The 230,686-nt window shown below is 44.6% G+C and carries 216 protein-coding genes, 2 tRNA genes and 2 pseudogenes (1 of these 220 running past the window's edge); 101 read left to right on the plus strand and 119 right to left on the minus strand.

Annotation, left to right across the window (positions count from 1 at the left end; genetic code table 11):
- The 5 genes from C9J01_RS10325 to C9J01_RS10345 form a co-directional block, all read right to left on the minus strand.
- Positions 1–379: the start of a multidrug effflux MFS transporter gene (locus C9J01_RS10325; RefSeq protein ID WP_107298066.1), read on the minus strand. 824 nt of this gene lie to the left of the window's left edge; only the first 379 of its 1,203 coding nucleotides appear in the window; the start codon lies at positions 377–379; its stop codon lies off the left edge, out of view.
- A 431-nt stretch (positions 380–810) separates the two neighbouring features.
- Positions 811–2,895 carry a putative bifunctional diguanylate cyclase/phosphodiesterase gene (locus tag C9J01_RS10330; protein ID WP_107298067.1) on the minus strand — a complete coding sequence of 695 codons (2,085 nt, stop codon included), beginning with the start codon at positions 2,893–2,895 and terminating at the stop codon, positions 811–813.
- Complete coding sequence (locus C9J01_RS10335) at positions 2,885–3,871, minus strand: ABC transporter substrate-binding protein (RefSeq protein WP_107298068.1); 987 nt, start codon at positions 3,869–3,871, stop codon at positions 2,885–2,887. The genes C9J01_RS10330 and C9J01_RS10335 overlap by 11 nt, the downstream gene beginning before the upstream one ends.
- A 311-nt stretch (positions 3,872–4,182) precedes the next feature.
- Positions 4,183–5,487, minus strand: a complete 1,305-nt coding sequence (locus tag C9J01_RS10340) for an inosine/guanosine kinase (protein ID WP_107298069.1) — start codon at positions 5,485–5,487, stop codon at positions 4,183–4,185.
- A 304-nt stretch (positions 5,488–5,791) separates the two neighbouring features.
- Complete coding sequence (locus tag C9J01_RS10345) at positions 5,792–6,487, minus strand: DUF2786 domain-containing protein (protein ID WP_107298070.1); 696 nt, start codon at positions 6,485–6,487, stop codon at positions 5,792–5,794.
- A 234-nt stretch (positions 6,488–6,721) separates the two neighbouring features.
- Between C9J01_RS10345 and C9J01_RS10350 the strand changes: the two genes are divergently transcribed.
- Entirely contained in the window at positions 6,722–7,684 is a 963-nt protein-coding gene (locus tag C9J01_RS10350) for a hypothetical protein (protein WP_107298071.1), read from the plus strand.
- A 69-nt stretch (positions 7,685–7,753) separates the two neighbouring features.
- On the opposite strand, the gene C9J01_RS10355 is transcribed toward C9J01_RS10350, so the two are convergent.
- Complete coding sequence (locus C9J01_RS10355) at positions 7,754–8,203, minus strand: DUF411 domain-containing protein (protein WP_107298072.1); 450 nt, start codon at positions 8,201–8,203, stop codon at positions 7,754–7,756.
- Between the two features lie 112 nt (positions 8,204–8,315).
- Positions 8,316–8,705, minus strand: coding sequence for a hypothetical protein (locus tag C9J01_RS10360; RefSeq protein ID WP_146157075.1), 390 nt, complete (start codon positions 8,703–8,705; stop codon positions 8,316–8,318).
- A 272-nt stretch (positions 8,706–8,977) separates the two neighbouring features.
- Between C9J01_RS10360 and C9J01_RS10365 the strand changes: the two genes are divergently transcribed.
- Positions 8,978–9,334: a helix-turn-helix domain-containing protein gene (locus C9J01_RS10365; protein ID WP_107298074.1), complete on the plus strand. Its 357-nt coding sequence runs from the start codon at positions 8,978–8,980 to the stop codon at positions 9,332–9,334.
- A 91-nt stretch (positions 9,335–9,425) separates the two neighbouring features.
- Here C9J01_RS10365 and C9J01_RS10370 read toward each other — a convergent pair whose 3' ends face one another.
- Together C9J01_RS10370 and C9J01_RS10375 are read right to left on the minus strand one after the other, a co-directional pair.
- Positions 9,426–10,304, minus strand: coding sequence for an AEC family transporter (locus C9J01_RS10370; protein ID WP_107298075.1), 879 nt, complete (start codon positions 10,302–10,304; stop codon positions 9,426–9,428).
- A gap of 248 nt (positions 10,305–10,552) precedes the next feature.
- Positions 10,553–11,299 carry a phosphatase PAP2 family protein gene (locus C9J01_RS10375; RefSeq protein ID WP_107298076.1) on the minus strand — a complete coding sequence of 249 codons (747 nt, stop codon included), beginning with the start codon at positions 11,297–11,299 and terminating at the stop codon, positions 10,553–10,555.
- Between the two features lie 106 nt (positions 11,300–11,405).
- Here C9J01_RS10375 and C9J01_RS10380 point away from each other — a divergent pair, with 106 nt between their 5' ends.
- Together C9J01_RS10380 and C9J01_RS10385 are read left to right on the plus strand one after the other, a co-directional pair.
- Positions 11,406–12,341, plus strand: coding sequence for a Gfo/Idh/MocA family protein (locus C9J01_RS10380; RefSeq protein ID WP_107298077.1), 936 nt, complete (start codon positions 11,406–11,408; stop codon positions 12,339–12,341).
- A 263-nt stretch (positions 12,342–12,604) separates the two neighbouring features.
- A complete protein-coding gene (locus C9J01_RS10385) occupies positions 12,605–14,179 on the plus strand; it encodes a BCCT family transporter (protein ID WP_107298078.1) in 1,575 nt (524 codons plus the stop codon).
- Positions 14,180–14,266: 87 nt separating this feature from the next.
- Here C9J01_RS10385 and dgcA read toward each other — a convergent pair whose 3' ends face one another.
- Both dgcA and dgcN read right to left on the minus strand, forming a co-directional pair.
- Complete coding sequence (gene dgcA, locus C9J01_RS10390; protein ID WP_107298079.1) at positions 14,267–15,235, minus strand: N-acetyl-D-Glu racemase DgcA; 969 nt, start codon at positions 15,233–15,235, stop codon at positions 14,267–14,269.
- A gap of 10 nt (positions 15,236–15,245) precedes the next feature.
- On the minus strand, positions 15,246–16,250 hold the full coding sequence (gene dgcN, locus C9J01_RS10395) for an N-acetyltransferase DgcN (RefSeq protein WP_107298080.1): 1,005 nt from the start codon (positions 16,248–16,250) through the stop codon (positions 15,246–15,248).
- Positions 16,251–16,425: 175 nt separating this feature from the next.
- On the opposite strand from dgcN, the gene C9J01_RS10400 reads away from it, so the two are divergent.
- On the plus strand, positions 16,426–17,766 hold the full coding sequence (locus C9J01_RS10400; RefSeq protein WP_107298081.1) for a patatin-like phospholipase family protein: 1,341 nt from the start codon (positions 16,426–16,428) through the stop codon (positions 17,764–17,766).
- Between the two features lie 556 nt (positions 17,767–18,322).
- Here the strand turns inward: C9J01_RS10400 and C9J01_RS10405 are convergent.
- The 4 genes from C9J01_RS10405 to C9J01_RS10420 form a co-directional block, all read right to left on the minus strand.
- Complete coding sequence (locus C9J01_RS10405) at positions 18,323–19,858, minus strand: efflux transporter outer membrane subunit (protein WP_107298082.1); 1,536 nt, start codon at positions 19,856–19,858, stop codon at positions 18,323–18,325.
- Positions 19,851–22,982, minus strand: a complete 3,132-nt coding sequence (locus C9J01_RS10410; RefSeq protein ID WP_107298083.1) for an efflux RND transporter permease subunit — start codon at positions 22,980–22,982, stop codon at positions 19,851–19,853. The genes C9J01_RS10405 and C9J01_RS10410 overlap by 8 nt, the downstream gene beginning before the upstream one ends.
- Positions 22,983–22,995: 13 nt before the next feature.
- A complete protein-coding gene (locus C9J01_RS10415; protein WP_107298084.1) occupies positions 22,996–24,174 on the minus strand; it encodes an efflux RND transporter periplasmic adaptor subunit in 1,179 nt (392 codons plus the stop codon).
- Between the two features lie 104 nt (positions 24,175–24,278).
- On the minus strand, positions 24,279–25,166 hold the full coding sequence (locus tag C9J01_RS10420) for a LysR family transcriptional regulator (protein ID WP_107298085.1): 888 nt from the start codon (positions 25,164–25,166) through the stop codon (positions 24,279–24,281).
- Positions 25,167–25,574: 408 nt separating this feature from the next.
- On the opposite strand from C9J01_RS10420, the gene C9J01_RS10425 reads away from it, so the two are divergent.
- Positions 25,575–27,092, plus strand: a complete 1,518-nt coding sequence (locus tag C9J01_RS10425; protein WP_107298086.1) for a tetratricopeptide repeat protein — start codon at positions 25,575–25,577, stop codon at positions 27,090–27,092.
- Positions 27,093–27,168: 76 nt separating this feature from the next.
- On the opposite strand, the gene C9J01_RS10430 is transcribed toward C9J01_RS10425, so the two are convergent.
- From C9J01_RS10430 to C9J01_RS10460, 7 genes are all read right to left on the minus strand, one after another.
- Positions 27,169–27,729, minus strand: coding sequence for a hypothetical protein (locus tag C9J01_RS10430; RefSeq protein WP_107298087.1), 561 nt, complete (start codon positions 27,727–27,729; stop codon positions 27,169–27,171).
- 193 nt (positions 27,730–27,922) lie between these two features.
- Positions 27,923–28,639: a DUF3581 domain-containing protein gene (locus tag C9J01_RS10435; protein ID WP_107298088.1), complete on the minus strand. Its 717-nt coding sequence runs from the start codon at positions 28,637–28,639 to the stop codon at positions 27,923–27,925.
- 670 nt (positions 28,640–29,309) lie between these two features.
- A complete protein-coding gene (locus C9J01_RS10440) occupies positions 29,310–31,079 on the minus strand; it encodes a bifunctional molybdopterin-guanine dinucleotide biosynthesis adaptor protein MobB/molybdopterin molybdotransferase MoeA (RefSeq protein ID WP_107298089.1) in 1,770 nt (589 codons plus the stop codon).
- Entirely contained in the window at positions 31,076–31,660 is a 585-nt protein-coding gene (gene mobA / locus C9J01_RS10445) for a molybdenum cofactor guanylyltransferase MobA (RefSeq protein WP_107298090.1), read from the minus strand. The genes C9J01_RS10440 and mobA overlap by 4 nt, the downstream gene beginning before the upstream one ends.
- Complete coding sequence (locus C9J01_RS10450; protein WP_107298091.1) at positions 31,644–32,351, minus strand: energy-coupling factor ABC transporter ATP-binding protein; 708 nt, start codon at positions 32,349–32,351, stop codon at positions 31,644–31,646. The genes mobA and C9J01_RS10450 overlap by 17 nt, the downstream gene beginning before the upstream one ends.
- 13 nt (positions 32,352–32,364) lie before the next feature.
- Positions 32,365–33,066 (minus strand): ABC transporter permease, encoded by a 702-nt coding sequence (locus C9J01_RS10455; protein WP_107298092.1) that lies wholly within the window; start codon positions 33,064–33,066, stop codon positions 32,365–32,367.
- Positions 33,067–33,879: an ABC transporter substrate-binding protein gene (locus C9J01_RS10460; RefSeq protein ID WP_107298093.1), complete on the minus strand. Its 813-nt coding sequence runs from the start codon at positions 33,877–33,879 to the stop codon at positions 33,067–33,069.
- Positions 33,880–34,166: 287 nt separating this feature from the next.
- Between C9J01_RS10460 and C9J01_RS10465 the strand changes: the two genes are divergently transcribed.
- From C9J01_RS10465 to C9J01_RS10475, 3 genes are all read left to right on the plus strand, one after another.
- The gene (locus C9J01_RS10465) at positions 34,167–35,657 is read left to right on the plus strand and encodes a sigma-54-dependent transcriptional regulator (RefSeq protein ID WP_107298094.1); all 1,491 of its coding nucleotides are present in this window, start codon (positions 34,167–34,169) and stop codon (positions 35,655–35,657) included.
- 8 nt (positions 35,658–35,665) lie between these two features.
- Positions 35,666–37,705 (plus strand): sensor histidine kinase, encoded by a 2,040-nt coding sequence (locus C9J01_RS10470; protein ID WP_237156936.1) that lies wholly within the window; start codon positions 35,666–35,668, stop codon positions 37,703–37,705.
- A 407-nt stretch (positions 37,706–38,112) separates the two neighbouring features.
- Positions 38,113–38,499 carry a hypothetical protein gene (locus tag C9J01_RS10475; RefSeq protein ID WP_107298096.1) on the plus strand — a complete coding sequence of 129 codons (387 nt, stop codon included), beginning with the start codon at positions 38,113–38,115 and terminating at the stop codon, positions 38,497–38,499.
- A gap of 77 nt (positions 38,500–38,576) precedes the next feature.
- Here C9J01_RS10475 and C9J01_RS10480 read toward each other — a convergent pair whose 3' ends face one another.
- A complete protein-coding gene (locus C9J01_RS10480; RefSeq protein WP_158264522.1) occupies positions 38,577–39,791 on the minus strand; it encodes a transglycosylase SLT domain-containing protein in 1,215 nt (404 codons plus the stop codon).
- Positions 39,792–40,078: 287 nt separating this feature from the next.
- Between C9J01_RS10480 and C9J01_RS10485 the strand changes: the two genes are divergently transcribed.
- The 5 genes from C9J01_RS10485 (at position 40,079) to C9J01_RS10505 (ending at position 43,586) form a co-directional block, all read left to right on the plus strand.
- Positions 40,079–40,594, plus strand: a complete 516-nt coding sequence (locus C9J01_RS10485) for a lecithin retinol acyltransferase family protein (protein ID WP_107298098.1) — start codon at positions 40,079–40,081, stop codon at positions 40,592–40,594.
- 161 nt (positions 40,595–40,755) lie between these two features.
- Positions 40,756–41,037: a polyhydroxyalkanoic acid system family protein gene (locus C9J01_RS10490; RefSeq protein ID WP_107298099.1), complete on the plus strand. Its 282-nt coding sequence runs from the start codon at positions 40,756–40,758 to the stop codon at positions 41,035–41,037.
- A gap of 154 nt (positions 41,038–41,191) precedes the next feature.
- Complete coding sequence (locus C9J01_RS10495) at positions 41,192–41,902, plus strand: phasin-related domain-containing protein (protein WP_237156937.1); 711 nt, start codon at positions 41,192–41,194, stop codon at positions 41,900–41,902.
- 77 nt (positions 41,903–41,979) lie between these two features.
- On the plus strand, positions 41,980–42,339 hold the full coding sequence (locus tag C9J01_RS10500; protein ID WP_107298101.1) for a phasin family protein: 360 nt from the start codon (positions 41,980–41,982) through the stop codon (positions 42,337–42,339).
- A gap of 308 nt (positions 42,340–42,647) precedes the next feature.
- Positions 42,648–43,586, plus strand: a complete 939-nt coding sequence (locus C9J01_RS10505; protein WP_107298102.1) for an alpha/beta hydrolase — start codon at positions 42,648–42,650, stop codon at positions 43,584–43,586.
- Between the two features lie 94 nt (positions 43,587–43,680).
- Here the strand turns inward: C9J01_RS10505 and pbpG are convergent, their stop codons facing one another.
- Both pbpG and C9J01_RS10515 read right to left on the minus strand, forming a co-directional pair.
- Positions 43,681–44,577 (minus strand): D-alanyl-D-alanine endopeptidase, encoded by an 897-nt coding sequence (gene pbpG / locus C9J01_RS10510; protein WP_419686669.1) that lies wholly within the window; start codon positions 44,575–44,577, stop codon positions 43,681–43,683.
- A 111-nt stretch (positions 44,578–44,688) separates the two neighbouring features.
- Positions 44,689–45,060 carry a hypothetical protein gene (locus C9J01_RS10515; RefSeq protein ID WP_107298103.1) on the minus strand — a complete coding sequence of 124 codons (372 nt, stop codon included), beginning with the start codon at positions 45,058–45,060 and terminating at the stop codon, positions 44,689–44,691.
- Positions 45,061–45,496: 436 nt separating this feature from the next.
- Here C9J01_RS10515 and C9J01_RS10520 point away from each other — a divergent pair, with 436 nt between their 5' ends.
- The gene (locus C9J01_RS10520) at positions 45,497–46,510 is read left to right on the plus strand and encodes a Fe(3+) ABC transporter substrate-binding protein (protein WP_107298104.1); all 1,014 of its coding nucleotides are present in this window, start codon (positions 45,497–45,499) and stop codon (positions 46,508–46,510) included.
- 102 nt (positions 46,511–46,612) lie between these two features.
- Here the strand turns inward: C9J01_RS10520 and C9J01_RS10525 are convergent, their stop codons facing one another.
- The 5 genes from C9J01_RS10525 to fdhD form a co-directional block, all read right to left on the minus strand.
- Complete coding sequence (locus tag C9J01_RS10525; RefSeq protein ID WP_107298105.1) at positions 46,613–47,245, minus strand: TetR/AcrR family transcriptional regulator; 633 nt, start codon at positions 47,243–47,245, stop codon at positions 46,613–46,615.
- Positions 47,246–47,330: 85 nt separating this feature from the next.
- The gene (locus C9J01_RS10530; RefSeq protein WP_107298106.1) at positions 47,331–47,849 is read right to left on the minus strand and encodes a DUF2505 domain-containing protein; all 519 of its coding nucleotides are present in this window, start codon (positions 47,847–47,849) and stop codon (positions 47,331–47,333) included.
- Positions 47,850–47,860: 11 nt separating this feature from the next.
- Positions 47,861–49,846 (minus strand): SDR family oxidoreductase, encoded by a 1,986-nt coding sequence (locus C9J01_RS10535; RefSeq protein ID WP_107298107.1) that lies wholly within the window; start codon positions 49,844–49,846, stop codon positions 47,861–47,863.
- A gap of 533 nt (positions 49,847–50,379) precedes the next feature.
- Positions 50,380–51,294 (minus strand): helix-turn-helix transcriptional regulator, encoded by a 915-nt coding sequence (locus C9J01_RS10540; RefSeq protein ID WP_107298108.1) that lies wholly within the window; start codon positions 51,292–51,294, stop codon positions 50,380–50,382.
- Positions 51,294–52,211 (minus strand): formate dehydrogenase accessory sulfurtransferase FdhD, encoded by a 918-nt coding sequence (gene fdhD, locus C9J01_RS10545; RefSeq protein ID WP_170114896.1) that lies wholly within the window; start codon positions 52,209–52,211, stop codon positions 51,294–51,296. Before fdhD ends, C9J01_RS10540 begins: the two co-directional genes overlap by 1 nt.
- A gap of 266 nt (positions 52,212–52,477) precedes the next feature.
- On the opposite strand from fdhD, the gene C9J01_RS10550 reads away from it, so the two are divergent.
- The 9 genes from C9J01_RS10550 to cobB all read left to right on the plus strand — a co-directional run bounded on the left by C9J01_RS10550 (position 52,478) and on the right by cobB (position 62,312).
- The gene (locus tag C9J01_RS10550; protein ID WP_107298109.1) at positions 52,478–52,948 is read left to right on the plus strand and encodes a DUF3305 domain-containing protein; all 471 of its coding nucleotides are present in this window, start codon (positions 52,478–52,480) and stop codon (positions 52,946–52,948) included.
- Positions 52,938–53,627 (plus strand): DUF3306 domain-containing protein, encoded by a 690-nt coding sequence (locus C9J01_RS10555; RefSeq protein ID WP_158264523.1) that lies wholly within the window; start codon positions 52,938–52,940, stop codon positions 53,625–53,627. Before C9J01_RS10550 ends, C9J01_RS10555 begins: the two co-directional genes overlap by 11 nt.
- Positions 53,628–53,918: 291 nt before the next feature.
- On the plus strand, positions 53,919–55,598 hold the full coding sequence (locus tag C9J01_RS10560) for a 4Fe-4S binding protein (protein ID WP_107298111.1): 1,680 nt from the start codon (positions 53,919–53,921) through the stop codon (positions 55,596–55,598).
- A gap of 9 nt (positions 55,599–55,607) precedes the next feature.
- Positions 55,608–56,213 carry a TorD/DmsD family molecular chaperone gene (locus C9J01_RS10565; RefSeq protein ID WP_107298112.1) on the plus strand — a complete coding sequence of 202 codons (606 nt, stop codon included), beginning with the start codon at positions 55,608–55,610 and terminating at the stop codon, positions 56,211–56,213.
- Positions 56,214–56,395: 182 nt separating this feature from the next.
- A complete protein-coding gene (locus C9J01_RS10570) occupies positions 56,396–56,626 on the plus strand; it encodes a twin-arginine translocation signal domain-containing protein (RefSeq protein ID WP_107298113.1) in 231 nt (76 codons plus the stop codon).
- Positions 56,627–56,639: 13 nt separating this feature from the next.
- On the plus strand, positions 56,640–59,495 hold the full coding sequence (locus C9J01_RS10575) for a formate dehydrogenase subunit alpha (RefSeq protein ID WP_107298114.1): 2,856 nt from the start codon (positions 56,640–56,642) through the stop codon (positions 59,493–59,495).
- A gap of 12 nt (positions 59,496–59,507) precedes the next feature.
- Positions 59,508–60,125, plus strand: a complete 618-nt coding sequence (fdh3B, locus tag C9J01_RS10580) for a formate dehydrogenase FDH3 subunit beta (RefSeq protein WP_107298115.1) — start codon at positions 59,508–59,510, stop codon at positions 60,123–60,125.
- A 98-nt stretch (positions 60,126–60,223) separates the two neighbouring features.
- Entirely contained in the window at positions 60,224–61,300 is a 1,077-nt protein-coding gene (locus C9J01_RS10585; protein WP_107298116.1) for a formate dehydrogenase subunit gamma, read from the plus strand.
- Positions 61,301–61,601: 301 nt separating this feature from the next.
- Positions 61,602–62,312, plus strand: coding sequence for a Sir2 family NAD+-dependent deacetylase (gene cobB / locus C9J01_RS10590; protein WP_107298117.1), 711 nt, complete (start codon positions 61,602–61,604; stop codon positions 62,310–62,312).
- An 822-nt stretch (positions 62,313–63,134) separates the two neighbouring features.
- Here the strand turns inward: cobB and C9J01_RS10595 are convergent.
- Positions 63,135–63,590: a PACE efflux transporter gene (locus C9J01_RS10595; RefSeq protein WP_107298118.1), complete on the minus strand. Its 456-nt coding sequence runs from the start codon at positions 63,588–63,590 to the stop codon at positions 63,135–63,137.
- Between the two features lie 96 nt (positions 63,591–63,686).
- Between C9J01_RS10595 and C9J01_RS10600 the strand changes: the two genes are divergently transcribed.
- A complete protein-coding gene (locus C9J01_RS10600) occupies positions 63,687–64,571 on the plus strand; it encodes a LysR family transcriptional regulator (protein ID WP_107298119.1) in 885 nt (294 codons plus the stop codon).
- A gap of 720 nt (positions 64,572–65,291) precedes the next feature.
- On the opposite strand, the gene C9J01_RS10615 is transcribed toward C9J01_RS10600, so the two are convergent.
- The 5 genes from C9J01_RS10615 to potA form a co-directional block, all read right to left on the minus strand.
- Entirely contained in the window at positions 65,292–66,335 is a 1,044-nt protein-coding gene (locus C9J01_RS10615; protein WP_107298122.1) for an extracellular solute-binding protein, read from the minus strand.
- A 353-nt stretch (positions 66,336–66,688) separates the two neighbouring features.
- The gene (locus tag C9J01_RS10620) at positions 66,689–67,720 is read right to left on the minus strand and encodes an extracellular solute-binding protein (RefSeq protein ID WP_107298123.1); all 1,032 of its coding nucleotides are present in this window, start codon (positions 67,718–67,720) and stop codon (positions 66,689–66,691) included.
- A gap of 109 nt (positions 67,721–67,829) precedes the next feature.
- Positions 67,830–68,600 carry a spermidine/putrescine ABC transporter permease PotC gene (gene potC / locus C9J01_RS10625; RefSeq protein WP_039461261.1) on the minus strand — a complete coding sequence of 257 codons (771 nt, stop codon included), beginning with the start codon at positions 68,598–68,600 and terminating at the stop codon, positions 67,830–67,832.
- Positions 68,600–69,457: a spermidine/putrescine ABC transporter permease PotB gene (potB, locus tag C9J01_RS10630; RefSeq protein WP_039461259.1), complete on the minus strand. Its 858-nt coding sequence runs from the start codon at positions 69,455–69,457 to the stop codon at positions 68,600–68,602. The genes potC and potB overlap by 1 nt, the downstream gene beginning before the upstream one ends.
- On the minus strand, positions 69,441–70,559 hold the full coding sequence (gene potA / locus C9J01_RS10635; protein ID WP_158264533.1) for a spermidine/putrescine ABC transporter ATP-binding protein PotA: 1,119 nt from the start codon (positions 70,557–70,559) through the stop codon (positions 69,441–69,443). Before potA ends, potB begins: the two co-directional genes overlap by 17 nt.
- A gap of 386 nt (positions 70,560–70,945) precedes the next feature.
- Between potA and C9J01_RS10640 the strand changes: the two genes are divergently transcribed.
- Genes C9J01_RS10640 through C9J01_RS10650 form a run of 3 tightly spaced genes read left to right on the plus strand, consistent with a single transcriptional unit; the run spans position 70,946 to position 73,143 of the window.
- A complete protein-coding gene (locus C9J01_RS10640) occupies positions 70,946–71,746 on the plus strand; it encodes a DUF2189 domain-containing protein (protein ID WP_107298125.1) in 801 nt (266 codons plus the stop codon).
- The gene (locus C9J01_RS10645) at positions 71,743–72,531 is read left to right on the plus strand and encodes a glucosaminidase domain-containing protein (RefSeq protein ID WP_107298126.1); all 789 of its coding nucleotides are present in this window, start codon (positions 71,743–71,745) and stop codon (positions 72,529–72,531) included. Before C9J01_RS10640 ends, C9J01_RS10645 begins: the two co-directional genes overlap by 4 nt.
- Positions 72,532–72,534: 3 nt before the next feature.
- Positions 72,535–73,143, plus strand: a complete 609-nt coding sequence (locus C9J01_RS10650) for a DUF2987 domain-containing protein (RefSeq protein ID WP_107298127.1) — start codon at positions 72,535–72,537, stop codon at positions 73,141–73,143.
- Between the two features lie 67 nt (positions 73,144–73,210).
- On the opposite strand, the gene C9J01_RS10655 is transcribed toward C9J01_RS10650, so the two are convergent.
- Positions 73,211–73,612 carry a hypothetical protein gene (locus C9J01_RS10655; protein ID WP_107298128.1) on the minus strand — a complete coding sequence of 134 codons (402 nt, stop codon included), beginning with the start codon at positions 73,610–73,612 and terminating at the stop codon, positions 73,211–73,213.
- A gap of 443 nt (positions 73,613–74,055) precedes the next feature.
- On the opposite strand from C9J01_RS10655, the gene pepT reads away from it, so the two are divergent.
- The 3 genes from pepT to C9J01_RS10670 all read left to right on the plus strand — a co-directional run bounded on the left by pepT (position 74,056) and on the right by C9J01_RS10670 (position 76,543).
- Positions 74,056–75,288, plus strand: a complete 1,233-nt coding sequence (pepT, locus tag C9J01_RS10660) for a peptidase T (RefSeq protein WP_107298129.1) — start codon at positions 74,056–74,058, stop codon at positions 75,286–75,288.
- Between the two features lie 154 nt (positions 75,289–75,442).
- Positions 75,443–75,847 carry an MbcA/ParS/Xre antitoxin family protein gene (locus C9J01_RS10665; RefSeq protein ID WP_107298130.1) on the plus strand — a complete coding sequence of 135 codons (405 nt, stop codon included), beginning with the start codon at positions 75,443–75,445 and terminating at the stop codon, positions 75,845–75,847.
- A complete protein-coding gene (locus tag C9J01_RS10670; RefSeq protein ID WP_237156939.1) occupies positions 75,848–76,543 on the plus strand; it encodes an RES family NAD+ phosphorylase in 696 nt (231 codons plus the stop codon).
- A 42-nt stretch (positions 76,544–76,585) separates the two neighbouring features.
- Here the strand turns inward: C9J01_RS10670 and C9J01_RS10675 are convergent, their stop codons facing one another.
- Entirely contained in the window at positions 76,586–76,861 is a 276-nt protein-coding gene (locus tag C9J01_RS10675) for a hypothetical protein (protein ID WP_107298131.1), read from the minus strand.
- A gap of 131 nt (positions 76,862–76,992) precedes the next feature.
- Here C9J01_RS10675 and C9J01_RS10680 point away from each other — a divergent pair, with 131 nt between their 5' ends.
- Entirely contained in the window at positions 76,993–77,304 is a 312-nt protein-coding gene (locus C9J01_RS10680) for a hypothetical protein (protein WP_107298132.1), read from the plus strand.
- Between the two features lie 47 nt (positions 77,305–77,351).
- Here C9J01_RS10680 and C9J01_RS10685 read toward each other — a convergent pair whose 3' ends face one another.
- Positions 77,352–78,836 carry a carboxypeptidase M32 gene (locus C9J01_RS10685; protein WP_107298133.1) on the minus strand — a complete coding sequence of 495 codons (1,485 nt, stop codon included), beginning with the start codon at positions 78,834–78,836 and terminating at the stop codon, positions 77,352–77,354.
- A gap of 308 nt (positions 78,837–79,144) precedes the next feature.
- Between C9J01_RS10685 and C9J01_RS10690 the strand changes: the two genes are divergently transcribed.
- Both C9J01_RS10690 and ttcA read left to right on the plus strand, forming a co-directional pair.
- Positions 79,145–80,320 (plus strand): D-alanyl-D-alanine carboxypeptidase family protein, encoded by a 1,176-nt coding sequence (locus C9J01_RS10690; protein WP_107298134.1) that lies wholly within the window; start codon positions 79,145–79,147, stop codon positions 80,318–80,320.
- A 246-nt stretch (positions 80,321–80,566) separates the two neighbouring features.
- Entirely contained in the window at positions 80,567–81,460 is an 894-nt protein-coding gene (gene ttcA, locus C9J01_RS10695; RefSeq protein ID WP_107298135.1) for a tRNA 2-thiocytidine(32) synthetase TtcA, read from the plus strand.
- A 64-nt stretch (positions 81,461–81,524) separates the two neighbouring features.
- Here ttcA and C9J01_RS10700 read toward each other — a convergent pair whose 3' ends face one another.
- The 3 genes from C9J01_RS10700 to C9J01_RS10710 all read right to left on the minus strand — a co-directional run bounded on the left by C9J01_RS10700 (position 81,525) and on the right by C9J01_RS10710 (position 82,611).
- Entirely contained in the window at positions 81,525–81,938 is a 414-nt protein-coding gene (locus tag C9J01_RS10700) for a hypothetical protein (RefSeq protein ID WP_107298136.1), read from the minus strand.
- Positions 81,939–81,953: 15 nt separating this feature from the next.
- Complete coding sequence (locus C9J01_RS10705) at positions 81,954–82,313, minus strand: hypothetical protein (protein WP_107298137.1); 360 nt, start codon at positions 82,311–82,313, stop codon at positions 81,954–81,956.
- A gap of 73 nt (positions 82,314–82,386) precedes the next feature.
- Positions 82,387–82,611, minus strand: coding sequence for a hypothetical protein (locus C9J01_RS10710; protein ID WP_107298138.1), 225 nt, complete (start codon positions 82,609–82,611; stop codon positions 82,387–82,389).
- Positions 82,612–83,108: 497 nt separating this feature from the next.
- On the opposite strand from C9J01_RS10710, the gene C9J01_RS10715 reads away from it, so the two are divergent.
- The 3 genes from C9J01_RS10715 to C9J01_RS10725 all read left to right on the plus strand — a co-directional run bounded on the left by C9J01_RS10715 (position 83,109) and on the right by C9J01_RS10725 (position 85,071).
- On the plus strand, positions 83,109–84,023 hold the full coding sequence (locus C9J01_RS10715; RefSeq protein ID WP_107298139.1) for a LysR family transcriptional regulator: 915 nt from the start codon (positions 83,109–83,111) through the stop codon (positions 84,021–84,023).
- 215 nt (positions 84,024–84,238) lie between these two features.
- Positions 84,239–84,514 carry a hypothetical protein gene (locus tag C9J01_RS10720; RefSeq protein WP_107298140.1) on the plus strand — a complete coding sequence of 92 codons (276 nt, stop codon included), beginning with the start codon at positions 84,239–84,241 and terminating at the stop codon, positions 84,512–84,514.
- Positions 84,515–84,810: 296 nt separating this feature from the next.
- A complete protein-coding gene (locus tag C9J01_RS10725; RefSeq protein WP_237156940.1) occupies positions 84,811–85,071 on the plus strand; it encodes a hypothetical protein in 261 nt (86 codons plus the stop codon).
- 70 nt (positions 85,072–85,141) lie between these two features.
- On the opposite strand, the gene uspE is transcribed toward C9J01_RS10725, so the two are convergent.
- The 10 genes from uspE to ccoN form a co-directional block, all read right to left on the minus strand.
- Positions 85,142–86,083: a universal stress protein UspE gene (gene uspE, locus C9J01_RS10730; protein WP_107298141.1), complete on the minus strand. Its 942-nt coding sequence runs from the start codon at positions 86,081–86,083 to the stop codon at positions 85,142–85,144.
- 273 nt (positions 86,084–86,356) lie between these two features.
- The gene (locus tag C9J01_RS10735; RefSeq protein WP_039461230.1) at positions 86,357–87,112 is read right to left on the minus strand and encodes an FNR family transcription factor; all 756 of its coding nucleotides are present in this window, start codon (positions 87,110–87,112) and stop codon (positions 86,357–86,359) included.
- A 75-nt stretch (positions 87,113–87,187) separates the two neighbouring features.
- On the minus strand, positions 87,188–87,868 hold the full coding sequence (locus C9J01_RS10740) for a sulfite exporter TauE/SafE family protein (protein ID WP_107298142.1): 681 nt from the start codon (positions 87,866–87,868) through the stop codon (positions 87,188–87,190).
- Positions 87,855–88,064, minus strand: coding sequence for a cbb3-type cytochrome oxidase assembly protein CcoS (gene ccoS, locus C9J01_RS10745; RefSeq protein ID WP_107298143.1), 210 nt, complete (start codon positions 88,062–88,064; stop codon positions 87,855–87,857). Before ccoS ends, C9J01_RS10740 begins: the two co-directional genes overlap by 14 nt.
- Positions 88,057–90,450, minus strand: a complete 2,394-nt coding sequence (locus C9J01_RS10750) for a heavy metal translocating P-type ATPase (RefSeq protein WP_107298144.1) — start codon at positions 90,448–90,450, stop codon at positions 88,057–88,059. The genes ccoS and C9J01_RS10750 overlap by 8 nt, the downstream gene beginning before the upstream one ends.
- Positions 90,447–90,938: a FixH family protein gene (locus tag C9J01_RS10755; protein ID WP_039461225.1), complete on the minus strand. Its 492-nt coding sequence runs from the start codon at positions 90,936–90,938 to the stop codon at positions 90,447–90,449. Before C9J01_RS10755 ends, C9J01_RS10750 begins: the two co-directional genes overlap by 4 nt.
- Before the next feature lie 120 nt (positions 90,939–91,058).
- Entirely contained in the window at positions 91,059–92,039 is a 981-nt protein-coding gene (ccoP, locus tag C9J01_RS10760) for a cytochrome-c oxidase, cbb3-type subunit III (protein WP_107298145.1), read from the minus strand.
- Between the two features lie 5 nt (positions 92,040–92,044).
- On the minus strand, positions 92,045–92,218 hold the full coding sequence (locus tag C9J01_RS10765) for a cbb3-type cytochrome oxidase subunit 3 (protein WP_107298146.1): 174 nt from the start codon (positions 92,216–92,218) through the stop codon (positions 92,045–92,047).
- Between the two features lie 9 nt (positions 92,219–92,227).
- Positions 92,228–92,839 carry a cytochrome-c oxidase, cbb3-type subunit II gene (gene ccoO, locus C9J01_RS10770; protein ID WP_107298147.1) on the minus strand — a complete coding sequence of 204 codons (612 nt, stop codon included), beginning with the start codon at positions 92,837–92,839 and terminating at the stop codon, positions 92,228–92,230.
- A gap of 12 nt (positions 92,840–92,851) precedes the next feature.
- Entirely contained in the window at positions 92,852–94,279 is a 1,428-nt protein-coding gene (gene ccoN / locus C9J01_RS10775; RefSeq protein WP_107298148.1) for a cytochrome-c oxidase, cbb3-type subunit I, read from the minus strand.
- Positions 94,280–94,514: 235 nt separating this feature from the next.
- On the opposite strand from ccoN, the gene C9J01_RS10780 reads away from it, so the two are divergent.
- On the plus strand, positions 94,515–95,009 hold the full coding sequence (locus C9J01_RS10780; RefSeq protein WP_237156941.1) for a hypothetical protein: 495 nt from the start codon (positions 94,515–94,517) through the stop codon (positions 95,007–95,009).
- 111 nt (positions 95,010–95,120) lie between these two features.
- On the opposite strand, the gene C9J01_RS10785 is transcribed toward C9J01_RS10780, so the two are convergent.
- Positions 95,121–95,843 (minus strand): SDR family oxidoreductase, encoded by a 723-nt coding sequence (locus tag C9J01_RS10785; protein WP_107298462.1) that lies wholly within the window; start codon positions 95,841–95,843, stop codon positions 95,121–95,123.
- A 289-nt stretch (positions 95,844–96,132) separates the two neighbouring features.
- Here C9J01_RS10785 and C9J01_RS10790 point away from each other — a divergent pair, with 289 nt between their 5' ends.
- Both C9J01_RS10790 and C9J01_RS10795 read left to right on the plus strand, forming a co-directional pair.
- Positions 96,133–97,311, plus strand: a complete 1,179-nt coding sequence (locus tag C9J01_RS10790; protein ID WP_107298149.1) for an FIST signal transduction protein — start codon at positions 96,133–96,135, stop codon at positions 97,309–97,311.
- Positions 97,312–97,314: 3 nt separating this feature from the next.
- Positions 97,315–99,408, plus strand: a complete 2,094-nt coding sequence (locus tag C9J01_RS10795) for a PAS domain-containing hybrid sensor histidine kinase/response regulator (protein WP_107298150.1) — start codon at positions 97,315–97,317, stop codon at positions 99,406–99,408.
- A gap of 277 nt (positions 99,409–99,685) precedes the next feature.
- Here C9J01_RS10795 and C9J01_RS10800 read toward each other — a convergent pair whose 3' ends face one another.
- Positions 99,686–100,054, minus strand: coding sequence for a DUF3693 domain-containing protein (locus C9J01_RS10800; protein WP_107298151.1), 369 nt, complete (start codon positions 100,052–100,054; stop codon positions 99,686–99,688).
- A gap of 119 nt (positions 100,055–100,173) precedes the next feature.
- Here C9J01_RS10800 and C9J01_RS10805 point away from each other — a divergent pair, with 119 nt between their 5' ends.
- From C9J01_RS10805 to C9J01_RS29785, 11 genes are all read left to right on the plus strand, one after another.
- Positions 100,174–100,386, plus strand: coding sequence for a hypothetical protein (locus C9J01_RS10805; protein WP_107298152.1), 213 nt, complete (start codon positions 100,174–100,176; stop codon positions 100,384–100,386).
- Positions 100,370–101,641: a replication initiation factor domain-containing protein gene (locus C9J01_RS10810; protein WP_107298153.1), complete on the plus strand. Its 1,272-nt coding sequence runs from the start codon at positions 100,370–100,372 to the stop codon at positions 101,639–101,641. Before C9J01_RS10805 ends, C9J01_RS10810 begins: the two co-directional genes overlap by 17 nt.
- Before the next feature lie 18 nt (positions 101,642–101,659).
- The gene (locus C9J01_RS10815; RefSeq protein ID WP_107298154.1) at positions 101,660–101,962 is read left to right on the plus strand and encodes a hypothetical protein; all 303 of its coding nucleotides are present in this window, start codon (positions 101,660–101,662) and stop codon (positions 101,960–101,962) included.
- A 346-nt stretch (positions 101,963–102,308) separates the two neighbouring features.
- Complete coding sequence (locus tag C9J01_RS10820) at positions 102,309–102,512, plus strand: major capsid protein (RefSeq protein WP_107298155.1); 204 nt, start codon at positions 102,309–102,311, stop codon at positions 102,510–102,512.
- Between the two features lie 164 nt (positions 102,513–102,676).
- Positions 102,677–104,269 (plus strand): virulence factor TspB C-terminal domain-related protein, encoded by a 1,593-nt coding sequence (locus C9J01_RS10825; protein ID WP_146157076.1) that lies wholly within the window; start codon positions 102,677–102,679, stop codon positions 104,267–104,269.
- Between the two features lie 8 nt (positions 104,270–104,277).
- A complete protein-coding gene (locus C9J01_RS10830; protein ID WP_107298157.1) occupies positions 104,278–104,607 on the plus strand; it encodes a DUF2523 family protein in 330 nt (109 codons plus the stop codon).
- Positions 104,608–104,610: 3 nt separating this feature from the next.
- Entirely contained in the window at positions 104,611–105,888 is a 1,278-nt protein-coding gene (locus tag C9J01_RS10835; RefSeq protein ID WP_107298158.1) for a zonular occludens toxin domain-containing protein, read from the plus strand.
- A complete protein-coding gene (locus C9J01_RS10840) occupies positions 105,885–106,505 on the plus strand; it encodes a hypothetical protein (RefSeq protein ID WP_107298159.1) in 621 nt (206 codons plus the stop codon). Before C9J01_RS10835 ends, C9J01_RS10840 begins: the two co-directional genes overlap by 4 nt.
- 144 nt (positions 106,506–106,649) lie before the next feature.
- Positions 106,650–107,597, plus strand: a complete 948-nt coding sequence (locus C9J01_RS10845) for a hypothetical protein (RefSeq protein ID WP_107298160.1) — start codon at positions 106,650–106,652, stop codon at positions 107,595–107,597.
- A gap of 679 nt (positions 107,598–108,276) precedes the next feature.
- Positions 108,277–109,983: an NACHT domain-containing protein gene (locus tag C9J01_RS10850; protein WP_107298161.1), complete on the plus strand. Its 1,707-nt coding sequence runs from the start codon at positions 108,277–108,279 to the stop codon at positions 109,981–109,983.
- 172 nt (positions 109,984–110,155) lie between these two features.
- Positions 110,156–110,326: a hypothetical protein gene (locus C9J01_RS29785; protein WP_170114895.1), complete on the plus strand. Its 171-nt coding sequence runs from the start codon at positions 110,156–110,158 to the stop codon at positions 110,324–110,326.
- Here C9J01_RS29785 and C9J01_RS30125 read toward each other — a convergent pair.
- Entirely contained in the window at positions 110,288–110,656 is a 369-nt protein-coding gene (locus tag C9J01_RS30125) for a DUF3653 domain-containing protein (RefSeq protein ID WP_107298162.1), read from the minus strand. The two genes, C9J01_RS29785 and C9J01_RS30125, sit on opposite strands and share 39 nt — an antisense overlap.
- Positions 110,657–110,861: 205 nt before the next feature.
- On the opposite strand from C9J01_RS30125, the pseudogene C9J01_RS10860 reads away from it, so the two are divergent.
- Positions 110,862–111,604 (plus strand): annotated as a pseudogene (locus C9J01_RS10860) (ISNCY family transposase); the annotation flags it as partial.
- A gap of 200 nt (positions 111,605–111,804) precedes the next feature.
- Here the strand turns inward: C9J01_RS10860 and C9J01_RS10865 are convergent.
- The 3 genes and pseudogenes from C9J01_RS10865 to C9J01_RS10870 form a co-directional block, all read right to left on the minus strand.
- Positions 111,805–112,134, minus strand: coding sequence for a hypothetical protein (locus C9J01_RS10865; protein ID WP_146157077.1), 330 nt, complete (start codon positions 112,132–112,134; stop codon positions 111,805–111,807).
- A 23-nt stretch (positions 112,135–112,157) separates the two neighbouring features.
- Positions 112,158–112,313: pseudogene (locus tag C9J01_RS29885) on the minus strand (ATP-binding protein); the annotation flags it as partial.
- Positions 112,314–112,436: 123 nt separating this feature from the next.
- Complete coding sequence (locus C9J01_RS10870) at positions 112,437–113,291, minus strand: SDR family oxidoreductase (RefSeq protein WP_107298164.1); 855 nt, start codon at positions 113,289–113,291, stop codon at positions 112,437–112,439.
- A gap of 544 nt (positions 113,292–113,835) precedes the next feature.
- Between C9J01_RS10870 and C9J01_RS10875 the strand changes: the two genes are divergently transcribed.
- The 6 genes from C9J01_RS10875 to C9J01_RS10900 all read left to right on the plus strand — a co-directional run bounded on the left by C9J01_RS10875 (position 113,836) and on the right by C9J01_RS10900 (position 117,698).
- Entirely contained in the window at positions 113,836–114,510 is a 675-nt protein-coding gene (locus C9J01_RS10875; protein WP_107298165.1) for an outer membrane beta-barrel protein, read from the plus strand.
- A gap of 96 nt (positions 114,511–114,606) precedes the next feature.
- Entirely contained in the window at positions 114,607–114,954 is a 348-nt protein-coding gene (locus C9J01_RS10880) for an antibiotic biosynthesis monooxygenase family protein (protein WP_107298166.1), read from the plus strand.
- 12 nt (positions 114,955–114,966) lie between these two features.
- Positions 114,967–115,629: a hypothetical protein gene (locus C9J01_RS10885; RefSeq protein ID WP_107298167.1), complete on the plus strand. Its 663-nt coding sequence runs from the start codon at positions 114,967–114,969 to the stop codon at positions 115,627–115,629.
- Between the two features lie 158 nt (positions 115,630–115,787).
- On the plus strand, positions 115,788–116,558 hold the full coding sequence (locus tag C9J01_RS10890) for a winged helix-turn-helix domain-containing protein (protein ID WP_158264524.1): 771 nt from the start codon (positions 115,788–115,790) through the stop codon (positions 116,556–116,558).
- Entirely contained in the window at positions 116,551–116,997 is a 447-nt protein-coding gene (locus C9J01_RS10895; protein WP_107298169.1) for a hypothetical protein, read from the plus strand. The genes C9J01_RS10890 and C9J01_RS10895 overlap by 8 nt, the downstream gene beginning before the upstream one ends.
- 317 nt (positions 116,998–117,314) lie before the next feature.
- On the plus strand, positions 117,315–117,698 hold the full coding sequence (locus tag C9J01_RS10900) for a response regulator (RefSeq protein ID WP_107298170.1): 384 nt from the start codon (positions 117,315–117,317) through the stop codon (positions 117,696–117,698).
- Positions 117,699–117,800: 102 nt separating this feature from the next.
- Here C9J01_RS10900 and C9J01_RS10905 read toward each other — a convergent pair whose 3' ends face one another.
- Positions 117,801–118,526 carry a PilZ domain-containing protein gene (locus C9J01_RS10905; protein ID WP_107298171.1) on the minus strand — a complete coding sequence of 242 codons (726 nt, stop codon included), beginning with the start codon at positions 118,524–118,526 and terminating at the stop codon, positions 117,801–117,803.
- Between the two features lie 300 nt (positions 118,527–118,826).
- On the opposite strand from C9J01_RS10905, the gene C9J01_RS10910 reads away from it, so the two are divergent.
- On the plus strand, positions 118,827–119,054 hold the full coding sequence (locus C9J01_RS10910; protein WP_237156942.1) for a hypothetical protein: 228 nt from the start codon (positions 118,827–118,829) through the stop codon (positions 119,052–119,054).
- Between the two features lie 4 nt (positions 119,055–119,058).
- On the opposite strand, the gene C9J01_RS10915 is transcribed toward C9J01_RS10910, so the two are convergent.
- The 4 genes from C9J01_RS10915 to matP form a co-directional block, all read right to left on the minus strand.
- Positions 119,059–119,547, minus strand: coding sequence for a PaaI family thioesterase (locus C9J01_RS10915; RefSeq protein WP_107298173.1), 489 nt, complete (start codon positions 119,545–119,547; stop codon positions 119,059–119,061).
- 81 nt (positions 119,548–119,628) lie between these two features.
- Complete coding sequence (locus tag C9J01_RS10920) at positions 119,629–120,021, minus strand: PPC domain-containing DNA-binding protein (protein ID WP_107298174.1); 393 nt, start codon at positions 120,019–120,021, stop codon at positions 119,629–119,631.
- 79 nt (positions 120,022–120,100) lie between these two features.
- Complete coding sequence (locus C9J01_RS10925; RefSeq protein WP_419686687.1) at positions 120,101–120,415, minus strand: DUF3634 family protein; 315 nt, start codon at positions 120,413–120,415, stop codon at positions 120,101–120,103.
- Positions 120,416–120,617: 202 nt separating this feature from the next.
- Positions 120,618–121,070, minus strand: a complete 453-nt coding sequence (matP, locus tag C9J01_RS10930) for a macrodomain Ter protein MatP (RefSeq protein WP_107298175.1) — start codon at positions 121,068–121,070, stop codon at positions 120,618–120,620.
- 220 nt (positions 121,071–121,290) lie between these two features.
- Between matP and C9J01_RS10935 the strand changes: the two genes are divergently transcribed.
- On the plus strand, positions 121,291–122,979 hold the full coding sequence (locus tag C9J01_RS10935) for an AAA family ATPase (protein ID WP_107298176.1): 1,689 nt from the start codon (positions 121,291–121,293) through the stop codon (positions 122,977–122,979).
- Positions 122,980–123,047: 68 nt separating this feature from the next.
- Entirely contained in the window at positions 123,048–123,563 is a 516-nt protein-coding gene (gene fabA / locus C9J01_RS10940) for a 3-hydroxyacyl-[acyl-carrier-protein] dehydratase FabA (protein WP_107298177.1), read from the plus strand.
- Between the two features lie 211 nt (positions 123,564–123,774).
- Here fabA and rmf read toward each other — a convergent pair whose 3' ends face one another.
- The 10 genes from rmf to pepN all read right to left on the minus strand — a co-directional run bounded on the left by rmf (position 123,775) and on the right by pepN (position 142,069).
- Positions 123,775–123,948 (minus strand): ribosome modulation factor, encoded by a 174-nt coding sequence (rmf, locus tag C9J01_RS10945; protein WP_082008520.1) that lies wholly within the window; start codon positions 123,946–123,948, stop codon positions 123,775–123,777.
- A gap of 170 nt (positions 123,949–124,118) precedes the next feature.
- Positions 124,119–126,272: a DUF3466 family protein gene (locus tag C9J01_RS10950; protein ID WP_107298178.1), complete on the minus strand. Its 2,154-nt coding sequence runs from the start codon at positions 126,270–126,272 to the stop codon at positions 124,119–124,121.
- Positions 126,272–128,194: an ATP-binding cassette ATPase Uup gene (uup, locus tag C9J01_RS10955; RefSeq protein ID WP_107298179.1), complete on the minus strand. Its 1,923-nt coding sequence runs from the start codon at positions 128,192–128,194 to the stop codon at positions 126,272–126,274. Before uup ends, C9J01_RS10950 begins: the two co-directional genes overlap by 1 nt.
- On the minus strand, positions 128,181–128,438 hold the full coding sequence (locus C9J01_RS10960) for a glutaredoxin family protein (RefSeq protein WP_107298180.1): 258 nt from the start codon (positions 128,436–128,438) through the stop codon (positions 128,181–128,183). Before C9J01_RS10960 ends, uup begins: the two co-directional genes overlap by 14 nt.
- Positions 128,439–130,577, minus strand: a complete 2,139-nt coding sequence (gene rlmKL, locus C9J01_RS10965; RefSeq protein WP_107298181.1) for a bifunctional 23S rRNA (guanine(2069)-N(7))-methyltransferase RlmK/23S rRNA (guanine(2445)-N(2))-methyltransferase RlmL — start codon at positions 130,575–130,577, stop codon at positions 128,439–128,441. It abuts the gene before it with no gap.
- A gap of 1,199 nt (positions 130,578–131,776) precedes the next feature.
- On the minus strand, positions 131,777–132,322 hold the full coding sequence (locus C9J01_RS10975) for a cell division protein ZapC (RefSeq protein ID WP_107298183.1): 546 nt from the start codon (positions 132,320–132,322) through the stop codon (positions 131,777–131,779).
- Positions 132,323–132,577: 255 nt separating this feature from the next.
- Positions 132,578–133,588 (minus strand): quinone-dependent dihydroorotate dehydrogenase, encoded by a 1,011-nt coding sequence (gene pyrD / locus C9J01_RS10980; RefSeq protein WP_107298184.1) that lies wholly within the window; start codon positions 133,586–133,588, stop codon positions 132,578–132,580.
- 293 nt (positions 133,589–133,881) lie between these two features.
- Complete coding sequence (locus tag C9J01_RS10985) at positions 133,882–138,711, minus strand: NAD-glutamate dehydrogenase (protein WP_107298185.1); 4,830 nt, start codon at positions 138,709–138,711, stop codon at positions 133,882–133,884.
- Between the two features lie 418 nt (positions 138,712–139,129).
- Positions 139,130–139,351, minus strand: coding sequence for a DUF2835 domain-containing protein (locus tag C9J01_RS10990; RefSeq protein WP_107298186.1), 222 nt, complete (start codon positions 139,349–139,351; stop codon positions 139,130–139,132).
- A 96-nt stretch (positions 139,352–139,447) separates the two neighbouring features.
- Complete coding sequence (pepN, locus tag C9J01_RS10995; RefSeq protein WP_107298187.1) at positions 139,448–142,069, minus strand: aminopeptidase N; 2,622 nt, start codon at positions 142,067–142,069, stop codon at positions 139,448–139,450.
- A gap of 433 nt (positions 142,070–142,502) precedes the next feature.
- Here pepN and pncB point away from each other — a divergent pair, with 433 nt between their 5' ends.
- Complete coding sequence (gene pncB, locus C9J01_RS11000) at positions 142,503–143,702, plus strand: nicotinate phosphoribosyltransferase (RefSeq protein WP_107298188.1); 1,200 nt, start codon at positions 142,503–142,505, stop codon at positions 143,700–143,702.
- A 70-nt stretch (positions 143,703–143,772) separates the two neighbouring features.
- On the opposite strand, the gene C9J01_RS11005 is transcribed toward pncB, so the two are convergent.
- The 4 genes from C9J01_RS11005 to C9J01_RS11020 all read right to left on the minus strand — a co-directional run bounded on the left by C9J01_RS11005 (position 143,773) and on the right by C9J01_RS11020 (position 147,884).
- Positions 143,773–144,435 (minus strand): lipocalin-like domain-containing protein, encoded by a 663-nt coding sequence (locus C9J01_RS11005; protein WP_107298189.1) that lies wholly within the window; start codon positions 144,433–144,435, stop codon positions 143,773–143,775.
- 225 nt (positions 144,436–144,660) lie between these two features.
- Positions 144,661–146,661 carry a carboxy terminal-processing peptidase gene (gene prc / locus C9J01_RS11010; RefSeq protein WP_107298190.1) on the minus strand — a complete coding sequence of 667 codons (2,001 nt, stop codon included), beginning with the start codon at positions 146,659–146,661 and terminating at the stop codon, positions 144,661–144,663.
- Positions 146,662–146,678: 17 nt separating this feature from the next.
- On the minus strand, positions 146,679–147,323 hold the full coding sequence (gene proQ / locus C9J01_RS11015; RefSeq protein WP_107298191.1) for an RNA chaperone ProQ: 645 nt from the start codon (positions 147,321–147,323) through the stop codon (positions 146,679–146,681).
- 108 nt (positions 147,324–147,431) lie between these two features.
- Positions 147,432–147,884, minus strand: coding sequence for a GAF domain-containing protein (locus C9J01_RS11020; RefSeq protein ID WP_409996849.1), 453 nt, complete (start codon positions 147,882–147,884; stop codon positions 147,432–147,434).
- An 89-nt stretch (positions 147,885–147,973) separates the two neighbouring features.
- Between C9J01_RS11020 and C9J01_RS11025 the strand changes: the two genes are divergently transcribed.
- From C9J01_RS11025 to C9J01_RS11050, 5 genes are all read left to right on the plus strand, one after another.
- Positions 147,974–149,803, plus strand: a complete 1,830-nt coding sequence (locus tag C9J01_RS11025) for an ABC transporter ATP-binding protein (protein WP_107298464.1) — start codon at positions 147,974–147,976, stop codon at positions 149,801–149,803.
- A gap of 46 nt (positions 149,804–149,849) precedes the next feature.
- The gene (locus tag C9J01_RS11030; protein ID WP_107298193.1) at positions 149,850–151,046 is read left to right on the plus strand and encodes a paraquat-inducible protein A; all 1,197 of its coding nucleotides are present in this window, start codon (positions 149,850–149,852) and stop codon (positions 151,044–151,046) included.
- Positions 151,027–153,654, plus strand: coding sequence for an MlaD family protein (locus C9J01_RS11035; RefSeq protein ID WP_107298194.1), 2,628 nt, complete (start codon positions 151,027–151,029; stop codon positions 153,652–153,654). Before C9J01_RS11030 ends, C9J01_RS11035 begins: the two co-directional genes overlap by 20 nt.
- Before the next feature lie 160 nt (positions 153,655–153,814).
- Positions 153,815–155,245, plus strand: coding sequence for a 16S rRNA (cytosine(1407)-C(5))-methyltransferase RsmF (gene rsmF / locus C9J01_RS11040; protein ID WP_107298195.1), 1,431 nt, complete (start codon positions 153,815–153,817; stop codon positions 155,243–155,245).
- Positions 155,246–155,741: 496 nt separating this feature from the next.
- A complete protein-coding gene (locus tag C9J01_RS11050) occupies positions 155,742–156,329 on the plus strand; it encodes an FMN-dependent NADH-azoreductase (RefSeq protein WP_107298197.1) in 588 nt (195 codons plus the stop codon).
- A 131-nt stretch (positions 156,330–156,460) separates the two neighbouring features.
- Here the strand turns inward: C9J01_RS11050 and C9J01_RS11055 are convergent, their stop codons facing one another.
- Positions 156,461–157,720 (minus strand): MipA/OmpV family protein, encoded by a 1,260-nt coding sequence (locus tag C9J01_RS11055; protein ID WP_237156954.1) that lies wholly within the window; start codon positions 157,718–157,720, stop codon positions 156,461–156,463.
- Between the two features lie 248 nt (positions 157,721–157,968).
- Positions 157,969–158,277 carry a DUF496 family protein gene (locus C9J01_RS11060; protein ID WP_039461131.1) on the minus strand — a complete coding sequence of 103 codons (309 nt, stop codon included), beginning with the start codon at positions 158,275–158,277 and terminating at the stop codon, positions 157,969–157,971.
- A 509-nt stretch (positions 158,278–158,786) separates the two neighbouring features.
- Here C9J01_RS11060 and cspE (C9J01_RS11065) point away from each other — a divergent pair.
- The 6 genes from cspE (C9J01_RS11065) to C9J01_RS11090 all read left to right on the plus strand — a co-directional run bounded on the left by cspE (C9J01_RS11065) (position 158,787) and on the right by C9J01_RS11090 (position 165,706).
- Positions 158,787–158,996: a transcription antiterminator/RNA stability regulator CspE gene (gene cspE / locus C9J01_RS11065; RefSeq protein WP_039461130.1), complete on the plus strand. Its 210-nt coding sequence runs from the start codon at positions 158,787–158,789 to the stop codon at positions 158,994–158,996.
- Positions 158,997–159,449: 453 nt separating this feature from the next.
- Positions 159,450–159,659 carry a transcription antiterminator/RNA stability regulator CspE gene (gene cspE, locus C9J01_RS11070; protein WP_036830632.1) on the plus strand — a complete coding sequence of 70 codons (210 nt, stop codon included), beginning with the start codon at positions 159,450–159,452 and terminating at the stop codon, positions 159,657–159,659.
- Between the two features lie 221 nt (positions 159,660–159,880).
- Positions 159,881–162,346, plus strand: coding sequence for an ATP-binding protein (locus tag C9J01_RS11075; RefSeq protein ID WP_107298198.1), 2,466 nt, complete (start codon positions 159,881–159,883; stop codon positions 162,344–162,346).
- 201 nt (positions 162,347–162,547) lie between these two features.
- The gene (locus tag C9J01_RS11080) at positions 162,548–163,561 is read left to right on the plus strand and encodes a DUF2860 family protein (protein ID WP_170114898.1); all 1,014 of its coding nucleotides are present in this window, start codon (positions 162,548–162,550) and stop codon (positions 163,559–163,561) included.
- Positions 163,562–163,794: 233 nt separating this feature from the next.
- Positions 163,795–164,601, plus strand: a complete 807-nt coding sequence (locus C9J01_RS11085) for an SDR family NAD(P)-dependent oxidoreductase (RefSeq protein WP_107298199.1) — start codon at positions 163,795–163,797, stop codon at positions 164,599–164,601.
- 232 nt (positions 164,602–164,833) lie between these two features.
- Positions 164,834–165,706 (plus strand): B12-binding domain-containing radical SAM protein, encoded by an 873-nt coding sequence (locus tag C9J01_RS11090; RefSeq protein WP_107298200.1) that lies wholly within the window; start codon positions 164,834–164,836, stop codon positions 165,704–165,706.
- A 53-nt stretch (positions 165,707–165,759) separates the two neighbouring features.
- Here C9J01_RS11090 and C9J01_RS11095 read toward each other — a convergent pair whose 3' ends face one another.
- The 4 genes from C9J01_RS11095 to umuD form a co-directional block, all read right to left on the minus strand.
- Complete coding sequence (locus C9J01_RS11095; RefSeq protein WP_107298201.1) at positions 165,760–166,662, minus strand: LysR family transcriptional regulator; 903 nt, start codon at positions 166,660–166,662, stop codon at positions 165,760–165,762.
- Between the two features lie 81 nt (positions 166,663–166,743).
- The gene (locus tag C9J01_RS11100; RefSeq protein ID WP_107298202.1) at positions 166,744–167,274 is read right to left on the minus strand and encodes a chorismate mutase; all 531 of its coding nucleotides are present in this window, start codon (positions 167,272–167,274) and stop codon (positions 166,744–166,746) included.
- Between the two features lie 112 nt (positions 167,275–167,386).
- Positions 167,387–168,643 (minus strand): Y-family DNA polymerase, encoded by a 1,257-nt coding sequence (locus C9J01_RS11105; protein WP_107298203.1) that lies wholly within the window; start codon positions 168,641–168,643, stop codon positions 167,387–167,389.
- Positions 168,644–168,694: 51 nt separating this feature from the next.
- Positions 168,695–169,102, minus strand: coding sequence for a translesion error-prone DNA polymerase V autoproteolytic subunit (umuD, locus tag C9J01_RS11110; protein ID WP_107298204.1), 408 nt, complete (start codon positions 169,100–169,102; stop codon positions 168,695–168,697).
- Between the two features lie 132 nt (positions 169,103–169,234).
- Between umuD and C9J01_RS11115 the strand changes: the two genes are divergently transcribed.
- From C9J01_RS11115 to C9J01_RS11155, 9 genes are all read left to right on the plus strand, one after another.
- Complete coding sequence (locus C9J01_RS11115; RefSeq protein ID WP_107298205.1) at positions 169,235–169,807, plus strand: SOS response-associated peptidase; 573 nt, start codon at positions 169,235–169,237, stop codon at positions 169,805–169,807.
- Positions 169,808–169,960: 153 nt separating this feature from the next.
- Positions 169,961–170,725: an EndoU domain-containing protein gene (locus C9J01_RS11120; RefSeq protein ID WP_107298206.1), complete on the plus strand. Its 765-nt coding sequence runs from the start codon at positions 169,961–169,963 to the stop codon at positions 170,723–170,725.
- Positions 170,726–170,891: 166 nt separating this feature from the next.
- Positions 170,892–172,316 carry an exodeoxyribonuclease I gene (gene sbcB, locus C9J01_RS11125; protein ID WP_107298207.1) on the plus strand — a complete coding sequence of 475 codons (1,425 nt, stop codon included), beginning with the start codon at positions 170,892–170,894 and terminating at the stop codon, positions 172,314–172,316.
- 214 nt (positions 172,317–172,530) lie between these two features.
- Positions 172,531–173,070 (plus strand): hypothetical protein, encoded by a 540-nt coding sequence (locus C9J01_RS11130; RefSeq protein WP_107298467.1) that lies wholly within the window; start codon positions 172,531–172,533, stop codon positions 173,068–173,070.
- Between the two features lie 88 nt (positions 173,071–173,158).
- Positions 173,159–173,500 carry a CidA/LrgA family protein gene (locus C9J01_RS11135; protein WP_107298208.1) on the plus strand — a complete coding sequence of 114 codons (342 nt, stop codon included), beginning with the start codon at positions 173,159–173,161 and terminating at the stop codon, positions 173,498–173,500.
- The gene (locus C9J01_RS11140) at positions 173,497–174,177 is read left to right on the plus strand and encodes a CidB/LrgB family autolysis modulator (protein WP_107298209.1); all 681 of its coding nucleotides are present in this window, start codon (positions 173,497–173,499) and stop codon (positions 174,175–174,177) included. The genes C9J01_RS11135 and C9J01_RS11140 overlap by 4 nt, the downstream gene beginning before the upstream one ends.
- 189 nt (positions 174,178–174,366) lie before the next feature.
- Positions 174,367–175,254, plus strand: a complete 888-nt coding sequence (cdd, locus tag C9J01_RS11145) for a cytidine deaminase (protein WP_107298210.1) — start codon at positions 174,367–174,369, stop codon at positions 175,252–175,254.
- Positions 175,255–175,407: 153 nt separating this feature from the next.
- A complete protein-coding gene (locus tag C9J01_RS11150; RefSeq protein WP_107298211.1) occupies positions 175,408–176,298 on the plus strand; it encodes a DMT family transporter in 891 nt (296 codons plus the stop codon).
- Between the two features lie 161 nt (positions 176,299–176,459).
- Positions 176,460–177,434 (plus strand): TAXI family TRAP transporter solute-binding subunit, encoded by a 975-nt coding sequence (locus tag C9J01_RS11155; protein WP_107298212.1) that lies wholly within the window; start codon positions 176,460–176,462, stop codon positions 177,432–177,434.
- Between the two features lie 79 nt (positions 177,435–177,513).
- Here C9J01_RS11155 and C9J01_RS11160 read toward each other — a convergent pair whose 3' ends face one another.
- Complete coding sequence (locus C9J01_RS11160; protein WP_170114899.1) at positions 177,514–177,918, minus strand: hypothetical protein; 405 nt, start codon at positions 177,916–177,918, stop codon at positions 177,514–177,516.
- A 325-nt stretch (positions 177,919–178,243) separates the two neighbouring features.
- On the opposite strand from C9J01_RS11160, the gene purT reads away from it, so the two are divergent.
- Positions 178,244–179,419: a formate-dependent phosphoribosylglycinamide formyltransferase gene (gene purT, locus C9J01_RS11165; protein ID WP_107298213.1), complete on the plus strand. Its 1,176-nt coding sequence runs from the start codon at positions 178,244–178,246 to the stop codon at positions 179,417–179,419.
- Between the two features lie 103 nt (positions 179,420–179,522).
- Here the strand turns inward: purT and C9J01_RS11170 are convergent, their stop codons facing one another.
- Together C9J01_RS11170 and C9J01_RS11175 are read right to left on the minus strand one after the other, a co-directional pair.
- A complete protein-coding gene (locus C9J01_RS11170) occupies positions 179,523–180,167 on the minus strand; it encodes a thiopurine S-methyltransferase (RefSeq protein ID WP_107298214.1) in 645 nt (214 codons plus the stop codon).
- Between the two features lie 465 nt (positions 180,168–180,632).
- Positions 180,633–180,926, minus strand: a complete 294-nt coding sequence (locus C9J01_RS11175; RefSeq protein ID WP_039461086.1) for a hypothetical protein — start codon at positions 180,924–180,926, stop codon at positions 180,633–180,635.
- A 231-nt stretch (positions 180,927–181,157) separates the two neighbouring features.
- On the opposite strand from C9J01_RS11175, the gene C9J01_RS11180 reads away from it, so the two are divergent.
- Positions 181,158–181,553, plus strand: a complete 396-nt coding sequence (locus C9J01_RS11180) for a nitrous oxide-stimulated promoter family protein (protein ID WP_107298215.1) — start codon at positions 181,158–181,160, stop codon at positions 181,551–181,553.
- A gap of 4 nt (positions 181,554–181,557) precedes the next feature.
- Here the strand turns inward: C9J01_RS11180 and C9J01_RS11185 are convergent, their stop codons facing one another.
- The 3 genes from C9J01_RS11185 to C9J01_RS11195 all read right to left on the minus strand — a co-directional run bounded on the left by C9J01_RS11185 (position 181,558) and on the right by C9J01_RS11195 (position 184,552).
- Positions 181,558–181,920, minus strand: coding sequence for a spore gernimation protein (locus C9J01_RS11185; protein WP_107298216.1), 363 nt, complete (start codon positions 181,918–181,920; stop codon positions 181,558–181,560).
- Positions 181,921–182,114: 194 nt separating this feature from the next.
- Positions 182,115–183,623, minus strand: coding sequence for a peptide MFS transporter (locus C9J01_RS11190; protein ID WP_107298217.1), 1,509 nt, complete (start codon positions 183,621–183,623; stop codon positions 182,115–182,117).
- A gap of 419 nt (positions 183,624–184,042) precedes the next feature.
- Entirely contained in the window at positions 184,043–184,552 is a 510-nt protein-coding gene (locus C9J01_RS11195; protein WP_107298218.1) for a GNAT family N-acetyltransferase, read from the minus strand.
- A gap of 157 nt (positions 184,553–184,709) precedes the next feature.
- Between C9J01_RS11195 and pdxY the strand changes: the two genes are divergently transcribed.
- Entirely contained in the window at positions 184,710–185,564 is an 855-nt protein-coding gene (gene pdxY / locus C9J01_RS11200) for a pyridoxal kinase PdxY (RefSeq protein WP_107298219.1), read from the plus strand.
- Positions 185,565–185,650: 86 nt separating this feature from the next.
- On the opposite strand, the gene C9J01_RS11205 is transcribed toward pdxY, so the two are convergent.
- The 4 genes from C9J01_RS11205 to C9J01_RS11220 all read right to left on the minus strand — a co-directional run bounded on the left by C9J01_RS11205 (position 185,651) and on the right by C9J01_RS11220 (position 190,996).
- Complete coding sequence (locus C9J01_RS11205; RefSeq protein WP_107298220.1) at positions 185,651–187,954, minus strand: putative bifunctional diguanylate cyclase/phosphodiesterase; 2,304 nt, start codon at positions 187,952–187,954, stop codon at positions 185,651–185,653.
- On the minus strand, positions 187,951–188,889 hold the full coding sequence (locus C9J01_RS11210; RefSeq protein WP_107298221.1) for a transporter substrate-binding domain-containing protein: 939 nt from the start codon (positions 188,887–188,889) through the stop codon (positions 187,951–187,953). Before C9J01_RS11210 ends, C9J01_RS11205 begins: the two co-directional genes overlap by 4 nt.
- Before the next feature lie 62 nt (positions 188,890–188,951).
- Positions 188,952–190,361: an aminotransferase class V-fold PLP-dependent enzyme gene (locus C9J01_RS11215; RefSeq protein ID WP_107298222.1), complete on the minus strand. Its 1,410-nt coding sequence runs from the start codon at positions 190,359–190,361 to the stop codon at positions 188,952–188,954.
- Between the two features lie 371 nt (positions 190,362–190,732).
- The gene (locus C9J01_RS11220; RefSeq protein WP_201797818.1) at positions 190,733–190,996 is read right to left on the minus strand and encodes a serine protease; all 264 of its coding nucleotides are present in this window, start codon (positions 190,994–190,996) and stop codon (positions 190,733–190,735) included.
- A 178-nt stretch (positions 190,997–191,174) separates the two neighbouring features.
- On the opposite strand from C9J01_RS11220, the gene C9J01_RS11225 reads away from it, so the two are divergent.
- The 3 genes from C9J01_RS11225 (at position 191,175) to C9J01_RS11235 (ending at position 191,900) form a co-directional block, all read left to right on the plus strand.
- Positions 191,175–191,549 (plus strand): c-type cytochrome, encoded by a 375-nt coding sequence (locus tag C9J01_RS11225; protein WP_107298223.1) that lies wholly within the window; start codon positions 191,175–191,177, stop codon positions 191,547–191,549.
- A 158-nt stretch (positions 191,550–191,707) separates the two neighbouring features.
- Positions 191,708–191,781, plus strand: a tRNA-Gly gene (locus tag C9J01_RS11230).
- 32 nt (positions 191,782–191,813) lie between these two features.
- Positions 191,814–191,900 (plus strand) — tRNA-Leu (locus C9J01_RS11235).
- Positions 191,901–191,988: 88 nt separating this feature from the next.
- Here the strand turns inward: C9J01_RS11235 and C9J01_RS11240 are convergent.
- From C9J01_RS11240 to C9J01_RS11265, 6 genes are all read right to left on the minus strand, one after another.
- Complete coding sequence (locus tag C9J01_RS11240; protein WP_107298224.1) at positions 191,989–193,029, minus strand: VOC family protein; 1,041 nt, start codon at positions 193,027–193,029, stop codon at positions 191,989–191,991.
- 57 nt (positions 193,030–193,086) lie between these two features.
- Positions 193,087–193,551 carry an acyltransferase gene (locus tag C9J01_RS11245; protein WP_107298225.1) on the minus strand — a complete coding sequence of 155 codons (465 nt, stop codon included), beginning with the start codon at positions 193,549–193,551 and terminating at the stop codon, positions 193,087–193,089.
- Positions 193,552–193,665: 114 nt separating this feature from the next.
- Positions 193,666–194,700, minus strand: a complete 1,035-nt coding sequence (locus tag C9J01_RS11250) for an NAD(P)H-dependent flavin oxidoreductase (RefSeq protein ID WP_107298226.1) — start codon at positions 194,698–194,700, stop codon at positions 193,666–193,668.
- Between the two features lie 180 nt (positions 194,701–194,880).
- Complete coding sequence (locus C9J01_RS11255; protein ID WP_107298227.1) at positions 194,881–195,660, minus strand: phosphotransferase enzyme family protein; 780 nt, start codon at positions 195,658–195,660, stop codon at positions 194,881–194,883.
- Between the two features lie 38 nt (positions 195,661–195,698).
- Entirely contained in the window at positions 195,699–196,328 is a 630-nt protein-coding gene (locus C9J01_RS11260) for a LysE family translocator (RefSeq protein ID WP_107298228.1), read from the minus strand.
- A 42-nt stretch (positions 196,329–196,370) separates the two neighbouring features.
- Positions 196,371–196,748: a type II toxin-antitoxin system RelE/ParE family toxin gene (locus C9J01_RS11265; protein ID WP_107298229.1), complete on the minus strand. Its 378-nt coding sequence runs from the start codon at positions 196,746–196,748 to the stop codon at positions 196,371–196,373.
- A 219-nt stretch (positions 196,749–196,967) separates the two neighbouring features.
- On the opposite strand from C9J01_RS11265, the gene C9J01_RS11270 reads away from it, so the two are divergent.
- The gene (locus C9J01_RS11270; protein WP_107298230.1) at positions 196,968–197,624 is read left to right on the plus strand and encodes a glutathione S-transferase; all 657 of its coding nucleotides are present in this window, start codon (positions 196,968–196,970) and stop codon (positions 197,622–197,624) included.
- 78 nt (positions 197,625–197,702) lie between these two features.
- Here C9J01_RS11270 and C9J01_RS11275 read toward each other — a convergent pair whose 3' ends face one another.
- Together C9J01_RS11275 and C9J01_RS11280 are read right to left on the minus strand one after the other, a co-directional pair.
- Positions 197,703–198,038, minus strand: coding sequence for a zinc ribbon domain-containing protein YjdM (locus C9J01_RS11275; protein WP_107298231.1), 336 nt, complete (start codon positions 198,036–198,038; stop codon positions 197,703–197,705).
- A gap of 159 nt (positions 198,039–198,197) precedes the next feature.
- Positions 198,198–198,854 (minus strand): class I SAM-dependent methyltransferase, encoded by a 657-nt coding sequence (locus tag C9J01_RS11280; RefSeq protein ID WP_107298232.1) that lies wholly within the window; start codon positions 198,852–198,854, stop codon positions 198,198–198,200.
- Positions 198,855–199,166: 312 nt separating this feature from the next.
- On the opposite strand from C9J01_RS11280, the gene C9J01_RS11285 reads away from it, so the two are divergent.
- Positions 199,167–199,406 (plus strand): PAS factor family protein, encoded by a 240-nt coding sequence (locus C9J01_RS11285; protein WP_107298470.1) that lies wholly within the window; start codon positions 199,167–199,169, stop codon positions 199,404–199,406.
- A gap of 39 nt (positions 199,407–199,445) precedes the next feature.
- Here the strand turns inward: C9J01_RS11285 and C9J01_RS11290 are convergent, their stop codons facing one another.
- From C9J01_RS11290 to C9J01_RS11300, 3 genes are all read right to left on the minus strand, one after another.
- The gene (locus C9J01_RS11290) at positions 199,446–200,387 is read right to left on the minus strand and encodes a D-2-hydroxyacid dehydrogenase family protein (protein ID WP_107298233.1); all 942 of its coding nucleotides are present in this window, start codon (positions 200,385–200,387) and stop codon (positions 199,446–199,448) included.
- Positions 200,388–200,496: 109 nt separating this feature from the next.
- Positions 200,497–200,961, minus strand: a complete 465-nt coding sequence (locus tag C9J01_RS11295) for a GNAT family N-acetyltransferase (RefSeq protein WP_107298234.1) — start codon at positions 200,959–200,961, stop codon at positions 200,497–200,499.
- A gap of 134 nt (positions 200,962–201,095) precedes the next feature.
- Positions 201,096–201,866 carry a GNAT family N-acetyltransferase gene (locus C9J01_RS11300; RefSeq protein ID WP_107298235.1) on the minus strand — a complete coding sequence of 257 codons (771 nt, stop codon included), beginning with the start codon at positions 201,864–201,866 and terminating at the stop codon, positions 201,096–201,098.
- 128 nt (positions 201,867–201,994) lie between these two features.
- Between C9J01_RS11300 and C9J01_RS11305 the strand changes: the two genes are divergently transcribed.
- Positions 201,995–202,447 (plus strand): GNAT family N-acetyltransferase, encoded by a 453-nt coding sequence (locus C9J01_RS11305; protein ID WP_158264525.1) that lies wholly within the window; start codon positions 201,995–201,997, stop codon positions 202,445–202,447.
- A 157-nt stretch (positions 202,448–202,604) separates the two neighbouring features.
- Here the strand turns inward: C9J01_RS11305 and C9J01_RS11310 are convergent, their stop codons facing one another.
- A complete protein-coding gene (locus tag C9J01_RS11310; protein ID WP_107298237.1) occupies positions 202,605–203,927 on the minus strand; it encodes an anti-phage deoxyguanosine triphosphatase in 1,323 nt (440 codons plus the stop codon).
- 325 nt (positions 203,928–204,252) lie between these two features.
- Between C9J01_RS11310 and C9J01_RS11315 the strand changes: the two genes are divergently transcribed.
- Positions 204,253–204,609, plus strand: coding sequence for a hypothetical protein (locus C9J01_RS11315; RefSeq protein WP_107298238.1), 357 nt, complete (start codon positions 204,253–204,255; stop codon positions 204,607–204,609).
- Between the two features lie 134 nt (positions 204,610–204,743).
- On the plus strand, positions 204,744–205,757 hold the full coding sequence (locus tag C9J01_RS11320) for an IS110 family RNA-guided transposase (RefSeq protein WP_107298239.1): 1,014 nt from the start codon (positions 204,744–204,746) through the stop codon (positions 205,755–205,757).
- 524 nt (positions 205,758–206,281) lie between these two features.
- On the opposite strand, the gene C9J01_RS11330 is transcribed toward C9J01_RS11320, so the two are convergent.
- Positions 206,282–206,572: a hypothetical protein gene (locus C9J01_RS11330; RefSeq protein ID WP_237156943.1), complete on the minus strand. Its 291-nt coding sequence runs from the start codon at positions 206,570–206,572 to the stop codon at positions 206,282–206,284.
- Positions 206,573–207,528: 956 nt separating this feature from the next.
- On the opposite strand from C9J01_RS11330, the gene C9J01_RS11340 reads away from it, so the two are divergent.
- Together C9J01_RS11340 and C9J01_RS11345 are read left to right on the plus strand one after the other, a co-directional pair.
- Complete coding sequence (locus C9J01_RS11340; RefSeq protein ID WP_107298242.1) at positions 207,529–208,002, plus strand: cell division inhibitor SulA; 474 nt, start codon at positions 207,529–207,531, stop codon at positions 208,000–208,002.
- Positions 208,003–208,228: 226 nt separating this feature from the next.
- Entirely contained in the window at positions 208,229–209,635 is a 1,407-nt protein-coding gene (locus tag C9J01_RS11345) for a basic amino acid/polyamine antiporter (RefSeq protein ID WP_107298243.1), read from the plus strand.
- Between the two features lie 74 nt (positions 209,636–209,709).
- Here C9J01_RS11345 and C9J01_RS11350 read toward each other — a convergent pair whose 3' ends face one another.
- The 5 genes from C9J01_RS11350 to phnW form a co-directional block, all read right to left on the minus strand.
- A complete protein-coding gene (locus tag C9J01_RS11350; protein WP_107298244.1) occupies positions 209,710–210,108 on the minus strand; it encodes a hypothetical protein in 399 nt (132 codons plus the stop codon).
- A 372-nt stretch (positions 210,109–210,480) separates the two neighbouring features.
- Positions 210,481–211,698: a glucose-1-phosphate adenylyltransferase gene (gene glgC, locus C9J01_RS11355; RefSeq protein WP_107298245.1), complete on the minus strand. Its 1,218-nt coding sequence runs from the start codon at positions 211,696–211,698 to the stop codon at positions 210,481–210,483.
- A gap of 305 nt (positions 211,699–212,003) precedes the next feature.
- Complete coding sequence (gene phnX, locus C9J01_RS11360) at positions 212,004–212,816, minus strand: phosphonoacetaldehyde hydrolase (RefSeq protein ID WP_107298246.1); 813 nt, start codon at positions 212,814–212,816, stop codon at positions 212,004–212,006.
- Between the two features lie 93 nt (positions 212,817–212,909).
- Positions 212,910–214,304, minus strand: coding sequence for an aspartate aminotransferase family protein (locus C9J01_RS11365; protein ID WP_107298247.1), 1,395 nt, complete (start codon positions 214,302–214,304; stop codon positions 212,910–212,912).
- A 10-nt stretch (positions 214,305–214,314) separates the two neighbouring features.
- A complete protein-coding gene (gene phnW / locus C9J01_RS11370) occupies positions 214,315–215,412 on the minus strand; it encodes a 2-aminoethylphosphonate--pyruvate transaminase (protein ID WP_107298471.1) in 1,098 nt (365 codons plus the stop codon).
- 320 nt (positions 215,413–215,732) lie between these two features.
- On the opposite strand from phnW, the gene C9J01_RS11375 reads away from it, so the two are divergent.
- Positions 215,733–216,746 carry a putative 2-aminoethylphosphonate ABC transporter substrate-binding protein gene (locus tag C9J01_RS11375; RefSeq protein WP_107298248.1) on the plus strand — a complete coding sequence of 338 codons (1,014 nt, stop codon included), beginning with the start codon at positions 215,733–215,735 and terminating at the stop codon, positions 216,744–216,746.
- 114 nt (positions 216,747–216,860) lie between these two features.
- On the opposite strand, the gene C9J01_RS29615 is transcribed toward C9J01_RS11375, so the two are convergent.
- The gene (locus tag C9J01_RS29615) at positions 216,861–217,007 is read right to left on the minus strand and encodes a hypothetical protein (RefSeq protein WP_158264526.1); all 147 of its coding nucleotides are present in this window, start codon (positions 217,005–217,007) and stop codon (positions 216,861–216,863) included.
- A gap of 280 nt (positions 217,008–217,287) precedes the next feature.
- Here C9J01_RS29615 and C9J01_RS11380 point away from each other — a divergent pair, with 280 nt between their 5' ends.
- The 3 genes from C9J01_RS11380 to phnR all read left to right on the plus strand — a co-directional run bounded on the left by C9J01_RS11380 (position 217,288) and on the right by phnR (position 221,062).
- Positions 217,288–218,361 (plus strand): putative 2-aminoethylphosphonate ABC transporter ATP-binding protein, encoded by a 1,074-nt coding sequence (locus C9J01_RS11380; protein ID WP_107298249.1) that lies wholly within the window; start codon positions 217,288–217,290, stop codon positions 218,359–218,361.
- Positions 218,362–218,441: 80 nt separating this feature from the next.
- Complete coding sequence (locus C9J01_RS11385) at positions 218,442–220,127, plus strand: putative 2-aminoethylphosphonate ABC transporter permease subunit (protein WP_237156956.1); 1,686 nt, start codon at positions 218,442–218,444, stop codon at positions 220,125–220,127.
- A 230-nt stretch (positions 220,128–220,357) separates the two neighbouring features.
- Complete coding sequence (gene phnR, locus C9J01_RS11390; RefSeq protein WP_107298251.1) at positions 220,358–221,062, plus strand: phosphonate utilization transcriptional regulator PhnR; 705 nt, start codon at positions 220,358–220,360, stop codon at positions 221,060–221,062.
- A gap of 116 nt (positions 221,063–221,178) precedes the next feature.
- Here the strand turns inward: phnR and C9J01_RS11395 are convergent, their stop codons facing one another.
- From C9J01_RS11395 to C9J01_RS11410, 4 genes are all read right to left on the minus strand, one after another.
- Entirely contained in the window at positions 221,179–221,841 is a 663-nt protein-coding gene (locus tag C9J01_RS11395; RefSeq protein WP_107298252.1) for a DedA family protein, read from the minus strand.
- Positions 221,842–221,922: 81 nt separating this feature from the next.
- Positions 221,923–222,165 carry a hypothetical protein gene (locus C9J01_RS11400; RefSeq protein ID WP_107298253.1) on the minus strand — a complete coding sequence of 81 codons (243 nt, stop codon included), beginning with the start codon at positions 222,163–222,165 and terminating at the stop codon, positions 221,923–221,925.
- A 118-nt stretch (positions 222,166–222,283) separates the two neighbouring features.
- Positions 222,284–222,748 (minus strand): hypothetical protein, encoded by a 465-nt coding sequence (locus C9J01_RS11405; protein WP_107298254.1) that lies wholly within the window; start codon positions 222,746–222,748, stop codon positions 222,284–222,286.
- Positions 222,749–222,927: 179 nt separating this feature from the next.
- Complete coding sequence (locus tag C9J01_RS11410) at positions 222,928–224,340, minus strand: FAD-dependent oxidoreductase (RefSeq protein ID WP_107298255.1); 1,413 nt, start codon at positions 224,338–224,340, stop codon at positions 222,928–222,930.
- A 523-nt stretch (positions 224,341–224,863) separates the two neighbouring features.
- On the opposite strand from C9J01_RS11410, the gene C9J01_RS11420 reads away from it, so the two are divergent.
- On the plus strand, positions 224,864–225,811 hold the full coding sequence (locus C9J01_RS11420; RefSeq protein WP_107298257.1) for a TerC family protein: 948 nt from the start codon (positions 224,864–224,866) through the stop codon (positions 225,809–225,811).
- Between the two features lie 79 nt (positions 225,812–225,890).
- On the opposite strand, the gene C9J01_RS11425 is transcribed toward C9J01_RS11420, so the two are convergent.
- Both C9J01_RS11425 and C9J01_RS11430 read right to left on the minus strand, forming a co-directional pair.
- Positions 225,891–227,174 (minus strand): metal-dependent hydrolase family protein, encoded by a 1,284-nt coding sequence (locus C9J01_RS11425; protein WP_107298258.1) that lies wholly within the window; start codon positions 227,172–227,174, stop codon positions 225,891–225,893.
- A 48-nt stretch (positions 227,175–227,222) separates the two neighbouring features.
- On the minus strand, positions 227,223–228,701 hold the full coding sequence (locus tag C9J01_RS11430) for a pyridoxal phosphate-dependent decarboxylase family protein (protein WP_107298259.1): 1,479 nt from the start codon (positions 228,699–228,701) through the stop codon (positions 227,223–227,225).
- Between the two features lie 424 nt (positions 228,702–229,125).
- Between C9J01_RS11430 and C9J01_RS11435 the strand changes: the two genes are divergently transcribed.
- Positions 229,126–229,959, plus strand: a complete 834-nt coding sequence (locus C9J01_RS11435; protein ID WP_107298260.1) for a helicase associated domain-containing protein — start codon at positions 229,126–229,128, stop codon at positions 229,957–229,959.
- Between the two features lie 44 nt (positions 229,960–230,003).
- Here the strand turns inward: C9J01_RS11435 and C9J01_RS11440 are convergent, their stop codons facing one another.
- A complete protein-coding gene (locus C9J01_RS11440) occupies positions 230,004–230,648 on the minus strand; it encodes a hypothetical protein (RefSeq protein WP_107298261.1) in 645 nt (214 codons plus the stop codon).
- Between the last annotated feature and the right edge of the window lie 38 nt (positions 230,649–230,686).

Here is a 230,686-nt window from a genome sequence, read left to right on the forward strand (position 1 = left end):
CTTTAACGATAGCAGTAGCGACTACGGTGACGGCACTACCAGCAAAGGCTTGGATAATGCGTGCGCCGATCAACTGTTCAATGCTTCCTGCCATTGCACACAAAATACTGGCAATGATGTACCCGCTGATCCCAACGAATAAGATAGGTTTACGACCAAACTTTTCACTCAGTGGCCCCCAGAATAACAAGCCAACCGCATAAGTGACGAAATAGCTACTGAGCGTAAGGTTTACCATGGACTGATTTGTGTTGAACACGTTGACCATTTGCGGCAATGCAGGTAGATACAAGTCAATCGTCAGCGGAGGGAAAGCGCTGATGATTACGAGGAAAAATAACGTACCGGATTTCCCCAGTATTGGTTGGGATTTTTTCAAATGGATGCTCTCAATGTATGACCGACAGGGCTTTATCAGTCACTTGGGTTGACTGGACGCTTTTGCAGTAGAAGCAAAATTTGGTTGATTATATCAACTATGTGATTGTCTGTATTGATTCGAATCAACTTGCTTGGTAATGCGTGTTCCCATCGAGATGCGGAGGTAGTTCGGGTAGCTTTAGTTTTTATAATAAATGGCGTTGTACTCTTCTCGACTGCATTGATACTCAATACCGTTTTTTTCACAGTAATAGGGTGTTTCCATTGAATCCATATCAGAAACAATTAGCCAAAAGAACGCTATTTGTCCGACACCGGCTAAAGCTAACAGTAAAGTTATTGCTATCAATATCTTAGGAAATATACCGCTCATGAAGACCTTTGTTGACGTGACTAATATAGGTGATGAGCGATGGATAGTATCAGGTATTAAGCACTGACTTCAAACGAGCGAGTTTTGACCTGCATCTTTTTGTCTATAACCCACTCAAATGCGGTTTCGTATGGCATAGGTTTAGCGTAATAGTAGCCTTGTCCTAATTCTATTTGGTATTTAGCTGCCAGATCATGGTGAATATCCTGTTCGATCCCTTCTAAAACGATTGTAAAGTTAAGCTCTCTAGACAGTTTAGCTATTGATCGTATAACGGCGTCTGTTTGTTGTTTAGTCGGGGCATCAAGGGTAAATGATTTATCAATTTTTACTGTGTCGAATTGTTGGCTAAGTAAAAGATCGAGTGAGGCATTACCGGTGCCGAAATCATCTAACTGAAGCGAGAAGCCAAGCTCATTCAATGTTTGCATTGATTGTAGGGCTTTGTGCTTATTTTTGAAAATAGCCGTTTCTGTTAGTTCTAGTGGGAAATGTTCTGGAGCTAGACCTTTACTGATTATTTTTTGATGTAAGGTTGTAATGAAATCAGCATGCTCGAGTTGTACAGCAGAAACATTAATTGATACAGAGAGTTTATAGCCTGCATCAAGAAGTCTTTTATGAAACTCAATAGCATTATCGATGACGAAATTCCCAACCTCAACAATATCCGTGGATTCTTCTAACAAGGGAACAAAGAGCTCAGGACTAATAAAGCTTCCGTCTTTTTTCCTCCATCTCAGCAATGCTTCGAACCCTTCAACTAAACCTGTTTGGATATTGATTTGTGGTTGAAACCATACATCAAACTCGTTGGCCTCTATTGCGAGTTTGAGTTGTTGGTTGATGACAAAGTCGTCTCTACTGAGGTTACCAATCTGGGTGGTGTATAATACGATACCAGAAGTTTCGACTTGGTGCTTTTTAGCGTAATACATGGCAGTATCAGCATTCGCGAGTAATGTATTAGCTTGCGCCCCATCTTCAGGGTAGGTGGCAATACCGACAGAGCAGCGAACTCTAACTGTCGATTTTGCAAGTTGGATAGGTTGACTTAATTTGTGTCGAATGGCCCGAGCTAAATTTATTGCACGTTTCTCGCAGTTGCTAAGGTAGAGAATTGCAAACTCATCACCACCGATCCGTGCGACGACATCATTGTCGTTTAATTGCCCTTTGATAAGGCGCCCAATACAGCGTAATAACTCATCACCCACAGAATGGCTGAGATTGTCATTGATTGACTTAAAGTTATCGATATCAAGGAACATGAGAAAAAGTTTCTCTTGTTCCCTTTTCTTTAAATCAAATAACTCGCTTAAGCGTCTGCGGTTAGGTAAACCCGTTAAATAGTCAGTACGAGCGAGTGTGTTAGCATTTTTCTCTGCCGTTCTTCTCATTTCGACTTCTGATTCAAGCGCGGCTTTGCTGACGGTAGTTGTTTTTAAGTCATAATACATAGACTCAATATCGCTGGTTAATTGGTACCACTCCTGGATATGTGACTTTCGGAAATCGATGACCTTATCGCCCCGCCCAATGCGATAGAGTAAATGTTTCACAATTTTAAGTGGTGCAATAAGGGCGGAATGTATGACCGCTAGCAGCAATATGGCTAAGGTTGTGATGATGGAAAAAATGATCCTTTGATTAGCAGTCAGTTTAGATAATTCACTGGTTGCTGTCTTTCTGATTTCCTTGATCAGTTTGTTTAGATGGGTGATTAGGTTTTGATTATATGTATTGAGGTTGATCGTTATCCAATGAGTATCGTTGCTACTGGTGGCACCTTGCAGTAATGAAAATTGCTTTCTAATTCTAAATATGTCGGCCTCAATACGTTTAGATATGGAGTGATCATTAAGGTTGGTAGACAATAATAACTGTTCATATTGTTGCTCGACACTATTGAGTGTTTTCGCCCACTTCTCCAAAGAGTCAGGTGATTGCCTGAAAATGTAATCGGCAACAAAGACATTTAACCTATTCGTTTCTTGTGTAAGGCGAAAGGCTTGTTCATCAATGTTTATAACTTCTTCCCTGATTTGGTTCTGTTTCTCAGAGACATAGAAGAGGGCAAAGATAAACCCTGTTAGTAGGATGACAAAAAGGGCGATGATTTGCTTGATACTAATCTTCATATGCAATCACCGTTTGTCGTAACGGGGCTATATGCTGTAATACATCGGGTCTTAACGAGGTAGATGAGGAAAACGACTTACCTTTACCTTCATCGACACCATGAGAGATGAGCCATTCCATTTGACGTTCAAGTAACGGGAGCAATGGTTGATAGAGTGACACTTCCCATACGCTGTCATTATGAAGGATACTCAATTGCTTAGGTGTGGTTTTTAAGCTTTGGCTCAGGGTTAAATTGACTTGTTCAGGTGCGATGTGAAATAAACTCTCGGCCTGAATCATGGATTTGACAAACTTGCTCAATATTTCATCAGCGACCCGGTCATGGGCAAGCATTAATTCATGCTGAAGGTAGACCCCAGGGAAGAAGGTTAGTTGCGCTTGGTGATCACTTTTAACCAGTAGATCGGCGATTAATGGCTCCCGTGTGGTAATAAAATCACACTCACCATCGAGAAGCCTGTCATTGAGTTCTGAGACTTTATAAAACTGGTAGGTAACATTCTGAATCGCGTTTCTTTCTACCAGGACTTGGCCGAAGAAATGAAGCGCAGATAAGTATTGGGTGCACAGGGTTTTACCTGCCATAGCTTGAATATCACCCAATGGTTTCATACTAGCGATGGCATTGAGATTGTCGGAATCAAAAACGGAAGCAACAACACGGTAGTCTGGTAAGGAATGTTGATTCGCTAGGTAGGCGATATCAGCTGTAAAAATGATATCAGCATCTACTTCATTGTTGATCACAGAGAGAATAGCCAATTTTCCACTGAGCTTTTCTTCAATATCAACGGAGATATTGTGCTGTTGAAAGTAGTGCTCACTATCAGCAATGCGTAATAGCCCGGTTCCAGGTTGTACGCCGGTGACAACAGAAACCTGAGATGTGTCTGTAGCTATATTTTGCTCTGGTTGATCGTCACTACAGCCAACCAATGTAATGAATAGAAATAAAGCGGCCACTACTTTCATTATTGAAACATCCTATTTGTTTTCAATTACCTGTGTGTAATGTTTTCTATTTCAATATTAATTTGACTTCCAATACCACTAATGACTGATTCATCAATAAGTTAAAGTGATAACTTATACTTTAAGGTTAGGACAGTTGCTCTAAAAGGCATAAAAAGATGTCCAGCTTTCTCTACACGGTTTCAATGAGTAAAGACCGAGGCATAATGGGACGGAGAGTGATTGCCTAAGACGGCATGGTAGTGGAAAGGGTTACTTTTATATAAAAAAACGGAGCCTCGGCTCCGTTTTTAGAAATACGCTGTTAGCGATTAACGTTCCCAGTATGCCTCTTCCAAGCAGTCTTCACGCTCTGGTAGGCCACGTGAGAGGCGAGGGGCGTGTTGGGTCAATACTTCATAGCTTACACGGTTTGAGTATTGGCAAATCTGGGAGAACGAAGAGTAACTTAGGAAATCACCAACGTGTTTACCTGAGTTAGGCACGTTCGCCTTGTGGAAACGGTTTGCAGACATGTCGTGAAGCAGTGCCGAAAGGGCAGCATCACCTGCGCCGTTGGTGTTTTTGATTTCAACCGGACCACCAAGGTATGGCGCGATGTGTGAATAAACACGGATTGGGTTTTCGCACGACGCCTTTCTCATTGGGCGGCTGAATTCGTACTTGTTGAAATCAGCAATCTGGCCAGGCAAAAGCGGAAGGGTAGATTCGCGCTTTAAATCGTCATCGGTGTAACCAGCCATGTATAGGCCTACAGGACCAGCAGTACAAAGGACAAGGTCAACCCACTCAAGGGCTTTATCTGCAGCAACAAGCGGATCTTTTTCACCGGTTAGTGCTTCAGCTTCCTCTTCGTTCATCGCAACACAAGTTACGTGTTCTTTTAGGAAGTCGATCCACCAATCTTGCATGCCTTCAATGACATACTTGGTACCTAGGGTTAGAACAACAGGTACGTTGTGCTTTTTAGCGTGCTCGATAGCCTTGAGTGCTGAATCCTTCATTGGATCGCCCGGCTTACCTCGTACCAAGTAGGAGGACAAAACCAGCGCAGAAGCATTTTCAAATGCAGTTTCAGGAACGAACTCAGGCTTAAGCTGATTCATTTCCCCTTCATTGATCGCAAAAGTGCGTTCACCGTCTTCGGTGATAAGGGTATAGCAGCGACCAATAGGGCCTTCAACAGGTTGCAAGAAATCTAGATCCATGCGGCTAGAGGTATTGCATAGGTAGCGGTAAGCGTAAGAACCGATTTTTAGGTCTTGGCTCATCACACCAAGAAGAATCGACTTGTCATCCGCAAGAACAGAGTAGTTGTGTAGGGTGTTACCAATGGTATCACCTGGGTACTCATGGCTGATAAGGTTGCGTTCTTTCAGCTCTTGGTAAAGCAATTCTGCTTTATCTTCAGCAAGTACCAGTGAATGGCCTTTGCTTAGGTTGTGGCGTGCCAGGAAGTCATCGTCGATACGCGCTTCGATATCTACGATAGTTTGGCCGACACCCACAAGGTGAGTACGAGATAGCGGATTTTCTTGCTGGATTTGAGCTACTAATGGATCGCGGGCATTAACTGGGAAGTAATGCTTTGATTTACGCTGACCAGGGAATTTCATGTTTGAAGGCTATCGGTTAAAGGGAATTTTGTTTCATTGTATCATAAAAATGAGATTTATATCCCACTTCATGACGTTAAGGTGACATTTTGTGATTGGTTGCTGTTTTTTTATTCAGAATAAAATGACTGATAGTCCTGAGAGGTATAAATGCTTATTTTACAAACAAAAAAACAGCCACAATATGGGCTGTTTTTAGGAGGGTAAGGTGTAACTATACCTTAAATTTCATATTGAGCTCAATAACTACAGATTCGTGCTCTTAGTGATAGGGCATTAAGCTGCCTTTCACAAAAAGCGCGAGTTAAGAGAGCAACTTGGGCTTAAAAGCCTTCTCGCCAGCAACAGGGCGGTTCACTGAAATTGAGCGGCCTTTCTTCATGCCTTTTTCATAGTCATCGGTTAGCGCATTCATGGCTTCTTGAAGCTGCTTCTTGAAGGTTTCACGATCAAGGTTTTCAAACTCTTTGTCGATGAAATTGGTCATGCGCTTGTCGTGGTCATCGTCAGTATTGAGTTCCGGTAACTTTTCCAGAGCACCTTCAAGCCAGCCAGCAAGGAAAGATGACACACGGCGAGTCACTTCGGCATTGCTGGTACCAGTGCCTTGGAAGCTATTTCTGAACTGGCCGGTCTGCTGATTCATTTCACGGTACATAACGTCAAAGGCAAAGGCGGCGAAGATAGCTCGTTCTGCAACACCGATAAACTCAGCTTGCTTGAGACCTTTATGGTTGGTAAGAACGCATTCCACACCAAACTTGCGGTTGATACCACGGATGATCTTCAAGATCTGTTGGCTGATGTCGGCCGGTAGCAAGGTCTGAGTTTTGGTTTTGCCCATCTGGATAAACTCAATATCATCTTGTTCAAGACCATATTTGAGCATCAGACGATGCGCCATCTTAATCGCTTGCGCGGCTTCATTGACGTTAGCAGAGTTACCCAGCTCGAGGCATTTTGCAATTTTCTTGAGCGCCTTTCGCTTTTGTTCAGACATTCGATTGCACCATGATGGAAAAGGGCACATATTTTAACGTGTTCGCATAGCCAGCACAATTCTCTTAAGCGGATACTTTATGCACTTTTTTTTCTTGAATTTATGCGGGCCTAGCGGTCGCTATGTATTCTCTGTATATCAGCAATTTGCAAGTACTTCGTCTTGAGTCTTGATTACGAGGTGCGCATAATAGGTTTAAGTCACTTCACAGTTTTTCTTTTGGGTATTTTTGCTATGACAGCGACCTACCAATCCGTTGATGTTCCTTTTGAATATCGCCATACCTGCTGGTTCTGTGGTGAGCCTTACTTTGAGTCGTTCGCCTTTTTACCTTCACCTAATTACGATCACCAGAAGCTACCTGTGTTGCTGCCTAGTTGCCAGGAGTGCTATGGCATTTGCAAAGGTGTCAAAGCGAGTGATTTAGAGTTGCTTCGCGACAAAGTAAAAGAGCAGCTCCACCGCAAGTACCAAAAACACCTGCAAATTGGGGTTAATTGGACCAAGGAGGAACTGGAACAGTCGGAGTTTGAAGGCAAGGCTTTAGAAGGTTTTCGCGAGAGTGCTTGGAAAATGTTTGAAATTGCCAAAGCCAGAGTGAATTACAACGGTTGGCCACTCACTATTGATGGTTTGCCCATCGCAGCACTCAGTACTAGTTTTCATGTTCAGTTTGACGGTATTACTTACACGAGTTTGAGCCACGCCGTAGAGCAATTGGCGAAGTCATACAATATTCCTCAGGAATACCTTGAGGAAGTGGTTGAAGTCGTGGGGCGTGACCGCCTTGCTTATGCCATCCGTTTTGCTAAAACGACCTATGGGTACTCGGTAGAAGAGCGTACGGCGAGCATTGATAGTTTAAAGGCTTTGCTTGCTGAAGAAGCCGCGTTGGCTATCCCTGAAACAAGTAAAGCCAAGGGGGTTGATGTCAACGTCGGTGATATTGCTGAGCTAATATTGCACCGGACAATGATTCCGCCCCATGCGACTCAGTGGGTTTTAAAGCAAGGGATTAAAACCTTAAATCAGCTTGCTGAGCAAGAAGATGCCTTTTTTGAACACTTTGGCGCTGATTCGGAGCTAACGGCATTTACGTATTTTACTGCGATGCAGATTTACCTTGAGCATCGTGAGCTTGAACCTGAGTGGGCAGAACATCAGGACCCGAATCGGCAGTGGTTTGATAAGCTATGAGTTAAACTAGCGATTTGAATGATAAGAAAAAGGCGCCAATGGCGCCTTTTGTTATTTGATGTAGTCTAATTACTGATTATGGCGAGACCATACCATAGTGCGGCCATTCTCATCGAAGGCGAGCACTTCATAAGGATCTTTTTGGTCGCTGTATTCCATGCCTGGTGATCCCATCGGCATACCAGCAACGGCTAGGCCAATCATGCGCTTAGGCTTAGACTCGATAAAGCGAAGAATATCTTCAGCAGGGACGTGACCTTCAAACGAATAGCCCTCAATTTCTGCAGTGTGGCAAGAGGCATATTTTGGACGAATGCCCAAGTCAATCTTAGTGGGCGTCATGTTCTCTTGATAAACCACATCTAGCTCGAAACCGTTATCTTCCATGTGCTTTACCCACTCCTTACAGCAACCGCAGTAAGGAGATTGATAGTTCGTTCCCTTGAAAGTTTGAGCAAAAGAGAAAGCGCTTGTTGTGATCAATGCTGTTGCAATTAGGGCTTTTGAAGACAATTTCATGATAATACCTGTCAGTAACGTATTAATTTAAATAACTTATGTTGCTTAATATGAAGCGTTTAGGTGCAGCCGAAATGGCTGAACGATCAGTACCTGGTCTTGAAAGACCAAACTAAGCAATGACAGGAGGACGGAAGATCATTTGATTGATCAGTGGTTGGCTCCCTTCTAGGTATTTATAGTGGTGGGCACCAACAAAAGGGGAGAAAGTAAGCTCATCGGCAAGAATGGCAATAGGGATTTGTCCGGAATGACATTGGTTGTCTTTACAACAGTTATCATCAGAGGTTGTTTTGACAATAGCGCAGGTATCGCCGGTATCAGAAACGGCAAAGCTCATTACTGCTCCCGTGCTGCAACAATGGGACATAACTGCCGCTGGGCTACAGCCGTGGCCGCTGTAGGGCGCTTGGCTGGCAAGTGCTGGAGATGCGTACGATGCTACTGAAACAGACAGCATCAGGAAGATGACAATTTTAGCAATCATCTTTTGTAAGCGCATAACAACCCTTGGTTTGGTGGACAAGCACATTATATCCATCATTTCTGGAATTGGACAATCTCAGTCTCAAGAAAGGGCACTATTTGGACAAAAAATGACAAGCCTATGAATGCCCGCTTGTTTTTTGTGAAATACCGGCCACCCCTTATGTGACGTGGGTTTGAAAGCCTTCAAGCCTTACTTTTCTCTGACAAAACAGATTTAAGGATCAGCTTAAATAAGTGCAACGAAAAAATACAAGTGCGCTAGGCACAGGGCGCAAGGAAACTAAGATGCAATATACAGAACAAGACCGTCAGGTACTTCATGATACTTGGATGAGCTACAAAGCAAAAATGCGAGTAACCCAGATCGAAATGGCTAAGCGCCTTGGGGTGAGCCAACTGGTCTTTTCTGACATCCTTCGTGGTAGTGTTCCTTTGGAGCACCGTTTTGTCACTCAATTCTGTAGCTATATCGGCGTCGATCCAATCCTGACTTTGCCTTCGCTTCGCAATCAGATGAGCGGTGATATGCCAAACTCGGTGACTCTGACTAATACCTTTATTGTTGATGGTGACATCAAGAATGTACGCTATGAAGGCAATCAACTGGTTGTAGAATACGTACATAGCGTTGAAGTGCATTAAACCCGTTTGTATTAACCCTTTGTGATGCATTCCGAGTCTGACACCTCTGCGGATAGTTTATTCATTAAATTATCGGCAGAGGTGTTTTTGTTTAAGCCAAAGACAATGAAAACATCAGCAAAAGAGGCAGAGCGAAAATGCTGAAGAAGTTACCGAAGAGCACCATTGATGCGACATTGTTAGGTTCAACGACAAAGCGCTCGGCATAAAGGTAGTTCATGACTGCTGGTGGTAACATAGTGAATAGCACCATCATTTGCAGTTCTAGCGTCGGGAGTGGAACAAAGAAGTAGATCAGTGAAAACGCCACAGCACCGGTGGCCAGTGATTGACAAGTACAAACCAACCCTATCTTTAGTCCTTCCAGACGTAAATGACACATTTGCGCACCTAACGACAGCAACATAACCGGTACAGCTGCTTGCCCAAGCAACGCAGTAGCGTCATACAATGGTTTCCAAACGCCCACACCACTGATATTGACAAGCAAGGCCGCACAGGTCGCAATGAATATTGGCATCTTAATCATCTGCTTGAAAGGGTTCCCATTACTGAGCATGGCCAAGCCGAGGCTACTGTGGACGCAAGCCGAGACCACAAACAGTAAAACCGCCGGGGCGAGTGCAGAGTCACCAAAGGCATAGGTAAATAGGGGGATGGCGAGGTTACCGCTATTGCGGAACATCTGGGGTGGCGCCCACGCTTTGTAATTGAGTTTGCTGAACCGGCAAACAGGTATCATGAGAATACCCGGGATGAAGACTGCAATGAGAGAGGCATAAAGTAGGGGAAGTTGTTCCACATCAAGGGGCATAGCCACTAAAGACGAGAAGACCAAGGCTGGGGTAAAGGCATCCATGTTTATTCGGTTGATAGGCCGGAAATCTGGTTTTAACCATCGACCAACGGCAAAGCCAATCAGTACCAAAGTGAATACGGGAAAGAGGATCCCTACAATTTGTTCTAGCATGCTATCCCTTATGCCAATATAGATTTACCCCAATCAAATTACCGTATTTCAGAGTATGTAGATAGGGCGTTATTGATAAAGAGTGAGGAAAAATTCTGATGAAAGGCTTAGCTAAGGCGTTGTGCTGAAAGCATTATTTTGCTGATCAAGACAAAGGTAGGGAATATGTGTCTTGATCAGCAAGGTACTTTCAAGGTTCTTTGAGGGTTTACTGACTGTGTGGGAAGTTTATTTACAAGCTTGCCTGTTTAACTAGCTTGTTCAGTCAGTTTACTTTGCTTTTCCGGCGAGAGTCCCCACTCAGGAATGCAAAGGTACAAACATGCCGCGCCGAAGATAGAGGCCAGCAGATCTGTCGGCCAGTGCATACCCAACCAGATACGGCTGATACCGACACCCACTGCCCATACAATAATGATGGTGGCAGGTATGATCTGACGACGCCTCAAGAAGAAACCACCCCAGAAAGCGACACAGACAGCGGTAAAAATCGTGTGGCCGGATGGTAGCGAATAGTTCGTTTCTCCCTGCCAATGACTAATACGCCAGTGGCTGACACTTTTGCTGGCTTCTTGCACGGCCTTATCTTTGTTTTCATTGCTCAGTGCATAGAAGGCTTGCGGGCTTTCGACAATGTGAAGCGCTTGTAGTTCATGCGTATATGGTCGAGGGACTTCAGTGATGTGCTTCATCACATTTTTGGCGACAAAACTTAATGCCAGCAGAAGAGCAAACTGAATACCTATTTTTATCAGTGACTTGCGTGGTAGTCTTAATACAATCGGAATGAGCATAAACACGGCGACTGAAACCAGAAAGCCTGGGTTGCCTGCTGAGTGTGTTAGGAGTGAAAACAGCATTCCGCTGGTATCAGAGACAGGCCCATTCAAGTTGGCTTGAGAATAAAATACCAATACCGCAGACAAGACAGTAGTCATTAACAGGAGTGCGATAAGGCCGGGTATTTTTTGTTGGATGAATGGACGGAGAGACATAATCAATACACTTCATAAAATGGAGACGGGATTCTATCAGAGTTTACTCGCGAAAAAGTAAAATAAGTGTCATAAACCGTTAGCCTAAGTTTAGTAAGGAAAAAAAATGAAAATTGCCCTAATCGGATTAGGCGATATTGCTGTTAAAGCCCACTTGCCAGTAATAACCCAAATGGAAAATGTGGAGTGGGTGTTTTGTACCCGTAACCCTGAACGCTTACAGCAGCTGGCCAAGAAGTACCATGTGAAGGAATCCTATACAGATTATCGTGACCTCGCTAAGGCTGGGGTAGATGCTGTTATGATCCACAGTGCGACGTCTTCACATCCTATGATAGCCGAGTATTTTCTGAAACTTGGTGTTCCTGTCTTTGTTGACAAGCCTCTGGCGGATAACTACCAGCAGTGCGAGCAACTCTATGATCTTGCAGAAAGTCATCAGGTTCCTCTATTTATGGGGTTCAACCGTCGTTATATCCCGCTTTATCAACAATTCTTGCCGGGCGTAACAGGCGATAACCAGACTACACCTCCACTATTGTCATTACGCTGGGAGAAGCATCGCCATGATTTGCCGGGGGAGGCGCGTACTTTCATTTTTGACGACTTCATTCACCCGCTAGACAGTATTAATGTTAATGCCAGCATTTCACCAGATGATACCTTTGTGACTAGACAATTTGTTCAAAGAGGCGGGCAAACTTTATTGGGTAGATTGGATGTGCAATGGCAGCAGGGGGAAACACTTTTCCATGCCTCTATGAACAGGCAGAACGGCGCGACAATGGAAACGGTATCGGCCAACTATCAAAATGTCAGTTACCGGTTTGACTCCTTTACCGAGGGAAGTTGTTGGCAGGGTAATAAAGAAGAGCGTCTGAAACTCGCTGATTGGACACCCATGCTGGCAGCCAAAGGCTTTCATGCCATGGCTGAACACTGGTTAGAGGTGGTAAGTGCAGGAAAACAGTCACAATCTCTTACTCAACGTAACCTGCATAGCCATCTGTTAGCGGAGCACTTGGTTAAACAAATGAAATGAGGTGAGTATTGTTGGCATTTTCATACTTCGAATTTGATGTAATTTTGAACCACATCACAAAAAATATTTCGTGTTCAAAGCATTTAACCCGGAGTGGGTAGCAAGCCTTATAACTACCTATAATAGTTGAGTATTTTGCTGGGTCGTAGATAAATGATGCTATGTATTTGAGTTGTCATTATAAAATATAAAGAAATATTTCACTGGTGTGGTGGGGGATGAGCTGTTAAAGTGCCGCCCCTCACACACACCGTGAGATTATTATGCTAAGCAATACCCTAAAAGGTAGCGACAAAAAAGTTTCAGTTCTAACTATTAGTTTCCTAGGACTGTTTCTCCTCTTCTCCCTCTACGATTTGCAATTAATCAGTCAGATCATTAATACCGCGTTTTCGTATTCGACAGCTGCATTTGGCCAGTTTTGGCAGTGGCTGATGGTAATTAACCTCGTTATTGCCCTCGTCATTGCGGTAAGCCCATATGGCAAGCAACGCCTTGGCGCTATAAATAGCAAGCCTACAATCGGTACATTCCGTTGGTTGGCAATGATCATGTGTACTCTGCTAGCAGGTGGTGGTGTGTTCTGGTCAGCGGCAGAGCCTATCTATCATTTCATGACAATGCCGCCAAGTTTTGATGGCGTTGAAGCGCAATCAGCAGCTGCAGTTGTTCCGGCTCTTAGCCAAAGCTTCATGCATTGGGGCTTTCTGGCATGGGCTGCACTAGGCACGCTAGCAACGATTGTTCTGATGTACGCACACCATCAAGGTGGGGTAAAACTTCGCCCTCGTGCTTTGCTATATCCTCTTGTAGGTAATAAGTTGGAGAACCATTGGGTTGGTTCTGTGATTGATGCATGTTCAATCATTGCGGTAGCGGCAGGCACAATTGGGCCGATTGGTTTCCTTGCCTCTCAGTTGGGTTACAGCCTTGAAGTCGTTGCAGGTATTGAAAATAATGCCTCTGGTCAAATGGTGATTTTGGCCGTCGTTGTGGCAATTTACTCGCTATCAGCATTTACCGGTATGGATAAAGGCCTTCAATGGCTGAGTCGTTTTAATATTGTCGGTGCGTTTGCTTTGCTGATGGTTATGCTGGTGTTTGGTCCAACCCAATTTATCTTTGAACATTTCGGACTGGCTTTTGCTTCTTACATCCAGCATTTGCCTGAAATGAGCGTGAATGCTGACAGCCCAGCGTGGAGTCAGTGGTGGACTTGGTTCTTCTGGGGCTGGTTTATCGGCTTCGCACCTATGATGGCCATCTTTATTGCGCGCATCTCTGAAGGCCGTAGTATCCGTGAACTGATTCTGACCATCGCAGTAGCAGCGCCGATCGTAACCAACTTCTGGTTTACTGTATTGGGCGGAACCGGAATTTTCTTTGAACTGCAGGTTCCAGGCAGTATTTCAGGCCCGCTTGCTGACTCAGGCTTGCCAGCGGTATTGCTAGCGTCATTGGCTCAGTTGCCATTCAACGAGCTTTTGATTCCGGCATTCTTGGTATTGACGACAACGTTTGTTGTGACAACGGGCGATTCAATGGCTTACTCAATTGCCCTTGTGGTTTCTGGCGATAACCAGCCATCAAAATCACAGCGTCTGTTCTGGGCATTGGCGATGGGCGTGATTGCAGGGGTACTTCTACTTGCTGGTGACGGCGGCTTGAACGCATTGCAGTCGTTCATCGTGATCACTGCAGTACCTGTTTCCATTTTGATTGCTGTGACGCTGGTTACTGGTCCTATTGCCGTTCTTAGGATGCAGGGCAAGAAGGCAGAATCACAAGCTAAAGCACAGCAAAGCTGGGACCAAACAGAAGTGGTCAGTCAGTCGTAAACTGATTTTACTTGATGATTTAAAGCGCAAGCCATTGATGTGGCTTGCGCTTTTTTTTGCCAAGACTCAGGTCTAAATCGGTCGGGGTTAAGTCAGTATTAAACCATCTTGATAAACCAAACCATCATCACGGTCATGTTTTAACAGCACTGGGCCATCTAGATCGACTAATGCAGCTTGGCTGGCAACAGGCAGGGCCGCCTCCATAGCAAGTGATGTACCGACCATGCAACCGACCATGACCTCCAGCCCTTGTGCTCGAGCCTGCTGTGCAAGCTTTATGGCTTCAGTTAACCCGCCAGTTTTATCTAGCTTGATATTGATCATCTCGTAGCAACCCACCAATTTTGCTAGATCATCACTGGTATGGCAGCTTTCATCAGCACACAGAGGGATAGGGTGAGGTATGCCCTTCAACAAATGATCTTTCCCTGCTGGAACCGGTTGTTCAATCATCCGAATGTTGTATTCATTCAGTGAGGTGAACAATTCGGTTAAAGGTTCATGTTCCCATGCTTCGTTGGCATCCAAGATAATTTCGCACTCGGGTGCCGCATTTCGAACTGCTGCAACCCGCTCGATGATGAGTTTGTCATCAAGTTTTACCTTGAGTAACTTTGCCCCTAAATCACAAAGCTCACTCGCTTGTTGGGCCATTGTTGACGGAGTGTCGATAGATACCGTCATAGCCGTGGTGATCTGCTGCTTGATATCAAACAGCGGTGCAGGGAAGTTTGTTCCTGCATTGAGCCGCCAAAGCGCACAGTCGATAGCATTCCTTGCCGCTCCGGCAGGCAATTGTGGTACGAGTTCTTGCTGAACCGATTTGGCTGATAGGTCTGGCTGCTGTGCAAGAGCATCACTAAAGCCTTCTATTTGCTTGATAACACTTTCGATGCTCTCGCCATAGCGAGCATAAGGAGTACATTCAGCTGTTGCACTACGATCCCCTAGCTTTACCGTTGCAACAACAACATCTTGATGGGTGCGGCTACCACGGGAAATAACAAATGGCCTTGCCAGTTCGAAGCGTTCATGACGAGCAGAGATTTCCATTGGCACTCCTTTAATGCTGGTGAAGTTGCTCGGCAATAGCAGAGACACCAAATCGAACCGGGTCGGTGACAGGCAATTGGAATTGGCTGGCAAGCTGTTCACAGTATGCCCGGGCATCTTCAATATCCAGTGCTGAAGTATTGAGGCAGATCCCAACAAATTTAGCTTCGGGATTGGTCAGGCGGGCAGCCATCAGGTTTGCTTCCATAACAGGGGCTAAATCCGGCATAGGCATATGAGGTAAGTGGCGAATGTGCTGACGTCCCACTTCGTGGCAAAGCACCAGTGCATCTGGCTGGGCGCCGTGCAAAAGTCCTAAACTTACGCCTGCGAATGAAGGGTTGAGTAGTGAGCCCTGTCCCTCGATGATGTCCCAGTCATGGTCATCAAATGCAGGACTGATAGCTTCAGTGGCACCAGAAATAAAATCAGCCACCACCGCATCAATGGCTATTCCTTTGCCAGAGATAAAAATGCCGGTCTGGCCTGTGGCGCAGAATTGGGCTTTTAGGCCTTGCTTGTTCATCTCTTTTTCAAGGGCGAGGGACGTATACATTTTACCGACAGAGCAATCTGTTCCGACAGTTAACAGCCTTTTACCTGCGCGGGGTTTTCCGTTTCCTACTTCCAAACCACCATCGAAGTGCCTGATGTCGAATAACTTACAATTATTGGCCCTGGCTTTCTGTGCCAATGTTGGGTTATCACCCAGTCGTTGGTGCATACCTGACGCTAAGTTAAAACCTATGTCGAGGGCGCGTTCAAGTGTCGTCAGCCAACTTTGCGGAATAAAACCACCTGAGTTCGCCGTTCCCAAAACCAACGTTCTTGCACCCTTGGCATACGCATCTTCTAAGGAGAGATCCGCTAGTTCAAGACTGACAGTCTCTGGTGTTAGTCGAAGCTGGCCGATACAGATTTCCGGTCGCCATTGAAGTATTCCCCTAGCCGTTTTGGCAGAGAGAGGATCTGTGACATCGCCGAGGAACAAGAGGTAAGGTTGTGGAATTTGCATGGTTCATCCTTGGTATTTGCTATCGTAATAACACCTTAAATCAGCTTAGACGCAAGCTCGAATACTTAAATGTTTCAACGGTATAACTTCAGGTTATAGTCGCTTAGTTGCTACAACTCCATTACTCAGTATCAGCTAGTTTAAAAGAAAAAGAGAACCGAATAGGTAATGTGTAATGCGTTTAGCAAAGAAAGTAATAGGCTTGCTGCTGGGGGTTACGACTTGTGGTTGCACAACCTATGGGAAAGTCGTCAATGAGCCTAAGCTTGCTTTGAATACAGAGAACACCTATTCACTCACGACAGCTGCAAATAGGGTTAATAAGGGGGAAATTACTGTCGCTATCGCCATGTCTGGCGGTGGAACACGGGCTGCAGCATTATCATACGGCGTGATGAAAGCGCTGAGAGATACATCACTAAAGCTCGAGCAACCCACAAAGCCTGTCCTGGAAGAAGTTGATTTTATCAGTTCGGTATCTGGTGGCAGTTTTACTGCGGCATATTACGGCCTGTATGGCGATAAGCTCTTTTCTGATTTTGAGGGAGACTTTCTTTATCACAGTATCAGTGATGATCTCTTTTCGCGTGTTTTAAGCCCGAAGACTTGGTTCACTACCGGGGGAAGGACCCAGCGGACTATCGATTACTATCAACAAAATCTATTTTATGGCGCTACTTTTGCCGATATGAACCGGCCAGATAAACCTATCGTGGTGGTTAATGCATCAGACTTAGGGGGCGGAATAAGGTTTTCGTTCCTTCAAGAATATTTTGATCTGTTGTGTTCGGATTTATCAACCTATCCTGTTGCCAATGCAGTAACGGCTTCCTCGGCGGTACCTTTGGTATTTAATCCCGTTGTCCTGAGAAACCATGAAGGTTGCGAGCAAAGCCAGCTTATTGAATTATCTTCAGATGATGATAGAAAGGCACATACCCGGCATACGGTCGAAGGGTTGAAAAGTTATCAAGATAAATACGACAGGACGTTTATTCATCTTGTCGACGGCGGTATTACTGACAATCTTGGGTTGTTGTCGTTTTATGATGTCATTGAAAGTTCAGGAGGCGGTGAAGCATTCTTTAAGCGAATTGGTGCAAAGCCATTGCCGCATTTTGTGATGATTGTTGTCGACGCCTCAACATCACCTGATTTTCAGATGGAGCGATCAACCAAAGAACCGACAATCAGAGAGACGTTGTCGGCGATGACAGATATACAGCTCCACCGCTTTAATGACGCATCTAAAAGCTTGTTTGCAAGAACAATGGATCGATGGGCAACGATTCTATCAACGGAAGACGTACAGATGTCGACTTACTTTGTTGATATCAACCTGCAAGATGTGACGGATATAAAGCAAAAGCATTATCTCAATCAGATCCCGACAGATTTGAGCTTGGATCCTGAACAGGTGGATGCCTTAATTGAAGAAGGGTATCAACAGCTAATGCAAAATGAGTCCTTTCAAGCGTTTCTCAGTAATTACAGTGCTGATGAAGAAGATCTTTAGCTTCATTTCTAAATGACGAGTGATTTAGAGGGGGAGTCGTTATATCTGCCTCCTTTAAGGAGGGCTTACTCGTCATTATGTCTTGGGATTTTCTGGTTGAAGTTTGTACTTATTGGCTGGCTTCTCAGCTAAGCCTGAGAGATCAGCTGTTACTTACGTTTTTGCTTGGTTTGAGATTTAACGCGCTTTGAAACAAGGTAGTGCATCGCCATAAGAGAATCGTAGTTCATAATATACCTCTATCATCAATCTGTAATAAAATTACCATTTAGTGACTTTATTGCTGCCACATGAAGAATAATAGTGTGATGTGGGTCACTTTTCAAGTGTTTGATAGCATGCGTGATTCGCCATGGTGTAATTTAATTACAAAAATTGAGGGTTCAACGATCAACAGGACAAATGATTGATAGAAAGCATTGTGTTGGTGATAATTGGGATAATCCTCTAGCGAAAATTCCCTTTTATCGGCCATCCTTTTGCTTAAGAGTGCAGAAGGATGGCAATTGTCTTGCCTCTAATCGCTCTGAGGCTTTTTTCACCGAAGCACTTAGGTCTATTGGCTATATTGTTGGTTGTACAGGGCATCAGTTGACGGTAATGAATCCGGCATCGGAACGTCTGTTTCTACCCAGCCTCCGCCCAGCACCTTGTACAAGGTGATTAAATTGAGCTCTTCGGAGAGCTTAGTATTGATCAGTTCTTGCTGGGCAGTATAAAACTCGCGTTGTGAATCGAGAACGGTGAAATAGTCATCAACACCTTCGTCGAAGCGGAGGTTTGATAAGCGGAAGCTTTCGCCTGTCGCATCGACCAACATTTGTTGGGCTGATACTTGATCTTTCAATGTTGCCTGGTTTGCAAGGGCATCAGCAACTTCCCTAAAAGCAGTTTGAATTGCCAGTTCGTATTGATTCAGGGCGATTTGTTGATCGGCGATTGATACATCTAACTGGCTGTCTAACTCACCCCAATTAAAAATCGGCAAAACGAGGTTAGGGGTGAATACCCAACTGCGACTATCCCCAGAGAAAAGATCATCAGCAGATGCACTCAGTAACCCTCCGGTTGCCGTCAGTGAAATTGTTGGGAAATAGGCAGCCCGGGCTGCGCCGATATTAGCATTGGCCGCGCGAAGCTGGTGTTCGGCGGACAGAATATCAGGCCGGCGGAGCAATACGTCCGAAGGCACCCCCACATGGACCGGCGCGAATCCGATATTATCGGAAAGCTGCGGGAGAAGGTGTATAGGTACCCGCGTACCGGTCAGTATGTTCAAGGCGTTGATATCGACATTGACCTGACTGGTAAACAGGGCAACATCCTTAAGTGCTGTGGCAACCGTCGTTTTGGCTTGTGATACATCTAGCCCGGTTGCTACACCGCTGTTGAAGCTCTTTTCAGTCAGGGCTAATGAATCTTGCTGAACCCGAAGCGTGTCTTCAGCTAAACGTAACAAACGCTGATCAGCGATGAGCGTCAGGTAGGCTTCAACCACACTGCTGATAAGGCTGAGCTGGGTGTTTTTCCTTGCCTCAATAGTCGACAGGTATTGTTCGAGTGCTTGCTGTTCTAGGCTTTGGATACGTCCCCAGAAGTCGATTTCATAGTTGCTCACACCCAGGTCAACACTGTATTGGCGGCTAATGGTAGAGTTACCGTTATTGACGTTTTCCGATAAGCGTTGGTTGGCTCCGGATACACCGAGATCAATATTGGGCAGCCGATTTGCACGCTGGATACCATATTGGGCTTCAGCACGTTGGATATTCAATATGGCTATCCGTACATCCCGGTTATTGCGAAGGGCTAGCTCAATGACTTGGGTCAGCTTGTCACTTTGGATAAACGCCCGCCAGTCCTCATAGGGAGAGACCCTGCTGATAGAGGGCTCCAGACTTGATGTTTGATTATTAGATACACCTGGTACATTGCTACCGGTATAAATCGAGAAGTTGTTGGCACTCTCATCTACCGGCCATGATGTATCAATAGGAGCGACAGGTTGTTGGTAGCTCGGAATAAAGTTAGTGCAACCCACCAAGCTTGTGGCGGCATAGATACAGAAGGCCAGCGACGTTATCTTAGTCATTCTTGGTCTCCTCTGCAGCAGATGGTTCTTTATCCGGGCCGTAGAACACACGGGTGACCACCACAAAGAACAATGGCACAAAGAATATACCGAGGAAGGTGGCGGTGATTACGCCGCCTACAACGCCCGTGCCTACTGCATTTTGTGCGCCTGACCCCGCACCGCTCGAGATTGCCAGTGGAACAACACCCATCCCGAACGCCAGTGACGTCATCAATATTGGACGTAAGCGTATTTTGGCAGCATGGATAGCAGCTTTGAACATATCCTCACCCGAGTCATGGTAAGACTTGGCGAACTCAACAATCATAATGGCATTTTTCGAGCCAAGCCCAATCGTTGTTAATAACCCGACCTGGAAATAGACGTCATTATCGAGCCCAAAAATCAAGGTTGCAGTCACAGCGCCCAATATGGCTAACGGTATGATAAGGATGACCGAGAAGGGCACAGCCCAACTCTCATACAGTGCGGCAAGGCACAAGAATACGATGAGTATCGACAAGGCATAGAGCAGAGGTGCCTGACCACTGGATATTCGTTCCTGATAGGACATACCCGTCCACTCAAGCCCAACACCTTTGGGTAACTGGCTGACTATTTGCTCCATTTCCAACATGGCTTCACCGGTACTGACACCCGGCGCGGGTTCGCCCAGTATTTCCATTGCCGAGGTACCGTTATAGCGCTCTAGGCGTGGGGAACCATAAGTCCATTCGCCCTCGCTGAATACGCGCATTGCCACCATTTCACCGGACTGATTACGGACTTTCCATTCCATAATATCTGCCGGGTTCATGCGATAAGGCATATCGGCTTGGACATAAACCTGTTTGATACGGCCCCGATCGACGAAGTCATTGACATAGTTACTGCCCAGCGCTGTCCCTAATGTGCTGTTGATATCATTGATAGAAACACCGAGCGCACGTGCTTTTAATTGATCGATTTGAATATGGTACTGTGGCGTGTCGTCTAGCCCATTGGGTCGGACTTGGATGAGGTTAGGGTTCTGTGCCGCCATACCCAGTAATTGGTTTCTTGCTTCAGTCATTTTCTCATGACCAAGTCCTGCTCGGTCTTGGAGGAACATGTCGAAACCGGTGGCATTACCTAATTCCATAATGGCGGGCGGAGCGAAAGCAAAGATCAACGCTTGGGGAATTTCGGTGAAGGCCATCATTGCCCGCCTGACAATGGCACCCACTTTATCCTCATCAGCTGAGCGCTCATCCCAATCATTGAGGGCGATAAACATCATCCCGGTATTGGCACCAGAACCCGCAAAGCTGAACCCTGAGACAGAGAAAACAGATTTGACGTTTTTCTCTTCAGCGACCAAAAAGTGATCTTCCACTTTATCGAGGATTGCTAAGGTTTGTTCCTGTGTTGAGCCACTTGGCAGTTGCACCATACTCATCATGATGCCCTGATCTTCATCGGGAAGAAATCCGCTCGGTAGACGCAAGAACAGCAGTGCCATGACCGCACCAATACCTAAATAGACCAATAAAAAGCGGACACTTCTATGGGTTATGATGGTTACCGCAGAGGTGTATTTTTCAGTCGCTTTATTAAAGTTACGGTTGAACCAGCCAGCAAAGCCCGTCGTTTTGTGCCCATCTGTGGTTTTGAGCAGGCTGATACATAAAGTCGGTGTCAGGATGATGGCAACCATCACTGAAAGGGCAACGGCGGTAACGATAGTAATTGAAAATTGACGGTAGATTGCACCGGTAGAGCCCGCGAAAAAGGCCATAGGAATAAATACGGCACAAAGTACCATACCGATACCCACTAGGGCACTGGTGATTTCAGTCATGGATTTTTCAGTGGCTTCCCTTGGCTCAAGTCCTTCTTCCTCCATGATCCGCTCTACGTTTTCTACCACCACGATGGCATCATCAACCAACAGGCCGATAGCCAGTACGAGGGCAAACATCGTCAGGGTATTGATGGAATATCCCAGCGCGAGCAGTACGGCAAATGTACCGAGGACCACCACCGGTACAGCAATGGTAGGGATTAATGTTGCCCTGAAGCTTTGCAGGAACAACAGCATGACCAAGAATACCAAGAAGATGGCTTCGAGTAGGGTTTTAACCACTTCCTCTATCGAGATCTCGATAAACGGGGTTGTGTCATAGGGGTAGACAACTTTGATGCCTTCAGGAAAGAAGGGGGTCAACTCATCCAGTTTGGCCCGAACTGCATTGGCGGTTTCCAAAGCGTTCTTACCGGTTGCTAGGGCAATGGAGATCCCTGTTGCTGGCTGCTTGTTGTAATTAGAGACAGTTTGATAAGATGCCGCGCCTAATTGGACCCTAGCGACATCTTCCATTAACACCTGAGAGCCATCAGGGTTGACCTTGAGCAAAATTTTCTTGAATTGATCAACAGTTTGCAATCGCGATTGGGCGGTAATCGTGGCGTTTAGCTGTTGACCGGGTACGGCTGGCGCTGCACCAAGTTGGCCAGCAGAGACCTGGGCATTCTGCTCCTGTATAGCCGCCACGATATCCGATGGCATCAAGTCATAGTTTTCCAGTTGGTATGGGTTAAGCCATATCCGCATGGCATATTCCGCCCCGAACAACTGGGTTTGCCCCACGCCATCCACCCGGCTCAGCGGGTCAAGCACATTACTGGAAATATAGTCTGAGATATCTTCATTGGTTAAGGATGGATCATCAGAGACAAAGCCAATCACCATCAGAATCGAATTACTGGCTTTCTCAACTTTAACCCCTTGGTTTTGCACCTCAAGAGGTAGTAATGGGGTTGCAACAGAGAGTTTGTTTTGCACCTGAACCTGGGCAATATCCGGGTCTGTACCTGCCGCAAAGGTTAGGGTCGTGGTGATATTACCGAAAGAGTCCGACGTTGAGGACATATAAAGCAGGTTATCAAGGCCGTTCATCTGTTGCTCGATGACCTGAGTCACTGAGTCTTCAGCGGTTTTCGCTGATGCACCAGGGTAGGTGGCAGAAATCTGAATTGCAGGTGGAGCAATAGTCGGGTATTGGGCAATAGGCAGCAGGATGATGGAAATGACCCCTGCCAACATCACCAAAATCGCAAGCACCCAAGCGAAAACAGGTCTTTGTATAAAGAAATGAGCCATGAACCCGTCCTATTTACTTCGAAGGATTGTTAGTCGTTTTAGTGCTAATTTCATGGGACTTGCTAACTGGTGCACCGGAGCGAACAAACTGCAAACCGTCGACAATGACTTTATCGCCAACACTTAGCCCCTTAGTGATGAGCCACTGGTTATTAACGAGTCGGTCGGTTTGAACGGTTTTCACTTCCACTTTGTTGTCTTGCCCAATGACACTTACCTGAGCCTCTCCTTTAGGGGTGCGGGTTAAGGCTTTGGCTGGAATCAAAATGGCTTTGTCGACCACCCCTCGTGGTAGGGAGGCCCTGACAAACATGCCAGGTAGCAGAATCTGCTGAGGGTTTGGAAAGGAAACCCGCAGGACAAAAGAACCGGTTGTTTCATCAATATTGATGTCAGAGAAAAGGATCGTGCCGGGTTGGTCATAAGTGGTGCCATCTTCGAGAGATAACTGGATGTCACTTAACTCAGCATCATTACGCTTGAAAGCGCCTTGGGCCAATTCACGCCTGTATTGCAACAACTCGGTACTAGAGGCGGTAAGATCGACATGCATAGGGTTATAAGTTTGTACTGTTACCAAAGGGGCAGATTGATTAGCCGTCACCAACGCCCCTGCAGTGACTGAAGAACGTCCAGCCCTGCCATCAATAGGGGCGTTGACCTTGGTATAGTTGAGATTGATTTTGGCATTTTCAACACTGGCCTTGGCACTGGCAACATCGGATTGTGCCTCTTGGTAGGTTGCAACAGCATCATCATAATCCTGCCGTGAAACTGCCTTTTCCCGGACGAGGCGACGGTATCTATCAGCACGATTTCTCGCAGTAGCCAGATTAGCTATGGCCTTGTTGAGATCTGAGCGGGCTTGATCGAGCGAGAGTTGAAATGGCGCTGGGTCGATTTGATAGAGGGGCTGACCTTTTGCCACCATGGTTCCTTCCTCAAACAATTGCTTGAGGATAATTCCACCCACTTGAGGGCGAACTTCAGCTTCATAGGAGGCTACCGTTCGGCCAGGCATTTCATCGCGGAGCTCGACCGAATTGGTTGCGACAGTGACATAACCAATGTCATATTGCGGCCCTTGCGGGGCGGTAGCTTGTTTGTCTTCACAGCCTTGAAGAAAGGTGATGCTTAACAGGACTAAAGACAAAGAGAACGGTTGTAACAGTTGCTGCTTAACACTGATCATTACGCCAACCTACCTTAAAGCTACAAACTAAAAGCGTGATTAAGCCTTGCTCTAATCATAAAGAGTAATGAATAGCTTATTCAGGTTTGCGACGGGACAGTGTCTTATCTTTGCGCAGGATTCTCTTTTAAGTACTGACAAAGAAGCTCAATAAACTGATTAGCCGTTGAAGATAAAGGGGAATGGTCGGCAAAAAGTAAACTGATAGTGACAGGGATATGCTCTGCTAATGAGATTACCCTGACTCTCTGTTGGTAGTTATTTGCTGTCCAAGGGTCAACAATCGTGACGCCCATGCCCTGAATGACTAACTCCGCAGCGGTAGAGTACGATCTTACTGATAGCTGAAAGTGGTAATCAGGGGTGTGTTTTAAGATGGCATGCTTAACGGCAAGCCCTAGAGGGTCACGCGCATCCAAGCCAACAACAGGGGCAACATTAAGAAGTTCAGGTATTGTTATTGAGTTTGAAGGCCAAGACTGATTGTTTGCTAGCAAGGCGGCCATTTCGGCCTTTTCTAACTCTTGGCTGGTTATCCTTGGAGGTGCTGTGTGACCAAAGCTAATCGCAAAATCGAGTTGGTTTTCCAATAATGCATCACAGAGCTCATTCTGATTTCCTGTCGAGATTTCAGCTGACACTGGCGATACTTGACACAACTTAGCTAATACCGGGGGAATGAGACTGGTTGAAAGAATTGGTGGAGCACCGATACGAAGATGGGAGTGCCCTTTCTGCAGTTTACTAGTAAGGGATTGCAGGTTACCTACTTGACGATAGAGCTTTTCAGCCTCAGGCAATATGACTTCGGCTTGTTTTGAAGGGATAAGTCGACCTTTGTTACGATGGAACAGAGGAAAGCCAAGCTGCAGTTCTGTATGAGCGAGCACTCGAGTCACGTTTGGTTGTGAAACGTGCAGTAATTTGGCTGCTCCTGACACACTGCCGCTCTTCATTACAGCGTAAAATATTTCAATTTGACGTAAGTTCAAAATCCAGCCTCATCTATCCCTAAAGTGGCGTGTCACATAAATCATTTCATCCAAAATAACATATATCTCAGTGAGTTGAATCATTATCTAATTAAACCAACAATGTATTTTCATGAATGATGTGAAGGGAAATGGATTGGGGTAGTCAAAGTAGTGACAATAAATTGTCGAAAGTTGATGGTAGTGTCATTTTATTGTCCTGTTGTGGTGCTAAGTTATTAATATTAAAATTAATAGGTGGTTTTCTATTAATTATATATTTGTCATTTTTTGCCATATCAAAATGATTGGCTATATTGATTATATATTTACTTGTCAGGTAACAGTCTTTTTATAATGATCCCATTGTCGCAATTGTCAGCGTTAATTTGCTGCGAAAATAGAGAGCGTGCTTTTCAAGTAAAGCAAATGTTTGTTAAAGCAGGCATTGTTAATGTGGATGTTATTGATTTTAATCAGCTTAAAATCAACCGTAACATTCATGATGTCTATTTCATCGACTATGAATATCAATATCAGAAAAAGGTCTCTGACTACATTGTTGAAAAAAGAAACTGTTCATTCTTTAAGCGCTATCCACTTTTTTTACTGGCGTTAACAGAGTTAGCAAATGAGTTTGATTGCAACAGTGCCCGTTCTCTCGATGCTGACCATGTTGTTACTGGACTATTGAGTTATGAGCACTTTAATACATTGCTCAACCGGTTATTAAAACACAAAGCGTTTTATGAAAATGTTTTTCAAAGTGCTGGACATAACTTAGATAAATTCACGACAAGTGTTAGCCAATACAAAAACAAGATTAAAAACCCTCAATTGCTTAATCTTTCACTGCTATCACTCTATAAGCAGCAGATGAATAATGATTTTCTCAACTTATATCAACAGCATGATAGGGCGTTGATAGAGCCAAGCAACATTATTCACTTTACTGATTGTTGCCCAGAACCAAAGAAAAGTATTTCGGCTTTGCAATGGTTATTAAAGAAGGATGAACTGCCTTTTATCGTGCACACCCGTTTGGCGGAAGAATACCAAAAGCTCAATAATATCGAGGCTATTTTCCAGCATAGGTACATAGCGTTTGATACCAATCCGGCCAGCCAACAGGCTTTTATTGAGCTAGTAAGATGTTTGGTTGATCAAGGAAAAGTCGAGTCACTATCATCGGTTTTGACCAAACGGCTTAAATATATGCCGTGTAAACTTGAAGACTATTGCCAACTGGCCATTGAGCTTTCAGAAGCCTTTCTTTTTTCAAGCATACAAGTGAGTAAAGCCCAATATAGAACATTGTTTGAACCTGTTTTGAGGAGCCTGTTCAAGCGTTTACCTGCAGATAAACGTGAAGAACTTGCTGCTTTAGTTAACATGCTCAAAACGCTTCATATCAAAAAGGCGGGGAAGGGACTGAAGGCTAGGGCGATGGCGTTAGACACCTATCACAATGATGTCATGCGTAAGCGAAAATGTTGTTTGCATTTGAGCCTTGTTTCACTGAGAGTTTTGGCAACTTTCGGTGAAATGAAGTCATGTATTTCCCTTGTTAACAAGCTGAATGCGCTAGAGTCTCAACAGCAAAATTCTGATTTATACAGGTGGGCATCGAAACCTTATCGTAAACTGCAAAAGGTTTATATCTGGCTTAAAAAGTTACCTAAACTTGCCCCTCGTGAACAGCAAGCTCAAGTCATAACATTGGACGTAGTGGAAAAATATTATCCTTATTCTTTTGATATCAACTGCATGATCTTAGCAGCACTTCTTACGGTTGATGCATCAAGCAAACAGCAGGCCTTGCAAGTTATCCGAAGGCTAAAACGCAGTAACTATATCATCCGCCATCTCGATCTAGAAACAGAGATCATGCGCAGTAAAACATACATGGATGCCTTGCAAAATCATCCCGTCGCGCGGTCTGCTTAAATAGGTTTCTATTAATGTAAAGAAACCCGGCATTTTGAGCCGGGTTGAGTTTATTCGTTCAAAGGGCATTGCGAGACTATTTGTCAGCAACTGGCACCATAATATGAACATAAGGGGTATCTTTCCACATTACATATGGCCCACCAGAAGAAGGGTCGTCGGTAATACCCTCCAGCATCGCCTTTGGTACAATAATCATTAAATGTGGACCGGTTTCGGTGTAATCATCAGCATTTTTAGGATCAGGGTGATAAGGATCTGAGTTACTGACACCTGCGCCCCTGTCACCTTGCAGCATGTAGGAAATACCAATTTTTGTTGCGGTAAAATCTTTCTTGTTGATCATTGCTGTTAGCATTTCCATCCATACCGCATCATTACACATAGGCATGCCGTCATCCGGGAAGGTATCAGGCATACATGTCCAGCCATTAGAACCTTCAACAACGACTTTGCCATCGACGACAATGGTGGCTTCATCACTGATTGAAGCTGGAGCGGCAGATTTGGCCCTACCGATTTTTTCTGTCATCAAATCTTCAGACATCTTGCTGTCTTCAGCCATTGTCGGAATGGCAACTAAACTGGTTGACAGAATTGCTGATACACACAGAGCTGATTTTAGAAGATTAACCATGATTATTTCTCCACCTAGTCTGAAATCATCATCATGGAATGAGTTGTCACACTTTTATGACAACATAAAGTATAGGGTCTTATGGGCAATCAATCGGTGAACATGCTGGTGGCTGACAGGCAAGAGGTAATAAAAAAGCCGTCGTAAAGACGGCTTTTATAAATAAATCATTGAGTTGCTGACAACTCATTAATCACGCAGCAATGGCAGAGAATTCAGCCTTACGTGCATTGAAGCGCTCAACTAAATCATCGATTGCGGCTTGATCGTAGGGTTTCAAGCCACTCATCAACATGCGCTTACGACCGGTACCGACCACTTCACCATTTTCTTTGAAGTGGAAATTCAGTGTAACGCTACCACGTTTACCTTCTACTTCAATTTCAGACTCAGCTAATTCTACAGTAGGGCAGGTCAGATCTAATCGGTCAAAGCTGATTTCCATGCTCTCATAGATCACCAATGGGCGCGCTGTGTTGATCATGATGTCTTTAGATTTCATTAAAGGCACCATGATGTGTGGGAAGTTCATGCCCGAGAACTGTACATAGCTCTTGGTAACTTGCTCGATAAGTGCTTTGTCTGTGGTGATATCACCTTCACGAGTAACGTGCAGATACTCTTTATCGGCGTCATCGACAATAGCGAAATCATTGAAGCAACTATGCTTTGCTTTCAAGCCGATGCCATCGTTGATCATGCCTGCAAATTCAAAGCGCATCTTTTTACTGATGCCCGCGCGGGAAAGAACAACAGAAAACAGAAGATCCCCAGGAACGCAGAAACGTTTGTTATCTTCATCGTGAATGGGATTGAAGTCGCCAGCGACTTTTTTTGCAAAGTGACTCGCTTGCTCACGGGTAAAGCTGAATACACCATTCTCTTCTAAGTAATATGAATCTAGAAACATGCCTAACGTACTGATAGTGGGTTAATTAAACTGTCATCTATTCTACCTGATATCTTCATTATAAATGGTCCAGCCAGTGTAGCTGGCGAGGGATGAAAAGAAATCAGATGAAAGTGACACAAAACACTGTATAGAGATTAGTCGAATATTATACCAAATCACTATAGTTGATTACATTTGTCACACTTATGAAAGCAAGTATAGCGTGCGAAAATTTTTTTAGTGCAACTCAATACATAATTTTGTACTATTGATGAAAACGACAAGGATGACAATAACATACAAATCCTAACGAATAATGATATAAAGTCGTTTATTGCCTTTCTGATAAGCAATGGTTCAGTTTTGTCGCAGAGCCGGTGTGAAAGGAAGGAACAGACAGGTTGTCAATTATTGACGAACAATGGCTAGGGTTACTTTATCTGAGCAATTCCAAGATGCTGAGTACGGGCTATATGCCAAGAACTCAGCACAATAAACCATCTTCTAGACGTGTAGAAGCTCAGGAAAAATAAAGTAGCACGGAAGCTGCAAAAAATAAGCACTCAGTAAACGGTGGCTTAAACACCGTTTGCTGAGTGCTCATAATATTGCAGCGTACTCTCTCAGGTTGGTAGTCTCTGTAACTGTTCTCAACAGTGCAGAGACCAAACCACCATCATCTCTTTCTTTAGATCCGGTTTTCCAACGGGATCACGCGCACCTTCTCACCAATCTCTACCCCTGGTTGCTCAGGTAGGATTTCAATCAAACAGTTGGCTTCACTCATTGAGCGAAGGATGCCAGAGCCTTGCTTGCCAGCACTTCTTACTATTAGACGGCCGTTAGCATCAATACCAAATATCCCTCGGCTGTATTCAGTGCGGCCAGGGCGGGAGCGCAGTTTTTCTTCTGCAACAGCGGTAAAGAAAGGTGCTTGCCAATTAATCATACCTTGCAACTTGCGGATAGCGGGTTCTACAAACTGCATGAACGCAACCATAACGGCAACAGGGTTACCCGGAAGGCCAAAGAACGGCGTGGTATCAATATGACCGAAAGCGAGAGGGCGTCCCGGTCTCATATTGATACGCCAGAAATTAATTTGGCCTAGTTTATCCAATACGGTCTTGATGTAATCCGCATCACCAACTGAAACACCACCTGAAGATAAGATCAGATCGGCTTGCTGACTGGCAGTTGTTAGGGTGCTTTCCAGTGCCTGTTCACTATCTTCGATGATGCCAAGATCAATCACCTCACAGCCAACTTTTGTAAGCATGGCATGAAGGGTGTAACGGTTGGAGTCGTAGATACAGTTTGGCTTCTGCGCTTCGCCTGGATGTTGGACTTCATCACCGGTAGAAAAGATAGCGACTTTAACTTGCGGTCTTATCATCACCGAGTCCAGTCCCAGTGACGCAATCATACCCAGTTCAGGCGCAGTGATTTGAGTGCCTGCTTGAACCGCAGCTTGGCCAATAGCAAGGTCCTCACCGGCTTGGCGCACATTTTGTCCTGCTTTGATAGCGCCCATGGCCAAGTCAAAGGTGACGCTGTCACCAACTTGGCTAGCTTGCTCTCGCATTATAATCGTATCTGCATTATGCGGTACGGGAGCTCCTGTCATAATTCGGACGGCTTCACCGTGATTCAAAGGCTGGTCATAGCAATGGCCAGCCATCACTTGGGCAACGACCTGGTAGTTTTCTCGGCCTAGATCATCACTGCGAATGGCGTAACCATCCATCGCGGAATTGGTGTGTTGTGGCACATTGACGGGTGACAAAATATCACTTGCGACAATTTGTCCCAATGCTTGTTTTAATTCAACCGTTTCCTCGGCAGAAGGTGCGACAATCTGGCTCAGGATACGATCACGGCCTTCGGCAACAGACAGCATTCCTGATGGGTCAAGGTCACTACAGCTCAGTGATTGGCCAGAATGTTTGTTGGTAAAGTCAGCGACGAATGCAGTGAGTTTGTCGAGATCATTGATATCCAGTTTTGGTAGGTCAGTCTCAGCAGGTGTGTCTGACGCGACCGCAATGATGTTGCCATCTTCAGGAAACAGCCATGGCTTACCAATTTCTGCGCGATGAAGCTCAATTTTAGGGAAGCTCAGCTTTTTGAAACCTTCTACCAAGATCAGATCAAGCTCGTTGAGATTAAGTTGGGCAATGAGTTGGGGTAGAGTGGCTTCTTCTTCTGGCGTTTCGGTAACCATGGCACGGCGATAGCGAGAAGATATTAGCATTTGCGCTGCGCCTGCCTTGCGCAGGCGGTAGGAGTCTTTCCCTTCTTTATCGATATCGAAATTATGATGTGCGTGTTTGATTACCGCGACACGGATACCGTGTTCAACAAGTTTAGGCAGCATTGCCTCGAGTAGCGTTGTCTTGCCTGTTCCGCTCCATGCGGCAAAGCCCAGCATTGGCAGGGAAGATTGAATTGGGTTCATAGTGCTTGTCCGAATTGTTCTAGTTCTTCTGGCGTATTTAGATTGACGAAGGCATTTGGTCTATCACTGAAATCGACGGTGATCATATTACACTGGCGATAAAGCAGGATGATTTTACGATCGCCATTTTCCAAAAATTGCTCTAGTTTTGGCAAGATACGACGGTTTACCAGCGTGACAACCGGTTGGATATGTTCGCCATCGTGAGCGACAGCAATATCGGTATTGTTATCACAAGCTTTGCTCATTCTGTCGACGAGGTCTGCTGGTAGGGCGGGACAGTCGCAAGGAACAAAGCCCACCCATTCAGTGTCGAGGTGGTGGAGCGCGGCATGCATACCGCCAAGAGGCCCCGGGTAATTTTTGATGTGATCACCAAACACAGTACCATATTGACGGTATGTGTCTTGGTTCCGGTTGGCGTTGATAGTAATCGAAGAAGTTTGTGTGCGAAGGGTGTCAATGACATGTTCAATCATTGCTCGGCCTGCGAGCGTTACCAGTCCTTTGTCATTACCACCCATCCGGCTGGCTTGGCCGCCAGCCAAAATGACCCAGCTTGTATTATCCGGCGTAGGCATATTTATTATTGTCCTCGTCAACGAGCTGCAGATCAGCACGTTCAATGAGTTGGGAATCTGAAATCGTCCATTGGCGACGGCACAGTTCTGTTAGCGCATTCTTTTGGTGACTGGTGATTACAAGGCTAGTGCCTCGCGAGAGCAAGTCTTTGCACAACACAACCAGCCTGTCGGTTGATTCTTGATCAAGGCTGGCACTGGATTCATCCATCAATAGTACCGCAGGTTTAGTCACCCACGCGCGAGCCATTGCAACGCGTTGTCGCTCACCACCAGAAAGAACAGAGATGTGTTCATCGGCCAATGTTTCTAAGCCTACCATACGAAGGGCATTGATCGCCTCAGTACGTCGGTTGCGGCGATCTCGAACGATGAATTTAAGACCATAGCAGACATTATCGAGGACAGTTCCATCAAACATATAAGGGGTTTGATGCATATAAACAACGCCATTATTGGATTGGGCGCAGAATAAACGCCTCAGGATAGACGGTTTGTTTATATTGATAGAACCTGTTGATGGGCGCTGCAAACCACTGAGGACCTTTAATAAGGTGGTTTTCCCCACTCCGTTGTCGCCACTGAGGTAGACGGCATCCCTTGGCCCAAGCACAAGATTAGGAATATGGAATAAGAGCCGGTCTTTGAATCTAACCGATAGGTCTGTGGCCTCGATAGAGAGTTGTGTCATCAAATTCTCCGGCTTAGTTAGTGCGAAGGTGGGCTTTGCCACGCGCAACAGATAGGAAAAAGTTTAGTCCTAATGCCAAAATCAGCAGCACCATTCCTAAGGCAACACCTTGTGCAAAGGCTCCTTTGGAGCTTTCCAATGCGATTGCAGTTGGAATATTCCGTGTTGAGTTGAGGATATTACCACCAACCATCATGGAACAGCCAACTTCAGTGATCACTCGGCTAAATGCTGCAATGATAGCAGCCAGTAGTGGAAAGCGGCTTTCCCACATCAGGCTCATAAAGGCCCTGGGCAGGCTTGCACCCAGTGTTAATGAGGTCTCCCAGGCTCGCTTGTCACTGTTCTGAAATGCGGCGTGCATCATGGATACCAGAATCGGTAAGCAGATAAGCATTTGCCCCAAAATCATTGCCTGCTGGGTAAACAGCATTTTCCAGTCACCCAAAGGCCCAGCTCGAGACAGAAGCATGTAGAGCAACAGGCCGATGACCACCGTTGGGATTGATTGGCAGGTGTTGAATAAGGACAAAATCAGCCAGCGCCCTGGAAAACGGCCATAGGCGAGGGCGAAGCTGATCAGCAGTGCTGGCAATAGCACAATGCCTATTGCCAGCAGTGAAACCGAAAATGAAACACCAACGATCCCCCACAGGGCGGTATCACCGCTAAGCAGCAGTTGGATCGCTTGGTGAGTGGTTTGCCAAATATCCATTTACTGCGCAATAGCATCCGCGACGAATAGCTGCTCACCGTGTCGCTTGTAATCGTTAATCATGGTTTGCGCTTTCGGGTTTACCAACCAGTCACTGAAAGATTTGGCACCTTGGTAGTTAATGTCTGGGTAACGGCTTGGGTTTACTAGGATCACCTGATATGGGTTGAACAGGCGAGAGTCACCCTGCAGGACAATTTTAAGATCAAGCTTGTTCTGGTAGGCCAGCCAAGTACCTCGGTCAGTCATGGTGTAAGCTTGAAGCTCAGAAGCCATGTTCAATGTCGGGCCCATACCTTGGCCAACTGCTTTATAGCCACCGAAGTTTGGTTCCATTTTTGTCTGGGCCCAAAGGTTCAGCTCTTTCTTATGGGTACCTGAATCATCACCACGGGAGACAAAGGTTTCATTCTCATCAGCAATGGTTTTTAGCGCAGTGGTGACATCTTTGATTTCGCTGATATGGGCAGGGTCAGATTTAGGGCCCACAATGACAAAGTCGTTGTACATCAATTTACGTGGCAGTACCCCAAAGCCTTTTTCAACAAAAGTCGCTTCTGCTTTTGGTGCGTGGGTCATCACTAAGTCAACGTCACCGTTTTCACCCATCCGCAAAGACTTACCCGTACCTGCTGCAAGCACTTCAACTGTGTAACCTGTGTCTTTTTTAAACTCAGGTAGTAGGTAATTCAATAGGCCAGAGTGATATGTACTGGTAGTTGTTGCCAATCGCACCGTCATATTCTCTGCAGCTTGAATTGCTGCTGAAGAAGCAAGGGCCAAAACAATAAGAGTGGTTTTCAATAGTTTCATAGGTCTTCCTGACTGAACGTCATTTTGTCATTTATTTACGCAAGTGAATCGAAGCTCTCTTAATAGAGATATTCTTCATCGCTATGAGCGAGTCAATAAGCAAATCAAATGCCAACTTGAACATGTTGCGTATGATACCTCTAGGTGCGTGTATAAGATAATGATTTAAAACAAAATATTTATCAGTCTTCACATTATTTGAAAAACATTTTGAAACATCTTTGACAGAGATAATGAGAGTGAGACAAAATGTCCCACCACTATAACCATAATGTATTTAAGTTTATATGTCTGAAAATACGTCAGTATCATGGTCTGCGGTCTCGATTTTGGTCGTCGATGATGAACCGGGAATGCGTGCCATTCTAAAAAAAGCCTTGAGCAAACAGTATGCACAAGTTGATGTTGCTGGAAGCATTGAGGAAGCAGAAGAACTCCGTAAACGCTGCCATTTTGACCTGTTGATTGTTGATATCAACTTACCGGGGCGTTCAGGCATAGAGTGGCATGAGGCTTTTGACCCGCAAACACGCCGCAGCGATGTCATCTTCATGACAGGTTATGCCGACTTAGAAACAGCAATTAAGGCACTGCGCGCAGGTGCTTCAGACTTTATTCTCAAACCTTTCAATCTTGATCAAATGATGCAATCGGTACAGCGCTGTATTGAACGTCGTTTGATGGAAAGACAAAACTTTGCCCTGCAACGCGATGTCGAGCGCAGCTATCCGGTTGATATCATTGGTGACGCACAAAGTACGCTATCAATGAAAAAGCTCATCGCCCAAATAGCCCCTTCACAAGCAGCCGTTCTGGTAGAGGGTGAGTCGGGCACGGGTAAAGAACTTGTTGCTCGTGCACTTCATCAACTGAGCCAGCGAAGTGGCCCGTTTGTCCCGTTAAACTGTGGTGCCATTGCGCCTGATTTGCTTGAAAGTGAACTGTTTGGCCATGTCTCAGGGGCTTTCACCGGTGCGAAAAAGGGTCGTGAGGGTCTTTTCCGTGTGGCTAACAACGGTACATTGTTCTTGGATGAAATTGGTGAAATGCCATTGTCTATGCAGTCATCCTTACTGCGTGCCTTAGAACAAAAAGCCATTCGCCCAGTGGGTGCTGAACGTGAAGTGCAGGTCGATGTGCGAATTGTAGCGGCAACTAACCGTAACCTTAAAGAAGAGGTTGCCGAAGGGCGCTTCCGCCGTGATTTGTATTACCGCCTTAATGTACTCACCATCGAGCTCCCTTCGTTGCGTGATCGCCTTGATGATATTCCTGCGCTGGCGCATCACTTTACCCAGCAACTTGCCAAAGATTTAGGCTCCAAACCGGTCAGTTGGACTCATGAAGATATTGCTGCCATGCAGGCTTATGATTGGCCGGGGAACATCCGTGAGTTACGCAACATGATGGAGCGTTGTTTGCTGCTGGGCAAACCACCTGCTGATTATTGGCGTGAATTGGCGGGCGATGCTCCTTTGAATGCCAATCCCGAAAGTGACACTGTCACTAATGTGGTTGAAGCTTCTGAGAACCAAATCTTGACGGCTGAAGGTGGATTTCCCCAGCCATGCCGTTGCCAGAGCGAAGATGACACCACATTCTGCTATCCAAGTGATTGGACACTCAAGGAAGTTGAAAAAGCACACATCATGCAAGTGGTCGATTCCCATGAAGGGAATAAGTCGGCGGCGGCAAGGCAGTTGGGTGTAGCGCGTAAAACGTTAGAGCGTAAATTCAAGGAATGGGCTGACGAAGTCCTAACGGCAACAGAAGAATAAGGCCAGTTATGAAGCAGTGCATTGCGATTTGGGTTCGGCGTTTTCGGACTATGGTGCGTTATCGGCTACTCTTGCTGACCTCTGTACCAATTTTTATTACGTTGCTGGCACTGATTGCCCTGACGATGTACTGGACGGTGATTTATACCTGGCAGAATGCTTTGATGAATGTGCGGGCTGATTTGGCCGTGGCTCATCACAGCATGGAGCTGTTGCAAAAAGAGCAGAGGATGCGTTTGGGCTCTTTGACAGAGTCTTATCAATTTCAAACCTTGCTAAAAGAAGATCAAAGTCAACTGATCGATTGGGTCAAACAACAGGCGGGCCAGTACGATTTGGATTTTGTCGTTATCCATCCGGCCTCTGCGTTGGGTGAGTTTCCTAAGGCCAACCGTCATCTACTACAAGAAGGTCAGGAGCAGACATTTTTTCAGCGCTTAGCTTCCTATGAGCTAGATGCACTTCATCCTGATCTTCCCGCACGAGCACAGATCCCGCTGTTAAGTGAAAGCACCTTGGTATCAGACGGGCTGATCAGCCGAAGTTTAATACCGATTTTCAATCAGCAGGGTGACTTGCAATGGATAGTCGACGGCGGAATATTGCTAAACAACAGTACCCAACTTGTCGATCGTATCCGTGACTTGGTGTACGCGTCGGATACTTTGCCAGAAGGGAGTATCGGTACAGTCACTTTGTTTATGAGTGATATTCGTGTCAGTACAAATGTGCCATTGGATAGTGCCCAACTTAATGGTCGGGCTGTAGGCACGCGTGTTTCTGATGATGTGAAAGAGTCGGTGTTAGAGCGGGGGGAGATGTGGGTCGATCGTGCATTTGTCTATGATGATTGGTATGTCTCAGCCTATGAGCCACTGAAAGACTATAACGGCAATATTATTGGAATGCTTTATACCGGGTATCTCGAATGGCCGATGATAAAAATCTACCTGACCAATATTGTAGAGCTTGGTATCGGCATTGTTTTAGTGCTGTTGATTTCCGGGTTGATTGTCTATCGCGGCGCCAGAGATTTGTTCAGGCCGATTGAGAAAATGCACCAAGTCGTTTCAGCCATCCAGCTAGGGCTTGATCGCCGAATTGGCTGTTTGGATCTAACGCGGGGCCATGAGCTACAAATCCTTGGTAAGCAGTTTGATACCATGCTCGACCAGTTAAATCAGCGCAATGAAGTGATTAAACAGGCCTCCTTGCAGCTTGAAGATAAAGTACAAAGGCGTACTCAAAGCCTTAGGGAGAAGACCGAGGAACTTGAACAGCACATTAAATTGTTAAACCAGGCCCGTAGTAAGTTGGTCAGTAATGAAAAGTTGGCTGCACTGGGTGAGTTGACGGCAGGCATTGCCCATGAAATTAACAATCCTACAGCGGTTATTTTGGGTAATGTCGAATTGATGCAGTTTGAACTGGGTGATGAAACTGAACGGGTTCGTGAAGAGCTGGAAGCGATTCATGAGCAGATTGACCGTATCCGCAATATTACCCGAAGCCTGTTGCAGTATAGTCGTCAAGGCGGTGTCCAAGATGAAGTGACTTGGCAGCATTTGAATCCAATTGTTGAGGAAAGCCTGACCTTGGTGAGAAGTGGTACCAAGAAATTTGATGTCGAAATCAAAACAGAGCTTAACGCGCGGTGCAGTGTCGAAGTCAATCGTCACCAATTACTTCAGGTATTGGTTAACCTGCAAATGAACGGCATTCACGCAATGGATGACAAAGGCACCTTGTTGGTCAATACAGAAGACTGGCTGGATGAGGGTGGTAGGCCCCTTGGTGCAGTGGTAAAGATTACCGACCATGGCTGTGGTATAAGCGAAGACAACATAGAGCGGATATTTAATCCTTTCTATACCACAAGGAGAAGTGGTACGGGTTTAGGGTTGTCGGTAAGCCAAGGTATTGTCAGTGGGATAGGCGGCGATATCGAAGTTGAGTCGGAACTAGGCAAAGGTTCGGTGTTTACTGTGTATCTTCCAGAAAAAGCCAACAGTGAAAACAAGATGATTGTGGACTTAGAGACCATTTAAAGGCTAAAGATGCAAAAAGGGCATGTTTTAACATGCCCTTTTTACTTTAATGAACGCTTTAATAGTAAAAGTTTCATCGCTACTTACCGTTAGGTGATTACATGAGTACGAGGCCAACAACCATGAATGCCAAGCTAGTGAATACCGTACGAGTGATGATGCCTGTGTGAGTTGGATTGATCATTTCTTGGTGCTGCATATATTACCCTTTTATGACAATTGGAAGATCTTTGTGTTTTTCTTTTCACTTTTTCATCATAGATCAAATTTCTTATATTTGAAGCATTAATTGAAAGAATTGTGCACACTGTCAATTTGTATGACGTATGCCGGAAGTGCATAAAAATTTCGGGTATTATTTTTTGAGTGTCTATACTTGCAGAAAAGGCCAAGTTACGGATGACGCTATGAAAATTGCAGTATTATCATTAGGAGCCTTGCTTCAGTTTTTTGCTCTTTATATCGCTTTTTACTCGGATCTCTACGGGAGCATCTATTTAGCAACATTAATCTCGGTTGTGGCAATGGCATGTGTTTTGGTGGTTCGACATTTAGTTGCTCCAGTGTGCCTGATGGCGGGGATATTGATTGGCCTGTCGCTGTCACATAATGAGTCGGACTTGAAAACACTGAATGTGCTTGAAGGACAGGTTTTGGCTTGGCTTGAGCCTGAGGGGCAGATCCCACCTCAGTACAACGAAACAGAAACTGAAATCACTCACTTAAACATTTCACCTATTGAAGCCACCACGCTCGCGAAGGAAGAAACCTTGGCAGCTGTCAATTCGAACTGAATAGTTTAGAAAAGCCGCAAGCGTAGTAATTTTGCTTGCGGCTTTTTTCATTTGTTAATTATGTCAGAAGCTAAAGGCTAGTCATTACTGGTTAGATGAGGGATCAATAACTTTTGACCCGCAAAAATGGTGGCGTCGCTGAGGTTATTAACCTGCTTGATGATATCCACCGAAATGTTGTTGATGTAAGCCAGTTGGTTCAGTGAGTCGCCTGCTTGGATATCATAAACTTCATAGTTTTGTTTGGCGTAAGTGCGAGCATTCTTATGCTCGAAGAATTGGGTTTTGTTCTTCATCGGCATCAAGATTTTATTGTCTTTATTTTTGCGGGTATAGCCCGCGGTATAGCCGGGGTTGAAATGGTATAGCTCTTTACTCGACAAACCTGAATAGGCTGCCACAGTCCCTAATTTGACCCTTCGACTTATGGTTATCTCTTCTAATACCGGTTCAGCCTTGATTGAGTGAAGCGGGATGTCGTAGCGATAACCGTGGTGCTTAACCAAATCCGCCATGGCAAGGAGTTTAGGAACGTAGTGGCGGGTTTCCTTGGGAAGTTTGAGGGACCAGAAGTCAGTCGACTTGCCTTGTTTTTTGTTTTGCTTAATGGCCGTCCTAACCCTGCCACCTCCAGTGTTATAGGCTGCAATGGCATGCAACCAGTTACCATCAAATTTATCATAGAGGTATTCCAGTAGATCAAGGGCTGCATCTGTTGAATAAACAATATCGCGACGCCCATCATAGCCTTTGATAATTTCTAACCCGAATGTCTTACCCGTAGGCTCTGTAAATTGCCAAAGGCCTGCGGCTCCTTTGTGGGAGTAAGCGAATTGGTCAAAACTACTTTCGACGAAAGGTAATAGTACCAACTCAATAGGCAAATCACGGGCATTGACCTGCTGGTAAATGTAATAAAGGAAAGGCTCTGCCCGGGCTGTGACTTTTTCTACATGGTAAGGGTTGTTGACATACCATCTTTTGTAATAGCGGATTGTACGATTGTTAGGGACCTTCATGTCGAGTTCGCTGGCCAGTAAGTCCCATAGATCAGGCTCTTGATCTTCTGCTTGTTCCGAAGTGTCGCTAGCGGCGATATTTGGATGAAAATCAGCAGGGCTTGAAGTTGGCGCGTTAATATCAGGAGTCTGGTCTAAGTTGTGATGGTTTGAGCCTGTAGCAATATAGCTGCCTGCAAACAAACGTTTATCAACTTCACATTGATGATCAGCATCTTCTGGTAATGATTGAACAGAAGCGGTTTGCGCGCTTAAGTCTCCTTGATTAACCATTGGGATTGATTGACATCCAATTGTGAAACTTATGAACAAAAACAAAAATATACTTCTTATGATCATAATAAATCATCGCCAGTCAAAAATTTATTGTGATATATGTCATTATTTTGACGTCTTGCTTTATGTTAGCAGTGTTCGGGTAGATTGGAAGTTAGAGACCAAGGTAAAGCGCATGATAGCCCGATAATATGGGTTCTTATCCGAAATGAGACAAATTTCACATTATTGCGCAGTAACGGCTAGGCTTTACGATACTGATAGCGACTTGGATAGACGTATTTATGCAAAGCACAAATTTTCCGGCCGGTACGGTATTGAGAATACGTTGTAGTACTTATTGGCACTACGGTATCGCAGACGGGAGAGGTTATGTCATTCATAACTCAAAGAAATGGCGTCGGGTTGAAAGGGAGAGTGAGCTGGAGTTTTCTGAAGGGCGCCGGATAGAGGTCAGTGATATTAGTGGGCCGTATCCACGGGCTGCAGTGCGTTACGCAAAATCCAAGCTGGGGCGGACCTATAACTTATTTAGCCAAAACTGTGAGCAATTTGTCCGCGAGGCACATGGCCTGCAGATTGAATGCACCCAGTTCCAGCGTTTGGTGGTGGCTGCAGCTGGGGGGTATATGACGCTCAGTGCTCCTTCGACAGTGATTAAAATGGCAGGGGTTGGCTTACTCTTGGGCGCTGTGCTAACTTCGTCTGAAAAGCAGCCGTACCAAAATGCTGTCAAAGGCGCCAAACTGGCAGTTGGGGCTAGCTTGATTTTGCCTACTTTGCTTCGTCGCTTGCTCTAGTTTCGGCTGTGATTGATGCAAATATGACAGGTGAGGCATATTCCTATCTGGTATCTGCAACAAATTTCAAAATGTTAGATCTGAACCACAGAAATTTTTGTAGTTAGGCCGTATGTTAACAAAAGGTGACTGAGTAAATACACTAATGCGCGAGAACTTCTGTGACGATTTTAATTGAACGCCATCATGACCGAGCTCATGATGACATTACTACGATGAGTGAAAAAATTGCAGGTCAACTTGAACAGGAGTATGGCCTTACTTGGTCCTGGCAAGACGATAAAATGCATATCAAACATTCTGCTGCAAAAGGTTATTTGCACGCTGAAGAAGGGAAGATTACGATTCAGCTCCAGCTTGTTGGCTTTGCTGCCGCCTTCTTTGCATCTACTATTGAAAGCCATATTACTGAACAACTCGACAAGCATCTCCTGGCGAGTTAAGTCAAAATAATTTTAATTATTTTTTAAAAGAGCTCGTGACGAGCTCTTTTTTTATCCCTCTGATTAGCAAGCTGTTTCCAAGCCTCTATTGTGACAATCCTCACAAACATATTCTCTCTCGCGATAAAGTGTTGTTTTAGGGAGAACATTCTAATTGAAATTCGTAAATTACATACAAGCAGTCAGGCAATACCCACTGGCTGGCACTATCGCAAAAGTTATGGAGGGGACACTGATGGGGATTTTTAAACAGACTGCGGAAGAATCAAATAAAGAGCAGATTCGTGACGCAATGGTTTACAACATTTGGTTAGCGGGCCTTGGTGCTTACGCCAAAAGTGCTGAAGAAATGAATCAGCTTTCTGATAAAGGCAAGAGCCTTTTTGATGAGTTGATTGAGCGTGGTCGTGCAGTTGAGTCGAAAACGAAAGAGCGAGTACACACAGCACGCAGCCAGACTTCAGTGGCAATTGAAGAACGCATGCACAACATGGTTCAGAAATTCATTGGTTTGGACAACGAGCGCCTAGATCGTGTTGATGACAAGATCGACCAGCTAACTGCCAACATTGAAGCACTGGTAGAACGCCAGAAAGCACAAGCTGAGAAAAAGCCGGCTCCACGTAAGCGTACCGCTGCGAAAGCCACTGAAAAAGCAGCGCCTGCAGCCAAGAAACCAAGTGTTGCACGCCGCAAAACAGTAAAAGCTGCACAGCCAGTTCCAGCGGCTAAGCCAGAAGCTGAGAAAAAAGAGGTCGAAGCGCCGGTAAAGCCACAGACCGTAGCGGCAACTAGCGCTGTTGCGGAACCAAAGGCTAAAGCTGAAGACAAGCCTGCGGTAAGTACAAAACCTGAAGTGGTGTAAGCATAGCTTCCAATAGATATGCAGCCGTGAGTTAAATCGAGCGTGCTTAAAGCAAGATAACGCAAGAGGATATGATTATGAGCAACAATACAGTAGTGAAAGCGGCAAAAAATGTCGTTGAAAGTGGTGAAGGCATTGCACGTAACATTTGGTTAGCAGGCCTTGGTATTTACAGCCGTAGCTTGGAAGAAGCCCAGCAGCTTAACGAGAAGTCAAACTTGATGTTTGATGACCTAGTTGAACGCGGTAAAGAAGTCGAAATCCAAGCGAAAGAGTGTATTGGTAAGAACACGGAAAAAGCGACTGAAGAAGTAGAAGCAGGTATGAATGATCTGTTCTACCGCCTAAGTGGCGTTGACCGTGAGAAGCTTGAGCGTATGGACGAGAAAATCGACAAACTGACTCAAGCCGTTGAGAAATTGGCAGAAGCAGAGTAACTGCCAATACGGAGCTACGTTTATGCCAGCCAGACAATAAGTAGCTCCGGGCTGACCAACCGTTCCCAGTCTGCAGGTTGTGAAGCCTTTAGGTTGCGCGTGGGCCATGCACGCGCACCTTTTTTGCTATTTTTGCTGCCTTTATTGGCAGAGTTTTTTTGCACCCTAGAAAAACAGTTGTTTTAACCTTAAATGACAGAAAACTAGGCACTTCTTAAAGAAAAGCATCATTTTTTTGCTACCAGATATTGACCAAACCCCTTGTTTAATTCTAACTTTGTAAATGAATTGTAAAAAAGGTGGCGTATATGGATAGTTGGCGTAATAGGGCTTTCAACAAGGTTTTATTCCGAATTATGCGGCAACGTCTTGCAAACTGTGAATCAACCGAAGAAATGCGTGATCTCATTTTATCTATTGATAACTATGGGCCTTTCATTGCTGCACCAAAGGGGATGGAGATCACACCAACCCGCTTCGCCGACGTGTCTTGCGATTGGGTCGATATGCCCAAGAGTAGCGGTAACAAGATTATCCTTTACTTCCATGGTGGAGGGTTTTGCTTTCACAGCCCAAAGATCCACAACGCCTTCTTAGCGCGCTTAGCTAATCACACCAGCTCGCGTGGACTTATGGTGAATTATCGATTAGCGCCCGAAAACCCATATCCTGCGGCCCCAGATGACTGCTTTGCAGTGTACAGAGGGTTATTGGTCAAAGGCTACCACCCACACCAAATCTTCTTCGCAGGGGATTCTGCAGGTGGTAACTTAGTGCTGACGACGATGCTTAGGATTCGCGAAGCCAAATTACCGCAGCCTGCTGGTGGTATTTTGATGTCGCCAGTGTCAGATATGGCTGTGACTGGGGAGTCAGCGTTTAAGAAATGTAAGGATGACCCATTTTTTGATTTAAGCACCTTACTTTTGATGCGTAATAACTACATTGGAATGCAAAACCCCTGTGACCCTGATATTTCCCCGTATTACGCTGACCATCGTGATTTACCGCCAACCTTTATAACATCGGGCACCGAAGAGTTGCTAATGGATGATGCCATTCACCTTGCCCAGAGGATGGGTGAGGCCGGTAACGATGTCACGATCAACGTGGTTAAGGGCGTTCCTCATGTCTATCCGCTTTTTTATCAATTAAGCGAAGCTCGGGACGCGATGAAGTTGATGGCTGGCTTTATCAAAGAGAAATTCAAAGAAGCGGGTGAGTCGATTGATAAGAAAGCCAGTTGAGTTGGTTTACATAATTACGATGTAAAAAAAGAGCCCATTTAAGGGCTCGTTTTATTTTAATCGCTGTGAATTTTTCGCTCACAATTATTAGAGCTTAGTTTGTTAAGGTTGAGAGCTTCTGCTTTTGGTAGTGCATCGCAGATTCCGACACCTTGCCGCTATTGCCACTTTGTAGCCATTTCTTGATCCTACCAGCATCACCAACAGGCGTCAGTTTGCCATAAGCATCTAGCGTAACAATCAGTAACTGTCGGCCTTCCACATGGGTGACCATAGCCAAGCAATGCCCTGCAATATCCAAATAACCTGTTTTACTCAACCCGACATTCCATTTCTGGCCCCTGACAAGCGCGTTGGTGTTGGTGTAACCCAGCTTGTAACGTGGTTTTTTGAAATAGGCGGTATGCACAGGTGTTGTGCTGTATTCTTTGATTTTCGGGTATTTGTAGGCAGCTTTTACCATTTTGGTGATATCAGCAGCGGTAGACACGTTATTGGGGTCTAAACCCGAGCTATCGACAAACACCGTGTCTTTCATATCTAGGGATTTTGCTTTGGCGTTCATTGCTTCTATGAAAGCATCATAACCACCAGGGTATTGGCGGGCTAAGGCTGCCGTAGCGAGGTTTTCTGAAGACATAAGGGCAATATGAAGGGCTTCCCCTCGACTTAGCGTAGACCCCATCCTGATACGCGAATAACCATTGTAGATCTTTTCTTTGTCTATCTTTTCAAAGCTGATTGCTTCGCCCAAGGAAAGTTTGGCATCCAGAACGACCATCGCGGTCATCACTTTAGTCAGTGAGGCAATAGGCATCACGATGTCAGAGTTCTTCTGGAAGAGTGTTTTGTTGGTATCGAGATCAGTTACGTACGTACTAACTGAAGCTGTCTGGATGTTATCTGTATTGAGCTTACTGGCATGAACTGTTGATATGGACATGGCCAGGCAGATGGCAAATAGCCGATTGAGTTGGCGAAACAAAACCACTCCTTGTTGATAAAACGATGTATAGCAATACAGACAAGGGTAGCTTGGGCTAAGGAGTTGGTAAAGTCAGTTTATCGTTAATTGGGTAGGCGACTGGTTGTCGCTCTGCTGCTAGGGCTCTTGATCTTCCCAGCCTTTGTCTTCCCACCATTGGTACATACAAAATACAAACCCAAGTGCGCCAATAGTTATCATCATCTGGAGAGCCAACTCGTTAAGTAAGTTAGGCTCAAAGGACGAGGCCATGATGGCGACGGTAGCAAATGCATAGGCTAGGTACCCCCATGAACTGCCCCGATAGAACTGTAGGATTTCTAAGGCGATAAACAACACAGATGAAACGAAATAAAATCGGTAGAACTTACCAATGATGTCGGTATAGAATTCGCCAGCAAACCTGACCATCAACCAATGGAAGCATGTGTAGAACACAACAATACAGATTGTTGATTCTGATAGGCTTTTAAAAAGTTTGATGTTCATTTTGGTCATCCATCTATGCTACTTGTCAATTTTTAGCACAATACAGACAGAGATACTTTTTCAAAATGTAAAAGACTATTTTAATTGGAAAACAAATTTACGATATGAGTAAGTACGATTCAAAGTAACCATCCATTAATAGTGTTGATTATTTTATTCATCAAGCAGGCTAATTGTTTTTAATTATTAAAATTGTCACTTAAATTAATATTGTTGGGAGTAGCTTAAGCTGTAGTTACACAGCCTTTTGGGGTTTATTTTCTTGATAAGTATGGAAAAATTTCCATCATTCGATGTTTGGGTAGGCGGGTTGGGATTTATGGAAGGTAAAATATTGAGATGTAAAGTCCCTTTATGGTGATTGTGAGTTTTCTCCTTAAATCTTATGCTATCTGGCAGTTACTGATAACGTCTATCATTCTTATAAGAGATATCCATGAAAAAGCTATTATTGGGTGCTGTTTCTGCCACTTTATTTTTCCCTCAATTTTCTATGGCAGCCGAAGAGGTTAATGTTTATTCGTATCGGCAGGCTTTCTTAGTTGAGCCTTTATTTAAAGAGTTTACCGATGAAACTGGCATAAAAGTGAATGTGAAATTTGCTAGAGAAGGTTTTACTGAAATGCTTAAGCACGAAGGACGCTTGAGCCCTGCCGATATTATATTAACCACAGATGTAGGCCATTTGATTGAGTTGTCCGATGAAGGCTTGGTTCAGCCAGTTAATAATGACATTGTAAATAAAAACATTCCAAGCCAGTACCGAGATAGCGAGGGTGAGTGGTATGCACTGACACTGCGCACCCGAAATGTCCAGTCTTCAAAAGGCCGTGTCGGTCGGTTACCAAGCGACTTTGATTATATGGACTTAGCCGATCCGAAATGGAAAGGAAAAGTCTGTACCCGTTCTGGCAAGCACCACTACAACATTTCATTGGTATCCTCAATCATTGCCCACCATGGCGAAGAAAAGGCAAAGGAATGGCTGGAAGGATTCAAGGACAACCTTGTTCGCAAACCACAGGGTAATGATCGCGGCCAGATTAAAGCGGTGAAAGAGGGGCTATGTGATATTGCCGTTAGCAACAGTTATTACTTCGGGATCATGATGGCAGATGAAAACCAGCGCAGCTGGGCAGAGTCTGTATATATTAATTTCCCGGGCCAAGAGCAAAATGGTACTCACGTCAATGTCAGCGGTATGGCTATGGCCAAGTACGCTCCGAATTCAGAGAATGCCATTAAACTGATGGAATTCTTGTCTGATAGTAAAGCACAGGAAATGTATGCCGCTGCGAATTTCGAGTATCCAGTTAAACCCGGCGTTCAGCCAACAGAACTAGTGGCCTCTTGGGGGGAGTTTAATGCTGATGCGCTTCCTCTTGAGCAGATTTCTCAATACCGTCCAGTAGCGGTAAGGCTGCTGGATGAAGTGCAGTTTGACCTATAGAGCGCCAAGGTTAAATTCCATTAGTTTGAAATGAAAAAACACCCCATGTAGATATGGGGTGTTTTTGATTATCATTGTTAAACCAAAATCTCTATTTGCTGATCACGTCACTAACTCTTCCACCAAATCTTGATGGGTAAAGAAAGGGGACTTCGCATTCTCTGTGAGATATGGCTCAACCATCGAAATGAGACGTAGGACACCAGAGCGGGCTAGGTCGCTTTCGGTATAATGATCGTCAAGTAGCGTTTGGTAATTCAACCAGTTCAAGCTGACAAGCAGTAGGTTATCAGCCAGAAGTGGTAAGCTTTGCTCATCGCACTTTAGCTTACCCAGTTCGACGAGATGTTTTAGCATGTCATTGCACAAATGGCGTAGCTTGAGGATCAGGGTTCTGATCTTACGCTTGATTTGCGGGTTCTGGCCGTTCAGGCTATCCAAGTTTCTGAATAGGAAACGGTAATGGGTAAACAGAGCCATTACGGTGTGCATAAATGGCCAGTAGTCATCAAAGTCCTTGACCTGGCTTGCGTACTCATTGCTGATGGTTGTCAGGGAGTTTTGCAGCTCATTAACGAGAGTCGCAATAATTTCATCTTTACCACGGAAATGGTAGTAAAGGTTACCCGGGCTGATCCCCATCTCGGTAGCGATGATCAGCGTACTAACTTGTGCAACACCATCACGATTAAACAGCTCAAGACTAACTGACAAAATCCTATCTTTGGTTTTCATCATCTTTTCCTTGTTATTCGAGCTTCACCTTCGACATAACCATCATTAGCATATTTTGGCTATGCCGAAGGTGATGGGGGGAGCATTATTGCTCTTCGGCAACCAATTGCGGCAGGACTTCGCGCAGGAACTCGTACTCACCCTGCATCTGCTCTTTCATATCACCGCAAATGAAGGATACGAGAGTGCTTCCTACCAGTGGAATAGCTGACTTCACATCCATAGTGACATGGTTGGAAGTGGCAATCCCTGGGCGAGTGGCTGGCTCGCTGAACACCATCTGGCCTTCGATTGTGGCAGGCACGCCCAAGATTTCGATTTGTAGCTTACAGACCAATTGCTCATTCTCTTGCCAGTGCCAAGATTCTGTTTGCTTAATGGTGTTGTAGCTGCCCAGCAGGCTTTTTAGCACAGCAGGTACATTGGCTGGCATTTCGCGCTGGGTTTCCACTCGGAACCCATCTTCAGTCTCTTCAAGCGTAGCGACACGGACATTCTTGGCACCCAGTTTCTGGTACTTTTCAGTAATGAGGTCTTCTTCACTGAAATAGCGCAGTAAGGTATCAAGATCTTCTTTGTAGTCGTGGATTACTGAAACTTGCATTGCTTACATCCTTACATGTGTATTTCGCGCATGATGCTATTAATAGCTACTACATCAGCAGAAGGCTGCTTAGGCTCTGCATCTTCACCATCGTGCTTGCCATGGTCTGGGTTGTAACCCGTCGCCATCAATAACTCACCCAGTTTCGGATAGACACCATGGATAAAGGCGCCAAGTAGGCCTAGTTTGGTAGCAATACGCTTCGGACGTTCAATAATGGCTTTGATGATCAAATCTGCTGCTTCTTCTGGAGAAAGTAGCGGGATACCACCTTCCGCTTCACGGTAGTGATCAGAGATCATGCGGGTTTCAACCAACGGCATGTTGATGGTTGTGAAATCAATGCCTTGCCCACCTAGCTCAGTGCTTGCTGTGCGGGTAAAGGTGTCCAGTGCTGATTTCGATGCAGCATAAGCAGAGAACAATGGCTGGTTAGTCAATACCGCAATGGATGAGATATTGATGATGTGGCCTTCTCCAGCTTCGATCATTTCTGGCAGGTTGCCAAGAATCATGCGCAGCGCACCGAAGTAGTTGATCTGCATGGTACGTTCGTAATCGTGCAGACGGTCTGTTGCTTTCTCTACCGAACGGCGGATAGAGCGGCCGGCGTTGTTGATTAGGATGTCAACTTTACCGTGGTCGTGTTTGATCTGCTTGATGACTTCCTGAGAAGGCGCATCTTGGCTCAGATCACACTGGTAGATGAAGGCATGGCCACCCAAACGCTCGATTTCATTTCGTGTCTGCTGCAGTCGCTCAAGGTCACGGGCAATCAGAACTAGGCGAGCTTTGGTTTTGGCAAGCTTGATCGCAGTGGTGTAACCGATACCTGAAGAAGCACCAGTGATCACAACGACTTTATCGTTAACGCAGCCTTGCAGTGTTTTCTCAACATGCAGTTCAGGGTCTAGGTTACGCTCCCAGTAGTCCCAAATCTTGTCTGCGTAGTCGGCTAGGCGAGGGCAGCAGATGTTACTGTCTGATAGCGCGTTTAGCGTATTGCTGCAATCAAACTGGGTTGGGTAGTTGAAGTAGCTCAGTGCGTCCTGCGGCATGTCCATTTCTTTACTGATAGCATCAATAAAGCGTTTTAGCGCAGGAACCTGACCCAACTGAGACCAGAAGTGGGATGGGATCATGCGGAACACACGCATGTCCAAACGCATAGCCATACGCGGCGCGTGACCCGCTTCGGCAAACAGGTTAATCACTTCACCTGAACGATACGGATCAGGGTCCACGATATGGAAACACTGGTTGTCTAATTCAGGTTTATGAGAAATATGGTCAATAGCATCGGCAACATAGTCAACCGGTACTAGGTTCAGGCGGCCGCCTTCAAGACCTAGAAGAGGAGCCCATTCTGGTAGTGCGCGGCGTAACTTCTGGATGATCTTGAAGAAGTAGTATGGGCCGTCAACACGATCGGCTTCACCTGTCTTCGAATCACCGATGACAATACCCGGGCGGTAGGCACGCCAAGGAATAGTTGCTGTCTCTTGGACAAGTTTTTCAGCGTTATGCTTGGTAGAGAAGTAAGCATGCTCAAGGCCAGTCGCCTCGTTAAGCATATCTTCGCGGAACCAGCCACGGTATTGGCCCGCAACAGCAATTGAACTGAAATAGTGGAAACAACCAGCATTAATGCGCTCGGCGAAACGTAGCGTATGTTCAGTGCCTTCAATATTGGCGCGCATCATATCTTCTTCGCTAGCAGTCAGATCATAGATGGCTGCTAGGTGGAAGAACTGATCAATTGTTCCTGTGAGTTTCTTGGTATCTTCAGCTGAGATGCCAAGGTTTGGTTCGGTAATCGAGCCCTTGATGCAGTGGAACTTGTTCTTAGGCAGATTATGTTTTTCTAACAGAGCTTCCAGTCTATCTTCAGAAATTTTGTCATAGGTGAGTAGGTAGATATCACCAGGACGTTTAGCCAGACGTTGTAATAACTGAGAACCGATAAATCCAGTTGCGCCGGTAATGAAATAATTCATGACCACTCCTTACGCGGTATTTATTTTTACATTCAATTGCAGAGTAATTTACTGGTCAGATGACCGACTTCAGTGTGCATCTGGTGGCACAAATCCTCAAAGCAAATCCTAGAAAAATGTGGCCTAGATCAATATTCAGCAAGGGTATTTTACGTTTTAGAGTAATTGCTCACGTTTTTTGTTTTTGGGTTTCATTTGTCACATCCGACCAGTGATAAATATCGAATATATGACAGGTATTAAGTATTAATAAATGTATATAAGTGAAAGATTTACCTTCGTTGATTTTATTGATTGGTTTATCTGTAAAAAGGTTAGATAACAGTATGAATGCTAACTAAGGAAGGCGTTCTGCAGGAGTAGATAAGGTGAAATGCCATTATGATTGCAAAACCGTCCAGCTCTTATAGGTTGCTGTCGTATTGATAGCTTTTATTTGCGGGGAAATAATGAGTGGAATTTTATTTTGATGGCAATTGATGAGGATGAAAAAAGGGAGCCTCAATAGCCCCCTGATGTATGGGTATGAATGGTTACTTGCCACTCCAAACCTGTTGACCGCTCCGGCTAAAGTTATAACCGCCAAGCTGATCACCTTTGCCCTGGATCGCGTTATCGCTCAAGGCGTGAAGTAGCTTCTGCTGGAGATCTCTGAAATAGATATTTTTGGGGATAACAAGCTCAAAGGCTTCAGTACACAGAGGAATAAATCCGAGGCCAAATTCTCCGGCGGTACTTTGGCTGGCACAACCCACATCGGCTTCACCCCTTGCAATGCTTGATGCGAGTTCTCTTTCACTATTACAGGTTCCTATGCTCGTTAACATCTCAATCGTGAAGGCGTGAGTGTGTAACCATTCGGAGAGTGCCCGCATACTGCCGGCTCCTTCCTGACGCATCGCCCAGCGCCAACGAGAAGACAACAGTTCCTGAGGCTGGATGGAGCGGTTATTTACACAGTCAGCGATTTCTTGAGAAACCACTAAACCTTGCTGGCGTTCGAAGGCATGGATAAGCACCCAATTACGATGACCGCTATATTGTTGGAGTAAGGCGGGATGGCGTAGGGCGGCTTCTTCTGCATGGCCCCAATGGATGCAACACATATCGACATGGCCTTTGCTGAGCATTGCTAGGCCCTGACGAGTACCTGTAGAGGTATAACCAATGAGTGCAGTGCTGCCAAGTTTGTTCGCCATGTCACCCACAACCATCTGCAACAGCGGGTCATCGGACCCTGCTATTAATAGGCGATCATTCAAAACCCCATTGTGGCATGACTCGAGCAGCCATTTGTCTAGCAGCGCTTTAGGAAATAACCATTTGCCGGTTACCTTGGTAGCTGGCAGTAAACCGTCGTTGGCAAGGGCGTAGACTTTCTTTTCATTTAAATCGAGATATTCGGCTACTTGCTTGGCATTCATGAAATCGGGATAGCTGCTTTCCATTACTTGTTACCACCATGCTGGTGGTTTGTGTGTAGCTGATCAGTTTCACCTTTATGATTGGGTTTGTGTGCATCTTCAACAGGCAGGCTCCCAGTTTTACCTTTTACATCAAGGATTAGGTTTTCCATCCCGTTATACACCTGGAAACGGTGGCCTTTGGCGCGCGCAATCATGGTGATCCCCAATTTTTGGGCAAGCTCATAGCCCATCTGCGTTGCACCTGAACGAGAGAGCAAAACGGGGATCCCCATCTGGGCGACTTTAATGACCATCTCAGAGGTTAGGCGGCCAGTCGTGTAGAAAATCTTGTCGGCACCTTGCTCGCCTTTGAGCCACATTTCTCCAGCTAACGTATCGACTGCGTTATGACGACCTACATCTTCGACAAATGACAAAATCTCAGTGTCTTTACACACGGCACAACCGTGAACGGCACCTGCCGCTTTGTAGGTTTCGTTATGGTGGGTCAGCGATTCAAGCAAACCGTAGAGCTTAGATTGGGGAATGCTCGGCTTAGGTAGCTGGATACCTTCCAGCTTTTTCATTACGTTGCCAAACATGGTCCCTTGTCCACAGCCTGAAGTCACCGTTTTCTTACCTAGCTTCTTCTCTAGGCCATCGGTATTCTCGCGGGTAATGACGGCAGCGGAGTTTGTCTCCCAGTCAATAATCAAAGATTCGATAGCATCTATATCTTCAATAAAACCTTGGTTTTTGAGGTACCCCAACACGAGCGCGGAAGGGCGTTCACCTAAGGTCATTAGGGTCACAATCTCCACCCAATTGAGATAAACCGTAAGGGGATGTTCGCAGGCAATTTCTTTTTCCATCATATCGCCATACTCATCCATTACCTGGACAGTCATCGTCTGGTTAACTGATGAATTTGTTTTAATTATTTTTGGCAATTGGCTCATCAAAATATCCTGCTGTTGATGGTTGTTGTTCGGCATGCAAAGGAGATCTTCCCGTTGGATGTGTTCATGTATACGCAACACTTTCTGGAACGTCTACTTTTAAAACATAGATTAAGTCGTTGTCAGATGTATTAGCAAACATCATTCCAACTTATTTGTTTCTGGAAATGTCATCTCTTTGGAAGTGCTTTTATAAAGTTGGTCTGATCCTTGCTTTATGGGGTTATCAATCAGATAAGCCCGAACCGAAAAGCTAAGGAGTGAGTGTGCCTGAACAATATAAAAATGAGTCATTGTGGCCGATAGCATTTCGTCTGGTATCAGAAGAAAAGCAAGTTGGTCGTTGGACAACACTTTCTTGGTCAATTGAAGACGTTTGCTTATACGGCGATGATGAAAAAGCGTCGCTAGCTACCAAGGATGATGGCTATGTCATGCCTTTGGAATTACATCGCCATGAGCGTTCAGACTATCGCTTTAACCTCAGCTCCCGTGATCCTCACTTATTCCTTGTTTGTGAGGAAGAGAACGAGCAGCTATCTCCACTATTGATTACGGCAGCTCAAGGGCTGGCAAGTAGTTATATGGATGGTGATTATCAGGTTCTTCATATCAAAGCACCTTTGCAGATTCAGGCTTGGATGGAGGCTTTTATCGGTCGTCACGGCGAGCAAATAGAATATCGCCGTAAACGTTGTAAAAACAAAGAGCAAAAAGGGCGTTCTAGTGGCAACTAATTTCTTCCAGCGTTGGTCCCAACGCAAAATAGAGGCCAAGGATGAAGGCGAAGAGCAATTAGAACAAGGCGTTATAGATCATGTTCTTACCGAGCATGAAGCGTCTGATCAGAATCTCGATAACGATGAACTCATTTCATCCGAACCGGAAATCTCAGCGAGTAACGAGGTTGAAGAGTTTGCGGGAAAAGATATTGGCTCTGAGCCTCAAGACATTGTTCCTGAATTAACCCTTGCTGATGCGGCAAAAGTTACGTTTGATTCCGGTGTCTCAACGTTTATGAAGCAAGGGGTTGAAAAGTCAGTGAAAAAAGCAGCCCTACGTAAGCTTTTTCACTCTGATGAATTCAACTACATCAGTGATATGGATGATCACACGGAAGATTTTTCCAACGTGCCTGTGCTTGATACCAAAGTGACTCAGCAGCTTCGCCAATGGGTGAATGAGGTTGCGGAGACTGCGGAGGAAGCACTTAATGCTTGTACAGAAACTAACACTTCAGAGGCAAACAACGTAGAGATAAGCCCTGAACAACTTGTTTCAAAGTCGTCAGGTACATCAGAGACTGATTCAAAAGATTCGGTAGATGTTGAAACCGGCCTTGCTCTCACTATCCCTACTGAAATAACGAGTGAAGAAAAACCGTTTTCTGATGGCAAGTTAGTGAAAAGGTCTTAGTAAAACCTAACGGCAACAAACGAAATGGGACAAAAAGGGAAAAATACCCTTAAAAACGATCGGGACATTTTGGCGCATTGGTCATCAAGGAGTGGGACAAATTGTCGCTAACCGGTTTGGTCAAACTGTCCTAAAGAGATTTTGGCTCCCTATAAGTCATTTTATTCCGTGAAAAGTTGGATCGGTTATTGCTCTATTAAAGAGTGTGAAGCGAAGAGATTAGAAAAACCTTTTCTAAACAATACGTTTCAATCGCCACTGACTAACGGTGACGAGTAGACAGGAATAATAATGTTAAATAGTACACTAAAAGCACTCTCCGCTACCAAAGAGCAAAATGGTGAAGCGAGACTGACTGCCATCAATGGTACTGTCGAGCTTTCTAATTTGATCCCACCAACGGTTTCTTATGAAAGCCGTGGGAATGTTTTGCTGGTGGGTGAAGAAGACGTTATCACGGCACTTGAGGCACAGTTTACTTCGCTAAATTCGGTAACCCTACTTGCCACAGCGAAGGCTGAATCTAAAGATAAAGCCAATACCAGTGTTAAGCGTAACAATCTTTATTTTGCATCTAAGGCAACGGTAAAAGGTTACCTTGGGGCATTTGAAGTGTCTTGTGATGTTGAAAGTATGTTGACGACGGTCAATCTGGCAAAAGTGGCTATTGGCCGTGATTGCTTTGATTTGATTGTGGATATGACTGATACAGGCTTAACAGAGGTTGAGATTTCTGCTCCGGGTTATTATGCCGTTGGGACAGGTAAAGCGAAATTGGCCAATGTCATCGAAGATCTGCCTGAGATGATTGGGACTTTTGATAAGCCTAAATACTTTCGACTAAATCCTGATCTTTGCGCACATTCTTCTCGTGGTGTGACCGGATGTGAGCGTTGTGTTGATGCTTGTCCTGCTGGTGCATTGTCCAGCACAGGCGACCGTATTGAAATCAATCCATACCTTTGCCAAGGAGTGGGTACGTGTGCGACAACTTGTCCGACTGAGGCAATCTCATATGCGTTACCTGATCCGGCAAATACTCAGCATTTCGTTTATCGATTACTAGAAAACTATAGAAAAGCAGGAGGCGAAAAACCAACCTTGCTTTTCTATGGAAACCGTGATGAAGAAAACGTAAATACGATCATCGCTGATCTTCCTGAGTCTGTTATTCCTGTTGCATTGGAAGAACTGGCGACAGTTGGTATTGATACTTGGTTCAGTGCATTGGCCTATGGTGCACATCAAGTGCTTTTGGCAACAAAGACCTCTTATATTCCTGACACTATCGATCGTGTACTGCGTGATGAATTAGCAACGGCTCAGTCATTTTTGGCTGAAATGGGCTATGACATTGAACGTATCGCTTTATTTGATTTTTCAGAGGCAAAAGCATTCTCTGGTTTTGACTCTGCACTATTGAATGTTGCTACTCCATTGGAAGGCGATAAACGCGCGAAGCTGTTTGCGGTTCTTGATGCCCTTTATGAAAACGCGGCGGTAAAACCAGAACGTACTGCGGTAACTGAAAATGCCCCATATGGTTCCGTTGAGTGCAAATCTGAAGATTGCACATTGTGTATGGGCTGTGTGTCTGTATGCCCGACGCGAGCACTTCATGCCATTGGCGATCGTCCAGGTCTTTTGTTTATTGAACAAGATTGCGTGCAATGTGGCATGTGTGAAAAAGCGTGTCCTGAAAAAGTGATTTCCCTTAATCCGGGTTTGACTTGGAATGCACAGACACGCCAGGAAGCACAGGTTCTGCATGAGGAAGAAGCGGCTTGCTGTACCAGTTGCGGTAAACCATTTGCTCCAGCTTCTATGGTGAAAATGTTGACCGAGAAGTTACAAAATCACTCTCAGTTTCAGGGAGAAGCCATTCGTCGGTTGAATATGTGCGAAGACTGCCGTGTTCGCGATATTTTCTCGACGATCGTCGATGATCCTGAAAGTCAGCTAAAAGTGTAGGAAAAGCAAATGGAATCAGTACTTCAAACTCAACAAGAAGATAGTGCACTGCGTGTTGAAATTTATGGCTTGTTAGCACATTTGTTTCGCAAAGCACCGGATCAAACTGTTTTGGATTGGCTTTCTGCGCTCGATGTTGAAGCGAATCAAAATGCTTCTTCATCTAACACAATGGCTGCTTCATGGCCTGTTGTTAAATTGGCGGCACAGACCTCAACCGTTTTAGCTGTTGAAGAGGAATATCAAGATCTGTTCATTGGTATTGGTCGTGGCGAGATCGTTCCATTTGGCTCTTGGTATCTAACCGGTTCATTGATGGAAATGCCTCTTGCTCATCTCCGTCGTGATCTCATGCAATTGGGCTTTGCCCGTGAAGAGAGTGTCAAAGAGCCGGAAGACCATATCGCCGCTTTACTGGAAGTGATGGCAATGCTGGTGGAAGGGGGAGATAAGCACTTACAGCAAGTTTTCTTCAATCGCCATATCGCAACTTGGTTCGAGCGACTATGCATTGATCTAAAGACTGCCAATAGTGCTGTGTTTTATAGCGCGGTTGCCGAATTAGCTTTGCAGTTCCTGCTGGTGGAAAAAACACGATTGGTAGAGGTGAACTAGACTTTACCTAATTTTCATTTTTGTGACGACGTAACCGCTACCTAGCTATGTAATGAGAGTGCTCAGAAAATAGCTGGAAGAAGTCTTTTAAGTCGTTATTTATTTTACGAAAAACTTAGCAAAAGAATTGATTTTCGAAACGAGTAGATCGGATTCGAAAACACGATAAGGAGCAAGCTTTTATGAGTGAGCAGAACAAACCTATTCATAAAGAGAGCAGTCATAAAGAGACCAGTCAAAGCCGACGCCAGCTACTGAAAAATATTGGCCTGAGTGTGGCGGCTGGTGCTGTGGTTGCCGGTACAACAACTGCAGTTCAGGCGAAGATTGAACAGCCTGAAGGCAATAAAGATGACAATACTACTGGCTATCGCGAAACCCAGCATATTCGCGATTACTACGAAACCTTGTAAGGCGGAGCAATAAATGAAACTGATTAAACGTTCCGATAACGTAAGCAAGGACGAAAACCAGCTAGGTATTTCGCGTCGTTCCTTTATCCGTAACTCTTCACTGGCTGCTGCTGGTGGTATGGCTGGTGCAAGTTTGTTTGCGCCGGGCATGATGAAAAAAGCCGAGGCAAAGGAAGTCGATCCTAAAGCGCCGGTTGAAGTGAAGCGTACGATTTGCTCCCACTGTTCTGTTGGCTGTGGTATTTATGCCGAAGTGCAGGAAGGGGTCTGGACTGGCCAAGAGCCAGCCTTTGATCACCCATTCAACGCTGGTGGCCACTGTGCGAAAGGTGCAGCACTTCGCGAGCATGGACATGGTGAACGCCGTATCAAATACCCAATGAAGTTGGTTGACGGCAAGTGGAAGAAACTGAGTTGGGAGCAGGCTTTGGATGAAGTCAGCCAGCAGGTCAAGAAGATCCGCGAAGAGTCGGGTCCAGATTCCGTTTACTGGTTGGGTTCTGCAAAACACAACAACGAACAAGCTTACTTGTTCCGTAAGATGGTCTCGCTATGGGGTTCGAACAACGTTGACCACCAGGCGCGTATCTGTCACTCCACAACCGTTGCCGGCGTAGCTAATACCTGGGGTTACGGGGCGATGACCAACTCGCTCAATGACATGCACAACTGTAAGTCGATCCTGTTTATCGGCTCAAACCCTGCAGAAGCGCACCCCGTTGCGATGCAGCATATCCTGATCGCCAAAGAGCGCAACAGCTGCAAGATTGTGGTTGCGGACCCTCGTCGTACCCGTACAGCAGCGAAATCTGATCACTATGTTTCTCTGCGTCCAGGCTCAGACGTCGCCTTTATTTGGGGTGTGCTATATCACATCTTCAAAAATGGCTGGGAAGACAAAGAATTCATTCGCCAGCGTGTTTGGGGGATGGATGAAGTACAAGCAGAAGTAGCCAAGTGGACCCCGGCTGAAGTAGAGCGCGTGAGTGGCGTGCCTGAAGCCGATGTGTACCGAACTGCCAAAATGCTGTCTGAGAACCGTCCAGGCTGTGTGGTTTGGTGTATGGGTGGTACCCAGCACACCACAGGTAATAACAATACCCGTGCTTACTGCATCCTTGAGCTTGCCCTTGGTAACATGGGTAAATCAGGCGGTGGAGCCAACATTTTCCGTGGTCACGATAACGTGCAGGGTGCAACAGACTTCGGCGTTTTGTCTGATAACCTTCCGGGTTACTACGGCCTTTCTGAAGGTGCGTGGAAGCACTGGGCGAAAGTGTGGGATGTAGACTACGAGTGGCTGAAGGGCCGCTTTGACCAAAAAGAATACAGCGGCAAGAAACCGATGAACAATGCCGGTATTCCTGTGTCGCGTTGGATTGATGGCGTGTTGGAAGACAAAGCCAACATTGAGCAGAATGACAACATCCGCGCCATGTTCTATTGGGGCCATGCGGTGAACTCGCAGACCCGTGGTACTGAAATGCGTAAGGCAATGGAAAAACTGGATATGATGGTCATTGTCGACCCGTACCCAGGTGTCGCTGCGGTAATGAACAACCGTAAAGACAACGTATATCTGCTGCCAGCAACTACACAGTTCGAAACAACGGGGTCTGTAACGGCAACCAACCGCTCGGTGCAGTGGCGTGATCAGATCATTGAACCGCTATTCGAATCAAAACCTGACCACGAAATTATGTACCTGCTTTCTCAGAAGTTGGGTCTTTCTGAGCAGCTGTTCAAACACATCCGTGTAGAAAATAACCAGCCTGTGATTGAAGACATCACCCGTGAGTACAACAAGGGTATGTGGACTATCGGTTACACCGGTCAGAGTCCTGAACGTCTGAAAGAGCACCAGCAGAACTGGCATACGTTCCATAAGACGTCCTTGGAAGCCGAAGGCGGCCCTGCAAACGGTGAAACTTACGGTTTGCCTTGGCCTTGTTGGGGGACTCCAGAGCTGAAACACCCAGGTACTCATATTCTTTACGATACGTCGAAAACCGTTGCTCAAGGTGGCGGTAACTTCCGTGCCCGTTTTGGTGTAGAACGTAACGGTGAAAGCCTTCTTGCAGATGACAGCTTCTCCCTTGGCTGTGAACTTGAAGATGGTTACCCGGAATTTACCGACAAGATGCTTAAGCAACTTGGTTGGTGGGATGATCTGACTGCAGAAGAGCAGGCGCAAGCTGAAGGTAAAAACTGGAAGACTGACTTGTCTGGCGGTATTCAGCGCGTTGCCATCAAGCACGGCTGTATCCCGTTTGGTAACGCTAAAGCGCGTGCTGTAGTTTGGACATTCCCAGATGCAGTTCCGTTGCACCGTGAACCGCTGTACACGCCTCGACGTGACCTTGTAACAGATTACCCAACGTGGAATGACAGTGAAGCCATGTTCCGTCTGCCAACGTTGTACAAATCGATCCAAGACAAAGACGTGTCTGGCGATTACCCAATCGTATTGACTTCCGGTCGATTGGTTGAGTATGAGGGCGGTGGTGATGAAACCCGTTCTAACCCATGGCTGGCAGAATTGCAGCAAGAGATGTTTGTAGAGGTGAACCCGAAAGATGCCAACGATATTGGCTTCAAAGACGGTGAGATGGTGTGGGTAGAGGGCGCTGAAAAGGGCCGTATCCATGTTAAGGCCATGGTAACGCCTCGTGTGAAACCGGGAATGGCATTTATTCCGTTCCACTTCGGCGGTAAGTTCCAGGGTGAAGATCTACGTGATCGATACCCAGAAGGTTGTGCCCCGTTTGTTTCGGGCGAAGCCGCCAACACGGCAACGACTTATGGTTATGACCCTGTTACCCAGATGCAGGAAACCAAAGTCACCCTCTGTAAAATCTCTAAAGCGTAAGGAGTCATTCTGATGGCACGTATGAAATTTCTTTGTGACTCTAAACGTTGTATCGAGTGCAACGGTTGTGTGACAGCTTGTAAAAACGAAAACGATGATGCGCTTGAGTGGGGTATTCAACGCCGTCGCGTCGTGACCCTGAACGATGGTCTACCGAATGAAAACTCAATCTCGGTAGCCTGCATGCATTGTAGTGACGCGCCATGTATGGCGGTGTGTCCGGCGGATTGTTTTGTTCAAACAGAAGATGGCATCGTTCTGCACGATAAAGATCTCTGCATCGGTTGTGGCTATTGTTTGTTTGCCTGCCCGTTCGGTGCACCGCAATTCCCACAGCAAACCGCTTTTGCAGAGCGTGGCAAGATGGATAAATGTACTTTCTGTGCAGGCGGTCCGAATGTTGAAACTGGCTCGGTAGAAGAGAAGCAGAAGTATGGTGCTAACCGTATTGCTGAGGGCAAACTGCCGATGTGTGCTTCTCTGTGTTCAACCAAGGCACTGCTGGCTGGCGATGCAGCGAAAATCTCTGATATCTACCGTGAGCGTGTTGTTGCTCGTGGCGCAAAGGAAGCGGGTTGGGCGAGTACCGAAGACCTTGCATATGATGCAGCCAAGGTGCGTAAGGCTTAATTAAGCCCAGCAAACGACAATGAGGCAACCTCAATGTTGGGGGTTGCCTCAAGGTAAGAGATTTAAACATAACTGTTGAACAAACAGTCGGGAGTAATATGACTAAGCGAATTCAACATTGGTTCTTCTTGTTATCAACCGCTTTGGTTTTGATGTTTTCATTATCGGCGGCAGCAAGTAACGAAACCAGTGCTAACTCTGAATCTGAACGCTTGGGCGAGTCTGTTGTAAGGCATGAAGTCATTGGCTTTGCCGGTGCTGACTATTGGCGAGCCGTCAAAGATGGTCAAGAAGGCTATACTACTTCGCAATCTCCAGAGCACGGTGTGCTAATCAGTGTCCCGGGGCAGACCTGGTTCATTATGAAAGAGAAGTGGATGTCACCGCTGGGCGCACTGGCCATTTTCGGTAGTCTGGTAATGGTTGCGTTGGCGTATGTGGTTGTTGGCCCATTAAAGCTTAGCAAGCCCAAAACGGGCCGTAAGATCAAGCGCTGGAGTCGGTTCGATAGGGCATTGCACTGGAGTTTGGCGTTTACCTTTTTGACCTTGGCATTTAGTGGATTGACGTTGGTTTATGGTAAGTATTTTATCAAGCCTATCGTACCCACTGAGTTGTGGGGCTGGGTGATCTATGCCGCTAAGCAATATCACAACTATATTGGTCCACTATTTGCGATTTTCTTGGTGGCAGTACTGATTAAGTGGTGGCGTAAAAGTATTTTCAACAAAGTCGACATGCAGTGGTTCATGAAAATGGGCGGTATGGTCGGTAAGCATAAGGGTAGTCACCCATCAGCTGGGTTCTCAAATGGTGGTGAGAAAGCTATCTTTTGGCTGTTGATATTCTTTGGTGCTTTCATTGTTGTCAGTGGTTTTATTCTCGACTTCCCACTATTCGGTCAAACACGTCGTGATATGGAGTTATCGCATCTAGTGCACATGCTATCTGCATTGGTGCTGATCTGCGGTTTCATCTTCCACATCTATATTGGTTTGTTTGGTATGGAAGCTGGCCTTGACGGCATGATCACCGGTGAGGTAGATGAGACATGGGCTAAAGAGCACCACGACTTGTGGTACGAAGAAGTCAAAGACTTGCCTGAGAACCAGCCTGGCTATGATGAGAAAGTCGAAGCCGATAAGAAGGGCAACGCCGCACAAGATAACGCCTAATATTCATCTCTAATTGTAAAACCGGTAGCGAACACTACCGGTTTTTTTATGTCTTAAAATTCAGTATGATAATGTCAATGCGCACGACATTGTTCCCACCTTATCGCGATGATACCAACCGCTGTGAATGTCGGCACTGATAACTCTCAATCGAGATATTACGTAATCAAACCATTACTCTAATGCACTATAACTTATTATTTGTTATCTATAATTAGACTAATGTCGTAGACGTTTTACTTATAACCACATGAAAACAATGGTATAAAGCTATATAGAGTATTGAAGAAAGGACACGGCCATGCTTTTCCCATATCGAAATATTGTTGTATTAACCGGCGCAGGTATTTCTGCGGAGTCAGGCATACGTACGTTCCGTGACCAAGACGGGTTATGGGAAAATCACCGCATTGAAGACGTGGCAACGCCTGAAGGGTATTATCGAGATCCAGCTCTGGTGCAAAATTTCTATAACCAGCGCCGCCAGCAGTTAGAAAGTGGAACAGTTTTTCCTAATGATGCCCATAAAGCACTGGCTAGGCTTGAGCAAGAGCTGGATGGTAAGGTCACCATAGTGACTCAGAACATTGATAACCTGCATGAAGCCGCTGGTAGCAAGAATGTAATTCATATGCACGGCGAGCTGCTGAAGGCCCAATGTAGTGAAACAGGTCAATCAGTAGAGTGGAGTGGGGATATCTCGCTTGATGATCACTGCCATTGCTGCCAGATGCCTGCACCAATGCGTCCAAATGTCGTTTGGTTTGGCGAAATGCCAATAGGTATGGACCGTATTCACGACGCTTTGCTTGAAGCAGACCTGTTTATTTCAATTGGTACCTCAGGTGCGGTTTACCCAGCTGCGGGCTTTGTTCATGAAGCGGCGATGCATGGTGCCCATACTATCGAGCTTAATTTAGAGCCAAGTGAGGTTGAAAGTGAATTTGCTGAGAAACGTTATGGTCCGGCGTCTATGCTAGTCCCTAACTTTGTTGATGAGATACTTGGTTAGAAAATAATAGTTAGTGAATTTAAATAGGGCGCTTTGAGCGCCCTTTTTTCATCCAAATATTAATTTACTGATTAGCCTAAAATCGAAGGCTCTGTGATCTTAATATTTGTTGATATAGCCACATGCTTTACATGAATACTTGTATTTCACACGTAAAAGTTTATCTAAAAGTGTTCTGTGAATACGAATTAAAGAGCCATGGCGCTGGCAGTTTTCACAATGCATATAAAACCTTGTTGCATGGAATTTAAAATAACTTGTTGCAATGATTAGTTAAGCATTCTTCAAAATATCAAGAAGCCTTTCGTTCAGTATCTCCATATGTTTTCTTTTCGTATCTTTGAGCCTATCTTGCGCTTTTTCTGAGATTGACTGGTTTAGCGTTCTTCGAGTCTGACTATATTGTTTTTTATACACGGTAATTACCTTGAGCTGTTTTCATGTAATCTTATTTATCTTATTATCTCATCATAATGATGATGCTTGATTCGTTTAGACATTGTACGCATTACATTGCTTTGATCAATCAGTCAGAAGGTGGTGAGAGCATCTTTCATTTTTTAATGTTTATTATCTCTAAATATCAATCACTTAATTTTTGGGTGATTTATAGCTCAAAGTTATACAACTGGAGATAATAGGTCAGATTTGACACTAATTAGGTAACGACATTATGGCCTACTGACAATCCTGTCGTCTCTGTACATGTTTGTCTGAAACTATCTCGATGCATTTTGGGGTGATAATGTCAGGATAGAAACCTAAAAACAACGCCCGCGATAAGCGGGCGTTCTAAGTTTTATCTAATAAAGTATGGAGCTGTTATAGAGCATTATTAGCTTTGGTATATTTAGAGTTGACAGGCGTGTTAATTGAAAAAAACTTCGCTTTAACGTGATCATATGCCCAGTTATAGATAATCGCATAAATCAAAAAGAAGAGTACGATTCCTATATCGAGAACAAAGACAGTCCAGAAGTCTAATTGTAATACCCACATCAATACGGGAATCGTGACAAATATTAGCCCGCCTTCGAATCCAAGGCCATGCAGAATTCGTGTTTTAACAGTTCTGCTTAAACGGTCATCACCTACAAACTTATCAAATATCACATTGTAGACGTAGTTCCATGCCATCGCGATTAAAGACATGACCACACTAAGTCCACCGACAACGGCGGGGTTATGCCTGGTAAAAATCGTTGCGGCTCCCATCAATATCACAAGAGCAAACACCTCAAACATTACGGTGTGCAAAATACGTTCTTTAATAGTCATCATTATTTTCCTGAGCTAATGCAAGTTGTTTTGTGCGTGTAATGTATCTTTATCTGTGATTAAATCTAGTTAGTTACCATCACCTTTACTGATAGTATGTATAATCTTGAACAACTCCAGATGTTTGTCACTGCGGCAAAGCTCGGGTCTTTTTCGGCCTGTGCCAGACAACTGGGAAAAGTCCAATCTGCAGTGAGTCAGGGGATAGCAAACCTCGAAATTGATTTCAATGTCGAACTGTTTGATCGCTCTACTCGCAAGCCAACGCTCACAGAGCAAGGTCAGCATTTACTTCGGTTTGCTGAAGCTACGTTACAACAGAGTTTTGAATTACAAAGTGCAGCGAAGGCGTTAAGTGATTATCAGGAAACTGAAGTCACCATCTTAATTGATGATAATTTGCTGATAGATAAACTCAGTACAATTGCCGATGAGTTTAGTCAGCATTTTCCTTCGACAACGTTGAGTACTATGCTGGCAAGTAGTACTGATGTTCCCAACTTGTTACTCAGCGGGAAAGGGGATCTTGGGGTAATGCTAACTGACATGGTGTACTTCAAAGAGCTGGATGTACGGTACATTGGCAGTGTTAAGTTTGTGCCCGTTGCCAGCCCTGACCATCCATTATCAAAACATGACAGTGTCACGCCTGCCGATTTAATACCATACCGCCAGCTAATGGTAAGAGGCGAGAGCGGTAAATCTATGGCTTATATGCCGCCGATATCGTCAACGCATTGGTGGACGAACGACCACCATGTCTTGATCCAATATGTAGAAAAAGGTATTGGTTGGACCTACCTGCCAAGTCATGAAGCTAAACAGAGAGCAAATATGGGAAGAATGAAAATCTTGCCTGTTACCTTCGATCATAAGGAATGGCAAGTTCCGGTAGAGTGTGTCGCTCCGAAAGGGAAGTCTGTTGGCCCTGCGGTCAAATGGCTAAACACAGCGATGAATGGATTGCTCGATGATATCTAAGTGATTAAAACTCGGGCCGTAGCTCGAGTTTTAAAAGCATAGGTAAAGCTAGCTACGGCAGGGCTCTTTGTCCATACCATGTCCGCACCATTCAATATCAATCAGTGGTTTCCTTGTAATGGGATCACACTCTATGACAGCACTCCATTTTTCTCTAGCCAAAGCAAGTTTAGCTAGGTCATCACCCCTTACAAAGAAGAATAAGCTTCCTGCCTCATCTGTACTTGCTGAATCCGCTTTTACCCAGATGTTTTGATTGCAAGCTATCTTGGTCTTAATGCACCAAAGTCGTTTAGGTTTGCCCACACGATTGTCCTGCGCTTTTAGTCGTTAATTAGTGAAATTATTTCAGGAAGATAAGTTATGGCTATACATGCTATGGATATTTTCAAAATCAGGTTGATCACTTCCAAAATTGTTTTTGATTTCAGAAGCCGAGTTTCTAGCATGATCTTTTCAGCTTCTAATGCTTCCTTTTCATCGACCGGTCTACCGCAGCAAGTGCAGTTATATTGGGTGTTATTCATATGGCTAGTTGTAACCTTTAATATCAATAATTGTAATCATAATGGTTAGATATTCTGATTCATTTATCAAAACAGATCAAGTCAACTCGTTGAAAAACTGTTTTGTACGGGGAGAAGGATATCAACTCAGGAAGGTCTGAAAATAAAAAAACTCGGGCCGGAGCCCGAGTTTTAAAATATAAAGAAGAGGGGATTACTGACCGGCTTTAAGCTTCTGGTAGTACTCTTCGTAAATAGTGTTTGCGCCATTGACGCTGTCTTGCCATTCACCTGCATCCATCACTTCTTGAGGTGGGTAGATGCTTGGATCGTTAACGAAATCAGCGGGTAGTTTGTCTTTCGCAGTCGCAACAGGTGTTGGGTAGCCAATCTCCAAAGCGATTTTAGCTGCATTTTCAGGGCGAAGTAGGAAGTCGATCATCTGATGCGCCGCATCAACATTCTTGGCGTTAGCTGGGATAGAGATGCTGTCCATCCAGAAGATAGCACCTTCTTTTGGCCATACGATGTCGATTTCTGCACCTTCCTGGCGAGCCATATAGGCAGAGCCGTTCCAAAGCATACCCAGAGACGTTTCACCCGCCATGTATGGGTTTGCAGGGTAGTCAGAGTTAAATACCAATACATTTGGCATTAGCTTCTTAAGCTCTTCGTAGGCAGCCTTAATCTCTTCAGGATTTTTGGTGTTCGCAGAGTAGCCAAGCTTACGAAGTGCGATGTGAAAGAACTCACGCGCATCATCCATCATCATTAGCTGACCTTCCCATTTCGGGTCCCATAGGTCTGCCCAGCTTGTCACTTCATCTTTGTCCATCATATCTGTGTTAACACCGATACCGGTCGCACCCCAGATGTAAGGGATAGAGTAATCATTCTCAGGGTCGAATGGCTTGTGCAGGAAGTTTGGATCGATTTCATCAAAGTGGCTTAGCTTTGACTTGTCGATTTTTTGCAACATATTTTCTTCACGCATTTTCGATACGTAGTAGGTTGATGGAACCACTAGATCGTAACCGTCACCATGGGTTTTCAGCTTTGCGTACATGGTTTCATTCGACTCGTAGGTCGAATAAATCACTTTAATGCCCGTTTCTTTCGTGAACTGTTCCAGAACTTCTGAAGGGATATATTCAGACCAGTTGTAGAAATATAGCTCTTTGTCTGCAGCTGTTGCCATGTTCGAAAACATTGCCATTGCGCAAACACCACCGGCCATTAAAGAAGACCATTTTTTCATTGTTATATGCTCCAAACTAAATGGGATTTTGAGAGTGTTCTCTAGCGAATGTACTAATTATGGATGAAAATCATCACGGTGAAGTACTAACCGCTTCTCCTGCAAGGTGTCGTTGTGCTTAGCCCTTAAGCTAAACGTCGGATGTATACCCAAATTTCTTGGGTAGTAAAGTTCTGTAAAAAGCACTGATAATACAACGCTTTTAAGAGCATATTATAACAGGGAATAGAATGATTATGATATGGAATATCAACGCCTAATAACTGTCTGAACTATTAATAGTCAATATCAGTCTGTTTTGGGTATAAAAAAAGGCAGCTAAAGAGCTGCCTTAGAATCAATTTAAGCGGAAATTACTGTCCGGCTTTTAGTTCCAGGAAGTAATTCTCGTAACGGATGTTCATTTCGCCTACTGCATCCTGCCACTCACCACGATCAAGGTCTTCTTGAGGTGGGAATAGAGTAGGGTTGTCTTTGTATTTAGCGTTAGAGGCTTCAACAGCAGTTAGGTAACCCGTTTCTTCTGAAATCTTGGCTGCGACGTCAGGGCGCAACAAGAAATCAATCATCTTGTGGGCTGCTTCAACATTCTGCGCGTTTTTGGCAATGGCTAGACTATCAACCCAGAAGATACCGCCTTCTTTTGGCCAAATTAGCTCAATAGGCAAGCCTTCTTTCTGAGCAGCGGCTGCTGAACCATTCCACAGCATACCTAAACCGACTTCACCGGCAAGGTAAGGTGCTGCAGGGTTGTCAGAGTTGAATACCAATACGTTTGGCATCAGTTTTTTCAGTTCTTCGTAAGCTTCATCGATCTGTTTAGGATCGGTGGTGTTACCTGAGTAACCTAATTTACGCAGAGCAATGTGGAACACTTCTCGCGTGTCATCCATAAGCATTAGTTGACCTTCAAGCTCAGGATTCCAAAGGTCCGCCCAACTATCGAAATCGGCAGGGTCGTACATGTCAGTGTTGACTGCCAAGCCTGTCATTGCGATAACGTGTGGGATCGAGTAGTCGTTGTTTGGGTCAAAAGGCTTATCCAGATAATTCTTATCAAGCTCTTTGAAGTTGGTTAGCTTTGATTTATCGATTTTCTGTAACATGCCTTCATCGCGCATTTTAGCAACGAAGTAAGTTGACGGCACAACCAGGTCGTAACCTTGGGGGTGGGCTTTTAACTTAGCGTACATAGTCTCGTTCGACTCGTAAGTCGAATAAATCACTTTAATACCAGTTTCTTTAGTGAACTGCTCACGTAGTTCCGTAGAAATATACGGACCCCAGTTCATAAAGACTAATTCCTTGTCTGCCGCATTGGCAACGTTAGAAAACATTGCAGCAGCGCATGCAGTACCGGCTAGAAAAGCGGACCATTTTTTCATTAGATTATCATCTCCAAAACCCTTTTAGGGTGTTAATACAAAACAAGTGGCCCGAAGGCCACTTGCTCGTTCTTTGGCTACAGCCAAATTTAAAGCGGTGTTGCTAGCCTTATTTGATCTTTTCTCTAGCGAGTAGCTGAGAGCTGACAACCAGAATCAAAGATACAATCAGCATAATTGTAGCCAATGCATTCACTTCTGGTGAAATACCCACTTTAACCATGGAGTAAATCTTCAAAGGCAAAATTTCGTAACTCGGGCCTGTCACGAATGAGCTAACAATCACGTCATCCAGCGACAGGGTAAAACTTAATAACCAACCGGCGGCAACAGCAGGCTTGGCCAGAGGCAAGATGATCTGCTTCAGGATAACCCACTCACTAGCACCTAAATCACGCGCTGCTTCTAGCATTTTTACATCAAAGCCTTTCAAGCGGCTATAAACTGTCACCACTACAAATGGTAGGCAGAATGTAATGTGCGAAAGCAACAAGGTTAGGAAACCTAGTTCAGCACCGACCAAGATAAACAGTGCCAGCAGCGAAATTGCCATAACGATATCCGGGGACATCATCACCACAAACAGCATGCCGTTGACAAAGTGCTTGCCACGGAACTGGTAGCGGAAGAGGGCAACAGCCGTCAAGCTACCAATAATCGCTGCAGCAGTCGCAGAGAACACGGCAATGTTTAAAGAGTGCCATGCTGCCTGCATCAAGCTGTCGTTATTGACTAACTGGTGATACCACTTGGTGGTAAAACCGCCCCATTTCATGCCGAACTTACTAGCATTGAATGAGTTAACAATCAGGATAATGATTGGTGTATATAGGAAGGCATACACCACAGTCATAAAACTGAATTTAAATGCGCGTCCCATTATTCAAGCTCCACTTTACGGTTAAGCAGTTTGCCTGCCCGGTAGTAGGCGTAAAGCATGACTGCCATCGCGATCGTCAATGCAATACTGGTTGCAGCACCGAACGGCCAGTCGCGGGCGTTCAATACCTGGCTCTTAATTACGTTACCGATCAGTAGGTTCTTCGCGCCGCCCAATAGGTCAGACACATAGAACATACCAAGGGCAGGTAGTAGCACCAGTAGACAGCCTGCAATGATGCCTGGCATTGTCAGTGGAAAAATCACTTTCACGAATGTCTGGAACTTGTTCGCACCCAAGTCACGAGCTGCTTCAATATAGTTGTGATCAAGCTTCTCAATTGCCGAATAAAGCGGTAACACCATAAACGGTAGAAGAATGTAGACCAGTCCAACCATCACCGCATACTCGGTGTACATGATTCGCAGCGGCTTATCGATTATGTCTAGGTAGAGCAGGGTATTGTTCAAAATACCTCGGGTACCCAGCATAATCTTCAAGCCATAAGTACGGATCAATGAGTTGGTCCAAAACGGCACAATCACCAAAAACAGCATAAACGGACGCCATTTCTCAGGCATCTTTGCAATCGCGTAGGCAAACGGGTAGCCAATCACCAAACAAAGTAGTGTGGCCACCAGCGCCATGTAGAACGAGTGCATCATGACCTTGGCATAAAGCGGATCGAACAACCGGATGTAGTTGTCCAATGTAAAGGTCATTTCAATCAGGTTTGCATCATCTCGGGTCAGAAAACTGGTCCCGATAATCATCAGGTTGGGAATAAAAACAAACAGCAATAGCCAACCAACAATGATGGTTATGATGATGTTTTGAAGATTAAGCTTCTTGTTCATCTGCCAGCACCACTTCCCAGCTTTCAACCCAAGTAACCGCAACTTTTTGATCCAGAGAGTGGTCCACATCAGGATCATCTTCGTTGAAGAATTCACTTACCATGACAGACGTGCCCGTCTCCAGTTCAACCACTGAGTCAAGCGTCATACCCTTGTAGGTACGTTCACGGATATAGCCAATGATGCCTTGTGCTTCGTCACCATTGTTGATCTCTTCAAGACGAATATCTTCAGGTCGCAGCAATACCTTAACCTTGTCACCCGGGCTAACTGGTAGCTTGCAGTGGATCATGGAAGGGCGTCCTTCAACATTCGCCAATACACGGGTTTCATCTAGGCGCTCTTTGACAACAGCATCAAACACGTTGATTTCGCCAATGAAGCGCGCGACAAATAGGTTTTCTGGCTCTTCGTAAATTTCACGAGGAGAACCATCTTGCTCAACGTTACCAGAGCGCATAACAATGATACGGTCTGACATCGAAAGGGCTTCTTCTTGATCGTGAGTAACGAAAATGAAGGTAATCCCCAATTTACGCTGCAGTTGTTTAAGCTCGATCTGCATCTGCTTGCGAAGTTTGTAGTCCAACGCAGACAGAGATTCATCTAACAACAATACTTTTGGCTTGTTCACAACCGCACGTGCGATAGCGACACGCTGCTGCTGGCCACCTGATAACTGGTGAGGCTTACGTGGGGCAAACTTTTCAAGTTGCACCATGCGTAGCGCATCCATTACACGCGGTTCAATCTCGCTTTCGGCGACTTTTTGCATACGCAAACCGAAGGCAACATTTTCAAATACCGTCATGTGCGGAAATAGCGCGTAACTCTGGAATACAGTATTTACGTTGCGCTGTTCCGCCGGAATTGCTGTCACATCTTTGCCGGCAATAACAACCTGTCCCGCATCGGCATTTTCAAAACCGGCGATAAGGCGAAGTACAGTTGTTTTACCACAGCCAGAAGGGCCAAGGATGGTTAGGAATTCACCATCGTTTACATTCAGATCGAGACCAGTGATGATCTGCTTGCCGTCGAAGCTTTTGCTCAGCCCTTTTAGCTGAATCACCGGTGCTTTAGTTGTTTCTGCAGCGTTCAATTCTACAAGTTCTCCACCCAGGGGTTTCATAGATAATCCCCCCAACTATTAGGTTGAATTTAGGGGGCGCATAATAGTCCCCTAACCGTGTAATTCAAAGCGTTTTTTTCCAATTTCTCAGACTATTTTTACACTCACATATCTTTGTTTTATGACAGTCAATATAACGAGTTAACACTAAGTAAAATTAAGCTTATAAATCAATAAGTAACCTAGGTTAATGCTGAGGCGTAACCTATTAATCATAGTGTATTCAGACAGGTTGGTTAATTCGCCAACAAAAATCACACTATGGCAGCAGAGGCTGTTTTACTACCAAAGTTTCTCTATCGTGCCTAACTAGCGTACAATCACTGGCCAAGTGTGTAATAGTTAGTGAAATACAAATGAATAACAAAACATTCCAAGTTGGCGGTTCAATCGAAAGAGCATTGAAGGGTGAGAGCGAACTTCAGTCTCTGTCAGTGCTTCAAGAGGCCTGGAAGATCACAGCCAAGAATTTTCTGACTTTCTTGCCAGCTGTTATTGGTTTGTTTCTGGCCCAAGTTGCCTTGCTTCTTCTTGGACTCCAAGTTCAATTAGGCAGTGCTGCAACATTCTTCGATGCCATTATTACTGGCGGGGAGATATCTGCTTCTGTCATTGAGGCGGGCTACATGGCAAATTTCTGGTCTGATGTTTTGAGCGCACCGCTATTGGCAGGTGTGAGCTTGATGGCATTGAACCATGCGGTAGGTTTACCGAGCAAACCAAGTTACTTGGTTAAAGGCTTCCCTTTTGCTTTGGTGTCTATTATTACCGTTTTGCTAAGTGCATCCCTGCAGGGCATAGCCAATGCAATTTTCCCGATTCTGGGTATGCTGCTTTCTATGGGTTTTAGCCTAGCCATTATGCTGGTATGTGAAAAACGTTTGTCACCATTGAAAGCAATTCAGTTTTCACTGGTCGCAACTTTACGTAAACTATTGCCGATGACAGCAATTTTCATTGTCATCCTAACAATGTTTATTATTTCATTTGCCACTGCTGGCATCGGTTTAATTTGGACAATCCCATTCTTCTTCAATGTGAAAGCCATTATTTACCGAAACCTATTTGGCGTGTCGCTGCATGTCACAACGGTTCAGAAAGGCCAAGACGATAACGACCAAAACCAGCAGGGGGATCCAAAGGTTTTTGACGCGTGATAAAAAATATAACAACCAGTAAAGTTGCCATTCTTGCATTTGTCAGTGGATTGACAGCATGTGGTGAAATACCTTCTCAAAGCTCTAGCGATGAGGCCCCAGCGGCCTCATCACAAAGTTCCAAGCCTGATTTCTCCCAAATAGCCGATGTTAATCAAAAGAAAGCTGCTTTCTTTGATTTTCTACGTCCTGCGGTTGAACATGAAAACCAACGGGTTGAGAAAGAGCGTCTCTTCTTAGAGGCTATCAAATCAGCCGTCTCCTCCGGTGAGGCGCTTTCAAGCGATCAATTTAACTACGCAGAAAAGTTGGCTGACACCTATAAGGTCACACTCAATGAGCAGGGAGTGACCGCCGAGTGGTTGACTGCCATGTTAAACCGAGTAGATGTTATTCCAGAATCACTTGTTTTAAGCCAGGCCGCCAATGAATCAGGGTGGGGAACATCACGATTTGCGGTGGAAGGAAATAACTATTTTGGTCAATGGTGTTATCGTAAGGGCTGCGGTTTAGTCCCTAACGCCCGAGATGATGGCGCGAGCCATGAAGTGGCTGTCTTTGCATCACCGTATTTGTCAGTGCAAGCGTACTTCATGAATGTTAACACCAATCGAGCTTATCAGGACCTGCGTGATATCCGCGCTGCCCAACGATTGACCGGAGAGGTGATTGAAGGGACTAAACTAGCAGAAGGGCTGAGCCGTTACTCAGAACGTGGTCAGGCATATGTCGATGAGATACAAGCCATGATCAAGCATAACAATCAATATTGGCGCCAAGGATAAAGGATGAAGTTGACCTATTGGCTTTTGGCTGGCTTATTTGCCAGTACATCACTCTATGCTCAGGAAGCAGCAGCGCAGAACATAGAAATGCGTTACAGCACACTCTACAGCAAGCTCAAGCAGAATGTGAAAGAAGGGCATGATGATGTAAAAATTGCATTGTTCCTTCTTAACCAGCAAGACGGCAGCGTCTGTCAGATCCATGAAGGGTCTATGCGCAAGGACAAGCATTTCGAACAACTTGTCATTCCAACCAATAACGAATTGTCTGTTCCCGTCGACAGCAACTTGCGCCAGGCTAACCCTGATGTCACTTTCGTCATCGATGATGGCATTACCTGTGATGTGTCTATGCAGGTCATTGCGAAGAAAGATTACGGTACGTCTATAGATCAATCAGAAGTTGCCAAGCTCGTCCCTCAAATGAACCAGATGCTGTCTGATTTAGGTGGCATGTTCTCCGGTTGGTTCATGCCGGACGTTGAAGGTGTTGTTGTTCACTTTGGTAATGGTGAGACACAAGTTATCGAACTTTCCTCCCTTGCCGATGACCAATCAGTCAGTTTTGCACAGCCAGCAGTAAAAGTGACACCTTGGATCCCTCAAGCCTGATTTAAAACATCGCCTCAATAAAGAAAGCCCGGATACTAATCCGGGCTTTTTATAAATAGAAGGAAAGTTAAACATTTAAATCACTATTTTTGGCTTTGATTCTGATACCTCCTTTTTGATGTTCGGTCACTTTGATTCCATCTGATGTTTCGTAAGAGATATACAACTTGGCGTTGTCATTGCACCACTTCGACACTTGAGAAGTAAGTAAAGAGTTGGGTAAGTAACGAGATTGGCAGCATTGAGTAAAATTAAGCTTCGCCTGACGCTTGAACTCCGAAGCAATACGAGGGTAGAACAAATCTAGCTTTTCATTTCCATCTTTATTGCAGAAGTGTAAGTTTGCTTTTAATTGTCCTTTTCTATATCTCAGTTTGAGCTTGGCTGGAATATTATCGTTGATAACAGGTATTTGAACATCCAAAGTTTTTTCAATGGGTTCATGCGGTAGAAATAGATTTGTCAGCATAAGACCTCCTTGGTTTAAATTCATCTTATGCACTATTTGAGAAAATATTTTCTACCAATGTCACACATACTGAATGGCGGCTAAATAAGATGTGAGTTCTATAGCGGCTGATCAACATTTTACATTTCCACACACTTTAACTTCGGCTTCACCGAGGTGACGATCAGGCTCAGTCGAATTATTCATCGCCAAAGTAGCTTGCATGTGAATCATTCACACAGCATTAACTCACGAAGACGGTCTTGGCAGTTTATAAGCAAACTAATTGTTGATTTGTTAATCAAAAATACCGAGTTTGGTGTGATTTGCGTTAAAAAAATTGGTCAGTGCTCTAACTAATCTCCACTTAATGCACAAAAAACTGATTCATCGCAATTCATTTAGTTGCTCCTATCAGGATACTTGCTGGGAATATTAACTGAATTGATCAAAATGAGTGGGACATGGATAACTTAATTGAGCGTTTTCTACGATACGTAAGCTTTGAAACTCAATCTAACCCAGCCAATGCCCACTGCCCAAGTACTGAAGGGCAGCGTGTATTAGCTCAACAACTGAAAGAAGAGCTCGATGAGCTCGGGCTTTCAGATGTCACACTGGATGACAATGGTTACCTGACTGCACGATTACCTTCAAACGTGGACTACGACGTACCGGCAATTGGCTTTATTGCCCATATGGATACAGCGCCAGATGCGTCAGGCAAAGATGTGAAGCCTCAAATCGTTGAGAACTACCAAGGCGGTGATATCGCCCTTGGTATTGGAGATGAAGTACTTTCACCTATTCAATACCCAGATCTGAACAAGCTACACGGCCATAACCTGATCACCACTGACGGTACCACTCTACTAGGTGCTGATAACAAAGCCGGTATTGCCGAAATTATTACTGCGGTTGCTCACCTAAAAGCGAAGCCTGAAATTCCACATGGCGATATTTGCATTGGTTTTACTCCAGATGAAGAGATTGGTCGCGGTGCCAACCTGTTTGATGTAGAAAAATTTGGTGCGAAATGGGCTTACACTATCGATGGTGGCCCAGTGGGTGAATTGGAGTACGAAAACTTTAATGCCACTTCTGCAGATGTTATCTGTCACGGTATCAATGTTCACCCAGGTACAGCCAAGAACAAGATGGTTAACGCCATGAACATCGCAGCGCAGTTCCAGTTGATGATGCCGGCTGAAGAAACACCAGAATGTACAGAAGGCTACGAAGGCTTCTACCACCTTAAATCTATGGAGCCAGCGGTTGCCCGTACCGAACTTGGCTACATTATCCGCGACTTCGACCGTGAAGGCTTGGAGCGCCGTAAAGCCTTCATGCAAGCTAAAGTCGATGAACTGAACAGCCAGTTGAAGAAAGGCCGTGTTGAGCTTGTTTTGACTGATTGCTACAACAACATGCGTGAAATGGTTGAGCCTCATCCGCACATTATTGAGTTTGCCAAGCAAGCGATGATTGAATGTGATGTACAGCCATTGATCAAACCTATCCGTGGTGGTACTGATGGTGCACGTCTGTCATTTATGGGACTTCCTTGCCCGAACATTTTCACCGGTGGCTACAATTTCCATGGCATCCATGAATTCATCACGATTGAAGGAATGGAGCAGGCTGTTAAGGTTATTGTGAAGATTGCCGAGAACACTGCGAAAAGTACGCAGGCTTAAGCTTACCTCTTCAACCCTGTGTGTAGGTAAATGTAATACCCAGCAAAGGCTGGGTATTTTTTTATCTGATGCTTAAATATGAACAAGTCCTTAGTGGTTGCTTTAAAACAAACATGCTAACATTGTCCATATATGGACAAATGGAGTGGTGGTAATGAATACAGCCCAAGCCAATCAATCCCAGCAACTTGCTCAGGCGGGAAATACCGTCTTGCCCGTTGTATTTAACATTCTTGATAAATGGTCATGTAGTCAAAGTCAGCAAATGGCACTGCTTGGATTAAGCAGCCGCTCAACGCTGAACAAGTACCGTACGCATCCAGAGTCAGCCAAAGTCTCGAAAGATCTATTGGAAAGAATGAGTTATATCCTTAATATCCATAAGTGCCTGCGCATCATGTTCACTGCGGAAGAGAGTGTATATAACTGGGTACAAAGACCGAATAGCCATCCATTCTTTGCTGGTCGTTCGGCGATGGAAATTATGTGTCAGGGAAAAGTTGTTGACCTTTATCAAGTCGCGACACGGCTCAATGCGTGGCGAGGCGGACAATCATAAATGGACATTAAATTCAATGATATGAACAAGGCGTCCTTTTCTGAGCAGCTTTGCTACCGATTGATTCCTTCGAAATATCCGCCAATCAACCTGTATGAAGATGTCGCAGACCCGGATCAGCTCGAAGCGATCTTTGCTATTGAAGCCATAACCAACCCAAGGCTTGCCGAAGAAACCGGTGATTTCGGCCGCATACCTCCAGAGGAGAGGTTAGTCGGGATCCCGCATTGTAGCTATGTGATGGCGGCGTTTACCCATGTAAACCCAGATGGCGCTCGGTTCAATACATCAGATTTCGGTGGTTATTATGCTTCACCTGAAGTGAACACCGCGATAAAAGAAACCGTTCACCATATGGAGCGGGTAATGGGCTATACCAATGAGCCGGCCCAGGATATTCAGATGCGCTGTATTGATGCTTGGTTCAACGCAGAGTTAGTAGATTTACGCGAACAACACCTATTAGATTCTACGCTCTATCACCCAACCAATTACATCCATTCTCAGGCACTAGCAAGTGAAATCAAAGTCGAAAAAGGGGATGGGATTGTATACCAATCTGTTCGGCACCAAGGCCATGATTGTTATGTTCTGTATAAACCTGTGTTGGTAAATAAAGTCTGTCAAAGCCGACACTTTACCTATAAGTGGAATGGTGACTCGGTGAACTCGGTCCTTGAACTTAGCTTAATGTAATAACCAAAGGCACTTTCCAATCAGTGCCTTTGATGTTTTTATCTACAACTTTGGTTGATTCTTCACTTCTGGGTGTTTGTCTATTTCATCAACCATCCAATCGTTTAGGTGCTTTAAGATGGCGAGTACGGCGTGGTCTTTGGTTCCTTTTTCATCTCCTACAATATCTAACTGCTGCTTGGCATGGAGGCCGGTTTGGTCTTCAGCAATATGTAGCCAATCTGGATGCCAGTAAAAGCTCTTGCCTTGTTTGGTGATCCAGTTATGCACCCCAGATTCTTCACCTTTGTAATCGAGATCGCCAGCCGTATATTTCATTGTCAGCCTCCTAAAGCTAAAGATGTAATGAGTATAAACCGGATCAAGATAATGCGGGCTGGCGCAAAATGGTAAGTGGTGTTTTTTTGTACTGGTAATCTACCGCCATCAACTAGCGATGAGGAAAAGTTATGTACATTATGAGCAGTATGTCTGAAGCATCATCGAACGGTATCAACGGCACTTTACAGCTTATGAAGCTTGAAGCCCAAGAATGGAAGTTACAAGCCGAAGAGTTAAAAGTCAGCCTAAAAGTGGCTGAGTGTAAAGTTGCGCAGAGCACATCGCTTTATAGAAGGGCTAAGTCCATCGAGGGATTGCAAGGCATCAAAAACGCAACTTTAGAGCATGAAAGGCTAGAGGCCCAACTAAAGTACGCGTTATCAAAGCTAACCACAACAAGAGCACAAATCACCTTTTTGAAGAAAGCCGCTAATATTTAGCGGCTTTCTTTTCCATTGTATCCTGCTTGGTATTGCTTCAAGCTTCCTTATTTGAGGTAACGCTGCTCAAGGTGCTGCTTGAAATACTTGGCATTCAGCCTTTCACCAGTTGAATCAATCAGTAACTGATCAGTAGAGGCGGTTGAAGCACGTTTCCAAACGTGACGGTCAAGCCAGTTGAAGATCGGTTGTAAATTGCGTTCACGAACAAGGTTATCAACATTCATCTCTTTGTTGATGGCTGCCATGAATTGCGCCGCATACATCGCGCCTAAAGTGTACGATGGGAAGTAGCCAAAAGCACCGAAGGTCCAGTGAATATCCTGCATACAGCCGTCTGTGAAATTGCCCTTAGTGGAAACCCCTAAATATTCGGACATTTTCTTATCCCACAATTCAGGGATATCTTCGATTTCAATTTTGCCCTCAATCAGATCCCGTTCAATCTCATAGCGCAGAATAACGTGGGCAGGATAGGTGGCCTCGTCGGCATCAACACGAATGTATCCTGGTTTGACTCGGGTGTTGAGCAAGGTCAGGTTCTCAGCTGATAAAGCTGGGTCATCATTGCGCTGGAATGTCTCAGCGGCAAGCGGGGCAAGGATATCAATGAACAACTCGCTACGTGATAGCTGCATTTCAAAGAACAAGCTTTGTGATTCATGGATCCCCATGGAACGGGCTTTACCTACCGGTAATCCAGCCCACTTTTCAGGTAAACCTTGCTCATAGCGAGCGTGGCCTGTTTCATGAATTACGCCCATCAGAGCGGATGTAAAGTCGGCTTCATCATAACGGGTAGTAATTCGGACGTCAGTAGGCACACCGCCGCAGAAAGGGTGGATACTTTTATCCAGTCGGCCGTGGTTAAAATCAAAACCAAGCTTGGTCATCAATGAACGACTTAAGTCTTGTTGTTGCTCTACTGGGAAAGGACCAACCGGTTGAATTGTCACATCTTGGCTCTGACGTTCCATAATTTGTTGGATCAAATCAGGTAGCCAGCTTTTTACATCACTGAATAGCTCATCAAGTTCGCGGGTCGTCATGCCAGGCTCGTACAGATCGAGTAGGGCATCGTAACGGCTCAGTCCTGTTGCCTCAGCACGAATTTGCGCTTCCTGCCGAGCCAGTTCGACAACATCCTTTAGGTTCTGGCTGAAGCCTTGCCAATCATTCTTTTCACGTTGAGTACGCCAAGCATGTTCACATTTAGAGCATGCTAAAGATTTCTGCTCTACCAGTTCAGCCGGTAAAACATTAGCCTGTTGCCAACTGCGCTTCATTTCATGAAGGCTGATTACCTTTTCAGCATCTAACTCTTCACGCCCGGCTTGTTCAAACCAGTCAGAAAGCTGTGGTGCAGTTGAAAGCTCATGCTTGATAACGGCAAGCTCTGCAAGTGCTTCAGAGCGAGCTTGGTTACCTCCCTCTGGCATCATGGATGCCTGATCCCAGCCACAAATGGCTTCAAGGTGTTCAAGCCGAGAAATCTTCTTATTATGCTGTACTAGTTTTTCATAGAAAGTCATTGTCATTCCTTTATGTCGACTTATCTCTGCCTGAGAAAATATTGCTTTACTTTATCCTAACGGCATTTTTACGCGTGCGCTATGCCTGAATATTGGATTGCAGGTATGAATTGAAGCGATCAGCATTGAAATACGCGAAGTAAAGCAGGAAAAGTTGCTTGAAATTTTATATCTTGGGTTAAAAAATACACTAACTTAACTGCCAGTTGTAACGGATTTTACAATAACGTAAGACTTCGTAAAGCTTACAAGATTTCGTTCTTAGGTTAGATATACTGCTCCCAATAACACCATCGACGGCGAGAATAATGAATATACAACTGAAACACTCTTTTCGCACCTTAGCTGCAGGTACACTTTGTCTTTCGGCCTCTGCCTTTGCTGCACCTACAGTCATTCCCGATGCACCGGTACTGGGTGCAAACGGCTATGTCTTGATGGATTACCATACTGGTCAGGTTCTTGTTGAAAAAAATGCCCATGAGCAACTTAATCCAGCGAGCCTGACTAAGCTAATGACAAGCTATGTTGCTGGCCAAGAAATGAAAAGCGGCAACATCAGCGAAGAAGATCTGGTGGTGATCAGCCGCAATGCGTGGGCACGTAACTTCCCAGATTCGTCAAAGATGTTTATTGAGGTAAATACCGAAGTAAACATGATGGATTTGTACCGTGGCTTGATTGTTCAGTCGGGCAATGATGCCAGTGTAGCAATTGCTGAACATGTGGCAGGTTCTGAAGGGGCATTTGTTAGCCTGATGAACTCTTGGGCCAAAAAGCTGAACATGAACAACAGTTCGTTCTCTAACCCACATGGTTTAGATAGCGATCAACTGTACTCAACACCATACGATATTGCGTTACTTGGCCGTGCGCTGATCAAAGATCTCCCGAACATCTACTCAATCTACAGCGAACGCTCGTTTACATACAACAATATCACTCAGCGCAACCGAAATGGTTTACTGGCCGACCGTAGCCTGAATGTTGACGGTATGAAGACCGGCTATACCAGTGGTGCCGGCTACAGCTTGGCCAGTTCGGCGACAGAAGGCGACATGCGCTTGATTTCTGTTGTTATGGGCTCAAGCAGTCCGAAAGCACGTGAAGCGGAGAGCAAGCAGCTATTAAACTACGGCTTCCGTTTCTTCCAGACTGTCTCACCGCACAAGCAGGGTGATGAGCTAATCAATGAAAAAGTGTGGATGGGTAATACCGACACCATTTCTTTAGGTACGATGGAAGACACATACGTGACCTTGTCACGTGGTGATGTGAGCAAAATGAATGCAACCGTCGAGTTGACTTCAGAGCTAACTGCTCCGATCAGCGAAGGTGAAATCGTAGGTAAAATTTTCTATCAAGTTGATGGTGAAGACGTAGCCGAAGTCCCCTTGGTTGCATTGGAATCAGTCGAAGAAGGCGGACTCTTCAGCCGTTTGATCGACTACATCAAGCTGTTCTTCATTGGCTTGTTTAAGTAACTAAAAAGCATCCGTGTTAAAGCCGCATCATTCGATGCGGCTTTCTTTTGCTATCAGGACAAATTACTTTACGAACAAAGTACTACTTCAACTATGGTTAACGACCAAAGTGAGTATGTATGTCATATCGCGCTTTAGGCTAAGACAAATATTTCAACTGGCCTCAAAAATCCGTATAATCCACGCCTTACGAAAATCCAATCAGGAAATCAACCGTCGATACTGTCGGCAGTGTGAGAAATCGCAATGAATCAAACAGACACTAGAAAAGAAACCCTTGAATTCAACAAGCTTCAGAAGCGCCTACGAAGAAATGTTGGTAATGCCATTATTGACTACAACATGATCGAAGAAAATGATGTTGTTATGGCATGCATAAGTGGTGGTAAGGATTCATTTGCGATGCTAGATATCCTGTTGAATCTTCAAAAAGCTGCACCAATCAAGTTTGACGTTGTTGCTGTTAACTTGGATCAGAAGCAACCTGGTTTCCCTGATCATATTCTGCCGGACTACTTTGAAACGCTGAATATTCCTTACTACATCGTGGATAAGGACACCTACTCAGTAGTCAAAGAGAAGATCCCAGAGGGTAAGACCACATGTGGCCTTTGCTCACGTCTACGCCGTGGTACGCTGTACTCATTCGCTGAGAAAATTGGTGCGACGAAACTGGCTCTAGGTCACCATTTGGATGACATTGTAGAAACCATGTTCTTGAACATGTTCCATGGCTCTCGCCTTAAAGCGATGCCACCAAAGCTACGCTCTGATGATGGCCGTAATGTAGTTATCCGTCCGTTAACTTACTGCCGTGAAAAAGACCTGATCAAATACGCAGAGCACAAGGAGTTCCCAATTATTCCTTGTAACCTATGTGGCTCTCAGGAAAACTTGCAGCGTCAGGCTATCAAGGCAATGCTGATTGACTGGGACAAAAAGACCCCAGGTCGCGTAGAGAGTATTTTCAAATCAATTCAAAATGTTAGCCCAAGCCAACTGGCTGACCGAAACCTGTTTGACTTTGTTAACCTACCGCTGGATCGCGAAGGCGAACGTGAAGAGTACGAATTCAGCGAAGCGGTTGTCTCATCCACTAACATTGACGAATCAATGTTTATTGATGTGACCAACATCTAATCAAAAAGAAAGGGAGAATAGCTTTTATTCTCCCTTTTTTACTGCTGACAGCAGACACTTCATATCATTTTCCATCAAGAACATCCCACAACACGACATCGAGGGCATTAAGGCTCTGTGTATCAAAGAAACAGCCATATTGCATATTTCTTTTCGAACCGTCAGCTTGTACAAACTGAACACGATCGCCAATATATAGAAGATTTTGCTTGTCCTCACTGCTGAGGGTTGATCGATTAAACAGCGGATGTTTGAAGCGTATTTTCCATTCGACACCGTATTCTGCAAACTTCTCAATTAATGGCTTACACTCTGATTCTGCGTAACTATTATGCCACTTAGACCAACATTTTGGACTCTGCTGGCAGGCTAGAGAAGGAGAGGTATCTGAATCATCAACTACGAGCAAAAATACTAAGAATAAGGATACCAGAGTTAATGCTGTCAACATCCTGTAAAAGAATGTCTTGTTTTTCATAGTTATTTATAACACCTATATTAAAATCCCATTCGTTCTTTTCATGTGTCTGATACACATGGCTTTTACTTTTTTCGCTTGTATTTTCATTTCCATTTTTCTGATATTTCTAATGTTTGACTGGGTCCATTTTTCAAGTGTCTCTCCACGAATATCAGAGTAGGGTACTTTGATAGATTGACTGTCTAGCTTAATCTTACTGACACTTTTAATAAGTAAATATGATTCAAAATTATCAATAAGATCAATAGATAAGGTAATTGAGTAATTAATCAATTTCCCTGTAAGAATATAACCGCATGTATTCTCAAATAAGCAATAGACTTGTGAGAAACCACGAACCCTAAACTCATTAAGTGCCTGTTCTTTATCCATGAAACAATTTCCTGCATATTTTAAAAAATTACTCGCGCTAAACCTTAAGAAAAATAGCAATTCTATCAATCACTTATTTCTTTCTATAACGCTTCCAATAACCACGCTCAAACTGCATTTCGTTGTATTTGACTTCACGTAATTTGATTGGTAATTTGTGATATCGGTTCATATTATTCTTAAATTGAACTTCAACAATTGCAGTTAATGAAAGGTGGCCTACTTCTATCATTGTTTTGCTAAAAACTTTGTGAACATAAATTGCAAAATAGTCTTTTTCATCATAAATCCTGCCCATGGCTATCCTATAGCACCTATAATTTTCAATTAGGCCATTCATCTACTGCTATTCTTTCATGACGGCTATTCTATAATAGTTTTTGATTGATAAAGATTATTAATGATGAAAACATGAAATTACTGCTCATTTTTCGTGATATGCAAACACCTAATGTTTTTACTATAACTATTCACTTGATAAGATTTTAAAACTAAGAATCAATAAAAATAAAAAGCAAAGTTATGATTTCTTTTTGATTAATGGAATTAAATAGATAGTAAAATGACTTTAATAAAATTATTTATAATTAATGAAAGTCGCTAACTACTAAACCACTTAGGCAAATCTTATAACGATATATATTCTAGCAATGAAAGTTCTCACACTAGAGTTGCTCGCCTTTTTTCGTTATCAATTTCATCTTTGTTGGCTACAAACACATGTTACATACAGTGGATATTCGCCTATAAATCAGCATAGTATATGTATGTAGGCAAACTATAAATGGAAAGCAAATGAATTTGAATACACTAGATCTAAACCTCCTCAAAGTCCTTCTAGTGTTATTGGAAGAGAAGAATACTCATCGGGCAGCCGATCGGCTTGATACAAGCCAGCCAGCTGTGAGCAGGGCACTTGGACGTTTACGAGAAGCATTGGATGATCAACTGTTCGTTCGTCATAACCGTGGCCTGAAACTTACTCCACGGGCAGAAGAACTCGCATCCGTATTGCCAGGTATTTATACTCAACTTGAAAAAGCTCTGGAGAGCAGGCAGTTTGAACCAAGTCAAATGGAAGGGCGCTTTCGAATCGCACTCAATGGTTTCTTGATAGAGAGCTATGGCACCGAAATCTATCGTTTATTTAACCGTACTTGTCCTAATGTAGAACTGGAACTATACAGTTTTGGCTCCAGTACTATCACCCAACTACAAGATGGCCGTTGTGATCTAGCCATTACTTACCAGCCCCTAGACACCCCTAAAGATGTGTACCAGAAGAACATTGCCAAGAGCCAAATTGGTTTCATTTGCCGCCGTGGGTTTGTCCAAGAAAATCAGCCGATACCGATTGAAGAGTTAGATAACTATCGCTGGGCAGGTATGGTTGTACCTGGCTTCAATCAACAAATGGAGCTTGTGAAAAGGTATGCCAAACTACGTGAGAAACCTGCTTTTCGAAGCCAGCATGCTCACCCAATCTTACAAGCGTTGCGAACTGAAGACATGCTGTTTATTGCCCCAAGAGAGCTATACAAAATTGTTGATCAACAAACCTTTCAGTTTGTGGAAATGGATGAGGCAGGCCAACCTGAACGACGAGACATTCTGGATGTTGTGATGACGTATAACCAAAAGCACTGGAACACCGATAAGTACCGTTGGCTAGAGCAAGAAATCAAGCAACTACGGGTAACAAACAAGTAAAGCGCTATACAAGATAAGCAACCGAGATGCATTTTTAGTATTAAGCTGGCATTCAGAGATGCGTATTTGATATATCACTAATCCATTTCTGCCATGGGATTAAGACAAGCATAACCCTACAATGTGTACATCAAGTGAGGGAGTTCAAACCTCACAAAGAATTGTTCAACACTCTCAAGGACAGAGGGTACTGATAATAGACACAGAGGTAGGTTATGAAAAAATCAGCTTTCGTTATCATCAGCGCTTTGGTTCTGTCTTCACAAGCAATGGCAAATGATGTACTGGACTACCACCTTTCAACAACCGGTGAGCGTACAGCTCCTACAACACACTTGATTCAGCAGGCGAATACTCCGGCAATGAATGTGATGGAGGCCCAGTTAACCACTTCAGGTGATGCTTCAATGCCTGCTGGCCATATTGGCGATGCCCGAGTGAATGATTCAAGCCATTCAGTCTTTGAGTATCACTACAATACTGCTGACTAATTTACAAAGTCGAATCCTTTAAAGGGCTGATATGTGCTAATCAGCCCTTTTTCATTTCTGCTATTTATGGTTTGAATAAAGCTCACAGTTAATCATAGAGAAACGTAGGGGCTTGAATTTAGATTGGATGTAAGTCGTAATCGGTTATAATGGCGAAAGACAACAAATCATTATAAATCAATATTATGCTTACACCTTCAATGATTCGCCGTTCAAAGCCGCTTCAAACAGCGCTTATTGCACTTTGCTTATCAAGCTTGGCAGGTTGCTCTTCTTCGCAATCACAGCAGTTAGGTATGCGCAGTAGCACTGTCACCAAAACACCACAACAAATGAGCAATCTTGAAATCTGTGAAACTTACGCCTTTGGGCGAAGATCCACCCAGACTCGAGTTGCCATTGCCAGTGAGTGGAATCGACGTAATATTAGCCACGCTTACTGTAATAAGATTCGGAATGAACTTTATCTGACATCACTGCTGAAAAAACTGGCAAATGCTGAAGAAAAGCCTGCAAGCAACCAAGTACAGCCGGTTCAGCCTATCGAGTTACGTTAGTGCGCACATCTAGAAAACTATCATTAAAAAAGCCTCTTGCGAGGCTTTTTTAATGAGCATAGTGTTTGTTTTATGGAAGGTTAGGACTTAAGGGGCTAACGTACCCCTCTGGTTTCAGCGCCAATAAATCACAATTGAGGCTATCAATAGTGTGCTCGGCGGTATTACCAATAAACACTGCAGATAAACCTGTTCGCCCAGTCGTGCCGAGAATCACTAGCTCAGCATCAATATCTTCGGCAACCTGAGGAATGATATCTTCCGGTAACCCTTCAAGCACATGCGTCTGTTCTTCAGGTAAGCCGTGCTTATGTCGTAGCGCCTTCATTGATTTGAGATGATGTCCCCTGACTGCATCAGTATATGAAGCCGGGTCAAACTCAGGCAGTTCAATGGTGATGTTAACCGGCGTGGCAGGGTAAGCGTTAACCAAGTTAACTTCCGCACCTAGTAAATCGGCGACAGATTTAGCCTCGTCAACAATCGAGTCATTCAATTTATCGTGGGTTTCATCATCCGCAGCAAGATTAACGCTAGCCAAGATTTTTCCGTTCTCTGGCCAACTATGATCTTTCACCATCAATACCGGACAAGGGCACTTTCTCAGCAGGTGCCAATCAGTCGGTGTGAAAATCACAGAGCCAATCTTATCGTGGTCATGGGTCGCTTTGATAATTAAGTCATGATGATTACTGAATACCTCAGCAATAATGGCTTCATAAGGACGGTTGTGCCAGACAACCGTCAACTGAATATTAAAGCCGTCATCGGTATACGGACGGATGAGATCTTTCAACCATTCCTCACGCTGCATAACAACACCACGCCGCATTGCTTGCCGTTCATCGGCAGAGAGCATAGATGTCATCTCATACGAGAAGTCATAGATTGCCAAGAAAAGAGTAATTTTTACCTCGTCAGAGCGACGAGCAAGGTGAATAGCGCGAGACAATGCTGGTTGATGATCCTGCGCTGGATCGGCAACAACGAGTATATTGCTGTATTTGGTCATAACTGCCCCCTTACACAAACCGTGTTGGCATCTAAACCAGTCTCTGTTCCCTTAAAGGAATGATATCTATCTGTCACTTTCGGGCAGAGAAACATTCAGAGTTATCTTACCAAAATCAGTTGCTTGTTATGAAAATGTCACAAAAAGCGTCTTTGGTTACTAATAACTTTAACGTAAAGGGTAAGAATAGGGGAGTAACGGCGGGAAATTAATATAAAAAAAGTGATACGGCTCGCGTATCACTTTTTATAATCATTCACTTAGGCGATTAGCTTAGGCAATAGTGTTTTTATTCACACCGGCAAGCTTCGCAAGTTCTTCGTGGTTAAGGATAGTAATGTATTTACCCTTAACACTCAGCATTTCAGATTTTTGGAAACGACCTAGCAGACGGCTGATTGTCTCAACAGTCAGGCCAAGGTAATTACCGATATCACCACGAGTCATTGTCAGGCGGAACTCACGAGGTGAGAAGCCTCGCTGTGAGAAACGTAGAGACAAGTTGTACAGGAAGGCTGCCAAACGCTCTTCAGCGTTCTTCTTAGATAGCAGCAGAATCATTTCCTGATCACCTTTAATCTCGTTACTCATCAGACGCATGATTTGCTGACGAAGTTTTGGCATTTTCCCTGACAGATCATCGAGAATTTCAAATGGAATCTCGCAAACCATTGATGTTTCCAAAGACTGGGCAAAGCTCGGGTGCATCATTTCGTTGATGGCATCAAAACCCACCAAATCACCAGCCAAGTGGAAGGCAGTGATCTGCTCATCACCTTGCTCAGTAATGGTGTAGCTCTTGATTGTACCCGAACGAATTGCGTACAGTGACTTCAGTTCATCACCCGCTTTAAAAAGCTCTTGTCCTTTCTGGATTGGCTTTTTGCGTTCGATAATTTGATCTAGCTGATCTAGCTCAGACTCATTCAACGTAAATGGAATACACAACTGACTGATGCTGCAATCCTGACAATGGATCGCACACCCGCCTGATTGGATACGTTTGGTTGTTAGTTTGTCTGATATCATAAGCCTGTCTAACCAATTTGATGTAGGTCAATATTTTAACATAATATGAATCATTATGACGAGTATTAAAAAAGCCTACATTATTTGTTTGATTGCGATATAACCAGTATGAACCCCGTAGGCCAATAACAGCAAGGCACTCGCTCTCTTAAAGTAAAGATTTTTAAGCCACTTCTGCAGCTGGTTTGCCATAGTTCCCACCGCGATCATGGCAGGTAGGGTGCCTAAACCGAATGCTAACATCACACTAGCACCTGAGGTGGCACTGCCTGCAACAGCGGCCCAACTCAATGTGGAATACACTAAACCACATGGGAGCCAGCCCCATAATGCCCCGAAAGGAATTGCGGCGAGGGGGCTGCGTAACGGTAGCAGTTTTGTTGCCATTGGTGATAGAAAACGCCATAGCCCTTTGCCCATCACTTCAATTTTACTCACACCATGCCACCATTGGCCTATGTATAAAGCGAGTAAAATCATCATAGTAGCGGCTAGTAACCGTAATGATGCCAATGCAGTAACCTGACTACCATAGCTGGCAAGGTTAGCAAAAGCACCACCGATAATCGCTCCGGCAATCATGTACGATGCGATTCTGCCGAGATTATATAACACTAAATATGGCCAACGGGAAGTATGTTGGTTGTTTTGTACACCGAGGGTAATAGCAGCAGAAACCCCGCCACACATGCCCAAACAATGGCCAGCCCCCATCAAACCTATGATGAACGCCGCATAGAAATCAACGCTTACCATGATCACCACTTATCTCATCAGCAGCGCGTTCATTCTTGTTTTCAGTCGGCTTTGACTCATCTTCGTCAAACAAGATGTCATAGCCTTGGCGTTCAAGATCTTCAAACTGTTCAGTACGAACAGCCCAAAGAAAAATCCCGACAGCTATACATACGAAGACAATCGCAATGGGGATTAACAAGTAAAGACTAGCCATTTTCTTTTAATAACCTTAAAGAATTTGAAACAACAATGATCGAACTTCCCGACATACCCACAACAGCGATATAGGGTGCGACAAATCCAGCGACAGCCAGCGGTAGGATGATCAAATTGTACCCAAGCGCCCAAGCGAGGTTTTCCCGGATGATTTTACGTGTCTTTTGTGCCAGCTTTCTGGCACGTAGAATACGAGATAGCTGGTCGCCCAGTAATACCATATCTGCCGATGACTTGGCTATATCGGTACCACCACCCATGGCAACAGAAAGGTGTGCACCTGCGAGTACAGGGGCATCGTTGACACCGTCACCAATCATTAGGGCCACTTTGTTTTTGTCCAGGCTTCTGAGGTATTCCAATTTGCCTTCAGGAGAGACACCTGCTTCAAGGTTATCGACACCCAGTTTATCGGCGACTACCTGTGCGGATGCTGAATGGTCACCGGTCAGCATAGTCACTTTAATGCCTTCGGCTTGGAACTGCTTGATAAGCTCAGGGCTATCTTCGCGAATAGGGTCATCTAACATAAAACTAGCAACCAGATCGCCATCGCAGCTCAGCCATACCTGAAATCGGTTATCACACGCTGCCAGCAGTTGCTCTTTATTAGGGTTCAAGGCTAAAACAAATTCAGCTTTACCAATTCGCCATTCTTGACCATCTATGCTCCCAGACAAACCGCTGCCAATCTCATTCTCAACGTCGTTGAACAAAGGTTTATCGCTACGGTAAGCAGAAAACGCCCTTGCAATAGGGTGATTGGCAAATCGCTCCAGTTCTGCTGCAACTTGTAATGACTTCTCTTCAGAGTACTCATTGAAAGTCTGGGTTTGCACTAGGCGAATATTACCTTCAGTCAACGTGCCGGTTTTATCGATCACTAGTTGGTTGACGTTACATAGCGTTTCCAGCACATGGCCGCGGCGCAATAGGATCCCCAAACGCCCAAGGCTTGAAGTAGAACAGGTGAGAGCCGTTGGGGTAGCAAGGGATAGGGCGCACGGGCAAGTGGCTACCAAAACAGCTAAGGTGATCCACAGGGCATCTTCAGGGCGATGCTGATACCAGTAAAGCCAAGTGCCAGCTGAGATGATTAAAATTGCTGCAACAAAGTAGCGTGCGACAATATCTGCAACCTCTGCCACCTTAGGTTTCGAGCTTTGTGCTTCATCTTGTAAGCGAACAATATTTGAAATGAGTGAATTCTGGCGGTCTTTGGTTACCTTGAGGGTAATATGGTTATCTCCATTGATTGTACCTGCATAAACCGTATCACCCACGATTCTTGGCACAGGCATAGATTCGCCTGTCACCATAGATTCATCGATAGCCGTTTGGCCTTTTAGAATTTCACCATCAGCAGGTAAGCTTTCACCAGGCAGCACCGTGACAACGTCACCCACTTTTAATGTCTTGGCAGCGACCTGTGAGCCGTCTTCCAATGTTGCCATTGCCGGGACCAGCTTTAATAAGTTGGCACTGGCTGCAGCGGCGTGGCGCCGTGCACGCATTTCAAGAAATCGACCAAGCAACAAGAAGAAAGCGAACATAGAAATCGACTCGAAGAAGACTTCGCCTTTTTCCATTACTGTTGCATAAAGGCTTGCCACATAGGCAAATAACATGGCAATTGAGACGGGAACATCCATTCCTAATGTTTTTGCCCGCAGGTTACGCCAAGCATTGAGGTAGAAGGGCAATGCCGAGTAGAGCATGACTGGAGTTGCGAATATCAGACTGACCCAGCGGAGGTAGTTTTTGAACTCGGCATCTAAGTCACCGAAGATTTCAAAATACAATGCGATAGCCAGCATCATCACCTGCATTGTCGCAATGCCTGCAATACCTAGTCGGTAGAGGTAGCCCTTCATGGTGCGGTGGTATTGCTGCTCTTGTGCATCAGCTTCAAAAGGGGCGGCTTTGTAGCCTAAACGGTGGATAACGCCCAAAAGGTGGCTGAGCTTAACCGTGTCTGGGTCCCAGGCTAATAGTGCTCGGTGCGTTGTTGTATTTACTTTAATGGATACAACGCCAGCTTCGCGCATCAACTGCTTCTCAATAAGCCATGCACAAGCGGCACAAGAAACACCATCTAGTGATAAAGACGCTTCTTTGCAATTTTCGTTGTCACGGACAAACTCTTGCTGGATTTCATCGTGATCGTAGAGGAGGAGAGATTGCAGTTGCTGCGGCACCAAGTCCGCTTTCTCTGCCGGGGCAGTGCGGTACTCGTAGTAAGAGGTAAGGCCGCTATCCACAATGGTCTGTGCTACCGCTTCACAGCCTGGACAGCACATTTCACGGATCTGGCCGAGAATTTCTACATGATGATGGCAATCCTGTGGAACAGGATCGCCGCAATGGTAACAGTCTTTCGTCATTCCTTAATCTGCCCGTACAGCGAAATCGGGTCGGATGTTGGCAGGTTAACACGTCCTTGTAACATCCAGTCTCCATCAAACGGCTCAAGCTCAACAAACCATGGACCTTCAATAACCTCAGGAGATTCAAAGCGATAAGTCCCTGATAAATCGGCGCTCACCATTTGAGTAAAATCTTTATTAGCTAGAGTACGGTGTGTGAATGTCACACGCAAATTTGGATAGTTATCTAGATCACCTTTATTGAAAAAAACATTGATGTCTTTGTCACTAACAGCAACTTGCGCTTTCAAATTCAAGGCATCGGCAACACGAAGGCGGGATAGGTCGAGGTTAATCGCCTTGCCTTTCTTGTAATAGTCTTCAGCGACTAGGTCGACTTTGTTTTGAGAAAAGATATAGACAGCTGTCAGGCTATAAACAATTGAAGTAGCAGGGATGGCAAAAACGAACCATGGCCAGAACTGCTTATACCAAGGTTTACCCATATTGATTACCTATGTCGCTTAGAGGGATTTAGCCCCTGAAGATAACAGGGGCTAGTCGTTAAGTCTCGGAAATTTGTACAAAAAACTCGATCAAATTGTAACCGAGTGTTGTATGAATTGTTACTTAGAAGTGTCTTGGCTTAGGTTCCATACATAGGCTGAAATAACCTGTACTTTCTCCTCGCCTAAAATATCTTTCCAAGCAGGCATCACACCCTGGCGGCCGTGAGCAATGGTTGCTTCAACCGCACGGCGTGAACCACCGTATAGCCATGTGTTGTCAGTTAGGTCCGGCGCACCAAATGCAGGGTTACCTTTACCATCTGTACCGTGACAGGCTGCACAGACCACGAACTTCTGCTTACCAGCAGCCGCTTCTTTGGCATTCACACTTCGCCCAGACATGCTTAGTACATAGCTGGTCACTTCTGTTACGCCATCTTTACCAAGGCTATCAATCCAGCCAGGCATGACACCTTGACGACCATCCATGATGGTTGTCTTGATGGTTTCGGCTTCACCACCATACAACCAAGCGCCATCTGTCAGGTTAGGGTAGCCAAGCTGGCCACGGGCATCCGAGCCATGACATTGCGCACAGTTCTGCAAGAACAAACGTTGACCGACCTTAATTGCTTCTTCACTCTCAGCGATCTGAGTGATTGGCAATAACGTGTTGCCTGAGGCATCGTAAGCTAAAGTTTTGAATGTTTCACCGAAGCGGGTTTCGGCGTCATCCAACTCTTTTGCATACTGGTTCAAACGCTGCTCTTTCTGGGCATTGGCAATTGCCAGTTTGGATTCTTCGATTGAACGAACAGTTTGATCAGAACTCGTCCAGCCCAAGAAGCCCTTGTAGTTACCTAAACCCGGGAAAAGGAACAGGTAAAGCAGACCGAAAATAATGGTGCCCCAAAACATGTAGGACCACCATTTAGGCAGTGGGTTGTTGATCTCACGAATACCGTCGTACTCGTGACCCATATCCTCACCTTCTTCAACACCCATTTTGTCCTTGCTACACCAAATCAGTAGGGCAGCAATACCAGTTAGGGTACCCAGCGTGATGATTGTTATCCATAGACTCCAAAAAGTAGTCATGCTTCCTAACTCCTGTCATTCTCACGCGTTGCCGTGTCTTGCTCCTCGTCTGCAAAAACAAGATTTGCAGCCTCATCGAAACGAGATTTTTGGCGTTTACTGTAAGCCCAGAGGACAATACCAATAAAGCTACCGAACAGTATCAGTGTCCAAATGCTATGAATGGTTCCAATATCCATGGTGCCCCCTTATTTCATTGCGTGACCGAGTGACTGGAGGTAAGCAATGATTGCATCCATCTCAGTCTTGCCTTTCACTTCTTCGCCAGCGTTTGCCACTTGCTCATCGGTATAAGGCACTCCGAATTGGTTCTTGAAGATTCCAAGCTTCTTAGACGTCAACTTGCCATCAAGTACGTTTTCTTCAAGCCAAGGGAAACCAGGCATGTTTGATTCAGGAACCACTGCACGAGGATCACGAAGGTGAACTCGGTGCCAGTCATCTGAATAACGGCCGCCAACGCGAGCTAGATCAGGACCAGTTCGTTTTGAGCCCCATAGGAATGGGTGTTCCCAAACACTTTCGCCAGCTACAGAGTAGTGGCCATAGCGCTCAGTTTCAGAACGGAATGGGCGGATCATCTGGCTGTGACAAACATTACAACCTTCACGGATGTAAATATCACGGCCTTCCATTTCCAAAGCAGTGTATGGACGAAGGTTCTCAACCGGCTCAGTCGTTTGGTCTTGGTAAAGCAATGGAGTGATTTCTACCAAGGCGCCAAAACTGATCGCAATCACGATAAGGATTGCAAGAAGGCCGACATTTTTTTCTACGATTTCATGACGATTATTAGCCATTGTCGGTACTCCTTATGCTGGTTGCTCTGCGGCTTTAAGGCTTTCTTTTGGCGCAAGAATTGTCTTGTATGCGTTGTATGCCATTAGGAACATACCCGCCAAGAAGATTGCACCGCCTACGAAGCGAACGAAGTAGAATGGGTAAGAAGCCTGTAGAGACTCAACAAAGCTGTAAGTCAATGTACCGTCGGTGTTTACCGCGCGCCACATCAGACCTTGCATAACCCCAGAAATCCACATCGCAACGATGTAAAGCACTGTACCGATTGTTGCTAGCCAGAAGTGAACGTTGATCAATTTAATTGAGTACATACGCTCTTGGCCGAACAATTTAGGGATCAAGTGGTAAACCGCACCGATAGAAACCATTGCAACCCAACCTAACGCACCAGAGTGAACGTGGCCGATAGTCCAGTCGGTATAGTGAGAAAGGGCGTTAACCGTCTTGATTGACATCATTGGGCCTTCGAAAGTCGACATGCCGTAGAAAGACAGGGAAACGACTAGGAAGCGAAGGATAGGGTCATAGCGCAGTTTATGCCATGCACCTGACAGCGTCATGATACCGTTGATCATACCACCCCAAGATGGAGCAAATAGGATCAAAGACATCACCATACCCAAAGACTGAGTCCAGTCAGGTAGGGCTGTGTAATGAAGATGGTGAGGGCCTGCCCAGATGTATAGAGATACTAGCGCCCAGAAGTGAACGATAGACAGACGGTATGAGTAAACAGGACGTCCTGCTTGCTTAGGTACGAAGTAGTACATCATCCCCAAGAAACCCGCTGTTAGCAGGAAGCCTACCGCGTTATGTCCGTACCACCACTGTATCATGGCATCAACAGCACCAGAGTAAACCGAATAGGATTTAGTCATGGATACTGGGATAGCCATACTGTTAACAATGTGCAGAACGGCAACGGTTAGGATGAAGGCACCAAAGAACCAGTTAGCCACATAAATATGTGATGTGTTCCTTTTGATCATTGTACCGAAGAAGACGATGGCATAGGCTACCCAGACAACTGCAATGGCGATATCAATCGGCCACTCCAGCTCTGCGTATTCTTTACCAGAAGTCCAACCTAACGGCAGCGAAATCGCCGCTGATAGAATGATAGCTTGCCAGCCCCAGAAGGTGAACGACGCTAATTTCCCACCGAAAAGTCTTGTTTGACACGTACGCTGTACTACGTAGTAAGACGTAGCAAATAGCGCACTGGTACCGAATGCGAAAATCACTGCATTTGTGTGCAATGGTCGTAAACGGCTATATGTCAACCAAGGAAGGTCGAAGTTTAGTGCCGGCCATACCAGCTGAGCGGCAATCAATACACCAACGCCCATTCCAACAATTCCCCATAGGATAGTAACCAAGGTGAATTGACGAACGACCGTATAGTTGTAGTTTTGTTCAAGCTGCTTTACTTGGCTCATGTTGCATGCTTCCAATTTTAATTGTTCAACTACACTCTTTTTCCTTGTGCGAACAACAAGTTGTCGCAATACCACCCAAAGCTTCAATAATCACTGTGTTATTTTTTTAAACACCCCAGTAATTAAATTGCTATTTTGTTGTAAAAGTGGCATTTTCAGTGCCATATACTACTTTAGATAACTAATGATTGACAGGGTCAAGCCCACACAATGTTTACGGTTAAGCAACATTTATGTGAAAACTTTGACCTCTGTAACATGGGAAGCACGTAAAATCATGGCTGCAGAAAAGCTCACCAAAGGCAGATTAATCCAAATTCTTTTTCTTTTAGCTGTATTGATCACAGCATTTGTATGGAGAACAGTCACCTATAAGAATGAACAAGCTGAAAATAATACTGCAACAACATGCCAATTATCAGCAGAAAAATGCCTCTCAAATAAAAGCGGTAAACTGTTAAATATCTCTTTGATGCCGTATCCAGCAAAAGCGAATCAAGAGCTAACGATACAAATTGATAACAGAAATGTTAAACCGAATGCCTCTGTAGAAGGGGTCAGCATGTATATGGGCACAATTCCCGTTACTTTTGAAGAAACATCAGAAGGTTGGCTAGGGCGCTTTACGGTCCCTGAATGTATGCACGATGAAATGGAGTGGGCAGTTAACATTGAACAAGGTGATGAAAAGATAACTGCAACTTTCTTGGTGAAAAAACAAGCAGAATAAGCAGGTTACATACAGACATTATAAATTATAGGGTTTAGACCTTTAAACCCTATAATTTACGCAATTTACTAAGTGATTTGTTAACTATAATAAACCTAATTTTTGAGTGAGTTACTCACTGTAAATCATTTTTTTTGTCATCCCGCCATCAATCACAAAGTTCTGACCAGTAATAAATCCAGCCTCTTTTGAGAGCAAATAACCGACCATTGAAGCGATATCATCGACATTACCGACACGGCCAATCAGATGCTGTTGGTGATCAGCCTCACGTAATTCCTCATCAGAAGTATGAATCCAACCGGGAGATATACAGTTAACCCTTACCTCAGGGCCTAAGCTGGTAGCCAACGCATGAGTTAATGAAACAATCCCTCCTTTAGTAGCACTGTAAGCTTCAGTATTTGGCTCGGATTGTAAGTAACGGGTGGAAGCAATATTTACAATGCACCCATTTGTCTCTTTAAGTAATGATAAAGTGTGTTTTGCCATCAACATAGGGGCAGTCAAATTGACAGCTAGCGCGTTGTTCCAATCGTAAAGATCAAGCTCCTGTAACGGGGCGTTGTAGGGGTTTGCTATCGCCGCATTATTAATAACGGCATCAAGTCTACCGTGCTGATATTTTATCTCTTCAACTAGAGATTCAATTTGCTGTTCATTGGTAACATCAAGGTGTTTGAAGCGAATCAAAGGGTTCTCTGAGACCAACTGGAACCCTGCATTTTCGTCAATATCAGCAGCAATAACTATCGTATTTTTAGACAGGTAGTTTGCAATCCCTCTACCTATCCCGTTTGCCCCGCCAGTAACCAGTACAACTCTGTTATCCATCGTTCCCTCATCTTCCATATAACTGAGATCTTACACCCAAATACCACCCCAACGATTAGGGATATATCTATCATTAACGGTCATTACGTCCATAACTTTAATTAATTACAATAAAAAAGCAGACACCCGATCTGATGCATGTAAGAATACCATCCAGTAGTTTCAAGAGGCTTACAATTCCATTTGATCATTTATTTAAACCATAATTTATTGATCGTATGCCAGTACATTATCTTGAGCTCAGGTAGGTATAAGTAATAATTCAAATCAATCGATAGAAAAATTCCCCATGGATATCGCTACAAGCTTTTCTTCACAGGCAACAGCATCTTATGCTATTCAAGAAGCCATCACTCAATTACAAGCAAAGCTTGCTAACCCTAAATTGATCCTTGTCTACTTTTCAGAAAAATATGACGTTGTCACTTTTCAAGAAGCATTAGCCGTTGCTTTTCCTAATGCACAAATTTTAGGGTGTACATCCTGCCAAGGCGTGATGACAGAAGGCGGTTATCACCATGGCTTGGGTGTCGCACTATGGGCTATTTCAGATTTTCACGGTGCATACGGAACAGCAATTGTCTCGACCAACAATTCTAAATATGACATGGCAAGGCAAGCTCTACTAAAGGCTATTGCTAACAGCGGTCGTTCCGGAGAGTTACCGGCATTAATCGTACTGCACGCAAGCCCAGGGCATGAAGAGGAAGTCATTCAGGGAATAGAAGATGAGCTATGCACGTCTGTGCCAATCATTGGCGGTAGTGCTGCCGATGACAATATCCAAGGGAATTGGAAAATTTTCACCCAAGAACAACACACGCAAGAAGGGGTAGGAATCAGTGTAATATACCCATCTTGCCATATCAGCTATTCCTTTCACTCAGGCTATGCCAGTACAGGGCTATCCGCAAAAGCGACCAAAGTCGAGGGCAGGGAGCTCATTGAGCTCGACAATAAACCGGCTATTGAAGTCTACCAAGAGTGGATGAACCAATCGTTAGATGATGCAGAAAATATTATTGGCAACAGCAGCTTAAACCCGCTCGGCCGCGTTGCTGGTATTGTACATGATCTCCCTTATTTCAAATTAGCACACCCATTAAAAACCACGGAGCGTGGTGGTATCACCTTATTTGCCAAAGTTGAAGCAGGCGAAACTCTTTACTTCATGCAAGGCACAGAGGAGCGATTGATTACTCGGGCGGGACGAGTGGTGAATTCTGCAAGTAACATTTACGCAAATGAGGCTCACCTCAACCCAATCGGTGGGATTACAATTTATTGTGCTGGTTGCATGCTTAGAGTACAGCATCGCATGGAAGAAGTGGCACAGTACGTTAAAAGCGCAATGCAAACGGCTCCTTTTGTTGCTCCATTTACTTTTGGTGAGCAGGGACAGTTTGTGGGCGGGGAAAACGCCCATGGTAATTTGATGATTTCAGCTGTTTTGTTTCATAAGGATTAAGCAATGGCGAATTATGAATCTGAAAAACTACAAGAAACATTGCTTGATTTACTGCGGACAAGAGAGCGGGAAAAGCAATTACGTGAAGAAAACACTGCGATTCTTGCAGGTATTGCCGCAATGGCAGGGGCTAACAATAAACGTCAAGTTTTCAATAGTTTGCTTTCTGTATTGCGCAAGTATATCGGATTTGAGCATGCTTTGGTGCTCACCAGAGAAGACGAAACAGCACCTTTGCAAGAGCTTGTGACAACGTGCCGTTTTTTTGAATCCAGTATCTGGCCCATAGGCAATACGTTTATCCGCTCGATGAACGGAGACAGCATTGCGCTTTATGACCCAAGCCAGGTACACGAGTTCCAAGAGTTATCTCCGGAGATGGTACAGTTCTGCCAATCTGTGTTGTTGACAGGTGTAAAGGTAAGTTCTGGAGATGCGCTATTGCTCTTTTTTCATTCGAAAAAAGGGCAGTTCACTCCAAATTGCCGCAGGGTACTTGAGCGATTCAGACCTCTACTGGAGCGCGCAATTATCGATATTGACTACCGTGAACGTCTTCAGTCACTAGTCACTGCACGCACTCAGGAACTCACGCATAGCCAGCAGCGATTCAAAGATTTCGCAAAGACCGTTGGTGATTGGTTTTGGGAAGTCGATACCGATTACCGCTTTACATATATATCGTCACCGAACTTAACCAACCATACTGTGGATAGTAACTGTATCCTCGATATATTTGGTGAGGCTGACCAATACAGAGATAAACTGAAAACCATCTTCGAACAACAACTCGCTTTTGAAGATCTAGAATGGCAATTGCCTGATGATGAGGGCGGACTGTGGATCAGTTTAAGTGGTACACCATATTTCAACAAACAAGGCCACTTACTTGGATATCGAGGTACGGCCAAAGATATCACTAGTAGAAAGCGCCAGATTGAAGAGATTAAAAAGGCAAGAAGACAAGCAGAAGATGCAAACAAGGCAAAATCTGAATTTCTGGCCATGATGAGCCATGAAATTCGCACGCCACTCAATGCTGTTCTTGGCTTATTGGATATGCTGGGTGACTCTGGACTCGACAACAAGCAGCAAGGCTGGATTAATCAAATGGATCAGTCAGCGCAATTATTGCTGACTATTATTAATGATATCTTGGATTTATCTCGTATTGAGTCAACCAGCTTTGAGCTCTTCAATAGTCAAATCCGCTTATCTGACTGTATAGATCTGGTCGTCACTCAGCTAGACGAGCAAGCGAAGAAGAAAGGTATTCGGCTTAGCAGCAACATCCTAAGTGATGTACCACAGCAGATCATCGGTGATAAGAACCGAATCTCTCAGGTGCTGTTTAACCTGGTAGGTAATGCCATTAAGTTTACCAATGAAGGTTCAGTCTCTGTTGATGTAAGTTGTACCGATAGCAAACTGTTTTTAAAAATCAGTGATACCGGCATCGGCATTTCACCAGAAGCGCAAAAGCAGCTATTTAAACCATTCAAGCAAGCAGACGGAAGTATTACCCGTAAGTATGGCGGAACCGGTTTGGGGCTGGCGATTAGCCAACACTTGATCACCAAGATGCAAGGTGAAATTCAACTGGAGAGCCAGTTGGATGTAGGCAGTTGTTTTACAGTAAGTTTGCCTTTGAATAGCATTGAGATGGCTAATCAAGAGACGGATTTGCCAGCGCTGGATGTCGAGCACTTACCAAAATTGAATATCCTTGTAGCGGAAGATAGCCCAACAAACCAGTTGGTGGCAAAACTGATGCTAGAGAAACGTGGCCATAAAGTAACGATTGCCAACAACGGCCAGGAAGTGTTGGATATTGATGAGAACTGCTTTAGCAAACTCGACATTATCCTGATGGATATCTCGATGCCTATAATGGATGGCATAAGTGCGACAAAGACTCTACGAGAGAACGGCAAGACAATTCCAATTATCGCGTTGACCGCCAATGTGATGAAATCGGATCAACTGGCATATTTTGAAGTAGGTATGGATGACTTCATTGCCAAACCAATCATCGCAGGTGAACTCGATAAGATTCTCGCTAAATATCAGATGTTGATAGCCACTCAGCATTCTTGAATCTACGCACTAAAAACCGCCGAGCTTTAAACACTCGGCGGTTTTTCTTTAGGCTTGATGAAATCAAGCCTAGTAATTAACACCATGTTTTGAAGTACCATGCAAACTGACCATTTGCAGCAGTACTTAAAAAGAGGTGTTAATTACCTATTTTATGGTAAATAGACAATACTGTTAAATTGTACAGTACTTTGAACAAGAACATCGTTGGAAGAAAAAGCAGGGGAAAGTGGTACATAATGAGATATGAAAGAACACAGGTTTATAGATACCTTATTTAACATAAGGTACATAATGCGCACTCAGATATAATCCCAGATAGAGATGTCACCATCAGCCCAGACGCCAAAAAAGTCATGGTAAACGCATGAATCCCTTGGCAATTAAGCTTTTTTGCAATGTCCTTCCATAACTGTTTTATCTTCGGGTTTTCGTTACGGTCGCTGTGACATCCCAGTAAGGCTTCCTTCGGATCAATGTTTGCGTGTTCTGCCATGAAAACCGCTTCACTATCAGAGATATAGCGTTTGCCTTTGCGCATTTCAGAGATTCGAGCTGGCGTTACATTCAAGTCATGGGCAATCTGCTTGTCTTGTACGTAGTTCATGGCCGATTTATAGCTGTCTAACAGATAATTTGCATACATAGAAAAATCCTCCCTAGGCATATCATAACCCTTTATTTCCGATTTTTCGGAACTTGTAATTCCGCTCAATCGGAATTAGATTGGACTCCAACTTGTTTACGACATGATTTGAGAGCCTTATGACGGCCCAGCAGCTCTACTACGAAATCAACGACGACGGCTCTGGTTTTGCCTTTATTGACGGTGAACCTGAGTACTTCCGCTCGTTGTCGGAGCTGCATCAAATCGGACAGGAATTTTACCCTGCGGGCTACGAACTCCACCAAGTGACCGCAGATAATTGGCAATCACTTTACGACTCGGGGGTTTTTGATAATGGCTGCAATTATTGATTACCTGTCCTTCACTTGGACACCCGAGGAACTCGCTCAAATCTTCGACCTCGCCAAAACTGGCGCCACCATCAAAGCTATTCGTGGTTTTGAGTTCAATGAATATGGTGACCGCGTAACGAATCAATCTCTTGATACCGCTGCCATTGATTACAAAGCCGCTGTCCGTGCAAAGCTACGTGATACTGAGTTTGCCATCGGCTCCGACTCGCGCAAGTTCCATGAGATTAAACGCGATCTGCTCGATCATTTCGGACTGAACACTCTCGACTGTCTCTGCCACGGTGAGATCGATCGCTTCATAAACCGTTTGAATCATGGCCTCGGTAAGTTTGGTAATGACTGGTCTTTCTCGCTGCGCTCCGGTGGTTTCTCTGGTTATCCTCACTCTGCCAACATCTTGGTTAACGGCCAACAAGCTGGTCTTTGTGCTTGGGGAGCTAAAAACCACGGCTGTTATGTTTCGTTCTCCGGCACCGGTACGGCTGTTTTGGATTTGAAAGAAGTCCATAACGTCTTGCACCAACTACCAGGGTCAAAGATCACCCGCGTTGATATCGCTTTCGATTCTTTGGATGGCAAATACAACATCCAAACCGCGCGCAAGATGGCTGAACACGGCCAGTTCATTACTCGTGGTCGTCCGGCATCTTACTGCTATATCGAGTCGGGCCATCTATCTCACCGTGTGAGCTACCAGAAAACATCTGGCAAAGATGAATCCGTCAAAAAACGTTTTGGTTTTGTGGCTGACAAAGGCAAATCGTTTTATGTCGGTACACGTGATGCGGGCAAGATGCTCCGCGTGTATGAGAAAGGCAAACAACTGAATTCTGAACATCAGGATTGGGTCCGTTGGGAACTCGAACTTCGGGCAAAGGATCGCGTGTTGCCGTTTGATGTATTGCTCACGCCGGACAAGTATTTGGCAGGTGCATACCCTGCCCTTAACTTCGTAAGCACCGAGGAACAATGCGCCATTGCGACCCATAAGCGCAAATGGTTTACCAGCGTAGATAACGCCGTTCGTAACGGTGCAACCCAGTGCGGCAAGTTGGTTAACTTCATGCGTCACTGTATTGGCCTTGAAGACAGTCAAATTATCAAGCTGCTGACTAACCATCTGGAAGACCATGAAATTCCTGACCGATTGAACTTGCCTGTGGTCGACGATACGCCGCAATCAGTTGGGATCAAGTTGCAATGTTTGCGGCTGATTGATCCGGACTCTCACGATATTTACTCCCTAGCATAATGAATAAGGAAATCGACAATGACGACACTTACAGTAATGGTAACGGGCGCGGTACTCGGCTCGGGTATCTCTAAAAAATCGGGATCGCCCAAGCCGTACCAAATGGCGAACGTGATGTACTTGGCCCCATCCGAATCTTTCCAGAATGATGACCACAACATCCAGCGTTGCGGTATGCAGGAAAAGCAAATCCCGATGGTGTTTAACCAGAATGTTTACGCGCAGTTCGCCCAGCTCTCCTACCCGCTTCAACTCCAGCTGATCCTTGAGCCGGACCCAAGCAACCCGACCCGTAATGTGGTGGTCGATTTCAAGGAGTAAAGCCGATGCACAAGGATGTGCCTGAATTTTACCTGCCGCTTCGTTTTCAATGTGTGTTCGTTCGTTATTACACAATACAGGTACAAACTGGAAGAGAATTACCTATTTGGATATATGACCGATATGTCCTGCCATTTTTGAGGTAACTATGTATATCCCAGTCTGCACGGTCGAGCTTATCAATGGCGATTGCCCTGTAGGCTGGACAGTTAAATATGTCGCGGATATTGCACTGTCGGCGTCAGATTTAAAAACACTGATTGGAACATCTTTAATTCCATTGGTGACTGCATTTGCATTTAGGCAAATACGTTTATCTATCTCTGATTAATAAGGATTGTTATTTATGAAGAAGTCTAACTTTGTTTTACTTGCGCTCGCTGCAACAACCGTTGCTTCTCCTGCAATGGCTGAAGCAATTGATGTATCAGGTGCCGTTGCAGTTATTGGTGGTATTACTGCCGCTGTTGCTGCGGTCGGTGCAGCTAAACTTGCTCCGGCTGCAACGGCTGTTGCCTTCAAGTGGGTTAAAGGTGCCGTCTTTGGTTAATTGATAATTCTCATTCATTTCAATTAAGGGTGGCTTTCTGCCGCCCTTTTTTATTGGAGGCATTATGTTAGACCAATCATGGGTGTTGGGCGGATATTGCATGGCTATTTTTGTTCTGTCTATGTCGCTCTTGTTGTCCGGTGGGCGCAATTAAGGTGATAACTATGCGATTATCTGTTTTCTTTTTATTTTTTATTAGTTTCAATGTTATTGCTTCTGAGAATATTCAAATATCAGGTACATGTACTATATTACGTACAAAATACACCAATAAAACATTAAATTGGTGTGTGTCGTTAGCTGAAAATAATCCACGGTGGTGGGGGTCACACAATACTGAACATAGTATTACCGTACAACAAAAATCCTTATATTATTATAACCTTTTTTCCAGCAGTGGTTTTAATGCTGGCGATTTTAGGGCTACGTCTTTTTGTCCTGAAGATATGACTTTGTCTCCTAAAGGTGAATGTGTTCCTCAAGACTCAGTGAATTACTGTTCATCAGAGCAATTCAATCAAGACAAAATATCTGCAGAACAAGACTGTATTAATAGCTTACCTGAAAACCATAATATGAACTTTTCTGCATCCTGTAATGCTGAAACGGCCTCGGCTAATTTTCAATGTGATTACATCCCTCTTGATGACTGCACTGGCCCTGGTTGTAACGATTCAGAAGATGATGACATTGATAGTGGTCTTCCAGATACTGACGATTCAGATAATGATGGTGTCGGTTCAGGCGATGGCGATATTGATTCGGGTCTTCCTGACGGCGGGGATTCAGATGATGATGGTAATTCAGATAGCGGAGGTGGTTCCGGTGGTGGTGATGTTGACGGCGGTTTACCTGATGGCGGTAATAACAACGCTCCTGATTTTTGCCGTGATAACCCAGATGTATGTTTGTACCCACCGGATGATCCAGCCTGTATTGAGAATCCGGCCCTGTGCGATGTAGAACCGACCGACGATATTATTGCGGCTATTCAACAAGCGACAGCTGCTATAAAAGACCAACACTTTAATACTAACGTTGCAATCAAAAAGAACACCCAAGTTTCTAATAATATTGCTAATGATATTTTGAGCTCATCAGAACACGTAAACAAACAAATCAAAACTCTTATTGATACCAATATGGTGAGTAATGACCTAGCCATTGAAGGAAATGATTTAATTGAGAAGAATACCATCAATGTCGTTAAATCAATCAATGATGGCTCTGGGGATATTGTTGATGCCGTTGATAAAGGCACGTCTGAGTTAAAAGAAATTAAAAAAGAAGTTGTGGATTTTGCTCAAGAAATGTCTAAAGGATTTTGTGAGCGGAATAAAGACCACCACTCGTGCCAGTCTAAAAAATCCGATATAACAAAATGCGCCACCTTTACATGTGAAGGTGAACCTGTATTTTGCAACCTACTGCGAATTGAGCACGAAAAACAATGTTATAAACCAAACTTTAAAGACATTGATGCTGGCATAGATTCCATTATTGCATCTGGTGAAAATGCTGAATTGATTAACCCAGAGATTCTGGATTTCTCAAAGGCCGATACGAAGTATTTAGATGGTGGTGTTAAGTTAGCAGCTAATTGCCCTTCACCAATCCAAGTATCTGTATTGGGTGAATCATTGAGTTTTAGCTATCAGCCATTATGTGACTTTGCTAAATATCTTCATCCTCTAATCATTTCTCTGTCTTGGGTAATAGCTGCTTTTACTGTTGGCCGTGGTATTGGTAATTTATAGGAGGCTTTATGGGTTTTATTGTAAATTGGATTGCTTGGCTTGGTGCTTCTTTCCTCCCTAAATTAGTTCCCCTTATCAAAGCCATTGTTATCCATTGTGCTATTGCGCTCGGCTTTTCACTCGTCGTTGTTGAAGGTGTTAATCAAGGGTTCGATTACTTTGTGAATAAGATTGATGCCAGTTTGGGTGGTATGCCTTCTGACATTGTTGGCATGATGGGATTACTCGGGTTGGACCAATCCATCAATATTATCCTTACCGCTCACCTATTTGTACTTGGCCTTAAAGGCTTGTCTTCTCAAAAATATCTTCCTTCATGGCGCGGTACGGGGAAATAAATTATGGAATATGGTGTATCTGGATTACCCGGTGCAGGCAAAACGCTTAATACTATCGACATGGTTACGAGTGAATCCAATTTCTCTGGCCGTGAGATATACTACCATCGCATCCCACTGCTCATGCTCGACTTTGAGGTGTGTAAATCTTTCCAAGGTTGGTTCTACGGCTGGTATCTGCATAACAACAACAGCAATACAGCACTGGTGCGTAAGGTTCAAGCCATACATAAGAAAGAGGATCGCTTCATTGAACTTGAGGACTTTCCTTACCTCAAACAAGATCACAATGAGTCGAATCCGGTTGAGATCCTACTGTATTGGGTGCGGCGTGTTTACTCCAAAAAACGCCTAGCCGAACTCGATGAATATATCGCTATCAAGCAGATTGATGAAACCGCCCTAACCTTTGACCAACTCAAGCCGCTCAATTATCACTGGACGCATTTCGATAATCCAAAGGCTTGGGTCGCGCTGCCCAATCAGTCAGTGATAGTCATGGATGAAATTCATCACTATTGGCCGCCCAGAACGCGGGGAGATGTACCCAAGGAACTCGAGGCAATTTCAACCCATCGTCATACAGGTAAGGATCTTGTTTTCATTACCCAAGACTTTGCCAATGTGGATATCTTCGTCCGGCGAATGATGAACTACCATACTCACTATGAGTTCGCCGGTGCTGACCGTGTAGCGTGTTATAAGAAGAAAAAGTATATCGACATCAGCAACCCATTCGAAAAGAAAGCCGCAGATAAATCATTAGTTAAACGCCCTACTCATCTTTACGGCTCCTACTACTCAACAGAGCTTGATACCAACAACAACAAATTAAGCAAAGGTGCTAAGCGCGGGCTTATCCTTGGTGGGATCTCTATCGTCGTCTTCTTACTGATGCTGTTTGTTGGCTTCCCCTATGTCTCTACACTTTTCTTCAGTGATGATCACCCAACAGAAACCGAGGTTGCAACAAGCAACGAGGTAATCATTCAGCCGAATCATGCTAATAACTCTGAAATATTAGCGTATCAACCTAAAGTCAATGCAATGCCGTGGTCGGCCCCTATCTACAATGGCGGTTTAGACCCCGCCTCTTACCCTGATTTGATGTGTTATCAAACTGCCACCGACTGCCGATGTGTTACCCAGCAAGCTACGGTTTATACCTTGGAAATGTCGAGCTGCCAAAGTATTGCCAATAACGGTTTGTTCGACCCACATATTGCGACGGCTAATCAACGGATAAACAAGAAATCTGAATCTAAGGGATTGTTCAAATGAGAATATTCATCTTACTAGCGATATTGCTTACCCCAGTAGCTCAAGCAACGGTTGCCGTTAATGCTGCTGGTAAAACACTTGATCAATTTTTTGTTATGGCTTCGGAAGTGTTTGCCAAAGCAGTCATTGTGGACCCAGCTGTCAATGGCACCCTCAAGGTTTATGGTGTTTCGCATGGCAACTTCCAAAGGCTTTTTTACAGTATCTTGAGGTCACACAACTTGAGCTATATGGAAACCAATGATGTGCTGCGGATTTACCCAAAGACTGACATAGCCCTGTCCAACTTAACCAATAGGCAATCACTGTTTGATTTCATTGCCTCGTCAGTCTCTGGTGTTTATATCTCCGGTAGCATGGCCTATCACGCAGATAACAAAATTAGATATGAGTACGCTTTTGTTCAGTCAGGAACGCGGGACACGTTCAGGCCAGAACATATTGGATTGAAAATTACAGCCATACATTCCTGCCTAGCCCAGCTAAGTTTCGATACTTACAACACGTTTATCACTTGTGAACCATATAGGAAACAAGTACCAGGGCAAGATGAAGAGTCTCCTTCTATTCCATCAATCTTTAAAGAAAGTTCTGAACAAAAAAATGATGATTTGTAGATATCAATAAAAATCACTTTCAAACAATTACTATATGAACATCCTCTGTCAAATCTTAGGGGATGTCTTGTTTTTTATACATCAAGAACTGTTAAATAAGTCAAAATATAAATTGACTTATAACGTAAGCACCGGGTTTTATAAATGAATGAGCAAGGTAACAACCCTTATGTTATTGAAAGGCGTAAAAGAATCACTCGTCTTCTTTGGGGGGTGATTGTAATATTAACAATGACATTAATAACAGTTACATATATATCAGTAATAATAAATCCTCCACGGTTTGAAAACTTTCCTTATCGGGTCTTAAATTCGGAAGATGCTAGTAAGGGAAGTGATAAATCTGACACAAGTAAAAAGATTGGAAGTAGTTCATCCAAAGAAAAACAGAATGAATCCCCTTCAAAAAATGACCATCTAGTTCAATACATTGCATATCTTACTTATGAAAAGATTATATCTTGGGTTGGAATTATTGGGGGAATATTCTTTATTGTAGGTGGTATTAGCATGTCCATATTAGGGTTTGAAATATGGAACATAAGAAAATCACTTGAAAAAACGCTGGAAAAAGCACTATTTGAGCAAGATAAAATTGAATTTCAAATGAAAAGTAATAAAGAGAATTTTCAGAAAGTTACAGAAGATACAACAAAGAAAATTGAAGATTTAGAACAACAAGGTGAACGGATTGCAACTATTCGGGATAAGGCACTTCAAGATATCGAAGATTTGAAGAAGTTAGTATCGATAAAGCAATGTAGAAGTAATGATAAATCATCAGAAGGTTTTGTTAAATTTGGTGATGTTGGTGAGGACGGTAAAATTGTTAATACGCTATGGACAAGAATTAATTCGCCAATTGAAATGAACGTACTACCTGAAATGAACTCAAAACTGAGGGCTAATACATGTGTATTCTTAAGAAGTGATTTGCCAGAATTAACTACTAATGATGTTAAACTAGCAAGCCCCAAAAGAATAATTGAAAAAAACTGTTTTGTTGAAGTATTAGAATCATATACATTCCAGATTAGCCCTAAGAATGTTCGAATATGGCTGCACGTTAAATTAATTTTTCCTGAGTGTTGAAAGCCAATTAGCTCATGAAAGGCTCTTCATGCAGGCACAGCGCTCGCGCTGCCGCATGAAGGCCACCTACTCTTTTAATCTGATCCCGCAGGGATACTAAGCACCTCAATGATACTTATCGATCATGGTAAACATTCAGTGCGGAGCTACCCATTGAACTTACAGGAGACTCGAATCCTCCTTCCTGCTAAGCCCATAATGAACGCCCAGCAAGTACATAATCATAATCTGAAGTAGTTATGTGACGGTTCAGACTTAACCCATGCCGTCTTACAGCGAACGCAGTAGTACGTTCTTCTTCGGATGTCATAACGAATCAAGCCTCTCCCGCAGTATGCGTTACACAGCTCAATCAAATCTGGATGCTGCTTTTTGATGATTTGGCTATAAAGCCTTGGATTATCCATAAACACCACCACTGTATAAATAAACAGTACCAGTATAAATCGTGTATTTTGGTCATTCCAGCACAATTTTTCGTCGAAACAGATTGCGCTCCATCACGTTCTTAAAACTGCCCTTTTTGGTAACTAACTTTCATGACTCAAAGGTATGATTTTGGCAACACTTAGGTGTAGAATTGACAGAATTATGACGTTAAGTGCTTGAAACCTCGGTTTTAGAACGAAAAATCGGCTATTTAACGTAATGGATATAATGTTCACTATGGAATTTAGAAATGATATCTGAGTTTATTGCCACCGAAGGCTTAAAATTTGTTTTAACTGAGTTGAGCTCATATCTTAGAGATAAAGCATCCCATTTTAGAACACAAGACTTACCTGATTTAGAAGCTGTCTATCAACGGGCAATAAAGGTTGAGGATGTAAAAACAATTTGGCAAATTGACAAAACAGTAAATCTCAATGAATTTTATTACCCTTCTAAGCTGAAGTTTAACAATAGCGTTTTAGATGTTGAAAATTTATCTTCTTTTCCACCGAAAACAAAAATTGTCATTCAAGGAACTGCTGGTCAGGGAAAATCCATTTTATTGCGGTATTTAGCGGGTAAAGAAATTCGCCATGGTAGTAAGATTCCTTTATTTATCGAATTAAGGAAAGTGACTAAAAGGCAGCCATTAGAAAGCCTAATTATTGATTCAGTTAAGTCAATTGGCATCGATGTGGATTCATCTTCTTTAGAGGAATTGTTTAAGTCAGGGAAAATAGTATTACTTTTAGATGCTTTCGATGAATTACAAGAGGATTTAATTATTGACTCTCTTTCATATATCGAAGTTTTATCTGTAAGACATCAAGACCTAAAGATAATTATAACAAGTCGTCCTGACGCTGAAATTCAAAAGGTTGCATCTTTTTCTGTTTGTCAATTAAAGCCACTATCAGCATCTGATTTTAAACCCTTATTAAATAAATTTTACTCTAATGACCCTAGTGAAGTTGATATTATAATAAAATCTATTCATGAAAGTGATTCAGGTATATCTGAATTGTTGACCACTCCATTGTTATTAACATTACTAACAATCACCTATAAAAGTTATAATAAAATTCCTGAAAAACCGCATGAGTTTTATGAAAAGCTCTTTCATGTTTTGATTAATAGGCATGATGCAACAAAGCCAGGTTTTAAGCGTGACTTCAAATCAAATTTGAATGAAAAGCAGCTTGAGGATTTATTTTGCGCATTCTCTTTCTATTGCATGCTAGATAAAAAAACGTCATTAACAAATACAGAAGCATTACATTTAATATCTAAAGCATCAACTATTTCATCTTTAGATTCAGTTAACGAGAGTTGCTTTCTAACTGATTGTATTAAGAATACTTGTTTAATAGTTCAGGAAGGCTTTGAATATCATTACATTCATAAAAGTATTCGTGAGTATCATGCTGCCAGTTTTATTAAAAACAGCCCTCTTGAACTCAAGGGGAAATTTTATAAGGTAGCAATTTCAAACAATAAATATTATCAGCAAGAGTTAAACTTCCTTAAAGTCATAGACGAGCATTACTTTAACAATTTATTCTTGATTCCATCATATGAATATATTTATGAAATATTAAATTGGGATGGAGAAAAAATAAACCCTGATGCATCTTTATTTGATAACGTTGAGATTAAATTCAACATGAATAAACTCTCTAGCATTCATGTCGGAAGTCTATCTGTATTGGCTGATTCATATTTCCCACTTTCCACTCTGATATTTCCACCTATTTTTCAGGTGTTTCTCAAAGATGATAATTTTGAAACAGAAGAGTCAAGTATTCAATTACGTGATCTTGAAGATAATTATGGATTCATTGAAAAAACGATAATGACATTAAATCAATGGGTAATTGATAGCCAAACAACATATCAATCTGCTAAACAACAGGTAAATGTGAAAAAAGATATCATTTCATCACTTACATTTTGATATAAGCATACCCCGTCTAGTAATACGGGGTGAAAGTTTTTCCTTTCGATGATCCCAACTTGGTCGTAGAACTTGCTCTTTGGAAACAACTCCCAAACTAAAAGCGAAGTGCTGCGGCCAACTTCTACCAGTTGTACTCTATCCCTACCATTCTTCAGTTGGACTAAGTTCGATGTCTAGTCAGAAAGCTTGCCCGGTTTGCGGCCAAACCGAATTGTTGGTTTCCAGTACCTTGATCATCTGTCGCTGTGGTGCAGCATTTTTTGAGGCAGAAGAGAACGGCCAGCTCGCTGACCATTCTTTGTTATGTTCGATTCAATACTCGGGCTACGTGCAAGATTGAAGATTTAGTTTTCTGATCACTATCTGCATTGATCTCCAGAAGTGCGTTTCCTGCGACAATTCTATTAGGAGTTAAGGACCAACTATTTGGTGTGATTAGCTGCCCTTTTTGAATTCGCCAACCTCTCCATTCATCACCTAGCGGGTCGAGCTCTAACCCGCTATACATTCTCATGAGCCTACGACACTCTGGCGGGATTGGATTTCCAGCGTCCCAGCGCGTGATGGTTCTCACACTTTTAAAACATAATTCTGCTGTCTCTTCTATACTCAATCCGCATTTGAAAAAACGAAAAATGTAGTTTTCAGTTAGTTTATGATGTTTTGGCATTCAATGCTTTCTCTGCAAAGAAAGGATTCTAAACTGCTGATTTAACAGAGTTATTGATCCTTAACATAACACGGCATAATGCGCACTCGGATTGTAGCCACAAAGCTAAAGTGTCTCTTTTCTACAAAGTGAAAATGTCCTGTTTTTCCTATGTTGATCAGACCTTGTCTGGTCTGTGTGAGATGAACTGAAGATGTTGGTAACCATGAATGATAAAGAGATTTTACGCCTGAGTGCTATCCGTGATGTGTGTGAACACCGTATTCGACGTTCCGATGCAGCACGTATCCTTTCCCTCAGTGTTCGCCAGGTACAACGTTTAGTGACACGCTTTCGTGAGTCCGGTGCTGCAGGCCTTGTCCATCAGCGCCGAGGCAAACCGTCTTCGAATAAAATCAACGATAACGTCCGTTACCGTTGTTTGAGTCTGATCAATCAAAAATATCCTGACTTTGGCCCAACGCTAGCCCACGAAAAACTCACCGAGCGTCACGATATTTCAATTTCATTGGAGACGCTACGCCAATGGATGATCGCCGATGGTCTTTGGGTTCCCCATGCCAAACGTAAGCCGCGAGTTTACCAACCTCGCCACCGGCGTGATTGCCTGGGTGAACTGGTTCAAATTGACGGCTCCCACCATGACTGGTTCGAAGGTCGCAGCCCCAAATGCTGTCTGTTGGTATACATCGATGATGCTACTGGCCGCTTGATGAACCTGCGCTTCAGTGAAACTGAATCAGCTTTCGACTACATGGTGGCTACTCGTGAATACCTTGATCAACATGGCAGACCTACTGCATTTATAGTGATCGGCATGCAGTTTTCCATGTCAGTAAACGGGATGCCCACACCGAACGCTTGACCCAATTTGGTCGTGTACTGAATGATCTCAATATCGAGCTGAACTGTGCCAACAGCTCACAAGCCAAGGGCCAATGGCCGCGTTGAGCACACGAACAAAACGTTACAGCGTGATGTTTTGCGCCCAGTTCCATAATGCCCTCTGTGATGGACAGACGTTGATTGTTATTAACGGTTTTGGTTTCGCTCAGTAATGTCACACACAAGCTTAAACCCTTGGTTGGTAGAGACTCTCCGCAAATGGATAATTGCTTATAACTAAATTATTGAAAGTTGTTCCCAAATCAAAATCCATATTCGCTAAATTCTTCATCAATTAACTGCTCAAAATCACGTAAATTGGTGAATAAATAGGTAGCAAATATTTCAGCATCTAGGACAGTAAGCATTTGGTTTGATTGTTCAAGGTAAGATAAATAGCGAAGTAACGCCCAGCGGGTTGAATGATAAGAAGTTAACAATTCGAGCCCCTCCTCACCAACCTCAAGTTTGATTTGATCGGCAATATTATCCAGTGAGCTTAGTAGTTTATACCCATATTCAATGGCTTGTTTTTCTTCCATTTGGCAATTGTAAAACTGCATAAACTCACTATTTATAATTGGCTTAATCATGACTTTACACTGCCAACGAACAAATCAATGATGGTACTCAACGCTTCTAACATATTCATTGAGTGTAGGTCATACTTTCTCCCTCGCCTCAAAATCTTGCCGTGGTAGTCCGTCGCCTTACCTGCTATGGTAGTATGTTCGGCCACTTCTTCGCAGAACACCTTTAGCGGTTTCTTGTACCACACAGGTATGATTGATTGTCCGGGATTCAGTTCAACAAAAACTCATATTAAAAAGCTACAGTGTCACCTCTAAAAGCATAAAGTGACACTGTAGCTTCCTGCTTAACCTAAGGACCGACTCTATTTTCCTTGCGCCTTCAGCCCATTGAAATACTCACCCCAACTGATGTGCTGCCTACCTGCGGCGAGTTCAAAATGGCTGGGGTTATCTGCTGCGCCTTCTTGGATACCCTGGTAGATCCCAGCGATCACTGTTCCGATAAAGTCCCCCAACTCTGCGATGCGGTCCTTACGATACTCTTCGACGCTCATTGGTACATAATTCAGCTTGGTGCCGAACGCGAGATTTAAATAATCTGCCAGTTGATATTGCGTGAGGGCCTCACCGTTTAAGTTGTAGGTTTGCCTGTTGTGTTTATCTTCGGTCAGCATTTTTGCATAGGCAAAAGCCAGTTCTTCGCGTGTGGTATAACCGCACTTGCCATCACCGGCACAGTTATAGATCTGACCCAGTTTCTTATAGCTGTCGATATATTCAATGTCTGGTTCGATATAGATCCCGTTGCGCCCGATCACCCACTCTAGCCCGCTTTCGCGAACGTCTTGTTCGGTCTGGCGGTTGCTTTGAATTACCGGAGAAAATGCAGTGCCGACCTCAGCACCTTGGACGCTGGTATACACAATCTTATTGACGCCTGCTCTCTTCGCCGCTTTTATCACATTACGGTGTTGCTCTATACGTTTGTCCGGGGCATCCATCCCTGAAACAATTAACAGCGTATCGACTGAAGCCAGCGATTCCTCAAGTTGTTCAGGCTGGTTGTAATCACCAGGTCTAACTTCTACTCCAAGGTGTTTTGCTTTGTCCGGTGTTCGAGCAAGTGCGATAACGTCATCTTTAGATGTGAGCTCTACAGTGGCTTTGACGATGGCAGCCCCTAGTTGTCCACTTGCTGCAGTTACGGCTATTTTCACAGACGATTCCCTCATTGGTGAAATGACAAAGCCCATGCACAAAAGCACAGAGTATTGAACGATATTAGCCTAAAAAGGCATTTTGCGAGATGCCCGTTGTCACACCCAATAAAGATAAAACAAAACGTTACAGGGTCGCTTTATTTTATGGCTAGGTGCAAAGATGTGGACTATAGACTGGATATTGGTTAATCCCCTTTCTGATAACTACGAAGCGCTAGAGTCGCTGATAAAAGCAAAAGGTTAGAGCCTTAGGCTTTCCCTTTGATTCCGAGCATCTAAGAGGATTGTCGTTTCTGTTCTATCTATATGGATAATTTTTTGAGTTATGTAACAAAGCATGTAACAGCGTTCAAATGGTTAAGTTATTGGTTTTGATCACCCATAAAATTATAGTGCACTAGAGGGTGATAATTTGTGGAAAATATTATAAATCATATAGATATCGATATTAACAACTTAATTAATATGAATTATCACCTTCAAATATTTCAATTGAGCACACTATTACTTAGTCTCCTCATCGCTTTAGGAGATTAATACAATGAAACTAACTTTACCGCTACCGCTTTTTGCCCTTGGTTGCGCCATTACAACCTCTGCCATTGCTGGCCCTGTTGAGCTACAACAGAACTATTCTTACGTTTCAGTAGGCTACCAATACTCCCTATTCAGCGAGTATCTTCCAACGGATATTACCGGTAAAGTCTTTACCTTTTACGATAATATGTCTGGTTACTACGCTCGTGCCAGTATCAACCCTGTTGATCAGTTCTTCCTTGAAGGTCGCTACGATGACGTATCACGTGACCGTCTCGGTTTTAGCCACTCATTAGTTGGCCTTGGTTACTATATGCCAGTTGGCAAGAACAGTTCGGTATACGCCCTATTAGGTGCAGAGAAACTCACTGCAGAAATGGACCTATTCTCTGATGCATCACTTAGCTATTCAGACACTGCTTTTACTGCAGAGGTGGGTGCCAAATTCAATCTAATGAAACGCTGGACGGCAGAGCCGGCAATTCGAGTTGCGACATTTGACGAACCGCTTTACGAGCTGCGCTTAGATAACCAAATTCACCTTACCGAGGCGTGGAGCATAGAAGCGAACATTGCGCATCGAGCGATGGACCTAGGTACATCACAATTAGGTGAGCTTCCTGTACTTAGAGAAATGAACTTCCGGTTAGGCGCTCGCTACCAGTTCAATATATTGTAATTCAACGATAATTAATATTAATTAACTGCACACTTGGGTTTTCTTCTTGTTGTATATGCTAAGTTTCGAACGCTATACAATAACAAGGAGATCCAAATGCTAAGTAAAGTCATACCCGCCCTACTATTCGCTTTAGCCGCCGCGCCGACAAGTGCCGAAGTGACACTCATTAACCCTTTTCATGTGCCTAAATCTCATGAACAAGCGGTACTCGATCACTGGGAGCAAGCCAGAGATTTTCTTGTTACTCAGCCTGGCTATATCTCTACCTCTTTACATCGCTCTATTCAGCCTAATAGTCAATTCCACTATATCAATATTGCTAAATGGGAGTCTGACAGCCACTTCAAAACGGCTATTGCCGAAATGAACAAGACACTACCGCCATTGAAGATCCCTAGTGTTGAATTTTACCCTGCTCTGTATGAAGTTATCAGAAACTAAAAGGAATTTAGTATGAAGCTATTGAAGTTTGCTCCGCTTGCTCTTGGGTTAGCGATGACAGCTACACAGGCACATAGCGCAGCCTATGGCGTCAGCCTCGAGTGGAAAACAGATGATGCCCTAACTGTATTTGAAGGTATGAATGCCCAACGCAGTGAATTCGCTAAACTGGTTGAGCAAGGTGTTATTCATGATCTTTTCGTTCGCCACTCCACGGTGGATGGCAAACAGTTCCCAATCATTAACTTTGTAATGGAAGCTGACTCAGCCGATCAGGTATTAAAACGCCTAGAGCATCTTCCTTTCTTTAAAGATGATGTTGTCAAAATCGCTGATATTCGCGACATAGGTACAAAGTGGTTGGACAAAGAAATGATCCATAACACTTATTCTTTAGAACTGACTTGGTTAGAGCCACAGCAAAATCTACTTGTTGATCAGATCCTTGGCAAAGACCTGCAAAAGGTTGTTAATTGGAATGCACAAGGTGTCGTTACTTCTGCCTATCTCAGTATTCAAGATTTTGACGGCAACATGAAACAGCCTACCTACTCTATTGCTGTTCAAGCTCGAGATGAAGACCACGTACAAGAAATGGCCAGAGAGCTGGAAGCAGTCAAGACAGAAAGTGCTTCATACAGCATCATGTACCTTGGTTATAAGTTAAACATTTAACTTTTCAACGGCCGAGCTTGACTCTAAGTTCGGCCACGTAAAATTTCACTTTCTCAGTAGCTACATTCAGAAGCTAGATTTTTACCCTTCACAACATTGTTTTGAGCTATTCATTCGCCTAAAATCCCCTGCTCAAAGTGGTGAATATGAGGAAAATTATGCGTGACATGACAACACCGGTTTTACTTGGGGATTTTAAGATAGACCCTGTAACACAAGTACTGATCCGCACCACTGATAACCAAAGTGTGAAACTTTCCCGATCTGAATCTTTGATCATTTGCATGCTAGCTAAGCAACCCAACGTTGCTGTTAGCCGTGATGCCTTATTGGAAGATTGCTGGACAGGCAAAGTTGTTACCAATAGTTCTTTAACCGTTGCCATCAAACATATTCGATCTGCCTTCTCAGAGCTCGGAGCTGACGATGTCATTGTGACTGAACCTAAAAAAGGCTATCTCATTCGTCTATCTTCTGTAGAAGAGTTAAAGTTAGCTGAAAACAACGTGAGTAATGCTGTTGAAAAACCACCAGCAAACGACCTAACCAACAGCCACATAAGCCATGCCACACCCGATTCACCGTTAAAAACAAGTATAACGAAAGCTGCTGTATTCTCTCGTCTCACCCTACTTTCTAAACGTTACCTCGTAACTGCTTTCTCCTTTACCCTAACTATTACCACGCTTTCACAGATGGCGCTTTTCGTTGAAAGCACACGAATAGATAATCACCACGTTCTTTATGACGGCCAAATAATGCCACCAGCCGTTATTAATGCAATCAAAGCATTTCCAAATCCAAAGTCAAAATTCATTACATACCCCCTAGGTGGAATTTGTGATGACTATCAACTGATTGTCATTGATAACAAAACAGGCTTTATCGATATCACCTCTCAAATTGAACAAGGTAATTGCCGTGGGTAAAATCATATCTAAAGCCGCATTAGGCGTAGTTTTGGGGCTGATAGTAACAATCAGTGTCGGAATTTTTTCGGCTTTAACAACCAAAGGGCGATATGTGTTTGAATCCAGCTATCCCGATGTTGGCCATGAACGCCTTTCTACTGTGCTCACCCATGGAAAAATCAAAATGCAATTCTTGGGTTATAACGCGTCTGATAAGATCACTATTTCCAAGCAGTTCTACGGATTATTCCTACGCTATGGCTCCCACTACCTCGTGATAGCAAAAGAGCAAGATACGGCCGACAATAAGCAATCTCTTACCGCGCGTAGCTTTTATATTATCGAATCAGCAGATAAGGCTGCTTTCATTTCTGATCAGCGCGGTATGTATATCACCAAAGATAATCGTCCACTTTACCTAAATAGCGTGTTACTAGGGAAACCACTCGCAATCTGATCCCCCCTCGTTTAGCATGACGCTTATTAGCATAAGGCTGTACCCATAAGGTACAGCCTTTTTCTTGCATCTTTATATGCCTCTAAAGCCTTATATTTTGTACCGATAAGATTGTTTGCATTTCATACAAAAATAAAATTATAGTGCGTCAGAGCTAAAGGTATAAAGATAGGGATCACATATTGATTTATACTTAACCAAGTTGATCGTTAATTTTCCCTATCATACTATGTAAGCAAGCACATTTTAGTTCGTTGGATGCACAAGTGCTTTTGTTGTACTTAGCAAGATCACGATGAGTTTAAGGAAAAACCGCTATGAATAAGTTTCTCATCATTGAAGATAATAAGATGATGGCTAAGATCCTAGCCGAGCTGCTAAGAAAAAGCGTCCCAATCCAGAAGCTGCTTTATGCCCCTACGGCACAGCAAGCTTATAATACGTTATTGAAGACTACTGTCGATTGTATCTTCCTAGATTTGAATCTATGCAAGCCTTTAGATGGGATCGAGGTATTGCAATATATCAGAACACAATACCCTTCTATGCCGGTGGTGATTGTAACAGGTGACAGTGAAATTGAAACTGTTAAGCGCGTTATCTCCCACAATCCCAATGACTATTTGGTAAAGCCTCTTTCAATGCAGAAAATTCATCGTTGCCTTGAAAAACTAGGGATTTTCCAGTCAAGTGATTCCTAGACTCCGTTCTTGTTTTAATTTTACTGAGCTAAACCTCACATCCTCGCCTACGGTTGTTTGAATCGTAGGTTTCAGCTTAGTCAGAGGCAATCGCACTATTTGTTATTGCTTAAACGATAGTTTTGCGCCGTCAAACATCAGCTTATTCATTAGCTCTCTCACCGCCTGCTGCCCTGATTGATCAAACTCAATACCAAGTTGTTTGTTCACGCCTAACTGCTGATGGTTACAGACTTTTCCTGATAAGGGATAGATCACATCCGTTTTCGGGTGTATCACTTCTACCGTTACAACATTATTGATCTCAATAGTTGGCCCATTCGCTTCAATAAAGAAACTACATCCGGAGGTCGAAAGATCTTTCAGTAAAACATTCAACGTACGAGAAGGCAGCACAATTTTCCCTTCTAGATTCACAGCATAACGTGGCTCTTTTCTAAGCTGTACTACATCAATCTGCGGCGGTATATCAACAACTAACAGCGGAACAGGCTCGGTAAGAATATGACTGATCTGAGTGCGGACATTAACCAATGCCCCTTCGCCTTTTTCAGAAACCGCTTTAATGGTCATCCGGTAGCCGATCTGGAAAAACTGCTCTCGCTCTAGTTTATTGACCTTAGGCAGTTCAATAAACAACTTATCTCTACCATTTGTACCAATAAAGACCGAGCTCACTTGATACAACCGCCCTATAGGCGTTTTAACACTAAGTGTGACTTCACTGCCGTGAGTAACTTCCATCAATCCAGGTAATGAAGGTTTTGATTGCTCTCGAGTACGACTCTCCATCGCTCGCCGTTTAATCTGGCTTAGTTGTTGACTCACTATTCTTCCTTACAGCCATTCACTCACTTTATAAGTGAATTCTAATCTTTGTCGAACAATGACTACAATAGTCAGTAGAAGCAAATTATCGTCAATTAGCAACAAGTTGATATATTCATGCCAATTTAAAGAAAAAATCGTTGTTAGTCTGATAGCAAAATTTATTATCAGCAAATATATCCCCTGCAGGGAAAGCCATCAAATTTATTGACAGGAATATTAGTTGATACATAATGCTATCTTTTAAGCGTTATTCTGCACATGGCAATTACAATAAGAGATATCGATCAGCACTATTACATGATCGAAGAATTAAAGTCGATTACTGAGAGCAACGTCACAACGAAAGCCTTAATTAAAGGCGGCTATATGGCGGTTGAGCTTGGCAAGCAATTAGAACAAGAAAAGGAAAAAAGAATAAGAGCCGAGCAAGCACTGAGTGAGCTGCAACAAAAAATCCAGCATTATCTGTCTAGCCACCAAGCCCTGGTTGATATTGCTGCCTCAAAAACACAGAACACGAAATAACCTATTATCCCCCAGCAGCCATCCATTGCTCTGGAACTCGAACAGCCGTTAGCTTAGCCCTTACGGCTGTTTTATTATTGGCGATCAGTTCACACTCAAGTTCTGTATTACGCTCACCTACATCAACCACACTCGCCTTTAAAACAATCTCTGCTTTAATTGATACTGGGCGAAGATACTCAAGCGAAAAACGCCCTGTCGCAAACCATATTGCCTCTCCTTCACCAATCTCCCTCCCAGCACGCCGATAAGCATCAGCCATTGCCGTACAGATACAATGACAATCAATCACTGTGGCAATAACCCCCCCATTGAGGAAATGTGTTGGTGCGGCGCAATGATAAGCTTGAGGTGAAAACTGACACACCGCCGTTTCGTCCCCAGCCCAGAAACTTTGAATGTGAAGGCCATGTGGATTTTCTCCACCACAACCAAAACAATGATTTCCCTTAATTTGAGCCTGAAAAGACAGGTGACCTGCGCGATTCCCCATAGTGTGGCTACCTAATTACTTATATCTCTTATAGATACAAGTATATATGGCCTATCAAAAAGCCTCGGTGAAACTCTCTTTCTATTTCACCACCAGCTCAGTGAACCCTGTGGAGTCGTCTTGTTCACGCGTGAAGGACAGATTGGCATATTCCACTAAACAGACCTCTGCAGTAAAAGAAACGATCGAGCCATCTTGTAGGTGCCCGCCATAAACTCGGCCCGTTTTATCGGCCACTGAAATATGCAAATGCACATGATCTGGGGTTAATGTCCCACTGAGGGTCAAAATTTCCAATGGCCCTTTCAGTTCTAGGCTTTCAGACTCATTAGCAAGCCGTATAGAGGCGTGGGACAGACAACCGACACAACTTAATAGTGACCCTGCTTTAATATCTTTTTGCTTCACATAGGCCAAAATAGAATGCTTTAAGTCAGCGTCAAGCGTTAAGCGAAATGCGTGTGGTGTGAGCATCTGGTTTACCTTTATATCCTGGTACAAAAAAGCCCTCCATTGTGGAGAGCTTTGATAGATTCAATGAAGATTATTGATGTTAAGCACGTCTTCCGCGCTTCTTCGAGCCGCCACTATAAGGAAAGACATTGTGGATGCGCTGTTTTACCTTTGAAGGCACCGACTTTGAAAACACCAGCTTTGTTGTAAAACGGGTCTTATAAACCTTTACCTTGCCAGAAAACGGCTGTTTATGCGCAATATCTTTACAGCCAGCCAAAAAGCCGTTCGGGATTTGACCTTTCTGTTGAGTGAGCTTTCCATCTTCGAAGGTCAACACCATGATCGGCCGATCTTTAAACACAAAAACAAATATAATAACGGCAAGGGCAATCACGTATAGCACGAATTCCATGCTTGGCTCCTTTATCAAGTTCCTTTTCTCGCCCAGTTCTACAAAAATGCGTTTTTAAAAGTGTTTAGTAGAACTAACTGTATTCAAAAGCAACACTAACAATGAATTAACTGGGACACCTAAGTCCTATTTTACAACATGTTAGTGGTTCTCGCCTGAGGCAGATTAACAACTCTGGCAATACGCCCAATACTGAGTGCGATTATTCAAAGTCTAAAAGCTCATGGAGGTCATGCTTCAAGTCCATCACCTTCTTACTCGCCACTTCTGTCTTGTTTGATTCACTCAGGAGATATTCAATGGTGTCAGACAGAGTGGAATCCAGCTCTTTGGACTTTTCCGCCAATTTCTCCCAAACCCGATAGTCGAGATCAATGGATTTCTTGCGAGTATGAACTTGCTCAGCATTGAAGTGACGTTTACGTTTAGCACGGATAGCTTGTTTGAGCTTTTTATCTAGCTCTGGTGACATATGCTTGTCAATCCATTTGAGCACCTTGGTTGGCTCATGCTCAATGGATAACAGTTCATCTACCGCAGCTTTCGCTTCACTGGTGTCGATATAACCGGTGATCGCTTCACCTTCTTTCCATTTTTTTACTAGATAATTCCATTTCCATCCGGCTTCAAGGTTTTCAAGCTGCTGATATTTCATAGTCGTCAGAGATTCTCGATAAGTCTAAACTTAAGTAGTGACAGTGTAACTGTTAGACCTCTAAAGCTCAATTCCATTTTGAACTTTAAGCGTTTGTTTTTAAGTCGATCTCAACAGGACTGCAAATGAAGTCAATTACATTACACACTAAGCTATTATGCGGCCATTGATTCATTTATACTGCTGACTTTTTCACACTAACGAAATAAAGCACACGCCCATGCATGAACAAAACTGGCGCTCGATGACTCCAGACTACTCTCAGTACCAAGCCATCCTTGAACAGTACAATGATCTCCTTCCCGCAACGACTGGAACCTTACAAGATCGTCTATCAGATGCTGTGCGCCGGTTTACTGCAGTTGAACTTCAACCACGTGTATTGCGAATTACCGCACCGGATAACAAGGTGTACCGTGATTATGTCATTGAGCTGATTTCACAACAAGCCGAGGCCAAAAACGAATCCCCGGTCATCGTCGCCGGCGAGAACGTGACGGAGCTAAGCCTGTTCGGTGCTGTTTACCCTCCAGTCGAAGAAAACAATATCAACAAGCAGCAAGTCAAGCATGGGTTGGTTCACCAAGCCCACAACGGCTACCTGGTGCTTTCTGTCGGTGCAATCCTTGCCAACCCTAGCCTGTGGCCACGCCTCAAGAGCATTTTGATGAACGGGACGCTGGAATGGCAAGCCGCCTCCAAAAAGAGCCTGTACCCTCTGCCACCAGCAGAGCAATTGAATATCAAGTTAGTACTGATCGGCGATCGTTACTTAATGGCTGAGCTTGAAAACGCAGAGCCGGATATCTCTTCAGGCTTTACCATGTATGGTGAGTTCGAACAGGATTTGGTGATCACCAAAGATAACCTGCCGCTATACCTTGCTTACCTAAAAGCGATTATCGATAAAGCCAAGCTACCAGAACTTGCTGATGCTGAAGCACTTGAAATGGTGCTAAAAACGGGCGCACGTTACGCTGAAGATCAAGCCCGAGTACCGCTTTGCCCTATCTGGCACCAAAGCCTACTCTGTGAGGCAGCCCTTGAGTCACAAGGCAATAAGATAACCGCGCAGCACCTAAAGGATTCTATTCAGGCACGGGAGTACCGTGAATCTTATCTGCCTGAGCGTGCCATTGAAGATATCCACCATGGCCAAGTAGTAATTAACTGCCAGGGCGAAGAGGTTGGTCAGGTTAATGGTCTTACCGTTGTTGAAGTACCGGGACACCCTCGCGCTTACGGTGAGCCGGCACGTATTTCATGTGTTGTTCACTTTGGTGATGGCGATATTTCAGACGTTGAGCGTAAAGCCGATCTCGCGGGTAATATTCACGCCAAAGGTATGATGATCATGCAGGCATTTATCAGTACTGCATTAGATTTAGACCAACCTTTGCCATTTTCCGCCTCTATCGTATTTGAGCAGTCGTATTCTGAAGTTGATGGTGATAGCGCCTCGCTAGCGGAACTGTGCTCGCTAGTTTCTGCGCTTTCGATGCAGCCAATCAATCAACAAGTCGCTGTTACTGGCGCTGTTGACCAATTTGGCCGTGTACAGGCTGTCGGTGGCATTAACGAGAAAATCGAAGGGTTCTACAAGGTTTGTGCGTTCCGTGGCCTGACAGGTAACCAAGGTGTCATATTACCGAAAACAAACCTGACTAACCTATGTCTAAATGATGAGGTGTTAGATGCCATTAAAGCCGGACAATTCCACCTATGGACGGTGGAGAGTGTTGATGACGCACTACCTCGATTAACCGGCCAAGCCTTCCGCAGTGATGATGAAGAAGCAGAAACGCTGTTAGCGAAAATTGCTGAACGCATTGATATTTTCCATCACGGAGACATGGAAAAACATATCGGTTTGCTATCCCGAATTCGTAACTGGTTGGTCCAGAACTGATCCGAGTTGTCTGGCGTACATGTGTAAGCTAAATTGCCTCCATACTTTTTAAGGAGTTTTAAAGTCTGATGAAACGCCAGCAATCTTATAATTACGACGAACTAGTTGCATGTGGTAAAGGCGAACTATACGGCCCTGCTTTCCCTTCCTTGCCATCTGACAACATGCTGATGATTGACCGTATTGTAGAAATCACCGACGAAGGTGGTGAGCACGGTAAAGGTTTCATCCATGCAGAATTAGATATCCGCCCTGACCTATGGTTCTTCGATTGCCACTTTAAAGGTGACCCTGTAATGCCAGGTTGTCTTGGTCTGGATGCAATGTGGCAGCTAGTAGGCTTCTTCCTAGGTTGGGCCGGCGGTGAAGGTAAAGGTCGTGCCCTTGGTGTAGGTGAAGTGAAGTTCACTGGCCAGATCCTACCAGAAGCGAAGAAAGTGACTTATGAAATTCAGCTTAAGCGCGTTATCAACCGCAAGCTAATCATGGGCGTTGCTGATGGCCGTGTCTTGGTCGACGGTAAAGAGATTTACGTTGCTAAAGATCTGAAAGTTGGCCTATTCAAAGATACGTCTTCATTCTAAGCCAATATTCAATATGAATTACCAAAGGTCGCCAATGGCGGCCTTTTTTGGATCCTAAGTTCCTGGTTCCTAGATCCTAGTTTCTAGGAGAATCAAATACTTTGGTTTTAGCTTCCCTAGGATCTAGAGCCTAGCCACCTAGGACCTCACATATAGAAAGAGCCCCTGTTCCTAAGAGGGGCTCAATAAGGGAGATATGAAGGGAGGTTTATTATTTAAACAGGCCAGATTGCAAATCTTCTCTTGCTTCTCGCCAGCCACCTAGCCAGTTTGTACGGGCCTCTGTCGATTGGTACGGACAGTCTTCACTGGAACGACCATTTATGCCAGCCTTATAGCCTTGAGATTGTGCGCGCTCCAGACGATCCCGCTTTTGTCTCTTCATAAGTTCGATCCTCATCCTTATCATTTACATTCATTACTATTGCATAATGATGGAGATGTTGTGTCTCCACTATTAAGAATTAGCTAAATAGAAGCGGAGATCAACTGTCAAAATAAAACAGGCTCACAAATTGTGAGCCTGAGTGTAATTTAACCAATTTTGACAAAAAATTACTTTCTTCGACGGAACCCTAGCAAACCAAGGAAACCTAATGCCAGCATACCCAGTGATGCACCCTGACGCTCCACGCTGCTCTCAGCAGTAGGTCGAGGTTCAATTTTTGGAGCCACTTCAGCATTCTCATCAATTGGAATCAACTTAACAGCTACAATGCGCTCTACATCAGGCTCACCGCCCTGACAGAATGACTCTTTAGAGAAATCGTCGTAGCCATCTTCACACTTGTAAGCCGTTGCAGAAATAACGCCAGCGTCATTAATGCCTGTTGCTTCAAAGATGCGGTACTTATTGGCTTCATCAGAGTACTGACCACCATTGGTCAGATCATCTAAGAAGTATGCCTTCTCTTCTTCATTCAGAGTATTCGACCCAGGGATTGGCTCCATGATATAGGTGAAACCACGCTGACGACGAAAACGACCATTAACCTGATTGACGGACTCTGCATCCAATCGGCCTACAATTTGATTATTGTTGTTAATCGCCGCAGGATAGCCATTTGAACCAGTAAAGAACAAATTAGATTTTGACGAATCCAAGTATTGAGCATTATCACCTGTGTTATTGTCATACACAAACATACGCTCAGCATAAGAACGGTTCTCAGCACGGAAGTTCTTCGCGACACCAACCACTATGTTATTGGCGTTAATATCTGTTGCTAGCGTATACGTCAGAACACGGTCACTACTTCTTTCAAGTTCGAGACCTGGAATTAGCTTACGGGTAAACGGAGGTGTTTCACCATTGATATCACCCGTCAGCTCCCAAACAGATGCACGCATTGCATAATAATCATTGTCATAACGATCTGTGGTATAACCAACAACTACGGGTTGGTTGTTAACTAACTCAATCGCACGCGCACTCGCTTGGAAGGAACGATCGTTTTCATCAGGATCTAGCGTATTTAAATTATTTTCAGCAAGCAACTTAGCTGCAACGTTACCTGATGAACCATCTTTTAATGACCAAAACACACCATCATTGGCAAATACAGAGAGTTGACACTCTTTAGTACCGTAGAAACTATCTAGACCTTCAGTAAAACTTGTTGGGCAATTTCGGAAAGCCGAGTCAGAAAATACTGGATCACCCGAGTTATAGTCGTCTGGTACTTTATTATCTGAATCACTAAAATTACTTCGATCATAAGATGCGCTGCCAACGACCAACAGCTGACCATTATACTCAACCGCATCCCAAGCTAAAGACTGGCCAGCTGTCTCAGTAAGCTTATCACCTTCAACTGGGGCAAGGGCGAACTTGTCCTCGGGGTTACCGGAACTTACTAGGTTCACGAAGCCACGCTTATTAAACTGACGAGCATTTCTCGAGCCGTCAGTAAAGTAAGCGCCACTGGAAATACCCAGTATATATTCGGTTAGTTCGCCACTGCCATCCTCTGATAGATCAACTGCACCTTTTCCATTGATGACACTGTTGGTCGTCTTATGTTTTTCTGAGTCAACTATTTGACCTAAAGCAGATGATGCTGAGTAGGTGCTTTCATCATCAGCGAAAGTAGAGACTTCAACTAGAGTATTAAGTTCATCAGCTTGATTATCTTGATCTAAGTTCTCAACAACAGCTGTCGCATTGGAAAAATAATTATCTGTCCAAGCTTCATATTCACGGACTAAGCCACCAAAACCAATTCTATTGCTAAGACTATTGGTGTCGTAACCCTGCCCATAGAATTGTGTTCTAGCCCAATCTTGGCAAGTATTCGGGCCGAGGTAGCTGTTACAGTAATTTTCCAAGCGCCTTACGTCATTAATACGCTGGAGGTTATCGAGAATAAACGGCACTTCGTCACGATAGTTAATACCGTCCGAACCAAAACGACTTTCGCCGAAGACAGAGTAGTTATTTACGTTACAGTTTATACCTTTAAAGCAATTGTCAGAGTCTTCTGGGTTAGCTTCGTTAACATTAGAAGCTGTAATACCCTGCCCGTAAAAGCCCAAACGACGAGATAATTCGGACTTATCAACCTCGTTATAATAATCTCTACTGTCAATCGCATTTTGAGTTTCTGTACTAGGTACAACCTCAACCACACGGTAAACAGCGGCATTGGCGCCTGTTGCACCGGCTACCAATACGGCCAGTGCAGACAGTTTTAAAGTCTTATGTTGCATTAAGCTTCCTTCTGCATTGCTTCAAGCTCTTCCCAACGTTCAAATGCCTGCTCAAACTCTGCTTCAGCTTCCGCTAGGCGGTTTAGTGTGCCTTGAGTGTCATTTTTTACGTCCTGGAAGAAAGCAGGATCGTTAATCAGTTCCTGCAATTGCGCAATTTCGTTTTCCAGTTCTTCAATTCGTAGCGGCAGGCCTTCCAGTTCCTTCTGCAACTTGTAAGAGAGCTTCTTACCTGTTTTAGGACGGGCAGCCTGGCGCTGCTTGTTCTCTTCTTTCTTTTTCGCTGCTTCAATTTGAGCAGCCTGCTCTTTCGCAATTTGACTTAGCGAATTAGCGCGTTGTTCCTGAGCATCATGGTAGCCGCCAACGTATTCGTCAATGACACCGTTTCCTTCAAAAATCCAGCTTGTTGTCACTGTATTATCAACAAACTGACGGTCGTGGCTTACCAACAACAAAGTACCCTGATAGTTGGCAAGAATTTCTTCCAAAAGTTCCAATGTTTCGATATCTAAATCGTTAGTTGGTTCATCAAGCACCAATAAATTATTAGGCTTAAGGAAAAGTTTCGCCAACAACAGACGGTTTTTCTCACCACCAGATAGTGCTTTCACCGGTGTACGCGCACGTCGCGGGTGGAAAAGGAAGTCCTGAAGGTAGCCTAGCGCGTGGCGAGTACGGCCATTAACCGTGACTTCCTGCTTACCATCGGCAAGGTTATCCATGACTGTTTTTTCAGGGTCTAGCACTTCACGGTACTGGTCAAAATAAGCGACTTCAATCTTAGTACCACAATGGAAGTGACCCTGTGACTTCAAGTCACCCAGCATGATCTTGAGCAGCGTACTCTTACCACAACCGTTAGGGCCGATAAGCGCGATACGATCACCACGCATCACATTGAAGCTGAAATCTTTGATGATTGACTTGTCGCCATAGCTATAGCTGATGTTTTCTGCTTCAAAGACAATCTTGCCCGAACGCTGTGCTTCCTGAAGCTGCATATCGGCTTTGCCCACCACTTCACGGCGCTCGCTGCGTTCACGACGCAATTGCTTCAGGGCCCTTACGCGACCTTCGTTACGAGTACGGCGAGCCTTGATACCCTGTCGGATCCAGACTTCTTCTTGCGCTAGCTTTTTATCGAACTCAGCGTTCTGCTCGGCTTCTACCCGCAGTAGCTCTTCTTTTTCTTCAAGGTATTTATCGTAATCACCCGGGAAAGAAACCAGCTGGCCACGGTCAAGATCGACAATACGCGTTGCCATAGAACGAATAAAGGCACGGTCGTGCGAGATAAACACGATTGCGCCTCTAAACTCTTTCAGGAAGCCTTCGAGCCACTCGATAGTCGATACATCCAAGTGGTTAGTTGGCTCATCAAGCAACAGGATATCTGGGTCACATACCAGAGCACGGGCCAAAGCGGCCTTACGCTGCCAACCACCCGACAAATCTTTTAGCAAGGTTTGCGGTTGAAGCTGCAAGTGTTCCAGTACCGAAGTGATCTTGTTATCAAACTGCCACGCATCAGCGTGATCGATCTTCTCTTGTGCACGATTCAATTTCGCAAAGTTTGACTCTGATGGATCGCTGGTAATCAAGTCCAACAAGCGGTGGTACTCTTTAAGTACCTGACCAATTTCAGCCAAACCCTCTGAAACAAAATCAAACACGGTCCCTTCCGCATCTCGCGGTGGATCCTGCTCTAAACGCGAAACACGCAATTCTGACTCGCGTTGAATACTACCATCATCAAGCAATACATCACCGGCAATCACTTTCATCAAAGTGGACTTACCCGCACCGTTGCGGCCTACCAAACAAACACGTTCGTTGGGTTGTAGAAGAAACTCTGCTTTATCTAGCAGTGCATGATCGCCGTACGCCAACTGGGCGTTACTGATATTAATTAATGCCATTGTTGTTTAACCATTGAGCCAGCTCGTCAGCATCAAAAGGCCAACCGAGTTCAGGGCTATTTGAATCTGAATCAGGATTGAGGATAGAAAGCACAGGAATTGTGACGCCGTAACGAGAAAAGAGCGCATCATCAAAGGCGATATCCACCACCTGAACGCGCTCTTCGACACCGGCTTGTACGAGCAGGCTGTAAGCCTGCTCGCAGAGATGACACCCTTCTGTGCTATACAGAGTAATTAGCACTTAACCTTCCTTGTGGGTAATGATCCAGCAGTTATGAATCTGTTTGTTGCGACTAAAATCCATTGGCAACGTTTTATCAGAAATGTTCTTCGCTTGTAAGCCAAGCTCTTCAAGTTTCTCGAAGTCCATCTTGAAATGGCGCTTGTTGTTTGAGAAAACAATTTCACCATTTGGACGAAGCATACGTTTCAAGTTCTCAAGTAGCATGATGTGATCACGCTGAACATCGAAACTCTGCTTCATACGCTTGGAGTTAGAGAATGTCGGTGGATCGATAAAGATAAGGTCAAACTCACCATCGGCTTCTTGCAGCCACTGTAAGCAATCCGCCTGAACAAACTGGTGCTGACGGCCAACCTGACCATTCAGTTCCATGTTCTCCTGTGCCCAACGCAGATACGTGTTAGACATATCAACTGTTGTCGTCGACTTAGCACCACCACACGCTGCATGACAAGTAGCCGAACCCGTGTAAGCAAACAGGTTAAGGAAGTCTTTTCCTGCAGCCATCTTGCCTAACTGGCGACGAGTTACTTTGTGATCAAGGAACAGACCCGTATCTAAGTAATCGTATAGGTTAACCTTAAGATCAACACCGTACTCATTCACTACCATATGACGTTCTGCACTAGATAGCTTCTGGTACTGGCTCTTACCTTTTTGGCGCTCACGCACTTTCAAGATGACCTTGTTGTTCTCAACACCGGTTACCTGAATAGTGGCACGCATGATATCCATCAGACGGCGACGAGCTGTCTCTTCAGGAACAGACTTAGGCGCTGCGTACTCTTGGATAATCAAATAATCTTTATATTTGTCAATCGCTGCATTGTAGTTAGGCAAGTCTGCATCGTACAAACGGTAACATTCAAGACCTTCTTTCTTGGCCCACTTGCCCAGCTTGGTAATGTTCTTTTTCAAGCGGTTGGCAAAATCTGGCGCAACTTCGGCCTCTTCAATGCGGCCTTCTGCTTCACCTTCAACATGCTTAACACCACCAGCAGTGATCAAGTAAGTTTTCAGTACACAATCCAGTGCACCGTTACGTAGCTTAAACTGCTTGTCTGCACGCATACGCAAGCAGCTTAATAGCTCATTGGAAGATGAATAGATAGACGCTGTCGAACCTGCAAACGCAAGCTTCAAACGGTTACCCAGTTCACTGTATAGAGAGATCAACTCTGGAGTTGTACCCAGACGCTCACCATATGGAGGGTTACATAAGATAACACCTTCAGAGAAACCTTCTGGACACGTCAGTTGAGTTGCATCACCGTATTCAAAATCAATCAGGTCTTTAACACCTGCACGGCCAGCATTGTCACGGGCAATACTCAGCACGCGGCGGTCCATTTCACGACCAAAGAACTTAGTCGTTACCTTGCTTGGGCCACGGCGAGCTTTCACTTTGGCTTCAGCGTGAATTTCTAGCCAACCCTCACGGTCGAAATCTTTGATCGCTTCAAAACCCCAGCGCTTGCGCTTGATACCCGGTGCAATATCAGCCGCAATCAGAGCAGCCTCAATCAACAATGTACCAGAGCCACACATTGGATCGAGCAACGGCTTTTCAGGTGTCCAGCCAGATTTCATTACCAATGCTGCAGCATGAGTCTCACGCAGCGGTGCTTTACCCGATTCACTACGGTAACCACGTTGGTGCAGGCCACTACCCGCCATATCAAGGCCCAGTACACCTTTCTCACCTGAAAGGCGCATATGAATACGAAGCTCAGGGCGCTCACGGTCAATGCTAGGGCGACGCAAATCTGCCTTGGTGAAGCGGTCGACAATGGCGTCTTTCACTTTCATCGCACCATACTGGCTATTGCGGATTTCACGGTTAGTACCATTGAAGTCAACGATGATACGGGTATCACTGCCAAAATAGTTCGGCCAGTTGATTGCTGCCGCGCCTAAATACAGATCCATGTCATCACGAACGTTAAATTCGCTCAGTACCAAAATGATTCGTGATGCGATACGTGTCCAAAGACAGCAGCGGTAAGCTATTGCTTGTTCAGCTTTAAAACGCACGCCAGCATGGACAACCTGAACGCTTTCAGCGCCAAGTTGCTTAAGTTCTTCTGCAAGGAGGTTCTCAAGACCTCGTGAAGTGATAGCTAAATATTGATTCATGGAGTTCTTTTCACACTTATGTTGCGGTGAATTATAACTGAAAACCCCGTAAATACCTTGTCATAAAAGGCGTTTACTTAGCTATTTAGCTAAAAAAACAGCAGTCAAATGCCTGTAATGCCACATTACCGTTTCCTAAAGGCGAACACCTTGGCTTTTCAAGAGCGCCCAGAGTTTCCATGTGTAAACAATCAACAAAATCAAATTGTGCACAGCTGTAAACAACCGATCAAATTTAACCCACCATCACACACCAATGCATTGTTTACATCAAGAAACAAAAACAACAAAACAAGCAAAATCAATATCTTAATCCCAGGCCATAACATAAAAACTCCAGCAATCAGTATGCACTCGCTTACCTCACACCCCATTTAAACTAAGTACCAAGGAAAGGAACACATCTAACGCCCCTATAATTTCCCAAATGGAAATAGTAATTGTTGGGACTTAACCTCCATCACAGGTATCATTAAATACCACTGTAAATAAATTACAGAAAGGCGGAAAATGAGGAATTTACTGATTAAGCACTGTGTTTTCAGGTGCAAAATTATGGTGTTTTTTTATGCAAAGACCGCAAAATGAGGCAGAAAAAAAGTGATAAAAAGTTAAAATAATTAGACCCACATCACTTGCAATGGCGCTTTATTAAACAAAAAAATTAAGAAAAACGTCGCTTTTGTCCTTGAACCGCATCTCATTCCCTATTGAGCTTGCTCCCAGATTTAGAAATTTCCTGCAAGGATCTCGACAAAGAACAATCTTTATTGCTGATTTAATCACCTATCCAATACCATCTTCAATCTGTCTGAGTAAACCAGGTTCCAGCAGCGAATAAGAGACAATCTGAAATAGCCTGCTGATAATCAAAAGGCGTAATATGGCAAAAGGTATATTAGTACCAGCTCTACGAAATACTCTGCTGGCCATGACGCTACTAGGGAGAATAAGAACGCATTGGAGAGAACTAGTGAAGGTAACAAGAAAAATTACAGCACTCTTAAAGTGCCTCTGGGACAAGGAATCAGAAGAATTACAGATATAATGGCGACAGCGAACTAACGCTTTAAGACATCAACAAATCTACAGAATAAGAAAGAAGTGATAGAACAATAAAGATAATGGAATTTAGAGTGCAGAGAAATGCGCTGTAAAACAGCTACTAGCGCTATTCAGCGCCATAAATTTCCATTTCTCTAACCAACAAGGGCAAGCGTGATAGGCGCTTCTACAGCCCCTTCATAAGCCGTCATTCGATCGTTCATGACCTTAATGGTTTCACAGAAAGACATCTCTTTAGCAGCATTGAGTTGCAACGAGTCAGTATCAGCCATCATGCAAAGGCTAGCAGTGCCACTGTTTTCAATAATTAGGAACTGGCCTTCACCAAGGTCGGTATTTAGAGTGACAATGTCACCTAATTGAGGTGAATGGTCACCACTTTGCTGGTTAAAGAACCAACTTTTTGGCATTAGGGGCTTGTGGAAGCGACTTGCAGCAACAGCATTAAGGGCAAGTTCTGCTTTTCGCGGAGCAGAAAGCTCCAGAATGGACATCCCTTCGAGGAAGGATTGATAGGCAGATGCATCGTCAACCGTGAACGTTGAACGAGCAAAGGCACAAGGAATTAAGTTTTTAGTAGGAACAGCTACCCGGAAAACCATGTCGTCCCCAAGGTCCAACATTAGAGCATCGTACTTCTGGTCGTAATACCACATCCATGAGTTATTGGGTTTCAACATAAGTACCGCTCCATATCCGTAGTCCGTTACAAAGCTTATCCACTACAACAAAGAAAACTTTAGAGCAAATTCTACTGCCCTATTTGCAAATAAAAAGAGGAAGGAAAATGGGATTTTCAGTATAAAAAAACTGAAAGTTTGACAATATTGCTATTGATAAGGTGCCCGTCATGAAATCGACATAAAAAAAGTGCCTGCAAAAATACTCCTGCAGGCACTCAGTATCATATGTCTTTCTTTAGTTACTTCACTTGCTTAGATATTAGTGACGATATCTTTTACAAGTTTAGGGCCGTGGTAGATGAAACCAGAGTAAATCTGTACCAAACTAGCCCCTGCTGCCATCTTTTCACGTGCAGATACGGCTGAATCAATACCGCCCACACCGATAATTGGCAATGCGCCATCTAATTCTTCCGCCAGCATTCGAATGACTTCGGTACTGCGGTTCTGTAGTGGACGACCGCTTAGGCCACCAGCCTCATCGCAATGCGGCATGTCTTTTACCAGAGAGCGATCCAACGTGGTGTTCGTAGCAATAACACCATCGATGTTATTTTTGATCAATGACTCAGCGATCTGCTTGATCTCATGATCTTCTAGATCCGGCGCGATCTTTAACGTTAGAGGTACATACTTGCCGTGTTTTTCAGCCAGCTCTTTCTGCTTCTCTTTTAGTTGAGCAAGCAGATCATCTAACATTTCACCGTACTGAAGTGTACGTAGACCTGGAGTATTCGGCGAAGAGATGTTTACCGTGATATAGCCAGCATGCTCATATACCTTATCCATACAGATAAGGTAATCTTCTGCGCCCTTCTCAATCGGCGTGTCTTTGTTCTTGCCGATGTTGATTCCGATAACGCCGTCGTATTTGGCTTTCTTTACATTCTCAACCAGGTTATCTACACCCAGGTTGTTGAACCCAAAGCGGTTAATAATGCCTTCAGCAGGAATAACACGGAACAGACGAGGCTTATCGTTACCTGGTTGTGGTCGTGGAGTTACGGTTCCAACTTCTACAAAACCGAAACCCATCGCGCCAAATGCTTCAATACATTCGCCGTTTTTATCAAGGCCAGCAGCTAGACCAACAGGGTTTTTGAATTTGATACCCATCACTTCAACAGGACGATCAGGAACGTGTTGGCGATAGAAAAGATCAAGAGGAGTGCCAGTAAAGCGAGAAAAGTTCTGAATAGCTAGATCGTGCGCTTTTTCTGCATCAAGCTTGAAAATAGCGGATCGAGCGAGGCGGTAAAGCATTGTACCTCCTAATAAAAGCCCCGTATAAACGGGAGGATATTATTCACACTTTGCCGCATTATTTCAATCACTAATTTCAGTTTATATTGAAAAAATCCCCCTATCCCCTTAAATATACGGTTAGATAGTTGAAATAGTTACTTTTATTTCCCACCCCAAAAAGCAAACGTTTATATCGTGTCGTTCAAGGCAGAAAAAAGCCACCATTTCAGCAATGGTGGCTTTTACATCTTAATATCATGAAATTTAAAGCCCTAATATAAATATTATTACCATAGGGCTTATTTTCAGCATTATGCTACTGTTTGGCAGTTCAAATTCAACAACATAAGCTCACGAAGTGCTACAGAGAACTTGGCAAATTCATGGGTAGTTCCCACCTTGAACTCTGCCAACACTGTATTCCAACGTTGAATTGCTGACTTATGCTCATCCATCCAGTTTTCAATCAAGCTTTCTGCGTCTGGTGCCTCTAGCCCACTACTGATTACCGCGAGTGTTAACTGGCGTTGCTGCCAATCCAGATCTTCACGGAACGATGCTCGGGCAAGTGCCTGCCAATGGTTCTCTACCGGCTGGTTATGTACCTGCTTGAGGAACCAGTGCAGTGACAGATCTGCCCCGACAACGAAGTAAACACGGGAGATGAAATCAAGATCCTGATCAGAATCCGTTGCAATCTGTGCGATGTCCATCGCCGAGTACAGGCTGCTTAAGCGAGCAATATTATGTGCCAGATCATCAGGGATCCCCTGATTAATCATCACATCTGCCTGTTCGTTGTGCTCCTGCACCTCTTCTGTTACAAGGTAACGTTCGAGGTTTTCGCGCAGCTTGTTCACAATTGGCTGGTAGAAGGCAATCAACTGCTCGATGCCCAGTTTTCTATCACGGTTACGCAAGATCCAACGTGTCGCCCGGCGTAGCATCCGGCGGCAACGGTAGAGCACTTCATACTGTACTTCTGCAGGGATAACGTTATCCAAAGCTCGAACTTGATCAAAGTACTGCTCGAAGTTGAAGACTTCACGCCCTACCGAGTATGCAGATGAAATCTCTGCAACCGTCGCCCCAGTCTCCTCTTGAAGGCGGGTAACGAAGTTACAACCCATTTCGTTAGACATCTGATTGGCCAATGAAGTAGCAATCAGCTCCTTACGCAATGGATGGTGTTCCATGTGGCTACGGTATTGCTGTTGCAGTTCTTTCGGGAAATAGGCAGGCAGCAGACGGGCATGATAAGGATCATCAGCCACTTCCTCGGTCACCAATTCCTCTTTCAGTACCATCTTACCGTATGCAACCAGCACCGCGAGTTCTGGACGGGTTAAACCCATTCCTGATTTTTCACGTTCAGCCAGCGTATCGTCGTCAGGTAGGTATTCCAAAGCACGATCCAGCTTACCTAATTTCTCAAGGTGATGGATAAAGCGGATCTGTTCTTTGAGTAACTGCACCTGCTGTTGCTGGGTAACAGAAATCGATTCGCTCTGACAATAAGCATCATCAAGTACAATCTCACCTACTTCATCTTCCATACGCTCCAGCAGTTCATTGCGTTGCTTGTATGTCAGATCGCCACTGGCTACCAGTGAGTTGAGCAGGATCTTAATGTTCACTTCGTTATCCGAACAGTCAACCCCACCGACGTTATCGATAAAGTCGGTATTCACCAGACCGCCATTCTTCGAAATTTCGACACGGCCGAGTTGGGTCAAACCAAGGTTACCCCCTTCACCAACAACACGGGCACGCAACTCACTACCGTTGATACGCAGTGCATCATTGGCACGGTCGCCAACATCGGTATGGGTTTCCGATTCAGATTTAACGTAAGTACCGATGCCGCCATTCCACAATAGATCCACTTCCATTTTCAGGATCAAACGGATCACTTCGTTTGGTGGCAGACTCTGCTTACGCGTGCCCAGCAGTTTCTGGATCTGCGGTGTCAGTTTGATTGACTTACTGCGGCGGGAGAAGATACCGCCACCTTCCGAAATCAGCTTGGCATCGTAATCTTCCCAGCTAGAACGAGGCAGGTTGAACAAGCGCTCGCGCTCTTTCCAGCCTTTCGCCGCATCAGGATTTGGATCTAGGAAGATATGCATATGGTTAAAGGCGGCAACTAAACGGATATGCTTGGATAACAACATACCGTTACCAAACACGTCACCTGCCATATCGCCGATACCAGCACACGTAAAGTCCGTTGTTTGGCAGTTGATGCCCAACTCACGGAAGTGACGCTTAACCGATTCCCAGCCACCTTTGGCAGTGATCCCCATCTGTTTGTGGTCATAGCCGTTAGAACCACCAGATGCAAAGGCATCACCCAACCAGAAGTTGTAATCTTCTGATACCGAGTTGGCCAAATCAGAGAAAGTTGCAGTCCCCTTATCAGCCGCTACAACCAAATACGGATCATCTTCATCATGACGGACGACATTGGCTGGTGGGTTAAGCTCACCATCAATAATGTTGTCTGTGACATCTAACAGAGCACGGATGAAGCGCTTGTAACAACGCTGGCCTTCAGCCCAAATTTCTTCACGAGTCGATAGCTGTGGCTGTCGCTTACAGACAAAACCACCTTTCGCACCTACCGGCACAATCACGGTATTTTTCACCTGTTGTGCTTTAACTAGGCCAAGGATCTCAGTACGGAAATCTTCTTGTCGATCCGACCAACGTAAGCCACCGCGGGCTACTTTACCGCCACGCAAGTGAACCCCTTCAATATCCGGTGCATAGACAAAGATTTCGAAGAACGGTACCGGCGCTGGGATCTCAGGGATCTCAGATGGGCGCAGTTTGAGTGATAACCACGGTTTCGGCTTACCGTTGGTATCAAGCTGGTAGTAGTTGGTACGTTGGGTCGCAAGGATCATTTCCATGTATCGGCGAATGATACGGTCATCATCCAAACTCTCTACATGCTCAAGCTTATCATTGAGCTTAGCGATCAACGTCTTCTCTGCCGCTTCAGAGTGCTTACGGCTTGGGTCGAAGCGAAGCGAGAACAGTTCAACCAGCGATCGAGCCAAATCACTGTGGCTTGATAGTGTTTCTTCAATGTAGTGCTGGCTGAATGGGAAGCCTACTTGACGCATGTAACGGGCAAAGCTTCGCAAAATGGTAATTTCGCGTCCGGTTAACCCAGCGCACAGTACCAAGCGGTTAAAGCCGTCACTTTCTAATGCACCATGCCAAATGGCCGAGAACGCTTCTTGGAAACGATCACGGGCTTCACCCAAATCGATCCCAATACAGGCGTTATGCAGCATGGCAAAATCAAGGATCCAGTAAACCGTTCCGCTCTTGGTAATCACTTGGTATGGCGATTCCCCAATCACACGAAGACCTAGGTTTTCCAACATCGGCATGACATCAGAAAGATGGATAGGCTCATCGCGATGGAACAGCTTCAGTTTCACAAAGCGTGAATCACTGGCCTCTTCCTGCGGGCGGTAGAACAGCATGCCCAACTTGTTATCTTCGCTAAGGTTCTCAAGCTGTTCGATATCCGCCACAGCAGAACCTGGCAACATCTGTTCTTTATAGGAGCGAGGGAATGCGCTGCCATAGTTTTTCGCCAGCGATGTACCATTACTTTCGCCAAAGTTAGCGATAAGCGATGCACTCAAGCGATCATCCCACGATGCAGCGGCTTCAACGAGATTATGTTCGATAGCTTTGATATCCACATCAAAATTATTATTATCTACTCGCACGATGTAATGCGTTCTCGCCAGCGGACTTTCTGAGAAGAAGGTGGTGAATTCGACATCCTGTTCTGATGCAAAGTAGTCTTTGAGCACTTCCTGTGTCTTGCGGCGTAGCTCAGTGTTGTAACGTTCTTTGGTTACATACACCATGCAAGAGAAGAAGCGACCGAATGGATCACGGCGAACGAATAGACGCAGCAAATCCCGGTCTTGCATCCGAACCACACCACAGCCAACGTCCAACATCTCTTTTTCGTTGGCCTGAATAAGCTCGTCACGTGGGTACGTTTCAAGTAAGTTATTCAGGGCCTTCCACGAATGGGAGCCTGCTGGATATCGGCTTTCTTCCAAGATCCGCGTCACCTTGTTGCTGATCAGCGGGATATTCATGGTCGACTGGTGATAAGCCGTCGATGCATACAGACCGGTAAAGCGGTGCTCACCGATTACATTACCGTCTTTATCGAAGCGCTTGATACCAATGTAATCGGTATAAGCCGGACGGTGGATTTTCGACTTGCCATTGCTTTTTGTTAGGATAAGCAAGTCAGGTTTGCGGGCTTCAATGCGGGCAGACTCGGGAAGCTGTGACAGGCGAAGAGTTCTGACTTTATTGGAATTGCTTAAAAGCCCTAGCCCCGGCTCATCGCACGGGCGCAATTCATAGTCACCTTCAATCGGTACAAGATCGTACTTGTGGTAGCCCATGAAAGTGAAGTTGTGATGAGTCACCCAGTCCAAGAAAGCAATCGCTTCTTCTCGGTGCTCTTTATTTACGGGAAGATCTGCTTTCTTAAGATCTTTGACGATCTTCTGCATCTTGGTTTGCATCGACTGCCAGTCATTTACGACAAGATCAACATCTTCAAGCACTTGTTCTAGTTCTTTTTTTAGTACTTCAAGCTCTTTCTTGTCATTTAGACGGTCAACTTCGATATGGAATAGCGTCTGTAGGTCGCCATCTTTACCACACGCCTCAGTAATCGTGCCTTCCCCATTTCGTTTAAAGAAATACGGACCATTTAGCATCATGTGGCTGGTAATACCCAAACGGGTTAAGGTCATTCGAACAGAATCAACAAGGAAAGGACGATCCGGTGTAATGATCTCGACCACTGTATGGGGGGACTGCCAACCGTAGCGGCTTAAGGTTGGGTTGTAGACACGAACAGAGATCTGGTCTGGCTTATTTTGTACAAGGTGATGCCATAAACTCAGTACAGCACCATAAAGGTCAGATTCATTCCGTTGAAGCAGATCATCATCTGCAAGTTGTCCTAACAATCGCTGAGCAAACACTTCTACTAATGACTGCTGGGGTGTCTCAATCTTGTCCTGGATTAAGTTATACACTTTCTCAAGCAGTACCGGCACTATAGGGTCAGGTGCGGTCATAGCAATGCTCCATCGTTATATATTATCAATCAAGTATAGAGTTTTTATATAGCATCCAACGGTTGGTTATTGGGGAACATACCGTCGGAAGACGCTCTCCTGCGTGACTGCTATTGTAGGGTGTTTTGTTGCGAGATGGTTACGTTAATTACTCTAGGTATGCAGGAAAAAATCGAATATGTGACTAATGTAGATATTTTGGCTGGCGGGATAATCTGGGGTTGGTGAAATTAACATCAAGATAGCGCTAAGCCGATGTAAATTGGTATAACCATTTATTTTTAAGGTTATTTTTCTTAGTGCCAAAGATTATTAAATCTAATATCAAAACTATACGAAATAGGTATAACCCTACTTCACGGGTGAAAGGTTTTATATGCTTGCCGAAAACAGATGTTACATTTTCATCAATTTCCGATTACATGATTTGCTCTATTGCCTGAAGCTTGTTAGCGTCAGAAACCGTGACCCGAAATCGCCCCCGAATACCAATTTGTGTCAAGAAAGGCCGCATGCGTGACGCGGGTAATTGCAGACGCAGACCGTTATCTGTCATTACCAATACATTGCTCGCTGCACCCGAATAATGGTGGAGGAATTGCTGGTAAGTAATGTGCATCGAGAAGGTATAAGATTTCATATAAGAGTGTTCGTTATAACTGTTTCGTTTCAGAATGTATGATGTGGGCAAAATAAGGGGCAAGCTAGCTTGCCCCTTTTCTAGGTGTTCTTCAGCTTAAAGCTCAAGCGCTTTCTGTACTTTCTCGAACAGGTCTTTTGCTAGGTTGTCTAGCTGAGACAGTTTTTCAAGCTCTGCACGCATGAGTGCCTGGCGCTGCTCGTCATACTGGCGGTACTTCAAGAACGGTTCAATCAAACGCGAAGCAACTTGCGGGTTGCTAGTGTTCAAAATTGTCAGGATTTCAGTCAAGAACTGATATCCCGACCCGTCTTTGGCATGGAAACGTACTGGGTTGTTGGCACAGAAACTTGCTACCAAACTACGAGTACGGTTAGGGTTCTTGATATCAAAGGCTTTATGCTTCATGGTGTCACGCACATTATCAAGTGCGTTCTCTGCTGGGTTTTTACCTTGCAGCATAAACCACTTATCCATCACCAAACCGTCATGGGTCCACTTATCACTAAAGTCTGCCATTTGCTCGGCACGACAAGCCAGTTCTGCATTATTCGCCGCTGCCATTGCCGCCATGGTATCTGTCATATTGTCAGAGGCTTCGTACTGCTTAGCCGCTAGGCTATTACCTTGTTCGGTAAATGCTAGGTAACCCAAACAAGTATTACGCAGCGAACGTTTTGCCATTGCTTCATGCTCGATAGTATAAGCGGCTTGAGTTAAGGAGTGGTAAATAGCACTGAACTCATCTTCCATGGCCACTGCAAGCGCTTTTTCAAGCTCACCGACAACCGTGTTGATCGCATCAACATCGACAGTTTCATACCAACCCGCCACTTCGTTTTCACTTGGCAGCGTCAGCATTTCTGCAATAAAGGCAGGATCAAGTTTTTCATCCAGCAACACACCACGGAATGCATCAACCACAGCTTCTGGCAATTCAAACGCTTCACCCTTTTGGCAACGAACAACATTCTGTTTGATGTATTTAGCCAATAGGATTTGGCCTGCATCCCAACGGGCAAACTCATTGCGGGCATGAACCATCAGGAAAGTTAGCTCTTCATCTGAATAGTCGTACTCAAGGATGACTGGTGCTGAAAACTCGCGCAGCATTGAAATAACAGGTTGTTCTTCAATACCTTCAAACACGAATACTTGCTCAGCTTCCGTCACATCCAACACATTGTGCACGGCTTCGCCATTACACTGTAACGGAAGAACGTTGCCTTTTGCGTCATAAAGCTCGATATCGAACGGGATATGTAGCGGGTGCTTCTCTTCCTGACCTGGAGTTGGTGCCGTGTGCTGCTTAATTGTGACGCGGTAACTCTTTTCATCAGCGAGGAATTCTGTCTCAACCTGCACAACAGGTGTACCGGACTGGCTATACCAACCACGGAACTTCTCAAGGCTAATGCCAGAGGCATCTTCCATTGCCTGAACGAAATCATCACAGGTTGCCGCTGTACCATCGTGGCGTTCGAAGTACAACTTCATACCAGCCTGGAAGTTCTGCTCGCCAAGCAAAGTGTGCATCATACGAATCACTTCACTGCCCTTCTCATAGACGGTCAGGGTATAAAAGTTATTCATTTCGATAACTTTTTCTGGACGGATTGGATGAGACATCGGACCGCGATCTTCAGAGAACTGCGGGCCACGCATTATACGAACATTGTTGATACGGTTCACTGGGCGAGAACCTAGATCTGAAGAGAACTCCTGATCACGGAAAACGGTCAGGCCTTCTTTCAAGCTGAGTTGGAACCAGTCACGACAGGTCACGCGGTTACCGGTCCAGTTATGGAAATACTCGTGACCGATAACAGCTTCAATACCTTGGTAGTCGGTATCGGTTGCCGTCTTCGCATTTGCCAATACGAATTTAGAGTTAAAGACATTCAAGCCTTTGTTTTCCATCGCACCCATGTTGAAGAAATCAACAGCAACGATCATGTAGATATCAAGGTCGTACTCTAGGCCGAAACGTTCCTCGTCCCACTTCATTGAGTTAATCAAAGAGGTCATCGCATATTCGGCACGATCAAGGTTGCCTTTATCGACAAAGATCTCAAGGTCGACATCACGACCACTGACCGTTGTGTACTTATCGCGTAAGACATCGAAGTCCCCTGCAACCAAAGCAAACAGGTAACTCGGTTTCGGGAACGGGTCTTCCCACTGCACCCAATGGCGACCATTTTCTAGGTCACCGCTATCAACTCGGTTACCGTTACTCAGTAGATATGGGTATTGCGCTTTGTCGGCGATCACTTTGGTGGTGAATCGCGCCAGCACATCAGGACGATCTAGGTAATAGGTGATACGGCGGAAACCCTCTGCTTCACACTGGGTGCAGTATGCACCGCCTGACTTGTATAAGCCTTCCAGTAAAGTGTTTGCTTCAGGGTTGATTTCAGTTTCAATCAGCATATCGAACGAGGCTGGTAAACCGTTGATAGTTAAGCTACCTTCGCTCTCTACATAGTTAGTCCAGCTCTCACCATTGATTTCAATTCGAACCAAGGTTAGCGCATCACCATCAAGCTCTAAGGTTGTCGCACCTTCCACCTGCTGCTCAACCTTGCTAACGGCCACTACGTGTGTAGCAGTGTCATGCAGGTCAAACTCAAGGGAGAGATCAGTAATCGTAAATTCTGGTGCTTTATAATCTGAACGGTACTTTGCCGTTGGCTGGATAGTTGGTTGATCGGCCATGTTAATTCCTTATTTTTCCGCCATATAGTGTCGCGGTATGTTTCCATTATTCTGCGTTAAGCCAGAGCAGACAAGCTTATTACTTAGTTTTGGCGATATGTTTCTCAATTGCCCGTCCACACGGTCATTTTATGCACATCCGAGCGCTAATTTTGCTGGTTGTGCTTTGAAGACTAGCTTATCATCTTTACTATACTTAGCTTACAAGCAGTAATGGTTACCTAAATTCCGCTTTACAGCAAGATCACCGCACACGCAAAGCGTTAACAGAACGCCTCTAAAAAACACAAAATGTCCTCTGTAGGCTTGTCGTTTGCGGCATTTACGCGTATCGTACTGCCCCTAAATTTTTCAACGATCTGAAACATTTTGAGACAACCTAGACTCAAAATAGGGTAAAATATCCGGATTGCAAAAAACAACCAAATTAGTTATGAATCATTTTGGACACAATGGGATCATCGACTCCCTGCTCGATACCGATGCATACAAACTGCACATGCAGCAAGCCATTTTTCATCAATACCCCAATGTTGAGGCTGTTGCCGAGTTTCATTGCCGGAGTGACGAAGATCTCCGTCCGTACAGCCAAGAGATTCAAGAGCATATTGACAGGCTAGCTGATCTTTCTTTCACTCAGGAAGAAATTGACTACCTGTCTACGTTGACCTTCTTCAAGGCTGACTTTCTGGAGTTCCTTGCGTCATTCAAGCTCGATAGCAAGCAGGTCAGTATTGATACATCGGGTGAGCAACTAGCCATCACCATTACCGGTAAATGGATCGATATTATCCTTTGGGAAGTGCCATTATTGGCGATCATCTGTGAAGTTCGCTGCCAACGTTGCTACCCTGAAGCAACCGTTGAAGATGCACTCGGTTCTTTGAAACTGAAACTGGCTGACTTCTATCAGAGAGCCAAAGATGAAAATATCGACCTTGATGCCTTCTCTTTAGTCGACTTTGGTTCACGCCGTCGTTTCTCACGTAATGTCCACCATGAAGTGGTTGATTACCTGACAGACCACATGCCAGAATTCAAAGGTACGTCTAACTACCACTTGGCACGTACCCGAGGTCTAACGCCAGTTGGTACTCAAGCCCATGAATGGTTCCAAGCCCATCAGCAACTCGCTGGTGAATTGGCTGACTCACAACAGTTAGCACTAAACCGTTGGCTGCAGGAGTACCCTGATTCCTTAGGCATTGCCCTAACCGACTGCATCAATATGGATGCCTTCCTACGTGACTTCGATCTTCGATTATCAGAGCGTTTCATCGGTTTGCGTCATGACAGTGGTGACCCAATTACTTGGGGTGAAAAAGCGATTTCTCATTACGAGTCACTGGGTATTGACCCGAAAACTAAATCGTTGGTTTTCTCTGATAGCCTGACGTTAGATAAAGCACTCACCATCTATAAGCACTTTGCCCATCGCATTAATATCAGCTTCGGTATAGGTACCCAGCTAACGTGTGATTTACCTGGTGTGAAAACATTGAATGTGGTGCTGAAACTGACCGAATGTGAAGGCCGACCTGTCGCGAAGATTTCTGATGAGCCAGGTAAGAGTATTTGTCGTGATGAGAACTACCTATCACAGCTAAGACAAGCATTTAAAATTGTCGGCTAGGCTGATATAAAAGCTAAAAAGCGAGGTATTCACCTCGCTTTTTTTATTCACTGTCAGAGAGTAAGTAACGTTACTCCCTTCTCATTACCGCTTCCATTCCAAACTGTTTGTTACTCAGAGTTAGCGTATTGCTACCAAGACGGAATTGGCTATCTTGCTGGCCATCTTCATAAATCAGCACAATACGGTCATCTTCAATGAAATAGATACCACGGTGTTCTTTCTTCTTACCATTCTTTCCCGAGACTTCTGCAGAGAACAAGAAGTCAGGACGCAGTGATAAAGCGATTTCTGAAACACTTTCACCCACATCTTGTCCTGAAATCTGGGAAGAACGCCATTTTCCTGGTAGATTTTCTGGCGCCAACTTAGTAAAACGGGCACCATCAAGTAAGAATTGGTTGTAGCTTAACATGTAGCTATGCTGTTGCTCTGGTTGCCCATTGGATAAGAAAGTGACTGTCGATTCATCAATATCGTAAGTCCCATCCCACTCTTCAACATTTCCATCAGTCTGAAGGAGACGAATCACGAAGCGGTAGTTAGATTTGAACTTAATGTTCATAGCGCGATAGTTCGCGCCTTCGCTTTCTACCCCCTCGTCGCTATTACTGAACCAGTACCAATCTCCCAGCAATAATGGATAATCAAATTCTGTTAAATTTGAGGCTCGTGCATGAACTGCAAATGTCGATAAAAACAGGGTTACCGCAAGAATTACATGTTTCAGCATAGCATTCCCCTAACACCAGAATTGATCACCTACTTTTAACCCTAGTCGGCTATCAGCCGCTAGCATGAAAAAGTTGGAGGGGATCAGCGCTAATCTATACCCTGTCTCAGGGGTGAAACACGTAGAATCCCATAAAGAATATCGAGTTACCCTGTAGTTAGGTTACCCAATAAAAAACGGCACCTAAAGGTGCCGTTTTCAAAAGGTCTTGCCTATTCTCACGATCTAGCTTTGCGCTCTCGCTAAATCAGATGTAATAGCAACCGCTTCTTCAAGGTAAGCATCAGGCGCTTCATAGTCTTTTGGAACATCATCCAATGTTGCAAAAGCTTTTTCACCTGCCGCTTTCTGTCGTTGGTTCAACCTTGCCAAACGATCTGCGTCTTCCTGATCTTGCTCTGCAATTCGCTTCTTCTCATTCAGAGAAATAGTATTGATGTCTTTCTCTTTGTGATACTTGGCAATGTCATCTTGGATGAAGCCGAACTCCATATCCTTGCTGATACGCTGATCATGCTTCGTCTTCAATGAAGGCAGAACAGCAGAGAAGTTATAGAGCTTCTGATAATCCGCAGCCTTGATGCTATCCCAAGGCAATGCATTATCTTCAACGCTTTCACCCGTTTCAGAAGGATCAACAGCCGTCGGGAATGCAAGGTCTGGCACTACACCAAGATTCTGGGTGCTACCACCATTGATGCGGTAGAACTTCTGAATAGTGTATTGGACATGACCCAATGGCTTATCGAACAAGTCATAGATATGGTTCAGCGAACGGTGTTGCTGTACCGTACCCTTACCAAATGATTGCTCACCGAGAATAACTGCACGTCCGTAATCCTGCATCGCTGCGGCAAAAATTTCTGATGCCGATGCGCTATAGCGGTTAACCAGAACAGTTAGTGGACCATCAAAGTAAACACGATCATCAGAATCGCCATTTACCTTCACTCTTCCGTAGCTATCACGCACCTGAACAACCGGACCGCTGTTGATAAACAACCCAGTAAGTGCTGTCGCTTCGGTAAGCGCACCACCACCATTGTTGCGTAGGTCGATAACCACACCATCAACTTGCTGGTCATTCAGTTTCGCCAGTTCCTTCTTGGTATCCTCAGACAAACCGACATAAAAGCTCGGGATTTCAATCACCCCAATTTTCTTACCGTTTGCTGTTTCTACCGAAGATTTAGCTGCACGATCTTCTAGGCGTATTTTGTCACGAACAATAGTGACATCGTAACTTTTTGCGTTATTCCCCTCTGGAAGAATCTCCAGAACAACTTTACTGCCTTTAGGCCCTTTGATGAGCTGTACGACATCATCCAATCGCCAGCCAATCACATCGACCATTTCTTTGCCGTCTTGAGCGACGCCAATGATTCTATCGCCTGCTGTCAGTTTCTTCGAAGCAGAGGCTGGGCCACCCGCCACCAATGAGCGGATTACAGTATAATCATCAACCACTTGCAGCACAGCACCAATACCTTCCAAAGAAAGGTTCATCTCTGACTGGAACTGCTCTGCGTTACGCGGTGACAAATAACTGGTATGAGGGTCAACTTCACGGGCAAAGGCATTCATGTAGATCTGGAATACATCTTCGCTGTGAGTTTGAGTTAGGCGCTTAAGGGCGTTGTTGTAACGCTTGCCTAGCGTCTCTTTAATCTCGTCCCACTCTTTACCAGCGAGCGTTAAATTCAGTGCATCGTATTTGACACGTTTACGCCAAATTTCATTAAGCTCGTTACGATCTTTAGGCCAATCCATTTCGGAACGGTCTAACACCATATCTTCATCGGCATCAAAAGTGATTTCACGATCAAGTAAGGTCAGCGCGTATTGGTAGCGGTCATAGCGACGTTTCAGCAAGGTATTGAAAATATCGAAAGCCGCCGACGTGTCACCCCTTTTGAGCTGATCGTCTAACTGGTCTTCCCATTTTTCAAACTGCCGAATATCGGAAGCAGTGAGGAAGCTTTTGTTGAAGTCCAGCATCTCGATATAGCGCGTGAAGACACTGGAAGAAAATTCGTCATCAAGTGAAAATTGCTTGTAATGTGAACGAGTAAAGCGTGAAGCTACTCGTTTACTAGCTGTCGCATGCTGTTTTTCTGGAGCCAGCTGCGGTAGATCACTTAACGTGTATGTCGCCTCTAGGGCTTGTGCTGAAGCTGCTAGCATCATGCCAGCAGCGATCAGTGAGAAACGGAATCGACCTTTCATGCGTCGAGCATTCTCCTTTACGAACGCAGGTGCTCCGCTTTAACTACCATGGTTAGACCATTTGATAGGCGAACACGCACATCGTCCTTATTAATTTCAACGATAGTTGCCGGCATGTTTCCGTTGCCCATGTTAACACTAACGTTCTTGCCAACGACGACTTCATCAGCAGTCAGTGCACGGGTCGTTTCTGCAGGCTTTTTATTTAGCTTAGTCGTTTTTTGTTTAGTGTTCTTTGGTTTAGCAGTTTTTGGACGAATTTTTTTCGCCTTCGCTTCACCATCCTTGCCAGCAGCCGCTTTTGCTTCTGCTTGCTCTTTACGACGCGCGCGTACTTTAGCCTTGCTTTCTTCAAGTGCTTGTTTCGCGTGATCTACGTGTTCTTGTTCTAATACACCACAATCGTTGCCATCAAGGTCAACGCGGTTTGCACCCGCTTTCACACCGTGAAGATAACGCCAGGAAGAAGTGTATTGACGCAGAGCGGTACGCAGTTGAGTTTTACTTACTTTAGGGTCTTCGCTTAGACGCTCAGCCAAATCTTGGAAGATACCAATCTTAAGTGGCTTCGCTTCACCTTCAACAGTAAAACATTTTGGGAAACGCTCAGCAATGTAGGCAATGACTTCTTTACTGTTCGTTAGCTTTTCAGAGTTTTCCATGGACTTTCCTGACAAAAGCGAGTTTCCTCGCCGTTAGTACTTTAATCAAAAAGAAATTGTTCCGCTATTATAGTTACCTAACGCCGAAAAACCACCGAAAGCATGCAATTAGAGCCTTTTTTGTAGTTCTTCTAACAAAGAAACTAGTCCATCTTCGTCGGATTGACTAAATCTTGATAAGATTGGGCTATCAATATCCAATACACCGTACAATTCCCCTTTCACCGTGAACGGGATAACAATCTCAGAGTTACTCGCCGCATCACAGGCAATATGCCCTTCGAATTGATGGACATCCTCAACACGCTGAACACGGTTCTCAGCAATCGCCGTACCGCATACACCACGCCCTACAGGAATCCTTACGCAAGCCGGTTTACCCTGGAATGGACCCAGGACAAGTTGGTCTCCTTTTAAGATATAAAACCCAACCCAGTTAATCTCTTCTAACTCCATGGCCAGTAAGGCACTAATATTAGACATATTAGCAATGAGATCAGTCTCACCCTCAACCAGTGCGATCGCTTGTTTCGTCAGCGTTTGGTAATTCACTGATCCAATTTCCATGGCTTACTCCTTTTATAGCCGCTAAAATGGCTTCTTTATCAATAATGGGAATCATTATCATTGTGAAAAACAATTCAAACCAAATGATTAACTGGTCTTGGCTGCTAAAGCAAGCGAAAAATCATCGTCCCCGCTTAATTGCAGCCAATATTATTGCGCTCATTGCGACCCTTATCAGTGTCCCTATTCCACTGTTAATGCCTTTAATGGTCGATGAAATCTTGCTCGACAAGCCTGCAGGCGGCATCGAATTCCTAAACCACTTTTTACCTGATTCCCTGCAACAGCCTACTGCTTATATTTTGCTGGTACTGCTTTTTGTTGTCTTGATGCGTGTCGCAAGCCAAGCACTAAACATCCTGCAAAGCCGTCAGTTCACCTTGGTTGCCAAAGATATTACCTTCAACATGCGACAACACCTGATCGACAAATTAGGCCGTATCAGCATGCGTCAGTATGAGGAACGTGGCAGCGGCGGTATCACTTCCCACCTTATTACTGATGTCGAAACCATCGATAAGTTTGTCGGTGATACCCTAAGCCGCTTCTTGGTGGGTTTCCTTACCGTAATTGGTACAGCAGCCATCCTGTTATGGCTGAACTGGCAACTTGGTTTGTTCATTTTATTAGTGAACCCTATTGTGGTTTATGCGTCCAAGCTGATGGGTAACCGAGTAAAAACCCTAAAGAAAAAAGAAAACCAAGCCTTTGAACGCTTCCAGCAACGCTTAGTGGAAACGCTAGACGGTATTTACCAACTGCGCGCCGCAAACCGTGAGCGTGATTTCCTGACCCAGCTAAAGTCAAATGCCGACGATATCCGTCATGATGCTGACAAATATGCGTGGCAATCTGAAGCGGCCGGCCGCATTTCTTTCTTACTGTTTCTCGTCGGCTTCGAGCTCTTTCGTGCCATGGCCATGATTATGGTGCTGTTTACTGATCTCAGTGTCGGTCAGATGTTCGCAGTATTCGGCTACCTCTGGTTCATGCTCGGCCCTGTACAGGAACTACTAGGCATCCAGTTTGCTTGGTACAGCGCATCTGCGGCTATGCAGCGCCTTAATGGCCTTATCGCTATCGAAGAAGAAGTTCGCCCAGTACAAAAAGTCAATCCATTCAATGGTGACCATAGCCTTGATATTGAAATAAAAAACATCCATTTTGCCTATGATGAAGATAAAGAAGTCTTACGTGGGATGAGTTTGAGTATTCCTGCGGGTAAACGTGTTGCATTGGTCGGCTCTTCCGGCGGCGGCAAATCAACCCTAATCCAGCTCCTACTTGGCATCTATCAAAAAGACGCAGGTGACATACTGGTTAATGGATACCCAATAGAAGATGTGAGCTACGAGGCACTACGCAATAAAATGGCAGTGGTCCTACAACAGCCTGTATTATTTAATGATACTATGCGCCACAACCTGACATTAGGTGGTGAATACACTGACGAGCAACTATGGCAGGCACTTGAGATCGCCCAAATGACCGATGTCACCCAGCGCTTAACTGAAGGGTTGGACACAGAAATAGGCCGACAAGGTATTAAATTGTCCGGGGGACAACGACAAAGGCTTGCTATTGCCCGTATGGTGCTGACCAACCCTGAGTTTGTTATTCTGGATGAGGCGACCTCAGCATTAGATACCGCAACAGAAGCGGCATTGCATACGGCCCTAAATCAATTTCTTGCAAATAGAACAACGCTGATTGTTGCTCACCGTTTATCTGCGGTTAAACAAGCTGATGTAATCTACGTGCTTGAAGATGGGCAGGTTAGCCAAAGTGGTACGCACCACGAGTTAGTGAACGAAGAAGGCTTGTACCAAACATTGTATGGTTCTGTACAATCTGCTGAAAATCAAAATGATTCGATGACACAAGTACCTGTAGCCAGAATGAACCTAAAATAATAAAATACCGTTCATTTAGATTAATACTTTAAAGGAATAAACGTTAATGACCACAGCGAGACTATGCCCCGGTTGCGATTTACCTTTGCTTCCGCAGGTCGCTGAACAGGGACAAAGTGCGTATTGCCCACGTTGTAACACCCGGTTGTACCGAGGTGGTCATTTCCGTTTTTCCAGTGAACTGGCGATTGCCCTAGCCTGTCTTATCCTTTTTATCCCGGCGCATATTTTTCCCCTGATCACTATCCGCCTATTCGGGGTCATGATCCCGGCAACGCTAACTTCTGGCACTTTCTCTCTTGCGCCTAACTTTCCAGCCGTCGCCTTACTTATCCTATTTTGTAGTTCTATTGCCCCTTTACTGGTTTGTGGTTCAGTCTTAGGTGCGCAACTTGGTTTGCGGTTCCGTCGAATCAAATTGTTTCGCCGCTCACTTTGGATTATTGAACACCTCAAGCACTGGGCGATGTTCGATGTCTTCCTTGTTAGCCTGGGAATTTCTTGCTTTAAAGTTCAAGACTATGCGGACATCTTTGTCGGCCCCGGTTTATATTCATTGGTGCTACTACAACTGCTAACAGCCCTGCTCCTAACCCGTATCAGTATCAACCGCTACTGGGAAGCATGGCAGCCAGAAACCGAGCACAAGAAGTACAGCCATGCGAGGCACTGCCATCATTGCCACATGACGCAAGATGAGCATGAAAACTGTGTGCGATGCGACTTCCCGCTTCACAAGCGCATGCCCCAGTCTATCCAGAAAACCTGGGCATACCTCATCGCAGCGACGGTCTTCATCTTCCCTGCGAACCTATATCCGATTTCAATCTTTCTTAATAATGGCAAGCGGGTTGAAGATACCATCTTCTCCGGAGTCGCCTCGTTGGTGAACTCAGATATGCTCGGCATTGCCATCATTATTTTCATTGCCAGTATTGTTGTGCCAGTTGCCAAAATCCTTGGATTGGCCTTCATCCTCTTGACCATCCAGTTCAAGCGCAGTGTTAATCACCTTCAGCGCATGAAGCTATACCGCTTTATCCAATGGATCGGCAAATGGTCAATGATGGATCTCTTTGTTATTTCGATCATGGTAACGTTAATCGACCGTGATCAATTGCTCGACTTCACCCCAGGCCCTGGTGCTATTGCCTTTGGTGTCGTGGTGGTGCTGACAATGCTTGCCGCTGAAAGCTTGGATTCTCGTCTGATATGGGACAACTATGAACAACGGACCAAATAATCAACAACCTACACCGGTCAATATAAAGCGCGATCGCGGGATTTCCCCGCTATGGATTCTCCCCGTGCTAGCCTTGGTTCTCGCAGGATGGCTGGTTTTCAAAGCCGTCAATGAGGCCGGTGAACGGATCAAAATTCATTTCAACGATGCTGCAGGCTTAGTGGCAGGACGGACGACAATCCGTTACCAAGGGTTAGAAGTGGGTATCGTCCGTGACGTGAACCTATCAGGCGATCTTAAGAGTATTTATGTCGAAGCGGATATCTACCCCGAAGCCGTACAAACCCTTCGTTCAGGGACACGCTTTTGGTTAGTCAAACCTAAAGCCTCTATCACAGGTATCTCAGGCCTTGATGCCCTCGTCTCCGGTAACTACATTGCATTGCAGCCGGGTGAAGGGAAATTTGCCAATGAATTCGACGCCCTTGATAACCAACCTGCCGATACGCCTGTTGGCGAAGGCTTAAAGATCCAACTGCGTGCCCCCCATTTAGGCTCAATCAATATTGGCTCGCAGGTTCTCTATAAGAAAATCCCTGTCGGTGAGGTATACAACCACAGCCTCAGCCAGAACAACAAACAAGTCATTATTGATGTCTTGATCAAGCCGCAATACGCCAACTTGGTGACGAACAAAAGTCGTTTTTGGAATGTCAGTGGCATGAGTGCCAACATTGGCTTCAACGGTGTTGATGTTCAGTTTGAAAGCCTATCAGCCATGATCAGTGGCGCGATAGCTTTTGACTCCCCCGATAAAGGATTACCTATTGAACCTGATCACCTCTTCCGCCTTTATCCTGATCTGAACACTGCGGGTCGAGGGATCGCCATTACTATCGACCTGCCAGAGAACAGTAACATTAGTGCAAGTGGCGCACCGATTGTGTATCGCGGCCTGCAGATTGGTCAGATTTCCGATATACGGCTTGATAAAGAGCGAGGGACCATTGTCGCTCATGCGGCCATTGAGCCTATGATGAGTGATCTGCTAACCACAGGTTCAAAGATGCTGCTTGAAGAAGCCGAACTCTCTCTCAATGGTGTGAAGAACATAGGCAACCTTCTGCGAGGAAACTTCCTGACCCTGATCCCGGGTAATGGCGAAACTAGCCGTCAGTTTGTTGCGATTAACCAAGATGAACTTCAGGAGCAGCAGCCTGGCGTTGCCTCTTTTGCCCTCTATGCAGATGATAGCTACGGCATCAAACGAGGAACTAAACTCAAACACCGAGGCTTGGAAGTTGGCCGTGTTAAATCGGTCAGGCTTGATGGCTCTAAAGTTCGCTTCAATGTTATTGTTCAGCCTCAATATACCAAGTTAGTTCGCTCTGGTAGCCGCTTCTATATTGATGGCGGTATTCAAGCCAATCTGAGCAGCCAAGGGCTTGATGTCTCTGTCCCACCTGCCGATCAACTGATCAGTCAAAGCATCAGCTTTACTAGCGGGGGCTCTAGCAAAGTGCTCAGCCAATACCCGCTTTACAAGAGCCGTCAACTTGCCACCCTAGCCGCAGAAAAAGCCAAAGGGTTTGCAGCGATTAGTTTGTATGCCGATGAGCTTCCACCTATTTCAGAAGGCAGCCCTGTCCTATACCGCAACATGGAAGTGGGTGAAGTAGCTAGCTATGAATTAACACGTGACGGCGTCACGATAAAGCTGAAGGTCAATAATAAATACCGCCACCTTATTTCAGCAAACACAGTATTCTGGAACCGCTCTGGCGTAGAAGTTGAAGCTGGGCTTGATGGCGTTCATGTCAAAGCGGACCCAATCAGCACCCTAATCAAAGGTGGTATCGCTTTTGATGAGCTTGAGGGTGTCACCAACCGCAATGGCAACCGTTATAAGCTTTATAAGAGTTATAAAGAAGCCAAAGATTATGGCCTATTAGTGACCATGATTGCAGCTGATGCAAAAACCATAAAGGTCAATACTGATATCCGTTACCAAGGCGTCAATGTCGGTAAAGTGGTTGAAACTGAACCTGACTTCAATACTGGTAAGGTTATCGTCAAAGCTCGCCTGTTCCCGAAATACGCCGAGCTACTGGCAAAAGTTGATAGCCAATTCTGGATTGTCAGCCCGAAAATCAGCATCACTGGGGCCAAGAACCTAGATACACTGCTTAGCAGTTATATTGCTGTCACGCCGGGTAAGGGTCATTACTCACAAAGCTTCACACTTGGCAATGCCCAATTGCAGAACAAAGGCTTGAGCGTGATTTTGGAAACTGAAAAACGCAACTCGATCAGCGAAGGCACGCCGTTGCTATACCGCGATATCCAGGTAGGCGAAGTGGTGAAAGTGAGCCTGGGTGAACTGGCCGACAGGGTCATTATTGAAGCCCAAGTTGAACAGGACTTCAGCCACCTCGTCCGCACAGACAGTGTGTTTTGGAATGTCTCCGGTATCGACGTCACCATTGGCCTGACAGGTGCAACTTTACAGAGCGGGACGGTGGACAGCCTGATCCGTGGTGGCATTGCTTTCGCCACACCGGAAAGCCAGCCGCTTTCTCCGATTGCCAAGAGCGACAGCCACTTCCTGTTGCACGATACAGCCAAACCAGAATGGAAGACCTGGCGAACAGCCATACCGAAACACTAACTCATGGTATAAAAGGAGCAGCAATGCTCCTTTTTTATTTTGAAATCTGATCTGATGAACTCAGACTTAACCACAAGCCCATCGCCAAGCATCCTCCTTTTACCTATCTACCTACAAATGTTAAACTTACGCCCCACTGCTAGATAATCGAGACATTCCCTTGCATCCTAATATCCATATCCCAGACGCATTCATCGAGCAAATTCGCCAAATCATGCCAGAACACCTGAGCATGGATGAATTCATTGCTATCTGTAAAACCCCTCTGCGTCGTAGTATTCGTGTAAACACCCTAAAGATCAGTGTGGAAGACTTTCTCAACCGTGTTGCTGACAAAGGTTGGACCCTCACGCCTGTTCCTTGGTGTGATACCGGATTCTGGATTGAGCGTGAAGATGAAGAGTCGGTCTCGCTAGGCAATACCGCAGAGCACATGGCGGGCCTGTTCTATATTCAAGAAGCCAGCTCTATGATGCCTGTTGTCGCGCTTTTGAAAGATAACGACAAGCTTGATTGCGTCCTTGATATGGCCTCTGCACCCGGTTCAAAAACGACTCAGATTGCCTGTGCAATGAAAAATGAAGGGGCTTTGGTTGCTAATGAGTTGGCAGCAAGCCGCATCAAAGTACTCCACTCGAACCTGCAACGCTGTGGCGTTTTCAATGCCGCCCTTACCCACTTCGACGGCTGTGTATTTGGTGGTTGGGCCCCAGAGTCTTTCGACTCTATCCTCCTAGATGCTCCGTGCTCAGGAGAAGGCGCAATTCGCAAAGATGACGATGCAATGGCTAACTGGAGCTTGGCATCTGTGGAAGAGATTGCCGCTGTTCAGCGTGACCTGATCATTAGCGGTTTCCAAGCCCTGAAACCCGGCGGCGTAATGGTTTACTCCACCTGTACGTTGAACCTCAGTGAAAACCAAAAAGTCTGCCAGCATTTGAAAGACACATTTGGTGATGCTGTTGAGTTTGAATCACTGTCTGATTTGTTCGATGGTGCAGATAAGGCCCTGACTAAAGAAGGCTTCCTACATGTCTACCCGCAGATCTTCGACAGTGAAGGCTTCTTTGTCGCTCGTATCCGCAAACTGGCTAGCGTTGAATCACCGGCGGTCAAAAAGCGCAAAGGTAAATTCCCATTCAGCCTAGCAAGTAGCAAAGATAGCCAAGCCATTACCCAAGCATTCAAACAAGACATTGACTTGGATATTCCTGCTGACAGTGAAATCTGGCTACGTGACAAAGAAGTCTGGCTGTTCCCGGCAAAACTTCACAAGCTTCTTAGTGAGATTCGCTTCCAGCGTATCGGCATCAAGCTTGCCGAGCAGCACAAGAAAGGTTACCGCTGGCAACATGAGGCAATTATGACCTTGGCCACGGGTCAAGAGAAAACCGCCGTAGCACTAGATGCTGCGCAAGCTAAAGAATGGTTTATGGGACGAGACATTCGTCCAGAAGACCTATCCGGTAAAGGAGAGGTCATTGTTACTTACCGTGACTACCCGATCGGTATTGGCAAATGGGTCGGTAACCGCATTAAAAATGGATTACCTCGCGAGCTGGTAAGAGATACCAACTTATTTGACATCTAATTTCCAGTTTATGAGCAAGTATTTTATCGCTGTTACTACTAGCATTAAGTAACTGCAACATAATTGCTCAGAGAACAGGACATTTTTGTTAAGTATCAGAGATGAATAACATTCTTAGTGGTAAAACTGGCAAATCATACTGCTTGAACTAACATTGAAAGTGTAATTGATCTCCATTTACTAACCAGTTAGCGCAAGGCTCTCACGAGCCATTCCCCTAAGCCCGAAACAGGAGTCGTTTCGGGCTATTTTTTGTCTATCTCACTTTAGACAAGTATCAGCATCAACTTGTTGATGTTTTTGTTTAAACCCCAAGCAAAATTCATCCACCAAATCACCAATAAAAATAAAAACACACAAAATCAGTATCTTATACCGCAAATCCCCCATTCGATTTTTTCGAATATCTTCACCGGTTTTTTCCGCTATCTTCTTATGCTGTCCATTCGTATAGTTAGTTCCAAGCCAAACGGCAATGCATTTCAAGGAGCACACTATGTCAAACGTTCTAGTACTAAAATCAAGCATTCTCGGTGACTACTCACAATCAAACGGTCTTATCGACCACTTGGTAAATTCGATGAACACCACCTCTATTATTGAGCGTGACCTAGCCGCTCAGCCATTGCCGGTTCTGGATGGTGAAATTGCTGGCGGTCTTCGCGGTGGTGACAACCTCAGCGAGAAGCAGCTTAAAGCCATTGCACTTTCTGATCAGCTAATCGATGAGATCAAAGCCAGCGATACCTTGGTTATCGGTGCGCCAATGTATAACTTTTCTATCCCGACTCAGCTTAAGAACTGGTTCGACTTGATTGCCCGTGCTGGCGTAACTTTTAGCTACACAGAAAATGGTCCTGTTGGCCTACTAACAGGTAAAAAAGTGATTGTCGTAACGACTCGTGGCGGTATGCACAAAGGTGGTGACACTGACATTATGGTGCCTTACCTAAAAACCTTCCTAGGTTTTGTAGGCCTAACCGATGTCGAAGTGGTCTACAGCGAAGCACTGGCAATGGGTGATGAAATGGCTGCGAAAGGCATTGCCCAAGCGAAGTTAGAACTAGAGACCCTAGCCCAATAATCTTTATAGAAGAGTCAGGCAGTGCCTTCTCGCGGCACTGCCCCACATCTTGCCTTACCCATTCTCGCTACTGTGTTTAACTGATGGGTAAGGCTTTTTTATTCTCGATTGTCGAAACAGCTTATCTCACTCTAGAAATCAAACTGCACATACACCGTGTTATAGTTACTTCCACCTTTGATACGCCCAAACTGGGATGCGTTCTCAAAGATTGCTGAACGATGGTGTAAGCTGTACCCAAGCCATACGCCATCCAAAGGCTTATGGTTAAACACATCACCGAGATTGACATCAAACGAGAAATCTAAATAGTTCAGAAGCTTACTCGGCTCATAGCCTTTACGGTCCATTTCTGACTGCTCGATGTAAGTGATCCGATTAACGTACGACAAACCTTCCGCTACCCCGAATCGCCACTCTACCGGCCAGTTGAAGGTATAGTAGGCTTTTATCGCCATCACATACTCTTGGCTTGAGCTTTGAACGTCGGAATGCCAGTGCCAAACAAAACCTGGGGTCAGGTAGATATCCAGCGGTAAACCAAACAATTCATCCGTTAAAGGGTGACCATAGAAGAATGAGGTCAGCTGATTATTAAATTCGTCTTTTTCCCCATTACCCCTGAAGATCTCGCCCATATTCGACGGTGTTGCCCAGCCGTGAGCAATCCTTAAGTACGGCTTATTGCCAATACTGGCCTTCCTAGGCTTCTTGGCATCATTGAAGAAACCAAAGCCAAGATAGCCTTCCCCTTGCCAGTTATCACTGATCAATTCAGCATCGCGGGTATTGCTATCAAAGTAGCGGGCATATGCCCCACCTACAATATACAAGTTCGACGTGACATGGTAACTAAAAGCAGATCCCAGTTTAACATCCACACCCGAATCAATATCTTCAAAGTTTAAGCCATAGTAATAGCTGTTGTAATCACTGTCTTTCCAAATCAGAGAGGCTTTGGGAAGGAAACGCCAATCATTATATTGATAGTCCCCTCCGATAGAGAGTTGTGAGCTAAACCTGCCATCAGGGTCAGACAGTAATTCGAAATCAGTATAATAGTTTTCGTCCCAATGATATTTGTATTGCAGACCGTAATCAGCCGTGTCGCCGCCTATCTCATTCTGAAAAGAAGAAGGGATATCGATAAAGTGCATTCGAACGAGGGCGTTCACTTCCCAGTCTTGTTCACGGTATAGATTGAGGCCGCCTTCAGTTCCATTGAGGAACAAACGGTTTCCCTGATAGAACATCATGGGCACGAAGGTGGAGACCGTAGAATCCTCAACAACAGACTCTGTCGCATAGGGAATTGAAGCGCTGCGCATCACAGCAGCTAGCCCCCACTTCTTTTCCTCATCTCTTTTTTGCCTCAAATCATCAACCGAGATAAAACCGAGTGGTTTTTCATTTTCATTCGCTGGATTTTGCTGTTCTGTTTCTGCCGCAATAGCAACCAATGGCAAGCAAGCGATGAATGCAAAATGTTTAGACAATCAATAACCCTCAAAATAGCAGGAACTGTAATTATTGTTTTTTAAGTTTATACCTATTTTTAACCATATTATTGTTGCCTCATGGTAAAAAAAGCATAAAAAAAGCCCGATATTGATCGGGCTTTTGTAAAACAGTTTCAGAATTACTGGTGAGAAGCGATCTCTGCTTTCTTCAATTCTTTAACGCTCTTGCTCACTTCACGACGCTCTTTAGAAAGCTCAGCGCTGATGATAATGTGGTCATCTACACGATCTTCGTAATCGCCTTTCATGTTCTCAACGATTTCAACGATCTGATCATGAGTCATATCAGCTTTGATGTAATCAAGTAGGTTTTCAAGCAATTCAACACGCTTACGGTTGTCACGAATTTTACGGTCGTTATCTAGGATCTCACGCTTTAGCTTGTTCTTACGACGAGTTTGACGAACTAGCTCTAGGATAGTGTTCATTGTTTGTCCTTATATGAATCTACAAAACCTAACTGCACCCGTTATAGCAGAAACTTGTATTGCCACTCAAGTCACATTTTGAGCAGTTAAACCAAAACAGGCTGCTTCCTTGACTTATTTCAGTTTCGGTAAAGGTATCCACTGGTGGCTTCGAGTCGCCATCGACTTAACGCTGGTCATCCCACAGGTATACACTTGATACATCACAAATTGATGAAAGTAGAAAGTAAGATTTAGTTAAACTTGTGAGACTATTTCAGTGGAGATTCAGGTTATTAGAAATCCTGTGAAAGTCACCACAATTTTCTTATTTTTTTATTTGCAATTAGCCCAATGCTGCCTAATCTTTGAATTGACCAGTAATGTTTGGCGTTGATACAACATTGACTTCTGAATCGCTTCATCTAGCAATACTATTTTGCAAGTCCAACTGGAGCAAAAAGATTCAATTGTTACCTCGGTTAAATAGTATTGGCATATGTACAGATGTAAGTTATTCAGGAGACAACATGTCTAAAGCAACAGGTACCGTTAAGTGGTTCAATGAAGAAAAGGGTTTCGGTTTCATCACACAGGACAACGGCGGTGCTGATGTATTCGTTCACTTCCGTGCGATCACTGGCGACGGCTTCAAAACGCTAGCGGAAGGTCAAAAAGTTAGCTTTGAAACAGAGCAAGGTCCAAAAGGCTTACAAGCTGCAAACGTAGAAAAGATTTAATTTCTCGTTTTCACTTGGACAAAAGGGCTGTTTAAGCCCTTTTTTACGTTTTAAATTAACCCCTTAGTTGCACATATATCACCCACCTACAATTTTTCGCTTTATTTTCGACCTTTCACTCTAATTTGATGCTAAATACGCCAAAACAGTGATAAGCTCTTGTATACCCTCAGTAAAACAATGGCTTCAGCACAATCCAAATCACACTTTTCGATATAAATAATTAAATTTTAAAGTAATTGCTTGCCACCTACCCTCTCGTGTGGCCTAATGTGCTTGGCCTGAAATGCAGACCTATTTATGCAACAAATTGAAATAGAAAACTTCGTTACACCGCTTCATCGAGCGACGTTGTCCTGAAGAGCTCAACATTCTTTTGTCCATAAGTAATTCATTATGATGGCTTAAGTACGCAACAAGCGTTTATTAATTATTTTATTCAGGAGACATCACATGTCTAAAGCAACTGGTATCGTTAAGTGGTTCAACGACGAGAAAGGTTTCGGTTTCATCACTCAAGACAACGGCGGTGCTGACGTATTCGTTCACTTCCGTGCAATCGCTGGTGAAGGCTTCAAATCTCTAGCTGAAGGCCAGAAAGTATCTTTCGACATCGAACAAGGTCAGAAAGGTCCTCAAGCTGCTAACGTTGAGCGCATCTAATTCGCGTTAACGTGAAGAATTTCAAAAGGGTGCCCTAGGGCGCCCTTTTTTAATTCAGGCCTTTTCAATCTCTTATCTACTGCACTCACCATTCTTTCCGAAATCTGTCAGATGTAACATTTTTGACATAAATCAGATAACAAAATTCGATCAAGCACGCTTTTACTTCCCTTTAACCATACACTGAAGCTAAGTTGTTCTGTTTTCAGGGATCCAAGCACATGGAAGAACGTCAAACTCTTCAAACACAGTCTATCCGGCGCCTTCTTATTACTGGGGCAATCGGCATACTGTCTCTTCTACTCGCTTTTTTTATCACCGATCATGTTATTCATGATAAATACACCCAGCTTCAATCTTTGCAGCACAAAATTATAAAAGCCTCAAATAGCATGCTGATGATACGCCGGCATGAAAAAGATTACCTCGCCAGAGTAGATTCAAGCTATTTATCTAAAATGGAAGGTGCTTACTCTCAACTGAAATCAGAGTTGTTAAGCATTAATCAATCGCTCGATGAACATGGCATTACAACTAGCTACTCAAACCAGCAAGCCATTGCTGATGTGGATAGCTATTACCAGCAATTTGCAGCGATGAGTCATACCGTACACAATATATTCGGTGAAAAAGGATCGATAAGTTTAATCGATCAATTAAAAGATACCGCCCTTGCTTTCGAGCAAAATCTGATTGGTATAAACGCGCCACAAATTGATGCCCTCACCCTCACAACAAAGGATTTGATGTATCAGTTCTTCAATGACTTTGACAGTAATCTGCTGCCCGATATCGACAATAACCTCACTGAAATTCAAAAGGCACTCGAAGCGGCACCTGAGTTACGTTTCTCAACCACCAGCTTCGAGGAATTTAGCCAGGCCTTTTATGTATTACAGCATACATACGAAACATTCGGCTACTCCCATAACGATGGCATGCATGGCGCACTTCGTAATACCATTCATTCCCTTGAAGATACCTTAAATAATCTGTTTATCGAGACACCGAAACAGATCGCTATAACCATGCACCAATACGAAAATTACAAAAAAATGGTCGCTCTGGCCCTCTGTATTGCTATTGTTCTCGTTCTACTTTATGTCATCCGGCAAACCCATCGTTTAGAGCAGGACTTGATAAATGCCCGTGAGCATGAAAAACAAGCAAATAAGGCCAAGAGTGCTTTCTTAGCGAATATGTCGCATGAAATTCGAACGCCGCTCAATGGCATTCTCGGCATGACGGAAATATTATCGGACTCGAAACTCAGCGCCGTTCAAAAAGACTACCTATCCACGATCAATGCTTCCTCACAAACCTTGCTGATGCTCATTAACGATATTCTGGATTTATCCAAAATCGAATCAGGCCATTTGGAGATAGCCCCGCATACCTGTGCCCTAAAAGAAGTGATTTTTGACACAGCGGCCCTTATCGCACCCAAAGCCCAACAAAAGAGCATTGACTTGGTCGTCGACATGGATACATCCCTGCCCGACTACATAAAAGCAGATGAACAAAAGGTCCGCCAAGTATTAATGAACCTTGCCTCCAATGCCATTAAGTTTACGGACTCAGGCGCGATTACTTTTACGGCCAAACAAATCAGCCACTCCTCATCACACACAGAGGTGTTCTTCTCTGTCCAAGATTCAGGGATCGGCATTGATAGTGACAAACAGGCCCACATCTTTGAGGAGTTTAAACAAGAGACAAGCCACACATCCTCTCAGTATGGCGGAACAGGTCTTGGCTTAGCTATCTCCGCCAAGATCGTTGAAATGATGGGTGGAGAAATCCAACTTGAATCGCAAAAGCACGTAGGCAGCACTTTCTCATTTACACTGTCATTTCTGCATGACGAGCAGACCATTAATCAAGTCTCTAGCCTGCCAGTGCTGTATTTGGCAGAAGAGCACAATACTTTACTGGTCAGTGAAATACTTCGCTTTGGTTATCAACTAACGCATTGCCACACTGTCGATGAGGTTCTTGCTGCTAATAGGCCCAATGCCATCGTGATTATCGATAAACCTTGCTTGTTACCACAAGCCAACAGCACATTGGCAAACTTCAGCATTGTTTATGTTCGCCAGAACAATGAGATAGTAAATGATACGGCGAGTAATATTGTTGCCCTGGTTACTGCTCCTCTGTTTGGTATGCGTCTAAACAATATGCTGAAAACCGCATTTGTTACTCATAACCATGCCCCCGAAGTGGTTGCAAATTCTTCGAGCATAGCCATCACTGCTCCCGAGTTCACTCCAAGTGGCAAGCAATCCATTCTTGTCGTTGAGGACAATAAAGTTAACCAGCAAGTTGTCTGTATTAATTTAAAGCGCATTGGATTTGATTACCTGATTGCAAATAATGGTCAAGAAGCTGTTTCCCTCTACCAACAACACCATGGCGATATTGGGCTAATTTTGATGGACTGCATGATGCCAGTTATGAACGGCTTTGAGGCCACGCAATCAATACGGGAATGGGAACAAGAACAAGGTTTGAAAAACACGCACATCATCGCGCTCACCGCTTCTATTCTTGATGATGATATCCAGCAGTGCTTTGATTGTGGCATGGATGATTACCTGCCAAAACCATTCAAACGAGATGTCCTTTTAGAGAAGCTGAAAAAACAGGTCAACATAAGTTCGTCACCCACTCTTATCACGGGCTAATACAACCTATAAAAGCAGGCGCAGGCCTGCTTTTACTCTCCTGTAAATGGACTCACCAGTGGTAAATACCTCCAACTTATTCCGAACTCAATTTTGAGTCAGCTTTATTAAATATAAGAACTACACTCCCTGCATTTTACAACTTTGAGAAATTCTCCTAATTTTTTAACACTATCTCTAAAACTTAATTGGAGCTTCAATATGATTCGGCCGGTACTGCCATTAGTTATGACAACCGCTTTTATCTCCAATGCTTATGCGATAGAGCCTATTCCCACAGAGAGTGGGTTTTCTGGCTTTGTAAATGTCGGTGTCGGCGGAATGAGTGTTGAATCGAATACCTTAGCCCAATTTGGCTCTGTTGATTTAAGTAACAGCACAATTAACTCAATCGATGGCTCTGCTAGCAGTGAAGATTCCGCAATACCGGTTATTGCTGCTGAGGTTGCATACACTTTCGCCAACTCTCGCACACAAGTCTTTATTGGTAACCAACTCGAAGACTATATCCGGTTTGACTTCTCGACGCTTGCTGGTATCCGGCAAGAAATAGGTAAAGCCGGTGTGTTAGGTGCCAGCTTTCTATATACCCCGCTAGCCACAGAAGTATGGTCAGATCCTTTCCTTACCGGGTCCCCGAGAACAAAAACGGATCGAACGGCTAACGGCTATCGATTAATCTGGGATCGGATGTACGGCACAGGCTTAGAGCTCAGATACTCTTACCGTGATGTTGATATCGATGACGAACTAAGCGGTGAATCACAAGGCTTAGAGTCTGAAGACGTAGCCTTACTTAACCGCAATGGTGATCTTCATCGCTTCACAGCACAATACACTTTCACTTGGGACTCACCGAGACACCGCCTAGTGCCTCTGTTCTCTGTCGTCGATCTGGATGCCGACGGTGATGCAATGGCTTATGATGGTTACTCACTCGGCGCAAACTATATCTACTCGATAAATCGTTGGCGTCTGGTAACAAACGTCTATATTTCAGAGTTGTCCTTTGATGAAGGGCATCCATTGTTTGATGATAGGAAAATAGACAGCAGCCAATTTGGCGCAAGCTTATCGGCCTTTTACGCCAGTCCATTTGGCTGGAAAAATTGGCTAGCAAACGGCACAGTGGCTTGGTTCGATCAAGACAGTGATGTTAACTTCTATGACTCCTCGGTAGGCCTATTCAGTGTTGGCTTGCTCTATCGCTTCTGATTTCCCTATTAAGCAAACCGCCCTATTAAGTTGCCGGATAACCTAATTTAACTCGAGTTATCCGGCATTATCTTTAGCCTCTATTATCAATATTTTGTTTAAACTGTTTCGCTAGCCAATCTCATTATCAATTTTTTTAAAGCTGCTATTATTCATAGCGTTACCGAACTGCTCTGCTGGATGCCACGCATTCTTCCATCCAGCATGTGATTACTTCACCAAGGAATACAGCAATGCAAAAAGTGATTCTTGTTACCGGCTCAACCGACGGCATCGGGTTTGAAACAGCGAAAATGCTCGTATCTCAAGGCCACCATGTTCTTCTGCATGGCCGTAACCCTGCCAAGCTTAACGATGTGGAAGCACAGCTCAAGCAGTTACAAGGTAACGCAAAAATAGAAACCTATGTGGCTGATTTGTCCAAACTGTCAGAAGTTGACGTGCTCGCGAAAGAAATCACAGCAAAACATAACTTCTTAGATGCTTTGATTAACAACGCCGGTGTCTACAATGCACCTGTTGCAACCACCGGTGATGGTTTTGATGTACGCTACGCAGTGAACACCTTTGCCCCATACCTACTGACAAAAGCGTTGCTACCACTGCTGGGACAAAATGGTCGGGTGATTAACCTCTCCTCTGCGGCCCAAGCACCTGTTGACCTATCAGCGCTTGCAGGCGACAAACCACTCTCTGCCGGTGACGCTTATGCCCAAAGTAAATTGGCTATCACTATGTGGTCTCGCAGCATGGGGCTTGCGTTGAAAGAATCTGGCCCGATGATCGCGTCAGTCAATCCCAAGTCACTGCTTGGCAGTAAAATGGTAAAAAATGCATTTGGTATTGCTGGTAGTGATCTTAGTGTCGGTGCAGATATTTTGGTGCGCGGTGCACTGTCTGATGAATTTGCTAATGCCCACGGTCTGTACTTCGACAACGACATCGGCCAGTTTGGTCAACCGCACCCCGATGCATTGAACGATCAAAAAGTTCAAGCCGTAATGACAGCGATGGACTCCGCACTGGCGAACTTTCAGTAATCTCCTTGAGCTTTCGCTATTCGCTTGATCTCTCGTAAAATGCCAAGCCCATGATCTGATTAGGTCATGGGCTTTTTGTTTGCCTGTTATTTCCAAGCAATTATCAAGATTATCTATAAACTGATTCACCAATCACACCAATTATCATCGTTAACATAGGTTGTTATCCTGCTTCCACAATACAGCACTCACCTGTGAGGGGTGCTAACCCAAAGCAAGTTGGAGACTCCCTATGCACTACGAGGGCAAAATCTATCGTCCTTGGACTGAAGCAAACAGCGTATTGATCCAGACGACTTTAGGCTGCAGCATGAACCACTGTACCTTCTGTAATATGTTCAGCGACAAGCGCTTCCGGATTCGGGATATCGACGATATATTCCAAGATATAGAATCTGCTAGGCGCTTCTACCCCCATGTCGAATCTATCTTTCTTATCGACGGCAATGTCATGGCGGCACGCACCGATTTTCTGCTCAAGATTTTTGAGAAAATCAAAGCAACCTTTCCCGAGTGCCAAAAGATATCCTTGTACAGTGGGTTGAACGATCTCAGACGTAAATCCCCATCGGAACTCAAAGAGTTAAAACATGCAGGGTTAAGTATGGCTTATGCGGGATTAGAGTCTGGTGACAGAATAGTTCTGGAGCGGATCAAAAAACGCATGACTCCAGAGCAAGCACTTGAAGGTATGGCGCTGGCTAAAGAAGCCGGTATTGAAATGCTGCTATCGTTTATCTTTGGTTTAGGCGGGCGTGAGCGCTCAAAAGAGCACATCGTAGAAACCACAAAGTTGCTCAACCTAATGCAGCCAGAACAAATTGCCCCTATGGCTTTGGCTATCCAACCGGGTACGGAATTGGAAAAAGAAGTAAACCGTGGAGAGTTTATATTGCCGACCCCATTGCAGATCCTCGAAGAAGAAAGGTACCTGCTTGAGAATCTGGATTTCGAAACGATGTACTGGGGCGATCACGGTAACAACATCGTATCTCTAAAAGGCATGCTACCAACCTACCAAAAGCAATTCCTTGGACAGGTTAACAATGCGATTGCCACCAATCCAATCACCCAAGAAAACGTTATTCAAACCTTTTCTTGGTAAGCCAAAACCGGCGTTGGGTGTTGTCCCCCAATGCCGGTTCAATCAGGAAAGTATTAGCTCACACCTGTATCCCAATATGGTGGACTACCGTAATAGTCGTTGAAATAATCGATAAAGGCTCTGACTTTCGGGGCGAGTAGACGAGAGCTTGGATACACGGCCCAAATTGCCGTGTCAGAAACTAAGGGGAAGTCTTTTAAGATCTGAACCAGCTCACCGCGCTCCAATTGCTTGTAGACACTCCAAGTTGAATTAATGGCAATACCCAGCCCATCAGTACAAGCATCACGCATCGCATCGCCGTTATCCGTTCGAAAGCTACCTTTGGTTTTCACACTGATCGGGCCGTCTTTGCTATCAAACACCCAAGTGGTCAGCCCGGCCAAATTCACGCATTGATGATCGTTCAACTCGTGCGGTGTCTTAGGTTCCCCATGTGCCTCGAGATATTCTGGAGAGGCACAGATAATACGATTATCTGGCGCGAGCTTGCGGGCGATAAGTGTAGAATCTTGTAGCTCTGCATCACGAATAGCAATATCAAAACCACCTTCAACCATATCGACGATAGTGTCGCTAAAGCGAAAATCGACGGTTAAATCAGGGTAACGAGCTAGAAAGCCTTTCAAAGCAGGAATAAGGTGCATACGACCGAACGAAGCTGGCGCTGTAACGCGTAATGTTCCGACAGGCAATGCACTCCCTGCACCAACAGAAGCCCTTGCCGCTTCAACACTTGCCAAGACTTCTTCGGCATGTGGCAAAAAGGCTTGTCCTTCTTCAGTCAATGACACTTTACGTGTCGTGCGGTGAACCAATCTGACCCCAAGCCCTTCTTCAAGCTTATTAATATGGGCGCTTGATACTGCCGGAGACAACCCTAGTTCCTGCCCGGCCATACTGATGTTATGGGTCGTCGCCAGCCTTACAAACAATTTCAAATGTTCAATATTCATCGGGTATTATCAATGTATTTCGAATAATTGCGATAATTAACTATCAATTATCAATCCCAAAGCGGGTAAAGGCAAGACACGCTATTTCAACCTAATCGCCGAAAGCGCATCAAATAGAGCGCGTTTATCGGCTTCGGAGAGGTATTTAAGCTCAAGAGTCTGAGAGAACGCATTCCAATCCTTTTCTGACAACTGCCCACCCGCATTCAAATATGCAAGGACCTCTTGATTGATTTGCTCTCCCAAGGTAATTAGTGCTGGCCTCACAACCGTTTTCAGATCTCTCGGTTCACGGTTTGTTGGCGTATTAAGCAAATCAGCCCGATAACGATACTGGATCGCTTTAGCCGCTGAGATCTGGGCCCGGAAGAAGCCTTCAATACTCTGGCTATCCAGCCCTACTTCTGCTGCTGACTCTGATGCTTTGCTGATAACGACTTCTTCACGTGCAATATCTTCAATGGGCAAATTGTGATTCGCTTTATAAAGCCCCACATCTTCCATGTAACTTAACCGCTGGGCGATTGCACTAAACAACCCACTGGCAGAAGGTGCTGCCAATGCTTGAACGGACACCATACATAACAAACCCACCAATATTGATTTAACCATCGCTATTCCTTTAATGTTCAATGAGTAACACATCAAACTAATGGTATTCGCCGTAACTATGCATTTCAATGCTTATTGAGCCACTTGCCGGATATAACAATGAATCTCTGAGCTAGCATTTGACCCGAGGAATATCCCGCCACCGGGTGGTATATTGTGGTGAAAGGAGTTCCCGCCGCATCGCCCATTTCGGATTAATCCCCTGCGCAGCAAGGAACAAGCTATCCCTGCCATAGCGCTGGTTGAGGCTATCAAATACCTTCATCAATGCCGGGTTGGATGCAGATTCATCGAAAAGGTCCCCTTGAGCATGTTCCCCACAAACCAAATCAATCAAACCGACCCCGATTTTGTAATATCGCACTCCCGGCGCATAGATTTGATCAAGCATTGAGGCAACGGCAGCAGTGATCTGGGTACTGTCATCGGTAGGGTACGCAAAACGATAAACTTGCTTGAAGCCCTGCGGCCTTTCGTCATAAGGCGAGTTCGAGGCAAACACCATCATCACACGGACAAGAGAACGTTGTTTTCTCAACTTCTCAGCAGCAACGCCCGCATGCTTACATAAGGCTTGGCGTAGGCTATCAGAGCAGGTAATACGCTCTCCAACGCTACGGGTCGAGAAGATCTGCTTCTTATCAGCCCGAGTCTGATCCCAGCCTTTGCACGCCTCGCCATTAAGTTCACGGACTGTCCGCTCGACCTCAACGTTGAATGACTTCCTCGCTTGCCCCGGCTTCATTGCCGCTAACTGCAATGCTGTATTGATCCCCATGAACTCCAAGCGCTTGGCAATCCGGCGGCCAATCCCCCACACATCCGAGGTTTTCAGTTGGGCCAATATAGCCAAGCGTGGCGATTCGGAGTCGATAACACAAACACCTTGATAGCCCTGAACCTTCTTGGCAGCATGATTCGCCACCTTGGCAAGCGTTAGCGTCGGCCCTATCCCGACACAGACAGGCAAACGGCACTCGCGCCAGACCGCCCTTCGTAGCTGCTGGGCATGATGCGATAAGTCCGGAATCGCTTGTCGGCATTGGTGAAATGCCAGGAAAGATTCATCAATGGAATACACATGCTGCTCAGGCGCAAAACGGCCAATCACCTCCATCATTTTGCTGGAGAGATCGCCGTATAGCTCATAGTTCGACGAGCAGGCGATCACACCTTTCGCTTCACACAGGCCACGCATTTCAAAATAGGCTTTGAATTTTTCTACCCCAGCCTCTCTGGCCTGCCGATTAGCGGCGACAATACACCCATCGTTATTCGACAACACAACCATGGGCTTGCCGCGCCAATCCGGCCTAAACACCTGCTCTGCCGAGCAGTAGAATGAATTAGCATCTACCAACGCGTACATGGCACCTCCGGCTTACACTTCCGTGAGCATTGCCTCTCATAAAGACACTCATCAACTTTCACCAAAGATCTGACTCCTACGGTGGCAACGAATTGAACGCGTCACCACCCCTTCTAATGTGAACTGATCGTGCTGAGAGACAAATACCGGCATATAACCCGACGCTGCCGACAATAGCCGTCGCTGCTTGGTATCGATCAACTTGCAGACAAACTCCCCGTTAAGGTTCGCCACCACCACATCGTGATCTTTCACCTCGATATGGCGGTCTACAATCAGTACGTCACCATCGTAAATGCCAACCCCTTCCATACTTCTACCTTGGGCCAAACCAATATACGTAGCACTGGGGTGCTCCACCAGCAACTCATCCAACGACAAAGGAAGCTGCAGATAATCAGCGGCAGGGCTCTCGAATCCGGTGATCCCCGCACTGGCATAAAATGGAATAAAGTTCATAATTCACGAGATACTGTTTATTTATACAGTATCATTGTTATCCTAGACTCAGCAGCGGTCAAGATGCACCTTGATCAATAGCTGCTTTTATAAACACTACGGCTTTCGAAGCGAACGATAGGAAGTAAGATCATGTGTGGAAGGTTAAACATTCTCGCTAACATGCTGAATAATCAGGTATCTGATGAATTACGAGTGCGCTACAACACCACCGACAATCCTGATCTCTGCCCTAGCCAAATCGTTACCACACTCTGCAAAAATTTTAGCTCTCGCTCTAATACCAACGGCCTGCAGCAATATGAAATGACATGGGGGATAAAACCCGCATGGGCGAAAAAACTACTGATCAACGCACAAGTTGAAACCGCAATGGAAAAACCCACCTGGCGCAACGCAATGCAGCACAGGCGTTGTATTGTCCCATGCTCTGGCTGGTTTGAATGGCGGGATGAAAGCGGCACCGTCAAGCAGAAATACCTTTTCAGCCATGCCGAAAGCAAGCCCTTGTACATGGCTGGGCTATGGTTCGAACCAAGCGAAGGAGTGCAGCCCGAACTGGTCACCCTAACTACTGCAGCCAATGAGGTTTGTCGGCCTTATCACCATAGGATGCCGCTGCTAATAGCAACGAGTGATGTTGGTAGTTGGCTGGAAAATGGGTTGTTTACCTCCCAACCGACAATTCAGGTAATGGCAGTATGAGGCAAGCAAGGCGTTCAAATATCAATATCTTGATCAAATTAACACTAGAAGCACTTTCATACCCCAAGCGAATAAGTCATTGCTAAGCTATCTGTGTAATGATTTTTCTAATTGACATTAATTACACGGAATTTGCTGAATAAGGGATTGCAGATGAAAACTCAAATCGTGACGGCCTCCTTTCTCGCCTTGAGTAGTCAAGTTGCTGCCGACAACCGTGTACCTTTCTTCGATAATGACCCAAGCACAGCATATGCCCCTGCATATACCTTCGAATATAAGCCAATCGATAAGGATGTCTTAGAGATATGCGGTGACTGGGGTTATGTAGTGACTAGCAATGACTTGAAGTCATTTTTTAATAAACACCCTGATCTTACTGAACGATTGCTATCAATAGACAACTCCCTTACCCAAAAGAAACTTGTTAGGCTTTGGGCTGAAAATGATGGCTTTACGCATATATTCTGTGGTGAAAGAGAGAAAAATGGCACTCTGGGTGGGTTACATTACGCCCCCAGATATAAAGCCCTCTTTGACCAAAACCATATTTCAATGTGTAAGTTGGGAACAACCAACTGCTTTGACCCGTCCAAAAACGAAATTGTAGAAGATAAAGGCATATATTCTATCCCCGTAAGTTACATAAAACCCGATGGTAGAGAAGGCCTGAAGCCAGTGAACGGCTATAACCTGGAAATGAACGCCGATGAGATCCTCTATGAGGCCACTCGAGGATACTTCAAGCTAAATGGAAGGAAAGGATGCTTCCTCAATATTCCTGAAACCAATGATTACCCCGCCCATACGGCAGTCATCGTCAGTACCAGAAACAATGCCATTACAACCTTCTACTCTGTTGGCCCCAACGGAAGAAAATATAATGCCCGCCGGTACAACACTAAAGATTGTGAGTAATCTAAAACGAGTGCAGGTTCGACGACCTTACTCCCTTTATGGTGAACCAATTTCGAGCCGTACTTAGCGCCAATCCTTAGCCCGGCTGCCTAATTTAGCCATGCCCCTCACCCTAATTCTTTGTTATCATTAAGCCAGATGACACTTTACCCGTGTGAAGATAATAATGAGCAACAACGACAATCAGCCAACCCTGTTTTGGCTGGATTATGAAACCTTTGGTGCCAATCCGGCGCTAGACCGCCCTTGCCAGTTTGCTGGTGTGCGTACCGACATGGACATGAACATTATCGGTGAGCCGCTGGTGATCTACTGTAAGCCTCCTGTGGACTACCTACCTTCACCTGAAGCTTGTCTTATCACGGGGATCACGCCGCAGGAAGCGCATGAGAAAGGCTTGTCAGAGCCAGAATTTATTGCCCGCATTCACCAAGAGCTATCCAAGCCGAATACTTGCGTGATTGGCTACAACAATGTTCGCTTCGATGACGAAGTCACTCGCTATACCCTTTACCGTAACTTTTACGACCCATATGCCTGGAGTTGGCAGAACGGCAACTCACGCTGGGATCTATTGGATATCATGCGGACGTGTTACGCGCTGCGCCCGGATGGCATGAACTGGCCGACCAACGAAGATGGCCTTCCGAGCTTCAAGCTTGAACACTTGTCTGTTGCCAACGGTATCGAGCACGCTAATGCGCACGATGCTATGGCTGATGTGTACGCCACAATTGAGCTTGCCAAAATCGTAAAACAGAACCAGCCGAAGCTGTTTGATTACTTCTTCAACCTACGCAATAAGCGTAAGCTGCAAGAGCTGGTTGATATCGTCGAGATGACGCCATTGATGCATGTTTCTGGCATGTTCGGTGTCGAGTGCGGCAATACTAGCTGGATTGTACCAATGGCGTGGCATCCGGATAACAAGAATGCGGTGATTACCGTCAACTTGGCTATGGATCCTACTCCACTTATCGAGCTGTCTGCCGATGAGTTGCGTGAGCGTCTATACACCAAGCGGGTAGATCTTGGTCCAGATGAGCTACCAGTCCCCCTCAAGCTTATCCACCTAAACAAGTGCCCTGTGCTTGCGCCGGCTAAGACCCTTCGTGCTGAAGATGCAGCCCGGATCGGTATCGACCGTGAAGCTTGCTTGAAAAATCTGGCAACTTTAAAAGCACACCCGGAAGTACGCGAGAAGCTATTAGCTATCTACAGTGTCGAGCGTGAGTTCGAAAAGAACGACAATGTCGATGCCATGCTGTATGACGGATTCTTCTCCAACGCAGATCGCTCTACCATCGATATTATCCAGAAGACACCAGAAGAAGAGCTTGGCAAGCTAGAGCTGAATGTCAGCGATAAGCGAATCAAACCACTGTTGTTCCGATACCGCGCCCGTAACTTCCCGATGACGCTGGATTACCAAGAACAACAGCAATGGAAACATCACTGCCAGGATTTCTTTGAAGAGAACCTGCCAAGCTACATGCAAAACCTCGAGGACGTCGCCATGGAGCACCAGTCGAGCGAGAAGAACATGAAGATCTTGAAAGCTGTCTACGATTACGTACAAACACTCGTATAAACTAGGCAAAACAGAAAAACAGCGTTTCTTCGTTAGTTAGCTGATTTCCTGTAAGAAAAATTAAGCCCCTTGCGCGCATCCCGCCAAGGGGCTTTTTAACAGCTACGATTCTTTGATGTGAGATTGCGCAACATCGGATGTGCACCAACACTAAATAGTGATGGATCTTTTAATTGTCATTCATGGATTCGAAGGTTGAATTGTAGTGATTGATATGACAACACAATCTTTAACACGCTGTTTCCGGTTTCCTAATGTCGACTTCGAGCCAGATGTCCACTTGTTGGTATGGCGCGACAAGACAGAAACCCCACTCACCTTACATGAATCTCGCCTGCTCGAGGCGCTGTGTTATTGTGCTGGCGAAGTGATCAGCCATGAGCAACTGCACAATAAAACATTCAGCCAACTCGATCCTTATGAAGATAGCGGCAACCATCACTACGATCTCAACACAGTGCTTAAGCCCCTTGCGGCTAAACTCGACCAGCACGGCAAAATGGCAATCGATATCGAAGTGGTTGCCCCCTATGGCTTCAGGGTGCCATTGCCGGAAAAAATGTGTCGATTGGTCCATGAGCCTGAAAAAACAGAAGAACCAGAGACTCCCCCCATACAAGAGCAAGACGACCAAGAATTTCGCTCTGCCACTGAAGAAATCGTCAAAACCAGCGTTGTACACAAAATCTCTGTCGCTGTGTTGGCATTAATGGCGCTCGGAGTCATTACGGCCTCTTTTATGGGCTATTTATAACTGGGAAAATCCAAAGCAACTAAGTGTGGCTTAGATCACATTTATTTTGTATGATAAATGAGTTTCTTCACCCACACCTGAAGGGCTCATGGCATATCTACGTTCTTTCTTCATTATTTTTGCCTGCCTCATGTTAGGCAAAGGCATTCAACACCTTACAGGTTTAGCTATCCCCGGTAGCATCATTGGCATGCTGATTTTGTTTACCGCCCTCTCTATGGGGCTTATCCCTGCTCACTGGGCTATGCAAGGCTGCCACCTGCTTATCCGTCATATGGCGCTGCTATTTGTTCCTGTCGGCATCGGCCTAATGAACTACCTCGATCTTCTTACCAATAACACCCTTATCATTCTGCTTAGCACTATCGGTAGTAGTGTGGTGGTATTTGTCGTCATTGGCTTAGCAACACATTATAAGGAAAAGCAATGATTTGGCTGCTGACCACCTTGGTCGTCTTCTATACGGCTCGTTTTATCTCCAAGCATATCCAGCATCCGATCGTTAATCCGCTTCTTATCTGTCTGCTTGTCATTATTCCACTGCTAATGTGGCTCGAAGTGCCGTACGAAACCTATTTTGAGCAAAATAAGTGGCTGAATGCACTATTAGAACCCGCTGTCGTGGCTTTGGCTTTCCCGCTGTACGAACAGTTGAGCCAGATCCGCAAAAAGTGGAAGGTCATTTTCTCAGCTTGCTTGATTGGTAGTGTACTTTCGATGATTACCGGAGCAGGTATTGCCTTAGCTCTAGGAGCAGATGCCCAACTTACGGCTTCTATCTTACCGAAATCTGTCACAACCCCCATTGCTATGGCCGTTGCAGAGCAAGTTGGCGGACTGCCTTCTGTTGCCGCTATTATGGTTATTATTGCTGGCTTATTTGGTGCGGTATTGGGGTATCCCCTGTTTCGTCTCATCGGTGTTAAAGCCCCCATTGCCAAAGGTTTAACCATGGGGACGGTTTCCCATGCCTTGGGCACGGCAAAAGCGGCAGAAGAGAATTACCAAGAAGGGGCATTTAGTTCACTGGCACTGGTCATTTGTGGGGTAATCACTTCAATTTTGGCACCTTTATTGTTTCCGCTCATCATTGCTGTGTTTAGCTAACTTGTGCTAGTAATCGAATACAAAACTAAATCACTGATAATATTCTATAATTTTTTTAGAACCTGTGTGACCCGACTCGCATTAATGCAAACCATGCAACGATACATTGGTAAATGTGATCAAGATCACCCAAATATACAATTACCAAGCCTACAATGTTTCTCCATACACAAGACGGAGTGAAAACTCATGCACACTAAAGTAATGGATGCTTTAGGCGCTCTACCCGCTGATCTAGCTTCTGCCATCAAACCTGTGTTAGAAGCCGAGAATTTCGATGCCACCTTAAGCCCTGAGGTGTTTGCTCAGTTAATGTCGAAGACCAACATGACTGACAGTGAACTGCGTGTTGCATTACTTCCGCTTGCCGCTGCTTATTCTGTTGCACCTATCTCTAACTTCTATGTTGGCGCGATTGTACGTGGTCAATCTGGTACGCTTTATTTCGGTGCTAACATGGAATTCGTTGGTGCTTGCCTTTCTCAAACGGTCCACGCAGAACAATCCGCCATCAGCCACGCTTGGGTGAAAGGCGAAACCGGTATTTCCGACATCACCATTAACTACAGCCCTTGTGGTCACTGCCGCCAGTTCATGAACGAATTAACAACCGCAAAAGAGTTGGTTGTTCAACTGCCTGAACGTGAGGCAAAATCATTGCAGGAATACCTACCAGAGTCTTTTGGCCCTGCGGATCTGAACATTACCGATGCACTTCTTACCCGAGTGGACAATGGTATTGAAACTGAAGCTTCTGAAGAGTTAGTTCAGCTAGCATGCCAAGCAGCAAACCGTGCCCATGCCCCTTACACCAAGAACTTCAGCGGTGTAGCACTGAAAGCCAAAGACGGTAAAACCTTCATCGGCATGTATGCTGAAAACGCTGCGTTCAACCCTAGCCTTCCTCCTTTGCAGGTTGCATTGATTAATATGAACATGGCAGGTTACCCTTTGGCTGAGATTGAAGAAGCAGCACTGGTAGAAAAAGCGGACAGCACTATCAGCCATCTTTCTGATACGCAAACCACATTGGAAGCGTTGAACCCAGATATCCCGCTGTCTTATGTTGCAGCGTAAAGCTAACTGATTTTAAAAAACCGCCAACTGGCGGTTTTTTTGTATTTATGCGTTTTTTTGCCATTGTTGAGTGCTGTCTCCTACAAAGCGGTTTTCTCTTGCTACCGGTAGGAGTATGATTTTCAGGTTATAAACTCAACCAATCATTATTGCATGTCACATCAACACAACCCGATCCAAGGGGCCAGCTGGATGATCACTGCCGGCCTGGCTTTTGCCATCGTAAACAGCCTGGCACAGTACCTGAGTATGATCCTTCATATTCCATCAACAACTGTCGCACTGTTCCAATATTTCATTGCACTAGTTGCCATCTTTCCCTGGCTACGCACCCTTGGTCTTCGTAATGCGCTGCGCACCCAGTATTTTGGTCAACACTGTTTTCGCGTATTCCTAGCTGTAATTGGTATTCAGCTTTGGCTTTGGGCATTGGCCTACCCTGTTCCTATCTGGCAAGGTATTGCGCTACTGATGACATCGCCACTATTTGCCACTATTGGTGCTGGCATATTCCTCAAAGAGAATGTCGGGACCGCTCGCTGGGTGGCGACACTTGCCGGTTTCACCGGTGCCATGATCATACTAGAGCCTTGGTCCGACGGTTTTAGTTGGGCAACGCTACTGCCTGTTGCAGCCGCGTTTTTCTGGGCTTGCTACTCACTCATGGTCAAAAAGATGTCGGCCAGTGAATCGCCAACGACGATTGTGGTTTACCTACTTATCCTTATTACACCTTACAACCTATTCCTTGCTGTTCCCGAATTTACTCTGCCGCAGACAGGTTTAACCTGGTTGTTACTCGGTGGCGCAGGCTTACTTACAGCTTTAGCACAATGGGCCATCGCCAAAGCCTATGCCGTTGCTGATGCGTCTTTTGTTCAGCCATTTGATCATGCCAAACTACCGCTTAATGTCCTTGGTGGGTGGTTGGTATTTGGCTGGGTACCGCCCGGAAGGTTGTGGTTGGGCGCTGCCATTATTATTGCCTCTGTTGCTTTCATTACCCAATGGGAAAACAAGAAAGCGGCTGTAGCAAAAAATTAAAACCGCAAAACTAGGCAGCCGTAAAACCATCCTATTCTTCAAACCATATCCCCGATAGGCTTTCTAACGCTAAGCTATCGGGGATTGTCTTATTCGCACGACAATTCTCACTTCATCCCCGTCTACACTCACCCTAACCAAATAGATGTGAGGTTTACGGAATGTCTTGGCGTGCTTTAGCTTTCTCGTTTATTGGTGGCACCCTGCTATCACTCTCTTCGTTATTACAAGCGCAATCATTTGTCACTATTGGCACAGGTGGGGTGACGGGCGTCTACTACCCAACAGGCGGTGCAATATGCCGATTGGTCAATAAAGACAGAAATAAGCATGGGGTAAGATGCTCGGTTGAATCAACAGGCGGCTCCATCTACAACATCAACACCATCCGTGCAGGCGACCTTGACTTAGGCATCGCTCAGTCAGACTGGCAATACCATGCTTACAACGGCACCAGCAAATTTGAAGACAAAGGCCCATTCAAATCACTGCGCTCCTTGTTTTCGATTCACCCAGAACCTTTTACTGTTGTCGCGCGGGCAGATTCAGGGATCAAAAACTTTGACGATCTCAAAGGCAAGCGGGTGAACATCGGTAACCCGGGCTCAGGCCAGCGAGGTACGATGGAAGAGTTGATGGAAGCCTATGGCTGGACGGAGAAAGATTTTGCACTGGTGGCAGAGCTCAAAGCCTCAGAGCAATCCAAAGCCCTTTGTGATAACAAGATCGATGCGATGGTCTATACCGTCGGCCACCCAAGCGGAGCAATTAAAGAAGCAACGTCAGCCTGTGAGAGTGTCATCGTCAATGTCTCTGGCCCTGTCGTCAATAAGTTGGTCGAAGAGAATAGCTTTTACCGCAAAGCAACCGTGCCTGGCGGCATGTACCGTGGTAATGAGAATGACGTGCAGACCTTTGGCGTTGGTGCCACCTTTGTCTCATCGGCAGCGGTGGATGAAAAGATCATCTATGAAATTGTAAAGTCGGTATTCACCAATTTCGAGAACTTCAAGAAACTCCATCCAGCTTTTGCCATCCTGACTAAAGAACAAATGGTCACTGACGGCCTAACAGCACCGCTACACGATGGAGCAAGGAAGTATTATCTGGAAGCTGAGCTAATAGAAGAGGAATGATACTCTCGCCCCATACAAACAAAAACGAGGAACTCGTCTAAACGAAGCTCCTCGTTGTTTGTGTTGTACACTAATCACTTTAGAAGCGAATGCGGAAACCTAGCTGGCCTTCAAGGTCTAGATCGACATCTTCGACTACATACAGAGTCGGGCCAACTTCACCGTAGAATTCGAAGCTGTTTACAGGCACTTGGAAACCGATACCGCCACGGACACCAAGTTTGTTGTACTTGTTGTCAACGTACTGGGCACCCACAAAGGTGTATAGGTTGTTCATACCCGGATCTTGGGTGAGTGAACCTAGGTTGAAGGTCTTATCAAAGGCCAAACCAAAATCATCAATACCCAGAGAAAAGCGTAAATCATTGTGCTTGTACTGGATACCCGACATCGGGCTACCAAAGAAGATACCAACAGCTTGAGATGCGTGAGCCGAAAACGGAACTGCCATCATCAGGCCGAACGCTAGCAGATATTTTTTCATGATGTAATCATTGTCGTTGCTAAACAAAACTGCGGCTAATCTAACGGTAAAGTAGGTTGAATTCGACCCTCGCACGTGACTAATGACATAACTTTGACAATCATGACAGAATATTGCTGTGATTTTGTTGTCACCAAAATCCCTCTGCTAAACAGGTGAAAACACCACCAGCCTGTCGACGTCCCAACCAGTTATTAACTCGTAATTTTTTAGTCATTTACCCTACACAGAAATGTCATGACAAATCCAAGGCAAACGTTTGCGTGAACGCAAAATTGCTGTATGATCCGCACAAGTTTCACGTCACCTCCAGTAAGGAATTCCCATGTTAGGATCTGCAACCCGCTTGAACGCTACGCGTGTACTTCTTCTTGGCTCTGGCGAGCTTGGTAAAGAAGTGGCTATTGAATGCCAACGCCTCGGTCTCGAAGTTATTGCCGTTGATCGTTATGCCGACGCGCCAGCGATGCACGTTGCCCACCGCAGCCATGTTATCGACATGCTTGATGGTGAAGCCTTGAAGCAACTGATTGCTGATGAAAAACCTGATTACGTTGTCCCTGAAATCGAAGCCATCGCCACCGATACACTGGTCGCGCTGGAGGCCGAAGGCTTGAATGTTGTTCCTACAGCCAATGCCACCAAGCTAACCATGAACCGTGAGGGTATCCGTCGTCTTGCTGCAGAAGAGCTTGGCCTGACTACCTCCCCTTACCGCTTTGCTGACAACTACGACGATTTTAAAGCCGCTGTCGAGCATGTGGGTATTCCATGTGTCGTGAAACCAGTGATGAGCTCATCAGGTAAAGGGCAGAGTGTCATTAAGTCACAAGACGATATTGAGAAAGCCTGGAACTACGCTCAAGAAGGCGGCCGCACCGGTGCGGGTCGTGTGATCGTTGAAGGCTTCATCGACTTCGATTACGAAATCACTCTCCTAACCGTTCGTGCGGTAGACGGTACACACTTCTGTGCACCAATCGGTCACCGCCAGCAAGATGGTGACTACCGCGAATCTTGGCAGCCACAGGTCATGTCTGAAGAGGCTATCAAAGCGGCAGAACATGCTGCTGGCGAAGTGGTCAATGCTTTGGGTGGCTACGGCATCTTTGGTGTAGAGCTATTTGTGAAAGGCGATCAGGTTATCTTCAATGAAGTCTCTCCTCGCCCACATGATACCGGCATGGTAACGCTGATTTCTCAGGAACTGTCTGAGTTTGCCCTGCACGTCCGTGCATTCCTAGGCCTTCCAATTCACACCATCCACCAATATGGCCCTTCAGCGTCTGCTGTAGTATTGGGTGAAGGTACTTCAGGGGATATCCGCTTCGACAATATTGCCGCAGCCGTTGCCCGCCCGAATACCCAGATCCGCCTATTTGGTAAACCTGAGATCAATGGTCGCCGCCGCCTAGGTGTTGCGCTAACACGTCGTGAAAGCACAGAAAGCGCTGTTGAAGATGCTATCGCGACAGCCGCTGATATCAAGGTTGTGTACTAGATAGCGCCTACCAAACTATCAAACAACAAGTTTGTCTTTATCTGAAAAAGGAGCCATCAGGCTCCTTTTTTGTTATCCGTGGTTTATAACCTTGTTTCTCGTATCAAGAAACCGTAATCAACCATGCCTCTTCTGCAAAACGCGTCAAACCACGCTGACGGCGTGGGTGTGTCTCATCGGCGTCATCACGGGCCAGATGACGGATATCACATCCAGAAAATAGGGATTCAATTTCATCTTTAACAACAGAGAACGGAGGACCATCCATTTCATGCTGCGGGTAATCCAAAGTGATCAACAAAATACGGCCGCCCGGCTTCACCATAGAGAGTAACTTCTGGACATAGCTTTGGCGCATTTCTTGTGGCATTGCGATCAGTGCCGCACGATCGTAGACGATGTCGACTGGATCAACCTTGGCAGTGAAGTAGTCACCACAGTGAATGGTGATTTCATCAAACTCATAAATTGACTGGCCGTTCCCCATCGGAATAACCATCGGGGTATAAAAATGTTCGGCAAAGAAAGCACGAACGGCAATCTCACTTAGCTCGATACCCACCACTTTATCGTGCTTGGTCGCAAGCCAGGTTAAATCAACCGACTTTCCACACATAGGAACCAGTACAGAATCCCCTCGCGTAGGCTGTACTTCCTGCCAGTATTTCTCAAGCATTGGGTTAGTGTCATCCAGGTGGAAGCCAATTCGATTTTCTGCCCAGCGGCTATGCCAAAACTCTGCATCCATTGATCATTTTCTCTTTTATTTAGACTGACTGAGGGCTTTATATCAAACTTGGCTAGATATGGCTAATCCAACCACCACACCCAAACAGCGATAAATGGGGCTGTAACGCCTCTAGAAGAGCTTTCACTACATAAGACTACACAAGGTATAGGTTAGTGAAGATAACCACCCACAACGACGCACACAAAACAACCACAACGCACAGCAAACACCCAATGCACAGGTACAAAAAAAGGTGCCGAAGCACCTTTTTCTGTTAACTGGATTTCAAAGGCAAACCCAGTTAATACCAATCTGGTATAAGTCATTGTTCTTGGGATTACGCCGGAAAAATGATTGTCATCGCCTTAACGAGCATCCATTTTAAACAGTAACACCGAACAACGATTTATGTAGCGTGGTATAAAATCTGTTCTTCAATTTTCTTTTATGAGAGTCATTGAATAAACGATAAATGCTACCGAATTAAGAAATTCGGAATAGCTTAATCGAGTCACGGCGAACAGTCACACCACGGAAAGTTACCGGCTCAAGCAGCGTCATCAGTTGCTTTGAAACGAAAAACTTACCGCCGTAGCTACGATCACCACCACGATTTACCCAATCTGCAAATTCATCTGCCAAGCTGAACATAGAGTTTCCAACAAGCAGAACCAACACTTTAGCGACTTCACTGTCATTCTGTTTATTAAACTCCGCGTCGCGAACTTTCTTACGATATTCTTCGACGATTCTTTCTAGGCACTCAAATCTGCTCATATACACCACCACAAAAAAAGAGGTGCGGATACTACTGCTCATAAACGCTGAAATCAACCCACCAAAGGCCTATTCTTGGTAGAAATTTGTAATTTTTTCGTTCTCTTAACATGATTCGGGGCATTTATAAGGAAAATGACGATTTATGTCATATTTTTCACCTTGCCAATAAGTTACATTTAAAATATAACTTTAGTTATATAGCCTTGATTCCTAGCAAGAGAAATGACCATGAGTGACCACGAAATAGACGCTTCTGTCTTAATCGGGAGCCTAAAAACAGAGTACAAAACCATCGAGGCGATGGTGAAGATTTACTGCAAGGATCATCATGGAACAAATGGGCTGTGTGAAGAGTGCGTCGACTTTTTACACTATGCGCTGACAAAGCTCGACCGCTGCCCCTACGGCGAAGGAAAACCCACCTGCAAATTATGCCCAATCCATTGCTACAAAGCGGATTATAAAGAGCGTTCCCGAATCATCATGCGCTATAGCGGACCCAAAATGCTCATCCACCACCCTATCCTTGCTGTCCGGCATTTAGTCGCAGGCAAGAAGCCGGTACCGGTAAAACCAGCACCGAATGCTTCCAACAGGCACAAACGTAAGCTCAATCAGCAATAGCCTATTAATTTCTGTAGTAATCGACAACTTGAATCGTGCTTGGTGGATTGTTGGCTTCCAATGATAGCTGAAAGCTTTTTCCGCCCTGCATTTCGACAGTCGAACCTCCACGCCCGGTCACGCTGACTCCCTCAATCTTGTCAAAGGAGCGGGATTCGCTGTAATGCATCGTCACGGTCAGATCGACGTCTTTGTTGGACGACAGTTCAAATTGGCAGATACCGGTTAGACAGTAAACATCCAGGTTACCATCGTGATAGCTGACGTTATCAACATTCTTTAGCGGCTGGGCGGTGATTTTTAGCTCTTCGCCACACCCAGTCAACATCACCGCGCCAAAGGCGACGGCCAGTAGGTATTTCTTCACACACCCTCCATTATCTCGTGTGTTTTCATACGGTAAATATCACACCAATTGGCCGGGGAGTACAAGTGCCAAGTTCATAATCAACGATTATTCAACGGTCATCTGTCCTATCACCTTCATGGGTTAGCACATCAACATAAAAAAGCGCCAGCTTAATGCTGGCGCTTCAAGGTTACTGATAACTATTGGAAGGATTAATGCTGAGGAGTCAGTGACTTCGTCTCTTCTTCCTTCTCCAGTTCCTCACCTTTACGGATCAGCTTGGTGATCACTTTAGACAAAGCAAGGGTAACGAAAGCCATGACTACCGCAAACACCGCAAGATTGAAGAAATAACCCGCGTAGACGTTTTCGATGATCTCTTGGGTCAGTTCAACATCTTTTGGTAATGCGATACGGGTTGAGATAACAGCCGCAAAAATACCACTGAGTGACAAGGCAACCGAACGCAATCCCATAGAGAAAGCGGACAGGTAACGTGGCACCATTTCAAAAATAAACCCGGCACCCAATGCACCCACAATCAACTCAGCCAGTGATTGGAAGAAATGCACCCATAGGATCCAGTCAGCAGAGATCTTGCCACTTTCACCGACGAAATTAGTCGACAGCCCAAGCAAGGAGAATGCAATTGCGCTGAACATGAACGCTGCGGCAAACTTCGTCGGGATTGACGGAGAAAAGCCTTTCTTCTCTAGCCAGTCGTAGACAAAAATCACTGGGCCACCCAAGACAAAACACCATAGTGGATTGAAGGCAGCATTTGATTCAGGACGGATAGGGATCAGGCCGAATAGGTGATCACCCATTAGGTTTATCGCATAGATGTTCATTGAGGTTAGCATCTGACCGTAGTAGAAATAGAACACGATCATGATGAAGATAAGGATCAATACCCCACACATTTTGTATTTGAATGCCGTGGTCGCGCGGGTAATTTCAAAGATGAAATAACCAATCGCACCTACACCCAATGCGTAAAGCAGGTATTTACCTTCATCTAGGTTGGAGAATACCCAAAATACCAAGCCTAGCATTACCGCTGAGCCCACGACGAATGCCCCCCACACTTTCATCGGTACAGGACGGCGGTCAATATCGTTACCTACCTGCGTGAATCGATCACGGAACAGGACAAACAAAACAAGCGTGATAGACATTAACCCAGATGCAATATAGAAGTTCCCTTTATAGGCAAGGAAAGCCACCATAAACGGGAACAGGTACTTTGAAGAAAATGACCCGAGGTTGTTGATCGAATAGTTGATGGTCAAGCCCTGCTGGAAAGACTCCCGGTTATCTGCTGAATATGAATTACCTAACAGTACCGTCGGGCTCGTTGCAGAAAGCCCCCGCGCATAACCGATAAGGGCTATCGCAAAGATACTCAACGGAACATTAAGCGTGCTTGCCCCCATACCAAGGATGAAAAAGCCAATTGTGTAAACGGTGTAACCAATATAAACCGCCCTGAACGAGCCAATATACCGGTCAGCAACGAAGCCACCTACCGCTGAAAAAACAGGCCCGACAGCCCCGAATGCCCCCATCATCATGATGGTTTCAGCTTCACTATAATTTAGCTCTTCGAGGAAAAAACGGGTAAGAAGAACATAGGTGCCATAGAATGCAGCGCCCCAAAGAAACTGCCTGAAGATAAGAACTCTAGCAATGAAAGGGAATCTAGAATTTGCGTCTTGCATATTATACTCCTTTAATATTATGCGCTACCTAAACTAGCAATTTACAACTGATAATTTCATGATCAACAGCAACTTATTCAACAAATCACCTATGGATAATGCATTTTTTTGCATATATGTGATATTGATATAAAAATTAACAGTAAAGCACTGATAAAAAAGAAGAATAATAATCAACCCGTCAAACTTAAACCCGATTAAAACCCAAATTTGTATGATGAATATTGTATTTTAATTACTTCCTGTTTATTTATTAACCAAAGCAGCTCTAAGAATTAGAATTAATAATCCTATTTCGTTAAGCAGAATAAAAAATGGCTAGCGAATACTAGCCATTTATAGAGTGATAAAAAGGAAGAAGTTTAGATACTCAAGCCGAGCAGCGTATCCATAACCCTGCTCTATACAAACTTAATTCATTACTGCAGTTGCTTATAAAACAGTAATGTCGCATCTAAATTGCCAGTCGCACTGATCGCAAATGCAGGAATTTCACCAGCAAATTGGAAGCCCATCGCGGAATATAGTTTAGACGCCACATCACCCTTACGGGTATCCAACACTAATAGGCTCCGACCCAATTTTACTGCAGCATTTTCAGCTGCAACCATTAAAGCCCTACCACACCCTTTACCTCTTTGTTGTGGAAGCACCATTAACTTTTCGATTTCTGCCCGGTGGATCCCATTGGCTTTTTGGCATAAAGCCAATTGCACTACGCCCACCAGCTTGTCGCTTTCTCTAGCAATAAATAGACGTCGCTCCCCTTTAGTGAGCTCGTCTTCAACATGATGCCAATAAGAAATGGCTTCCACTTTCTTTAAAGGGGGTAAAAAACCGATCGATGCGCCCTCGTTAACACATTCAATCAATAACTCAATCAGCCCTTGCTCAACATCTGCAGTCGTGACGATTTCCTGAACATCCATGTGACCTCCTTTCCTCTTTATCCCAATAGGCATAAATACGCCAATAACTATCCATGCTTTCAGCACTGCAATGTAACAACTATATATTAATACATTGTGATAAATGGTCTGTCACATTATTATCGGTGTCGTACACATACCCAACAGGATAAAAATAATGAAAGGTATTCTTTCTGTTCAGTCACATGTCGTTTATGGGCACGCAGGAAATAGCTCAGCCGTTTTTCCACTTCAACGCATGGGCTTTGAAGTTTGGCCAATTCATACTGTTCAGTTCTCAAATCATACCCAATATAAAGAAGGTTGGACGGGGCGCGCTTTCGCTGCAGAAGATATCACCAGCCTAGTATCTGGTATGGAAGCGATTGGTCAGCTAGAGAACTGTGAAGCTGTACTTAGCGGCTACCAAGGCAGTGCAGAACAGTGCCTAGCGATTCAAGACACCGTCCAGAAAGTAAAAGCGGCTAATCCGCAAGCTTTGTATGTCTGCGATCCAGTCATGGGAGCGCCAGATAAAGGCTGTATTGTCGCGCCTGGTATTGCCGAGCACCTTATTAATACTCTGATGCCAATGGCAGATATTATTGTGCCAAACCAGTTTGAGCTCAGCCAGTTTGCAGGCATGGAAATCAACTCTCTGGAAGATGCAGTAAAAGCTTGCCAGCTTGCATTGGACAAAGGCCCGAAAATGGTGCTGGTTAAACACTTGCACAGCGTTTCAAGTGAAAAATTCTCCATGATGTTGGCAACTCAGGAAGGTTGCTGGCTAGCGCAACGCCCTCACCTTGAGTTTGACAAGCAGCCTGTTGGCGTTGGCGATCTTATTTCAGCCCTATTTACCGGTCAGTACCTAGCTAAAGGTAGCGCCAAAGACGCTTTCAGCCATTGTAATGATGCGTGTTATGCCGTCCTGAAAGAAACGTCAGACCGAGGTGAATGGGAGCTACAAACCATCGCTGCACAAAATGAGATTGTTGAGCCTGCGGAGCACTTCGCGCTGGAAGCCCTGTAATCACTGGCTAATACCCTCTAAAAATTAAACGCAGAGTGAATCCCATTTCCTCTGCGTTTATTGGGTTATACCGTTACTTTTCACTCTCAGGCAACAGATTGCGGTACCCGATTTTTAGACAAAAGCCGTTCAAACAGTTTAGCTGGAAGTGGCTTACTGAAGTAATACCCCTGCCCGTAATCACACTCTTTCTCCAAAAGGAAATCTGTATGCCAGCGGGTCTCTACCCCCTCGGCAACAACATGGATATTCAACGCTTTCGCCATCGCAATAATGGCACCGACTAGTTCTCGGTTAGGTTCATTTTGATCAATATCTATCAAAAATGACCGGTCAATTTTTAACTTATCGAAAGGAAACTTTTGCAGATAGCTCAGTGCTGAATACCCCGTACCAAAGTCATCAATCGTCAACTCTACTCCCTGCTTTCTTAGGTTATTTAGCAGAGTAATGACATCTTGCGTATGGTTAAACAGCAAACTTTCCGTCACTTCAATGTCTAGCCTGTTCGCTGGTAAACCTGATGAACGTAAACCTTGTTGAATTTGGTCGAATAGCTTCTCGCAATACCTAAATTGCACACTCGAGAAGTTAATAGAGATCTTGATAGGGATAATGGATTGCCAACGAGCAGCTTGGTGGCATGCTTGATTGATGGCGATCTCACCCAGTTTATGGATCAAACCATTCTTCTCAGCTAATGGGATAAACTCTTCGGGAGAGATAAAGCCTAGTTTTTCATCATTCCAGCGCATCAAGGCTTCTGCCCCTACAATCTGGTTCGTTTCCAAATCAAAGATAGGCTGATAATGCATTTCTATATTATTGTTACTAATGGCCTGACGCAGACGCCCATCTAAATCCAGGGAACGTTGAGTATCCGTCAGCATACTGTCTTCATAAAACCGATACGCATTCCGTCCATCTTGCTTAACCCGATACATCGCGGTATCTGCTGCTGCCAAAAGCTGGTGGGTATTGTCTCCATCCTGAGGATAGACAGACATACCAATACTGGTGGTAATAAAGAACTCTTGGTTATTCCAAATAAACGGGCGCTCAAATAATGATAAAATTGACGATGATAATGACTGGGCAAATTGTTCATCACTGAGCTCAGGAATTATAAGCAAAAACTCATCCCCCCCTAAACGAGCTAATACGCTTGATCCCCTCAGCACCGAAAGCAGACGTTGACTACTTTCCGTAAGAATATAATCGCCTGCTAAGTGACCTAACGTGTCATTAATCTGCTTAAAATTATCCAGATCAATGAACATGACTAGCACCTTGGTATCGGTTGCTATCGCATTGGCTATAACGAGTTCTAACTGCTCGTTGCCGAACTTACGGTTAGGTAAGCCTGTTAAAGCATCATGAGAAGCTTGATAAGCTAATTTTCGCTCAGATAGTTTTCTTCGATCAATCTCTTCAACTAGCCTTTCATTTTGAACAGCCAGTACCCTTTGCTGTTTGTGGGACTCTTCAAATTTCGTTTTTAATATAATGTTGGCATTATTAATATTAAAAGTATAAAACAAGCCAATAATCACCGGCACTGCCAAAAACGAAATACCGACAACAAACCAACCAGATGTAAAAATATCTTTTTCATTAATTGGAGAAAACCACCCTTGTAGTTGATATGGTGTGTTTTCAATCGGCAACTCATAGAAAATAATATTTGAATTTTCAAAAGGATCATCTTTTATCGAGTTCCAAACCAAAATATCATCAGCACCCGTCGATAGCAGCATTTTACTTCTACTACCTTCATACTCTTGGGCCGTTAACTGCTCAATAATCACCGTTGTATTGATATCAGCGATCAAATAAGCCACAGGACGACCTGAGTAATATACCGTTTTGAATATTTCACTGTGGGGCTGCTCAAGGTCATGGCGGGTATGTAACACATGGGTCTCTTCGGATATATCTTCGAATCGCGTTACATCAACGTGTAAACTGATTTTATCAGCGGTATCAACAATTACCGTTCCATCATAACTTGCCAATATAAACCGTTTATATACCGGAATTTTGTTAATTAGCTTATTTCTAACCAGTTGATTAAGCTCATGATCAAGCGTCATCAAACTGGCCCCAAGCCCATACTCCATCGACATGCCCGACGCTAAGTTGGCAAAGAAAGTTGTCATTGCACGGCTTGTGGTAAAATCTGAAACTTCTTCACTCGATACACTATAGAAGTACTCAAGCATACTGGCATAGCTCTGTACTTTAAGTGTTAACTCACGATGCTGGGACTCTTTCAACCTTGTTTGGCCAAGGTTGGTCACTGCCAAAATCAATATCAGATATGCCGCCAGAAGTACTGCGGCAAGAATGATAAGGTTACTACTTGACAGTTTTTCAATCCATTTCTTCATAAATCAGTTTCATTGCTCTTAGTAAAGTAGTCGCCATAAAAATAAAAGACTGACGGATAATGCTTTTCTATAAGCTTCTGATATGTCCCATCATTTCTAATCTTAGTTAAGTATTGATTAAATGCATGACGTAAATCGGGGCTAGTTTTCCTAAAAGCTGCAGCCATACGTTGATCTTGTGAGACCGGTCCAATAACTTTGATCTCACCAGGCCACTTTTCTAAAGCAATTAATGTATCTGCCACATCCAATAACGTGGTTTCTGCATCGTTATTTAATATGGCCGGAACCATTTCGTTCAGTTTGCGCCCGGGCTCAGGCAGGATGATATTCGCACCTGTGTCATACAGGTTATACAAATTAGGATCGAGGCAAGAATGCTCCATCGCCAAAACGTCTTTATTATTTATTAAGCTTTTTACGATATTAATATCTTTATTTACATCACCTGTTGGTTTTATTGGCTGCAAAGGGGAATCGGCCCGTGCAACCAACCAAACAGCTGAGGGAAAATAGTCAGCGGAAAAATCTACGATCTCTTCACGCCAATCGAGCACTGTCGCACCATTAGCAATGATATCACCCTCAACCTGAGTTTGTTCGCCCCATACAAACTCATTATTTGCATAGAAGGTATTTTGGCCCGTCAATTTTCCGACAACATTGTTCCACTCGGCAGGTACATACTCGTATTTAACCCCTATTGACGAGGCAAACCCTTTAACCAGTTCAACATCCAATCCGCTTAGTGACTCGAAATCATCCGTTTTGATATAAGAGACAAAATTTGCGTAAGGGACACCAATATGACGTAAAACACCCCTTTCTTTGATCTCAGCGAGATCATCAGCGTTCACGGTTGTGCTGACCAGTAAACCTGTTCCCATCAATACAGTCGCAGCCAATGCATGTGTCAGTTGTTTTGCTTTTTTCATCTATTCAGCCTCTCATCCATGAAATGCGAAATACGCCCAACTAAAGCCGGGCGTTGATTTGATTAAGCCATTTGTGCGTAAAGGTGCTCAATCGCCTTTACAAGTCCTTTTACATCTTTTTCATTGTGGAAGAGATGCGTAGAGATACGCAATGCATACGTTGAAGCCGCGTCATCTTTGTATAGTTTGAAGTCAGTAGTACGGATGATGTAGCCGTAGTCTTCTCGCAACCTATCTCTAAATTCGGTTAGCAACTCACCATCACTGACATTGAACGGGAATGGGTTGAATGTGGTCAAGCCGCTGTCGAGACCTTCTACATCGGGTGAAAATATAAGCGCTTGAGGTAACGCTTTACTCAGCAAGTTCTTGCAAAGTTTACTGAGAGACAATACTCGCGACTCGATACGGTCACGACCGATTTCATCCCACATCTTGCAACTGTCAGCCAACGCTTGCTTAGCCGGGTAATGGTCGTTACCTATATACTGCATCTGCAGTTGGGTACCAAGATAGTCAGCATGTGATAGCGAGGAGTTGATATACCAAAGCGGGTTTTCACACTCTGGCCAATACTCATCTAAACGGGAAGCGTTGTCGCGAACATACAAGATCCCTGTAGCCCCCGGGCCACACTGCCATTTATGACCCGAACCGGCATAGAAGTCACAATCGATATCATGGAAATTCAGATCCATCATGCCAATGGTATGCGCTCCATCAACCAAGGTTGGTACTGAATATTTTTTCGCGAGTTTACAAATTTTCTTCGCAGGAAGGCGGGTTCCCGTCTTGTAGGTAATGTGCGAGAAGACAATCAACTTAACATTGCTATACGCATTGAGCGCTCTTCTAAACGCTTTTACGTAGTCTTGTTCGCTCACACTTTCAGTACCGGTATAAATTGGTAGCTCTACTTCAACAACCTCTACACCAAAACGCTGTTTTACAACATTCAATGGTGACGACGCGGCAACATGCTCATGGTGTGTGGTTAAAATGACATCGCCTGGCTCAAAGTGAAGGCCATTGATAATCGAGCACATCCCATCGGTTGTATTGCGGCTCAAAATGATCTCGTGTGGTTCCGCACCAAAGCCTGCCGCGACAGATTCAACCATCTCTGAAACATACGGCCAACCACCGAACTTCCCATCCATATCCCATGGATACTTCGCGACAGTTTTATTGTTCTCATGGAAAGCTTGCAACACAGGCTTTGGCATAGAGCCTGTTGTGCCGATGTTCATGTAGGTTGAATCTTTATCAAGAATAAACTGCTGTCTAACTTCACGCCAAAACTCTTCATCACCACTTGTTAGGTTAAGTGATTGCCAATCAACTGGTTCTTCTGAAGCTGAAGCTTGGCTACTAAATACCGCACTGCCTACCCCTGCAACAGCTAGCCCTGTCGTGGTTTTCAAAAACTGTCGGCGATTAAGGTTTTTCAGATCTGACTCTGAATGACTCATTTTTAACTCCCTGTGTCGTGCACTTAAAAATCGAGAACAATTAACAATTCAATCAATAAATCACAAAATATTGCTAAATGTAATTATTCTTTTCAGAAATACCGAGCAATATCAAACTATCCCTGTGCAAATACTCGATTGAATTTACAAAACAGCCATACCTAAAAGGTAATGTTCAATTTTTTGCACAACTCAATAAACGAATAGACCAAAATTAATGGTGAGCCTAATAGATGTTTCATTTAGCCCACCTCTGCTTCCAATTTTATTCCATTATCAGCATACAAAAACGCCCTGCACAGGCAGGGCGTTAATAACACCAGTACTCCACAATTTACTATCCAGAAGTCAGTTGGTAGATAAGTTCAGTTTCATTCATTCTCTTTTTCGTTGGAGCAATAGCCTTCAAATGCCTCTTCGGTGTTATCAAAACCCTCTTGTTCTGCTAACTCCCAAGGTCGTTCACATTGTTCCGTTTTCGCACACCAACTGTATCCTGCAGATTGTTTACACCCATGCTCATCCTCATCTGCACCAACCATGGGTTCAGCAGAATCATTACAACCAAGCAGTAACATACCACTAGACAAAACCAGCAACACGCTAGCCAATGATGTTGAATAACGGCGCACCATAACAACTCCTCCGCATAGAAATGAAATGCCCTATCCAAATAAACTTAGTGCATGATGGTAAATATGTTAGCGGGGTTCTCCTTCTGCTCCATTATACCAACGACACTTTTTTCACACGGTTTACGCTAAAAACATATACAAGAGCAATACCTCACCCACTTAATACGCAGGCAGACAAATGAAACGTAGCCGAGTAAACCTTATCATCACTGCAATCATCTTACTGGCTAGCAGTATGGTTTACGCCATTGTGGCGAATTACCCATATACAGCAGTGGATATTGAGAATGGTCAGTCTCAGTACCTTGCAAATTGTGTTTTCTGTCATGGCGATAAAGGTCATGGTGACGGAACCGTTGCTATCGCATTGGAAGTAAAGCCCGATAATATTTTTGACGAACTAAAGAATCCGTTTAGCCTAAAGATAGAGCTTATCCAGTCTGTTCTCGAGGGAGATAATGGCCAGGAAGGAAAGATGCCAGCTTTTGGTCATACCCTATCGAAAGAAGACATCAATGACATCTTCGCGTACATAGAAAGTGTTAACGAGTAGCAGTCAATTCGCCGACCAACATGTTATTTGTTTAATAATCAATCAACCTCAACAACCGCCTTTATTAAAGCGTGATAGGCGTAGCAATTTCTATCTTTTAGGATTGCGAGAAGAACGGTCTAGGCTTATCGTTTCTTTGTAATCAGTCACTTAGTGATGCGAGCATCGTATAATGGTATTACCTCAGCTTCCCAAGCTGATGACACGGGTTCGATTCCCGTTGTTCGCTCCAAAATACTTAGTTACTGATGAGTAAGATGACATGCGGTGGTGGCGGAATTGGTAGACGCGCTAGCTTCAGGTGCTAGTGTCCGCAAGGACGTGAGGGTTCAAGTCCCTCCCTCCGCACCAATCTTACTTTTCAAAGCTTCCCCCCCATTCTCGTTTAACTTGTCACAATCGTAAGTTTGCTTTCACGATCAGAGTGCTAGTCTCTACCCTAATTCAACAAGTAATAGCCCGATAGCACAACCCAGGTAGTGACAATCAACCAATAGACAACAGGGTTACTGTTGCGCTCTACATGCTCCAAAAAATGGGTCGACCCACTTTTAATGTCCGGTATCACCCAAAGCAGGAAAAGCACACCCCACACCCAGTTCATTTCCGTAACAACAGCCAGTGCAATGACAACCAGCCCAAGCACTGCCCGCCATTTAAACTTATAAGAAAGTATTTTATTTAACAGGCCACTTTGCCCGACACCCAGTTTGCGATTTTTATTTGCTACTGCACCCTGCTCAACCAGATAAAAAGCTGCACCTTGCGAGTCATAGGCCAAAACTGCACGTCGCTCGCCCAACGGTTGCTCGGCAACAACTTGGCCACCGCTCTGCTCAATATGCTTTAACTCAGCATCGAGATCGTCGACTGCAAAGTATACTCCCCAATATTCTTTATCCCCTTTGATGTCATTGCTAGTCACCTGAATGCCTGCGATAGGCTCACCCGACACAATCACGTTGTAGCGTCCTACCTCATTGGTTGCTCTTATCTCCCAATCAAAGACATGCTGATAAAAAGCTTCTACCTTCGAGAGATCAGAAATATGCAACTCATGCCAAATCCTTTGTCCATGTTGGACAGACTGGCTAAGCTTTCCGGCTTGGCTAACACCCAGATCACTACCGTCATAGCAGGTGAAGCCCGCACCTGAAGGGTCACGGATCAGAGCAATCATGCCACCACCAGCCGCAAGTTGTGGCTCAACCTCAACTTTCGCTCCATGTTGCTTCGCCAATTCAACAGTTTTGTAGATATCACCGACTTGAATGTATGACATCCAAAATGACGGCATCCCCATACGCTGGAAATTTTCTGGCATGGTGTACAAGCCCGCAGTCGCTTCCCCTTTCCCTTCGCACAAGGCATAACCCTCGCCCATATCCTGGTAATCCCAACCTAGGCACTCAGTGTAGAAATGTTTAGCTTCTTCAAAGTCAAAAGTAGATAGATCGCACCAGGTAAAGGTATTGGTCATGTTAGCTCCTTGCTTGATGAACAAATGAAGATTTGACTGCGCCCTGAGTGAGAACAATCAAGCTAAGTCTCTTAATTTTCTTGCTGGGTTCCCTGCATAAATGCCTTTTTCGATAATATCCTTGGTCACGACGCTACCCGCCCCAATCACTGCTCCCGAGCAAATTCTCACAGGCAAAATAGTCGCATTAGAGCCAATGGTAACCTTATCTTCGATAACAATACGCCCCCAACTTTCAGGGTCTGGGTCCGGCTCCCCACTTTTGAACAAATCGTTGGCGAACATCACGCCGTGGCCGATAAAGCAATCAGCACCAATCGTGACATACTCGCAAATAAAGGTGTGAGACTGCACTTTTGTCCTTTCACCTATAATTGTATTCTTCTGGATCTCGACAAAAGGCCCAATAAAGACATCGTTTTCCAAGGTACAACCGTACACATTTGACGGTTCAATAATAGTGACGTTGTCACCGCATTCAATATCAACAACTTTAGCCTGTAACAGTCTTGGCTGAGACATCACACTCACTTAATACCTTAATTCAAATAAAAACTAGATTACTGCGCGCCAATTAATATTGTAACGCTTCGAATAGAAACGCGTTAAATTCGACTCTATATGTCTTGATGGATGCTAAAAATTTTGGACAAGTAACTGAGTTAATTCCTTCGCTGATACTTCCTTGCACCCTGAAGTATTTTGTCCGCTCCACAACGGTGAGAAGTCTCCGACGCCTTGCTTTTCATACAAGGCTCGCAGTTGGGTCATTTCAATGGAAGCAAAAGGAAACTCAGGGGCATCTTCACGAAGACACCCTAGTTCTGCCATAGCCCTGTTCACAATACCTCTAGCTGGCCTACCAGAAAATATATTGGTTACAGCGGTAAGGTTTGAGTTCTTATCTTTAAGTGCCATACGATGGATAGGTGAAGTTCTGGCCTCGTTACAAAGTAGGTACGCAGTCCCTACCTGAACATATTCAGCACCTAACATCATAGCAGCCTCAACCCCTTCGCTCGAAGCGATACCCCCGGCTGCAATAACCGGTATATTTATTTTGGCTACTATTTGAGGTACTAATGAAAAAAGGCCCAACTGACTCGATAACGCTTCTGATAGAAACATTCCCCGATGCCCACCGGCTTCAATGCCTTGGGCGATAACCGCATCAACACCTTGTGATTCCAGCCATATGGCTTCATCGACTGTAGTGGCTGTGGATATTACCCTTGTCCCCCAACGCTTTATTCGAGCCAATAAGTCTTTCTCAGGAAGGCCAAAATGAAAGCTGATCACTGGTGGTGAAAAAGGTTCTATCGCATCAGCCATATCATGATTGAAGGGCAATCGACTCGCAGCACTCGACTGACTTGCACACAGCGTCCCCACCTTCGTAAAGTAAGGCTTGAGAGTCTCCTGCCACATAGCCTGTCGAGCTGGATTGAACTTCGGCATCTCATGGCAAAAGAAGTTAAGATTAAAAGGCTTATCAGTAGCAGATTTAATCGACTCTATTTCACTAATGATCTTTTCAATACTCAGCATACCGCAAGGCAAGGAGCCCAAGCCACCGGCTTCACTGACCGCAATGGCCAAACTACTGTCTTGTACTCCAGCCATTGGAGACTGAATAATAGGTAAAGTCGTTCCAAATAAATCCCTTTCCATGGCCTTCCTTATTAAATCTGGCTCATATTGATAGGAATTATCATGCCATTCTTTGGTTATAATAAACGTGCTACAGTTCACTCTGTTATAACTGACCTGTTATAAACATTCGCATCTATCGCACTAAGCCATTCCGGTTTTGGTTTAGGAATGGAAGACAAAACAAAGCCTCCTCAGGAATCAGAGAGAGCATATTATTGATGTAATTTCATCTCGGTTTCTTTCTATATATCGAGCATCTTCAAGGTATGCCAAATGATGACCGTCACAGATATTTTGGGCAAATGATATATTGCCTTTCTCAGCTTCACTCACCATAAAAGACACTAAAGCGTTCAATCGCTCTATCATTGTATCGATGAGCTGTAGACGATCCTCCTTGGCTAAACCGTAAGCATCACAGAATAGTTTTGCTCGAACTGACTGCTCGACTAAATCACCCAATGCATCGTGAGGGTGTGTTTTAAATGGCGCCCAGCAATACACAGCATAAGCGACATCCCATACCCTTGGCGCTGGATGGGCCGTATCGAAATCAATAATCCCTATTACGCTTTCTCCATCCAACACCACGTTATAAGGCGCATAATCACCATGGCAGATAACCTCTTGTGGCTCCCGGCTTGGTAGCATCCAGCACAAATCAGCATTTTGTGGGCTCTGCACCCAACTTACCGTTGCATCATGATACTGCCGCAGCAGATAGCCTGCAGATGAAAGGGCTTGCTGGGTGGCAACTGGCCCGACTAATGGATAGTTATATACTTCACCCTTAATGTAAGAGAGCATTTCATAACCTTCTTGGTTTACCCCAAAAACAGTCGGTGCCGCATGAAAAGCTTGGGTTTTAAGGTATCTGAGTAACTTATGTACAGCAGGCGTCCACTCTTGAGTGGGCCGATATACAATATCTTTCAATCGATAGATTTGACCTTCTCGGCCACCTTGTAACTCTTCCATGATTTTCCACTTGAATTTAAACTCAGGTTTTAACCGACTTAACTGCGATTAACTGTTGAGAGTAATGTACCAGCCCCTATGAACACACCACCTGTGAGTTTATTGAACATCTCCGCTCTCCCTGAAGCAAATACCCAGTTTGAAGACTTGGATCCTAGATAGGCATAAAAAAGTAACCAAGTAAGCTCTAACACTGCAAATGTGATAGCAAACACCAAATATTGGAAAAAAAGCGCTTCTGACGGATTGATAAATTGGGGAAAAAGCGCGGTAAAAAAGATAATCGCTTTAGGGTTACTGGCTCCGACTATAAAACCGCTCATATAGTGACTGGCGAAATGGCTTGGGCCTGTAACTGCTGGTGATGGACTTTCAAAATGAGTGCTTTTAGATGTAAACGACTTAATGCCAAGGAAGATCAAATACCCTGCACCTACCCACTTGATCAGATTAAACACCACCTCAGAAGAGGCAATAATGACTCCCAGTCCAGTAAAGGATAACGTCAATATAGACGTAATAGCAGTCAAACTACCCAAAGCGGTATATGCGCCAATTTTCCAGCCTGCCGTGACTCCCTTAGTCATACATAATAACGAGCTTGGCCCTGGTGACGCGGTAAGAACCAGCACTGCAAGTACATAGTAGATCCATATCTCGAAGGTCATATGGAAACTCCTTTTCCATAAAAGTACGATTAAAATATCACGTTAGCTTATGTATAGCTTTTTCTCCAACTTATAAAGCAGATTGTTTACCGTTATAGCCCGATAGGCCTCTTTCTGTGGTGTCTTTCTTGTTGTTTTAACAAAGACGTGAATAATAACAATATCGCCTTCTTTGCTTTTTGCGAAAAGTACCCTTATCGATTCTTTTCCAGCATCGACTCTTAACTTATATATCGTACCTTTGTATTTCCAAATTTTTGGTTTCAGTACTTTTAGATTCTTACAAGAGTAAATATCACCATGCTCAACATAAGTATTTAACTTGTTAAAGAGGCTAATACGAAGCTCATGAGACATGGCGTTAAGTATCAAGGGCACTGAAAGCGCTGTTTCAGTGTCATCAACAATAAAGATTTTCATATTGGTACAGCACCTGTTTTTACACGATGATAAACGTGAAGTGCGGACGCATATAATCAATTCTATTGAATAGGCTGTTTGATTATTTCAGCTTGATTCTCACCATGAAACATCACAGATAACATCTATTTATTGCAAAGAATAAGTCAAGCCGATCAACTTTGTAACTAATCAGGTCTAAAATCAGAAAGATAACCTTAAACTTACAAGGCTAAATACATGTCACTTCCAATCCTTTACTCTTTGCGGAGGTGTCCTTATTGCATAAGGGCAAGGCTCGCAATATTAATGGCTCAACAACCTGTAAAGGTACGTGATGTAGTTACCCGCAACTTACCGGTTGAGATGCTCCAGGCCTCACCAAAAGGAACAGTGCCTGTATTGGTGATAAATAAGTCAGAAGTGGTCGATGAAAGCCTAGATATCATGCTTTGGGCCCTTAAGCAAAATGACCCTCTTAATTTGCTGTTAAGTGATAAGCCTCTTTCTCATCAAACCGAGATGATTTCATTGATATATCGTAATGACAATGATTTCGTCCCTTCACTAGATAAGTACAAGATTGCCGCTCGTTATCATCACAATAATGCCCTGACCTACCGTCAGGAGTGTGAGCAATTTATCAGTACTCTTGAATATCATTTAGCCAAACAAACCTTCTTGATGGGTGAGCGTCCAAGCTTGGTTGACTACGCAGTATTGCCGTTTATCCGACAGTTCTCGCGAGTTGATAGAAAGTGGTATTTAGGCGCTCCTTACTCTCATCTCGAGCGATGGCTTAATACACATTACCAGAACCCGCTTTATTCCAAAGCTATGACTCAATACCCTCGATGGCTCGATACCAAGCAAGAGTTTTTGATAGGGAATGTTTAGTGTTGCAGACAGGATAGCCAGTTTTAATTTAGAAAGGATGCATTGACCACAAAGGCAGCCAATGCAGTGTTTGTTCGTTTAGGCTTTCTTGACGTACTTAGCAGTAATCATCATTTCACCGGCACCATCGACTTTACAATCGAGTTGGTGATCTTTGCCGTCTACGATGCGGCGAACAACGGCCTTGGTACCAATCTTGATGACCAATGAGCTTCCTGTCACCTTGAGGTCTTTCGCCACTGTGACCTTATCGCCTTCAGCCAACAGCGTTCCATTGGCATCTTTAATTGACAAAGCCTCTTCTTCGGCAAGTTCAGTTGGGTTCCATTCATAAGCACATTCTGGACAAATCAGATGGTTTTGATCTTGGTAAACGTACTCTGACTGACAGTTCGGGCAAGGAGGCAAAGACATATTTTTCTACTTCTAACTAACAACACAATCAGCGTATGGTAATAGTTCTTGGCACCTTTAGCGAGCCAATTCCATTTACTCAAATGAAAACATACCGTTAAAGTGATTTAAACGACCCAGCAGCCAATCTGCCATAGGCAATCAATTACATGAGCATTGTTACGAAGGCTTCTTAGCCGAGAACAGAGCAACACAGCCAATCAACTCCACTTTTACGTCAATGAAGTATTCATTGAGTGATGCCACCAACGCATCGAGCTCGTCGTTGTGGTTACTAAAGATGCCCTTTTTATTGTAAATACCCATCAGTTTTTTGGCGAAAAAGTTCTGTTTTGTCCCTTTGCCCAAGATGGTACTACCAAACAGTACACCGCCATCGTTCAATTGGCTTTTCAAATGGCCAAACATAACGCCTTTTTCATTGAAACTACCGGGCAAGCAATGCAGCAAGTAGTTAACACTAATTGAATCAAACTTTTCGATGTTTAAATCAAGTGGCTCGAGTACATCTCCACAGTAAACTTCGGGTTGAAAATGGTGGATGGCTTTGGAGGCTGTCTCAAGGCTATTTTCATTCAAATCCAGCAGGGCAATTCGCTTTGTTGTTTGAGGCAAACAGTTCTTCAGGTAGTAACCGGAGCCAACCCCGACATCCAGGTGATTAGGTGACACCAGCGTTGAAAATTGCTCTCTAATCAACTTCGTCGGGCATTTCCAGAAGTAGTGGTTTGATACACCTAATACCCAAAAATCATAGATTGACAGCACTTTCTTCGAGTAGACAGCCTGTCCAGCCATGGTTTCTTCTTTATTCATATTATTTTCATATATTTATCGATTATTTGGCACAAAACTATACGAAATAATGCTTCTAACAAATCTTACCGGAAGGGATTATTCAAAATTCGGAACTAAGTACACATTGTGATAACAACTTCGTGAGATTTTGTTACATGCCAACACTGTATAAACATACCACTCAAGTCCGTTCATCCCCCCTAATCACGGACTTGAGTGGTATGACTTCTAAACCAACACAATTGAATTGTGGTATTGTATGACATATATCACAGCGCTATGAATTCTATCAGTTATATAATCAGCCTACCCCCAATCACGATAATGATACTGATGAACACAACAACACTCATTCATGACACTCTAAAACGCCTTGCTGCCCACGCTCCTGAGCAGCATGCCCAAATTCGCCAAGCCTTATACGAACAGCTAAGTCTGCCATTTAACAAACAGCTAGACCTGTATGTAAATGTGTTAGGGCCAATCAGCTCGGGGAAAATAACAGGGTGTCACAATATTGAAAAAGCTGCCGAGTTAGCCTTCGAAGTGCTAGAGAGGCCAAGCCATTAAATCTCCCGCAACATGGCCCTACTTCGAGGGCCATGTTCATCATGACCCCTGCTCGAAAGCCACCAGATTTTCGAAAGCTATTTTAAAGTACAGCTCATAGCTATTATGTTCCACATAACCAAGGTGCGGTGTTGCGGTAACATTAGGCAAAGAAAGCAACGGTTCATCACCGACAGATGCAGGCTCTTTATCAAACACATCTACCGCGGCCCGCTTGGTTGGTACAGCAAGAAGCTCATTGTAGAGCGCAGACTTCTCAACAAGTTCAGAACGACTGATATTGAGAAATAGAGAATCCGGCTTCATTAGCCTCAAGTCACCTGCAGTCACACACTCTCGCGTGGCATCATTTAGACGCAGGTGAAGTGAAACAATATCTGAATTCGAAAAGAAATCGTGCTTGGAAACCGCTGATTCAAAGCCATGTTCCTGGGCTAACTTGCGAGACTGCTCACTGCCCCAAACCACAACTGACATTTCAAAAGCTTTGGCATATTGAGCAATTTGCTGCCCTATTTTACCATAACCCCAGATACCTAGTTTCAAGCCTTTGAGGGTACGTCCAAGCCCTAACACGCCTGAGTTTTGCCATTGGTTATTTTGAAGGTTAGAAGCATAAGTTGGGATATGACGACTTGCCGCCATGAGCAAAGCCCAACACAACTCTGAAGGTGCTATCGGAGAACCGCGCCCCTCCAAGACTTTGACCCCGTATTTTTCACACAGGTGGACATCTATATGATTACTGACTTTGCCCGTCTGGCTAATTACCTTAAGCCGTGGCAATTGAGAAAGTAGCGACTCCGTAATGACCGTTCTCTCACGGATTAACACAAGGGCCTCGGTGTCTTTGAGTTTGGCCACTAACTCTGACTCAGTCAGTGTTTCATTAAGCACGGTGACCTCATGCCCAGCCAATAGCTCGAAACAATCCAAGGTTTTGACGACATCCTGATAGTCATCCAACACTGTTATTTTCACTTCACCCTCCTTGTTGATAGATACCGTGTGTTATTACTCCGATAAGATAGAACCCAATTCCAGTATGACAACGCACGCCACGCTTTGGGGATCTTGCAAGTTTCAACGGTTATCCATGTAATACTGGTTTGCGATAGACTTTCGTTACTTCACCCGAAGGTTGATAAGCATCTTCTATGCGGGTCCAACCAAATTTCTCGTACAAGCCATCATGATCCGTTGTCAGGTAGAGATGTGTGTACCCGATAGACTTAGCAACATTACTTGCATGTTCAAACATAGTTCCACAAAGGCGCTTCCCCCTGTACTCGGGCTCAATAAATAAGGAGCTAAACCACGGGTAGAGATCGTGCCTGCTAACAAAGTCATTAATAATTAAGCCAAAGCAGCCGACAATTTGATCGCTATTAACCAGCACATAAAATTGTGGGATGGCATCTTCTGACTTGCTTGAGTTGAGCATTGCATTTTCAAAGTATGGGTAATTTTCTTGGGAGCCCCACTTGGAGTGGATGTATTTTGCGCACTCCAAGATACCTTTCGGGTAATCATTGACGTTATATATTTTGTACATCTTAAGTCCTTTTAATCCATACCTAACAGTTGCTGATACAGTTAGGCATCACCTAGAAACAAGGCACTTTCAATTGACCTCATCATTACTAATTACCCGCCTAAGAGGTGAGCAAAGCTAACCCTGTTATGTTTCTACTCTTTACACCAAACACTTCGTATAGCAGCACGACTAAAACCTACTGATTTACAGTTCTTACTGCTAGTACTGTTTGGCATTACGTCAGTTAATAGCACCTGAATACCTAACGAGATTGAATCTTCTATTCGAGCTTTGAGTAAAGCAGTTTGGCAGCCCATAGAACGAAAATTCTCTTGGGTGTACGCATTAGCTAATATCGCATGCTCATGTTCGATAAAACTCGTTGCCCAAGCACAAGGCTTACCGTTTATTCTTGCCACATAGCAACGGAATGTATCGGTACAATAGAAAGAGCGCTTCTTTTGCCAGATATTATCGGTACACTCTAAACCTGAGGTTTTGAGTAAAGCCAAAAAATCATCAACTTTGCTGTGGTCCCAACGTTCAACTGATACTGACTCTGAAATGTCTGTGGGTGCAACATAACTTGATGCCCGTAACTCAAGAAACTCATGTTCATAAGCGGGTGCAAGCCCACAGTTTGATAGCCAGGCTTTCAACTCATTTGTATCCGCTTTGGGCTCAATAGAAATCTCAGGCGAAATGCCATGATTAAACCGCTTAAAGTGATTCTCTAAGTTTTCTGGACTACTTACATCATGAATGATTATCTGATTATCGTACCTACGTGTTTGGTCGACAAAAACAGAACATCCTCCTGCTTCAAGGATAGAAAGATCACTTGGTAGGTCTGTTGATAGCGTTCGCTTATTATTAAATTGGAAATACGAACTATATACGTCTCTTACTCTTTTATCTTGCATCGTTCCCTCGATACTAAAAACTCAACCTTGAACTTAAAATGATAAGCGTTGGAAACCTGCCTAATACTTTTTATGTGATACTTCCTGCATCGTATATAATTTGGAAAAATAGATACATAAGAGTACTTATGCTAAGACAATTACAACTTACCGATAAAGCAAAAATGCTTGAGCTTGTGAACAAGACACAAATTTTTGCTCCAGAAGAAGTTTCATTCATTGCTGATACTTTTGAAGGCGAATCTAGTGAGGCTGTATGGTTCGGTAAATTTGAAGGCGAGCGAATGATTGGTGTCGCATACTGCGTGCCAATGGAAATGACCAACGCTACATGGAATGTACTCATGCTACTCGTTGATCCTGAACATCACCGACGTGGAATCGGTAAAGAATTGATGCAACTAATGGAAAGTACTTTGACCCAAAAAGGGCAAAGACTTCTTATTGTAGAAACCTCGAGTACAGACGACTTTCGAACGGCAAGATCATTTTACCGTGCAATTGGCTACGCTCAGCAAGGAGCCATAGAGCATTACTACGATGATGATGACCACAAAATTACGTTTATCAAAAGGCTGTAATGTATTTGAAGCTATGCTTGGGGCTGTCGTATAAGGCCGCGTTAGGTAGTGAGCAGCGCTACCACCCAACCTAAACTAGGCGCCTTAAACACGAAACCCAACGCGGAGACGAAAATCCCAAGCGTTGGGAATCACTCATAAATGCTTTGTTATAAATTTAAACTAACGGCGCAAATACTGAACCTTGTTCAGGCGTGAAAAGCCTTTGGTACAATTTACACGCTTCTGTATCTGTCATAGAAGAAATGTAATCAGCTATTACACGATCCAAACTCGTATCTTCAGATATTTTTTCTTGGACAATTATTGGTAAAAGCGCATATGGTTTAGACTTGAGCGCTGAGAAAATATCTGTAATTATTTTTTGACCTTTAAACTCCAATGTTTGAACATTAGGTTGAGATATTACTTGCTCATAAACAAAGTCTTTAAATGAACCAAGTATCTCATGGCGCTCACTATCCATCGTACACTGAAAATCCAATAGCGGACTTTCAAATTTATCTTGTTTACTAATTGTTGTCCCATTTACAAGTACATTTATAATATTGCTAATAGCAGCCTTGGTATCTTCTAAACGACCAGACGCCAACTTATTAGAAAGGTAATTTTTATTGGTGTTACCCCAACGCTTAGTAACTATTACAGATAGTTCCTCAAGCTCATGAGTTAATTTTTCGCAGACTTCATCTCGATGTAGGAGTTGCATAACTAGAGCATCTTCGAGGTCATGGATACCATATGCGATATCATCGGCACACTCCATGATAGTGGTGTCAAACGATTTAAATTGAGACTTCAGCTTACCTTTCACTTCACCGACAGAAGTGAATAACTCCTTATCTCGATCAGAGAATGGGTTGAGCACCCAGTCCAGCGTATCACTTTCTGTGTCATGAATACATTTGGGAGGTGACCATTGACCAATATCTGTTGTAGATATTTGTTCTGGGTTTGGATATTCGCGTTTCAACTGACTGTATAACACAGGATATTTAATTATTCCTAACAAAGTCCTACGTGTAAGGTTATAGCCAAAATCACTAGAATATTCACCTAGCTTACTTAATATTCGAAATGTTTGGCCGTTCCCCTCAAACCCGCCATCCTTATGCAGAAAATAATTGAGTGTTCTTTCACCATTATGCCCAAATGCTGGATGCCCTAAATCATGCGCCAAACAGATAGTTTCTATTAAAGGAATTGGAGCAATCCATTTTTTACTTGAGCATTCTCTTTGTTCCGCTATAAAGTTAAGGCGGTGAGTTATGGAGTTCCCTACTTGCGCAACTTCCATTGAATGGGTTAATCGAGTTCTAAAAAAATCGCTTTCACCAACACCATGCACTTGGGTCTTAGATTGAAGTCGACGGAAAGCCACAGAGTTAATAACTCTACTCTGATCTATTCTGTATAAATACTCATGTCTCGTTTCTGAATTACGCTTTCTATCACTTTGACGTGTTACCCATTCATCCATAAATATACCCTTTGGGAATACAAAAAAAACCAATTCTATCAGATAATAACCTAGTTGCACTATAAACTAGTTCAAAAGTAGGACTTTCTACTGCGTTTTTACTAGTGTCGGTTGAGGTGATTTATAACGCCAAATTTAGGTGTGAACAACGCTGCCACCCTATCTAAACCACTGTGCCATAAACACTAATCTGACCTGAAGTGAGAGCGATGAGCGTTGTAAATCACTCTTAATTTTATTGTTATGTTTATGGGGGCAATGCTACTAGCCACAAGACAACAAACAGTATATCACTCCATAAAATTCATTATAATTGAGAATTACTATGTTTGATAAAGTGATAGACGTTGAAAAGTTTTTAGATGCTGTTGATAACCCTATCATGCGCGGTGTTTTAGCTGCAGGTGGGACAGCAGCGTTAATTGCTGCAACAACAGCATTTGCTCCAATTGGTGTTGTTGGCGCAACTGGCTGGACACTAGTCTATTGGGTATTTGGCGGTACTATTACTTTGGACGCTGCAAGAAGAATGTGGGATGTATATACGAAAATGTCTACTGAAAAACGCGAACAGTTTGACAAAGAAATGGATAAGCTAAAACGAATGCTAGATGATGAAGCGATTTCAAAAGAAGAATTCAATGAAATGGCAAAAAATCTATACGAAAAATACGCCGGCTAAGCAGATAAAAAGTAAGTGTTTCTGCACTTACTTTTCCTTAAACTTCCGCGAGTTAAAGTAACGAATGACATGGACTCCCCCTCATCAGGCTCTGCCACACTTGGTAAGTCTGACTACACTCCTTGGAGGCCACCATGTCGCAATCAATTTATGGCATTGATTTAGCCAAACATTCGTTCAGTATCCATGGCGAAGATGAACATGACAAGGTACTGATCCATAAATCAATAACTCGTTCAAAAGTCCTTTCTACCTTTGCCAATATATCGCCAGCTATTGTAGGAATGGAGGCCTGTGGTACTTCTTACTATTGGGCGCGTGAGTTAGCTAAGTTAGGCCATACAACGAGAATCATGGCGTCCAAATATGTGGCGCCTTTCAGAACGGGTGCCAAGAACGATCTCAACGATGCTGTAGCGATTTGCGTAGCTGTCACCCGCCCTTCAACGCGCTTCGTCAAAATCAAATCTCCTGAGCAGCAAGCTATCCTGTTGCTACATCGCGCTCGTGATAACTGGGTTCATGAGCGAACAGCGTTGCTTAACCAAATAAGAGCAATGCTGGCCGAGTTTGGCATCATCGCACCGAAAGGCAGGCACGCATTACAAACCGCCATTCCAGAAGCACTTGAAGATGCTGAAAATCAATTGCCTGACCTAGCAAGGGCTATCCTCTCCGATAGCTACGATCACTTACTCAGCATCAACCAACGTATTGCCGACCAAGAAAACTGCTTTAACATGCTTGTTTCTCGTAGCCATAATGCACAGAAAATAATGAAAACTGCAGGTATCGGCCTTATTACCGCCACTGCCATTATCGCCAGTATCGGTAAAGGTGAGCAATTTGATAAAGACCGAGGCTTTGCTACTTGGCTTGGGCTAGTTCCTACGCAATACTCAACCGGCGGTAAACCCAGACTTGGCCTAATCACCAAAAAAAGCGATAAATACCTTCGGACATTACTAGTTCATGGTGCTAGAGCGTTCATTTCCGCCAACGGCAACAGGACCGAACGCTTGAGTTTATGGTGTAAAGACCTAGTCGAACGACGGAGCTTCAAGCGGGCTGTTGTTGGGCTGGCCGCAAAGAATGCACGAATCATATGGTCGCTGCTAAGTAACGACACCGAATATCAACCACTATAAAACCAAACTGTTTTCTAACGGAATAGCTGACTTCACCGGGTCATTGCAATAGCCAATGATGATGTAAGGTTCAGATCTTTTGCGGGAAAACCTGATAATGCGGCGGGCACTGTAGATGCCTTCTAACGAATGAGGATCCGCAACCGCGTAGTGTCAATAGGGGCATGGCGTTAAAAGCCAATAAACAGACCGAAGTAGAGCGGCAGTCCCAACCTTCCATTCTCTAACACTGTTGTTGACAACCGGGGGAGTCCATATAGCCCTGTTAAAGGGTGAGCGACGCAATACCGAAGCCGCCGCATACCACCTTGATCACTATAAATTCAACGCATAGTAAAAATGCCACGTGTTGCGAATCCCTCTTGAACAGTTTGTTATACATTTGTCCAAACCTTGGGATCGGACTTGAAGCCTTCTTTCTCTAGTTTTTCCAAAAAACTAAATGTTCCTGGAGCAGATTTTTTAACCTCGGACCAAATTTCAGAGAACAAGACTCTATTAATATTTTCTTCAATTCCACTCGCCTAGTCCTTCCAGCGGCGCTCACTTATACGCTTACTGTGCCTATGAGCAATTTGCTCGTTACACAAGTCGAGATAGTTAAACACAATTTCGCGTGCTTTTAACTTTTCAGGCTCAGGCAGGTCTTTACCAAGAAGCGCATCAACCGGGATTGCGTAAATTAGATCTCTATATTGTTGGTTAAATGAATCTTCAAACGTTACTTGAGCGAGCTTTTTGCTTTCGCGTATCTGCCAAGTTGCAACACCAACGCCAATTGCTGTCGCTATTGAAGCAATATTCTCTAAATCCATAACTTCCTCGAAAATGTATAACAGCTTTATAGATTGAATTTCGCACATTTATCTTTCAACCTATCATACTCAATAATGTATGTGCGAATACCCTATAGCACTGATTTTATTTCAACTAATCATCTACATGAACCTGTGACGCAAGTAATATGTTGGAAATTTCAACATATTACTTTCTAATTTTTATCTTTCGTCCAACTATCAAAAGCTATGCAGTACAATGTAAAGCCATTGAACTTTTGTGAATCACAGCAAGAAAGCTAAATGCAAATTAACTCTTTTAAGAACACCGCATTAGTTTATTATTTCTATTTATTTGCGTCGTCACCACATCCATAAATCAGCACTCAATAAGGTGATTAAACGGGCCTCCAAGCAGGCTAATCTCAAAAAAGCAGTAACATGCCACACATTTAGGCAATCTACCGCCCTTGAGACCTAACCCACTAATGCGATGTTTTACTTGCAGGGATATAACACCTGTTTACCTATCTGATTTATTTGAGCTTTTTCACCATCATATTGAAATATTGGTTATTTTCACATCTAACAAAGAACAGTGGCTAAGATCGCGCACTTTTGACTCGTTTCTTCCTTCTAATAGATACATACCTTGCCAGACGTATACCTTCATTATTTTGCAATCACTGTATAACCAGTACTGTATATACAGGTGTTTATACAGTAGTTGATACCTGTATACAGTACTGGTTATGGCTGAATTTTTGTGCTCTCAATCAAAATGTACTTGTTTAACAAAACATTCAACTCATTTTGATTACAATAATTTATACAACAAAATCAATATTTTAAGTGAAAAACAGTGGCCAATTTCATCTAGATTACGTCACGACATCCATTTCTTCATATAAAAAACACTTGCAACAGAGTCTGATTAACACTACTGTATAGACATACAGCATGTACAAATAAACACTGTTTGAGGATGATGGATTATGGCGGCTTACTTTGAACACCTAAACACAGTTTCTGCTTCTCAGGTCTACAAAGCGACTTTTAACACGACAGCCGAGGACGCTTCCTCTTCTCATACAGTAAGCTGCCCTATCGAGGTTTCTTTTAATGATGAAAGCCAAGCTCAGCTTGCTTACTTCTTGCGTATCCTCAAGCAGGCCAGCCAGCAAAACCGTTGGATCATGTTCATTGGCCAGAATGCACTGATTGACAAAAACTTGCTGAAAAGCGCCGGTATCAATTTGAACAAGGTTCTGGTGCTAACCAATAAGAAAGGCAAAACCGATCAGGAATTGATGGAAAAAGCGTTACGCAGCGGTAACTGCAGTGCCGTTATTGCAACGGGAGACATCCAACACTTTGCAAGTTATGCCATGCGCGAAGCGTCTGATACCGGTGCAAGCTATGCTTTTGTGATTAACCGTGACGAGAAATCGCAGATTACTTACCACTGAATTGCGCCAGCTATCACAGACTTATGCTTCGAAACCGATAGATAATTCTTTCCTATACTTACAAAGCCATCAGCAAACCTGATGGCTTTTTTGATCCAGTACAATGAATGGTGCAATTAACTATTTATTGCGTGATCTGCATCACTTTAGAAGTGCAAAACAAGAAAAATCCATCATAATACGCCTGAAAATTATAAAAATTCAGTCGTTATAACCGGATGTAAAAATGGATAAAAAACTGGGATTAGGATCGCTAACCGCTTTGGTCATCGGCTCAATGATTGGTGCGGGTGTATTCAGCCTTCCTCAAAACATGGCTGCTGTTGCCAGTCCCGCAGCAGTAATAATCGGTTGGACAATCACAGGCATTGGGATGATATTCCTTGCCCTTGCATTCCAACACCTATCACGACTTAAGCCTGAAATCGAAAGCGGTGTCTTTGGCTATGCCCAAGCTGGCTTTGGCGATTTTATCGGCTTCTGCTCGGCCTGGGGATACTGGCTCAGCGCGATGCTGGCTAATGTCTCCTACTTAGTCATCGTCTTCAGCACATTGGGTATGCTGTTTGACAGCCCCGATATGATGCTATTCGGAGATGGTAACACCTGGCTATCGGTTATTGGCTCATCTGTACTTCTTTGGTTGGTTCATGCCTTGGTTTTGCGCGGCGTGCAAACTGCAGCAATGATCAATCTGGTCACCACCTGCGCCAAGTTAATCCCGTTGTTCCTGTTTATTTTCTCTGCCCTCATCGCTTTCCATTGGGATACCTTCGTTTTCGATTTCACTGGCCTGCATTTTGGCGAGCAGCACGATTTACTGTCACAAGTAAAAGGCACCATGTTGATCACTGTGTGGGTATTCATTGGTATCGAAGGCGCAGTGGTTGTTTCGAACCGAGCCAAAAACCGGAAAGATATCGGTCGTGCTACCATCCTTGGCCTACTTACAGCATTAACTATCTACGTGTTCGTTACTTTGCTTTCGATGGGTGTGGTAAGTACAGAACAACTCGCTACCTATCAGAACCCTTCAATGGCTAAGGTACTTACTGAGATCCTCGGCCCGTGGGGCAAATACATCATCGGTGGTGGCCTACTGATTTCTGTTTGCGGTGCATTTCTCAGCTGGACCGTTTTGGCTTCTGAGGCTCCTTACTTAGGCGCGAGAGATAAGATGTTCCCTATCAGTTTTGCTAAGCAAAATGAGGCGGGAAGCCCGGTCAACTCACTGTTACTGACCAATAGTTGTATTCAAGTCAGCCTTATCTTTGTCATGTTTGCTGGGAGCACCTACGACACGTTGCTTGCTATCGCATCAGAGATGATCCTTGTGCCTTACTTCCTTGTTGGGGCATACACGCTGAAGCTGGCCATTGAGCGCAAAGATCGCGGCTCGCTGTTTATCGTCGGGCTATGTGCCAGCCTTTACGGGTTGTGGTTGTTGTATGCGTCTGGGCTTAATTATTTATTACTATCAGCCCTGCTCTATGTTCCCGGCCTGTACTTCTACGTAAAGGCCAAACGAGAGCAGCAAACCCGACCATTCGTTGGTAAAGAAATGACAGCAGCTAGCTTACTGACGGCAGCAGCCTGCGTTGCGGTGGGAATGCTTTGGAAAGGTATGATCTAAAAATGCAAAAGCCAGCTTACGCTGGCTTTTCTTTAACTTGAACAACCTGTTGTTAAACTCAAAAAACGAGGTATTTAGAGCATATGCGCTCTAAGTACTTCACCCTCATCGTCTAACTTGATCATCTTGCACGCTGCTTTGCTTTCTATCTCAACGAGCTGCAATTCCTCTAGCGCATAAGGAAGCTTGATCATCAGCTCATCAATATGCTCTGCTCGCGCAAGCCTCAACAGGCGAATCAAGTTGTTCGTATCACTTATGTTTGTTGAAAGCACTTTCAGTGCCTGCAACTGCAACTTCTCTGAGTCTGTCATTCCGTGTGGCATTGAAGAAGTCCATGTAATTTCAAATGCTGGAATTAGCGCTCTGAGCGCATCGACAAGTGTTACTCTCTGTTTGCATGATGCTGACAAGAACGTTGTGTAATCAAAAACAACATTGTCTGGATTTGAGAATTCAACTGATGTTTCCATATTCATCCCTTTAGAAACATAACCACTGTTGCTAATAACTCATGTGCACCTGGCTAAATATACCGTTAGCTAATAACCACTATACGACGAACTTAAGTATGAGCTATGTCTAATTTATGAAAATATGGCGTTGATCTGCTTTTTGCAAGCGAAAAATCAAGGTGGAAATAACCGCAATACAATTGATTAACATCAATAAAACCTTAAGCACATAGTGATCACCATCTTGATAAATATAAAAATTTAATATAGCTGTAATTGATAAATTTAATGATTTACCAAGGCAATAAATTAAAACAAATCCGCAACATTACAGCAATAAAAAACCGACATTTTATGCCGGTCTTTTTTTTGAGTTTTTTAAACTAAAAATCAGAACTGATAATCTGATGGAATAACAACCACCCCTTTTGGTGAAATAACAAATCGCTCGGCATCTTGCTTGGGATTAACGCCAATCTCAAGGCCTGGAGGTATGACAACATCTTTATCGATAATGCAGTTCTCGATATGTGCTCCCTCTCCTACCACAACTCCCTCAAACACGATGCTGTTAATTACCACGGCGGCATTCTCGACTTTAACCTTGGGAAACAGAACCGAGTTTTGTGCAGAACCGCCCTTAATCGCCACCCCATTGGAAATAATCGAATTAATGAAGATCCCTTCATTCCCCGCCGGCGACGATACCGTTCGCGCAGGTGGCAACTGCTGCTCGTAAGTACGGATCGGCCACTCTTTTTGGTACAGATCCATCGGCGGATAGTATGACAGCAAATCCATATTGGCCTGATAGAACGAATCAATCGTGCCGACATCTCGCCAGTAAGCATCTTGACTTACCCGACCTGCCGAGCCGCCAAACTGATAGGCATAAACCCGTTCACCGTCGATCAAGCCGGGAATAATATCTTTACCGAAATCATGGCTGCTTGCCGGCGATAGTGCATCTTTTTCCAACGCTTCTTCCAACGCTTTCATCGAAAAGATATAGATCCCCATCGAAGCCAAGCAGGCTTCAGGGTTATTCGGGATAGCCTGAGGGTTTTCTGGTTTCTCGGTAAACGAGTAGACCCTTTGGTACTCATCAATTGACATAACACCAAAAGCATTGGCCTCTGCTTTTGGTACTTCCATACAAGCAACCGTTAAGTCTGCCTCATTCTCAACATGCTGCTTAAGCATTGGCTCGTAGTCCATGCGGTAAATATGATCACCGGAAAGTACAACCACATATTTAGCTTCGCTGCGGGTCAACAGATAGAGGTTCTGGTAAATAGCATCAGCCGTACCCTGATACCAGTTCTCACCGGTTCTCATCTGCGGTGGGACAGCAGTAATGTACTCGCCCAATTCCGGGTTGAAGATAGACCAGCCATCACGCAGATGTTTTTGCAGGGAGTGCGATTTATATTGGGTTAATACCAACACCCTGCGCAGTCCTGAATGCAAACAGTTAGTCAGGGTAAAATCTATAATCCGGTATTTTCCACCAAATGGTACAGCTGGCTTGGCTCTATGGTCTGTTAAAGGTGACAACCTAGACCCAACTCCACCTGCCAAAATTACGGTAATCGCTTCCTTTTTCATACTCTCCCCCTAGCGCAATGTCAGACAAAGAGTTACCAGCAATATGCACGCCACAAATCGATAAACGTAAGATATTAATAATATTGAAATAAATCAGCTGCTCTAGTGTTTTAACAACGTCTTGCACCATGTTGGTGAGCCAGTTTGGGACAATTGCACAAAAAAAGCCCTTTTGGTGTATGGCCGCACCAAAAGGGCAACTTATACCTCATGCAACGACAAGCACTGCTGTGTTGCCCAGGTATTGTTCATTCAAATTTGTTGTTATATAAACTGTTTTACTGCTGACATGTCGGCAGTTACGCTTATGGGCGCTCGCCTGCTGCTAAACGACGCTCGATATCGGCAACAACTTCTGGCAAATCTGCGATTGTATCTATCTGGTAATGTGCACCAGAATGGGCAAAAGCATCGATGGCTTTTGCACGAGCACCAGCAAGTGTCGCTTCGTCTGCTTGCTCAAACTCTGCTTGGGTCAGGCCAGCTTCATTACCCGACAACAGCAACGCAACTGTCCACATACCTGCGTTCAAGCCCTCGGTAATTCCAGGTACAGAGTCATCAATCTTGATGCACGCTTTCACATCAGTGACAGCAAGTTCAATCATATTCTGGAGGACCATATACGGTGCAGGGCGACCACCTGCTGCAAGATCATCCGTTGCCACTGCGCAATCAGGGCTGTATCCGTTTTCTTTTGCAACTGGGATCAATGCATCAAGTACGACACGAGGGTAACCCGTGCACGAACCAATCTTGATGCCCTCTTCGCGAAAGCCATCGATCACTGCTTTAGCGCCCGGGATCAAATCAGCATGCTCGCCTACTTTAGCAATCTGGAGCGGCATAAAGGTTTGGTAAATTTTATCGATGTCTTCTTTTTGCATCGGCTGGCCGAACTTGTCCTGCCAACGCTGGCTAACTTCAGGCAATTCACCCACTGCTTTGATGTGGTCCCACTTGCCTAGGCCCATAGGTACACGAGCTTCAGCCAACGAAATATCAAAGTCATACTCGCGGCGGAACGCTTCAACAAAAATGGTGGTTGGTGCAAACGAGCCAAAATCAACAACGGTACCGGCCCAATCAAAAATTACTGCCTGAACTTGCTTAGTCATTTTTTCTTCCTTTTGAATCTCTTTGTTTGCTGGCAGCACCGTTGGTGACCAGCAAAATATCAATATGGTTTATTAGAAAGTGATTATCTTTAACTACTGGCTTTGTACTTCGCTGATTGCTTGCTCAACCATGTCCATAGCGCGCGCCAAGTCTTCACGATCAATGATCAACGGCGGGCTAAGCTGCAATACGTTACCCTGTGACACTTTGAAACTCATGCCTAACTCAAGGCATCGATACATAACTTGCTCGGCCTCTTTCAACGCCCGCTCTTTTGACACACGGCATGTCACGAGCTCAACGCCCCATAACAAACCAACGCCTCGAACATCCCCTATCAGTGGAAATTTCTGTTTCATTCCTTCCAGACGATCGCGCATATACGCTTCGTCATTTTTGACTTTGGCCAACAAGTTCTGCTGTTCAATCACTTCAATCGTTGCAAGTGCCGCAGCACAGCCAATTGGTGATTTTTCGTGGGTGTAGTGACCTAATGAAACATGCGACGCCGTGTTGTACTTATCTTTGGTGATCATAGCGGCAATCGGTACGACCCCACCGCCCAGTCCCTTGCCAATACAAAGGATGTCCGGCTCGATACCAAACTCCTGATAGGTGAACCAGTTTCCGCTGCGGCCCATGCCATTAGGAATATCGTCAATGATCAGCATGACATTATGCTTGTCACAGATCTCACGGATACGCTTCCAATATGCTTTACTAGGTACCTGCACATCGGTGTTGCGGATACCCTCGGCAACAAAGGCTCCGATACCGCCTTCTTTTTCGATAACGTATTCGAGGTAATCGGCATAGTGCACATCGCTTCCATCATTGGAAGGGAATGCACCACGGTAGCTCACTGCAGGTGGGATACGTTCGACACCCGCCATAAGTGGCCCCATTCCTTCACGGAAACACGCTTCTCCGCCGACAGAAATAGCATCGAGCGAAGCACCGTGGAATGAATCCCATAAAGAAACGACTTTGTAGTTTCCAGTCACATATCGGGCAAGCTTGAGCGCCATGCCAATGACCGAGGTGCCGCCGGGTGCAAAGAGCACTCTATCCAGATCGCCCCCTGCAATCTCAGTCAGTTTCTTAGCACAATCAATGGCTGTCTGGTTGGTAAAACGTCGCGGCGAGAAAGGCAACTCTGTCAATTGCTGCTGGATACGACCAACGACATGTGGGTGGCCGTAACCTAACTGGTGGACATTGTTTCCATGGAAATCCATGTATTTTTTGCCCGCGGCATCTTCAATGTAGATACCGTGTGCGCCAACCAATGCATCTAGACATGGCGTCGACATCGCCTGATGCAAAAATACCTGACTGTCTTGTTCGAGCATTTGCTGTGTTTTTTGATCGGCAATACTGTTCGTCCACGCCACACGGGCCGGAGTAATATTAGTATCGCCTTCGCTACGCAATGATTGGTCGGTCAAGGCTGAACTGTTCGATTGAGAGGTCGCTAGCTGTGTCATCACGCTTCCCTTATGCCCAGTACATTGCTGATTCGATAGCATCGATCAAACGGTGCATATCTTCATTGTGTACATCGCCAATGTTGCCGATACGGAAGCAATCAGCGTTTGACACTTTACCTGGGTAGATAACAAAACCTTTTTCTTTAAGGAGGTTATAGAATTTTTTGAATTCATACCCTTGCGCTTCTGGTGAGTAGAAAGAGGTGATAATCGGTGAATGCAACGACTTATCCAGCAGGCATTTGAAGCCAAGCTTTTCCATCCCAGCAACCAAGATTTGTTGGTTAGATGTATAGCGTTGATAGCGTGCTTCTACTCCACCTTCTTCATGTAACTCTTGCATAGCCTGGTGGAAAGCTCGAACGGTATGGGTTGGAGAAGTAAAGCGCCATTTGCCATGGTTTTTCTCCATGCACTGCCATTGATCAAAAAGATCCAGCGACAACGAACGAGCGCGGCCTTCGCACTGTTCCAGTTCAGCTTGCTTGGCAATGACGAAACCGAAGCCCGGTACACCCTGAATACACTTGTTTGCAGAGCTGATCATAAAATCGATCCCCAGCTTTCCGATATCCAATGGGATACCACCAAAACTCGACATCGCATCTAAAATCATGATTTTGTCGCGTGACTTAACCACATCGCATACCGCTTCAACTGGGTTCAACATGCCTGTGGTGGTTTCACAATGCACCATTGCGACGTGGGTAATACCCGCGTCGTTATCAAGATAGTCAGCGACTTGCTGCGCTGCTGGCTGGGCAACTTCACCAAGCTCAATAATGGTGTGCTCGATGTTCAGGTACTGTGCAATCTGGCCAATACGTTCACCGTATGCACCGTTATTGACCACCAGCAACTTGCCACCTTTAGGAACAACCGTCCCGATTGTCGCCTCAACCGATGCCGTACCACTGCCTTGCATGAGTACACTTGTATAACCTTCAACATCTGTAGCCAGTTCCACCAACTGCTTGCGGATCACTTCTACAATGCCTTTGTTGTATTCGTCATCCCAAGTACACCAATCTTTCAGCATTGCTTCGCGAACAGTGCGGCTCGTTGATAGTGGACCAGGGGTAAGTAGCAGATATTGATTATCCAAGTTTTCCATTGTCTTGATTCCAAATTGGACTATACCAGATGCGATGAACTATAACGATGTTAGCAGAATGCTGTAAATCCCCTCTGGTTATAATTAACAAAAGCTTCATATTATGTATTTTTTTGCCTCCCTCCTTTATTTACTCTTGAGTTAATACTGTCAAAAAGAACCCATAAAACTGTTAGCAAACTGAAATATCGCAATCATCTAAGTGTCATATTTCCTGCCTAGCATCTTCCGTGTCGAAACAGTCTGGTACAGACCAAGCTGCCAAATTATTACTTTTGCTTGGTTACCCAAATATTCATGGAGATGACAAAATGAAAAACCGTTGGATGATTGCCCCTCTTACTGCAATTGCTGCACTTACCGCTTCTTCTGCATTTGCCGCTGAGGAACTGACGGTATATACCGCTTTCGAAACTGACATGTTGGCTAAATTCAAAAACGGTTTTGAGCAAGCTAACCCAGATATCAAAATTAACTGGGTACGTGACTCAACCGGTATCATGACGGCAAAATTGTTGGCAGAAAAAGGTAACCCTCACGCCGACGTTGTATGGGGCCTAGCAGGTTCTTCTATGGCGCTTCTAAAAGAAGAAGGTGTACTTAAGCCATACACCCCAGAGGGTCTGGATCAAATCCGTACCAATTTGGTTGACCCGCAAGATAACAAGGCATGGTTCGGTAACGATGCGTTCTTCAATGCTGTCTGCTTCAACGAAATTGTTGCCGAGCAAAAAGGCCTATCGAAGCCGGAAAGCTGGGAAGATTTGCTAAAGCCTGAATACAAAGGCCACATTGCAATGCCAAACCCTGCCTCTTCGGGTACGGGTTATATGCAGGTTTCAGCGTGGATCCAGTCAATGGGCGACGATGCAGCATGGCAATACATGGAAAAACTAGATAACAACATCGCCCACTACACCCACTCTGGCTCCAAGCCTTGTGTACAGGCGGGTATGGGGGAAGTTGCTATCGGTATTTCAATGGCAATCCGTGGCGCGACACTGAAAACCCAAGGTGCACCAATCGATATCATCATGCCTAAAGGTGGCGTGGGCTGGGAAGCTGAAGCTGTTGGTCTGGTCAATACCGAATCTGATGCTGCCAAGCGCCTGGTTGACTGGTCTATCTCAGAAGAAGCGAACAAGCTATACAACGAGTTCTACCCGGTTGTCGGTCATACGTCTATCAACGCAGAAGTGAAGAACTACCCAGATGTAGAGAATGCGATGGTTGATATGGACTTCGGTAAGATGGCGGTGAGCCGTGAAGATGTATTGAAAGCTTGGTCTGACAAGTTTGATGCGAAATCTGAGCCGCGTTCATAAGTAACATCAAATCATAGTATTTAATTCGCTAAGCGTGACGGTAATGCTGTCACGCTATTTTTGTTTTATACCTAGTTAAATATGTGATGTATCAATATATTTAATTTAACGGTATTAGAGTTGGAAATATGGCTGCCTAGCCGTTCTAACCTCTTGGCTTTCCAACCCTTCTTGTTGCTCATTTTGAGCATCTAGCTTCGCCAGTTCTTTTTTCATCTCCGACAGTTCACGCTCCATATAAGATATATTTCGAATCAACATTTTTCTTTCCATGATGCTTTGCCTCAATCAAAAAATACAAGAATAGAATAAAAGGTCTAGACCTATATAGAATATCAATCTGACAAGGTGATAATGTGGTATCCCAACCAAATTCTTATTTATCACATCAAAATAATGCGATATTCAGTACGGGTTAAGTATGTATCAACAGAAATTTTTTTCCACCATACCTGATTCTTAATATCGTAAACTCCGTGTCATTTATTTGTAACTGACTGCAACTATGTTTGGTATATACCAAATAAAGTGAGTTAGAACCATGGAAACGTATCTGAAGATTGAACATGTCAGCAAGCAATATGGACAATTTACTGCGCTGGACAACATTTCCCTCGAGATCCCAAAAGGCGAATTTGTTTGCTTCCTTGGCCCATCAGGCTGCGGTAAAACCACCTTGCTGCGTGCCATTGCTGGATTAGATCTGGCGTCTTCAGGCAAGATCAACCAAGACGGTAAAGAAACCACCTTCCTTGCACCGGAGAAGCGTGACTTCGGGATCGTGTTCCAGTCCTACGCCCTGTTTCCGAACCTAACTGTTGCTGAAAATATAAGCCTTGGCTTGCGTAATCAGGGGAAAGACAACAAGACCGTTACTGACACCGTCAATCATTGGCTGAAGGTTATCGGCTTGCCAGACTCGGGCATCAAATATCCCAACCAACTTTCTGGTGGCCAGCAGCAGCGTGTCGCCCTTGCCCGTGCCTTATCATTATCACCAGGTTTGTTACTGCTTGATGAACCTTTGTCTGCTTTGGATGCAAAAGTGCGATCCCACCTGCGTGAAGAGATCCGCCGCCTGCAACGCCAGCTTGGTATTACCACCATTATGGTAACCCACGATCAGGACGAAGCTCTCGCCATGGCAGACCGAATTGTGGTGATGAACCACGGCGTTATCGAACAAGTCGGCACGCCGCAGGAGATTTACGAAAACCCAGCTTCTCGCTTTGTGGCCGACTTCGTTGGCAATATGAACTTTATTCCGGCTTCTGTTGTGAGTGATAACCAAATCCGCATCGGTGAATCACTACTGCCTAAGCCTTGTGATGCACTCAAACGCGGCGAGCAAGTCGAATTGGGCCTACGCCCCGAAGATCTGCATTTTCTGGAAGTCGGTAACAAAACAGAGTCGAGTTTCCCTGTTCAAATCGAAGAATTGGAGTTCCAAGGCACCTTTGTTCGTGCCGAATGCAAACTCCAAGGCGAGTACAAAGGCAATATGTTGAAAGTCGATGTACCTATTCGAGAGTTGCGCGAACTCCAGTTAGAGCGTGGCCACTTCCATTACGTGAACATGTCCAAAAAGCACACCCACATCTTTCACGCACAATAAAGCGCATGGATACCGAGATGAATGCTATTACCAACCCAATAACCAAAGAGCGCTCGGTGGCAGCACGTCAGCCTAGCCTTATGCAGCGCCTTACGGTATTTAAGAACTCACTGAGCCGAGACAACATCACATTAGGTGCGATTCTGTTTTTGCTGCTGATCGTCATGGGGATCTTTGTACTTGGCCCTATGTTTGCCATGCTGCAAAAAAGTGTCATGAACAACCAGAGTGAATTTGTTGGCCTGCAAAACTTTGCCAACTACTTCTCTTCGCCGGCATTGTGGCAGTCTTTGAAAAACACTATCAACATCGGCCTGATCGTCACCTTTTTTGTTGGCTTTCTGGCCTTTGGTTATGCCTATGCCCTCACCCGAAGCTGTATGCCTTTCAAAGGCTTGTTCAATGTACTCGGTGCCGCGCCAATCCTAGCTCCGTCGCTACTCCCTGCTATTAGCCTTATCTACCTGTTCGGTAACCAAGGTATCGCCAAGGATATGCTAATGGGCAACTCCGTGTACGGCCCTATTGGTATTGCGATCGGTTTGATCTTCTGGACTTTTCCGCACGCAGTGATGATCCTGACCACATCGCTAAAGACCTCCGACGCAAGGCTTTACGAAGCAGCTAAGGCGCTGAATACCTCACCGTTCAAGACTTTCTTCATTGTCACGTTACCAGCGGCAAAGTACGGCTTAATCAGCGCGCTGATTGTTGTCTTTACCTTGGTTGTTTGTGATTTTGGTGTGCCTAAGGTTATCGGCGGCAGCTACAACGTATTAGCGACTGATATCTTTAAGCAGGTTGTCGGTCAGCAAAACTTCTCAATGGGTGCGGTAACCAGTGTTATCCTCCTGGTTCCGGCTATCCTCGCATTTGCTGTTGATCGCTGGGTGAAGAAAAAGCAGCAGGGACTGTTCGATTCACGCTCTGTGGCTTATACGCCTGAACCAAACAAGTTGCGTGACGGCCTTTGCTTTTTGTTTTGTAGCGTGATTTCACTGTGTATCCTGACCGTTATCGGTATGGCTATCTACGGCTCGCTGGTTACCTTCTGGCCTTGGAACCTGACGCTTAGCCTGAACAATTATAACTTTGCCCAATTCAGCACGTATGGCTGGGCACCGTATTTCAACTCTATCAAGCTTGCCAGTTTTGTGGCGGTATTCGGTACGGTAGTCATCTTCATTGGTGCGTACTGTGTTGAAAAAGGCCGTGCCTTTGCACCTATCCGTAACCTGCTGCAAATGATTGCCATCATTCCAATGGCTGTACCGGGTATGGTGTTGGGCCTTGGGTATATTTTCTTCTTCAACAACCAAGCTAACCCAATGTCGGTGCTTTACGGAACCATGGCTATCCTGGTGATCAACACAGTGATCCACTACTACACCGTCGGCCACATGACGGCACTGACAGCGCTTAAACAATTACCAGCAGAAGTTGAAGCCATTTCAGCCTCAATCAAAATGCCGCAGTACAAGGTTTTCTTCAAAGTTACCCTGCCTGTTTGCTTACCGGCAGTACTTGAAATTGCGGTATATATGTTCGTCAATGCAATGACTACAACTTCGGCGATTGTATTCCTGTACGCAACCAACACCATGCCGGCATCGGTGTCGGTACTGAACATGGATGACGCAGGCCAAACTGGCCCGGCAGCAGCAATGGCTGTGATGATCTTGCTGACGGCGGCGCTGGTTAAACTCAGCCATGTCGGCACAATTCAAATTATCGAGCGTTACACCCAGGCCTGGCGCAAACGCTAAGTGTTACCAGCTACAAAGCATTCACAAGTGTGATGTGTTTCACTAAACGGTAATAGAATTATTATAACGTCTATTACCGTTTATTCTTTTTATACAATAAGTTATAGATTTATCCATACGTAGCTACGATGAAGCTGCGGATGACCACTGATAACAGGATATAATGTTAATCCGATTAGCTCCCTCAAAAGCTAGGGGTTAATCGAATTTGCATTTACATAGGGTCAATTGTGCAATATTTAAAAATCATGGAAGCCATCAACGAGCAGATTGATGCTGGCCTTCTTGCTGCAGGCAACAAATTACCTGCCGAACGCAAACTCGCGGAATCATTCAATACCACAAGGGTCACCCTGCGTGAATCTTTGGCTCTGCTGGAAGCAGAGGGAAAGCTATATAGGGAAGATCGCCGTGGTTGGTTCGTCTCACCGATACCACTTAGCTATGACCCGACCTATACCACCAACTTCCCACAAATGGCCAAAGAGCAAGGTCGCTTAGCCCGCACTGAGCTCATTGATGCCAAGCTTATGCCAGCTAGCCGGCGAGCAGCATCACTACTTAAAGTGCCGCCGTTGTCAGAGGTATACCGAGTCGACCGGTTGCGTTTTCTTGATGAACGCCCAGTGGTGGTGGTCACCAACTTCATTTTGCCAAAGTACTTTCCAGACCTGCTAGAGAAGTCTTTCACCTCTTCACTGACTACCCTTTATCGTGAAGAGTATGGCGTGATCTATTCGAAAACCCGTTACCGGGTCAGTACTACATCATTGCTCGGAGATACTGCGCAGCATTTGAGGGCCACAGCAGGAAGCCCTGCGATGTTGGTCGAGCGTCTCAACTACGATCAACATGACAATGTCATTGACTGTGACTTGGAGTACTGGCGCCACGACGCGATTTGTATTGAGTCGATGGCCCAGCTGTCAAAATAATTTCTTAGGTTAAGAGTCAGAACAAAAAAGCCTGAATAACCGATGATATTGCAGTTCTTGCTTATCCGGATATTCAGGCTTTTGAGTTTTAGTACGATTTCTTACAGCGACAAAAACTACACTTTCGAGGTCTGTTTAGGAACCACTTTCGCTTTGGCATAACGGTACACCAACCCAACAATGGCCGAAATCATCAGCGTAAAGCTCAGCATCACTAAACCTTTGGTGAGGATCTGCTGGTATTCACTTAGCATCGGGCTGAGCATGATCCACTTACCTACCAACAGCAAGATCAAACACCAGATCAGGGAGCTCATTGCACTGATCACTACCATTCGCCACGCGCTCAACTTGGCAATACCCATCAGCATTGGCGTAAGCACCCTGACAAAGGGAACAAAGCGCGAAATGAACAGAGAAAGGAAGCCATATTTATTGAGTAACCGCCTTGCTTTTGGCAGTGCGTCATCAGGTAACATACGCTCTAGCCAGTCCACAAACCGGGTCCGGTGTAACACCCTTCCCTGCAAGTAGCCCATAAACCCACCAAAGGTGGCAGCGAAACACAGAGCCGCAACAGTCGTCGGGAAATCTAAGATGCCAAGCCCAATCATCCCCCCGGCAAACAAGACCAGGCCGTCACCGGGCAGCGGCAAAAACACAAAACTCGATTCCAATAGCAAGATTATCGTCAGCAACAACAAGAACCATTGCAATGAACTGACTTGCTGTAGGGTTTCAAAATCGTGATGCCATATAGCCAATAACATCTCTTGCATATAATACTCCAACTTGTAACTACCGGCTTTCCCGGCCTAAGAGCTGCCTATGAACTAACAAGCCTAATCAAGCTTGCTGGTTTAATGGCGAGCGTTTCCAAAGATCAAATCCACTAGCATTCGGGAGGCTAGATTCCCATCTTGGTTGAACCGCATTTCAGCCAAGGTATTTTCGATGTAGTCATTGACTAATACCGATGTATGGCTGAAGGGTGAACTCGGCCAACTATGCAAAATCAGTAGAAATGTGATCGCAATCAGGGCAATCACCCTCCAGTTCAACAATGCACTTTTTACCTGCGGGGAAGTCCAAGCACGTTTCATTGTCATACCTATATTTTTTGGGCCTCTGCTATCAAGCAGCCCGTAACAAACAGCAGCGATCAAACCAGATCGGCTACTGATAAACTCAGATAACTAAAACAAGATATAGACTAACGGCTTAGCCGAAACGATGGCTATAAAGCAGGTTCCCCTCTTTCCAACCGGAAAGACGGTTATGGTTGTGGGGAATGTGCCCAACCCAGTGGGTTTGCAAGAGGGGCAAAGCCGTTGGCTTTAACGCTTGGGACAAATAGGAAGGTGGATGAAATTCATGAACTTGGGAAAAAACGGGTTTGACGCCCATCCCGGCGTAATGGTCAACACTTTTTAACCGTCTTAACGCATTGAAAATATAAGTCTCATGGCCTTCATCAAAGGCAGAGCGGTCGTCATCCTGGGTGATAATTGCCGAGTCACTGGTTTGCACTGGCCACTGCCATTTAGCCAGATGGCTTGCAAAATCAGTCGTGACAACCGGGCTTAATACCTTGTCATTAAACGACTCAATAGGCTGCGCTATCGCAGTGTTTGCACACCACAATAAAATAAGCAGACAAATTGTGTAGAGACGCCTAATCAACATACAACTTACCCAAAATAGAGACACAGAACATTATAATCTGTGCCAGCAAACTGGGAAGCGTTAAATAGCAGGTTGTGTTACAAGTTATGTCTTTTTAAACAAGTAACTTGGCAAAAATCAAATAAAGAGCCCTTAGGATCTTTATGTATTTCCATCAGGTAAGAATAAGCTAAGCAGCACTACCCTTTGTCTGCTTTCCCGGCGGCATCAGCAAATTTAGACAGTTGCTTATCCAACCAGGTAGGTTTTAGGCCAGCATCTTCCGCCGCTTCCTTACGGCGAATAGCATTGCGCACCATCATTGCACCGGTCCAGCGAATAGGCTCTGGCGGGAAATAGCCTTTCGGGCCGGACACAAGACCGCATTCAGTCCATTCATTTTGCTGTTCTAACACCATTGACGATAAGATTTTACCGCCAATCCAGGTTTGCGCGACACCGTTACCGGAATACCCCAAGCCGTAAACAATGTCTTTATTCTTCTTGAGATGGCCGAAGAACGGCATCCCGGTCACCGAGCGATCCGAAGCCCCGGTCCATGTGGCAGCGAAAGACTGCCCTGACAGCGAAGGGAAAAACCTGTCGAATGCACGCCGAAGCAATGGCTGGTAACGACTAGGTTGATCAAATACCTTGCTGATACGGTTGGCAAATGAGAAATGGTTGCCGCCTTTACCTAGCATCAACCTACCATCTGGTGTTGAACGGTAGTAATGAACAAAAGTTCGCGAATCAACAACTGTCTTGCCGTCCTTGAGACCCATCGCCTCTAGCTTTTCTGGCACTGGCTTGGTGATCGCCATATCAGAAGAGACTAATACCACGCTGCGCTTGAACTCAGGGAATTGCTCGACCATCCACGCATTAAGTGCCAACACCACTTTCTTGGCAAAGATATCTGCTTGCGGGGTGGTAATAGTAATAGGGATTTCGGTATTGATATCCTCCATAGGGGTATTCTCGAAAATTTTCACCCCTAGCCTCTCGGCGACACGCTTCAAACCACGAGCAAGCATTGCTGGCTGTACACTGGCTGCTGCAGGTGAATAATACCCTTCACTATGAACACATGAACCGGCATCAAGCTGGACCTTATCTTTTTCCCATACTTGCCAACTATTGATATCCTGCTGGTTCAAAGCTTGAAGGACCCCTTCCATCGAGCCCTCTTGTGCGCTGTTGGTGGCGGTATATAACGTACCATGACGACGTAACTGGGCATCGATGTTGTGCTCTTTACAGAACGCTTCGATTTCGTAAATGGCCTGCTCTGATGCAGCAACCAACTTAGCCGCTTTCTCTTCACCATAGAGCTTTCTCATCGACAAGTATTTGGTCGACCAGGTCAGCATACAACCACCGTTACGGCCAGAAGCGCCACTACCACAAAGCCCTTTATCGATCACAACAACATCAAGATCTGGCTGCTGCAACTTTAAATTAATGGCCGTCCACAGACCTGTGTATCCGCCGCCGACGATACAGACATCGGTTTGAATATCATTTTGAAGTACATTGGGTTGAGCTGATACTTCAACTCCCATCGCCTGAGCAAACCAATACGGTTGGAAGTTATCTTTGTCCTTGAGCATTATTCACCACCTGATTTGGTATAGACCAAAGTAATGACGATAAATTAGCGCCCATCTGTGAAAGCTTTATGACAAACACCGCAATCTGACAAATTTTGATTCATAGCCAAGTCTTGTACCAATTTCAGCGCTATTCCAGCCCTCTCTTCCAGCTAATCTGGTTATCTAAATCAATAGCTTGAGTTATATTTTTTATAATGAATTTATTTTTTATGTATTCGGTGTAAATTATCACTAGCGCATTACGAAATTTGCTTTTAGAATGCGCCTGCTTTGGGGAGTAGTCACCAATTGTTCGTCTGTCGTCATCTCGAAGTCTTGTACTTCCGGCAGCCGAGGGTGGATTTGTAGCATTCGTTCTACACCATCCTGACGAGACCAACGCCATTAATCATGCACATCCGTGCTGGGTTGTCTTTATTTGCTTAATCGCAAAGATGTAGCCCATGACATTAATGCGCGAAAGGTCTGGTTTCCCCTGATCCTTCCCCTTTCGCGCACTCGATCGTGAAAGGAGTAATCTATGAGCCTTTTGAGCTATGAAGGGTTCGCTGTTCTAACCATCTTTATGTTGGCGTTGGACTTATACCAAACCCGTGGTGGCAAGGTCACCATCAAAAAAGCCGCTCTTTGGAGTGTGTTCTGGGTTGTGTTGGCTTTGGCCTTCAACGTGGTGATCTACCTGTACTGGCCTTTAATGGCACCGGATAGCAGCTATACCAACAGCGAAGCAGCGACAGCCTTCCTTACCGGCTATTTGCTCGAAAAATCATTGAGTGTCGACAACCTGTTTGTCTTCGCTTTGATTTTCAGTCAGTTTGCCGTGCCTGAAGCGATTCGTCCTAGGGTGCTGATGCTTGGTGTTGTGGGTGCGCTGATCCTGCGCGCAATCATGATTGCGGTAGGTGCTGAACTGCTAACCCAGTTCCACTGGATCTTGTATGTGTTCGCAGCATTCCTGCTTTACACCGGCTATAAGCTATGGCGTGAAGACGAGGAAGAACAAGAAGACTTCTCCCAGTCACTCCCCGTGCGTCTGGTGAAAAAATGCTTCCGGGTGTCTGATGAATACAGAGGCCATAGGTTCTTTGTCAAAGACAGCAAAGGCTGGATCGCAACTCCACTGTTGATTGTGATTGCGGTAATTGCTTTGACCGATGTGATGTTCGCACTGGATTCAATCCCTGCAATCTTCGCGGTCACCAAAGAGCCGTTCCTGGTGATGACAGCTAACGTGTTCGCATTACTTGGTTTACGCTCGCTGTACTTTGTACTCGAAGGTATGCTGACCCGTTTCTGCTACCTACGCCCGGCATTGGCGTTCATCTTGAGCTTCATCGGTATCAAGATGCTGCTAATGGAAACCAACTATGCGATCCCAACACCAGTTTCCCTAGGTGTGATCGTACTGACTATCAGTGCAGCTATTGTCGGCTCGCTATGGAAAACCCGCGAGCTAAAAGCGTCATAACAAATTAACGAGCATTAAAAACCTAAAAGCCGCTCACAGCCTGTGAGCGGCTTTTAGGTTTTTAATGATATTTCATTGATTAGCGCAATGGCATGTCTCGAGTATCTTTGTAAATCTCACCGCCTTTGATCACCACTTTGATGTTCTCTGGGTCGGCAAGAATATCAAGATCGGCCACTGGGTTGCCCTTGACAAATAGCATGTCCGCAAATGCCCCTTGGCACAACACCCCTAGCTTAGCTTCTGGGTATGGGTCCAGTAGCCCAGACATTTTTAATAACTCTCCAGTGTCTGATGTGGCTTGCTTGATTCCCCTAAATGAGCCGAAATACTTCTTGCGTGCCGAGAACTCCATATTCTGCTTAGCATGGACTTCCGGGGTGCCAACCAAATCAGTACCAAACGCACATTTCAGACCGTATTTGTCCACCAACTCTGCCTGCTTGAGCAATCCTTTACCGACACGCTCCGTCTTTTGGTACAAGATTTCACTGCCGAGTGGAATTTTTCGGTTGGCTATCAGTTCAGCTGTCGCGTATTGAGGCACTACCCAAACATCTTTATCAAGGCACATGCTAGCCACTTCGTCATCCATGAAGGTGGCATGCTCAAGCGATTTCACCCCTTCTTCAACCGCAATCTTCATCGCCGGTTGGGCATGGATATGGCTGCAGACATAGGATCCGTAGTTAGTTACTGTCTCTATGATGGCGCGAAGCTCATCACGGGTGTACTGGATCGTATCCAGCGGATCAAACAAAGATGAAGCGCCGCCTCCACCGAAGACTTTGATCTGCGACGCGCCTTTGAAGATCTGATCACGAGTGCGTTTCAGGCATTCAGGCACACCGTCAGCCAAAATCAGGTGCTGCTGGCGCATAAAACTCGAATCTTCAATCCCTTGATTAAAGTTAGAGCGCTGGACCCGGTTCTGACGGTAATCGGCATGACCACAGGTTTGCGAGATCCCTGCGTAGCTTGGGTAGATCCTCGGCCCCGGCACAAAGCCATTATCAATACTCTGCTTTAGACCATAACAATTGCTGCCGACATCGCGTACCGCCGTAAAGCCACGCTCAAGCATCTCCTTGGCAATCACCGCAGAGCGTATCGCGACTTCTTCCGAGCTCATTAAGTCGATCTTGTCGAAGCTATCAGACAGAGCAATATGCGTATGGGCATCGATAAGTCCCGGCATAACCGTATAACCAGCAGCATCAATGATTTGATCAACCTCTTCTAGCACAGCCTCATACTGGTAGATTTTGGTAACAACCCCATCCTCCACCAGCAAACTGCAGTCATGGCGCAACGCTTCGTTCTCACCATCAAACAAGGCGGCATTTTTCACTAATACTTTCATCTCTTCTCCCATCACTGACATTTAAAACCCACAACTTACAAGCGATATTCAACATTCAGCGTGCTCTACCGCTTTGGCTGTCTGCTGGTTTTCTTTGTTGAAAAGCTCATTTTCGATTTCAAAAGCCGCGATGATTTTCTCGGCCGATTTGTCGATGTCCTGCTGGTCGGTATGACAACTCAACACCGAGAACAACATGGTTTTTAACCCTTTATAGCCTGAGGTAGATGGATAACAGAAGCCTTCCTGCTGCAAGCGGTGCACCACACGCTCTGTAAGCTGATTGCGTTGTTCCTCAGTACCCGTTCCGAATTGCGCAGAGAAGCGGTTAGATACCACATCATTGAGAATGGTGATCCCCTCTACTTCCCGTAATTTATCTGCCATGCGCTGGGCAAGTTCACAGCAATTATCAAGATGCTGAGCAATGCCAGATTTACCCAACGCTTTAATTGCCGCATACACTGGTACGCCTCGGGCCCGGCGGGAGGCTGAAATGCCAAAGTTGATAGCGTTTCGGTCCGGCTTCGCCATGGCGTCGTTGAGATAGTCTCCCATGTTGCTGCCGCCCATGGCACAGGCTAATGCTGTTGCATCTTTGACTATCACTAAGCCGCAGTCATAAGGCATGTTGAACCACTTGTGGCCATCGGTATCAATGGAGTCTGCACGTTCAACTCCCTTGACCAGATGCTTTTGCTTATCACTGGCTGCCGCCCAAAGCCCAATCGCCCCATCCACATGCAGCCAAGCATTTGGATGGTTCGCAACTGCATCAGCCAGTGCATCGAACGGATCAAAGGCGCCGGAATCAATACAGCCAGCTTGCGCACAAACAAGTGTCGGACCGTCACAACGAGACAATACCTCAGGGATATGATCGGCAATGATCCGTAGGTTACTGTCGGTCGGAATAGTATGGATATCTTCGAGGCCAATGCCGATCATAGATAGTGCACGCTTGATCGTTGAGTGGATCTGGTCACTCACCACAACCTGAATGCGCGGTGCACCATAAAGCCCCTGCTTGACCACATCCCAGCCGGCACGTTGCAACAAGGTATTACGTGCAGTGATCAATGCGGTATAAATGGCTTCCTGCGCGCCAGAAGTAAAGCCCAGCCCTGCATGTTTTGAGAGGCCTAGCAACTCAAGTACCCACTCTGCTGCCGTTTCTTCAACGATAGCCATCGAAGGGCTAGAAACGTAGTAAGGGACATTCTGATCCCAAGCGCTTACTAGCCAGTCAGCGGCCATGGAAACTGGGAAAGAACTGCCAATGGCGTAACCAAAGAATCGTGATCCCCCTGAGCCAATCAACCCTTGTTCCACATTAACGGCAAGCTGGTTGAGTACGGTATCAGGACAACTAGGAGCTTGCGGCAATTTACCGCCTATGGATTGCCGTAATGTATCGGATGTCACATGTTTATCAACCGGTCGCTCTGGTAGTGACTCTAAGTAGGCTACAGCGTGATCAAATGATTGACTAAGTAACTGACGATATTGGTTAAACTGATGAGACATAGCACAGCTCCTCTTCGTTTTCTGCTATGCTATTACGTTACTTCCCCTCCCTTTCTGATATTTACCAATTCGCGCCAAAAAAATATTAACCACATAAAAACTGGCAATAATTTTCTTTCAAGATCAAGATATAAGCACAGAATGGTAAACTGGTTGAATATAAAAGTCCCAACATTGTCCCAATCGCTGGTAAAAATGATTTATCGGTAAGGTAAAAAGATTTCATAATAAATAAACTCAGCCAGTCCCGTTTATATTGATGCATTTTTTCCACATGTTTTAAAGGCTTAGTCATCTTCCTGCGTTTAATCTTGTTTTAGCACGCCATACAGGCGGTATTTTGCTACAAATTTCATATTTTCGGCTTCTATCTTCAGAAGTAATATCGCACCAAAATCAACTTTGTTCTCATTGTGAGGTATTTGTGGCATCAACCGTTAGTATCGAAGCGGGAGATAAGTGGTTTTACGATGGACTAAAAGAATACCTTTTAGAAGGACGCTCCGTGCCATTTGGGAAAGAGGCACACCACTATCAAACCCAGTCTGGATATAATCTTGGCCTCTGGGTGAATCATATTCGATTAATGAAAAAGACAAACCTATTACGGGATGAGTTCATTGTCGCCTTGGAGGAAGCCCACTTCGTCTTTGACAAAGAGATGTATCAATGGAATCTTGGCCTCAAAGCATACCAAGAGTATACAAAGCAGTATGGCCGTACCACAGTACCAAAAGGATACATAAGTGCAGATCATTTCCCTCTAGGTAACTGGCTCTCTAAGGCGAGGAGTGAATACACCAGAAATAAGTTAAGCCAGACGAAATCTAAGTCTCTGTTCCTCACCAACTCAAATTGGTTTAAAGAGGAAATGACCCTTTCATGGGAGGATAGCTATCGCCAACTTCTGCGCTTCAGAGAAATGAAGGGACATTTGAATGTGTGGTCAAGTTATGTAACTAGAGATGGATTCCGGCTTGGGAAGTGGGTGTTTGAACAACGGGAGCTACAACGTCGTTCAATGTTGCCAGAAGCCCAATATAAAGCCCTCAATGATATTGGTTTCAATTGGGTAGACAGTTTCAGCGACATTGTAAAACGCGGTTCGACATTCACAAAAGTGGATCTACCACCGCCACTTACCAAGCCTGCCACTCCCAAAAGGTTTGAACTTGAGGATAAATTGGTCACCTACGTTTCGAAGCCGAAACCAAAGACAAAACTCAAAAGTGAATGGAATGAAACGCCAAACATATAACCATATAAGCCTTTTCGCTCTCAGTAACACCTCTCGCTGAGGTGTTACTTTTCCTTGAACACGACGGCTTGTGTCGTGTTATTGGATTTCATTTCTGTCACTATCTCAAAACACTGCCCTGTGACTGAACGAATTAAATTAAGCGTAGGTAAGAGATAGTCTTGTTTTACGTTGTTAAAATAAACCTCGTTGGATGCAGCTAATATTTGCTCTAACCTAACCCTTTTAATAGTTTTAATATTCGTATTTTCCGGCCGATTCACAAGGTCACAATAAAGGGCTATGCAGCCAACACTATCCGTTTCAATTAATGGCAGTAAACTTGGCAGCCGACGAGATTGCTCTCCGAGATCGTTGACGACGAGATCGTTAAAAGTAAAGGTGGCCTTACTATCTAATCCCAATGCAGAGGAGATGAACATGTCCACCGAAAGGGCAACAAAAACCGCTTGGTTATAGTGGTTAATCTTATCAGCAACTATTTGGCTTGTAATACGGTCAAGCGCACTATCAAACCGTAATCGCTTATGAGCAAGGCTAATTTCAGAAGATAAGCAACCTGCAAATTCACCGAATGCTACCGTTCCAGAATGACCATTGTAATTTCTCAAGGCCAATAGAAACAGAGCAGCAATATCAAGATCAAAATCTGTAAGTTGAACTGGCAAGTCAAACGAAGACTCAGTCATGGTAACCTCCTCTAGTACCTATTATTAGGATAAAGAGC

The sequence above is a fragment of the Photobacterium rosenbergii genome, from assembly GCF_003026455.1.
Classification (GTDB): domain Bacteria; phylum Pseudomonadota; class Gammaproteobacteria; order Enterobacterales; family Vibrionaceae; genus Photobacterium; species Photobacterium rosenbergii.

Bases quoted from the DNA above. Each gene is read 5' to 3' on its own strand.
- C9J01_RS11115 (WP_107298205.1), top strand. From the start codon at position 169,235: ATGTGTGGAAGGTTAAACATTCTCGCTAACATGCTGAATAATCAGGTA.
- C9J01_RS11310 (WP_107298237.1), bottom strand. From the start codon at position 203,927: ATGGATGAATGGGTAACACGTCAAAGTGATAGAAAGCGTAATTCAGAA.
- C9J01_RS10650 (WP_107298127.1), top strand. From the start codon at position 72,535: ATGAAGTTGACCTATTGGCTTTTGGCTGGCTTATTTGCCAGTACATCA.
- C9J01_RS11140 (WP_107298209.1), top strand. From the start codon at position 173,497: ATGATTTGGCTGCTGACCACCTTGGTCGTCTTCTATACGGCTCGTTTT.
- C9J01_RS10735 (WP_039461230.1), bottom strand. From the start codon at position 87,112: ATGATATCAGACAAACTAACAACCAAACGTATCCAATCAGGCGGGTGT.
- fdhD (WP_170114896.1), bottom strand. From the start codon at position 52,211: ATGAGCCAATTGCCAAAAATAATTAAAACAAATTCATCAGTTAACCAG.
- C9J01_RS11035 (WP_107298194.1), top strand. From the start codon at position 151,027: ATGAACAACGGACCAAATAATCAACAACCTACACCGGTCAATATAAAG.
- dgcA (WP_107298079.1), bottom strand. From the start codon at position 15,235: ATGGAAATCTCTGCTCGTCATGAACGCTTCGAACTGGCAAGGCCATTT.
- C9J01_RS10815 (WP_107298154.1), top strand. From the start codon at position 101,660: ATGACGACACTTACAGTAATGGTAACGGGCGCGGTACTCGGCTCGGGT.
- C9J01_RS10345 (WP_107298070.1), bottom strand. From the start codon at position 6,487: ATGTCTGAACAAAAGCGAAAGGCGCTCAAGAAAATTGCAAAATGCCTC.
- C9J01_RS11320 (WP_107298239.1), top strand. From the start codon at position 204,744: ATGTCGCAATCAATTTATGGCATTGATTTAGCCAAACATTCGTTCAGT.
- C9J01_RS10680 (WP_107298132.1), top strand. From the start codon at position 76,993: ATGTACATTATGAGCAGTATGTCTGAAGCATCATCGAACGGTATCAAC.
- C9J01_RS11405 (WP_107298254.1), bottom strand. From the start codon at position 222,748: ATGTTGATTAGGCGTCTCTACACAATTTGTCTGCTTATTTTATTGTGG.
- C9J01_RS10820 (WP_107298155.1), top strand. From the start codon at position 102,309: ATGAAGAAGTCTAACTTTGTTTTACTTGCGCTCGCTGCAACAACCGTT.
- C9J01_RS11060 (WP_039461131.1), bottom strand. From the start codon at position 158,277: ATGAACACTATCCTAGAGCTAGTTCGTCAAACTCGTCGTAAGAACAAG.
- C9J01_RS29785 (WP_170114895.1), top strand. From the start codon at position 110,156: ATGTCTAGTCAGAAAGCTTGCCCGGTTTGCGGCCAAACCGAATTGTTG.
- cobB (WP_107298117.1), top strand. From the start codon at position 61,602: ATGCTTTTCCCATATCGAAATATTGTTGTATTAACCGGCGCAGGTATT.
- C9J01_RS11195 (WP_107298218.1), bottom strand. From the start codon at position 184,552: ATGGATGTTCAGGAAATCGTCACGACTGCAGATGTTGAGCAAGGGCTG.
- sbcB (WP_107298207.1), top strand. From the start codon at position 170,892: ATGAGCAACAACGACAATCAGCCAACCCTGTTTTGGCTGGATTATGAA.
- C9J01_RS10640 (WP_107298125.1), top strand. From the start codon at position 70,946: ATGAATAACAAAACATTCCAAGTTGGCGGTTCAATCGAAAGAGCATTG.
- C9J01_RS10800 (WP_107298151.1), bottom strand. From the start codon at position 100,054: ATGTATGCAAATTATCTGTTAGACAGCTATAAATCGGCCATGAACTAC.
- C9J01_RS11300 (WP_107298235.1), bottom strand. From the start codon at position 201,866: ATGCAAGATAAAAGAGTAAGAGACGTATATAGTTCGTATTTCCAATTT.
- C9J01_RS10830 (WP_107298157.1), top strand. From the start codon at position 104,278: ATGGGTTTTATTGTAAATTGGATTGCTTGGCTTGGTGCTTCTTTCCTC.
- C9J01_RS10920 (WP_107298174.1), bottom strand. From the start codon at position 120,021: ATGCTCACACCACACGCATTTCGCTTAACGCTTGACGCTGACTTAAAG.
- C9J01_RS10565 (WP_107298112.1), top strand. From the start codon at position 55,608: ATGGAATCAGTACTTCAAACTCAACAAGAAGATAGTGCACTGCGTGTT.
- C9J01_RS10335 (WP_107298068.1), bottom strand. From the start codon at position 3,871: ATGAAAGTAGTGGCCGCTTTATTTCTATTCATTACATTGGTTGGCTGT.
- ccoS (WP_107298143.1), bottom strand. From the start codon at position 88,064: ATGGCTAGTCTTTACTTGTTAATCCCCATTGCGATTGTCTTCGTATGT.
- pdxY (WP_107298219.1), top strand. From the start codon at position 184,710: ATGAAAGGTATTCTTTCTGTTCAGTCACATGTCGTTTATGGGCACGCA.
- C9J01_RS10900 (WP_107298170.1), top strand. From the start codon at position 117,315: ATGAATAAGTTTCTCATCATTGAAGATAATAAGATGATGGCTAAGATC.
- cspE (WP_036830632.1), top strand. From the start codon at position 159,450: ATGTCTAAAGCAACTGGTATCGTTAAGTGGTTCAACGACGAGAAAGGT.
- C9J01_RS10990 (WP_107298186.1), bottom strand. From the start codon at position 139,351: ATGAAATCTTATACCTTCTCGATGCACATTACTTACCAGCAATTCCTC.
- C9J01_RS10655 (WP_107298128.1), bottom strand. From the start codon at position 73,612: ATGCTGACAAATCTATTTCTACCGCATGAACCCATTGAAAAAACTTTG.
- C9J01_RS11385 (WP_237156956.1), top strand. From the start codon at position 218,442: ATGCAGCGCCTTACGGTATTTAAGAACTCACTGAGCCGAGACAACATC.
- potB (WP_039461259.1), bottom strand. From the start codon at position 69,457: ATGAACAAGAAGCTTAATCTTCAAAACATCATCATAACCATCATTGTT.
- C9J01_RS10595 (WP_107298118.1), bottom strand. From the start codon at position 63,590: ATGACTATTAAAGAACGTATTTTGCACACCGTAATGTTTGAGGTGTTT.
- C9J01_RS10370 (WP_107298075.1), bottom strand. From the start codon at position 10,304: ATGCTAGAACAAATTGTAGGGATCCTCTTTCCCGTATTCACTTTGGTA.
- C9J01_RS11240 (WP_107298224.1), bottom strand. From the start codon at position 193,029: ATGACCAATACCTTTACCTGGTGCGATCTATCTACTTTTGACTTTGAA.
- proQ (WP_107298191.1), bottom strand. From the start codon at position 147,323: ATGGAAAACTCTGAAAAGCTAACGAACAGTAAAGAAGTCATTGCCTAC.
- C9J01_RS10360 (WP_146157075.1), bottom strand. From the start codon at position 8,705: ATGCGCTTACAAAAGATGATTGCTAAAATTGTCATCTTCCTGATGCTG.
- C9J01_RS11025 (WP_107298464.1), top strand. From the start codon at position 147,974: ATGATTAACTGGTCTTGGCTGCTAAAGCAAGCGAAAAATCATCGTCCC.
- C9J01_RS10915 (WP_107298173.1), bottom strand. From the start codon at position 119,547: ATGGGGAATCGCGCAGGTCACCTGTCTTTTCAGGCTCAAATTAAGGGA.
- C9J01_RS10575 (WP_107298114.1), top strand. From the start codon at position 56,640: ATGAAACTGATTAAACGTTCCGATAACGTAAGCAAGGACGAAAACCAG.
- C9J01_RS10515 (WP_107298103.1), bottom strand. From the start codon at position 45,060: ATGAACATCAAACTTTTTAAAAGCCTATCAGAATCAACAATCTGTATT.
- C9J01_RS10975 (WP_107298183.1), bottom strand. From the start codon at position 132,322: ATGTTGAAACCCAATAACTCATGGATGTGGTATTACGACCAGAAGTAC.
- C9J01_RS30125 (WP_107298162.1), bottom strand. From the start codon at position 110,656: ATGCCAAAACATCATAAACTAACTGAAAACTACATTTTTCGTTTTTTC.
- potC (WP_039461261.1), bottom strand. From the start codon at position 68,600: ATGGGACGCGCATTTAAATTCAGTTTTATGACTGTGGTGTATGCCTTC.
- C9J01_RS11305 (WP_158264525.1), top strand. From the start codon at position 201,995: ATGCTAAGACAATTACAACTTACCGATAAAGCAAAAATGCTTGAGCTT.
- C9J01_RS11190 (WP_107298217.1), bottom strand. From the start codon at position 183,623: ATGCAAGACGCAAATTCTAGATTCCCTTTCATTGCTAGAGTTCTTATC.
- C9J01_RS11270 (WP_107298230.1), top strand. From the start codon at position 196,968: ATGTCACTTCCAATCCTTTACTCTTTGCGGAGGTGTCCTTATTGCATA.
- C9J01_RS11260 (WP_107298228.1), bottom strand. From the start codon at position 196,328: ATGACCTTCGAGATATGGATCTACTATGTACTTGCAGTGCTGGTTCTT.
- C9J01_RS10585 (WP_107298116.1), top strand. From the start codon at position 60,224: ATGACTAAGCGAATTCAACATTGGTTCTTCTTGTTATCAACCGCTTTG.
- C9J01_RS10935 (WP_107298176.1), top strand. From the start codon at position 121,291: ATGCATGAACAAAACTGGCGCTCGATGACTCCAGACTACTCTCAGTAC.
- C9J01_RS11420 (WP_107298257.1), top strand. From the start codon at position 224,864: ATGAGCCTTTTGAGCTATGAAGGGTTCGCTGTTCTAACCATCTTTATG.
- C9J01_RS11265 (WP_107298229.1), bottom strand. From the start codon at position 196,748: ATGAAAATCTTTATTGTTGATGACACTGAAACAGCGCTTTCAGTGCCC.
- C9J01_RS10500 (WP_107298101.1), top strand. From the start codon at position 41,980: ATGAGCAACAATACAGTAGTGAAAGCGGCAAAAAATGTCGTTGAAAGT.
- C9J01_RS10355 (WP_107298072.1), bottom strand. From the start codon at position 8,203: ATGAAATTGTCTTCAAAAGCCCTAATTGCAACAGCATTGATCACAACA.
- C9J01_RS11160 (WP_170114899.1), bottom strand. From the start codon at position 177,918: ATGAAAAAATATCTGCTAGCGTTCGGCCTGATGATGGCAGTTCCGTTT.
- C9J01_RS10540 (WP_107298108.1), bottom strand. From the start codon at position 51,294: ATGGAAAGCAGCTATCCCGATTTCATGAATGCCAAGCAAGTAGCCGAA.
- prc (WP_107298190.1), bottom strand. From the start codon at position 146,661: ATGAAAGGTCGATTCCGTTTCTCACTGATCGCTGCTGGCATGATGCTA.
- C9J01_RS10835 (WP_107298158.1), top strand. From the start codon at position 104,611: ATGGAATATGGTGTATCTGGATTACCCGGTGCAGGCAAAACGCTTAAT.
- C9J01_RS10385 (WP_107298078.1), top strand. From the start codon at position 12,605: ATGCTAAGCAATACCCTAAAAGGTAGCGACAAAAAAGTTTCAGTTCTA.
- C9J01_RS10795 (WP_107298150.1), top strand. From the start codon at position 97,315: ATGGCGAATTATGAATCTGAAAAACTACAAGAAACATTGCTTGATTTA.
- C9J01_RS11440 (WP_107298261.1), bottom strand. From the start codon at position 230,648: ATGACTGAGTCTTCGTTTGACTTGCCAGTTCAACTTACAGATTTTGAT.
- C9J01_RS10340 (WP_107298069.1), bottom strand. From the start codon at position 5,487: ATGAAATTCCCTGGTCAGCGTAAATCAAAGCATTACTTCCCAGTTAAT.
- C9J01_RS11120 (WP_107298206.1), top strand. From the start codon at position 169,961: ATGAAAACTCAAATCGTGACGGCCTCCTTTCTCGCCTTGAGTAGTCAA.
- C9J01_RS11090 (WP_107298200.1), top strand. From the start codon at position 164,834: ATGCACTACGAGGGCAAAATCTATCGTCCTTGGACTGAAGCAAACAGC.
- rlmKL (WP_107298181.1), bottom strand. From the start codon at position 130,577: ATGAATCAATATTTAGCTATCACTTCACGAGGTCTTGAGAACCTCCTT.
- C9J01_RS10470 (WP_237156936.1), top strand. From the start codon at position 35,666: ATGAAGCAGTGCATTGCGATTTGGGTTCGGCGTTTTCGGACTATGGTG.
- ccoO (WP_107298147.1), bottom strand. From the start codon at position 92,839: ATGGCTAATAATCGTCATGAAATCGTAGAAAAAAATGTCGGCCTTCTT.
- C9J01_RS11080 (WP_170114898.1), top strand. From the start codon at position 162,548: ATGATTCGGCCGGTACTGCCATTAGTTATGACAACCGCTTTTATCTCC.
- dgcN (WP_107298080.1), bottom strand. From the start codon at position 16,250: ATGCAAATTCCACAACCTTACCTCTTGTTCCTCGGCGATGTCACAGAT.
- C9J01_RS10600 (WP_107298119.1), top strand. From the start codon at position 63,687: ATGTATAATCTTGAACAACTCCAGATGTTTGTCACTGCGGCAAAGCTC.
- cspE (WP_039461130.1), top strand. From the start codon at position 158,787: ATGTCTAAAGCAACAGGTACCGTTAAGTGGTTCAATGAAGAAAAGGGT.
- C9J01_RS11135 (WP_107298208.1), top strand. From the start codon at position 173,159: ATGGCATATCTACGTTCTTTCTTCATTATTTTTGCCTGCCTCATGTTA.
- C9J01_RS10810 (WP_107298153.1), top strand. From the start codon at position 100,370: ATGGCTGCAATTATTGATTACCTGTCCTTCACTTGGACACCCGAGGAA.
- mobA (WP_107298090.1), bottom strand. From the start codon at position 31,660: ATGCCTACGCCGGATAATACAAGCTGGGTCATTTTGGCTGGCGGCCAA.
- phnX (WP_107298246.1), bottom strand. From the start codon at position 212,816: ATGACTAAGCAAGTTCAGGCAGTAATTTTTGATTGGGCCGGTACCGTT.
- C9J01_RS11375 (WP_107298248.1), top strand. From the start codon at position 215,733: ATGAAAAACCGTTGGATGATTGCCCCTCTTACTGCAATTGCTGCACTT.
- uup (WP_107298179.1), bottom strand. From the start codon at position 128,194: ATGGCATTAATTAATATCAGTAACGCCCAGTTGGCGTACGGCGATCAT.
- C9J01_RS10570 (WP_107298113.1), top strand. From the start codon at position 56,396: ATGAGTGAGCAGAACAAACCTATTCATAAAGAGAGCAGTCATAAAGAG.
- uspE (WP_107298141.1), bottom strand. From the start codon at position 86,083: ATGACCAAATACAGCAATATACTCGTTGTTGCCGATCCAGCGCAGGAT.
- C9J01_RS10530 (WP_107298106.1), bottom strand. From the start codon at position 47,849: ATGCAAGTTTCAGTAATCCACGACTACAAAGAAGATCTTGATACCTTA.
- C9J01_RS11150 (WP_107298211.1), top strand. From the start codon at position 175,408: ATGTCACATCAACACAACCCGATCCAAGGGGCCAGCTGGATGATCACT.
- pyrD (WP_107298184.1), bottom strand. From the start codon at position 133,588: ATGCTTTACCGCCTCGCTCGATCCGCTATTTTCAAGCTTGATGCAGAA.
- C9J01_RS11255 (WP_107298227.1), bottom strand. From the start codon at position 195,660: ATGGAAGAGTTACAAGGTGGCCGAGAAGGTCAAATCTATCGATTGAAA.
- C9J01_RS11275 (WP_107298231.1), bottom strand. From the start codon at position 198,038: ATGTCTTTGCCTCCTTGCCCGAACTGTCAGTCAGAGTACGTTTACCAA.
- C9J01_RS10485 (WP_107298098.1), top strand. From the start codon at position 40,079: ATGCAAAGCACAAATTTTCCGGCCGGTACGGTATTGAGAATACGTTGT.
- C9J01_RS10435 (WP_107298088.1), bottom strand. From the start codon at position 28,639: ATGTTTCTAGATTCATATTACTTAGAAGAGAATGGTGTATTCAGCTTT.
- C9J01_RS10690 (WP_107298134.1), top strand. From the start codon at position 79,145: ATGAATATACAACTGAAACACTCTTTTCGCACCTTAGCTGCAGGTACA.
- C9J01_RS10750 (WP_107298144.1), bottom strand. From the start codon at position 90,450: ATGACGAAAGACTGTTACCATTGCGGCGATCCTGTTCCACAGGATTGC.
- C9J01_RS11245 (WP_107298225.1), bottom strand. From the start codon at position 193,551: ATGTCTCAGCCAAGACTGTTACAGGCTAAAGTTGTTGATATTGAATGC.
- C9J01_RS11100 (WP_107298202.1), bottom strand. From the start codon at position 167,274: ATGGTTAAATCAATATTGGTGGGTTTGTTATGTATGGTGTCCGTTCAA.
- ccoP (WP_107298145.1), bottom strand. From the start codon at position 92,039: ATGACTACTTTTTGGAGTCTATGGATAACAATCATCACGCTGGGTACC.
- C9J01_RS10715 (WP_107298139.1), top strand. From the start codon at position 83,109: ATGAATTTGAATACACTAGATCTAAACCTCCTCAAAGTCCTTCTAGTG.
- C9J01_RS10375 (WP_107298076.1), bottom strand. From the start codon at position 11,299: ATGTCTCTCCGTCCATTCATCCAACAAAAAATACCCGGCCTTATCGCA.
- C9J01_RS10880 (WP_107298166.1), top strand. From the start codon at position 114,607: ATGCTAAGTAAAGTCATACCCGCCCTACTATTCGCTTTAGCCGCCGCG.
- C9J01_RS10720 (WP_107298140.1), top strand. From the start codon at position 84,239: ATGAAAAAATCAGCTTTCGTTATCATCAGCGCTTTGGTTCTGTCTTCA.
- C9J01_RS11215 (WP_107298222.1), bottom strand. From the start codon at position 190,361: ATGAGTCATTCAGAGTCAGATCTGAAAAACCTTAATCGCCGACAGTTT.
- C9J01_RS11330 (WP_237156943.1), bottom strand. From the start codon at position 206,572: ATGGATTTAGAGAATATTGCTTCAATAGCGACAGCAATTGGCGTTGGT.
- C9J01_RS10615 (WP_107298122.1), bottom strand. From the start codon at position 66,335: ATGAAAAAATGGTCTTCTTTAATGGCCGGTGGTGTTTGCGCAATGGCA.
- fabA (WP_107298177.1), top strand. From the start codon at position 123,048: ATGAAACGCCAGCAATCTTATAATTACGACGAACTAGTTGCATGTGGT.
- C9J01_RS11400 (WP_107298253.1), bottom strand. From the start codon at position 222,165: ATGAAACGTGCTTGGACTTCCCCGCAGGTAAAAAGTGCATTGTTGAAC.
- purT (WP_107298213.1), top strand. From the start codon at position 178,244: ATGTTAGGATCTGCAACCCGCTTGAACGCTACGCGTGTACTTCTTCTT.
- umuD (WP_107298204.1), bottom strand. From the start codon at position 169,102: ATGAACTTTATTCCATTTTATGCCAGTGCGGGGATCACCGGATTCGAG.
- glgC (WP_107298245.1), bottom strand. From the start codon at position 211,698: ATGAAAAAGGAAGCGATTACCGTAATTTTGGCAGGTGGAGTTGGGTCT.
- C9J01_RS11410 (WP_107298255.1), bottom strand. From the start codon at position 224,340: ATGCTCAAGGACAAAGATAACTTCCAACCGTATTGGTTTGCTCAGGCG.
- C9J01_RS11250 (WP_107298226.1), bottom strand. From the start codon at position 194,700: ATGGAAAGGGATTTATTTGGAACGACTTTACCTATTATTCAGTCTCCA.
- C9J01_RS10865 (WP_146157077.1), bottom strand. From the start codon at position 112,134: ATGATTAAGCCAATTATAAATAGTGAGTTTATGCAGTTTTACAATTGC.
- rmf (WP_082008520.1), bottom strand. From the start codon at position 123,948: ATGAAGAGACAAAAGCGGGATCGTCTGGAGCGCGCACAATCTCAAGGC.
- C9J01_RS10400 (WP_107298081.1), top strand. From the start codon at position 16,426: ATGCGTTTAGCAAAGAAAGTAATAGGCTTGCTGCTGGGGGTTACGACT.
- C9J01_RS11425 (WP_107298258.1), bottom strand. From the start codon at position 227,174: ATGAAAGTATTAGTGAAAAATGCCGCCTTGTTTGATGGTGAGAACGAA.
- cdd (WP_107298210.1), top strand. From the start codon at position 174,367: ATGCACACTAAAGTAATGGATGCTTTAGGCGCTCTACCCGCTGATCTA.
- C9J01_RS10430 (WP_107298087.1), bottom strand. From the start codon at position 27,729: ATGGTTAATCTTCTAAAATCAGCTCTGTGTGTATCAGCAATTCTGTCA.
- C9J01_RS10765 (WP_107298146.1), bottom strand. From the start codon at position 92,218: ATGGATATTGGAACCATTCATAGCATTTGGACACTGATACTGTTCGGT.
- C9J01_RS10410 (WP_107298083.1), bottom strand. From the start codon at position 22,982: ATGGCTCATTTCTTTATACAAAGACCTGTTTTCGCTTGGGTGCTTGCG.
- C9J01_RS10910 (WP_237156942.1), top strand. From the start codon at position 118,827: ATGATCGAAGAATTAAAGTCGATTACTGAGAGCAACGTCACAACGAAA.
- C9J01_RS10725 (WP_237156940.1), top strand. From the start codon at position 84,811: ATGCGCAGTAGCACTGTCACCAAAACACCACAACAAATGAGCAATCTT.
- C9J01_RS10825 (WP_146157076.1), top strand. From the start codon at position 102,677: ATGCGATTATCTGTTTTCTTTTTATTTTTTATTAGTTTCAATGTTATT.
- C9J01_RS10440 (WP_107298089.1), bottom strand. From the start codon at position 31,079: ATGAACCCAATTCAATCTTCCCTGCCAATGCTGGGCTTTGCCGCATGG.
- C9J01_RS10365 (WP_107298074.1), top strand. From the start codon at position 8,978: ATGCAATATACAGAACAAGACCGTCAGGTACTTCATGATACTTGGATG.
- C9J01_RS10620 (WP_107298123.1), bottom strand. From the start codon at position 67,720: ATGAAAAAATGGTCCGCTTTTCTAGCCGGTACTGCATGCGCTGCTGCA.
- C9J01_RS10805 (WP_107298152.1), top strand. From the start codon at position 100,174: ATGACGGCCCAGCAGCTCTACTACGAAATCAACGACGACGGCTCTGGT.
- C9J01_RS11340 (WP_107298242.1), top strand. From the start codon at position 207,529: ATGGCGGCTTACTTTGAACACCTAAACACAGTTTCTGCTTCTCAGGTC.
- C9J01_RS10790 (WP_107298149.1), top strand. From the start codon at position 96,133: ATGGATATCGCTACAAGCTTTTCTTCACAGGCAACAGCATCTTATGCT.
- C9J01_RS11315 (WP_107298238.1), top strand. From the start codon at position 204,253: ATGTTTGATAAAGTGATAGACGTTGAAAAGTTTTTAGATGCTGTTGAT.
- matP (WP_107298175.1), bottom strand. From the start codon at position 121,070: ATGAAATATCAGCAGCTTGAAAACCTTGAAGCCGGATGGAAATGGAAT.
- C9J01_RS10350 (WP_107298071.1), top strand. From the start codon at position 6,722: ATGACAGCGACCTACCAATCCGTTGATGTTCCTTTTGAATATCGCCAT.
- C9J01_RS11085 (WP_107298199.1), top strand. From the start codon at position 163,795: ATGCAAAAAGTGATTCTTGTTACCGGCTCAACCGACGGCATCGGGTTT.
- C9J01_RS11225 (WP_107298223.1), top strand. From the start codon at position 191,175: ATGAAACGTAGCCGAGTAAACCTTATCATCACTGCAATCATCTTACTG.
- C9J01_RS11365 (WP_107298247.1), bottom strand. From the start codon at position 214,304: ATGACACAGCTAGCGACCTCTCAATCGAACAGTTCAGCCTTGACCGAC.
- C9J01_RS10845 (WP_107298160.1), top strand. From the start codon at position 106,650: ATGAATGAGCAAGGTAACAACCCTTATGTTATTGAAAGGCGTAAAAGA.
- C9J01_RS10505 (WP_107298102.1), top strand. From the start codon at position 42,648: ATGGATAGTTGGCGTAATAGGGCTTTCAACAAGGTTTTATTCCGAATT.
- C9J01_RS11430 (WP_107298259.1), bottom strand. From the start codon at position 228,701: ATGTCTCATCAGTTTAACCAATATCGTCAGTTACTTAGTCAATCATTT.
- C9J01_RS10405 (WP_107298082.1), bottom strand. From the start codon at position 19,858: ATGACTAAGATAACGTCGCTGGCCTTCTGTATCTATGCCGCCACAAGC.
- C9J01_RS10705 (WP_107298137.1), bottom strand. From the start codon at position 82,313: ATGGATAAAGAACAGGCACTTAATGAGTTTAGGGTTCGTGGTTTCTCA.
- C9J01_RS11295 (WP_107298234.1), bottom strand. From the start codon at position 200,961: ATGTACAAAATATATAACGTCAATGATTACCCGAAAGGTATCTTGGAG.
- C9J01_RS10840 (WP_107298159.1), top strand. From the start codon at position 105,885: ATGAGAATATTCATCTTACTAGCGATATTGCTTACCCCAGTAGCTCAA.
- C9J01_RS10475 (WP_107298096.1), top strand. From the start codon at position 38,113: ATGAAAATTGCAGTATTATCATTAGGAGCCTTGCTTCAGTTTTTTGCT.
- C9J01_RS11395 (WP_107298252.1), bottom strand. From the start codon at position 221,841: ATGCAAGAGATGTTATTGGCTATATGGCATCACGATTTTGAAACCCTA.
- C9J01_RS10740 (WP_107298142.1), bottom strand. From the start codon at position 87,868: ATGGTAAGCGTTGATTTCTATGCGGCGTTCATCATAGGTTTGATGGGG.
- C9J01_RS10480 (WP_158264522.1), bottom strand. From the start codon at position 39,791: ATGGTTAATCAAGGAGACTTAAGCGCGCAAACCGCTTCTGTTCAATCA.
- C9J01_RS10885 (WP_107298167.1), top strand. From the start codon at position 114,967: ATGAAGCTATTGAAGTTTGCTCCGCTTGCTCTTGGGTTAGCGATGACA.
- C9J01_RS10525 (WP_107298105.1), bottom strand. From the start codon at position 47,245: ATGAAAACCAAAGATAGGATTTTGTCAGTTAGTCTTGAGCTGTTTAAT.
- C9J01_RS11175 (WP_039461086.1), bottom strand. From the start codon at position 180,926: ATGAGCAGATTTGAGTGCCTAGAAAGAATCGTCGAAGAATATCGTAAG.
- fdh3B (WP_107298115.1), top strand. From the start codon at position 59,508: ATGGCACGTATGAAATTTCTTTGTGACTCTAAACGTTGTATCGAGTGC.
- C9J01_RS10925 (WP_419686687.1), bottom strand. From the start codon at position 120,415: ATGGAATTCGTGCTATACGTGATTGCCCTTGCCGTTATTATATTTGTT.
- C9J01_RS11350 (WP_107298244.1), bottom strand. From the start codon at position 210,108: ATGGAAACATCAGTTGAATTCTCAAATCCAGACAATGTTGTTTTTGAT.
- C9J01_RS10520 (WP_107298104.1), top strand. From the start codon at position 45,497: ATGAAAAAGCTATTATTGGGTGCTGTTTCTGCCACTTTATTTTTCCCT.
- C9J01_RS11075 (WP_107298198.1), top strand. From the start codon at position 159,881: ATGGAAGAACGTCAAACTCTTCAAACACAGTCTATCCGGCGCCTTCTT.
- C9J01_RS11180 (WP_107298215.1), top strand. From the start codon at position 181,158: ATGAGTGACCACGAAATAGACGCTTCTGTCTTAATCGGGAGCCTAAAA.
- C9J01_RS11030 (WP_107298193.1), top strand. From the start codon at position 149,850: ATGACCACAGCGAGACTATGCCCCGGTTGCGATTTACCTTTGCTTCCG.
- C9J01_RS10685 (WP_107298133.1), bottom strand. From the start codon at position 78,836: ATGACTTTCTATGAAAAACTAGTACAGCATAATAAGAAGATTTCTCGG.
- C9J01_RS11380 (WP_107298249.1), top strand. From the start codon at position 217,288: ATGGAAACGTATCTGAAGATTGAACATGTCAGCAAGCAATATGGACAA.
- C9J01_RS10450 (WP_107298091.1), bottom strand. From the start codon at position 32,351: ATGACACAACTCTCTATCGAGGCCACAGACCTATCGGTTAGATTCAAA.
- ttcA (WP_107298135.1), top strand. From the start codon at position 80,567: ATGAATCAAACAGACACTAGAAAAGAAACCCTTGAATTCAACAAGCTT.
- C9J01_RS10535 (WP_107298107.1), bottom strand. From the start codon at position 49,846: ATGAATTATTTCATTACCGGCGCAACTGGATTTATCGGTTCTCAGTTA.
- pepT (WP_107298129.1), top strand. From the start codon at position 74,056: ATGGATAACTTAATTGAGCGTTTTCTACGATACGTAAGCTTTGAAACT.
- C9J01_RS11095 (WP_107298201.1), bottom strand. From the start codon at position 166,662: ATGAATATTGAACATTTGAAATTGTTTGTAAGGCTGGCGACGACCCAT.
- pepN (WP_107298187.1), bottom strand. From the start codon at position 142,069: ATGGCCGATCAACCAACTATCCAGCCAACGGCAAAGTACCGTTCAGAT.
- C9J01_RS10890 (WP_158264524.1), top strand. From the start codon at position 115,788: ATGCGTGACATGACAACACCGGTTTTACTTGGGGATTTTAAGATAGAC.
- C9J01_RS11205 (WP_107298220.1), bottom strand. From the start codon at position 187,954: ATGAAGAAATGGATTGAAAAACTGTCAAGTAGTAACCTTATCATTCTT.
- C9J01_RS10670 (WP_237156939.1), top strand. From the start codon at position 75,848: ATGGACATTAAATTCAATGATATGAACAAGGCGTCCTTTTCTGAGCAG.
- C9J01_RS10460 (WP_107298093.1), bottom strand. From the start codon at position 33,879: ATGAAACTATTGAAAACCACTCTTATTGTTTTGGCCCTTGCTTCTTCA.
- C9J01_RS11345 (WP_107298243.1), top strand. From the start codon at position 208,229: ATGGATAAAAAACTGGGATTAGGATCGCTAACCGCTTTGGTCATCGGC.
- C9J01_RS11105 (WP_107298203.1), bottom strand. From the start codon at position 168,643: ATGTACGCGTTGGTAGATGCTAATTCATTCTACTGCTCGGCAGAGCAG.
- C9J01_RS11050 (WP_107298197.1), top strand. From the start codon at position 155,742: ATGTCAAACGTTCTAGTACTAAAATCAAGCATTCTCGGTGACTACTCA.
- C9J01_RS11280 (WP_107298232.1), bottom strand. From the start codon at position 198,854: ATGAATAAAGAAGAAACCATGGCTGGACAGGCTGTCTACTCGAAGAAA.
- C9J01_RS10330 (WP_107298067.1), bottom strand. From the start codon at position 2,895: ATGAAGATTAGTATCAAGCAAATCATCGCCCTTTTTGTCATCCTACTA.
- C9J01_RS11130 (WP_107298467.1), top strand. From the start codon at position 172,531: ATGACAACACAATCTTTAACACGCTGTTTCCGGTTTCCTAATGTCGAC.
- C9J01_RS11220 (WP_201797818.1), bottom strand. From the start codon at position 190,996: ATGGTGCGCCGTTATTCAACATCATTGGCTAGCGTGTTGCTGGTTTTG.
- ccoN (WP_107298148.1), bottom strand. From the start codon at position 94,279: ATGAGCCAAGTAAAGCAGCTTGAACAAAACTACAACTATACGGTCGTT.
- C9J01_RS10675 (WP_107298131.1), bottom strand. From the start codon at position 76,861: ATGAAATATACGGCTGGCGATCTCGATTACAAAGGTGAAGAATCTGGG.
- C9J01_RS10560 (WP_107298111.1), top strand. From the start codon at position 53,919: ATGTTAAATAGTACACTAAAAGCACTCTCCGCTACCAAAGAGCAAAAT.
- C9J01_RS11170 (WP_107298214.1), bottom strand. From the start codon at position 180,167: ATGGATGCAGAGTTTTGGCATAGCCGCTGGGCAGAAAATCGAATTGGC.
- C9J01_RS10875 (WP_107298165.1), top strand. From the start codon at position 113,836: ATGAAACTAACTTTACCGCTACCGCTTTTTGCCCTTGGTTGCGCCATT.
- C9J01_RS11155 (WP_107298212.1), top strand. From the start codon at position 176,460: ATGTCTTGGCGTGCTTTAGCTTTCTCGTTTATTGGTGGCACCCTGCTA.
- C9J01_RS10850 (WP_107298161.1), top strand. From the start codon at position 108,277: ATGATATCTGAGTTTATTGCCACCGAAGGCTTAAAATTTGTTTTAACT.
- C9J01_RS10785 (WP_107298462.1), bottom strand. From the start codon at position 95,843: ATGGATAACAGAGTTGTACTGGTTACTGGCGGGGCAAACGGGATAGGT.
- C9J01_RS10985 (WP_107298185.1), bottom strand. From the start codon at position 138,711: ATGACCGCACCTGACCCTATAGTGCCGGTACTGCTTGAGAAAGTGTAT.
- C9J01_RS10700 (WP_107298136.1), bottom strand. From the start codon at position 81,938: ATGAAAAACAAGACATTCTTTTACAGGATGTTGACAGCATTAACTCTG.
- C9J01_RS11210 (WP_107298221.1), bottom strand. From the start codon at position 188,889: ATGAAAAAAGCAAAACAACTGACACATGCATTGGCTGCGACTGTATTG.
- C9J01_RS10465 (WP_107298094.1), top strand. From the start codon at position 34,167: ATGTCTGAAAATACGTCAGTATCATGGTCTGCGGTCTCGATTTTGGTC.
- C9J01_RS10755 (WP_039461225.1), bottom strand. From the start codon at position 90,938: ATGGGTAAACCTTGGTATAAGCAGTTCTGGCCATGGTTCGTTTTTGCC.
- C9J01_RS10425 (WP_107298086.1), top strand. From the start codon at position 25,575: ATGTTTGTTAAAGCAGGCATTGTTAATGTGGATGTTATTGATTTTAAT.
- C9J01_RS10380 (WP_107298077.1), top strand. From the start codon at position 11,406: ATGAAAATTGCCCTAATCGGATTAGGCGATATTGCTGTTAAAGCCCAC.
- C9J01_RS10665 (WP_107298130.1), top strand. From the start codon at position 75,443: ATGAATACAGCCCAAGCCAATCAATCCCAGCAACTTGCTCAGGCGGGA.
- C9J01_RS10455 (WP_107298092.1), bottom strand. From the start codon at position 33,066: ATGGATATTTGGCAAACCACTCACCAAGCGATCCAACTGCTGCTTAGC.
- C9J01_RS29615 (WP_158264526.1), bottom strand. From the start codon at position 217,007: ATGTTGATTCGAAATATATCTTATATGGAGCGTGAACTGTCGGAGATG.
- C9J01_RS11005 (WP_107298189.1), bottom strand. From the start codon at position 144,435: ATGCTGAAACATGTAATTCTTGCGGTAACCCTGTTTTTATCGACATTT.
- pncB (WP_107298188.1), top strand. From the start codon at position 142,503: ATGAATCATTTTGGACACAATGGGATCATCGACTCCCTGCTCGATACC.
- C9J01_RS10950 (WP_107298178.1), bottom strand. From the start codon at position 126,272: ATGCAACATAAGACTTTAAAACTGTCTGCACTGGCCGTATTGGTAGCC.
- C9J01_RS10710 (WP_107298138.1), bottom strand. From the start codon at position 82,611: ATGGGCAGGATTTATGATGAAAAAGACTATTTTGCAATTTATGTTCAC.
- C9J01_RS10415 (WP_107298084.1), bottom strand. From the start codon at position 24,174: ATGATCAGTGTTAAGCAGCAACTGTTACAACCGTTCTCTTTGTCTTTA.